The 230,686-nt window shown below is 65.4% G+C and carries 193 protein-coding genes, 2 tRNA genes and 3 pseudogenes (1 of these 198 only partly in view); 97 read left to right on the forward strand and 101 right to left on the reverse strand.

The annotated features are described in order from the left end of the window. Positions 1-683: 683 nt before the first annotated feature. On the forward strand, positions 684-3,215 hold the full coding sequence (locus C1922_RS17900) for a sulfite reductase flavoprotein subunit alpha (RefSeq protein ID WP_108751649.1): 2,532 nt from the start codon (positions 684-686) through the stop codon (positions 3,213-3,215). Positions 3,216-3,302: 87 nt separating this feature from the next. Further along, on the forward strand, positions 3,303-4,139 hold the full coding sequence (locus C1922_RS17905) for an arylamine N-acetyltransferase (protein ID WP_108751005.1): 837 nt from the start codon (positions 3,303-3,305) through the stop codon (positions 4,137-4,139). Positions 4,140-4,146: 7 nt separating this feature from the next. On the opposite strand, the gene C1922_RS17910 is transcribed toward C1922_RS17905, so the two are convergent. Further along, positions 4,147-4,515 (reverse strand): VOC family protein, encoded by a 369-nt coding sequence (locus C1922_RS17910; RefSeq protein ID WP_108751006.1) that lies wholly within the window; start codon positions 4,513-4,515, stop codon positions 4,147-4,149. Positions 4,516-4,676: 161 nt separating this feature from the next. Here C1922_RS17910 and C1922_RS17915 point away from each other — a divergent pair, with 161 nt between their 5' ends. Further along, on the forward strand, positions 4,677-5,393 hold the full coding sequence (locus tag C1922_RS17915) for a transporter substrate-binding domain-containing protein (RefSeq protein ID WP_108751007.1): 717 nt from the start codon (positions 4,677-4,679) through the stop codon (positions 5,391-5,393). 208 nt (positions 5,394-5,601) lie between these two features. Here C1922_RS17915 and C1922_RS17920 read toward each other — a convergent pair whose 3' ends face one another. Continuing rightward, complete coding sequence (locus tag C1922_RS17920; RefSeq protein WP_108751008.1) at positions 5,602-7,149, reverse strand: alkaline phosphatase; 1,548 nt, start codon at positions 7,147-7,149, stop codon at positions 5,602-5,604. Between the two features lie 194 nt (positions 7,150-7,343). Then, positions 7,344-7,661, reverse strand: a pseudogene (locus C1922_RS17925) (helix-turn-helix domain-containing protein); the annotation flags it as partial. Positions 7,662-7,780: 119 nt separating this feature from the next. On the opposite strand from C1922_RS17925, the gene C1922_RS17930 reads away from it, so the two are divergent. The 3 genes from C1922_RS17930 (at position 7,781) to C1922_RS17940 (ending at position 11,781) form a co-directional block, all read left to right on the forward strand. Beyond that, positions 7,781-8,767 carry an MDR family oxidoreductase gene (locus C1922_RS17930; RefSeq protein ID WP_108751010.1) on the forward strand — a complete coding sequence of 329 codons (987 nt, stop codon included), beginning with the start codon at positions 7,781-7,783 and terminating at the stop codon, positions 8,765-8,767. A gap of 23 nt (positions 8,768-8,790) precedes the next feature. Continuing rightward, complete coding sequence (locus C1922_RS17935; RefSeq protein WP_108751011.1) at positions 8,791-9,576, forward strand: SDR family oxidoreductase; 786 nt, start codon at positions 8,791-8,793, stop codon at positions 9,574-9,576. 153 nt (positions 9,577-9,729) lie between these two features. Continuing rightward, entirely contained in the window at positions 9,730-11,781 is a 2,052-nt protein-coding gene (locus tag C1922_RS17940) for a TonB-dependent receptor (protein ID WP_108751012.1), read from the forward strand. An 83-nt stretch (positions 11,782-11,864) separates the two neighbouring features. Here C1922_RS17940 and C1922_RS17945 read toward each other — a convergent pair whose 3' ends face one another. Continuing rightward, on the reverse strand, positions 11,865-12,692 hold the full coding sequence (locus tag C1922_RS17945) for an isocitrate lyase/phosphoenolpyruvate mutase family protein (protein WP_108751013.1): 828 nt from the start codon (positions 12,690-12,692) through the stop codon (positions 11,865-11,867). A 209-nt stretch (positions 12,693-12,901) separates the two neighbouring features. Between C1922_RS17945 and C1922_RS17950 the strand changes: the two genes are divergently transcribed. Beyond that, positions 12,902-13,345 (forward strand): Rid family hydrolase, encoded by a 444-nt coding sequence (locus C1922_RS17950; RefSeq protein WP_108751014.1) that lies wholly within the window; start codon positions 12,902-12,904, stop codon positions 13,343-13,345. A gap of 94 nt (positions 13,346-13,439) precedes the next feature. Here C1922_RS17950 and C1922_RS17955 read toward each other — a convergent pair whose 3' ends face one another. Next, positions 13,440-13,916 (reverse strand): nuclear transport factor 2 family protein, encoded by a 477-nt coding sequence (locus C1922_RS17955; protein ID WP_108751015.1) that lies wholly within the window; start codon positions 13,914-13,916, stop codon positions 13,440-13,442. A 62-nt stretch (positions 13,917-13,978) separates the two neighbouring features. Continuing rightward, complete coding sequence (locus tag C1922_RS17960) at positions 13,979-14,548, reverse strand: TetR family transcriptional regulator (protein ID WP_108751016.1); 570 nt, start codon at positions 14,546-14,548, stop codon at positions 13,979-13,981. Between the two features lie 124 nt (positions 14,549-14,672). Here C1922_RS17960 and C1922_RS17965 point away from each other — a divergent pair, with 124 nt between their 5' ends. Continuing rightward, complete coding sequence (locus C1922_RS17965; RefSeq protein ID WP_108751017.1) at positions 14,673-15,305, forward strand: DOPA 4,5-dioxygenase family protein; 633 nt, start codon at positions 14,673-14,675, stop codon at positions 15,303-15,305. 19 nt (positions 15,306-15,324) lie between these two features. Here the strand turns inward: C1922_RS17965 and C1922_RS17970 are convergent, their stop codons facing one another. Beyond that, on the reverse strand, positions 15,325-16,095 hold the full coding sequence (locus C1922_RS17970; RefSeq protein ID WP_108751018.1) for an SDR family oxidoreductase: 771 nt from the start codon (positions 16,093-16,095) through the stop codon (positions 15,325-15,327). Positions 16,096-16,214: 119 nt separating this feature from the next. On the opposite strand from C1922_RS17970, the gene C1922_RS17975 reads away from it, so the two are divergent. Next, entirely contained in the window at positions 16,215-17,099 is an 885-nt protein-coding gene (locus C1922_RS17975; protein ID WP_159092022.1) for an AraC family transcriptional regulator, read from the forward strand. Between the two features lie 3 nt (positions 17,100-17,102). Here the strand turns inward: C1922_RS17975 and C1922_RS17980 are convergent, their stop codons facing one another. The 3 genes from C1922_RS17980 to C1922_RS17990 form a co-directional block, all read right to left on the reverse strand. After that, a complete protein-coding gene (locus tag C1922_RS17980; RefSeq protein WP_108751020.1) occupies positions 17,103-18,089 on the reverse strand; it encodes an NAD-dependent epimerase/dehydratase family protein in 987 nt (328 codons plus the stop codon). A gap of 28 nt (positions 18,090-18,117) precedes the next feature. Beyond that, positions 18,118-18,666, reverse strand: a complete 549-nt coding sequence (locus tag C1922_RS17985; protein WP_108751021.1) for a TetR/AcrR family transcriptional regulator — start codon at positions 18,664-18,666, stop codon at positions 18,118-18,120. Positions 18,667-18,737: 71 nt separating this feature from the next. Beyond that, the gene (locus tag C1922_RS17990) at positions 18,738-19,193 is read right to left on the reverse strand and encodes a MarR family transcriptional regulator (RefSeq protein ID WP_108751022.1); all 456 of its coding nucleotides are present in this window, start codon (positions 19,191-19,193) and stop codon (positions 18,738-18,740) included. A 104-nt stretch (positions 19,194-19,297) separates the two neighbouring features. Here C1922_RS17990 and C1922_RS17995 point away from each other — a divergent pair, with 104 nt between their 5' ends. The 4 genes from C1922_RS17995 to accC all read left to right on the forward strand — a co-directional run bounded on the left by C1922_RS17995 (position 19,298) and on the right by accC (position 23,169). Further along, a complete protein-coding gene (locus C1922_RS17995) occupies positions 19,298-20,557 on the forward strand; it encodes an alpha/beta hydrolase (protein WP_108751023.1) in 1,260 nt (419 codons plus the stop codon). Between the two features lie 251 nt (positions 20,558-20,808). Beyond that, on the forward strand, positions 20,809-21,252 hold the full coding sequence (aroQ, locus tag C1922_RS18000) for a type II 3-dehydroquinate dehydratase (protein ID WP_108751024.1): 444 nt from the start codon (positions 20,809-20,811) through the stop codon (positions 21,250-21,252). 59 nt (positions 21,253-21,311) lie between these two features. Beyond that, entirely contained in the window at positions 21,312-21,791 is a 480-nt protein-coding gene (gene accB, locus C1922_RS18005; protein ID WP_108751025.1) for an acetyl-CoA carboxylase biotin carboxyl carrier protein, read from the forward strand. A 10-nt stretch (positions 21,792-21,801) separates the two neighbouring features. Beyond that, a complete protein-coding gene (accC, locus tag C1922_RS18010; RefSeq protein ID WP_010481079.1) occupies positions 21,802-23,169 on the forward strand; it encodes an acetyl-CoA carboxylase biotin carboxylase subunit in 1,368 nt (455 codons plus the stop codon). A gap of 113 nt (positions 23,170-23,282) precedes the next feature. Here accC and C1922_RS18015 read toward each other — a convergent pair whose 3' ends face one another. Both C1922_RS18015 and C1922_RS18020 read right to left on the reverse strand, forming a co-directional pair. Continuing rightward, positions 23,283-23,657: a hypothetical protein gene (locus C1922_RS18015; protein ID WP_108751026.1), complete on the reverse strand. Its 375-nt coding sequence runs from the start codon at positions 23,655-23,657 to the stop codon at positions 23,283-23,285. Continuing rightward, a complete protein-coding gene (locus tag C1922_RS18020) occupies positions 23,654-24,619 on the reverse strand; it encodes a hypothetical protein (protein WP_108751027.1) in 966 nt (321 codons plus the stop codon). The genes C1922_RS18015 and C1922_RS18020 overlap by 4 nt, the downstream gene beginning before the upstream one ends. A gap of 150 nt (positions 24,620-24,769) precedes the next feature. On the opposite strand from C1922_RS18020, the gene prmA reads away from it, so the two are divergent. From prmA to fis, 3 genes are all read left to right on the forward strand, one after another. Then, positions 24,770-25,690, forward strand: coding sequence for a 50S ribosomal protein L11 methyltransferase (gene prmA, locus C1922_RS18025; protein WP_108751028.1), 921 nt, complete (start codon positions 24,770-24,772; stop codon positions 25,688-25,690). A gap of 42 nt (positions 25,691-25,732) precedes the next feature. Beyond that, complete coding sequence (locus C1922_RS18030) at positions 25,733-26,476, forward strand: DUF3426 domain-containing protein (RefSeq protein WP_108751029.1); 744 nt, start codon at positions 25,733-25,735, stop codon at positions 26,474-26,476. A gap of 114 nt (positions 26,477-26,590) precedes the next feature. Continuing rightward, entirely contained in the window at positions 26,591-26,866 is a 276-nt protein-coding gene (gene fis / locus C1922_RS18035) for a DNA-binding transcriptional regulator Fis (protein ID WP_108751030.1), read from the forward strand. A gap of 156 nt (positions 26,867-27,022) precedes the next feature. Here the strand turns inward: fis and C1922_RS18040 are convergent, their stop codons facing one another. From C1922_RS18040 to C1922_RS18065, 6 genes are read right to left on the reverse strand one after another with little or no spacing between them, the layout of a single operon-like run. Then, positions 27,023-28,018 carry a phosphatidate cytidylyltransferase gene (locus C1922_RS18040; protein ID WP_108751031.1) on the reverse strand — a complete coding sequence of 332 codons (996 nt, stop codon included), beginning with the start codon at positions 28,016-28,018 and terminating at the stop codon, positions 27,023-27,025. Continuing rightward, a complete protein-coding gene (locus C1922_RS18045; RefSeq protein WP_108751032.1) occupies positions 28,015-28,644 on the reverse strand; it encodes a lysophospholipid acyltransferase family protein in 630 nt (209 codons plus the stop codon). The genes C1922_RS18040 and C1922_RS18045 overlap by 4 nt, the downstream gene beginning before the upstream one ends. A 10-nt stretch (positions 28,645-28,654) precedes the next feature. After that, the gene (locus tag C1922_RS18050; RefSeq protein WP_108751033.1) at positions 28,655-29,092 is read right to left on the reverse strand and encodes a hypothetical protein; all 438 of its coding nucleotides are present in this window, start codon (positions 29,090-29,092) and stop codon (positions 28,655-28,657) included. Next, on the reverse strand, positions 29,089-30,399 hold the full coding sequence (locus tag C1922_RS18055) for a phosphatase PAP2/dual specificity phosphatase family protein (protein WP_199912265.1): 1,311 nt from the start codon (positions 30,397-30,399) through the stop codon (positions 29,089-29,091). Before C1922_RS18055 ends, C1922_RS18050 begins: the two co-directional genes overlap by 4 nt. Before the next feature lie 23 nt (positions 30,400-30,422). Beyond that, a complete protein-coding gene (locus tag C1922_RS18060; protein ID WP_108751035.1) occupies positions 30,423-32,174 on the reverse strand; it encodes a bifunctional alpha/beta hydrolase/class I SAM-dependent methyltransferase in 1,752 nt (583 codons plus the stop codon). Between the two features lie 34 nt (positions 32,175-32,208). Then, on the reverse strand, positions 32,209-32,826 hold the full coding sequence (locus tag C1922_RS18065; protein WP_108751036.1) for a CDP-alcohol phosphatidyltransferase family protein: 618 nt from the start codon (positions 32,824-32,826) through the stop codon (positions 32,209-32,211). Positions 32,827-33,007: 181 nt separating this feature from the next. On the opposite strand from C1922_RS18065, the gene purH reads away from it, so the two are divergent. From purH to purD, 4 genes are read left to right on the forward strand one after another with little or no spacing between them, the layout of a single operon-like run. Continuing rightward, positions 33,008-34,591 (forward strand): bifunctional phosphoribosylaminoimidazolecarboxamide formyltransferase/IMP cyclohydrolase, encoded by a 1,584-nt coding sequence (purH, locus tag C1922_RS18070; protein WP_108751037.1) that lies wholly within the window; start codon positions 33,008-33,010, stop codon positions 34,589-34,591. A 17-nt stretch (positions 34,592-34,608) separates the two neighbouring features. Then, positions 34,609-35,475: a hypothetical protein gene (locus C1922_RS18075; RefSeq protein ID WP_108751038.1), complete on the forward strand. Its 867-nt coding sequence runs from the start codon at positions 34,609-34,611 to the stop codon at positions 35,473-35,475. A gap of 16 nt (positions 35,476-35,491) precedes the next feature. Further along, positions 35,492-36,529, forward strand: coding sequence for a virulence RhuM family protein (locus C1922_RS18080; RefSeq protein WP_108751039.1), 1,038 nt, complete (start codon positions 35,492-35,494; stop codon positions 36,527-36,529). Between the two features lie 43 nt (positions 36,530-36,572). Continuing rightward, positions 36,573-37,856 (forward strand): phosphoribosylamine--glycine ligase, encoded by a 1,284-nt coding sequence (gene purD / locus C1922_RS18085; RefSeq protein ID WP_108751040.1) that lies wholly within the window; start codon positions 36,573-36,575, stop codon positions 37,854-37,856. A 91-nt stretch (positions 37,857-37,947) separates the two neighbouring features. Here purD and rpoH read toward each other — a convergent pair whose 3' ends face one another. The 4 genes from rpoH to C1922_RS18105 all read right to left on the reverse strand — a co-directional run bounded on the left by rpoH (position 37,948) and on the right by C1922_RS18105 (position 55,945). Beyond that, positions 37,948-38,823, reverse strand: coding sequence for an RNA polymerase sigma factor RpoH (gene rpoH, locus C1922_RS18090; protein WP_108751041.1), 876 nt, complete (start codon positions 38,821-38,823; stop codon positions 37,948-37,950). A 319-nt stretch (positions 38,824-39,142) separates the two neighbouring features. After that, entirely contained in the window at positions 39,143-42,757 is a 3,615-nt protein-coding gene (locus tag C1922_RS18095) for a hypothetical protein (protein WP_108751042.1), read from the reverse strand. Between the two features lie 10 nt (positions 42,758-42,767). Continuing rightward, a complete protein-coding gene (locus C1922_RS18100; RefSeq protein ID WP_108751043.1) occupies positions 42,768-53,750 on the reverse strand; it encodes an Ig-like domain-containing protein in 10,983 nt (3,660 codons plus the stop codon). Positions 53,751-53,860: 110 nt separating this feature from the next. Beyond that, positions 53,861-55,945 carry a DUF11 domain-containing protein gene (locus C1922_RS18105; RefSeq protein ID WP_199912197.1) on the reverse strand — a complete coding sequence of 695 codons (2,085 nt, stop codon included), beginning with the start codon at positions 55,943-55,945 and terminating at the stop codon, positions 53,861-53,863. 433 nt (positions 55,946-56,378) lie between these two features. Here C1922_RS18105 and C1922_RS18110 point away from each other — a divergent pair, with 433 nt between their 5' ends. After that, positions 56,379-56,729 (forward strand): helix-turn-helix transcriptional regulator, encoded by a 351-nt coding sequence (locus C1922_RS18110; RefSeq protein WP_234413372.1) that lies wholly within the window; start codon positions 56,379-56,381, stop codon positions 56,727-56,729. 21 nt (positions 56,730-56,750) lie between these two features. On the opposite strand, the gene ung is transcribed toward C1922_RS18110, so the two are convergent. The 5 genes from ung to rhlB form a co-directional block, all read right to left on the reverse strand. Then, positions 56,751-57,461 (reverse strand): uracil-DNA glycosylase, encoded by a 711-nt coding sequence (ung, locus tag C1922_RS18115; RefSeq protein ID WP_108751046.1) that lies wholly within the window; start codon positions 57,459-57,461, stop codon positions 56,751-56,753. Further along, a complete protein-coding gene (locus C1922_RS18120; RefSeq protein ID WP_108751047.1) occupies positions 57,458-58,300 on the reverse strand; it encodes a response regulator in 843 nt (280 codons plus the stop codon). Before C1922_RS18120 ends, ung begins: the two co-directional genes overlap by 4 nt. Positions 58,301-58,307: 7 nt before the next feature. After that, positions 58,308-59,255, reverse strand: coding sequence for a permease-like cell division protein FtsX (gene ftsX, locus C1922_RS18125; protein WP_108751048.1), 948 nt, complete (start codon positions 59,253-59,255; stop codon positions 58,308-58,310). A gap of 3 nt (positions 59,256-59,258) precedes the next feature. After that, the gene (gene ftsE, locus C1922_RS18130; RefSeq protein ID WP_108751049.1) at positions 59,259-59,945 is read right to left on the reverse strand and encodes a cell division ATP-binding protein FtsE; all 687 of its coding nucleotides are present in this window, start codon (positions 59,943-59,945) and stop codon (positions 59,259-59,261) included. Between the two features lie 156 nt (positions 59,946-60,101). Continuing rightward, positions 60,102-61,823: an ATP-dependent RNA helicase RhlB gene (gene rhlB, locus C1922_RS18135; protein ID WP_108751050.1), complete on the reverse strand. Its 1,722-nt coding sequence runs from the start codon at positions 61,821-61,823 to the stop codon at positions 60,102-60,104. Positions 61,824-62,346: 523 nt separating this feature from the next. On the opposite strand from rhlB, the gene trxA reads away from it, so the two are divergent. Continuing rightward, the gene (trxA, locus tag C1922_RS18140; RefSeq protein ID WP_025878607.1) at positions 62,347-62,676 is read left to right on the forward strand and encodes a thioredoxin; all 330 of its coding nucleotides are present in this window, start codon (positions 62,347-62,349) and stop codon (positions 62,674-62,676) included. 227 nt (positions 62,677-62,903) lie between these two features. Beyond that, entirely contained in the window at positions 62,904-64,655 is a 1,752-nt protein-coding gene (rho, locus tag C1922_RS18145; protein WP_108751051.1) for a transcription termination factor Rho, read from the forward strand. Positions 64,656-64,801: 146 nt separating this feature from the next. Here the strand turns inward: rho and C1922_RS18150 are convergent, their stop codons facing one another. Both C1922_RS18150 and C1922_RS18155 read right to left on the reverse strand, forming a co-directional pair. After that, positions 64,802-65,875, reverse strand: coding sequence for a hypothetical protein (locus C1922_RS18150; RefSeq protein WP_108751052.1), 1,074 nt, complete (start codon positions 65,873-65,875; stop codon positions 64,802-64,804). Positions 65,876-65,992: 117 nt separating this feature from the next. Next, positions 65,993-68,524, reverse strand: coding sequence for a glycoside hydrolase family 3 protein (locus C1922_RS18155; protein WP_108751053.1), 2,532 nt, complete (start codon positions 68,522-68,524; stop codon positions 65,993-65,995). Positions 68,525-68,865: 341 nt separating this feature from the next. Between C1922_RS18155 and C1922_RS18160 the strand changes: the two genes are divergently transcribed. After that, complete coding sequence (locus C1922_RS18160; protein ID WP_108751054.1) at positions 68,866-69,873, forward strand: LacI family DNA-binding transcriptional regulator; 1,008 nt, start codon at positions 68,866-68,868, stop codon at positions 69,871-69,873. A gap of 176 nt (positions 69,874-70,049) precedes the next feature. Here the strand turns inward: C1922_RS18160 and C1922_RS20430 are convergent, their stop codons facing one another. Then, on the reverse strand, positions 70,050-70,439 hold the full coding sequence (locus C1922_RS20430) for a hypothetical protein (protein WP_159092024.1): 390 nt from the start codon (positions 70,437-70,439) through the stop codon (positions 70,050-70,052). Here C1922_RS20430 and C1922_RS18165 point away from each other — a divergent pair. From C1922_RS18165 to C1922_RS18175, 3 genes are all read left to right on the forward strand, one after another. After that, the gene (locus C1922_RS18165; protein ID WP_108751055.1) at positions 70,438-73,425 is read left to right on the forward strand and encodes a TonB-dependent receptor; all 2,988 of its coding nucleotides are present in this window, start codon (positions 70,438-70,440) and stop codon (positions 73,423-73,425) included. The genes C1922_RS20430 and C1922_RS18165 overlap by 2 nt on opposite strands. 86 nt (positions 73,426-73,511) lie before the next feature. Next, positions 73,512-74,528 carry a cupin-like domain-containing protein gene (locus tag C1922_RS18170; protein WP_108751056.1) on the forward strand — a complete coding sequence of 339 codons (1,017 nt, stop codon included), beginning with the start codon at positions 73,512-73,514 and terminating at the stop codon, positions 74,526-74,528. A 108-nt stretch (positions 74,529-74,636) separates the two neighbouring features. Continuing rightward, positions 74,637-76,211 carry a sensor domain-containing diguanylate cyclase gene (locus C1922_RS18175; protein ID WP_108751057.1) on the forward strand — a complete coding sequence of 525 codons (1,575 nt, stop codon included), beginning with the start codon at positions 74,637-74,639 and terminating at the stop codon, positions 76,209-76,211. A gap of 24 nt (positions 76,212-76,235) precedes the next feature. Here the strand turns inward: C1922_RS18175 and C1922_RS18180 are convergent, their stop codons facing one another. The 11 genes from C1922_RS18180 to C1922_RS18230 form a co-directional block, all read right to left on the reverse strand. Next, positions 76,236-77,108: an energy transducer TonB gene (locus tag C1922_RS18180; RefSeq protein ID WP_234413374.1), complete on the reverse strand. Its 873-nt coding sequence runs from the start codon at positions 77,106-77,108 to the stop codon at positions 76,236-76,238. A 62-nt stretch (positions 77,109-77,170) separates the two neighbouring features. Beyond that, positions 77,171-78,901, reverse strand: coding sequence for a bifunctional isocitrate dehydrogenase kinase/phosphatase (aceK, locus tag C1922_RS18185; protein WP_108751059.1), 1,731 nt, complete (start codon positions 78,899-78,901; stop codon positions 77,171-77,173). A gap of 104 nt (positions 78,902-79,005) precedes the next feature. After that, entirely contained in the window at positions 79,006-79,365 is a 360-nt protein-coding gene (locus C1922_RS18190; RefSeq protein WP_108751060.1) for a hypothetical protein, read from the reverse strand. A gap of 54 nt (positions 79,366-79,419) precedes the next feature. Next, positions 79,420-79,836 carry a roadblock/LC7 domain-containing protein gene (locus C1922_RS18195; RefSeq protein ID WP_108751061.1) on the reverse strand — a complete coding sequence of 139 codons (417 nt, stop codon included), beginning with the start codon at positions 79,834-79,836 and terminating at the stop codon, positions 79,420-79,422. Next, positions 79,829-80,377, reverse strand: coding sequence for an ATP/GTP-binding protein (locus tag C1922_RS18200; RefSeq protein ID WP_108751062.1), 549 nt, complete (start codon positions 80,375-80,377; stop codon positions 79,829-79,831). The genes C1922_RS18195 and C1922_RS18200 overlap by 8 nt, the downstream gene beginning before the upstream one ends. Beyond that, a complete protein-coding gene (locus tag C1922_RS18205) occupies positions 80,370-81,317 on the reverse strand; it encodes a hypothetical protein (RefSeq protein ID WP_108751063.1) in 948 nt (315 codons plus the stop codon). The genes C1922_RS18200 and C1922_RS18205 overlap by 8 nt, the downstream gene beginning before the upstream one ends. Positions 81,318-81,601: 284 nt before the next feature. Continuing rightward, positions 81,602-83,824 carry an NADP-dependent isocitrate dehydrogenase gene (locus C1922_RS18210; protein WP_108751064.1) on the reverse strand — a complete coding sequence of 741 codons (2,223 nt, stop codon included), beginning with the start codon at positions 83,822-83,824 and terminating at the stop codon, positions 81,602-81,604. Positions 83,825-84,209: 385 nt separating this feature from the next. Beyond that, on the reverse strand, positions 84,210-84,719 hold the full coding sequence (locus C1922_RS18215) for a hypothetical protein (RefSeq protein WP_108751065.1): 510 nt from the start codon (positions 84,717-84,719) through the stop codon (positions 84,210-84,212). 57 nt (positions 84,720-84,776) lie between these two features. Beyond that, positions 84,777-85,070, reverse strand: coding sequence for a LysM peptidoglycan-binding domain-containing protein (locus C1922_RS18220; protein ID WP_108751066.1), 294 nt, complete (start codon positions 85,068-85,070; stop codon positions 84,777-84,779). 153 nt (positions 85,071-85,223) lie between these two features. Then, positions 85,224-86,042 carry an NADPH-dependent 7-cyano-7-deazaguanine reductase QueF gene (gene queF / locus C1922_RS18225; RefSeq protein ID WP_108751067.1) on the reverse strand — a complete coding sequence of 273 codons (819 nt, stop codon included), beginning with the start codon at positions 86,040-86,042 and terminating at the stop codon, positions 85,224-85,226. A 424-nt stretch (positions 86,043-86,466) separates the two neighbouring features. Continuing rightward, positions 86,467-87,774: a M20 family metallopeptidase gene (locus tag C1922_RS18230; RefSeq protein ID WP_108751068.1), complete on the reverse strand. Its 1,308-nt coding sequence runs from the start codon at positions 87,772-87,774 to the stop codon at positions 86,467-86,469. A gap of 186 nt (positions 87,775-87,960) precedes the next feature. Here C1922_RS18230 and C1922_RS18235 point away from each other — a divergent pair, with 186 nt between their 5' ends. From C1922_RS18235 to C1922_RS18275, 9 genes are all read left to right on the forward strand, one after another. Then, entirely contained in the window at positions 87,961-89,202 is a 1,242-nt protein-coding gene (locus C1922_RS18235) for an efflux RND transporter periplasmic adaptor subunit (RefSeq protein WP_108751069.1), read from the forward strand. Between the two features lie 74 nt (positions 89,203-89,276). Further along, complete coding sequence (locus tag C1922_RS18240) at positions 89,277-92,510, forward strand: efflux RND transporter permease subunit (protein WP_108751070.1); 3,234 nt, start codon at positions 89,277-89,279, stop codon at positions 92,508-92,510. Between the two features lie 31 nt (positions 92,511-92,541). Then, on the forward strand, positions 92,542-95,664 hold the full coding sequence (locus tag C1922_RS18245; RefSeq protein WP_108751071.1) for an efflux RND transporter permease subunit: 3,123 nt from the start codon (positions 92,542-92,544) through the stop codon (positions 95,662-95,664). A gap of 221 nt (positions 95,665-95,885) precedes the next feature. After that, positions 95,886-97,943 (forward strand): TonB-dependent receptor, encoded by a 2,058-nt coding sequence (locus C1922_RS18250; RefSeq protein WP_108751072.1) that lies wholly within the window; start codon positions 95,886-95,888, stop codon positions 97,941-97,943. Positions 97,944-98,039: 96 nt separating this feature from the next. Then, complete coding sequence (yccS, locus tag C1922_RS18255; RefSeq protein WP_108751073.1) at positions 98,040-100,220, forward strand: YccS family putative transporter; 2,181 nt, start codon at positions 98,040-98,042, stop codon at positions 100,218-100,220. Between the two features lie 163 nt (positions 100,221-100,383). Next, entirely contained in the window at positions 100,384-102,273 is a 1,890-nt protein-coding gene (locus C1922_RS18260; RefSeq protein WP_108751074.1) for an MFS transporter, read from the forward strand. Between the two features lie 175 nt (positions 102,274-102,448). Further along, positions 102,449-102,736, forward strand: coding sequence for a CD225/dispanin family protein (locus C1922_RS18265; RefSeq protein WP_108751075.1), 288 nt, complete (start codon positions 102,449-102,451; stop codon positions 102,734-102,736). Between the two features lie 32 nt (positions 102,737-102,768). Next, entirely contained in the window at positions 102,769-103,041 is a 273-nt protein-coding gene (locus C1922_RS18270; protein WP_108751076.1) for a CD225/dispanin family protein, read from the forward strand. A 41-nt stretch (positions 103,042-103,082) separates the two neighbouring features. Next, positions 103,083-103,508, forward strand: a complete 426-nt coding sequence (locus C1922_RS18275) for a DUF2752 domain-containing protein (protein WP_108751077.1) — start codon at positions 103,083-103,085, stop codon at positions 103,506-103,508. Positions 103,509-104,071: 563 nt separating this feature from the next. Here the strand turns inward: C1922_RS18275 and ampE are convergent. From ampE to C1922_RS18300, 5 genes are all read right to left on the reverse strand, one after another. Continuing rightward, on the reverse strand, positions 104,072-104,959 hold the full coding sequence (gene ampE / locus C1922_RS18280) for a regulatory signaling modulator protein AmpE (RefSeq protein WP_108751078.1): 888 nt from the start codon (positions 104,957-104,959) through the stop codon (positions 104,072-104,074). Positions 104,960-105,069: 110 nt separating this feature from the next. Continuing rightward, positions 105,070-105,975, reverse strand: coding sequence for an NAD(+) diphosphatase (gene nudC, locus C1922_RS18285; protein WP_108751079.1), 906 nt, complete (start codon positions 105,973-105,975; stop codon positions 105,070-105,072). Between the two features lie 66 nt (positions 105,976-106,041). After that, positions 106,042-106,434 carry an iron-sulfur cluster insertion protein ErpA gene (gene erpA, locus C1922_RS18290; protein ID WP_108747525.1) on the reverse strand — a complete coding sequence of 131 codons (393 nt, stop codon included), beginning with the start codon at positions 106,432-106,434 and terminating at the stop codon, positions 106,042-106,044. A gap of 31 nt (positions 106,435-106,465) precedes the next feature. Next, entirely contained in the window at positions 106,466-106,933 is a 468-nt protein-coding gene (locus C1922_RS18295) for a polymer-forming cytoskeletal protein (RefSeq protein ID WP_108751080.1), read from the reverse strand. Between the two features lie 4 nt (positions 106,934-106,937). Beyond that, a complete protein-coding gene (locus tag C1922_RS18300; RefSeq protein WP_108751081.1) occupies positions 106,938-107,681 on the reverse strand; it encodes a DUF6776 family protein in 744 nt (247 codons plus the stop codon). A gap of 178 nt (positions 107,682-107,859) precedes the next feature. On the opposite strand from C1922_RS18300, the gene C1922_RS18305 reads away from it, so the two are divergent. Genes C1922_RS18305 through C1922_RS18315 form a run of 3 tightly spaced genes read left to right on the forward strand, consistent with a single transcriptional unit; the run spans position 107,860 to position 112,613 of the window. After that, on the forward strand, positions 107,860-108,477 hold the full coding sequence (locus C1922_RS18305; protein ID WP_108751082.1) for a DUF4126 domain-containing protein: 618 nt from the start codon (positions 107,860-107,862) through the stop codon (positions 108,475-108,477). A gap of 44 nt (positions 108,478-108,521) precedes the next feature. Then, positions 108,522-110,420 (forward strand): EAL domain-containing protein, encoded by a 1,899-nt coding sequence (locus C1922_RS18310; protein WP_108751083.1) that lies wholly within the window; start codon positions 108,522-108,524, stop codon positions 110,418-110,420. Continuing rightward, positions 110,421-112,613: a hybrid sensor histidine kinase/response regulator gene (locus tag C1922_RS18315; RefSeq protein ID WP_108751084.1), complete on the forward strand. Its 2,193-nt coding sequence runs from the start codon at positions 110,421-110,423 to the stop codon at positions 112,611-112,613. It begins immediately after the preceding gene. A 76-nt stretch (positions 112,614-112,689) separates the two neighbouring features. On the opposite strand, the gene bfr is transcribed toward C1922_RS18315, so the two are convergent. The 3 genes from bfr to C1922_RS18330 all read right to left on the reverse strand — a co-directional run bounded on the left by bfr (position 112,690) and on the right by C1922_RS18330 (position 114,237). Next, on the reverse strand, positions 112,690-113,160 hold the full coding sequence (gene bfr / locus C1922_RS18320; RefSeq protein ID WP_108751085.1) for a bacterioferritin: 471 nt from the start codon (positions 113,158-113,160) through the stop codon (positions 112,690-112,692). Positions 113,161-113,301: 141 nt separating this feature from the next. Next, positions 113,302-113,508: a (2Fe-2S)-binding protein gene (locus C1922_RS18325; protein ID WP_057497541.1), complete on the reverse strand. Its 207-nt coding sequence runs from the start codon at positions 113,506-113,508 to the stop codon at positions 113,302-113,304. A gap of 108 nt (positions 113,509-113,616) precedes the next feature. Beyond that, positions 113,617-114,237: an RNA pyrophosphohydrolase gene (locus C1922_RS18330; protein ID WP_108751086.1), complete on the reverse strand. Its 621-nt coding sequence runs from the start codon at positions 114,235-114,237 to the stop codon at positions 113,617-113,619. A gap of 121 nt (positions 114,238-114,358) precedes the next feature. On the opposite strand from C1922_RS18330, the gene C1922_RS18335 reads away from it, so the two are divergent. After that, positions 114,359-114,435 (forward strand) — tRNA-Met (locus C1922_RS18335). A 52-nt stretch (positions 114,436-114,487) separates the two neighbouring features. Beyond that, positions 114,488-114,562: transfer RNA gene (locus C1922_RS18340), tRNA-Gln, on the forward strand. A gap of 191 nt (positions 114,563-114,753) precedes the next feature. On the opposite strand, the gene rpsI is transcribed toward C1922_RS18340, so the two are convergent. Both rpsI and rplM read right to left on the reverse strand, forming a co-directional pair. Continuing rightward, positions 114,754-115,146, reverse strand: coding sequence for a 30S ribosomal protein S9 (gene rpsI, locus C1922_RS18345; RefSeq protein ID WP_005411311.1), 393 nt, complete (start codon positions 115,144-115,146; stop codon positions 114,754-114,756). 2 nt (positions 115,147-115,148) lie between these two features. Continuing rightward, positions 115,149-115,577: a 50S ribosomal protein L13 gene (gene rplM, locus C1922_RS18350; protein ID WP_005414692.1), complete on the reverse strand. Its 429-nt coding sequence runs from the start codon at positions 115,575-115,577 to the stop codon at positions 115,149-115,151. A 196-nt stretch (positions 115,578-115,773) separates the two neighbouring features. On the opposite strand from rplM, the gene coq7 reads away from it, so the two are divergent. Continuing rightward, positions 115,774-116,418, forward strand: a complete 645-nt coding sequence (coq7, locus tag C1922_RS18355) for a 2-polyprenyl-3-methyl-6-methoxy-1,4-benzoquinone monooxygenase (protein WP_108751087.1) — start codon at positions 115,774-115,776, stop codon at positions 116,416-116,418. A 9-nt stretch (positions 116,419-116,427) separates the two neighbouring features. Here coq7 and sugE read toward each other — a convergent pair whose 3' ends face one another. Both sugE and speD read right to left on the reverse strand, forming a co-directional pair. Then, entirely contained in the window at positions 116,428-116,748 is a 321-nt protein-coding gene (sugE, locus tag C1922_RS18360; RefSeq protein ID WP_108751088.1) for a quaternary ammonium compound efflux SMR transporter SugE, read from the reverse strand. Positions 116,749-116,914: 166 nt separating this feature from the next. Beyond that, positions 116,915-117,709: an adenosylmethionine decarboxylase gene (gene speD / locus C1922_RS18365; RefSeq protein WP_006473908.1), complete on the reverse strand. Its 795-nt coding sequence runs from the start codon at positions 117,707-117,709 to the stop codon at positions 116,915-116,917. A 149-nt stretch (positions 117,710-117,858) separates the two neighbouring features. Between speD and crp the strand changes: the two genes are divergently transcribed. Next, complete coding sequence (gene crp / locus C1922_RS18370; protein WP_010482649.1) at positions 117,859-118,548, forward strand: cAMP-activated global transcriptional regulator CRP; 690 nt, start codon at positions 117,859-117,861, stop codon at positions 118,546-118,548. A gap of 76 nt (positions 118,549-118,624) precedes the next feature. After that, the gene (locus C1922_RS18375; RefSeq protein WP_108751089.1) at positions 118,625-119,386 is read left to right on the forward strand and encodes a sulfite exporter TauE/SafE family protein; all 762 of its coding nucleotides are present in this window, start codon (positions 118,625-118,627) and stop codon (positions 119,384-119,386) included. Positions 119,387-119,483: 97 nt separating this feature from the next. Here the strand turns inward: C1922_RS18375 and C1922_RS18380 are convergent, their stop codons facing one another. The 7 genes from C1922_RS18380 to C1922_RS18410 form a co-directional block, all read right to left on the reverse strand. Beyond that, positions 119,484-120,200, reverse strand: coding sequence for a haloacid dehalogenase-like hydrolase (locus C1922_RS18380; protein WP_108751090.1), 717 nt, complete (start codon positions 120,198-120,200; stop codon positions 119,484-119,486). After that, positions 120,197-120,991: an indole-3-glycerol phosphate synthase TrpC gene (gene trpC / locus C1922_RS18385; RefSeq protein ID WP_019336605.1), complete on the reverse strand. Its 795-nt coding sequence runs from the start codon at positions 120,989-120,991 to the stop codon at positions 120,197-120,199. The genes C1922_RS18380 and trpC overlap by 4 nt, the downstream gene beginning before the upstream one ends. A gap of 74 nt (positions 120,992-121,065) precedes the next feature. Continuing rightward, entirely contained in the window at positions 121,066-122,097 is a 1,032-nt protein-coding gene (gene trpD / locus C1922_RS18390) for an anthranilate phosphoribosyltransferase (RefSeq protein ID WP_108751091.1), read from the reverse strand. Positions 122,098-122,113: 16 nt separating this feature from the next. After that, the gene (locus C1922_RS18395; RefSeq protein ID WP_108751092.1) at positions 122,114-122,701 is read right to left on the reverse strand and encodes an aminodeoxychorismate/anthranilate synthase component II; all 588 of its coding nucleotides are present in this window, start codon (positions 122,699-122,701) and stop codon (positions 122,114-122,116) included. A gap of 2 nt (positions 122,702-122,703) precedes the next feature. Next, a complete protein-coding gene (locus C1922_RS18400; RefSeq protein ID WP_108751093.1) occupies positions 122,704-123,483 on the reverse strand; it encodes an SIMPL domain-containing protein in 780 nt (259 codons plus the stop codon). Between the two features lie 67 nt (positions 123,484-123,550). Then, positions 123,551-125,026: an anthranilate synthase component I gene (gene trpE / locus C1922_RS18405; RefSeq protein WP_108751094.1), complete on the reverse strand. Its 1,476-nt coding sequence runs from the start codon at positions 125,024-125,026 to the stop codon at positions 123,551-123,553. Positions 125,027-125,183: 157 nt separating this feature from the next. Then, positions 125,184-127,553 carry an XVIPCD domain-containing protein gene (locus tag C1922_RS18410; protein WP_234413376.1) on the reverse strand — a complete coding sequence of 790 codons (2,370 nt, stop codon included), beginning with the start codon at positions 127,551-127,553 and terminating at the stop codon, positions 125,184-125,186. Positions 127,554-127,663: 110 nt separating this feature from the next. Between C1922_RS18410 and C1922_RS18415 the strand changes: the two genes are divergently transcribed. Together C1922_RS18415 and C1922_RS18420 are read left to right on the forward strand one after the other, a co-directional pair. Further along, a complete protein-coding gene (locus tag C1922_RS18415; protein WP_234413377.1) occupies positions 127,664-128,530 on the forward strand; it encodes an ankyrin repeat domain-containing protein in 867 nt (288 codons plus the stop codon). An 11-nt stretch (positions 128,531-128,541) separates the two neighbouring features. Further along, on the forward strand, positions 128,542-129,408 hold the full coding sequence (locus tag C1922_RS18420; protein ID WP_159092026.1) for an ankyrin repeat domain-containing protein: 867 nt from the start codon (positions 128,542-128,544) through the stop codon (positions 129,406-129,408). 8 nt (positions 129,409-129,416) lie between these two features. Here C1922_RS18420 and yegS read toward each other — a convergent pair whose 3' ends face one another. The 4 genes from yegS to C1922_RS18440 form a co-directional block, all read right to left on the reverse strand. Next, complete coding sequence (gene yegS, locus C1922_RS18425; RefSeq protein ID WP_108751096.1) at positions 129,417-130,349, reverse strand: lipid kinase YegS; 933 nt, start codon at positions 130,347-130,349, stop codon at positions 129,417-129,419. Positions 130,350-130,634: 285 nt separating this feature from the next. Next, on the reverse strand, positions 130,635-131,117 hold the full coding sequence (locus C1922_RS18430) for a GNAT family N-acetyltransferase (RefSeq protein WP_108751652.1): 483 nt from the start codon (positions 131,115-131,117) through the stop codon (positions 130,635-130,637). A gap of 12 nt (positions 131,118-131,129) precedes the next feature. After that, complete coding sequence (gene rpe, locus C1922_RS18435) at positions 131,130-131,807, reverse strand: ribulose-phosphate 3-epimerase (RefSeq protein ID WP_108751097.1); 678 nt, start codon at positions 131,805-131,807, stop codon at positions 131,130-131,132. Between the two features lie 32 nt (positions 131,808-131,839). Next, entirely contained in the window at positions 131,840-132,169 is a 330-nt protein-coding gene (locus tag C1922_RS18440) for a DnaJ domain-containing protein (protein WP_107232903.1), read from the reverse strand. Between the two features lie 141 nt (positions 132,170-132,310). On the opposite strand from C1922_RS18440, the gene C1922_RS18445 reads away from it, so the two are divergent. From C1922_RS18445 to C1922_RS18480, 8 genes are all read left to right on the forward strand, one after another. Further along, positions 132,311-133,237 (forward strand): phosphoribosylaminoimidazolesuccinocarboxamide synthase, encoded by a 927-nt coding sequence (locus C1922_RS18445; protein ID WP_199912198.1) that lies wholly within the window; start codon positions 132,311-132,313, stop codon positions 133,235-133,237. A 163-nt stretch (positions 133,238-133,400) separates the two neighbouring features. Continuing rightward, positions 133,401-133,886, forward strand: coding sequence for an Mpo1-like protein (locus C1922_RS18450; RefSeq protein WP_108751099.1), 486 nt, complete (start codon positions 133,401-133,403; stop codon positions 133,884-133,886). A 339-nt stretch (positions 133,887-134,225) separates the two neighbouring features. Next, positions 134,226-137,054 carry a monovalent cation/H+ antiporter subunit A gene (locus C1922_RS18455; protein ID WP_108751100.1) on the forward strand — a complete coding sequence of 943 codons (2,829 nt, stop codon included), beginning with the start codon at positions 134,226-134,228 and terminating at the stop codon, positions 137,052-137,054. After that, positions 137,054-137,431 (forward strand): Na+/H+ antiporter subunit C, encoded by a 378-nt coding sequence (locus C1922_RS18460; protein ID WP_108751101.1) that lies wholly within the window; start codon positions 137,054-137,056, stop codon positions 137,429-137,431. The genes C1922_RS18455 and C1922_RS18460 overlap by 1 nt, the downstream gene beginning before the upstream one ends. Beyond that, a complete protein-coding gene (locus tag C1922_RS18465) occupies positions 137,428-138,963 on the forward strand; it encodes a monovalent cation/H+ antiporter subunit D (RefSeq protein WP_108751102.1) in 1,536 nt (511 codons plus the stop codon). Before C1922_RS18460 ends, C1922_RS18465 begins: the two co-directional genes overlap by 4 nt. Continuing rightward, the gene (locus C1922_RS18470; RefSeq protein WP_108751103.1) at positions 138,960-139,466 is read left to right on the forward strand and encodes a Na+/H+ antiporter subunit E; all 507 of its coding nucleotides are present in this window, start codon (positions 138,960-138,962) and stop codon (positions 139,464-139,466) included. Before C1922_RS18465 ends, C1922_RS18470 begins: the two co-directional genes overlap by 4 nt. Further along, positions 139,463-139,747, forward strand: coding sequence for a K+/H+ antiporter subunit F (locus tag C1922_RS18475; RefSeq protein ID WP_006399171.1), 285 nt, complete (start codon positions 139,463-139,465; stop codon positions 139,745-139,747). The genes C1922_RS18470 and C1922_RS18475 overlap by 4 nt, the downstream gene beginning before the upstream one ends. Then, positions 139,744-140,130, forward strand: coding sequence for a Na+/H+ antiporter subunit G (locus C1922_RS18480; RefSeq protein WP_108751104.1), 387 nt, complete (start codon positions 139,744-139,746; stop codon positions 140,128-140,130). The genes C1922_RS18475 and C1922_RS18480 overlap by 4 nt, the downstream gene beginning before the upstream one ends. A 49-nt stretch (positions 140,131-140,179) precedes the next feature. Here C1922_RS18480 and C1922_RS18485 read toward each other — a convergent pair whose 3' ends face one another. Together C1922_RS18485 and C1922_RS18490 are read right to left on the reverse strand one after the other, a co-directional pair. Beyond that, positions 140,180-141,136: a sodium:calcium antiporter gene (locus C1922_RS18485; RefSeq protein ID WP_108751105.1), complete on the reverse strand. Its 957-nt coding sequence runs from the start codon at positions 141,134-141,136 to the stop codon at positions 140,180-140,182. A gap of 72 nt (positions 141,137-141,208) precedes the next feature. Continuing rightward, a complete protein-coding gene (locus tag C1922_RS18490) occupies positions 141,209-141,850 on the reverse strand; it encodes a hypothetical protein (protein ID WP_108751106.1) in 642 nt (213 codons plus the stop codon). A gap of 122 nt (positions 141,851-141,972) precedes the next feature. Here C1922_RS18490 and C1922_RS18495 point away from each other — a divergent pair, with 122 nt between their 5' ends. After that, entirely contained in the window at positions 141,973-142,491 is a 519-nt protein-coding gene (locus C1922_RS18495) for a hypothetical protein (protein ID WP_108751107.1), read from the forward strand. Between the two features lie 63 nt (positions 142,492-142,554). On the opposite strand, the gene hmgA is transcribed toward C1922_RS18495, so the two are convergent. Together hmgA and hppD are read right to left on the reverse strand one after the other, a co-directional pair. Then, entirely contained in the window at positions 142,555-143,853 is a 1,299-nt protein-coding gene (gene hmgA, locus C1922_RS18500) for a homogentisate 1,2-dioxygenase (protein WP_108751108.1), read from the reverse strand. A gap of 104 nt (positions 143,854-143,957) precedes the next feature. Further along, positions 143,958-145,070, reverse strand: a complete 1,113-nt coding sequence (gene hppD / locus C1922_RS18505) for a 4-hydroxyphenylpyruvate dioxygenase (RefSeq protein WP_199911980.1) — start codon at positions 145,068-145,070, stop codon at positions 143,958-143,960. 129 nt (positions 145,071-145,199) lie between these two features. Here hppD and C1922_RS18510 point away from each other — a divergent pair, with 129 nt between their 5' ends. Then, a complete protein-coding gene (locus tag C1922_RS18510) occupies positions 145,200-145,694 on the forward strand; it encodes a MarR family winged helix-turn-helix transcriptional regulator (protein WP_108751109.1) in 495 nt (164 codons plus the stop codon). Between the two features lie 118 nt (positions 145,695-145,812). Here the strand turns inward: C1922_RS18510 and C1922_RS18515 are convergent, their stop codons facing one another. The 4 genes from C1922_RS18515 to C1922_RS18530 all read right to left on the reverse strand — a co-directional run bounded on the left by C1922_RS18515 (position 145,813) and on the right by C1922_RS18530 (position 150,285). After that, positions 145,813-146,952 (reverse strand): hypothetical protein, encoded by a 1,140-nt coding sequence (locus C1922_RS18515; protein ID WP_108751110.1) that lies wholly within the window; start codon positions 146,950-146,952, stop codon positions 145,813-145,815. Positions 146,953-147,100: 148 nt separating this feature from the next. Next, positions 147,101-147,712 (reverse strand): thioredoxin family protein, encoded by a 612-nt coding sequence (locus C1922_RS18520; protein ID WP_108751111.1) that lies wholly within the window; start codon positions 147,710-147,712, stop codon positions 147,101-147,103. Positions 147,713-147,729: 17 nt separating this feature from the next. After that, a complete protein-coding gene (locus C1922_RS18525) occupies positions 147,730-149,229 on the reverse strand; it encodes an oligopeptide:H+ symporter (RefSeq protein ID WP_108751112.1) in 1,500 nt (499 codons plus the stop codon). 180 nt (positions 149,230-149,409) lie between these two features. Next, positions 149,410-150,285, reverse strand: coding sequence for a tryptophan 2,3-dioxygenase family protein (locus C1922_RS18530; protein WP_108751113.1), 876 nt, complete (start codon positions 150,283-150,285; stop codon positions 149,410-149,412). Positions 150,286-150,620: 335 nt separating this feature from the next. Between C1922_RS18530 and pdhA the strand changes: the two genes are divergently transcribed. From pdhA to C1922_RS18555, 5 genes are read left to right on the forward strand one after another with little or no spacing between them, the layout of a single operon-like run. Continuing rightward, complete coding sequence (gene pdhA / locus C1922_RS18535; RefSeq protein WP_108751114.1) at positions 150,621-151,703, forward strand: pyruvate dehydrogenase (acetyl-transferring) E1 component subunit alpha; 1,083 nt, start codon at positions 150,621-150,623, stop codon at positions 151,701-151,703. After that, complete coding sequence (locus C1922_RS18540) at positions 151,696-152,763, forward strand: alpha-ketoacid dehydrogenase subunit beta (protein ID WP_108751115.1); 1,068 nt, start codon at positions 151,696-151,698, stop codon at positions 152,761-152,763. Before pdhA ends, C1922_RS18540 begins: the two co-directional genes overlap by 8 nt. A 1-nt stretch (position 152,764) precedes the next feature. Beyond that, a complete protein-coding gene (locus C1922_RS18545) occupies positions 152,765-153,118 on the forward strand; it encodes an SH3 domain-containing protein (protein ID WP_108751116.1) in 354 nt (117 codons plus the stop codon). After that, entirely contained in the window at positions 153,115-154,509 is a 1,395-nt protein-coding gene (locus C1922_RS18550) for a dihydrolipoamide acetyltransferase family protein (protein ID WP_108751117.1), read from the forward strand. Before C1922_RS18545 ends, C1922_RS18550 begins: the two co-directional genes overlap by 4 nt. A 56-nt stretch (positions 154,510-154,565) precedes the next feature. Further along, on the forward strand, positions 154,566-154,880 hold the full coding sequence (locus tag C1922_RS18555; protein WP_199912199.1) for a hypothetical protein: 315 nt from the start codon (positions 154,566-154,568) through the stop codon (positions 154,878-154,880). A 36-nt stretch (positions 154,881-154,916) separates the two neighbouring features. Here the strand turns inward: C1922_RS18555 and C1922_RS18560 are convergent, their stop codons facing one another. Next, the gene (locus C1922_RS18560) at positions 154,917-155,552 is read right to left on the reverse strand and encodes an NAD(P)H-binding protein (RefSeq protein ID WP_108751119.1); all 636 of its coding nucleotides are present in this window, start codon (positions 155,550-155,552) and stop codon (positions 154,917-154,919) included. Positions 155,553-155,658: 106 nt separating this feature from the next. Between C1922_RS18560 and C1922_RS18565 the strand changes: the two genes are divergently transcribed. Next, the gene (locus C1922_RS18565) at positions 155,659-157,197 is read left to right on the forward strand and encodes a GGDEF domain-containing protein (RefSeq protein ID WP_108751120.1); all 1,539 of its coding nucleotides are present in this window, start codon (positions 155,659-155,661) and stop codon (positions 157,195-157,197) included. A 170-nt stretch (positions 157,198-157,367) separates the two neighbouring features. On the opposite strand, the gene C1922_RS18570 is transcribed toward C1922_RS18565, so the two are convergent. After that, positions 157,368-158,294 (reverse strand): DUF808 domain-containing protein, encoded by a 927-nt coding sequence (locus C1922_RS18570; RefSeq protein ID WP_108751121.1) that lies wholly within the window; start codon positions 158,292-158,294, stop codon positions 157,368-157,370. Positions 158,295-158,506: 212 nt separating this feature from the next. Between C1922_RS18570 and C1922_RS18575 the strand changes: the two genes are divergently transcribed. Together C1922_RS18575 and C1922_RS18580 are read left to right on the forward strand one after the other, a co-directional pair. After that, a complete protein-coding gene (locus C1922_RS18575; RefSeq protein ID WP_234413526.1) occupies positions 158,507-160,150 on the forward strand; it encodes an AarF/UbiB family protein in 1,644 nt (547 codons plus the stop codon). A gap of 231 nt (positions 160,151-160,381) precedes the next feature. After that, positions 160,382-162,487, forward strand: coding sequence for a phosphoglycerol transferase I (locus tag C1922_RS18580; RefSeq protein ID WP_108751123.1), 2,106 nt, complete (start codon positions 160,382-160,384; stop codon positions 162,485-162,487). 425 nt (positions 162,488-162,912) lie between these two features. Here the strand turns inward: C1922_RS18580 and C1922_RS18585 are convergent, their stop codons facing one another. Further along, on the reverse strand, positions 162,913-165,345 hold the full coding sequence (locus tag C1922_RS18585; protein WP_199912200.1) for a DUF3772 domain-containing protein: 2,433 nt from the start codon (positions 165,343-165,345) through the stop codon (positions 162,913-162,915). A 131-nt stretch (positions 165,346-165,476) separates the two neighbouring features. Next, positions 165,477-165,725, reverse strand: a complete 249-nt coding sequence (locus C1922_RS18590) for a hypothetical protein (RefSeq protein WP_108751125.1) — start codon at positions 165,723-165,725, stop codon at positions 165,477-165,479. A 183-nt stretch (positions 165,726-165,908) separates the two neighbouring features. On the opposite strand from C1922_RS18590, the gene C1922_RS18595 reads away from it, so the two are divergent. The 3 genes from C1922_RS18595 to C1922_RS18605 all read left to right on the forward strand — a co-directional run bounded on the left by C1922_RS18595 (position 165,909) and on the right by C1922_RS18605 (position 168,302). After that, a complete protein-coding gene (locus C1922_RS18595) occupies positions 165,909-166,403 on the forward strand; it encodes a lipocalin family protein (protein ID WP_108751126.1) in 495 nt (164 codons plus the stop codon). Positions 166,404-166,414: 11 nt separating this feature from the next. Next, positions 166,415-167,626: an FAD-dependent oxidoreductase gene (locus tag C1922_RS18600; RefSeq protein WP_108751127.1), complete on the forward strand. Its 1,212-nt coding sequence runs from the start codon at positions 166,415-166,417 to the stop codon at positions 167,624-167,626. Between the two features lie 187 nt (positions 167,627-167,813). After that, positions 167,814-168,302 (forward strand): hypothetical protein, encoded by a 489-nt coding sequence (locus C1922_RS18605; RefSeq protein ID WP_108751128.1) that lies wholly within the window; start codon positions 167,814-167,816, stop codon positions 168,300-168,302. 743 nt (positions 168,303-169,045) lie between these two features. Here C1922_RS18605 and C1922_RS18610 read toward each other — a convergent pair. Continuing rightward, positions 169,046-169,480, reverse strand: a complete 435-nt coding sequence (locus tag C1922_RS18610) for a PepSY domain-containing protein (protein ID WP_108751129.1) — start codon at positions 169,478-169,480, stop codon at positions 169,046-169,048. 148 nt (positions 169,481-169,628) lie between these two features. Between C1922_RS18610 and C1922_RS18615 the strand changes: the two genes are divergently transcribed. The 3 genes from C1922_RS18615 to C1922_RS18625 are packed head-to-tail and all read left to right on the forward strand — an operon-like array spanning position 169,629 to position 171,900. Next, positions 169,629-169,925, forward strand: a complete 297-nt coding sequence (locus C1922_RS18615; RefSeq protein ID WP_234413379.1) for a PepSY domain-containing protein — start codon at positions 169,629-169,631, stop codon at positions 169,923-169,925. After that, positions 169,925-170,584, forward strand: coding sequence for a response regulator transcription factor (locus C1922_RS18620; protein WP_108751131.1), 660 nt, complete (start codon positions 169,925-169,927; stop codon positions 170,582-170,584). The genes C1922_RS18615 and C1922_RS18620 overlap by 1 nt, the downstream gene beginning before the upstream one ends. Further along, complete coding sequence (locus C1922_RS18625) at positions 170,581-171,900, forward strand: sensor histidine kinase (protein WP_108751132.1); 1,320 nt, start codon at positions 170,581-170,583, stop codon at positions 171,898-171,900. The genes C1922_RS18620 and C1922_RS18625 overlap by 4 nt, the downstream gene beginning before the upstream one ends. 181 nt (positions 171,901-172,081) lie before the next feature. Here the strand turns inward: C1922_RS18625 and C1922_RS18630 are convergent, their stop codons facing one another. Then, complete coding sequence (locus tag C1922_RS18630; protein WP_108751133.1) at positions 172,082-172,402, reverse strand: DUF6122 family protein; 321 nt, start codon at positions 172,400-172,402, stop codon at positions 172,082-172,084. A 57-nt stretch (positions 172,403-172,459) separates the two neighbouring features. Further along, positions 172,460-174,349, reverse strand: a complete 1,890-nt coding sequence (speA, locus tag C1922_RS18635) for an arginine decarboxylase (protein WP_108751134.1) — start codon at positions 174,347-174,349, stop codon at positions 172,460-172,462. 179 nt (positions 174,350-174,528) lie between these two features. Here speA and speE point away from each other — a divergent pair, with 179 nt between their 5' ends. Beyond that, positions 174,529-175,383, forward strand: a complete 855-nt coding sequence (gene speE / locus C1922_RS18640) for a polyamine aminopropyltransferase (RefSeq protein WP_108751135.1) — start codon at positions 174,529-174,531, stop codon at positions 175,381-175,383. Between the two features lie 128 nt (positions 175,384-175,511). Here speE and C1922_RS18645 read toward each other — a convergent pair whose 3' ends face one another. Then, positions 175,512-176,417 (reverse strand): aspartyl/asparaginyl beta-hydroxylase domain-containing protein, encoded by a 906-nt coding sequence (locus tag C1922_RS18645; RefSeq protein ID WP_199911456.1) that lies wholly within the window; start codon positions 176,415-176,417, stop codon positions 175,512-175,514. 483 nt (positions 176,418-176,900) lie between these two features. Here C1922_RS18645 and C1922_RS18650 point away from each other — a divergent pair, with 483 nt between their 5' ends. The 3 genes from C1922_RS18650 to C1922_RS18660 all read left to right on the forward strand — a co-directional run bounded on the left by C1922_RS18650 (position 176,901) and on the right by C1922_RS18660 (position 179,341). Further along, positions 176,901-177,560, forward strand: a complete 660-nt coding sequence (locus C1922_RS18650) for an RIO1 family regulatory kinase/ATPase (protein ID WP_108751137.1) — start codon at positions 176,901-176,903, stop codon at positions 177,558-177,560. Positions 177,561-177,789: 229 nt separating this feature from the next. Beyond that, entirely contained in the window at positions 177,790-178,437 is a 648-nt protein-coding gene (locus C1922_RS18655) for a hypothetical protein (RefSeq protein WP_234413381.1), read from the forward strand. Between the two features lie 94 nt (positions 178,438-178,531). Then, complete coding sequence (locus C1922_RS18660; RefSeq protein WP_108751138.1) at positions 178,532-179,341, forward strand: trypsin-like serine protease; 810 nt, start codon at positions 178,532-178,534, stop codon at positions 179,339-179,341. 128 nt (positions 179,342-179,469) lie between these two features. Here the strand turns inward: C1922_RS18660 and C1922_RS18665 are convergent, their stop codons facing one another. Then, positions 179,470-179,808, reverse strand: coding sequence for a P-II family nitrogen regulator (locus C1922_RS18665; protein WP_108751139.1), 339 nt, complete (start codon positions 179,806-179,808; stop codon positions 179,470-179,472). 136 nt (positions 179,809-179,944) lie between these two features. On the opposite strand from C1922_RS18665, the gene C1922_RS18670 reads away from it, so the two are divergent. From C1922_RS18670 to cynS, 6 genes and pseudogenes are all read left to right on the forward strand, one after another. Next, positions 179,945-180,196: an accessory factor UbiK family protein gene (locus tag C1922_RS18670; protein WP_108751140.1), complete on the forward strand. Its 252-nt coding sequence runs from the start codon at positions 179,945-179,947 to the stop codon at positions 180,194-180,196. Between the two features lie 490 nt (positions 180,197-180,686). Next, a complete protein-coding gene (locus tag C1922_RS18675; RefSeq protein WP_108751141.1) occupies positions 180,687-181,043 on the forward strand; it encodes a hypothetical protein in 357 nt (118 codons plus the stop codon). Between the two features lie 4 nt (positions 181,044-181,047). Next, positions 181,048-181,542: a cold-shock protein gene (locus C1922_RS18680; protein WP_108751142.1), complete on the forward strand. Its 495-nt coding sequence runs from the start codon at positions 181,048-181,050 to the stop codon at positions 181,540-181,542. Positions 181,543-182,416: 874 nt separating this feature from the next. Further along, positions 182,417-183,208, forward strand: coding sequence for a DUF3800 domain-containing protein (locus C1922_RS18690; RefSeq protein WP_108751144.1), 792 nt, complete (start codon positions 182,417-182,419; stop codon positions 183,206-183,208). Positions 183,209-183,430: 222 nt separating this feature from the next. Beyond that, positions 183,431-184,273, forward strand: a pseudogene (locus C1922_RS18695) (magnesium chelatase domain-containing protein); the annotation flags it as partial. Positions 184,274-184,631: 358 nt separating this feature from the next. Then, the gene (cynS, locus tag C1922_RS18700) at positions 184,632-184,964 is read left to right on the forward strand and encodes a cyanase (RefSeq protein ID WP_199912201.1); all 333 of its coding nucleotides are present in this window, start codon (positions 184,632-184,634) and stop codon (positions 184,962-184,964) included. Between the two features lie 458 nt (positions 184,965-185,422). On the opposite strand, the gene C1922_RS18705 is transcribed toward cynS, so the two are convergent. Beyond that, positions 185,423-186,616: a hypothetical protein gene (locus C1922_RS18705; RefSeq protein WP_108751147.1), complete on the reverse strand. Its 1,194-nt coding sequence runs from the start codon at positions 186,614-186,616 to the stop codon at positions 185,423-185,425. A 489-nt stretch (positions 186,617-187,105) separates the two neighbouring features. Between C1922_RS18705 and C1922_RS18715 the strand changes: the two genes are divergently transcribed. The 3 genes from C1922_RS18715 to C1922_RS18725 are packed head-to-tail and all read left to right on the forward strand — an operon-like array spanning position 187,106 to position 192,032. After that, positions 187,106-188,380: a DNA methyltransferase gene (locus tag C1922_RS18715; RefSeq protein ID WP_159092031.1), complete on the forward strand. Its 1,275-nt coding sequence runs from the start codon at positions 187,106-187,108 to the stop codon at positions 188,378-188,380. Continuing rightward, complete coding sequence (locus tag C1922_RS18720) at positions 188,377-190,662, forward strand: sensor histidine kinase (protein WP_108751149.1); 2,286 nt, start codon at positions 188,377-188,379, stop codon at positions 190,660-190,662. Before C1922_RS18715 ends, C1922_RS18720 begins: the two co-directional genes overlap by 4 nt. 5 nt (positions 190,663-190,667) lie before the next feature. Further along, on the forward strand, positions 190,668-192,032 hold the full coding sequence (locus C1922_RS18725; RefSeq protein WP_108751150.1) for a hypothetical protein: 1,365 nt from the start codon (positions 190,668-190,670) through the stop codon (positions 192,030-192,032). 317 nt (positions 192,033-192,349) lie between these two features. On the opposite strand, the gene C1922_RS18730 is transcribed toward C1922_RS18725, so the two are convergent. Next, positions 192,350-192,511 (reverse strand): hypothetical protein, encoded by a 162-nt coding sequence (locus tag C1922_RS18730; protein WP_159092032.1) that lies wholly within the window; start codon positions 192,509-192,511, stop codon positions 192,350-192,352. 627 nt (positions 192,512-193,138) lie between these two features. On the opposite strand from C1922_RS18730, the gene C1922_RS18735 reads away from it, so the two are divergent. Next, positions 193,139-194,419 carry an HlyD family efflux transporter periplasmic adaptor subunit gene (locus tag C1922_RS18735; RefSeq protein WP_159092033.1) on the forward strand — a complete coding sequence of 427 codons (1,281 nt, stop codon included), beginning with the start codon at positions 193,139-193,141 and terminating at the stop codon, positions 194,417-194,419. Here C1922_RS18735 and C1922_RS18740 read toward each other — a convergent pair. Continuing rightward, complete coding sequence (locus C1922_RS18740) at positions 194,346-196,043, reverse strand: ABC transporter transmembrane domain-containing protein (RefSeq protein ID WP_234413383.1); 1,698 nt, start codon at positions 196,041-196,043, stop codon at positions 194,346-194,348. The two genes, C1922_RS18735 and C1922_RS18740, sit on opposite strands and share 74 nt — an antisense overlap. Before the next feature lie 765 nt (positions 196,044-196,808). Further along, positions 196,809-197,360 (reverse strand): hypothetical protein, encoded by a 552-nt coding sequence (locus tag C1922_RS20435; RefSeq protein WP_159092034.1) that lies wholly within the window; start codon positions 197,358-197,360, stop codon positions 196,809-196,811. Between the two features lie 90 nt (positions 197,361-197,450). Here C1922_RS20435 and C1922_RS18745 point away from each other — a divergent pair, with 90 nt between their 5' ends. After that, positions 197,451-198,239 carry a Fic family protein gene (locus C1922_RS18745; protein ID WP_108751154.1) on the forward strand — a complete coding sequence of 263 codons (789 nt, stop codon included), beginning with the start codon at positions 197,451-197,453 and terminating at the stop codon, positions 198,237-198,239. A gap of 173 nt (positions 198,240-198,412) precedes the next feature. Here the strand turns inward: C1922_RS18745 and C1922_RS18750 are convergent, their stop codons facing one another. After that, positions 198,413-199,426, reverse strand: a complete 1,014-nt coding sequence (locus C1922_RS18750; protein WP_159092035.1) for a hypothetical protein — start codon at positions 199,424-199,426, stop codon at positions 198,413-198,415. A gap of 183 nt (positions 199,427-199,609) precedes the next feature. After that, on the reverse strand, positions 199,610-199,894 hold the full coding sequence (locus tag C1922_RS20735; protein ID WP_267896403.1) for an SDR family oxidoreductase: 285 nt from the start codon (positions 199,892-199,894) through the stop codon (positions 199,610-199,612). Positions 199,895-200,127: 233 nt separating this feature from the next. On the opposite strand from C1922_RS20735, the gene C1922_RS20440 reads away from it, so the two are divergent. Next, entirely contained in the window at positions 200,128-200,994 is an 867-nt protein-coding gene (locus C1922_RS20440; protein ID WP_159092036.1) for a hypothetical protein, read from the forward strand. Between the two features lie 569 nt (positions 200,995-201,563). On the opposite strand, the gene C1922_RS18765 is transcribed toward C1922_RS20440, so the two are convergent. Continuing rightward, entirely contained in the window at positions 201,564-202,469 is a 906-nt protein-coding gene (locus C1922_RS18765) for a hypothetical protein (RefSeq protein WP_108751158.1), read from the reverse strand. Between the two features lie 860 nt (positions 202,470-203,329). On the opposite strand from C1922_RS18765, the gene C1922_RS18775 reads away from it, so the two are divergent. Continuing rightward, positions 203,330-204,370 carry a hypothetical protein gene (locus tag C1922_RS18775; RefSeq protein ID WP_108751160.1) on the forward strand — a complete coding sequence of 347 codons (1,041 nt, stop codon included), beginning with the start codon at positions 203,330-203,332 and terminating at the stop codon, positions 204,368-204,370. Between the two features lie 909 nt (positions 204,371-205,279). On the opposite strand, the gene C1922_RS18780 is transcribed toward C1922_RS18775, so the two are convergent. After that, entirely contained in the window at positions 205,280-205,756 is a 477-nt protein-coding gene (locus C1922_RS18780) for an NIF family HAD-type phosphatase (protein WP_108751161.1), read from the reverse strand. Positions 205,757-205,965: 209 nt separating this feature from the next. Continuing rightward, positions 205,966-206,760 (reverse strand): hypothetical protein, encoded by a 795-nt coding sequence (locus C1922_RS18785; protein WP_159092038.1) that lies wholly within the window; start codon positions 206,758-206,760, stop codon positions 205,966-205,968. Positions 206,761-206,853: 93 nt separating this feature from the next. Between C1922_RS18785 and C1922_RS18790 the strand changes: the two genes are divergently transcribed. Further along, positions 206,854-207,108, forward strand: a complete 255-nt coding sequence (locus C1922_RS18790; RefSeq protein ID WP_108751163.1) for a helix-turn-helix transcriptional regulator — start codon at positions 206,854-206,856, stop codon at positions 207,106-207,108. 440 nt (positions 207,109-207,548) lie between these two features. Here C1922_RS18790 and C1922_RS18795 read toward each other — a convergent pair whose 3' ends face one another. Further along, on the reverse strand, positions 207,549-208,082 hold the full coding sequence (locus C1922_RS18795; RefSeq protein ID WP_325051576.1) for an antitoxin Xre/MbcA/ParS toxin-binding domain-containing protein: 534 nt from the start codon (positions 208,080-208,082) through the stop codon (positions 207,549-207,551). 93 nt (positions 208,083-208,175) lie between these two features. On the opposite strand from C1922_RS18795, the gene C1922_RS18800 reads away from it, so the two are divergent. From C1922_RS18800 to C1922_RS18820, 5 genes are all read left to right on the forward strand, one after another. Beyond that, the gene (locus C1922_RS18800; RefSeq protein WP_108751165.1) at positions 208,176-210,134 is read left to right on the forward strand and encodes a hypothetical protein; all 1,959 of its coding nucleotides are present in this window, start codon (positions 208,176-208,178) and stop codon (positions 210,132-210,134) included. 527 nt (positions 210,135-210,661) lie between these two features. After that, a complete protein-coding gene (locus tag C1922_RS18805) occupies positions 210,662-211,588 on the forward strand; it encodes a hypothetical protein (protein WP_108751166.1) in 927 nt (308 codons plus the stop codon). Positions 211,589-211,602: 14 nt separating this feature from the next. Then, on the forward strand, positions 211,603-212,454 hold the full coding sequence (locus C1922_RS18810; RefSeq protein WP_108751167.1) for a hypothetical protein: 852 nt from the start codon (positions 211,603-211,605) through the stop codon (positions 212,452-212,454). Positions 212,455-212,511: 57 nt separating this feature from the next. Further along, entirely contained in the window at positions 212,512-212,853 is a 342-nt protein-coding gene (locus C1922_RS18815) for a hypothetical protein (RefSeq protein ID WP_108751168.1), read from the forward strand. A 53-nt stretch (positions 212,854-212,906) separates the two neighbouring features. Beyond that, positions 212,907-213,866: an ATP-binding protein gene (locus tag C1922_RS18820; protein ID WP_108751169.1), complete on the forward strand. Its 960-nt coding sequence runs from the start codon at positions 212,907-212,909 to the stop codon at positions 213,864-213,866. Positions 213,867-214,148: 282 nt separating this feature from the next. Here the strand turns inward: C1922_RS18820 and C1922_RS18825 are convergent, their stop codons facing one another. Next, positions 214,149-214,490, reverse strand: coding sequence for a hypothetical protein (locus tag C1922_RS18825; RefSeq protein ID WP_108751170.1), 342 nt, complete (start codon positions 214,488-214,490; stop codon positions 214,149-214,151). A 246-nt stretch (positions 214,491-214,736) separates the two neighbouring features. Here C1922_RS18825 and C1922_RS18830 point away from each other — a divergent pair, with 246 nt between their 5' ends. Together C1922_RS18830 and C1922_RS20740 are read left to right on the forward strand one after the other, a co-directional pair. Beyond that, positions 214,737-216,005 carry a hypothetical protein gene (locus tag C1922_RS18830; RefSeq protein ID WP_108751171.1) on the forward strand — a complete coding sequence of 423 codons (1,269 nt, stop codon included), beginning with the start codon at positions 214,737-214,739 and terminating at the stop codon, positions 216,003-216,005. A 531-nt stretch (positions 216,006-216,536) separates the two neighbouring features. Continuing rightward, entirely contained in the window at positions 216,537-216,938 is a 402-nt protein-coding gene (locus C1922_RS20740) for a hypothetical protein (protein WP_234413387.1), read from the forward strand. 2,553 nt (positions 216,939-219,491) lie between these two features. Here the strand turns inward: C1922_RS20740 and C1922_RS18850 are convergent. From C1922_RS18850 to C1922_RS18860, 3 genes are read right to left on the reverse strand one after another with little or no spacing between them, the layout of a single operon-like run. Beyond that, positions 219,492-220,373, reverse strand: a complete 882-nt coding sequence (locus tag C1922_RS18850; RefSeq protein ID WP_108751174.1) for a TniB family NTP-binding protein — start codon at positions 220,371-220,373, stop codon at positions 219,492-219,494. Next, positions 220,373-222,271 carry a Mu transposase C-terminal domain-containing protein gene (locus C1922_RS18855; RefSeq protein ID WP_108751175.1) on the reverse strand — a complete coding sequence of 633 codons (1,899 nt, stop codon included), beginning with the start codon at positions 222,269-222,271 and terminating at the stop codon, positions 220,373-220,375. Before C1922_RS18855 ends, C1922_RS18850 begins: the two co-directional genes overlap by 1 nt. 3 nt (positions 222,272-222,274) lie before the next feature. Further along, the gene (locus C1922_RS18860; protein WP_108751176.1) at positions 222,275-222,844 is read right to left on the reverse strand and encodes a TnsA endonuclease N-terminal domain-containing protein; all 570 of its coding nucleotides are present in this window, start codon (positions 222,842-222,844) and stop codon (positions 222,275-222,277) included. 236 nt (positions 222,845-223,080) lie between these two features. Between C1922_RS18860 and C1922_RS18865 the strand changes: the two are divergent. After that, positions 223,081-223,746, forward strand: a pseudogene (locus C1922_RS18865) (ATP-binding protein); the annotation flags it as partial. Positions 223,747-223,788: 42 nt separating this feature from the next. Here the strand turns inward: C1922_RS18865 and C1922_RS18870 are convergent. Together C1922_RS18870 and C1922_RS18875 are read right to left on the reverse strand one after the other, a co-directional pair. Next, a complete protein-coding gene (locus C1922_RS18870; RefSeq protein ID WP_108751177.1) occupies positions 223,789-224,685 on the reverse strand; it encodes a tyrosine-protein phosphatase in 897 nt (298 codons plus the stop codon). A 17-nt stretch (positions 224,686-224,702) separates the two neighbouring features. Beyond that, on the reverse strand, positions 224,703-226,967 hold the full coding sequence (locus C1922_RS18875) for a TonB-dependent receptor (RefSeq protein WP_234413391.1): 2,265 nt from the start codon (positions 226,965-226,967) through the stop codon (positions 224,703-224,705). A gap of 154 nt (positions 226,968-227,121) precedes the next feature. On the opposite strand from C1922_RS18875, the gene C1922_RS18880 reads away from it, so the two are divergent. Then, positions 227,122-227,805: a TetR/AcrR family transcriptional regulator gene (locus C1922_RS18880; RefSeq protein WP_108751179.1), complete on the forward strand. Its 684-nt coding sequence runs from the start codon at positions 227,122-227,124 to the stop codon at positions 227,803-227,805. 42 nt (positions 227,806-227,847) lie between these two features. On the opposite strand, the gene C1922_RS18885 is transcribed toward C1922_RS18880, so the two are convergent. The 4 genes from C1922_RS18885 to C1922_RS18900 all read right to left on the reverse strand — a co-directional run. Continuing rightward, complete coding sequence (locus C1922_RS18885) at positions 227,848-228,273, reverse strand: SMI1/KNR4 family protein (protein ID WP_159092039.1); 426 nt, start codon at positions 228,271-228,273, stop codon at positions 227,848-227,850. Positions 228,274-228,309: 36 nt separating this feature from the next. Then, positions 228,310-228,831 (reverse strand): DUF6622 family protein, encoded by a 522-nt coding sequence (locus tag C1922_RS18890; protein WP_108751181.1) that lies wholly within the window; start codon positions 228,829-228,831, stop codon positions 228,310-228,312. A 102-nt stretch (positions 228,832-228,933) separates the two neighbouring features. Further along, the gene (locus C1922_RS18895) at positions 228,934-229,797 is read right to left on the reverse strand and encodes a methylenetetrahydrofolate reductase (RefSeq protein ID WP_108751182.1); all 864 of its coding nucleotides are present in this window, start codon (positions 229,795-229,797) and stop codon (positions 228,934-228,936) included. Further along, positions 229,797-230,686: the 3' portion of a LysR family transcriptional regulator gene (locus C1922_RS18900; RefSeq protein ID WP_108751183.1), read on the reverse strand. 22 nt of this gene lie beyond the right edge of the window; only the last 890 of its 912 coding nucleotides appear in the window; its start codon lies off the right edge, out of view — the gene reads right to left on this strand; the stop codon is at positions 229,797-229,799. Before C1922_RS18900 ends, C1922_RS18895 begins: the two co-directional genes overlap by 1 nt.

Consider the following 230,686-nt stretch of genomic DNA (forward strand, 5'->3'; position numbering starts at 1 on the left):
GCCCAGTCTTATCGCTTCGAGTGTCCAGCTCCAGCAACTGTTCGGGCGGATCAAGGGAGAATCCGGCGTGGGCGCCAAGCTACACGGCGATCGTCGAGATCCAGGCTCATACGGCGGCCCACGCCGGCTCTCGACACCTACGCTGCCAGATTTCCATCAGATAAGGCTCGTAGGCGCCATCCATGGCGCCTGCGGTCCTGCCCACCCACACCGCCCCGCCTCTGACAGTTCCCTGCGGCTGTGGGTAACGGCGACTGTTCGAACGCTCGGCTGTTGGTAGGTGTCGACCTTGGTCGACACATCTTTCAGATATATAGAACTATCTGGGGTCGGAGCCCGTTGCGCAGCAACGGGATCCGACCCCGTGCCATTCCAACAGCTCGCGGAAAACTGTCGAAGGCGGGGTGGGTCCGGTTGCGGGGGTGTCCGCGGCATGGATGCCGCGGCCAAGCTTACAAGGACGTACTTGCAGCGTCCCCCGCAACTGGACCCACCCCGCCAACCCACGGATAGCCCGCTGTTGCTTCGGCTTTGGCTCTGGCTCTGGCTCGTAGCGGGTGCAGGGCGCAGCCCTGCCGGAACCCCCTCCTTGACCCGGGCCGGTCGTGACCGGGAGAATTCCGAGATTAATTCTCATTTACTGTTGCGCAGGGATGCCGCGGCAGACCCACGGCCCCTTCCCGATGTTCAAGAACGTCCTGTTCCAGCTGCACTGGTTCCTCGGCATCACCGCCGGCACCATCCTGGCCATCATGGGCCTGAGTGGCGCAGCGCTGTCGTTCGAGGACGAGCTGCTGCGCGCCGCCAACCCCGGCCTGGCCGGCATTGCCGAACATCACGCCGACGGCCAGCCGCCGCTGAGCCTGGACGAACTGGTGCCGATGCTGCAGGCCGGCAGCGACCGGCCCCTGCAACGCCTGCGCGTGGATGCCACCGGCCAGCGCCCCTCGGTGGCGCGCTTTGAAGGCGGCAAGGAACACTGGGTCTACTTCGACCCGTACAGCGGTGAGCGCTTCAGCACGCTGCGCGGCCAGGCCTTCTTCGACTTTGTCGAGGACCTGCACCGGCACCTGGCCGCAGGCGAGCGCGGCAAGCTGCTGACCGGCAGCTGCGCGATCATCCTGCTGTTCTTTGTGCTTTCCGGCCTCTACCTGCGCTGGCCACGACAGTGGTGGCGCCCGCGCACCTGGCTGGCCGTGGAATGGAAACGCAGTGGCCGCAGCTTCCTGTGGAGCCTGCATTCGGTGGTCGGCACCTGGGTGCTGCTGGTCTACCTGGTCATCGTGCTGACCGGCCTGTGGTGGTCGTTCGACTGGTACCGCGATGGCGTGACCCGCCTGCTGGGCGATGGCCGCAGTGCCCCCCGTGCCCAGGTGCAGCCCGGCCCACTGGACCTGACGCGGGTACAGGACAGCCTGTACGCCCTGCCCGGCGTGCGCAGCGGCTACATCGACCTGCGCCTTCCCGGCAAACCCGGCCAGCCGATCACCGCACGGGTGATGGCCGGCGATCCGGCCCTGCGCGGTGGCGGCCATGACCGCGCCCAGGACAGCCTGCAGATCGACCCGGGCACTGGCGCCGTGCTGGAACACCGCCCCTATGGCCAGCTGGATGCAGGCGGCAAGGTGATGACCAGCATGTTCGCGCTGCACTCGGGCAGCTTCTTCGGCCTGCCCGGTCGCGTGATCGTCATGCTGTCCAGCCTGTGCATGACCCTGTTCTTCATCACCGGCTGGATGCTGTACCTGGACCGCCGCCGCAGCCAACGCGCCGCGCGCGCGTTGCGCCGGTCGCTGCCGGTCAGCGACACCAGCGACGCCCACGAAGGCACGCCGTGGCGGGTGGTACACGCCAGCCAGAGCGGCCTGGCCGAACAACTGGCCTGGCGCGCAGCGGCCCAACTGCAGGCGGCCGGGCATCCGGTGCAGGTGCTGCCGCTTGCGCGACTCAGCCTGCAACAGCTGCAGGACACGCCGCAGGTGCTGTTCGTGCTCAGCACGTTCGGCGATGGCGAGCCCCCGGACAACGCGCGCCGCGCGGCCCGGCAGCTGCTCGCGCAGTCGGCCGATCTTTCCGCCCTGCGCTACGGGCTGCTGGCACTGGGCGATCGCCAGTACCCGCACTACTGCGCCTTCGGCGTGCAGGTGGACGACTGGCTGGCACGCAACGGCGCGCAGCCGCTGTTCGACCGCATCGACGTGGATGCGGCCGCGGTGGCGTCGCTGCGCCAGTGGCAGCTGCAGCTGGGTGCGTTGACCGGCATCCACACCGACGACAGCGTGCTGCCACCGGCCACCGTGCTGCATGACTGGCAACTGCTGGAACGCACGCTGTTGAATCCCGGCAGCATGGGCGGGCAGATCTGGCGCATCCGCCTGGCCACGCCGGCGAACCAGCACTGGAAGGCCGGCGACATCCTGCACATCGCACCGCGCAACGCCGCCGCGCATGCACGCGCTGTACTACAGGCGCACGGGCTGGACCCGCTGCAGCCGACCCGCGTGGATGCGCAGACCCGCACCCTGCTGCAGCTGGCCAGCGAGCGCGTGCTGCCCGATGGCCTGCCGGCCATGCCGGTGCAGGACGCCTGCCTGTGGTTGTCCGGGCTGCCGCTGCTGCCCGGCCGTGAATACTCCATCGCCTCTTGTGCCGCCGATGGCGTGGTGGAACTGGTGGTGCGCCTGACCCACGACGGCGCCGGCCGTCCCGGCCTGGGCTCCGGCTGGCTGGCCGTGCATGCGGTGCCTGGTGAAAGCATCGCTGCGCGCGTGCACCACAACCCCGGTTTCCAGCGCGTGGCCGGAACCCAGATGGTGCTGATCGGCAACGGTACCGGCATCGCCGGCCTGCGCAGCCTGCTGCGTGAAGCCGCTGCCGACGGCGAGCATGGGCACTGGCTGTTGTTCGGTGAGCGCCAGCGCGCGCATGACCTGCTGTTCGCCGATGAGCTTGCGCACTGGCAGGCCGGCGGCCACCTGGCACGGATGGACCTGGCGTTCTCGCGTGATGCCGACGGTGGCGGCTACGTGCAGCACCGGCTGCAGGCGGCAACCGGTGAACTTCAGGCGTGGCTGGCACGTGGTGCGGTGATCCACGTCTGCGGCTCGCTGCAGGGCATGGCCGAAGGCGTGGACCAGGTGCTGCGCACCGCGCTGGGCGACGATGCCGTGGAAACGCTGCTGGAGAACGGGCGCTACCGCCGCGACGTGTACTGAGTCGACAGGTTGGACACGGCCCGGCCGCTTGACCTCAACCCCGGTTGCGGTTGCACAGTAGGGATCTCCGCTTCGCCGGGTGCCGTGATGACCACGCTCGATGTCCCCCGCTACCTGCAACGCCTGCAGCTGTCGGCCGCGCCGGCGGCCACCCTTGCTGGGCTGGCCGAGCTGCAGCAGCGCCACAACGCCCACGTGCCCTTCGAGACGCTGACCTGCCTGCTGCGCGATGCGGTGCCGATCGATCTGGACAGCGTGCAGCGCAAGCTGCTGCACGCCCAGCGCGGCGGCTACTGCTTCGAGCTCAACGGTGCCTTCCTGGCGTTGCTGCAGGCGTTGGGTTTCGACGCCCATCCGCTGAGCGCGCGCGTGCTGCTGTCGGCCAGCGAAGGCGCACTGACCCCGCGTACCCATTTGTTGATCCGGGTACGCCTGGACGGTGAGGACTGGCTGGTGGACACCGGCTTCGGCAGCCTGACCCCGACCGTACCGCTGCGCCTGCGCGAGGCCGCTGCACAGGACACGCCGCACGAGCGCTATCGCCTGCAGCGGTTGGACGATGGCGATTTCCTGCTGGCCGCCAGCAGTGGCGATGGCTGGCGTTCGCTGTATCGCTTCGACCTGGCCTCACCAGCGCCGGCCGACAACGACGTGGGCAACTGGTATGTGTGCACGCACCCGCACTCCAGTTTCCCGGGCGAGCTGCGTGCTTCGCTGACCGGTCCGGACTGGCGCCGCACCATCGGCAGCGGCAACTACACCGAGTACCGCCACGGCCACACGCCGCAGAAGCGGGCGCTGCGCGATGTGGCCGATGTGCGGCAGGTGCTGCAGGATCGCTTCGGCGTGCGGCTTCCCGACGATGCGCGGCTGGACCCTGCCATTGCAGGGTGGTTGCAGCGATGGCAGCCCGCTGCCTCTTGACCGGACGTCAGGCTGCCCGGGCCTGCACGGCAATGCGGTTGCCTTCGCTGTCGGCGATCTCCGCCACGTGCCACTCACCGGCCTGGGCGGGGCCGAACCGCAGCGCGGCGCCGGCCTGCAGCGCACGGGCCAGGCTGGTGTCCAGGTCATCGACACCGATGTAGATGCGCGCACCCTGCTCAGAGGGCCGATAGTCCGCTCCCTGTACCAGGGCCAGGCTGGCGCCGCCGGCGTCATCGTCGAACGGCAGGTAGGCCATCATGCAGTCATGCACCGGCACCGGGGCATCGATCACCACCCGCAGCCATCGCTGGTAGAACGCGATGGCACGGGCCAGGTCGGCCACCGGAATCTCGACATGCATGACAGGGTTCATCGCTGCGCCAGTTCGCTTCAGATGATGCGCAGGGTAATCGCCTTCGGCATCGCGCGGGAGCCATCGCCGGCAGCGAACCTGTCGCGGAAACTGAAGGGCGCACGCCACCGGCACGCTGTGGCTGGCATGCTTGGGTTCCCCCGTGCTTGCCGGAGTACCCCATGACGCTGTCCGACTTCCGTACCGCGCTCGCGCCGCTCGGCTACCTTCGGGTCGCCATCAACCTGGGCAATCCGGTGCTGGCGCGGGGCGACGCATCGGCGCCGCATGGCCCTTCGGTGGAGCTGGCCACGGCGCTGGCGCAACGGCTGGGGGTCGCGCCGGGTTTCACCTGCCACGATGCCGCCGCATCTGTCGTGGCGGCCGCTGCTGCTGATGACTGGGACCTGGCCTTCCTGGCCATCGACCCAGCGCGCGCCGATCGCATCGCCTTCAGCGTGCCGTATGTGGAAATTGAAGGCACCTATCTGGTGCGTGAGGACAGCCCGGTGCAATACGTGGCCGATCTTGATCGCCACGGCATGCGCATCGCGGTGGGCCGCGGCGCCGCCTACGATCTGTATCTCAGCCGTGCATTGCAGCACGCGCGCATCGAGCGTGCCGATACATCTGCCGCCGCCATCGCCCTGTTCGCCCAGCAGCGTCTGGACGCGGCCGCAGGCGTGCGCCAACCGTTGCTGGCGTGGGCAGCGCAGCATCCCGGCCACCGCGTGCTGGCTGACCGGTTCACTGCGATAGCCCAAGCCGTGGCGGCACCGGCCGCGCGCCCGGTGGCAGCACTGCAGGCGTTGTTTGCCGAAGTGGATGCCATACGGCAGACATCGCTGCTGGCTGAAGCGTTCGAACGTGCCGGGCAGCAGGTCACCCTGCTGCGGTAGGGACCGGTAGAGTCGAGATTGCTCGACTGCAGCGTTTCGTAGAGTCGAGATTGCTCGACTGCAGCGTTTCGTAGAGTCGAGATTGCTCGACTGCAGCGTTTCGTAGAGCCGGGCTTGCTCGACTGCTTTTGGCAGTCCAGTCGAGCGAGCTCGACTCTGCAAAGAACGAAGAGCAGTCGAGCATGGCTCGACTCTACAAAGAGCGGGGTCAGCGGCTCAGGGCTTCCTGCACGGCCAACGCTACGTCGGTGTTGTCGATGTAGCTGCCGTCATTCCAGCCCACGTGCTGGCGATAGCCGGCATCGACGCCGCGCACGCGCCGGGCCAGGCCTTCGGCACCGTTGCCCTTGGCCCACAGCGGCACCAGCCCATTGGAATGGTTGCCGGTGGGGCGGAAGCTCATGCCCGGCAGCTGCCCGCGGCCGTTGTTGCGCACCGGCTGGAACGCCACCTGCTGCGCATCCGGCCCCATCGGCATGCTGTTGTCGTGGTCGGTGGTGACGATCAGCAGGTTGCGTTCCCAGCCGCCATTGCGTTCGATCCATTCAACCACCGCGGCGACCGCATCGTTGAACTCCACCGTTTCCTCGATCAGGCGGCCGAACTGCGGCTGGTCGTTGCAGGCGCCGTAGTGCCATTCGGTGCCGCAGGCGCTGGTGTGCGCAGCCCAATCCGTCGCCCCACCTTCCACCATCAGGAACAGGCCCTTCGGTGAGCGCTGCTGCAGGAACTGCAGCGCACCCCGGGTCATGGTGGCCAGGTCGGGCACGCTGTCGATCTTCTTCACCCCGGAAGGCGTGGCCGCATCGTGCCCGACCACGGCCAGCTGCCGCGCCTGCTGCAGCGTGTTGGCGACCTGCGGCACGCCGATCAGCGGGCGATCGCTGGGCAGGCGGCCTGCGGCCAGCGCGGTGAATTCATCCTTGCTGCGGATCAATCGCCAGGCACCCGACGGATTGCCAGCAATCGGCATGCCCGCTTCCAGCTGCTGCCAATCCTGCTGCGACACCCATTCCCACGGGTTCTGGCAGCCTTCGGCGGCGACCGCGTCCAGGCCGTCCACGCAGGGCCTGCCGTCCACGCTGTAGCCAGGGCCGCCGGTGCCCATCACCAGATCCATGTGGCCCTGCGCCAGCATCTGGTGGGCAATGGCGTGGTAGCTGTTGCGCGATTCGTTCTGCGCCGCGAACGCCGCGGGCGTTGCGTGTGCGAACGGTACGGAGGTGACCACGCCGGTGGCCATGCCCAGGCGCTTGGCGCGCAGCGTGTTGAAGTCCACCGGCATGCCGTCGTTGCTGAAGTTGATAGCGTTGTTGTACGTCTTCACCCCGGAAGACAACGCGGTGCCAGCCGCTGCACTGTCGGTGGCCACGGCAGCCAAGTATTGGTATCCCTCGAACGGCAGGTCGGCGGCAGGTACGGCGGTGGCACTCCACGCTCGCGATGCGTCGTAGCCGATGGTCTGCGCGGCATCGCGGGTGGGCTGGCTGCTGGCGTTCAACGGGAACGTGGTCACGCCCAGGCGCTGCGGGAACTGCGCGTAGGGCGCGCCCTCGCGACTGCCGTACTGCCAGTACGCGGCGGCATCCCAGGTGCCCCAGCCGGCGCCGTCGTTGATCATCACGATCACGTTGTGCGGCCGGGTGGCTTCGGCCAGCGGCGCGTCGCCGCGCGCGACGGGCTGGCATGCGGCCAGAGCGGCCACCATGGCCAGCAGCGACGGGCACAGCCAGCGCCGCGAAAGAACTCGGGTCATGCGTTTCCTGCACTTCAAGGCGGACACCGCCGCCGACGGCGCAACGTTATAGCAGTGCAATGTTGCAGTTACTGCGGCGACGTTGCCTGCGTGCTCGCTGCCTTGCGCGATCGCGCGGGCGATGCTGCCTTTGCGGGAATCGCTGCGTCTGCGTCGCACTGTGCCGGCAGTGGCGGCAGGCTCTGCTGCTGTTCGCGATAGCGCTCGCCCCACTCACGCAGGCTCAGCATGACCGGCGCCAGCGTGCGGGCCAGCGGCGTAGCTTCGTATTCCACGCGTGGCGGCACTTCGGCGTAGACATGGCGCAGCACCATGCCGTCGGCTTCCAGCTCCCGCAGCTGCAGGGTCAGCATGCGCTGGGTGGCGTTGGGAATCAGCCGGGTCAGTTCCATGAAGCGCTTCTTGCCGGTCAGGATGTGGAACAGCAACAGCGGTTTCCACACTCCGCCGATCACCGAGAGTGTCAGCTCCACGGCGCAGCCGCTCTTGGGGTCCAGGCGCTTGGTACGCATGTCGCTTCTCCTGCCTGCCATAGGCACACGAATGATAGTAACGGCGGTAATTGTGCGTTCTTACGCACACGGCGGTGCCTGCCTATAGTCGCACCACATCCATCCCCCAAGGAAATCCCATGTCCTTCCGAGCCCTTGTTGCCGAGCGCGCCGCCGATGGCGCCGTCACCACCACCTTGCAGGATCTGCAGGACGACATCCTCCACGACGGCAATGTGTCCGTGCGCGTGGAATGGTCGAATGTGAACTACAAGGATGCGATCGCGCTGGCCGGCATGCAGATCATCCAGACCTTCCCGCTGATTCCCGGAATCGACTTTGCGGGCACGGTGGAAGCGTCGTCGGATCCGCGGTTCCAGCCGGGCGATGCAGTGGTGGCCACCGGCTGGGACCTGAGCCAGGCCCACCATGGCGGCTATGCACAGCGTGCGCGCGTGCCGGGCGACTGGTTGGTGAAGCTGCCTGCCGCACTTGACGCGCGCGCCGCCATGGCCATCGGCACCGCCGGCCTGACCGCCATGCTCAGCCTGCTGGAAGTGGAGCGCCATGGGGTCGCACCGGGCGACGGCGATGTGCTGGTCACCGGTGCATCCGGTGGCGTGGGCTCGGTGGCTGTCGCCCTGCTGTCGGGCCGAGGCTACCGGGTGGTGGCCTCCACCGGCAAGCCCGCCGAAGCCGAGTACCTGCGCGCCTTGGGCGCGGCAGAGATCATCGACCGCGCCACCCTGTCCGCACAGGGCGCGCCCGTGCAGGCCGAGCGGTGGGCCGCCACCCTGGATGCGGTGGGCGGACAGACGCTGGTGAACGCACTGGCGCAGACACGCTATCGCGGCATTGCCACCACCTGTGGCTTCGTCGGCGGGCGCGAACTGCCGGGCACGGTGCTGCCATTCATCCTGCGTGGCGTCACCCTGGCCGGCATCGATTCGGTACGTGCGTCGGCGGCGCTGCGCGAACAGGCATGGCAGCGACTGGCAACCGATCTGGACCTGGCCAAGCTGGCGGCCACCACCCATGAGATCGGCCTGGGCGAGGTACCGGCCTTCACCGCACGCATGCTGCAGGGCCAAGCCAAGGGCCGCACCCTGGTTGATGTGAGCCGCTGATCCCTTCCCTGCCTGGAATACCCATGAAAACCTCCCCCATCGCGCTGGTGACCGGCGCTTCCACCGGCATTGGTGCCGTGTACGCCGATCGCTTCGCCCGCCGTGGCCATGAGCTGGTGCTGGTAGCGCGCGATGCCCAGCGCCTTGCCGCGCTGGCCGAGCGCCTGCGCACCGAGCATGGTTGTGCCGTGGAAGTGCTTACCGCCGACCTGACCGCCGCTGATGATCTGGCGCGCGTGGAAGCGCGCCTACAGCGTGGCGATATCGACGTACTGGTGAACAACGCCGGCATGTCGCTGAAAGGCGGATTGCTCGACAACACGCCGCAGGCGCTGGACCAGATCATCGCCCTGAACGTCACCGCGCCCACCCGCCTGTGTGCCGCCGCCGGCCGCGCCTTCCTGGCACAGGGCCGCGGCACGATCATCAATCTGTCGTCGGTGCTGGCCTTGGCGCCGGAGATGTTCGAAGGCGTGTACAGCGGTACCAAGGCCTACCTGCTGAACCTGAGCCAGGCGCTGGCAGCACAGTGGGAACCGCAAGGGCTGCGGGTGCAAGCGGTGCTGCCGGGCGCCACCCGCACCGAGCTCTGGGAAAAGGCCGGGCGCGATGTCGACAGCTTCCCGCCGGGCTTCCTGATGGAAACCGGCGACATGGTGGATGCCGCGCTAGTGGGCCTGGATCTGGGGGAGACCGTCACCCTGCCCCCGCTGCCGGATGACGCGCAGTTCGCCGCCCTGCAGGCGGCACGGTTGGCCATGGCCCCCAACCTGTCACGCAGCGAAGTACCCGCCCGCTACCGCCGCTAGCGGCCACGATCACACAGGGCCCACCATGGCCCTGTGTATCGCCCTGCATCAAATGCGAATGATTCGTGATACGATTGTTAAGGAATACTGAAACCCCCACACACGGACGTCCCAGCCATCGCCAGTGGACCCCCTCACAGGAGTACCTGCGCGATGTCGCACGCCTCACCGAACCGCCGCCGTTCCGTTGCCACCCTGACCGCCGCGATCGGTCTGGCGCTGGCCGCCCACGCCCACGCTGATGCCAGCGCCGATGCCTCCTCGGCGCGCCAGTTGGACACCGTGGTGGTCACCGCCACCGGTGCCCAGCAGTGGATCAAGGATGCCCCGGCCAGCATCAGCGTGATCACCCGCGAGGAGATCGAGCGCAAGCCGGTCAGCAGCATCGGCCAGCTGCTGAGCACCGTGCCCGGCGTCACCGGCGGCTACGCGCTGTCCGGTGCGCAGTCGAAGATCCGCCTGCGCGGCCTGCCCGAGCAGTACACGCTGATCCTGATCGACGGCCGCCGCCAGGGCAGCTCGGCCGGCGTGAACTACCGCGATGACCTGGGCCCGCAGGATCTGAACTGGCTGTCGCCGGACATGATCGAACGCATTGAAGTAGTGCGCGGCCCGATGTCCTCGCTGTACGGTTCGGACGCGATGGGCGGTGTGATCAACATCATCACCCGCAAGATCGCCGACCACTGGGGCGGCTCGGCCACCTTCAACTACAGCAAGCCCGATTCGGATACGCGCGGCAACACCACGCAGATGGGCGCGCTGTTCAGTGGCCCGCTCACCCAGAACCTGGGCGTGCGCGTGGGTGCCAACGTGACCGACCGCGAATCGGACCGCGGCGCGCGGCAGACGCCCGGCAACAAGGCGGAAAATGCCAACGTGCAGTTCCATTGGCGGGTGAACGACAACCACAGCGTGGGCGTGGAAGCCTCGCGCGGCACCCAGCGCAACAGCGGCGCCGGCGCGGTCAGCAGCTGGGGCCTGTCCAAGCTGGTGCAGACCGGCTACGTGCTCAGCCATGACGGCAAGTACGGCGATGCCAGCACGTCCAAGACCACGCTGGTGCAGAACGATTACGAAGACAAGGGCAGCACGGTGGGCAACCACTCGAAGGAAACCGTCTTCGATACCGCCCTTACCACCGGCTTCCACTGGGGCTTCGAGCACAGCTTGAACGTGGGCGGGCAATGGAAGCGCGAGGAGCTGGAAAACAGCGACACGATCGGCACCGTACCGGTGACCTGGACCGGCAGCGGCCGCATCAGCCCCACCAGCGAGGCCGATTCGTGGGCGCTGTTCGCCGAAGATCACATCACCCTGCACGAGCGCTTCGTGCTGACCCTGGGCCTGCGCTGGGACAACACTGAAAACTACGACGACAACCTGAGCCCGCGCATCTACGGCGTGTGGCACCCGGCCGAGGCGTGGACCGTGCGGGGTGGCATTTCCAAGGGCTTCCGCGCCCCCAACCTGAAGCAGGGCACCGCCGGCGCGGCCACCCAGTCCGGTGGCAACGGCTGCCGCGCGTTGACCGTGGAAGGCTGGAGCAGCACCTCGGTGAATGCCGATGGCACGCGCGGCTGCTACATGGCCGGCAACCCGAACCTGGAACCGGAAACCAGCACCAACTACGAGCTGGGCCTGGGCTATGACCAGGGCGGCTGGTCGGCGTCGGCCACCTACTTCCTGACCAACTTCGACGACAAGATCGAGCAGGTACCGCTGAGCCAGATTCCGGGCCAGACCACCAGCTTCGTCAACGGCTACTGGTGGACGGTGGCGCAGAACATCCAGAAGGCACGCACGCGCGGCGTGGAAGCCAGCGTGACCGTGCCGCTGCATGAGCGGCTGAGCTGGACCACCAATGCCACGCGCATGCTGGAATCGAAGAACCGCACCACCGGCGCCACCCTGCTGGTGGTACCGGAACTGACTGCCAACACCTCGCTGGAATGGCAGGTGACCGATGCCTGGTCGCTCAATGCCAGTGCGCAGCACATCGGCAAGCAGCTGGTGTCGGCCACCAGCGCGACCTTCGCCAAGGCCTACACCACGTGGGATCTGGTCACCGGCTTCGACGTGAACGAGAACCTGACCCTGCGTGCCGGCGTGCTGAACGTCGGTGATGTGTCCACCATCGACGAAGGCAACAACTACGACGGCGGCGCACGCACCTTCTTCGTCGGCGCTACCGCGCGGTTCTGATCAGGCCCCGGGGTCGGACCCCTTCGCGCAGCGAAGGGCTCTGACCCCGCGCCTCCGCATGGGCCGCTGCGCTGTCCACGGCGTCACCGGAACAGGTCGTTCAGCGCGGCGCCGGCAGCGGCCTGCTGCAGCCCGTCGAAGCGGCCGTCGCGCACGAGCGGGTCGGTGGCCTGCATCAACCCGCCCCACGCCGCGCGGGCCAACGCACCGCCCAGGCTGACCCGGCGCACGCCCAGCGCTGCGATGTCGCGCAGCGTCAGTGGCGTCGGCCCACCGACCAGCAGATTCACCGGCGTGCCGGCGGCGGCGGCCACCACGGCCCGGATCTGCTCGACCGTGGTGATGCCCGGGGCATACAGCACATCGGCACCGGCCGCCGCGTAGGCACGCAGGCGCTGCAGTGCGTCGTCCAGATCCGGTACGCCCACGAAGAAGTTCTCTGCGCGCCCCACCAGCAGCACATCGGCGGCGGCACGATCAATGGCCACACGCGCGGCGCGCAGGCGTTGCACGGCCTCATCCAGCGGACGCAGCGGCGCATCGGCCAGACCGCTGGCATCTTCGATCGAGAGCGCTGCAATGCCGGTGTCCAGCGCCGCGGTCACCGCATGACCCACGTCATCGGGAGTTGCGCCGAAACCATCGCCAAAATCGGCGTTGAGCGGCAGATCGGTGGCTACGGCCATCAGGCGCAGATGGTCCAGCGTGGCCTGCAGCGAAACCGCGCCGTCGGGCCGGCCTTCGCTCCACGCACAGCCAGCGCTGGTGGTGGCCAGCGCCTGAAACCCCTGCCGCTGCAGATAGCGCGCACTGCCCACGTCCCAGGGGTTGGGCAGCACGAAGCAGCCCTCGGCATGTAGTAGGCGGAACGCTGCGCGCTTGCGCTGGGTCTCGGCGTTGGTGGTGGTCATGGCAGACGGGCGTGGTGGCAACGGGGCCACCCTAGCCCGCGCGCCGAGGCAACTCAACGCCGCGCTGCCTTAGGCCAAGCATCCGCCAGGCCCAGCCTGGGCGGGGAACGTGGAACGGGTGTTGTCGCAGTTCGAGTCACTCCTTCGGGGTAGGCGGCGCACCGCAGCGGCCGCCAGACTGGTGCTTTCACCCTGGGAGAAACAACGCAGTGAGCAGCCTCAACCGCAGGACGGCCAGCTTTGGTGTGCCGTGGGAATCGGCTTATGGCTACGTGCAGGCCGTGCGCGTGAACAACTCGATCTTCGTCTCTGGCCAGCTCGCGCATACGCCGGAAGGACAACTGGTCGCGCCGGCCGCGCTGGGTGCTGACGGAAAGCCTGCCAGCTTCGACACCATGGAAGCGCAGATGAAGCGCACCTACGAGAACGCGCAGGTATTGCTGGCCGAACTGGGCGGCTCGCTGGCCGACGTGGTGGAAGAAACCCTGTTCGTCATCGATGTTCCGGCTGCGTTCGCCGCCAGCGGCAAGGTTCGACCCGCCGTGTACGGCCAAGCGGTCCCGCAGGTCGCGAGCAACCTCATCGGTGTTTCTGCGCTGGCCTTCCCGGAGCAGCTGATCGAGATCGCATTCCGCGCTGAAGTGCAGTCCTAGACCCAGCACTGCCGCGATACAGCACTGGCGAAGGTATCGAAAACCCGCGTGCGCCATCTCGGCCACCGGCTTTCGTACCCTTCGCCAGTCGTGCTCACAACCCCAGGTCGGACAGCCCCGGGTGATCATCCGGACGGCGCCCCAGCGGCCAGTGGAACCTGCGCTCGCCTTCCTTGATCGGCATGTCGTTGATGCACGAGAACCTGCGCTCCATCAGTCCGTCCGCGGCAAATTCCCAGTTCTCATTTCCGTAGGAACGGAACCAGTTGCCCGAATCATCATGCCATTCATAGGCATAGCGCACGGCAATACGGTTGCCGGTGAACGCCCACAGCTCCTTGATCAGGCGGTACTCAAGCTCCTTCTTCCACTTGCGGGCAAGGAACTGCCTGGCCTGCTCGCGCCCCTGAGTGAATTCGGCGCGGTTGCGCCAGCGGGTATCCAGCGAATAGGCAAGCGACACTTTGTCGGCGTCGCGGGAATTCCAGCCGTCCTCGGCCAGGCGGACTTTCTGGATTGCCGATTCAAGCGTGAACGGGGGAAGCGGCGGACGGGTTTCTTCAGCAGACACGGTGGGGCCTCCAGTCAATATGGATGAACGGGGTGCTTCAACGGGATTACAGGGCGCAGGCGTTAACGCTGGGCCTGTTTCAACAACAACTGCGCAACATCCTTTGCATCATCTGCGGCGCTGTAGTCACCCATCACGCGCGATACGGTGATTGCACCTTCCATGAGAACCAGCAGCTGCCGTGCCAGCGCGGCCGGCTGCGCGACGTCCAGCTGCCCGGTGAGTTCCAGCGTGTAATCAAGCAGCTTCTGCTTGTGGCGTCTGGCGATGGCACGGATCGGGTCGTCAGGATCGCCGACCTCGCCCGCCGTGTTGATGAAGGCACAGCCGCGATACCCCTCGGATTCGAACCATCCCTTGAGAGCCGCGAACATGGCGAGGATGCGCGCTTCCGGACTGTCGGCTTTGTCGCACTCCTGCCGGAACCAGGCGAGCCAACGCACGTCGCGCGCGTTCAACGCGGCCGCAGCGACGTCGTCCTTGTTGTCAAAGTGGCGGTAGATGCTTTTCCGCGCAACGCCAGAGGTTTTCACCAGCAGATCCATGCCCGTGGCATGTATCCCGTTCTGGTAGATCAGGGCTTCGGCGGTGGTCAGGATCTTCTGCCGGGTGTCGGGGGGCGGCGTGTGCATGGGGCAAAGGTAGAACGATCATTCTACCCTGTCAACAGGGGCCGCCATGTAGTGATGCGATCTGCTTACTGGACCTGCAGCGAAGACTGCGAAACCGTGGAAGCCCGCGAACAGGAATCCGAGTATGTCCACTGACCCCGGCGCAGCACGTCCTGTGGGTGATGGCCAGGATGCGCAACACGCCCGGCTCTCCAGCAACACCACCGAACCGGGCCGGCCCGGCTTCCGCCCGATCGTGCCGCCGTCGGCACAGGGCAGCAGTCCGTGGGGCCAGCACACCGTGGGCGAGCCCACACCGCGCCCGCCCAGCGTGCGCCTGGGGCAGTCGCTGCTGCCGGATCGGCCGCGCCCCTATACCAACGTCAAGAGCTACCACGCGCATATCTACTTCGACGAAGACAGCTACCAGAAGGCCGCACTGCTGCGGCGCTGGGTGGCCGAGCGCTTTCCGGTGGAACTGGGCAACTGGAACCTGCAGCCGCGCGGCCCGCACGTCACGCCCTCGTTCTACTTCGGCTTCCGCAACGACCTGCTGCCGGTGCTGGTGCCATGGCTGCAGCTGAACAGCCTGGGCCTGACCATCCTCATCCACCCCAACACCGGCGATGGCCGTGCCGACCATCTGCACTACGCGCTGTGGGTGAACCGGGCGCAGCCGGTGAACGCCTACAACTGGCCTGCGCCGGCACCGGGTGAAGCCGAAGCGCTGGAAGAAGTCTTCCCCAACGTGGTGCCTACGGTGCCGCTGGAAGTGTGAACGCCCGCGCCTGCGTGGCTTACAGCAGCATGCCGCCCGCCACTTCGATCCGCTGCCCGGTGATCCAGTGGCTGCCCGGTGCCAGCAGGTTGGCCACGGCGGCACCGATGTCATCGGCGCGGCCGCTGCGGCCCATCGCCGTGTGCTGCGCCACGTACTGGTTCACGCCTGCGTCGTCGCGTACCGCGCCACCGAAGAAGTCGGTTTCGGTGGCACCGGGTGCCACCGCGTTCACCGCGATGCCGCGCGCGCCCAGTTCCAGCGCCAGATAGCGCGTGGCGCTTTCCAGCGCACGCTTCATTGCCGCATAGGCCAGGCTGCCAGCCGCCACGTGGCGTGTCAGGCTGGTGGAGATGTTGACGATCGCGCCGCCGTCGGCCAACTGCGGTGACAACGCCTGCGTCAGCAGCAGCGGGCCTTTGAAGTGCACACGGTACAGCAGGTCCATGTCTTCGGCCCGGATCTCGCCGAAGGCTGACGGTGCGTGCAGGCCGGCATTGTTCACCAGGTGCTGGAACTGCGATGCGCCCCAGCGCTGCAGTTGCGCCTGCATGGCCGGCACGAAGGTTTCCAGCGTGCCGGTTGCCGCCAGGTCCAGCGGCAGCATGGCTGCGCGCACGCCACAGGCTTCGAGCTGGCGCACGGTGTCCGCTGCTTGCACCTGCTGGTGCTGGTAAGTGATCACTACATCACTGCCCTGCCGGGCCAGATGCAGGGCGATGCTGCGGCCAATACCACGACTGCCACCGGTGACCAGGGCAATCGTGCGCGGGGTGTGTTCGCTGTGCATGCTGGGTTTTGTCTCGTGAACCGGAGCGTGACATGCTGCGCCCACGGCGCCGCCCACACTTGCCCGATTGCACACGACCCTTGCCCGATTCCCTTGCCACTGACGGACGTCCTGCCACGTTGCATGCATTGACCCTGCAGGCGCAATCGGTGCTGCGCGCGCGTGGCGCCGCCGCAGAATCGCTGCTGCAACTGCTGCCCGGCGCCTGGCTGGCACAGTCGGGCGCACCGCGCGTACCCGCCCCCGCGCTGTATCGTCCTGCGCTGGGCACGGTCCTGCAGGGCGCCAAGCAGGTGCTGGTGGGCGATGCGGTGCTCGACTATCGCGCAGGCGATGCGCTGCTGACCCGGCTGCCCGTCCCCGCCCGCGGTGTAGTGACCCGAGGCAATCCCCAGACCCCCTTCGTGGGCCTGGTGATCGAACTGGACACCGCTGCGCTGAGACAGTTGCTGGCCGAACTGCGCGACCAGCCGAGAGGTGACGCTGCAGCGCCCGCACCTTTCAGCGTGGTGGCACTGCAGGCACCGATACTTGGGTGCCTGCAGCGGCTGCTGGAACTGGCCGTGGATACATCCCAGGCCCAGCAGTTGCTATGGCCAGCCTTGCAGCGCGAACTGCTGTTCCGTCTGCTGCAGGGTGCGGCCGCACCGGCGTTGTTGGCCATGGCCCAGCCATCGCCCGTGGCCCGGCGCATGGCCAGTGCAATCCGCAGCGTGCAGCGCGGCTTCCGCCAGCCGCTGGATACCGCGGCGCTGGCCAGCCGCGCGGGCATGGGCAGCACACTGTTCTACCGCCATTTCCGCGCGGCCACCGGCCTGTCGCCGCTGCAATACCAGAAGCAGCTGCGGCTGTTGGAAGCGCGCCGCCTGCTGCAGCGGGGCGGCACCGGCATTGCGGCTGCCGCCTTCGCCGTGGGCTATGAAAGTCCGTCCCAGTTCAGCCGCGAGTTCAGCCGCCTGTTTGGCCATGCGCCGCGCGACAGCCTGCCACCCACCGCCCGCTGAACCTCACTCCTGCGCCGCCACCTGGGTCTTCAGCAGTGCAATGCCGGCCTCCAGCGTGAGCACCGGCCGGTAGCCCAGTTCGCTGCGCGCACGGCTGTCGTCCAGGGTCACTTCCACCGCAGAGGATGCGAATTCCTGGCGGGTCATCGGCGCGCGCAGCGGCAGCCGCAGCGCGCGGAACAGATCGTCCAGCCCGACAAATACCCGCAGCAGCGCGCGTGGAACTTGTTTGTCAGGCGGTTGCACGCCATGGGCCAGCAGCTGGGCGCCAATCAAGCGCCGGAACGGCACCGGCGCGCCGTCGCAGACGTGGTAGATGCGTGCACCTGCGCCGCGGTTCAGCGCGCAGCACACCGCTTCGGCCAGGTTGTCCACGTGGGTGGCCGAGGTCAGGTAGTGGCCGCCATCGATCCACGCGAAGCGGCCGCTGCGCACGGCCTGCAGCAGGTACGGCATGGCCGTGGTGTTGTCGCGGCCCCACACGAAGCGCGGGCGCAGCACCTTCACCGCGAACTGTGGCGTGGACAGCGCCAACGCCACGCGTTCTGCCTCGGCCTTGCTGGCGCCGTAAGTGCCAGCCGCCCGCGCGGGATACGGGTGGTCTTCGCGGGCCTGCTGCAGCGGCGCGCCGCTGGTCAGCGCCGACTCACTGCTGAGCACGATGGCAACGGGCACGCCCGCGCTGCGCGCCGCCGTCAACGCGTTGCGGGTGCCTTCCACGTTGGTCTGCCACTGGTTGGGCGAAGCATTGCGGTGGTCGGTGTCGGCGGCCGCGTGGATCAGCGCCGCGCAGCCTGACATCGCTGCGGCCATGCCCGGGTCCAGCAGATCACCGTGCACGGCCTGGGCGCCCAGCGCCTGTACCGTCGCGGCGGCCTGGTCGCTGCGCACCAGCGCGCGCACGTGGTGGCCATCGGCACACAGGCGGCGAATCAGATTGCGGCCCACATAGCCGCTTCCTCCGGTCAGGAAGAGGGTGGAAGAACTCATCGGGGTACCTCGGGGGGAGAGAGCGGGGTCAGCGCGGCGCGGTGTCGATCAGTGCGCCGATGTCGTGCAGCAGCTGCTGCCGTTGCGCGGGTGGCCACTGCACGTAGTCCAGCGACTCCAGCAGCTTCATGCCTTCCAGCGCCAGGTAGGCCAGCATCGCGCTACGCGGATGGCGCGCCTGCTGCTGGATCTCGGCCAGGATCTGCGCCTGGTTGTGCTGGATGGGGGCGCGCAACTGCGGGTCCTGCGCCATGGCAGCGCACAGTGCAAGCGCCACGGGTTGGAATGCTTCGGGAAAGGGTTGGGCCGCAGCGGCAAGCCGCCCGCGCAGCACCGCATCCTGGTCGAACCCGGCGGCTGCCTCGCGGTTGAAGGCGTTGTCGCGGGCGACCGCACGTTCCACCACCGCGTGGATGAGGCCGGCCTTGGACTGGAAGTCGTAGACCACCGACGCCTTGCTGACCCCGGCCTCGGCGGCCACGGCATCCAGGGTCAGGCGCGCGGCGCCCACCTGGGCCACCACGCGCTCGGCAGCATCCAGCACCTGCTGCGGATCAATACTTTTGCGGCGACCCATGGGCGCACTCCATTTTTAACCATCCGGTCGATTATAAATGGAGCCGTGATCATGTAAAGCCTGCGTGCGGTTTACAGCGCGTCGTACAGGGCCCCCAGCTGCCCGAGGATCTGCGTGGCCGCTGCCAGTTCGGCATCGGAATGCTGTGCCAGGGCCTGCTGCATCCACTGTTGGATGCGTGCTTCGCGCTGCCGGTGGCGGGCGCGCCCGGTGGCCGTCAGCTTCACCCGTACCTTGCGGCGGTCGTCGGCCGATTCCTGCTTGTCCACATAGCCGGCCGCGACCAACCCCTTCAGCAGCTGGGTCACCGCTGCCGTCGAGGTCTCGGTGCCCTCGGCCAGCGCAGTGACCGACAGCGGCCCGCGCTCGTCCAGCAGCTTCAGTACCCGCGCGTGGGTCATCGACAGTGCCCCGGCTTCACGGGTGGCGCGGCCGCGCAGCCGCGCGTCGGCCGCGCTTAGCTGGTACGCCGCACGGGCCAAAGCGTCGAACGCCGCGCGTTCGGCAGTCGGGACAGCATGAACCATGGCAGACCACGGGCTGGGAAGGGTTTGACAGGATAGCGCACGGAATTTAGTTTAGTACTTAGCAAATGGCCATCGCGCTTCCGTCCTTTTCTGGAGACACCGCAATGAGTTCACGTTCCGCAGCACAAAGCTGGGTGCTGGATATCGCCCTGGCCCAGGGCGGCTTCGACGCCCTGCACCCCGAGGCCAAGGCCACCCTGGTCCAGTTGGGGCACGACCCGGCCGATTTCGACCGGGTGTTTTCCCTGGTGAAGAGTGGCGCCATGCTACCCAAGGCCTGGGCCACGGTAGCCGGTGAGATCGAGCGCAAAGCGGCGCATTACGACCGCGATGGCCACGCACAGACCGCGGCCGACCTGTATGTACGCGCCGCCGTCATGTGGGGCCGCGCGCAGTACTCCATCTTCGATGCGGCCGATCCGCGCAAGCACGCGTTCCGCACGCACGCCAACCACGCGGTTGCCCGCATCGGTGCGCTGCGCCAGGGCCGTGTGCGACGTGTGGAGATTCCGTTCGAGGGCAAGACGCTGTATGCCCTGCTGCACCTGCCGGCAGGCCCGGTACAGGGGGCGGCCGCGGTCATCCTGGGCCCGGGCATGGACATGATCAAGGAGGACTACATCCATGCCGCCGACCGCTACTACACCTCCCGCGGGGTGGTGGCGCTGTCCATTGAAGGCCCGGGCCAGGGCGAATCCCGCGCCAACGGCCTGGTGGTGACCCTGGACAACTACGAGCGCGCCATCAGCGCCTACATCGACTATCTGGCTGCGCTGCCGGAAGTGGATGCCGATCGCATCGCCATGTTCGGCATCAGCATGAGCGGCTACTGGGGCCACCGCGCCGCCGCCTGCGAGCCGCGCCTGAAGGCATTGGCCAGTTTCGAAGGGGTGACCGGCGATTTCACCACGATCTTCGAACGGGCCCAGCCCACCTTCAAGGCCAACTACATGTACATGTCCGGCCACACCGATGCGGACACCTTCGACCGCGAACTGGTCGCGCGGATGCCGCTGGGGGCCGGGGTGGCCGACATCCGCTGCCCGGTACTGGTGGGCATCGGCGAATTCGACGAACTGACCCCACTGGCCGATGCCATCGCCAACTTCGAGCGTATCCGCGCGCCCAAGGAACTGCGCGTCTACGAAAACGAGTTCCATCCGCTGGGCGGTGTTGCCGCGGAGATCTTCCGCTACGGTGCGGAGTGGCTGGAACGGGTGCTGGCCGGCGAACTGAGCGACAGCGGCCGCGATGTACGCCACTACGTTCAGCGTGACGGCACGGTCCACGATGGCAGTGCCGACCCGCGCTGGTGGTTGGACCAGGTACCGCCGGCCATCGCCCTGCTGCGCAAGTCCGCCTGACGCAGCACCGGGGCCGGATCACCCAGCGGGTGACCGGCCCCCCATCCACCCCGTTTGCGCGCATCATCGGCGTACATGCCGGCATCCCGCGCGCGCAGGGCGTTCAGCCAGCCTTGATCCGCCCTGCCGCATACGGCCACAAGGGCCTCGGCGAATTTCCAACAAACGATTGAAACGCCGCAAACTTCGCCGAACTGGACACCATCCTCAGGTTCCGCCAGACTGCCGCCCTTTCCCGTTGATCGGATTCCATGGCGAAGCTGCTGGTCCTGCACGGCCCCAACCTCAACCTGCTCGGCACGCGCGAGCCGGAGGTCTACGGGCGCACCACGCTGGCCGACATCGATCAGGCCCTGGCCGCCCAGGCGGGCGCCGCCGGCCACGCCGTGGACAGCCTGCAATCCAACGCCGAGCACGTGCTGGTGGACCGCGTACAGGCCGCACGCGCCGACGGGACCGCTTTCATCCTGATCAACCCCGCCGCCTTCACCCACACCTCGGTCGCCCTGCGCGACGCGCTGGCAGCGGTGGCCGTGCCGTTCATCGAAATCCACCTGTCCAACCCCCATACCCGCGAACCGTTCCGCCAGCACAGCTATTTCAGCGACAAGGCGGTGGGTGTGGTGTGCGGTTTCGGCGCCGACAGCTACCGCTACGCGATGGACGCGGCCCTGCTGCGGCTGTCGGCCACCTGATTGTCGAACCGGGCGCCCACGGCGCCCTCCTCACCTAGATAGAAACCAAAGAGGCCCTCATGGATCTGCGCAAAATCAAGAAGCTGATCGACCTGCTGGAAGAGTCGAACCTGGCTGAAATCGAAATCAAGGAAGGCGAAGAGTCCGTGCGCCTGTCGCGCGCCCCGGTGGCCAGCTACGCCGCGCCGGTCGCTGCCCCGGTGTACGCCGCGCCGGCGGCGCCGGCTGCGCCGGCCATGCCGATGCAGTCGCCCACCGAAGCCTCCACCGGCGGCACCGCCAAGCCGGGCCCGGCCCTGCCGGAAGGCCACGTGCTGCGTTCGCCGATGGTCGGCACCTTCTACGCTTCGGCGGCCCCGGACAAGCCGGCCTTCGTCACCGTTGGCCAGCAGGTCAAGGAAGGCGAAACCCTGGCCATCATCGAAGCGATGAAGATGTTCAACCCGATCGAAGCCGACAAGTCCGGCACCATCGTCGCCATCCTGGGCGAGAACGGGCAGCCGGTGGAATTCGACCAGCCGCTGTTCGTGATCGGCTGAGGGGCACGCCATGCTCGACAAAGTCGTCATTGCCAACCGAGGGGAGATCGCGCTGCGCATCCTGCGCGCGTGCCACACCCTGGGCATCCGCACGGTGGCCGTGCATTCCACGGTCGACCGCAACCTCAAGCACGTGGCCATGGCCGACGAGTCGGTCTGCATCGGCCCGGCGCCGTCGCCGCAGAGCTACCTCAACATTCCGGCGCTGATCGCCGCCGCTGAAGTCACCGACGCCCAGGCCATCCACCCGGGCTACGGCTTCCTGTCGGAAAACGCCGATTTCGCCGAGCGCGTGGAAGAGTCCGGCTTCATCTTCATCGGCCCCAAGGCCGACACCATCCGCATGATGGGTGACAAGGTCGAAGCGATCCGCGCGATGAAGTCCGCTGGCGTGCCGTGCGTGCCCGGCTCGGGCGGCCCGCTGGGCGAAGACATCGTGGCCAACACCAAGATCGCCCGCGAGATCGGCTACCCGGTCATCATCAAGGCGGCCGGTGGCGGCGGTGGCCGCGGCATGCGCGTGGTGCACGCCGAAGCCTCGCTGAAGACCTCGATCGAAACCACCAAGAGCGAGGCCAAGGCCGCGTTCGGCAATGGCGAGGTCTACATGGAGAAGTTCCTGGAGAACCCGCGCCACGTGGAGATCCAGGTGCTGGCCGACGGCCAGGGCAACGCCATCCATCTGGGTGAGCGCGACTGCTCGATGCAGCGCCGCCACCAGAAGGTGGTGGAAGAAGCCCCGGCACCGGGCATCACCGCCGAGCAGCGCGAGCAGATCGGCAAGGTGTGCGTGGAAGCCTGCATCCGCATCGGCTACCGCGGCGCCGGCACGTTCGAGTTCCTGTACGAGGACGGCCGCTTCTACTTCATCGAAATGAACACCCGCATCCAGGTGGAACATCCGGTGACCGAGATGGTGACCGGCATCGACCTGGTGGCCGAGCAGCTGAAGATCGCCGCTGGCCAGAAGCTGTCGATCAAGCAGAGCGACGTGGTGCTGACCGGCCACGCCATCGAATGCCGCATCAACGCCGAAGATGCTGAAACCTTCGTGCCGAGCCCGGGCACCATCACCGGCTTCCATCCGCCGGGCGGCCCCGGCGTGCGCGTGGACACCCACATCTACAGTGGCTACCGCGTGCCGTCGAACTACGACTCGATGATCGGCAAGCTGATCGTGCACGGCCCGGACCGCGAGACCGCCATCGCCCGCATGCGGGTGGCGCTGAGCGAGATGGTGGTGGACGGCATCAAGACCAACGTGGCGCTGCAGCAGCGCATCATGCGTGACAAGGGCTTCCAGGCCGGTGGGCAGAACATCCACTACCTGGAAAAGCGCCTGGCCGAACGCAAGAACAAGCCGATCGCATTGACCTGATTGCGCAGCCAACGCTGGACACGGAAAGGGCGGGGATTTCCCCGCCCTTTTCCGTTGCGCGCGGCGACGATGCGCAACGCCGCCGGGCATGGCCCGGCGCTACCGGGCACGGGTCAGCGCTTGTCGGCCACTTCGGCGGGAATCTGCGAATTGGCCAGCGGGCGCACGCCATTGGGCGAGGTCGGATCGACGATCACCATGGTCTCGGTGGAACCATCGGGCCAGACCACCTGGAAGGTGCTGCCGGCCGGCAACGAAGCGAACGGCACCCCACTCTGCGCGCGGTACACCGCAGCGACCTGGCTGGCACCGGCGCGGCGCACGTCTTCCTGCGCCTTCACCGTGGTCAATTCCACCTTCGACAGGTGCCGGTAGCGATCTTCGTAGGTGTCGATCATCAACAGGCCGACCGCACCGGCCGAGTAGGCCACGAACAACACCACCCAGAACCAGAACTTGGCGCCATGTACCAAACGACGGTAGTTCATCGCCCTGCTCCCGTACCAATCAACCGCTTGATCCACTCTTTCATCTTCCCCGCACCTTGCCGCGAAACCGCGGCGTCATACACGAAATCCCGGAAATCCTGCGTTCCACCCTGCGAACAGATCCCTCCGTTCGCGCAATAACTGTTCACCAGCACACTGTCCGCGCCACACGGCAGCCCCAGTTCGCAGGCGGCAACACGCCAGGCCAGCTCGCTCAGCTGTTCGCCGGCGATCATGCCGGTCATCGCCTTGTCGCCCGCCGCGCGCAGGCCCATGGCCGGCGCCAGCGCCATGTAGGCCTCTGGATCGCGCGATGCCTGCACGCGCTGCACCAGCTCACGGCGATACTGCTCGCTGTCCTGCAGCGGCTCACCTTCGGCCAGCAGCGATGCTTCCGCCGCCAGGTTGCCTTCCTGCGCCGCGCGCCGACGCTCGCCGATCACCAGCGCCGGGCCCAGCTTGTCGCCCGGCACGAAGCCACCGCAGCGCTGGGCCACGCGTTCGCGCGCCTGCACCATGGCCGGCGCCGCACTCAGCCCCAGCCCGGCCAGCACATTGTTGTCCAGGCGGTAACCACCCGGATCCACCGCGTACTGCGCGCAGTAGTCGTAGACCCGGCTCAGCATCCAGCGCGCTTCGTGGTTGCCGTTGTCGGCCTGCACGCGCAGGCGCTGCGCATAGGCGAACAGATCGGTCTCGCCTTCGATGTCCGCGCGGATATCCAACGGCAGACCCGACGGCAGCGCGGTACTGCGCTCGATGCCCGACAGACGCCGGGCCAACGCTTCGGGCATCACCGGCGCCAACGCATCGTCCACCGACGGCGCGGACACGCCCATCGGCACCGCCACGCCATCCTCCATCGCGTGGCCATGGCCGCTGGCCCGGTAACCGGCCACGCCAAGCACCGCCACGGCGGGCAGCACGAGCAACCAGGTTTTCAGGGTGGGAGCGAAGGCCATGGGCGACAGGAGTGGACGCGGGACACAGCAAAGCCGGCAGTTTAGCAAGCCCCCGAAGCGCTGTCTGAACCGCTGCGGTTCATCTCAGGGCATACGGAGACGGCCGGATGGTCTAGCATGGCCCCCTTTCCCGCGATTGCCCCCACCGCCATGCCGTTCCTGGAACTGACCCTGCGCTGCACCGAAGCCACCCAGCCCCGCTATGAAAACGCGCTGGAGGACGTAGGCGCGCTGGCCGTCACCCTGCTTGATGCCGAAGCCGACACCAGCAACGAGCAGGCCATCCTCGAACCGGGCGTGGGCGAAACCCCGCTGTGGGACACCCTGGTATTGAGCGCGCTGTTCCCGGCCGACAGCAATGCGCTGCTGCTGCTGGCAGCGCTGGAAGCCTTCGACCCGGACCTGGACTGGAGCGGCGGCAGCTTCCGCGCCGTGGAAGACGAAGACTGGGAACGTGCCTGGCTGGACCAGTTCCAGCCGATGGATTTCGGCAGCCGCACCTGGATCGTGCCGTGGAACCACGAACTGCCGGAAGCCGCGCAGGCCGCCGATGCTGCCGTCGTGCGCCTGGACCCGGGCCTGGCCTTCGGCTCGGGCACCCACCCGACCACCGCGCTGTGCCTGCGCTGGCTGGACCAGCTGGCCGTGGACGGCCAGTTGCAGGGCCAGCGCGTGCTCGACTTCGGCTGTGGCTCGGGCATCCTGGCCCTGGCGGCACTGAAGCTGGGCGCGGCCGAAGCGATCGGCGTGGACAACGACCCGCAGGCGCTGGTGGCTACCGCCGACAACGCCGAGCGCAATGGCGAGCAGGCGCGCATGCACGTCTATCTGCCGCAGGACGAACCGCTGGCAACCTACCCCATCGTGGTCGCCAACATCCTGGCCTCGGCGCTGGACGCACTGGCCGAACTGCTGGCCGCACGCGTGGCTGCCGGTGGCCGCATCGCCCTGTCGGGCATTCTGCATGGCCAGGAAGGCGAACTGCTGCAGCGCTATGCCGCCTGGTTCGACGAACTGCAGGCCACCCAGGATGGCGATTGGATGCGCATCACCGGCGTACGCCGCGCCTGATCGTGGTTGAATGAGCGCTGGATCCGAGCCGGTGCCCTGACGATGTCCGAGCCGAACCCGCCGCGTCGCCCGCTGGCCACCTTCCTGCGCACTGCGCCGGGAGCCGACGCTGCACCTGCCGACGCCACCGGTCACGCCGCCCCGCAGCTGCTGCAGGAAGGCGAGGCCGCGGAGGACGATCAGGACACCGCGCCCTCGCTCGCGCAGCACGAGGAGCCCGTCGCACGCGCCGATGTCGACGTCGACCGGGCCGAAAGCGACACGATGGATGCGGCCGTTGCCAGCGAGGCGCCCAGCTTCCTGGGCATGCGTCCGCGCGCGCGACCGTCACCGCGCTGGCACTGGGCGCTGGTTGCAGGCCTGGCCCTGTTGCTGGTGCTGCAGAGCGTGCTGGCCGACCGCGCGCGCCTGGCCGCCGATGCCGGCCATCGGCCTTGGATCAGCGCGCTGTGCGGCGTGCTTCGCTGCAGCCTGCCGGCCTGGCGCGAACCCACGGCGTTCACCATGACCAGCCGCGAGATCCGCCCCCTGCCGGGGCAGGCAGGCGTGCTGCAGGTCCAAGCCAGCATCCGCAACGATGCACGCTGGGCACAGGCCTGGCCGGACCTGCGTCTGTCGTTGTCCGATGCCGATGGCCGCCTGATCGGCAGCGGGGTGTTCACCCCGGCGCAGTACCTGGGCGAGGACCCGGCGGCCACGCTGGAGCCCGGGCAGAGCGCGCGGGTCGCGTTCCGCGTGCAGGAGCCGGCGGCCTCCACCGTCGCATTCACCTTCGAGTTCCTCTGACCAAGGTCGAGGCGTCAGGCCGTGGCAGCTCGGGCACGCTCGCGCTAGACTGACGGCCAATCACACGTCCGCCTGCGCGCGCCGCGCGCACCGGCCTTCAGATCGGGAACCCCCTTGAACGCTGTCCTCACTCGTCCTGACACCAGTCGTGGCGCTGCCCGGCCACCGCTGCGCGAACACGTAGCCCAGTCCGTGCGCCGCTACCTGCGCGACCTTGATGGCTGCGATGCGGACGATGTGTACGAGATCGTGCTGCGCGAGATGGAGATTCCGCTGTTCGTGGAAGTGCTCAACCATTGCGAAGGCAACCAGAGCCGTGCCGCGGCCATGCTGGGCATCCACCGCGCCACCCTGCGCAAGAAGCTGAAGGAATACGGCATCAGCGCGTAAGCGCACCGGTGTGTAGAGTCGAGCCATGCTCGACTGCTTCTGTGCGAGGCAATCTGCGAAGAGCAGTCGAGCATGGCTCGACTCTGCAGATGCGGGTCAGTTTCGCTCCAGGGGTCAGAGCCCTTCGCTGTGCGAAGGGATCCGACCCCGGTTTGATCAACCGCCCCCGCCCGCCTTCCAGTAATACCGCACCACATGGAAGAACACCGGTGCGGCGAAGCACACTGAATCCAGCCGATCGAGCATGCCGCCGTGGCCTTCGATCATGTGCCCCCAGTCCTTGATGCCACGGTCGCGCTTGATCGCCGACATCACCAGGCCGCCCCAGAACCCCATCAGGTTGATCAGCAGGGACAGCCCGAACGCCTGCAGCGGCGTGAACGGGGTGATCCACCACAGCGCCGCACCCAGCGCGCTGGCGCTCAGCACCCCGCCCACGAACCCTTCCACCGTCTTCGACGGCGACAGCTTCGGTGCGATCAGACGCCGGCCCAGCAGCTTGCCCCAGATGTACTGCAGCACATCGGACGACTGCACCACGATCACCAGGAAGGCGAACAACAGCACGTTGCGCGCCGGGTCATGGCCCGGCACCTGCAGGTTCAGCAGCAGCGGCACGTGCGAAATGCAGAACACGCAGATCATCAGCCCCCACTGCACCTTGGCCGTGCGCTCGAGGTAGTGGGTGGTATCGCCGCCGATGGTCGACAGGATGGGCAGGAACAGAAACGCGTAGACCGGAATCAGCAGGGTGTACATGCCGTACCAGTCGATCCACACCAGGTAGTACTGCCACGGCAGCACGATGTAGAACGCCGCCAGCAACGCGTAGTAATCGCCCGACCGGGTAGGCGCCAGGGTGATGAACTCGCGCAGCGCGAACAGCGAAATGATGGCGAACAGCACGATCACCCCGGCGCGGCCGAACAACAGCGCGCCGCCCACCACGATCGCCATCACCCACCACGCGCGGATGCGCGAGACCAGGTTGGCGATGACCGCGCTGGGCTGGCCGCGCTGGCGCCAGCGCAGGGTCTCGGCCACCACCGTGGCCAGCACCAGCACCGCGCCGATGCCGCCGAACAGCAGCCCGGTCTGCTGGCCCACGCTCTGCGTGGCCAGATCGCCGGACACATCGATCAGAAAGCTCATGCGCGGCCCCCGTTCGGTGCCAGGTCAAGCAGCGCCTGCCGGCTGCGCGCCAGGAACGCCGCCTTGTCCTCCTCGGCCTGCAGGCGCAGCGGTGCGCCGAAGGTTGCCGTGCACAGCAACGGCAGCGGCAGGAAGCGGCCCTTGGGCATCACCCGCTTCAGGTTGTCGATCCACACCGGTACGAACTCCAGTTCCGGGCGCTGCCGCGCCAGATGGTAAATGCCACTCTTGAACGGCAGCAGCGGCTCCTCGCCGGTGTTGCGCGTGCCTTCCGGAAACAGGATCAGCGAACAGCCTTCATCCACCGCATCGCGCAGCACCTGCAGGGGGTCCTGCTGGCGGCGCGCCGCTTCGCGTTCCACCAGCACGCCGTTGAACACCGCATCGATCAGGTAGCGGCGCAGGCCATCGCGCTGCCAGTACTCGGCTGCAGCCACCGGCCGCACCTGGCGGCGCAACGCGGGCGGCATCGACGACCAGATCAGCACGAAGTCACCGTGGCTGGCATGGTTGCCGTAGTACACGCGGTGGTCGCTGGACGGCGCGCAGCCGATCCACAGCGCGCGCGCACCGGTCAGCACATGGATGGCGCCACTACAGGCGCGGGCAATCACGCTTGCGAACATCAGGTTCCCCTCAGGTCTGCGGCCACAACACGGCCAGCAGCACCGCCACGAACTGCAGCGCGGTGAACAGATACTGGCGCAACAGCAGGCCGCGCATGCCGGCCCAGCGCGCGTCCCAGCCACGCAGCGGCGCATCGGCCGGCAGCCGGCGCAGCCCGGCCAGGTGCAGGGCCTGGTCGACCCGGTGTGCTGCCGCCTCGCCCTGCAGACCTTCCTGCAGCAGCAACCGCAGCAGGCTGGCATCCAACTGCACGCGCACCGCGAAGTACGCCTGCACCACGCCCAGCGCCACGCTCAGCAGCACCAGGCCGGCGGCGATCATCGCCAGCCCCGGCTCGATACCCAGCAGCAACAGCCCCACCAGCAACAGTCCCAGCGACAGCGCGGCAGGCCAGCGGCCCTGGCGCAGCAGCAGGTGCATCATCGGCAGGTCCGGGGCCTGGCTCATAGCGTAGTCTCCTGTGCGGCAGCAGCCGCGATCGCCAACACGTGAACGTCGTGCAGCACGACGGACGGCCGTGCTTGGCGCACCCGCGCCACTGCCTGTGCGGCATCGGCGGCGCGGCCACTGCACAGCAGCCACGTCGCCACGCTGGCGGCACTGCGCGAATAGCCCAGCGCGCAGCACACCAGCAGCGGGCCCTGCGCGTGCAGGCGCTCGATCGACGCGGCGGCGGCGCGCAGCTGCGCAGCGCTGGGCACCACCAGGTCCAGCATCGGCACCCCGGCATAGACCGCGCCCGGGGCGCGGCAGGACAGCTCGGCACAGGTATCGACCACGCCCTGCAGCGGCGCCGGCAAGCGGCCGCTGGGCAGGCGCCCCAGCCACACACCGTCGGCCACCTGCACCGGCTGCGGCGCACGCCGTGTCCATAGCCGCGAATTGATCCATGCCGCGGCCAGGTACGGCGCCAGCAGCCAGCGTGCGGCCATGCTCAGCCGGCCATCGGCGCGCTTCTGGAACACCGCCATGCCCAGCCCGGCATAGGCCAGCGCCACCAGCAGCAGCGACAGCACCGGCCACAGCAGCCACAGCGCCGCGCCGCGCCACTGCAGCACCGGCAGCAGCAGCACTGCCGCCCCCAGCAGGTACAGCAGCGCAAGGCGCCAGCGCTTCGGGTCGCGCGCGGTGCGCCATGCGCGCAGCGGTGGCACGCCCTGGTCGGGCCACAGCCACACGCACAGCCAGCCCACCAGCAGCCCGGTGGGCACGTCGATGAAGTGGTGCTGGAAGGTGGTCAGCACCGAAATGCCGATCAGCAGCGCCCACCCGTGCAGCACCCAGCGCCACGCGCCGTGCAGGTACTGGGCGAACTTCACCCACAGCACGATCAGCAGCACGATGTGCAGCGACGGTGCCTGGTTGAACGGCTTGTCGAAGCCCAGCAGCACATCGAACAACCAGCCGAATACGCCGTCGATCTCCGGCCGCTGGAAACTGAAGCGCAACGGCCACAGCAGGAAACAGCTCACCGCGATCAGCTGCGCACTGAACAAGCGCAGCGCGTGGCGGTCCAGTTCCAGCCGCTGCCGGCACAGGAACAGCGAGATGGCATAGAACAGATCGATGGACCAGTACGGCACGATGGTCCAGGCCACGAACGGAACGTGGGTTTCCCAGGCAAAGGCCAGCACCGGCACGTCGGTCTGACGACCGGCCATCCAGTTGGCAAAGCCGTAACTGGTGAAGAAGAACGGCCCCAGCAGCACCAGCCACAACAGGGCACGCCGCCAGGGGCGCGCCGTGGGGGCCACCGGGGTGGCGGCGACGGCGGACATCAGCCGACCCGGCGCGCCAGCGACACGGTGAAGATGCCGAACTCGTCGATGCGCTGGGCCACCTTCTGGAAGCCGGCCAGGCGCACCAGCTCATCCATTTCCTGCTGGGTACGACGGCGCATCACCCACGCCGCACCACCGCGATGGCTGGTGAGCGCCCGGGCGATGAACTCCAGCTGCGGGTGCCAGGGCTGGCCGGTATAGGCCAGGTAGCCGCCCACCGGTACGGTCGCGGCAATGCCTTGCAGCGAGCGCAGCACCGCGTCGTTGTCGGGGAACAGTTCGTACAGGCCGGACACCACCGCCAGCGTCGGCGCCGGGTCCACCTTCGCCAGCTGCGCCGGGTCGAATGCATCGCCCTGTTCGAAGCGGGCGATGTCGGCCGCCCCCAGGCGTTCGATCAAGGCCTGGCCCTGGGTCACGTTCAGTTCGCTGAAATCGCGCAGCACGATGCGCTCGGCGCGCTGCTCGCCCTGCCCCAGCGCTTCCAGCACGTAGCGCCCATGGCCTGCGGCCACGTCCAGCACGCGTACCGGCGTGCCCTGCCCGCGCAGGCGCTGGGCGGCGTCGCGCAGCAGTTCCTGCAGGTGCTGGCCGCGCACGCGGATGCCGCGCCAGCCGATCGCATCGAGATAGTTGCGGTCGACCATGCGCCCGAGCGGGCCCTTGCCGCGTGCTTCGTCGCGGTAGATGTAGTCCAGCGTGCTGCCCGAATCGAAACCGGTCTGCAGGCCCAGGGCAATGCCCTCGGACAGCGTGCCACCGAAGCGCAGGCCGCCGCGCACGACGCGCCAGCGGACGTCGGCCAAGCTGTTGCGCTCGGGCGGCCACGACAGAATCTCCGATTCTTCGAACGTCGGGCCGTGGCGGTGTGCATCGCGCCGCGACAGTTCGCGCAGCGGCTCGGCGAAGCGTGCCTGGATGAAGCTGCGGATGCGCGCCAGCGCCGGTGCGCGGTCACGCTCGCCGAGGGTGTCGTGGAAGAAGCCCGGCAGGTGCACGCGCTCCTTGATCGGGCTGGACAGGCGCTCGTAGAAGCGGTCCTGCGGGCCACGGTGCACCACGAAATCCGAACCGGACACCAGCAGCTGCACCGGCACGCTGATCGCCTGCGCGTCGGCAACGATGCGGTCGGCCGCTTCGTACAGGCCCAGCAGCACGCGCACCGAGATCGGCCGGGTGATCAGCGGATCGGTGCGGTAGCTTTCCACCCGCGCCGGGTCGTGGGTCAGCCACTGCGGTTTCACATAGCTGTTGACGAAGAAGTTGCCGCGCAGCTTCTGCATCAGGGTCAGGCCAGCGCGCGCGAATGGTACGTACAGCTTCACCTTGAACGCCGGCGAGGCCATCACCAATGCGCGCAGGCGCGGTGCGTAATCGTGCACCCAGGTGGCGGCCACCACGGCGCCCACACTCTGCGCGATCACCACGATGTCCTCTACCGCGATGCCGTGCTCGGCACCGATGTGGGCGATGAAGCTGTCCAGGTCACGCACCAGCGCCGGGAAGCCCGGTGCATCGCCGCGCGCGCCGGGCGAACGGCCGTTGCCGCGCGCATCCCAGGCGAAGAACGCGGTATCGGGCAGGTCCAGCTCATCGACCAGGTGGGTGACCCGGCCGGAATGTTCGTGGCCGCGATGCAGCAGCACGATGGCCTTTGCCGGCGTGGTGGTCGTAGTGCTCGCCCAGTACCGGTAGAACAGCGGTACCTGGTCGAAGCTGTGGAATTCCCGTTCCTGCGCCTGACGCATGCAATCTCCAGATTGTCTTGTTGTTTGTCGTTGATTACTGCGGCGGAAGCGCCGCTTCCTGCAGCCCGCGGCGGACGCGGTTGATCATCGTCAGCACGCACAGTGCGGCCATGGCCGCCGCCACGCCAGTGACCGTCATCGCGCCAACCCACCCGAACGCCAGCAGCAGGCCCAGCGCACCGATCACGAAGGCGCGGTCGCTCTTGCCCATCGGGCCGTCGTAGCGGCGGCTGGCGCCGACCATCAGCCCCAGTACGCCGGCGTATTCGCTCAGCGCCGCGGTCCAGGCCAGCAGCCACAGTGCCTCCAGCCGTACGCCCGGCACGCTGAGCAGGGCCAGGTACAGCGCGGCGTCGGCAATCACATCGCACAACTCGTTCAGGTAGGCACCCAGCTTCGATTGCTGGCCGAACTCGCGGGCCAGCATGCCGTCCACGGCGTTGAGCGCCATGCGCAGCAGCATCCACAGCGGCAGCAGCAGGTACAACAGCGGCTGCGCAGGCGCGCAGCACCACACGGCGGCGGCCACCAGCAGCGAGACCACGGCGGCAGCCACGGTCACCGTATTGGCGGTGATGCCGAGGCGGTAGAGCCCGCGCACGGCCGGACGCAAGAGGTCCTGGAAACGTCCTTTCAATGCATAGATCGACACGATCTGAACCCGCTGATCCTTGGCAGTTCCGGCATAGCCTACCCCATGGCGTGCCCGGCCCAGCATGCCGATACGGGCGTTTGTACGCACCGGGGGCAGGAAACCGCCCCGCGCAGCGCCCGCCACCGGCCCCCACGAACTACAATATCGGCCCCGCTCCGCTGCCGATTGCCCTGTCCCCATGACTGCTGATCTGTTGCCCGTCCGCCGGGCCCTCCTTTCCGTTTCCGACAAGACCGGCCTGGTCGAGCTGGCCACCGCGCTGGCTGCACGCGGCGTGGAGCTGCTGTCCACCGGCGGCACCGCCAAGGCCATTCGCGACATGGGCCTGGCCGTGAAGGACGTCGCGGACGTCACCGGCTTCCCGGAAATGATGGATGGCCGGGTCAAGACCCTGCATCCGATGGTGCACGGCGGCCTGCTGGGCCGTTCGGGCCTGGACGATGCGGTGATGGCCGAGCATGGCATTGGCGCCATCGACCTGCTGGTGCTGAACCTGTACCCGTTCGAAGCGGTCACCGCCAAGGCCGACTGCACCTTGGCCGACGCAGTGGAAAACATCGATATCGGCGGCCCGGCCATGCTGCGCTCGGCGGCCAAGAACTTCGCCCGCGTGGCGGTGGCCACCGACCCGTCGCAGTACGCCGAACTGCTGGCCTCGCTTGAAACCAACGACGGCCAGCTGAGCGCCGCCACCCGCTTCGCGTTCTCGGTGGCCGCGTTCAACCGCGTGGCCCAGTACGACGCGGCCATCAGCAACTACCTGTCGGCGGTCACCGCCACCGACGCCGCCGTGCCGGTGCGTGCCGAATACCCGGCGCAGATGAATTCCACCTTCGTGAAGGTGATGGACCTGCGCTACGGCGAGAACCCGCACCAGAGCGGCGCGTTCTACCGCGACCTGTACCCGGTGCCGGGCACCCTGGCCACCTTCCAGCAGCTGCAGGGCAAGGAACTGAGCTACAACAACCTGGCCGATGCCGATGCGGCGTGGGAATGCGTGCGCCAGTTCGATGCGCCGGCCTGCATCATCGTCAAGCACGCCAACCCGTGCGGCGTGGCCGTGGGTGCCGGCAACGGCGATGCCTACGAGCTGGCCTACGCCACCGACCCGACCAGCGCCTTCGGCGGTATCATCGCCTTCAACAAGCCGCTCGATGCGGCCACTGCGAAGGTCATCCTCGACCGCCAGTTCGTCGAAGTGCTGATCGCCCCGGACTACGAGCCGGCCGCGCTGGAGTACGCGCAGAAGAAGGCCAACGTGCGCGTCCTGCGCATTCCGCACGGTGATGGCCTGAACAACTTCGACAGCAAGCGCGTGGGCTCGGGCCTGCTGCTGCAGTCCTCGGACAACCGCGGCATGACCCGCGACGAACTGAAGGTGGTCAGCAAGCTGGCGCCGACCGAAAAGCAGTTCACCGACCTGCTGTTTGCCTGGAAGGTGGCCAAGTTCGTGAAGTCCAACGCGATCGTGTACGCCAAGGACAACCGCACCATTGGCGTCGGCGCCGGGCAGATGAGCCGCGTCTATTCCGCGCGCATCGCCGGCATCAAGGCGGCCGACGCGAACCTGGTGGTGGAAGGTTCGGTGATGGCCTCCGATGCGTTCTTCCCGTTCCGCGACGGTATCGATGCCGCGGCCGCTGCCGGCATCAAGGCGGTGATCCAGCCGGGCGGTTCGATGCGCGATGCGGAAGTGATCGCCGCCGCCGACGAACATGGCCTGGCCATGGTGTTCACCGGCGTTCGCCACTTCCGCCACTGATACAGGGAGCGACACGGATGTCTGCAGTCTCTTTGAAACCGCTCACCGTGCTCGCCTTGGCCGGCACGGCCCTGCTGGCCGGCTGCACGCCGGCCGCCGATCCTGCGCCGGCCGCTGCCCCTGCAGCGCCGGCCGCCACGACGGCGGCCGCCGAACCGGCGACCCCGCTCAGCCGCACTGCCCGGCTGCAGGCCTTCCTGGCCCAGCGTTACGGCCAGGGTGCCGCGCTGTCGGGTGACTGGCGCGGCAGCTGGACCCAGGACGGCGAAACGCGCCCGGTCAGCTGGCAGGTCTGCGCCGAGCAGCCGGTGGTGAGCGGCGACAGCTGGCAGCAGCTGCTGGCCGTCTGCGGCGCACTGGTCGACGCCGGCCACCCGGAACCGGGCACCATCGACTTCTACGTGCTGCGGCCCACCGCCGGTGGCTTCGACGTCGCCGCCGAACTGACCGGTGGCACCTACGGCAGCAGCGGCCAGCCCGGCACGGTGCAGATCGTGCGCGCCGGCAGCGATTTCTACGGCTTCCGCGTGGAAGACGGCTGGTTCGGCCAGGGCTATTCGCTGATCTCGCAATCGCTGGTGCTGCCTGGCCCGAAGGGCCTGGTCGACACCGGCAGCATGCGCAGCCATATCGACAATGGCGCCGCCTACGATTGCGACGACGCCGACGCGGCCGAAGACTGCCGCAGCAAGGTGTTCAATATCGACTTCAGCCAGCGCTTCGACGACAGCGACCGCAGCGCGCGCGTCTGGCCGCTGCTGGTGGAGGAATCCGGCAGCACCTGCGGTGGCACCGCCGTGCGCCAGCAGCACCGCTTCACCCTGGACCCGAAGACGTGGACCTATTCCTTCCCCGCCGCGCTGCTGCGCGAGGGCTGCGAGTGAGGCACAGCGACCGGCCATGACCAGCCCCCTCGGCGAACTGATCCTCTACCGTACCGACGATGGCCGGACGGAGGTGCATCTGCGCGCTGCGGAAGGGACGGTGTGGATGACCCAGGGCGAGATGGCCGAGCTGTTCGACACGACCAAGCAGAACATCAGCCTTCACATCCGCAACATCCTGCAGGACAACGAGCTGAGGGCCGAGGGAACGGTCAAGGATTACTTGACAGTTCAAACCGAGGGCACGCGCACGGTCAATCGTTCGGTTCAGCGCTATCGATTGGACATGATTCTGGCGGTTGGCTTCCGTGTCCGCTCCCCCCGGGGGAGCCAGTTCCGTCGATGGGCCAGCGATGCCCTGTCAGAGTATCTGGTCAAGGGTTTCCTTCTGGACGACGAGCGGCTCAAGGATGCCGAGCGCGCGGATTACTTCAAGGAGCTGCTGAGTCGCATCCGCGATATCCGCAGTTCGGAAAAGCGCTTCTACCAGACCCTGCGCGATCTGTTCAAAGCCAGCAGCAGCGACTACGACGGTAGCGCAGCCACCGCCAAAACGTTCTATGCCACCATCCAGAACAAGCTGGTCTACGCTGTCACCGGCCGCACTGCCGCCCAATTGATCGTCGAACGTGCCGACGCCAACGCCCCTCACATGGGCCTGACCAACTGGACAGGCGACAAGCCTCGCAAGTCGGATGTCGTCGTTTCCAAGAACTACCTGCATCGACAAGAGCTGGAACAGCTCAATCGTCTGGTTTCCATGTTCCTGGATTTCGCTGAAGATCGCGCCGAACGACGGGTTGAAACCCGCATGCTGGACTGGCTCAAGCAGACCGATCGCTTCCTTGACTTCAACGAGCGCGCCATTCTCGATGGCCCCGGCCGCGTGTCCAACCAACAGATGGAAACCATCATCTCGGGGCGCTACGCCGAATTTGACGCTGCACGACGCGCTTCCGCAATGATCGCGTCCGAGCGCGAAGCCGAGCTTGATCTTGCGGACCTAACGGCTGAGGCAAGACGCCTGGCTTCCACGAAAAAACCAGCTGATTGATTCCCCCGTTCCCTTTCACTTCTGCCCCCAGGATCTCCCCTCAATGAAAATCCTCGTCATCGGCTCTGGCGGCCGCGAACACGCCCTGGCATGGAAGCTGGCCCAATCCCCCCAGGTCAGTGAAGTGCTCGTGGCACCCGGCAATGCCGGCACCGCCACCGAGGACAAGTGCCGCAACGTGGCGGTGAAGGTGACCGACATCGACGGCCTGCTGGCGCTGGCCCAGAGCGAAGGCGTGGCGCTGACCGTGGTGGGCCCGGAAGTGCCGCTGGTGGCCGGCGTGGTCGACCGCTTCCGCGCCGCCGGCCTGCGCATCTTCGGGCCGACCGCCGCCGCTGCGCAGCTGGAAGGCAGCAAGGCCTACGCCAAGGATTTCCTGGCCCGCCACAACATTCCCACCGCGTTCTACGCCGTGCACACCGAAGTTGACGCGGCGCTGGCCTACATCCGCGCCAAGGGCGCCCCGATCGTGGTCAAGGCCGACGGCCTGGCCGCCGGCAAGGGCGTGATCGTGGCAATGACCCTGGCCGAGGCCGAGGACGCGGTGCGCGACATGCTGTCGGGCAATGCGTTCGGCGACGCCGGTGCGCGCGTGGTCATCGAAGAATTCCTCGATGGCGAGGAAGCCAGCTTCATTTCCATGGTCGATGGCGTACACGCCCTGCCGATGGCCACGTCGCAGGACCACAAGCGCGTGGGCGACGGCGATACCGGCCCGAACACCGGCGGCATGGGCGCCTATTCGCCGGCCCCGGTGGTTACCGCCGAGGTGCATGCGCGGGTGATGCGCGAGGTGGTGAACCCGACCGTGCAGGGCATGATTGCCGACGGCATTCCGTTCACCGGCTTCCTGTATGCCGGGCTGATGATCGATGCCAGCGGCGCGCCGAAGGTGATCGAGTTCAACGTGCGCTTCGGCGATCCGGAAACCCAGCCGGTGATGCTGCGCCTGCAGTCGGACCTGGTGGACCTGGTGGAAGCGGCCATCGACGGTCGCCTGGACCAGGTGGAGGCACAATGGGACCCGCGCCCGTCGCTGGGCGTGGTGCTGGCCGCCAAGCCGTACCCGGAATCGCCGATCACCGGTGATGTGATTTCCGGCCTGGCCGATGTGCCGGCCAGCGCCAAGGTGTTCCATGCCGGCACCGCGCTGGACGCGCAGGGCCAGGTGCTGAGCGCCGGTGGCCGTGTGCTGTGCGTGGCCGCGCTGGGCGACAGCGTGCGCGACGCGCAGGCCAATGCCTATGCCGGCGTGGCCAAGGTGAGCTGGGCCAACGAGTTCCACCGCACCGACATCGGCTGGCGCGCGATCGCACGCGAGGGGTGATGTGTGGGCGCACGCATGCGTGCATGAGCCCCTCCAGACAAAAAAAGGCCCGGCATTGCCGGGCCTTTCATCTTTCCAACGCTGCACCGCGTTACGCGTTGAACAGCGCCTTCATCTTCTTCAGCGCGTTCGCTTCGACCTGGCGGATGCGCTCGGCGGAAACGCCGTACTCATCGGCCAGTTCCTGCAGCGTCACCTTGCTGTCGGCGTCCAGCCAGCGGCGGCGGATGATGTCGCGCGAGCGGGCATCCAGCTCGGCCAGGCCTTCGCGCAGCAGCTGCAGCTGGTTGTCTTCGCTGTCGGCACGTTCGTAGGCCATCGACGGGTCTTCGTCGTTGGCGACCAGGAACGCGGCCGGCGACGGCGGGGCGTGTTCGTTGTCCTCATCGCTGGGCGCATCGAAACCGATATCGCGACCGGACAGGCGCGATTCCATTTCCATCACTTCGCGCTCGGACACGTTCAGGTCCTTGGCCACCGCGCTCACTTCGGCCGCGTTCATCCAGCCCAGGCGCGTCTTCGACTTGCGCAGGTTGAAGAACAACTTGCGCTGCGCCTTGGTGGTGGCGACCTTCACGATGCGCCAGTTCTTCAGGATGAACTCGTGCATTTCGGCACGAATCCAATGCACGGCGAAGGACACCAGGCGCACGCCCATATCCGGGTCGAAGCGCTTGACCGCCTTCATCAGGCCGATGTTGCCTTCCTGGATCAGGTCGCCCAGCGCAAGGCCGTAGCCGTTGTAACCGCGGGCCACGTGCACCACGAAGCGCAGGTGCGAATGCACCAGCTCGCGCGCAGCGTCCAGATCGTCACCGTCGCGGAAACGACGGGCCAGGTCCTGTTCGTCATCGACCGACAGCACCGGAATCTGGTGCACGGCACCGATGTAGGCGTCCAGCGAACCGAGCGCACTGGGAATCGGGAGATTGTTTGCCACAAGGGCAGTAGAGGTGTTCTGGCTCATAGGGCTCATCTTAGCAGTCCGGGTTTTGGACTGCTAAAGCGGTAGGAAGTTCCAGTGTTCCGCAGGCGAAACAATGGGCCGTTCAACATCCCTACCCTATCGCGAATTGATGACAATGGCGAGCAGACCCCAGAACGCATCAAACCATTCCAAAACAATGACTTACGCACAAACTGGTGGATGAATTGTGCTTTTGGGCCGCAAAATCCCATCACAGCACCCCGTTCAGCCCGGCAGTGTTGCCGGTCATTCAGGCCCAGGCGGCCCCAGGCCGGTGATGCCGGCCCATGTCCGGCAACCCAGGCGGCGGCCAAAGCGCTCAGTAATAGCCGGACAGGTTCAGGAAGAAGCCCTTGCTCTCGTAGCGCAGCTCGGTCAGGTCGTCGCTGAACTCGGTGAAGTTGTAGCCGGCACCGATCTTGAAGTTCTGCCCGATCTGGCGGTCCACGCCCAGCAGCCAACCCTTCTTGTCGCCGCCGTCGCGCACATCCAGCCAGCGGTACTCGGCCAGGCCTTCCCACTGCGACCACAGCCGGTAGCGCAACTGCAGCGCCGAGAAGTTCACCCGGCTGTCCAGCCAGGGGCCTTCGCCGCGGCCGGTGCGGTAGTCGCCCCAGCGCGCGGCCAGCTTGGCCGCCACTTCCCAGCGTTCACCGATCTGCCGCACGCCTTCCAGCGAGATGATCTGCGACTTCTGGTCATACACGTTGCCGCCTTCCTGGCCCAGCGACGCAACGTCATACAGATAGGTGTACTTGCCGAACGCGGCCCAACGCGTGTTGTCGTGCGGGCGCCAGGCGAAGCCGAGGTTGGATTCCACCAGCTTGGCATCGGCCAGTGCGTTGATCCTGTCCTGGGTATCGGCGTAGTTGGCGCGCAGCGCGATGCGCCAGTCCTCGTTGATCTTGTACAGCAGGCGGTTGGTGGTCACCCACTGCTCGCGCTGCTCGGCGCCCTGGTCGCGGCGGTACTCCAGCTTGCTGGTCCACTGCGTGTTGGCGTCGGTACGGCCACCACTGACGCTGTACGCGCGGCGGTCGACGCGGCCGGTGGTGGCGTCCAGCTTGCCGTCCATCACGCTGAAGCCCAGGTTCCAGCCCTGCGCCGGGTAGAAGTCCATGCCGAAGGTGTTGACCAGGCCTGCGGTGTCCTCGCGCCGGTCCTTCAGGTACTGGCTTTCGTTGAACACATTCACCTGGTTGCTCAGGCGCCAGCGCTGGCCCAGCGTCCAGCCCGACTGCAGGCCGGTGTCGTACAGCGGATCGGCGGTGGTGCGGTCGGTGCTGTAGCTGTAGTTGCCGTAGAAGCTGTGTTCGGGGGTCATCCAGTACTCGGCTTCCAGCTTGGCGCCGTCGCCGCGGCTGCCGCTGCTCACTTCGGCGCCCACGCTGGAACGATCACCGAACAGATAGCGCGTGCCCAGGGTCAACAGGTTGTTGTCCTCGTAAGCGCCGCCGTCATCATCCACGGTCAGCTGGCCGGTGCCGTACAGCTCCCATTTGGCGCCGAAGCGCTGCCGGTAGCTCAATGCGGCCAGGGTGCCATCCACGTCCACACCTGCATTCTCTTCGCGCACGCGGCGCAGCTCCGCCCCCAGCTGGCCGTTGTTGCCCAGCCGCCAGTCCAAGGTCAGCTGCGACTGCTCCAGCGCCACGTCGCCCCGTTCGGCGCGGCTCTGGCGGCCATACAGGCTGAGGTTGTCGGTGAAGTAGCCGAGGAATTCGGCGCCGTACTCTTCCAGTGCCACCCCGGTGTCCATGCGCGATACCGAGAAGCCGGCATCCACATCGCGCCACCAGGCGCCGAAGCTCCAGTCCTGCGTGGTCCAGCCCAGCTCGCGCAGGTTGGCGCGTGCTTCCACGGCCCGTGCATCGCCCTTGCGCGCCGCGCTCACCGGGTTGCGCTGGATGAAGCTCAGGCCGCCGTTGTCGGAATAGAAGATTGGCGCGGCGGTGGCTTCGCTGCGGGTCTGTTCCAGCTTCAGGTAGGTACCGCGCCCGGCCTGCAGGGTCAGGTCGGCGCCCATCAGGCTGTAGTCGTCGCCACTGCGGTTTTCGTCCACGTAGGTGCCACCCACGGCCACGTGGTCGCCGAACCATTGCTTGCCACGCAGGCCGGCACTGACATCGTCGGTGCTGAAGCCCACCGGCACGTACTCGTAGTCCACCAGCAGCACCTGGTCGTAGCCGTCCAGCGGCGTGTCACGGGTGAGCGTGCGCACGTTCTCGCGGGTGATCTGCGATAGCGCGCGGGTCAGCAGGATGCGGCCCTGGATCTCGTTCACTTCGTAATCCACGCCGCGCTGCAGGGTGCTGCGCACTTCGGTACGGCCAGTGGTGCGGTCGCGCACTTCCAGCACCACCTGTTCCGAGCCCGGCAGCAGATCGGTGTGCCGCAGGTAGTACAGGCTGCCGCCGGTGCCCAGGAACTCGCTGTGGCCCAGCGCCGACTGTGCCTCCGAGCCGAATGCCTTCAGATAGGAACGCGGATCGCCCAGCGGCGTTGTCGCGCGTGATCGCCAGCTCAGCGCCGCGCCATACAGCGAGCGCACGTACTGGCCGTATTCGGTGCCGGTGAAGCCGGTGGCGAAGTTGCCCCACAACGCCTGGTTCTGGTCCCAGTCCACGCGCACGTACAGCTTGCCCTGGGTATCCACATCGCGGTAAGTGGTCGAATCATCGCCGTACACCGGGTAGTACTGGTCCGGGTCCAGGCGGCGGAACACATCGCGCGCATCGGCATCCAGGAAGCCACTGAACAGGCGCTTCAACTCGCGGTCGTAGGTATCGGCCTGCGCGGTCACCAGGTACTTCCCGCGCAGCTTGCTCTTCAGGTAGAACGCCAGGCGGCCTTCGCTGAGGAAGCTGTCATCACGGTCCTGATCGGCCACCAGCGGGTCCAGGTTGCCACTGGCGGTGTTTTTGGACAGGGTTACATCGGCCAGCGCCACCAGGAAGCGGTAGCTGCCGGTCACCTCCACGTCCAGCGTGCGTTGCAGGGGCGGCGCGTCCTGCGCTTCCACTTCCACCTGGTAGCGGTGCTGGCCGATCGGCTCCAGGAATTCGGCGGCGAACTTCTGCTCCAGATCCACCGGGAAGCTCTGCCCGTTGATCAGCACGCGCGCGTTGGGTGCCAGGCCGCGGCCGTAGATGCGCACGCGCGAGCCGTAGATGGCGATGTTCTGCTGGCGCAGCGCGTTCTGTCCGTAGATGTCATTGGTCAGCTGCTGGTCGCGTGCTTCCTCGCCGTTCAGCACCTTGCCCAGGGTCTTCTGCACATTGTCGCGCACCTGCTGGGTGCCGCGTTCGTAGTCGGTGGGCAGCACCAGCTGGAAGCGCTGCGCGCTGGTTTCGTCGAACGCGCCATCGTGGCCGTAAGCGCGGGCGATGTACTGCAGTTCGTCGCCTTCGCGCAGGTTCAGCCCGGCCGGCAGCTGCCCATCCCATTCGGTGTTGCCCACGTAGTCCACCGGCATGGGAATGCGCGCCAGCGGCGTGACCAGATCGGTATCGGAACCGCGATACAGCGTGATCTCGATGCGTTCGATGAACGAGGCGTAGTTGTTGTAGCCATGGAAGCGCAGCGGCTTGGTCAGGCGCCCGTTCTCGAACGGCGCCATGGAGCCGGTCTGCACGTTCAGCACCGGCGCCGACAGCGACGGATCTTCGGTGGCCCACACCACCGCGCCGTCAGGCAGCTCGGTCACGAACTGCCCGCCCGGTGCGGCCGCATGCGCGTCCGCAGGCGTCGGCACCGTCTGCGGGGTCGGATCGCCATGCACCTGCAGCAGCAGGTCGTTGCCGCGGCGGCAGCCTTCGGCACCGCACAGGGTCTGCGGCACTTCCGGTGCCGGCGCGGGCGCTGCGGTCTGCGCCCAGGCCGAAGGCAGCAGCAGCGCGGTGGCCAGGGTGATGAGTGCGGTCGTCTTGATCATGGCCCTCTCCTCAGCGGTCCGCGCGGTCAACGGTGGCCGGTGCAGGCAGTACCTGCACCTGCACCCGGTCGGCCCACCCGTCTGGCAACCGCGCCAGCACGGCCTGCTGCAGCACGCGGCCGCGGTCTGCCGCCAATGTTTCCTGGCCCGCCTCGGCACGCACCTGCAGCACCCCGCCCTGGCGTGCCTGCAACGCGTTGGCCGCCTGCACCAGTACCGCCTCGTTGCCAGGTGCCAGTTCGGCGCGGCCCGGTACGAACAGTGCGGGGCCGAACTCCAGCCGCAGCGCCGGACGACCGCTGTCGAACCGTGCATCGGGCAGCTGCACGCCGAAGTCGAAGCGCACCGGCAGCCCCGGGGTGATCCGCCGCAGCAGCGGATTTCGCGTGGTGAAGCGCGCGTCGGCCGGCAGCGTGGTCGGGTCCACCTTCAGGATGAAGTTGCGCCCACGTGCCTGGCCACCATTGATGCCGACCAGGTGGTAGCGGCCGAAGGCATCGGTTTCCATCACAAGGCCTTCCACCGAAGCCACGCGCACGCCGGGAATGCCGCGCTCACCGTCATCCTGGATGCCGTTGCCGTTGCGGTCCTCGAACACGCTGCCCAGGATCAGGCTCTCGTCAAGCAAGGGATCGCCCACCACCTCTACATCGGCCGACGCCACGTTGCCGATGCTGGCGTTGACCGCATCCACCGCGGTCACCCGGTTGGTGTGGATGCCCTGGCCCACGCCAGCCCCCACCCGCAAGTAGTACACCAGCGTGGCGCGGCCGCCGGCGGCGATATCCACCCGTTCCACCCGCAGCGGCGAACGCGCGCTCACGAACGCGGCGTTGTCCAGGTCGCGGGCCTCGAAGCCCTCCTGCACGAAGGTGAAGCCGGCCGGCAGCGTATCGACCACGTTCACCCCCAGCGCATCCACCTCGCCCAGGTTTTCCACGGTCACCACGTAGCGCACCAGCTCGCCCACCTTCACCGTGCGCTGCGCTGCCTGCTTGGTCAGGCGCAGCACGGCACCGCTGGCGGTGACGGTGATGTTCACCCGGCCATCGGCGCAGACCGGGGTGGGAATGGAGACGTCGCAGATGTTGTAGGTGAAGGCATCCTGGCCGCTGTAGCCGACGAAGGCGGTGTAGATGCAGACGCCGTCGGTACAGCCCAGGCGGCCGTAGCGCGGCGCGGCCAGCACGCGCAGCGAACGCGGGTTGATCGGCGCGCCGCTGGTGCTGATGTTGTCCAGCAGCGAGATCGTGACCGGCTCGCCATCGGGCGTGGTCACCGTCTCATCCACCACTTCCACGGCATTGGCCTGCACCTGCACCGTCACGCTGGCCGTACCGCACTGCACCGGCGCGGCCTGCGTGCAGACGGTGTAGGCAAAGGTGTCGCTGCCGCTGAACATCGCCGCCGGCGTGTAGCGCACGCTGCCGTCGGCCAGTACCTCGGCCGTGCCCGAGGTGGGCGCGGTGCTGATCGTCACCGCCACCGACGCCGGCACCACCGGGCTGCCAGCAACCAGGTCGTTGGCCAGCACCGCTACCACCACCGGGCTGTCCTGAGGCGTGCTGGCGGTGTCGTCGGCCGGCTGCACGGGGCTGCCAGCCGGCGGGTTGGCCAGGGTCACGGTGACCGTGCCGATGTCGCAGACACTCGGCTGGCTCACCAGGCAGATCTGGTAGGTCGTGGTGTAGGTCGCACCGGCCACGCCGGCGGCCACGTCCACGCTGCCATTGGCCTGGAGGGTGATGGCCGTGGTGTTGGTGGGGGTCAGCAGCACCGTGGTCGGGTCCAGCGCTGCGCCGTTGAACGTGTCGTTCACCAGCACGTTCAACACTGCGGTGGCGCCGGTGGCCGGCACATCGGCAATCGCATCATCGACCGCGACCAGGGTGCCACCCGCGGCGCTGACCGTGATGGTCAGCGTGGCGGTATCGCACACGCCGGCATACGGCGCGGGCAGGCACAGCTGGTAGATGAACGAATCGCTGCCGCTGAAGCCCGTGTTTGGCGTGTAGGTGTAGCTGCCGTTCGCGTTGAGCACCACCGTTCCCTGCGCCGGTGCGGTCACCAGCGAGAACACCGAATCGCCGCCGGCGTTGTCATTGCCAGCCACGCTGCCGCTCAGCGCCTGCCCGGCCGGTGTGGTGGCCACATCGTTCACCGCATCCGGACGCACCACTACCAGCGCCGTGGCCTGCGCGCAGTTGCCCGAGTTGCTGGCCTCGCAGATCTGGTAGGTCAGGTTGAGCGCACCGGCCGCGGCACTGCCGGCGATGGTGATGATGCCGTTGGCATCGATGCTGACGCCTGCCGGCGGTGCGATCAGGGACACGGTGACCTGCGCCGGCTGCACCGGCACGCCGTTGATCAGGTCATTGCCGAGCACCGACGGCGTGGACCCGCCCGCGCCAGGCAGGGTGGGCGTGCCACTGAAGTTGTCGCTCACTGCCTGCAGGGTCGTGGCGCTCACGGTCACGCTGACCGACCCGGTATCGCAGACATTGAGGTTCGGTGCCGGCAGGCAGACCTGGTAGGTGAAGGTATCGGTGCCAGTGAAACCCGGGTTCGGGGTGTAGCTGATCGTGTTGTCCCCGTTCACCACGGCGGTACCGTTCAGCGGCGCGACGATCACCGTGAACACCGGGTTCAACGGCAGCGTGTCGTTGGCAGCAACGTTCAGCACGGTGGTGCCGGTACCGGCTGACAGCGTGTCGTCGACCGCGTTCGGACGCACCGCCACCAGTGCCGTGGCCTGCGCGCAGTTACTCGGCACCGCGTTTTCGCAGACCTGGTAGGTCAGCGTGGTGGCGACCGGGGCCAGGCCCGCCGCCACGGTGATGACGCCGCTCGGGCTCATGCTGTAGCCGGTGGGCGGCGTGATCAGCGTAGCGGTCACCGGCGTGGTGCCCGGCACGATGGGCGCACCGTTGAAGTTGTCATTCAGCAGGACGCTGGTGGTGGTGCCACCAGTGGCCGGCACGATGGGCGTGGCACTGAAGTCATCGTTCAGCGCGCCCACACTGGTCGTACCCACGGCCAGGCTGACTGTAGCGGTGGAGCACACGGCTGGTGCCGGTGCGGGCAGGCAGACCTGGTAGGTGAAGCTGTCAGCGCCGGTGAAGCCCGCCGCAGGGGTGTAGCTGATGGTGTTGTCGGCGTTGACGACTGCGGCACCATTGCCCGGTGCCACCAGCACGGTCAGCGTTGGGTTGGACGGCAGGGTGTCGTTGGCGGTGACATTGAGCACCGTGGTGGTGCCAGCCGTTGCCGTCAGGTTGTCGTTGGCCGCAGCAGGGCTGACCGCAACCACGGCGGTGGCCTGGGCGCAGTTGCTGGGCACGGCGTTCTCGCAGACCTGGTAGATCAAGGTGGTTGCGGCCGGCGGACTTGCCGGTGCCACGGTGATCTGCCCGTTGCCTGCCATGGTGTAGCCCGCAGGCGGGGCAACCAGCGTTGCCGTGACCGGCGTGCTGCCCGGCACGATCGGCGTGCCGTTGAAGGTGTCATTGAGCAGCACGCTGCTGGTGGTACCACCGCTGGCCGGTGAGATTGGCGCTGCGGTGAAGTCATCGGCGCTGGCCACCAGGGTGGTGGCGGCGACGGTGAGGCTGACCGTGGCGGAATCGCAGACGGCGGCGGCCGGTGCAGGCAGGCACAGCTGGTAGGTGAAGCTGTCGGACCCAGTGAAGCCTTCGGTCGGTGAGTAGCGGATCGAGCCGTCGGCCAGCACGGTGGCAAGACCGTTGGCGGGCGTTACCGTCACGGTCACCACCGGATTCAACGGCGCGATGTCGTTGGCCAGCACGTTCAGAACGGTGCTGGTACCGGCGGTGGCCAGCAGGGCGTCGGCCACCGCGTCCGGGCTGACCGCCACCAGCGCCGTTGCCTGCGCGCAGTTGGTGGGCACGGCGGTTTCGCAGACCTGGTAGTTCAGCGTGACCGCCGCGGGCGTAGTGCCCGCCGCAACGGTGATGACCCCCGCAGCGTTCATGCTGTAGCCGGCCACGGGCGCCACCAGCGACGCGGTGACGGGGGTGGTGCCTGGCACGATGGCCGCACCGTTGAACGTGTCGTTCAGCAGCACGCTGGCGGTGCTGCCACCGGCGGCGGGCGCAATCGGGGTGCCACTGAAGTCATCGGCCAGCGCGCTGATGCCATTGGCACCCACGGTCAGGCTGACCGTGGCGCTGTCGCAGACCGCACTGCCCGGCGCCGGCAGGCACAACTGGTAGGTGAAGCTGTCCGCGCCGGTGAAGCCGGGCGTCGGCGTGTAGCTGATGCTGCCATCCCCATTGACGATGGCAGTGCCATTGGCCGGTGCCACCGACACGGTCACCACCGGATTCAGCGGCGCGGTGTCGTTGGCCAGCACGTTGAGCAGAGTGGTGGTCCCCGCCGTCGCGGTCAGGGTGTCCGCCACCGCTTCCGGGCTGACCGCCACGATGGCCGAGGCCACCGCGCAGTTGGTCGGCGCCGCGTTCTCGCAGACCTGGTAGTTCAACGTCACTGCGGCAGGCGTGGTACCCGGCGCCACGGTGACGACGCCGGCCGGGTTCATGCTGTAGCCGGCAACCGGCGTCACCAGCGAGGCACTGACCGGCGTGGTGCCCGGCACGATGGCCGCACCATTGAAAGTGTCGTTCAACAGCACGCTGGCGGTCGAGCCACCGGCCACCGGGGCGATCGGCGTCGCAGTGAAGTCATCGCCCACGGCGGTGAGCGTGGTGTTGCTGACGGTGACCGTCACCGTCGCCGAATCGCAGACGGTGGCGCCGGGGGCCGGCAGGCAGACCTGGTAGGTGAAGCTGTCGGTGCCGGTGAAGCCCACCGTCGGGGTGTAGCCGATGCTGCCGTCCGCATTCACCGTGGTGCTGCCGTTGGTCGGCGCGACCGACACCGTCACCGTCGGGTTGGCCGGTGCGCGGTCGTTGGCCAGCACGTTCAGGACGGTGGTGGCGCCAGCGGCGGCGGGCAGCGCGTCGGCCACCGCCTCCGGGCTGACCGCCACCACGGCGGTGGCAGCCGCACAGTTGGTCGGCGCCGCGTTCTCGCAGACCTGGTAGTTCAGCGTGGTCGCCGCCGGCGTGGTGCCCGCCGCAACACTGATCACCCCGCTGGCCGACATGCTGTAGCCACTGGGCGGCGCCAGCAGCGACGCCGTCACGGCGGTGGTGCCCGGCACGATGGGCACGCCATTGAACGTATCGTTGAGCAGCACGCTGGTCGTGCTGCCGCCGGTGACCGGGGCGATCGGCGCTGCGGTGAAGTCATCGTTGGTCGCCACCAGCGACGTGTTGCTGACCGCAAGCGATACGGTTGCAGTGGCGCAGACCGTTGCCGCCGGCGCGGGCAGGCACAACTGGTAGGTGAAGCTGTCTGCACCGGTGTAGCCAGCCGTCGGCGTGTAGCTGATGCTGCCGTCGGCATTGACCGTGGTGGTGCCGTTGGTCGGCGCCACCGACACGGTCACCACCGGGTTCTGCGGTGCGGTGTCGTTGGCCAGCACGTTCAGCACGGTCGTGGCACCGGCAGTTGCCGGCAGGGTGTCGGCCACCGCCACCGGGCTGACCGCCACCACGGCCGAGGCCGACGCGCAGTTGCCCGGCACCGCGTTTTCGCAGACCTGGTAGTTCAGCGTCGTTGCCGCCGGCGGCGATCCTGCGGCCACGGTGATCACGCCGTCGGCTGCCATGCTGTAGCCCGGCACCGTGGTCAGCAGCGAAGCGGTCACCGCCGTGGTGCCCGGCACGATGGCCACGCCATTGAACGTGTCGTTCAACAACACGCTGGGGGTGCTGCCGCCTGGCGCAGGCGCGATCGCGCTGCTGCTGAAATCATCGTTGGCCGCGGTCAGCGTCGTGGCCGCCACGGTGACGGTTACCGCCGCGGTATCGCAGACCGCCGCCGCTGGCGCCGGCAGGCAGACCTGGTAGCTGAAGGTGTCGGTGCCGGTGAAGCCGGCGCTGGGGGTGTAGCTGATGGTGCCATCGCCATTGACCAGAGTCGTGCCGTTGCCCGCAGCCACCGAGACGGTCACCAGCGGGTTCAACGGCGCGGCATCGTTGGCCAGCACGTTGAGCACGGTGGTGGCGCCGGCGGCTGCCGGCAGTGCATCGGCCACAGCCTCCGGGCGGACCGCCACCAGCGCGGTGGCCGCGGCACAGTTGCCCGGCACCGCGTTTTCGCAGACCTGGTAGTTCAGGGTCGCCGCGGCCGGCGTGGTTCCCGCAGCAACGGTGATCACACCGCTGGCCGACATCGTATAACCGGCCGGCGCGGCAATCAGCGTGGCGGTGACCGGCGTGGTGCCGGGCACGATGGGGGCGCCACTGAAGGTATCGTTCAACAGCACGCTGCTGGTGCTGCCCCCGGTGGCCGGTGCAATCGGGCTGGCGCTGAAATCATCGTTGCTGGCCACCAGCGAGGTGGCACTGACAGTGACCGTCACCGTGGCCGAATCGCAGACCGTGCCGCCCGGCGCGGGCAGGCACAGCTGGTAGGTGAAGGTATCGGTGCCGACGAAGCCGGCGGTCGGCGTGTAGCTGATGGTGCCATCGCCATTGGCCACGGCCGTGCCCTGGCTCGGGCCGGCACTGACGGTAACCACCGGGTTCAGCGGCGCGGCATCGTTGGCCAGCACGTTCAACACCGTGGTGGTGCCGGCGGTGGCCGGCAGGCTGTCGGCGACGGCATCGGGGCTGACAGCCACCAGCGCGGTGGCGGCGGCGCAGTTGGTCGGCACCGCGTTCTCGCACACCTGGTAACTCAGGGTGGTCGCGGCCGGGCGCGTGCCCGCGGCCACGCTCACCACACCGTCGGCCGACAGGCTGTAGCCGGCCACCGGCGTGACCAGCGATGCGGTGACCGGCGTGGTGCCCGGCACGATCGCACTGCCGCTGAAGGTGTCGTTGAGCAGCACGCTGGTGGTGCTGCCGCCAGCAGCCGGATCGATGGGCGTGGCCAGGAAGCTGTCATTCACCGCGACCAGCGAGGTGGTGCTGACCGTCACCGCCACCGTGGCGGTATCACACACGCTGCCATGGGGTGCCGGCAGGCACAGCTGGTAAGTGAACGAATCCGGCCCGCTGAAACCGCCGGTGGGGGTGTAGCTGATGCTGCCGTCGGCGTTGACCACGGCGGTGCCATTCACCGGCGCCACGCTGACGGTCACCACCGGCGTGGCCGGTGACACGTCGTTGGCAAGCACATTCAATACGGTGGTCGCACCGGCCGCGGCCGGCAGTGCATCGTTCACCGCATCCGGGCTCATCACCACCACCGCGGTGGCGGTGGCGCAATTGGTCGGCGCGGCGGTTTCGCAGACCTGGTAACCCAGCGCGACCGAGCCCGGCAAGGTACCGGCCGCGACGCTGATGACGCCATTGGCGGCCATGCTGTAGCCGGACACCAGGGTGGTCAGGCTGGCGGTAACCGGGGTGGTGCCCGGCACGATGGCCGCACCGTTGAAGGTGTCGTTGAGCAGCACGCTGGCGGTACTGCCACCGCTCGGCGGGACCGCGCTGGCGCTGAAATCATCATTCACTGCCACCAGTGCAGCGGCGGCCAGGGTCAGCGCCACCTGGGCGGTATCGCAGACCGCGCCGTCCGGTGCCGGCAGGCACACCTGGTAGGTCAACGTGTCGGCACCGCTGGCGCCGGCGTTGGCGGTGTACTGCAGGCTGCCGCTGGTCGACAGCACCGCGCTGCCCAAGGTAGGCGGGGTAACCACGGTATAGGTGGCACCGGCAGGCACGTTGTCGTTGGCGGCCAGGTCGAAGGTGCCCGGCTGGGTGCCGGTCACGCTGCCGCTGTCATCGACGGCATCGGGCGCAACCAGCACCTGCACGGCGGCGGTATCGCAGGTGCTGCCGCCCTGCTCGCACAGCGAGTAGGTGAGTGTGGTGGCACCGGCCGGCGCGTAGCTGGCCACGGTGATGATGCCGTTGGCATCGATGCTGAAACCGGTGGGCGCGGCCAGCAGATTGGCCGTGACCTGCAGCGGATTCACCGGCGCGCCGTTGAAGCTGTCGTTGGCAAACACCGTGGGCGTGGTGCCGCCGGCACCGGGCGCGAACGCGGGACTGCGGAAGTTGTCGTCCACCGCATCAAGGGTGTTGGCCACCACCGTGATCGTGACCGTACCGATGGCACAGACGGCGGCATCGGGCGCCGGCAGGCAGACCTGGTACTGCGCGGTCTGCGGCCCGGCCGCGGCCGGCGCATAGCTGAAGCTACCGTTGCCCTGCAGGATGAAGGCGCCCGCGGCCGGCGGCGTGACCAAGCTGTAGGTCGCCGCTGCGGGCGCGTTGTCGTTGAGGCTGACATCGCCCACCAGGGGCTGCCCGGCCGAAGTGCTGTAGATGTCGTCGATGGCAGCGGGCGCCACCACCAGCGCGACCTGCGCGGTGGCGCAGTTGGCGGTACCGGCCTCGCACAGTTCATAGGTCAGGGTCTGCGCACCGGCCGCAGCGCCGGCCGGCACGTTGATCACCCCGGCCCTGGTGAAGGTGTAGCCCGGCGGCGGTGCGTCCACCAGGCTCACGCTCACCTGCGTGGCGGTCACCGCAGCGCCGTTGAACAGATCGTTGCCCAGCACGCTGGGCGTGCTGCCGCCGGTCACCGGCGAGATGGCCGGCGTGCCAAAGGCATCGTCCACCGCATTGACCGTGTTGGCGGTGATGACAAAGGTGGCCGTCGCAGTCGAGCACACCGCACTGTTCGGCGCGGGCAGGCAGACCTGGTAGCTGGCGCTGTCAGTGCCACTGCTGCCAGCCGCCGAGGTGTAGGTGAAGCCGCCATCGGTGGCCAGCACCAGCGTGCCCTGGGTGGGGGCGACCAGCACGCTGAACTCCGCACCGGTACCGGTGCTGTCATTGCTGGCCACCGAACCGGTCACGGCCTGGCCCGACTGCACCGGTACGCTGTCGGCCACGGCCGTCGGCGCGACCAGCACCTGCACGCCGGCGATATCGCAGTTGGCCGGGGCTGCCACTTCGCACAGCTGGTAGGCCAGGGTCGCCGCACCCGGCGTGGTGCCTGCGGCCACGGTGATCACGCCGCTGCTGGCATCCAGGCTGAAGCCCGCCACCGGCGCCTGCAGCGTTGCAGTAACCGCCCCGGCGGTGACCACCACGCCATTGAGGGTGTCGTTGCCCAGCACGCTGGGCGTCGTGCCGCCGGCAAGCCCCGGCACCGGGGTGGCGAACAGATCATCGTTGGCCACCAGCGCATTGGCGCCGAGGGTGACGGTGACCGTCGCGGTATCGCACACCGCAGCATTCGGCGCCGGCAGGCACACCTGGTAGCCGAAGGTGTCGCTGCCGGTAACGCCGGCATTGGGCGTGTAGGTGTAACTGCCATCTCCGTTCACCACCGCCACGCCCTTGCTGGCGGCGGTGCCGAGGCTGAAGGTGGAGCCGGCCGGGGTGTTGTCGTTGCTGCCGACGTTGGCGGACACCGGTTGCCCCGCACCTGGTGTCGCGATCGCGTCGTCCACCGCGACGGGAGCGATGACCAGCTGCACGCTGGCCGTATCGCACAGCGTCGGCGCGGCGGTCAGGCAGATGCGGTAGCCCAGGGTGACCGGACCGGCCACGGCGTTGGCCGGCACCGTGACGGCACCCGCGGCGTTGATCAGATACCCCGCCGGTGCGGTGATCAGCGTGGTGGTCAGGTTGGCCGGCACCACTGCGGCGCCATTGAAGGTGTCATTGCCCAGCACGCTGGCCGTGGTGCCGCCGCTGGCCGCGGCGATCGGCGCGGCGCTGAAATCATCGTTCACCGCATCGATGGTGTTGGCGGTCAGGTTCACCGTGACCGTTGCGGTGTCACACACCGCCGCGTTCGGTGCCGGCAGGCACACCTGGTAGCCGAAGGTATCGGTGCCGGTGGCGCCCGCGTTGGCGGTGTAGGTGAACGCGCCGCTGGGCTGCAGCACCACGCTGCCCTGGCTGGGCACCGCGCCGGTCTGCACGAAGGTGGAACCGGTAAAGACATTGTCGTTGCTGGCAACGTTGCCGTTCAGCGCCTGCCCGGCCTGCACGGCCACGCTGTCATCCAGCGCATCAGGGCTGACCAGCAGGCTGACCGTGGCGCTGGCGCAGTTGCTGGGCGATGCCGCTTCGCAGATCTGGTAGGTCAGGCTGACCGGCCCGGCCGCTGCGGTGGCCGGCACGCTGATGGTGCCGTTGGCCGCGATGGCATAGCCGGACGGCGCGTTGGTCAGCGTGGCGACGACGGCGGCGTCGGCAAACGCCGCGCCAGCCAGGGTGTCGTTGCCGAACACGCGCGGCGTGCTGCCACCGCCGCCGGGCGGGAATGGCGCGGCACTGTAGTCGTCGTTGTTGGCGACGATGGCGGCCGCCTGCACGCCGATGGTGGGCGTGGTGGCGGTGTTGTCGCCTGGCGTCGGATCGGTCGTACCCTGCGGCGGGGTGATGGTGGCCGCGTTGGCCGAAATGGTCGCCGGGGTGACGGTGGGCGCGGTGCCATTCACCAGCACCACCAGCACGTCGCCCACGCCCACGTTGACGCCGACGTTCAGGCTGCCGGTGCCCGAGGCCGCCGAGCAGGAGGTGGCCGCCGACACCGTTGCGCAGGTCCAGGTGACCCCGCTCAGCTGCGCGGGCACCGAATCGGTGAGGGTGGCGCCCACCGCCTGCGACGGGCCGGTGTTGCGCACTTCAATGCGGTACTGCACCGCTCCACCGGCCGCGACCGGCACCGGCGTGGTGATGGTCTTGACGATGCTCAACTGCGCGCTGGCGGCCAGTGTGTTGCTGTCGCTGCTGCTGTTGTTGCCCGGGGTGGGATCGGACACGTCGGCCGGCGCGGTCACCGTGGCGGTGTTCACCAGCGGGTTGCGGTACGCCTGTGCCTGCGCACCCGCCATGGCCAGCGTGGCCAGCAGCGCGGTGCCCAGTTGCAGCGCGCGCGCGCGCAGGCAGGCGTGGCCGGGCAGGCAGTTCAAGCGACGGGCGCGGGCGGTGTGCATGCTGTCATCCTCGAAAGCACCGCGCAGGCTCTGGCGTTCCCCGCCTGCGCGTCACAAGAAGCGTCGTTGCTGCCGGGCCGCGCACAGCGCAGCGGCCCGGGTGGATACGGCTAGTACGCGCCCGGATCGGCGCTGAAGCTGACAGGCACGGTGATCGTGGCCTGCCCCCCATTGATCAGGTTCACCCCCAGGCTGACGCTGGTGCCACCGGCCGCACCGCCACTGGCGGCGCTGCACGTGCTGCCGGCCGAGGCGCTGCAGGTCCACGGCGCGCTCAGCGTGGCGCCCGCCGGCAGCGTGTCGCTGACCTGCGCGGCGGTCACCGCATCGGGGCCGGCGTTGCTGACCGTCAGCACATAGCTGGCGCTGCCACCGGGTGTGTAGGTGGCACTGCCATCGCTCTTGCTGATCGACAGATCGGCCTGACGCGTGCGATTGGTGATGCGGCAGACCACGGTGAGCGGCTGCGCCGCCAGCGCCGGTGCGGTGAAGTTGAAGCTCTGGCCGGTGCCGCTGCTGAGCGTGGTACCGCCCTGGTCCTTGCACTCCCAACTGCTGGCGTAGCGCGCCAGGACCGTGGCGGTGCCTGCGGTTTCGGCCAGGGTGTAGACCGTACCGGGTGTGGTGACCACCGCCGTGGTGGCACCGTTGTTACCCACGTTGGCCACGCTGGCCAGCACCGTGGTCCCCTGCGCCACGCTCAGGTTGAACACACCGGTATCGGTGGTCGGCGCCAGCGTCTTCACCAGCTGCACGGTAGCCGCGCAGCTCTGCGAAATGCTTTCCACGGTGAACACGGCCTGGCCGATGCGGATGCCCAGCAGGGCCAGCAGGTTGTCGACCACCCCGCCCAATACGGTGGTCAGCACCGGCCCCACCAGTGTGTTCACCACGGTGCGCAGGGGTGGCAGCAGGGTGGATACCAGTGCGTTGACGATGTTGTTCACCGGCAGCGGCAGCGTGATCAGTGCATTGACCAGACGCACCACCGGCGTTCCACTGGTAATGGTCACATCCAGCGAATTGATCAGCGAGGTGACCATGGTGCTGGCGCTGACCGTGCCTGCGGTGAGCGTGCGTGTCTGTGGAAATGCACCGGGTACCACCACCGACTGCAGGCCGGGGGTGGCGGTGGCGACGGCGCGCACCGACACGGTCAGCGGGACATCCACGTCGGCCACCTTCAGGCCACCGGCCAGCAGGCTGACCGCCACGGTCACGTTCAACGTCGTGGCGTTGATGGGGGTCACGCTGGCCGGGGTGAGCACGGCACTGCGGTTGAAGAACACCGCGTCGCTGATGGTGCCGACATACAGGTTTACCAGGCCCGGCCGTGCCTGCAGGGTGACCGCGTTGCTGGCCAGGCTGACCGCGCTGATGGTGCCTTCGGCGCGCGCCACATCGGCGTAGACCGACAGATGCAGCAGCGAGGCATTGATGCTGGTGCCCGACAGCGAGACCAGCGCGCCAACGTTCAGGCCGTTCACCGCCGAGATCAGCGGCGCCACGTTCAGGCCCTGCACGATGTCGAAATCCAGCTTGAGGCGGATCGCCGCGCTGTGGAAGCTGGTTCCGACCGGGCCGCAGTTGAACACCGGCGGTTCGACCACCTGCGCCCACACGCGCACGTTGGCCAGCCCGCCCAGGCCCAACGGTGCCAGCTGCGCAGTGGTCAGGGTGATCGGCGTGGGCGTGGTGACCACGTTGCGGAAGTTGTACAGCTGCACGCCGCCGGTGATCAGGTCCAGCACGTCCAGGTTCACCGTGGCCAGCGAACCCGGCGGCAGGCTGACCTGCAGCAGATCAGCAAGGCGGATGTTGCCGGTCAGCCCGCCGATGGAGGGAGTGAGCAGACCCAGGGCGCTGGCCGCGGCAGTCTTGCCATCGGCCTGCAGCACCGACACCATCGCCGCCTGCAGCTGGGCCAGGGTGATGTTGGCGTTCAACACTTGACTGGGATCGCTGACCACCACGCCGCCGTTGAGCTGGGTCAGCAGCGCGTTGAGGTTGATGTCGGCGCCGGCCAGATTGTTCCAGTCCAATGCGGTGAGCTGGACGCTGGTGCCGGGCAGCAGCGTGCTGAACAACAGATTCAACACCGGGCTCTGGGTGGAATCGACCGATACCAGGCGCGGCCCGGCCGAAACACAGGCGCCATTGGCGGTACAGGCATCCTGGGCGCGGGCCGTCGGCACGACCATTATTAATGTGCACAGGATCACACTAAATAGCAGGATATTTACTTTGGTGAGTAACACTGACACCCGCTTCACGACTGAAGCCTTATCCATCGCCCATCCCCTGCGCCGCGGCTGCACGCGCCCTGCACCGCCCGGATATTGCCGGTGATGAGGCATGTGACGCACACTGGCTTCGATGTTTCTGATGTTTTCCGGCGCTGCGTGGCCGGTTTGGCGATTAATTACGTTTGCGCGCGCATGGGTCAAACAAGACGGCGTGAAGACCGTAGTAAGCAGCACTGTCGCCAGGGAGGAGACGATGGGAAACCCAGGTGCGGCAAGGGCAGACAGTCATTCTGTACAGGCAGTTAAAAGAATCGCTGCCCGGTAAGTATCGATAACCACCCATCAACTAGGGATAGGGAAAGGGGGAATACCGATGTTGTCGATGGCTGATCGAATCCGCGGTGCACGCACGGCGGCTGGACTTTCACAGACACAGCTGGCGCAGGAAACCGGGGTGAAGCGCAGTGCGGTCGCGCAATGGGAGCGGCGCGGCGGCACCCATCCCAGCGTGTCGCATCTGGCCCGGATCGCGGTGGTGACCCAGGTCCGCTTTGAATGGCTGGCTACCGGCCGTGGCTGCGGCAAGCCGGACGACGAGGAACTGGGGGCGGCGCCGCCCAGCGCCGATTACGCGCGCAACGACCTGGAGGGCAACATCCTGTCGCTGGTACGGCGGCTACCGCCGCGCAAACGCAAGGTGGCGCACGACATCATCGAGATGCTGGGCGTGTGACGCTGCGGCGGGCCCGCCGGGTTACAGGCGGGCGCGCGGCGGCAGCGACCAGTCGATTGGCGCCTGGCCCTGGCGCTGCAGGTAGTCGTTGGCCATCGAGAAATGGCGGCAGCCCAGGAAACCGCGATGTGCCGACAACGGCGAGGGATGCGGCGCCTTCAACACGCGGTGGCGGCCGGTGTCGATCACCTTGCCCTTCTTCTGCGCGTACGCGCCCCAGAGCATGAACACCAGGCCGTCGCGTTCGCGGTTCAGCACGTCCACCACGTGGTCGGTGAAGCCTTCCCAGCCGCGGCCCTGGTGGGCGCCGGCACTGCCCTCTTCCACCGTCAGCACCGCGTTCAACAGCAGCACGCCGCGCTGCGCCCACGGCAGCAGGCAGCCGTGGTCGGGCCGGGCAATGCCCAGGTCGCCTTCGATCTCTTTGTAGATGTTCAGCAGCGAAGGTGGCACCGGCACGCCGGGCTGCACCGAGAAGCTCAGCCCATGGGCCTGGCCCTGGCCGTGGTAAGGGTCCTGGCCCAGCACCACCACCTTCACCTGCTCGAACGGCGTGGCGTCGAACGCGGCGAAGATCTGCGGCCCGGGCGGAAACACCGCCGCGCCGCTGGCCTTGCGCTGGCGCAGGAACGCGGACAGGTCGCGCATCTGCGGCTGCAGCAGGTAATCGCCCACACGCTGTTTCCAGCTCGGCTCCAGCTGGATCGCCGGGGTTCCCACATCGTCGATCATTTCAATACAGGTCCATCGTTCAAGCGGGCCAGACGCAACTGGAACAGCACCTTGGTCACCAGCAGGCGTTCTTCGATCGGCTTGAGCACCAGATCGTTGGCACCGGCCTGCAGCAGGCCAGTCTGGTTGTGCGGATTGCCGTCGCCGGTCATCACCAGCACCGGCAGGCGGCGCTTGCCGTAACCGAAATCCACGCGCACGCGCTGCACCACGTCACGCCCGCTCAGTTCCCCCTTCAGGGTCACGTCGGTCAGCACCAGGTCGATGCGGTGGCGGCTGCGGCCCAGCGATTCGGCGGTGAGCAGGGTGAAGGCTTCTTCGGCACTGACCACGTGCAGCACGTTCAACTGCTGCCGTTCCAGCATGCGCTTGGTGGCCTCGGCCACCACCCGGCTGTCTTCGACGTACAGAATGGTGGCGCCAGGAATGGTCTGCGGCTGCACGTAGCCACGGATGAACGTCGCCAGGGCTTCGTGGCCCAGCGCCTTGTCGAAATAGTCGGTGACGAATTCGGTGAAGCGGCGCTGCTCCAAATGCTGCTGCGCATCGCCAGACACCACGATCACCGGCACGTAGGCCTGGCCGGCGGTCTCGCGCACCTTGCGGGCCAGGTCCAGGCCGTCGCCATCGCGCAGGGTGAGCGAGGTGGTGACCAGATCCACCGGGCCCTGCGCCAGCACCTGCTGCGCCTCTTCAATGCTGTCGCAGCCGATCACCTCCACGCCGGGCAGGTCGCGCTGCAGCACGTCGGCAATCAGCTTGCGTACCAGCTTGGACCCATCGACCACCATCACCCGCGTCGCGGGCCCTTCAATATGCTTCAGCGCTTGCGGTTGCATGCAGGTCTCAGGTGTCAGTGGGGCGGGTCTGGCGCAGGAAGTGGCCGGTGACCAGCCAGGCCCCCAGCCAGCCGAGCAGCAGCGTGCCCAGCAGCACCAGGCTGCCGTGCAACAGGTCCAGCCCGTGCAGCACGAACGGGCTGCCGTAGCTGCGCGAAAGTTCGGCCAGCGGTGCGCGCAATGCGGCACCGGCCACGCCGATCAGCGCGAGCGCCACGGCACCGGCGCCCAAGCCGTACCACGCACCCAGGTACAGGAACGGGCGGCGGATGAAGCCATCGCTGGCGCCCAGCAGCTGCAGCACGCCGATTTCCTCGCGACGGGCCTGGATGTCCAGGCGCACGGTGTTGCCCACCACCAGCGCCGCGCCCACACCCAGCAGCGCCGACAGCACCTGCACCAGCCGTGCGCCGAAGGCCAGCCAGGCATCCAGTCGCTTGCGCCACAACGCATCGTGCTGCACCAGGTCGGCACCGGGCAGGCTTTCCAGCGCGCGCGCCAGACGCGCGTCATCCTGGCCCTGCGCCGGGGTCACCACCAGCAGCGACGGCAGCGGGTTGTCGTTGAGGGCGTCGATCGCCTCGCCCAGGCCGGCCTGGCGCAGTTCCTCCAAGCCCTGTTCGGGCGTGCGCAAGGCCACGTTGGCCACGTCCTGGCGGTCGCGCAGTTCGCCGGCCAGGCGCAGTGCGCCGGGACCGTCCACATCGGCTTTCAGGAACACGTTGATGTCGCGCGACTGCTGCACGCTGCCGGCGAACTGCTTCAGGTTGTCCAGCGCGATGGACAGCCCCAGGGGCAGCGCCAGCGCCAGCGCCATGACCATCACGGTCAGCAGGGTGGCCCACGGCTTGCGGCAGGCGCGGCCCAGGCTGAACACCACGCTGTGCACGTGGTGCTGGATCCATACACCCAGGCGCGAGGGTGCGGCGGCTTCGGCGTTTTCGTTCTTGGCCATCGGTTACTCCGCCAGATCCTGCGGCGAGATGTCATCCACCAGCCGGCCGTGGTCCAGGATCAATACGCGCTTGCGCATGCGGCGCAGCAGCGGCAGGTCGTGGCTGACCACCAGCACGCTGGTGCCGCGCGAAGGCAGTTCGGCGAACAGGGCCATGATCTCGGCGGCCAGGGTCGGGTCTAGGTTGCCGGTGGGCTCGTCGGCCACCAGCAGCTTGGGTTCGCCCACGATGGCGCGGGCAATGCCGACGCGCTGCTGCTCACCGGCCGACAGCTGCGACGGCAGTGCCTTTTCGCGGTGGCCCAGGCCCATGCGTTCCAGCACCGAGCGCACGCGCTTGCCGATATCGGCCCGGCGGGTGCCGCGCAGGATCAGCGGCAGGGCTACGTTCTCGGCGATGGACCGGTCCATCAGCAGGCGATGGTCCTGGTAGACCGCGCCGACCGCGCGACGGTGGCGCGGCACATCGCCGCCGCGCACCTTCAGCAGGTTGCGATCGTCGAACACCACCGCGCCGCGGCTCGGTCGTTCGTCCAGGTGGATAAGCCGCAGCAGGGTGCTCTTGCCCGCCCCGGAATGGCCGGTGACGAACAGCATTTCGCCGGGGGCCACTTCGAAGCTGACATCGATCAGCGCCTCATGGCCACCGGCGTACTGTTTGCTGACATTGTCAAAGCGCAGGACACTCATGCCCCGATTATGCAGGACCGACGCGAAGGATCGGTAGCGCCGGGCCATGCCAGTGGGTGCCGACCGTGGGTGGTGGGTGCCGACCGCTGGTCGGCACGCCGTTAAAGCCATCGGACCAACGGTCGGGTGCTACCGGTCCTGCGGGGTGGGCGCCGATCAGCTGCCCGACAGCATCCGGCGGATCTTGCGACCGATGCGGGTCAGGAACGAATCACCGGTGTCGGCGGCGGTGCGCACCGGCTTGGCCACCACCTGCACCGGGGTGACCGGGTTGGCACCGTTGCCCGACGAGGTCTGCACGCCTTCGGCGCCTTCGACCGGACGGCCGTGGCGACGACGACGGCGCTTGCGCGGCTTGCGCTCGCCCTCGGCGGCGCCTTCCACTGCACCTTCGGCGCGCGGCGGACGCGGCGGACGCGGGGCCTGGGCCACGGCGGCCTCGGCACCCTCGACCGGCGCGGCGGCCGTCTGCTCGCCTTCCACGCGCGGCTTGCGCGGGCCACGCGGGCGACGCTCGCCACTGCGCTCACCCTCACGGCGCTCGCCACGGCCACCGCCGGAGCGGCCACCACTGCGGCCACCGCCACGGCGCTCCTCCTCGGCAGCGCGGGCTTCGCGCGCTTCACGGAAGATCTGGCCGACGCTCTCGTTTTCCTCGCCTTCCTCGCCCGCAGCCGGGGCCGGACGTTCCGGGCGCGGCAGCGGGGTCAGCAGCTCCTTGGTGACCGGCTCGGACGGAATCTTCTGCTCGATGTAGGCCTCGATGTCCGGCAGGCCCATCGCGTAGCGCTCGCAGGCGAAGCTGATGGCATCACCCTCTTCGCCCAGGCGCGCGGTACGGCCGATGCGGTGCACGTAGTCTTCGGCATCGAACGGCAGATCGTAGTTGTAGACGTACTTGATGCCGTCGATGTGCAGGCCGCGGGCGGCCACGTCGGTAGCCACCAGGATTTCCAGCTGGCCCTTCTGGAAGCGGTTGAGCAGGCTCTCACGCTTCTTCTGCGGCACGTCGCCAGACAGCACGCCCACGCGGTAGCCGGCCTTTTCCAGCGAACGCGCCACGCGCTCGACGAACACCTTGGTGTTGACGAAGACCATGGTGCGCGCGCCTTCGCTGCGCGACAGCAGGCCCAGCAGCAGCGGGATCTTCTCGTCGTCGGCCGGGAAGTAGATGCGCTGGCGCACGCGCGCGGCGGTGATGGTCTCGGCTTCGACCACCAGCTTCTGCGGCTCGTTCATGTGTTCGTAGGCCAGCTCCAGCACGCGGTGGCTGAGGGTGGCGCTGAACAGCAGGGTCTGGCGGGTGGTGCGCTCGGGCATGCGGCGCAGCAGGAAGCGGATGTCCTTGATGAAGCCCAGGTCGAACATGCGGTCGGCTTCGTCCAGCACGCAGATCTCGCAGGCGTGCAGCGAGACCACCTTGTGCTGCTTCACGTAGTCGATCAGGCGGCCCGGGGTGGCGATGATCACGTCCACGCCCTGCTGCAACAGCTCGCGCTGCTTGTCGTAATCCACGCCGCCGTAGACCAGGGCGAAACGCAGGCCCAGGTCGGAACCGAACTTCACCGCATCCTTGTGGATCTGGATGGCCAGTTCGCGGGTCGGCGCCAGGATCAGTGCGCGCGGATCTTCCGGCTTGCGGTCGGCCAGTGCCGGACGCGTCAGCAGGCGGTTTACGACAGCGACCAGGAAGGCCAGCGTCTTGCCGGTGCCGGTCTGGGCCTGGCCGGCAACGTCGCCACCGGGCAGCGCGACCGGCAGGGTCAGCGCCTGGATGGGGGTGCAACGGGTGAATCCGGCTCCTTCAAGGCCCGCCTGCAGGGCCGGATGCAGCTCGAAGGAGGAGAAGGTCAAATCGGTCAGCGGTTTGTCGCTCATGAGTCCGTCTTGGTATGGCCGCCGGCCCGTAGGGCGGCTGGCACTTCATCGTCTAGGGGCACCGTCGCAAACTGCGGCCCCTGCGGCGGGTTGGCAGGCTGGGACCACCCGGTCCGCACGCCGCACAATGCCTCAGTTTACCGCAACCGGGCCGGCAATCCCGCGCACCCGTCTCAGCCGACCGGGAGACGCACCCTGCAACCCCCTCTTCACCCAGCCACACCGCACTTGAACGCCCCCGGCCGACAGGGGCTGGGCCGGAGGCCAGGTGCCCCCATATTCTGGGAAGACAGTGAAATCCGACACATACCTTCGTCGGACACGGTCACGATACGCTGGGTTCCAGCCAGCCTCTGTCCCAGCGCTGCGATAGGGGTACACTGCCGGCCGTGAGCGTCCAGGCATCCCGCCGAACGCACCGTGGCACACCGCCGCGAGGCAACGACGAGGGTCGCGCCACCGGGCATGGCCCAGTTCACCCACCTCCGGCCTGGCCGGGTGCAATCCAAGACGAGAAACCAAGATGAGCGACAAGGTTGTACACGTCGGCGATGCCGACTTCGATAGCGCAGTGCTGAATTCCAAGGAACCGGTGCTGGTCGATTTCTGGGCCGAGTGGTGTGGCCCGTGCAAGATGATCGCCCCGGCGCTGGACGAACTGGCCGACGCCTACCAGGGCCGCGCCAAGATCGCCAAGGTCAATGTCGACAACAACCGTGCGCTGGCCGCCAAGTACCACGTGCGTTCCATTCCCTACCTGGTCGTCTTCAAGGACGGCGAAAAGGTGGGCGAGCAGATCGGTGCGGTGGGCAAGGCCCAGCTGGCCGGCCTGCTGGACAAGGCACTGGCCTGATCCTGCTGTTCCACGGCAGCCGCTGACCGCGGCTGCCGCTGGGCGCCCCGCGCCCGCATGAATGCCATTCCCGGTGACCCTTGCAAGGCGCCGCGGGCCGATGATAGTGTCGGCATATCCGGCCGCGTTCGCGTGCCGCACCCTCTGGACGCAGTTTCTTCCAGACCCATTCCCAACGTTCGCCGCCCCAGCCGGGCGCTCGCACCTTCAAGCGAGGAATAACGCTCTTGTCCGATCACACTTCCGAAACCGGCAGCGCCGATGCGCCCGCCGAAAAGCGCGTGCGCAAGCCCCGCGTGAGCAAGGCCGCCGCTCCGGCAGCCGCCGAAACCAGCGCTGTCCCCGCGCAGCCGACCCTGCCGCTGGCAGCCGCGCCCGAAGCGCCGGCACCGGCCGCAGCCGCCCCCGCGCCGAGCGCGCCCGCCGCTGAAGCCCCCGCCTCCGGCGGCGGTGATGCCGGCGAAGGCCGCGAATCCGGCCAGCCGCGCCAGCAGAACCACCAGGGTGGTCAGGGTGGCGGCCAGAACCAGGGCCAGAACAACAACCCGTACAACCAGAACGGCCAGCAGGGCCAGGGCAACCGCCGCGACCGCTTCCGCAACCGTCGCGACCGTGACCGCAACCGGGGTGGCCGCGATGACGGCATGCCGCAGGACGGCGGCGAGCAGCAGCCCTTCGTGCCGCGCCCGCACGCCAACGTGCCGGAAGGCTTCCCGGTCTATTCGCTGAGCGACCTCAAGCGCATGCCGGCGCAGAAGCTGCTGGAAATCGCCGAGCAGCTGCAGATCTCCGAAGGCGTCGCCCGCGCCCGCAAGCAGGACGTGATCTTTGCCCTGCTGAAGGTGCTGACCCGCCACGGTGACGGCGTCGCCGCCGACGGTGTGCTGGAAATCCTGCCGGACGGCTTCGGCTTCCTGCGCGCGGCCGAAGCCAGCTACCTGGCCGGCCCGGACGACACCTACATCTCGCCCAGCCAGATCCGCCGCTTCAACCTGCGCACCGGCGACCATATCTCCGGCCGCATCCGCTTCCCGAAGGACGGCGAGCGCTACTTCGCACTGAACATCGTCGACACCATCAATGGTGAGCCGATCGAAGCGTCGAAGAACAAGGTGCTGTTCGAGAACCTGACCCCGCTGTTCCCGCGTCGCCGCTTCACCCTGGAGCGCGGCAACGGTTCGTCGGAAGACATCACCGGCCGCATCCTCGACCTGATGGCGCCGCAGGGCAAGGGCCAGCGCTCGCTCATCGTTTCCCAGCCGAAGGCCGGTAAGACGATGATGATGCAGCAGGTGGCCACGGCCATCACCACCAACCACCCGGACGTGCACCTGATCGTGCTGCTGATCGACGAGCGCCCGGAAGAAGTGACCGAGATGCAGCGCACCGTGCGCGGCGAGGTCATCAGCTCGACCTTCGACGAGCCGGCCGCGCGCCACGTGCAGGTGGCCGAAATGGTTATCGAGCGCGCCAAGCGCCTGGTCGAGCACAAGAAGGACGTGGTGATCCTGCTGGACTCCATCACCCGCCTGGCACGCGCCTACAACAACGTGGTGCCGAGCTCGGGCAAGGTGCTGACCGGTGGTGTGGACGCCAATGCCCTGCACCGCCCGAAGCGTTTCTTCGGTGCCGCGCGCAACGTGGAAGAAGGCGGCAGCCTGACCATCATCGCCACCGCGCTGGTCGACACCGGCTCGAAGATGGACGAGGTGATCTACGAAGAGTTCAAGGGCACCGGCAACAGCGAAGTGCACCTGAGCCGTCGCATCGCTGAAAAGCGTGTGTTCCCGGCCATCGACATCAACCGTTCGGGCACCCGCCGCGAAGACCTGCTGATCGAACCGGAACTGCTGCAGAAGATCTGGATCCTGCGCAAGCTGCTGCATCCGATGGATGAAATGGCCGCGATGGAATTCCTGCTGGACAAGATGAAGAACACCAAGTCCAACGACGAGTTCTTCGGTTCCATGAAGCGATAAGAAAGAAGCCCCGCAGTGCGGGGCTTTTTTTTTGCCTTGGGAACGCCGCATCCACGCATGGCGTGGATCTACCGGTAGCGCCGGGCCATGCCCGGCGGATGCATCCCCCCGCCCGGTAGCGCCGGGCCAGGCCCGGCGGCATGGGTTTACGCGCAGACCTGCCGCGGGTCCAGTTCCAGGTCACGACAGACGCGATCATGCACCAGGTTCGCCGCCCGATGCCTGAGGCCAACGGCGCCCAGCCAGCCGGGAACAGGGGGCGTCAGCGTCTCCCATACGTCAGCCTGCAATCGCCCCCTCAGCGTGGTCAGCAGCAACCGGGCTTCATCCTTCGCGCCTGCGAAGTACGCTGCAAACGCAAACGTCTCCATGCAGATGCCGTGATAGCTGTCGCCTTGGCAGGAGGCGATTTCCTGCAGACGACGCTGCAGGGTTTCGGGAACCGCATCGGCCCACTTCAATATCGCGCGGCGCAGCCAGGCTGCCGCCTCCCCATCGCCGAGCTGAAGGGAGACCCCCCGCATCGTGTGGTAGGCGTCTTCCCCAGCAACGGTAAGTGCGTCGTCCAGTACCGCCTGTGCAGCGACGATATGCGAGCAGCTGCCAGCAGGCGCACGTTCCACGATCCATTCTGCGAACCGGACATGTTCGTCATGTTCCCCACCCCATCGCGGCAACGTGCCACGCGCGTACTGGTAAATGGTTGGGGTGTGGAATCCGCTGGTCGCCAGCACCTGGTTCAACCACTCGGCCCGCTTTCCCTCATCGGCACCAAGCACAACGTTGCAGTGGATAAGCCCGGCCAGCGCCATCGCATCTGCAGGGTTCCGTTCAACGATGCAGGCGAACTTCTCGTAAGCCTTCGTCATGATCTTCGGATACCGGCGCCGACGCAGGAAAGGAATGTCGTTGGCGTAGGTTTCCCCGCGTACCGCCCAAGCATCGACCACATCACCGTACGCAGCGATCAGCAGCGGATGGGAAGACGTCGGGATGGCGCCCGACCATGCCTGTAGCCTTCGACGCGCATGGCGGTTCGCTGCAAGCCGCCACACGAGGGGTTCGCAGGTTTCGGCCGGCAGCGAATCCATCCAGCCATCAAGCGAGGCGAAGTCGCCCTTCCTCAGCGCACCCAAGGCCCGAGAAACATGCGGCGCGATGAAGTGCGGCCGGTGCATCGCACAGGGAATCACCCGCAGGGTCTGGAGAGCGCGTCGCATGATGGATGACCTTGGCCAAAGTCATCCATCTTCTTCCGCGCCAGCCCCCTTGACCATACGAAAAGTTGTAAATCGTGCTGGGCAAACGCCGGGCATGGCCCGGCGCTACCGTAAGCCTCACGGACAGGCCACCGCGCCCTCGGCGTTGGCCGTGTTGGCGGTCAACTTGACCTGGGTGAATGCCGCCGCAAACGGCTTGTCCGCGCTCACCACGAACGGGGCTTCCACCGCGCCCAATGCCACACCCTGCTTGGCGAAGCACGCCAGCGGCACGGTCACCGTCTGCTTCTGCCCCGGCGAGAGCTTGCCCAGCAGCGGGGCGATATCCACCCCGCCCTCGCAGCCACTGCCGCACTGCATGGTCACCATCACCGGCGAGGCCGGGCGCTTCACCAGCTGCACGTCGAACTGCAGCGCGCCGTTGCTGCGCGCCAGGGCGCCCAGGTTGCGCCGCGAGGTGCTGCGTGCGATCAGCTGCGCGGGGGCCAACCAGATCACTTCCTTGGCATCCTGCTGGGTGTTCACCTGCACGGTGCGCACCTGTACCACCGGCGTGGCGGTCGGCCAGCGCAGGGGGGCATTCAGATCATTGCCCAGCGGCTGGGTCGCGCCCGCGGCCGCCACGTGCAGCGCGAACGGCGGCGTGTCGGCGCGGTTGAAAATCGGAAGCACGGTTACTTCGCCGCAGCTGTCCGGGTCGGCTTCGTCGAGCCGGGCAACCCTGCCGCCCTTGGCGTAGCTGAGGCCATAGCCGAGCGCGAACAGCGACGGCTTCTTCGCATCGGGCTGGTCGATCGGTGCCGGGCAGGGCACGCCCGGCCAGGGGAAGCTGAGGCGGCCGCGGAAGTCGTGCGCGGGCTTGCTGCCCTTGCCGACCACCAGCACGTCGGTCACGCCCTTGCCTTCGGTGCCCGGCAGCCAGGCTGCGACGAAGGCGCTGGAAAGGTTGAGCAGGTCGTTGGTGTACATCGGGCGACCGGACAGGTAGACCGTCACCACCGGCTTGCCGGTCGCAGCTGCCGCCTTCAGTGCGGCCAGGTCCTGCGGGTAGGCACGGCTGTGGCTCACGGTGTCCGAGGCAAGGATGTCACCGTTGGTTTCCGCATACGGCGTCTCGCCGATCACCGCCAGCACCACGTCGAAGGCCTTCGGGTCGACGCCCTGGCCATCGGCACTGAAGCTGACTTTGTCCGCGCCCAGTTCGGCGCGCATCGCGCCCAGCACCGAATCGGCGTTGGGGAAATCGGCGTTCTTGTTCTCGGTGCCCTGCCAGGTCAGCGACCAGCCACCGGACTGGTCACCGATGTTGTCGGCGCCCTTGCCGACCACCAGCACGCGCGCGTCGCGGCGCAGCGGCAGCACCTTGCCTTCGTTCTTCAGCAGCACCAGCGATTCGCGCACCGCGCGGCGCGCCAGCTCGCGGTGCTGCACGGCGGTGGCATCACCGGCATAGCGGCTGTCGGACGGCTTGTGCTCGAACAGGCCGGCACGCAGCTTCACCCGCAGGATGCGCGTCACCGCATCGTCGATGCGCGCCATCGGGATCTCGCCCTTCTGCACCTGCGCGGTGGTGTTGTCGATGAAGGCCTTCCAGTCGTCGGGCACCATCACCATGTCGATGCCGGCGTTGATCGCCTGTGCACAGCTGTCGTTGCGGCAGCCTGGCACCTGGGCGATGCCGTTCCAATCGGAGACGACGAAGCCGTCGAAGCCCATCTTGTCCTTCAGCGCGTCGGTCAGCAGCGCCTTGCTGCCGTGCATCTTGCCGTAGTCGACGCCGGCGGCACGATCATTCCAGCTGTTGAACGAGGCCATCACCGTCTGCGCGCCTTCGGCCAGCGCGCCGTAGTAGCCCTGCGCATGCACGTTGATCATCGTCGCCTTGTCGACCAGCGCCTCGCCCTGGTCGCGGCCGCTGTCGGTGGCGCCATCGCCAAGGTAGTGCTTGGCGGTGGTGATCACGTTGCCGTCATCCTTGAACGCGCCCTGCGCGCCCTTGACGTAGGCATGGGCGAAACTGCGGATCACCGCCGGGTCGGACGAATAGCTTTCGTAGGTGCGGCCCCAGCGCGGGTCGTGGGCCACCGCCAGGGTGGGCGCGAACACCCAGCCGATGCCGGTGGCGCGCACCGAGCGCGCGGTTGCTTCGCCGATGCGCTCGATCAGTTCCGCATCGCCGGCCGCGCCCAGGCCGATGTTGTGCGGGAACAGGGTGGCGCCCAGCACGTTGTTGTGGCCATGCACCGCATCGGTGCCCCAGATCACCGGCACCGGCGTCTGCGCATCGGTGGCCAGCGAAGCAGCGTGGTAGGCATCAGCCAGTTTCAGCCAGTCCTGCACGCTGGCGTGCTTGTCCATGCCCGGCCACGAGCCGCCGCCGTTGAGCACCGAACCGATGTAGTAGCGGCGCACCTGCTCGGGCGTGATCGTCTTGATCTCGGCCTGGGTCATCTGCCCGATCTTCTGCGCCAGCGTCATCTGCGAAAGGATCTGCTGCACCCGGCTTTCGATCGGCGCATCGGTGGCGATCGCGCTGTGCACACGCGGCCAGTCCTGCAGGCGTTCGCCGCTGGCCGGTGCGGCACCGAGGGGCGCGGCAAGGGCAGCCAGCAGGCAGCTGGCAAGAAAGGTCTGGGTGGGGCGATTCACTGGGCTCTACCTCCGTGGATGAAGTTCCTGGCGTGTGCAGCTGCGGCGACACGTCGGCGCCGGCGCCTGCGCACCGCTCCTGACAGCGCTGTCATATAAGGGGTCCCCGCTGCTGTCAATCGTTGTTCGTGTGCAACGGGACGCGCGTGCTGCAACAGCAGGCTCCGGCACAGCCATCGCATGCTGCCGGCCTGCGCGGGTGCTGCAACGCGACACGGAATCGGGAGGTGCCAGCGCCCCTCATGTCGTGGCAACATCCGCCTGCTTCGGCAACATCGACCGGGCCGGCACGCACTACCATCGCCGCGTGCCCGCCGCCTTCCAGGAGGAACCATCGCACCATGCGCAGTCGAATCGAGGATGTCGCCGCTGTTGCCGGAGTGTCGATCAAGACCGTGTCCCGCGTGCTCAACCATGAGCCGAACGTGCGCGAGCAGACCCGTGAACGCGTGCTGGCGGCAGTGGCGCGGCTGGGCTACAAGCCGAACCTGTCGGCGCGCAGCCTGGCCGGCCAGCGCTCGTATGCGCTGGCGCTGGTCTACAACAATCCGTCGCGCAACTACCTGATGGAAATCCAGAGCGGCATGCTGGAAGCGTGTCATGCCCAGCACTACAACCTGATCCTGGGCCCGGTCGGCATCGGCCGCCGCACCCTGCCCGACCTGACCGCGCTGTTCGAGAACTCGCGCCCGGATGGCGTAGTGCTGATCCCGCCACTGACCGACGATGAGGTGGTGCTGTCCTACCTGGAAGAGCAGGACATCCCCTTCGCCTGCATCGCGCCACGCCACCCGGAAGGCCGCATCGGCGTGCGCATGGATGAAACCACCGCCGTGGTCGAACTGATCGGCCACCTGGTCGCGCAGGGCCATCGCCGCATCGGCCACATCAAGGGCCCGCGCGCGCACGGTGCCTGCCAATGGCGCCACGCCGGTTACCGCCAAGCGCTGCGCGACGCAGGCATCGCCTACGACCCGGCCTTGGTGGTCAGCGGCCAGTTCTCTTTCGAGTCCGGCGTGGACGCGGCCAACCTCCTGCTTGACCTGGATGACCCGCCGACGGCGATCTTCGCCGCCAACGACGACATGGCCGCCGCCGTGTACCGTGTGGCGGGCGAGCGTGGCCTGCGCGTACCGCGCGACCTGTCGGTGTGCGGCTTCGACGACACGCCCATCGCGGGCCACATCTACCCGGCGTTGACCACCGTGCGCCAGCCGACCGCGCATATGGGCCGGCTGGCCACCGAGCAGCTGATCGAGCACATCCGCACCGAGACGGCCGGACGCATGATCACGGTCGAGCACGCGGTGCTGGACCGCGAATCGACCGCCGCACCACGCCGGCGCTGACGCTCGCTGCTGCAGCGGACCTGCGCGTCCGTTGCCGGTTTCCACGCATGCGTGTGCACGCGAGCGGCGGCCGCTTCGGCGTGCACGATGACAGGCCTGCACGTGAACACTGAGCTGCATGCGCTGTCCATGCATCGTCGTTGCCATGTCCAGAACCTGTCCTCCCGGTCATCGATTCAAGCCATCCAGAGGACATGCACGACATCCTCCGGGCATTTCACTTGTCCAGCGCTGTCAATCGTGCCAACGCCCTCGGCTACAGCTCGCTGCGCCTGCATCCGCGCAGTTCCGTTCTGCACCGCACAACACGCTTCCACCGATCCATTGGCAGCGCTGTCATGGCTGAAAAACCGCCGTAAATGCTGCAACCAAAGGCAATTCATCCGCGTGAGCACGTTCATGGCAACGGTTACATCGCCACCTGCGCGCACGTTGCCGATGCGCACTTGATGGCAGTTTGTTGACAACGCTGTCAACCGTAGCTCCAATCCGGCCACGTGCAGTAACCCGCCATCGAGAATACGCCGCAACGACACCACCGAATTCCCTGGGGAGGGAGCTTCCATGAAGACGTACAAGGCAGTACCTCGCAAGACGATGCTCACTTCCGCGCTGCTGGCGGCGCTCGCCGCACCGGCCTGGGCGCAGGACGCACCTGCCGGCGAAGCTCCCGACCCGGCCACGCTCGATACGGTGCAGGTCACCGGTATCCGCGGCAGCCTGCAGTCTTCCATGAACCTCAAGCGCGACAGCCAGGGCGTGGTCGATGGCATCGTTGCCGAGGACATCGGCAAGTTCCCCGATACCAACCTGGCCGAATCACTGCAGCGCATCAGCGGTGTATCGATCGACCGCACGTCCAGTGGCGAAGGTTCGAAGGTGACCGTGCGCGGCATTGGCCCCGACTACAACCTGGTGCTGTTGAACGGCCGGCAGATGCCGGCGTCCAATCTCGGCAATGGCGGTGGTGGCCTGAACGGGTCGCGCTCGTTCGACTTCGCCAATCTCGCCTCGGAATCGATTTCGGCAGTGGAGGTCTACAAGACCAGCCGCGCCGACAATCCGGCCGGCGGCATCGGTGCCACCATCAACATCAAGACGCTGCGCCCGCTCGAATCGGAACCGGTGATCAGCCTCGGCCTGAAGGCGGTCAACGATTCGTCCAACGACAACCTGCCGCGCACGCTGCAGGGTTCCAACGTGACCGGCGAACTGTCGGGCATCTTCAGCCAGCGCTATGCCGACGACCGCTTCGGCGTGTCGCTCAGTGCCAGCCACCAGGAGCGTGATTCCGGCTTCAACCAGGCCACTGTGGCCGAGGGTTGGGCCACGTTCTACGGCAACAACACCACTGACGGCCGCGCCCTGCCGCAGCCGGGACAGGGCTACTCGGACCGCATCACCAACCGGCCGGGCCCGAACGATGTGTATGGTCGGCCGCAGAACACCGCGTACAACGTCAACGGCGTGCAGCGCCAGCGCACCAACGCGCAGGCCACCTTCCAGTGGAAGCCAGCCGACAATGTCACTACCACGCTGGACTACACCTATGTCGAGAACAAGGTGCAGCAGCAGCGCAGCGAGCTGTCGGTGTGGTTCAACTACGGCCCGGGCGACAGCACCTGGACCAATGGCCCGGTAGCGGCGCCGATCATCTACAGCGAGGACATGACCAACTCGGACGTGTCGATGGGCGGTGCGCGGCTGGCGACCAAGACCGACATGCACTCGCTCGGCTTCAACGTGGACTGGGAAGTGAACGACGCGCTGGACCTGTCGTTCGATGCACATAACTCCCAGGCCGAGTCGCAGCCGGACAGCCCCTACGGCTCGGCCGGCGTACTCGGCGTGGCCGCCTTCGTGCGCGGCAAGACTACCGTCGACTACAGCGGCGACCTGCCGATCATCAACATCGCCCTGCCGCCGGGTGGCGTGCAGGCGTCCGATGCGCTGGTCACTGGCTCGGTGTTCCAGAACAGCTACAACAAATCCAAGGTGCAGCAGTACCAGGGCCGCGGTACGTTCCGCTTCGCCGACTATTCGGCACTGGACTTCGGCATCGGCCACACCCAGGTGGAGAACCGCTCGGCCTCGGCGATCATGCAGCGCAATACCTGGGGCGGCCTGGGTTCGCCGTCCGACTATGCCGATGACATCTGGTATGCGGACAACATGGCCAGGTACTTCAAGGCCTTCTCCGGGCACAGCGATCCGCGCCTGACCGGCCAGTTCCTGGTGTTCGACTTCGACCGCCTGATCGACCGCGCCGCGCAGGTGGGCACCGACGCCGATCCGGCCTGCCCGACCTGCTACTACGCACCCACCGAGTACTCCGAAGACATCCGCACCACGGAAAAGACGCGCAGCGCCTTCCTGCAGTACCGCACCACCTTCGACTGGTCGATGCCGCTGCACGTGGCGGCCGGCGTGCGCTACGAACAGACCGAGGTGGAATCCAGCGCGATGGTGCGCGTGCCGACCGGCATCAGCTGGGGCTCGGCCAATGAACTGAACATCGTCTACGCACCGGAAAGCAGCTTCGTCGGTGGCCGCGGCAAGTACGACTACGTGCTGCCCAATATCGACCTGAAGCTGGATCTGAGCGAGACGCTGGCACTGCGCGGCAGCTACAGCCGCACGCTGGGCCGGCCCAGCTGGACGCAGATCCAGAGCGGCCAGTCGCTGGCCGACATCGTGCGCACCCAGGGTGGCAGCGGCAGCCGCGGCAACCCGGGGCTGGAGCCGCTGATCTCGGACAACTTCGATCTGTCGCTGGAGTGGTACTACGGCGAAGGCAGCTACGCCTCGGCCGGCTTCTTCCGCAAGAACATCAAGAACTTCATCAGCGACACCGTGGTGCGCGAGAACGCCGGCAACCTGCACACGCCCGTCGGTGGTGCGTACTGGAACGAGGCACTGGCCTCGTGCGGCGGCACCGACATGCCGTGCATCCGCGATTACATCTTCACCAACCACGCCGGCGACCCGGGCGTGAACTTCACCGGGGTCAATTCGGCAGGCCAGCTGACCGGCACCATCGAAGGCCTGCCGACCGACCCGATCGCCGGCTTCGACATCACCGTGCCGGCCAACCAGCATTCGGACCACCTCGATGGCTGGGAAGTGGCGGTGCAGCACCTGTTCGGCCAGTCCGGCTTCGGCGTGGCCGCCAACTACACCAAGGTGAAGTCCGGGCTGACCTTCAACAACCTCAGCCTGGGTGACCAGTACCCGATGATCGGCCTGAGCGACTCGGCCAACCTGGTTGCGTTCTACGACAAGAACGCCTGGCAGGTCCGTGCCGCTTACAACTGGCGCGACAAGTTCCTCAACGGCATCGGTGGCCAAGGCCCGAACCCGAACTACACCGCCGCCTACGGCCAGCTGGATCTGAACATCAGCTACGCGGTGAGCGAGCAGCTGAGCCTGAGCCTGGAAGCGATCAACCTGACCGACGAGACCATGCGCACCTATTCGCGCCACACCAACATGCTGCGCTACGCCACCCAGACCGGCCCGCGCTACATGTTCGGCGTGCGTTACAAGTTCTGACCGGCTGCAGTACCGTGGGGCCGGGCATGGGCTCGGCTCCACGGGGCGGGCTCGGCCTCACACCGCTCCGCTCCGGATGACCGCGCATGCTTTCACCGCCCCGCCCCATCGAAGAGATCCACGGCCTGGACCCGGCACAGCTGCACGTGCAGCTGCCCACCTGGACAACGCCGAAGGTGATCCGTGGGCTGGTGGCGCACTGGCCACTGGTGGCCGCAGCGCGCCGGTCCACGGCCGAAGCGGCGGCCCACCTGGCCCGCTTCGACCATGGGCAGATGCCGGTAACGGCGACCACCGCCGCGCCCGAGGCCCGCGGCCGGTTGTTCTACAACGAAGACATGAGCGGCTTCAATTTCCGCCGCGAGCAGATTCCGCTGAAGGTGGTGCTGGCCACGTTGCTGAAGTACGCCAGCGATCCCGCGCCGCCGTCCATCTATGTAGCGTCGACCACGCTGGACAGCTTCCTGCCCGGTTTCAGCCAAGCCAATCCGCTGCACCTCGGCGTGGCCGACCCGCTGGCCAGCATCTGGATCGGTAACCGCTCGCGCATCGCCGCCCACCAGGACGTGCCGGACAACCTGGCCTGCGTGGCGGCCGGCCGCCGCCGCGTCACCCTGTTCGCACCGGAGCAGATCGACAACCTGTACGTCGGGCCGCTTGATTTCACCCCGGCCGGGCAGGCGATCAGCCTGGTCGATTTCCATGCACCGGACCTGCAGCGCTTCCCGCGCTTCGCGCAGGCGTGGGCGCAGGCCCAGGTGGCCGAGCTGGCGCCCGGCGATGCGGTGTTCATTCCGTCGCTGTGGTGGCACCACATGGAAGGGCTGGAGGCGTTCAACGTGCTGGTCAACAGCTGGTGGCGACCGGTACCGGCGTGGATGGATTCACCGATGAACGCGCTGATGCTGGCCATCCTTGCACTGCGCGACCTGCCGCCGGAACAACGCGCACACTGGCGCACGATGCTCGACCACTATGTGTTCGAGGCGGGCGAACATACGGCCGCGCATGTGCCGCAGGACGCGCGTGGCGTGCTTGCACCGCTGGAGGCGGCCGGTGCCGAACGCGTGCGCGATACGCTTCGTCGCCGCCTGCAACGATGACACCGGGGCACCGTGCTTAACCTCAAGGCATGCGGATGTGCCCATAATGGCGATTCCCCCACCGTTCGAACCCGGCCGTGATTCCGCTGCGCCGGGTGCCGCTGCCCCATGCCACCGATTTCCAACCGCCTGAACCTGGGCAAGCTGATTCTTGCGCTGGCCCTGCTGAGTACGCTCATTGCGTTGGCCAATACCCTGCTGGCCAGCTACCGCGTGCAGCGCGACCAGCTGGTGGGCAACACCCTGGAAGCCAACCGGGTCTACGCCAGCAAACTGGCCGAGACCACGCAGAACTTCCTGTTGTCGGCACAGCAGCAGCTGGCCTACGCCGCCACCCGGCTGGGTGAAACCGGCCTGGAACCGGAGCAGGCGCAGCGCGAGGCCAGCCGCCTGCAGCTGCAGTCCAGCAGCTTCAACTCTTCGCTGGTGGTGAACGTGGATGGCCTGGTCATCGCGACCTCGCCGCAGACCCTGCAGCTGCAGGGTGAAGTGCTGAAGAGCGTGGGCAGCCAGCTGGCCCTGGCACGGCGCCAACCGTTGATCAGCGATCCCTACCAGTCGGCCACCGGCAAGCTGCTGATCTCGCTGTCGCACCCCATCTTCGACCGCCAGGGCCGCTACCTGGGCTACGTCAGCGGCACCCTCTACCTGCGCCAGCGCAGCGCCCTGCACACCCTGCTGGGCAAGCACTACTACCGCGATGGCTCGTACCTGTACGTGGTGGACCACAACGGCCGCATCATCTACCACAACGATGCAAAGGAAGTGGGCACCTACGCACTGGAAAACCCGGCGGTGAAGGCGCTGATGCGCGGTCGTTCCGGCAGCCAGCAGCTGGTCAACAACCATGGCGTGGCCCAGCTCTCCGGCTACGCGCCGGTACCGGCCACCGGCTGGGGCATCATCGCCCAGCGCCCCACCGAAGCGACGCTGCAGCCGCTGTCGCGCCTGATGAGCTCGGTCATCTGGAATGCCATCCCGCTGGGCGTGCTGTCGCTGCTGATCACCTGGTGGTTCGCACGGCGCATCTCGCTGCCGCTGTGGCAGCTGGCGCGCAACGTGCAGGAAGGCGAAGACACCGGCAACGCGATCAACCACGTGACCGGCATCCGCGCCTGGTACTTCGAAGTGGCGCAGTTGAAGCAGGCGGTGCTGTACAGCTTCAACGCCCTGCAGGACCGCATCGGCTCGCTGAACCGGGCCAGTCGCACCGACCCGCTGACCGGTCTGCTGAACCGCCGTGGCCTGCAGCACGCACTGGAGCTGCTGCAGGCGCAAGGCGTACCGTTTGCCATCGTGGCGCTGGATATCGACCGCTTCAAGTCGATCAACGACACCCATGGCCATGACGTGGGCGATGCGGCCATCGTGCATATTGCCGAACAGATGCGCCGGCATTCGCGCGAAACCGACGTGCTGTGCCGCGCCGGCGGCGAGGAGTTCCTGCTGCTGTTGCCGGGCGTCGGCACCGATGCCGCACGCCAGGCCGCCGAACGGCTGCGCCGGCACATCGCCGACGAAGCCTTCGCCCCGGTCGGCACGATCACCGTGTCGCTGGGCGTAGCCCACTTCCCCAGCTTCCATGCCGATGTGGAGCAGGCGCTGCGGCTGGCCGACAAGGCCCTGTACCTGGCCAAGGAACAGGGCCGCAACCAGGTGGTGGTGTACCCGCACGCCGATTGAGCGTGCGGGCATGGCGGCGCCGCCTCAGCCCAGCGGGGTCAACAGGCGCGGGCCGTCCTGCGTACCGACCATGTACACGCCACCTTCGGGCAGCAGATCGGTGCCCGTGGCCTGCGCATCTTCACCGGTACTCCACGGCGCCTTCTGGCGCGGGCCCGGAATATAGGCCGACCAGCGGCCGTAGCGTTCCTCGCGGTTGTCGATGTCGTAATGCACGGGCACGCGCACGGTCCAGAACTCGCTGTCCTTGTACTTGCCGGTGGTGGGCGGGGTGAAGGTCCAGCCCTTGGCGGTCCTGACGCTGGCATCGGCCAGGGTCTTCCGCAGCAGGTCCATGGTGCGCGCCGGGCCCACCGATGTCAGGTTGGTCTGCTCGGCCACGACATCGGCCACGGTACCGTCCCTGGCGACCTTCACCAGCAGCAGCACCATGCCCTGCCCGCGCATGGCCCACGCACGCTGCGGGTATTCCGGTCGCGTCAGGCGCAGGCCCTTCACCTGATCGGTCCTGGCCCCCTTGGCGGCATCGGCTGGGCCGAAGTTCGCGTCGGCCACCCGCACCTGCATGCTCTCCTCGGACATGTTGTCGGCCAGCAGGCGCAGCCGCACCGCCGTGCGCGCCGGCACGGCAGTGCCGTCCACCTGCACGGGTTCGAAACGCCACTGGCGCACGGTGCTTTCCACCAGCGCGGCAACGCCCTCGCCTACCTTGTCGCGCTTGTCCAGACGGAAGCCTTCCACCTGTCCTTCGCGGCCGATATCGATGACGCCCGTGAGGGTCAGGCTGGCCTCGGCCTGCTTGCGCACTTCCCGCGCGGTCTGCGCCTGCGCGCTGTCGAAGGTCACTGCGCCGGCACCCACTGCCAAAGCCACGGCCAGGAAAAGAGATGTACGCATCACAGCCACTCCTTGTGCATGAAGGCCACAGGCTACCCCATCGCGGCCAGGGCATCCAAGGCTCAGGCCAGGCGGTGCGCCGCCGCGTAAGGGGGAGTATCGGGGTAGTCGCCGGCCGCGAAACGGGCCTGCAGCCCTTGCCACCACAACGGATCGAACAGATGGCGATAGTGCTCGCGCACCGCCGCCAGTTCCTGCGCGGGCAGCCCCATGAACGGGCCGAAGCGCTCGGGGAAAACGTCACGCGGGCCGACATGGAACCAGGATTCGTCGGCCATGGCCTCTTCCGGTGAGCGCGGCTGCGGCCAGGTGCGGAACACGCATTCGCTGACCAGGCACAGTTCGTCGTAGTCGTAGAACACCGCGCGCCCATGCCGCGATACACCGAAGTTCTTCGGCAGCATGTCGCCCGGGAAGATGTTGTTGCGCGCCATGTCGGTGATCGCCTGCGCGTAATCCAGCACCGCTGCGCGCACGGCGTCCCCGCTCTGCTCGCGCAGGTACAGATTCAACGGACGGAATCGGCGCTGCACGTAGCACAGCGCAATCTCGATCTCATCGCCATCCACGCGCACGCTCTGCGCGCACTGCTGCAGCAGCTCGTCCAGCAGCGCCGGAGCAAACCGCGCGCGCGGGAAGCGCAGGTGCCGGTACGGTTGCGCGTCCAGCAGGCGCCCCACCCGGTCCAGGTTGAACACCAGCGCGTATTTCTCTTCCACCTGCTGCCGCGACATGGCCTTGGGCCAGGCAAAACGGTCGCGTATCAGCTTGAACACCAGCGGGTAGCTGGGCAGGGTGAACACCGCCATCACCATGCCCGGCGTGCCCTCGGCATGCACCAGCTGCTCGCTGGGGTGGTCGCCGAAATGACGGAAGAACGTGCGGTAACGCTCGGTCTTGCCCTGCTTGGCGCGGCCCAGCACGGTATACAGCTCATCGATGGGCTTGCCCGGCAGCAGGCTGCGCAGGAACACCACCGCATCGCCCACCGTGGCCAGGCCGGCCTGGAAGTAGCTGCGCGATACACCGAACAGGTGGGCGACATCGCGACGGCGGGTCAGCACGGCGTCGGCGCGCAGGCCGCCAGCATCGTTCACCAGGGCAATCACGCAGGGCGAGAAGCGGTGTTCGCCAAATACACGCCCCACCAGGTACGCGCGGCGCTCGCGGTAGAACACCGTATCCAGCAGTTCGATGCTGCGCACCGGCGTATCGCCCCAGTGCGCCAGATCATCCTGCAGGCGCACCGCGATGGCCGCCGCGCAGCGCAACTGGTGGGCATACGGCACGTCGAAACGATAGTCTGCCAGCACCCGCTGCAGGGCCTCCACTGGCCGGGTGGCCGAGACCGAGTAGGTGTGCCGGGCCACCGGGTGGGTGATCGCATCGGAAGGTTCGATGTCGAAGGCGATGAATTCCACCGCCGGATCGACGCCACGGGTGCCGAACAAACGCCGCGACAGCGTGTTGTAGAAGGTCTTGTACAGCTCGGCGTCGATCAGCCCCTGCAGCAGGGTGGTGAAGTGCGCATGCACCTGCAGCCACAGCGCGCGCTCGCCGACGGCCTCGCCGGCCAACCGTCGCAGGGCATCCATGCGTTCGGCGATGCACAGGTCGTACAAAGCAATGCGCTCGACCGCGTCCTGGCGTGCGCCGACCCAATCGCGCTGCTCGAAGCGGCCGCGCGCGCGGGCGGTGATGGCGGCGAAGCGCGCGTGGTAATCCTCGAAACCGGCCGCGATGGCCCGGGCAAGGCGCAGGGGCAGTTCCGGCGGAAAGTCGAGGGCAGCCATGGGTCAACCATACGCCGCCGTGGAGTGGCTTGTGTAGAGTCGAGCCTGCTCGACTGCTTCTGGCCGAGGCAGTCGAGCGAGCTCGACTCTACGAAAGGCAGCGTTCAGATCGCCAGTTCGGCTTCCACGTCCTGCACTTTGCGCCGGGCCAGGGCCAGGTTGCTCTTGGTCCGGTCCAGCACGATGTAGAAGAACAGCCCCTTCTTGCGCGCCACCGGGCGCATGATGTGGTACGCCTTGCCCAGCGAAATCAGGATGTCTTCAATGCTGTCGTTGAGGTTAAGCGATGCAGCGGTCTTCATCTTCGCGCGGATCACTTCGGTGTTGCCGGCGGCCGCCACCTCCATGTCCATGCCGGCGCCGGCCTCGCCCAGCAGCATGCCGCTCTCGTAATCGACCAGGGCGACGGCCTGCGCGCCGTCGATACCCATCAGTGCATTCAGCGATTCAGTCAGTCCAGCCACGTGCGCTCCCCTTCTTCATGTTGGTTCGAGCCCCTCGTTTCCCTGCGGCCGGGCTCACGTTCCGCCGAGTTCGGCCAGGATCTCCCGGCCACATTCCCTGCTCTGCCACAGTACCTGGCCGATCACGCTGCGCTGGTCGCACGCGGCCATCAACAGCAGCGGTGCGCGCCCTTCGGCGGTGATGGCCAGCATCAGCACCTTGCCGCCGGCAGCCTCCAGCATCAGCGTCTGCAGTTCGCCCAGTACCAGTTCGCGCCCCACCGCGCCGGCCAGCGCCAGCATTGCGCTGGTCATCGCCGCCAGCCGTTCACCGCGCCCTTCGGCACCGGCGCTGACCACCGCAAAGCCGTCCACGCTGGCCAGCACCACCGCACGCACGCCCTCCACGCGCTGGCGCAGGTCGTGCAACAGCGGTTGCAGGCGCGCGCGTTGTCGTTCATCCGGCAACAGGGCCGGCTGTCCGTCAGCCATGCGCGGCCACCAGTGCGTGCGCTTCCATCTCGCTCATCAGTACATCCATCAGAAGCAGCCCCTGATCACGGTCGCGGGCATCCAGTGGCAGCAGCGGCAGCGGTTGCCCGTCCAGTACGGCGCGTGCCGCCCAGTCGTCCAGTGCCGCCGCCGGCGCCAGATCCAGATGGGTGACCGCCACCACCAGCGCCAGCGCACCGGCGAAGGGCTGCAGGGCCAGCAGGTAGGTGTCCAGTTCGGTGGCCACGCCGCTGCGGCGCGCGTCCAGCAGCAGCACCGCGCCGCGCGCACCCTGCAGCAGGATCGGCCACAGGAAGTCGAAGCGCTGCTGGCCGGGTGTGCCGTACAGGCGCAGGCGTTCGCCATTGGGAAGGTCGATATCGGCGTAGTCCAGGGCCACGGTGGTCGATGCTTTGTCGGCGCCGCCGCGATCACTGTTGGCCACATCGGTATCGATCACCGCGCCGGCCGCGATGCTGCGCACCAGCGTCGACTTGCCGCTGCCCATGCCGCCCAGCACCACCACCTTGTGTTCACGCATGGCGCTCGTTCCCGCGCAGGCTGCGCCACAGACGGGCCAGCAGGCCAGGGTCGGGACCGCCGTTACGGAGCGGCGTGGCCGTGGATGTGGCCGAACCCTGCAACTGGGCGTAACCGCACAGGTAGGCCGCATGCACGAAGTCACGCACGGCCGCGGCGGGAAGCTCCAGCAGCATCGCGCATTCGTCCACCGTGCTGGCGCGCTTGAGCAGCAGCGAGCACAGACGGAAGGCATCGTGATCGTGGCCCAGCACGCGGAAATCCGGCCAGCGCAGCAGCTTCACCGTGGCAGCACGCAGGCGTTCGTCCAGTGCCTGCCAGTGGCGGCTGCGCTGCGCCCATTGCCACAGCAGCGGGCGCAGCGGCTGGCGCGCCCGGGTACCGGCCAGCGCCTGCAGCTGCGCGGCCGTGAGCGCGTCCAGCTGCAGGTGTTCGAATCCCTCGGCCAGGCGCTCCACCAGCAGCGCGGCCGGCTCCTGCAGCAGCACCGCCTGGTCCTGTTCGATATCCATCAGCAGCAGCGGCTGGCCATCCAGGGCCAGCAGCAACTGGCCCTGGCGCAACGGCAGGCGTTCGCGAAGCAGGCGGGTGATGGCATGGGCGCCGTCGGCCAGGCGTACCGGTGTGGACGGCGGTGCGGCCTGCATGCCGCGCAACGCATGGCCAATGGCGCCGTCGTCCAGCACATCGTGGCCACCATCGCCGCGGCGAAGCTGCCCGCCGATGTCTTCTATCCAGCACTGCAGGCGGGGCCGCTGCTGGCGCATGCGCAGTGCCGCATTGCGCAGGGCCGGCGTATCGCGGATCACCAGCAGATCGCAGTCATCCAGATCCTGGCTGCGGCGGATCTGCCCGTCGGGCAATGCCGAGGCCACACGCAGGCGCTGCAGCAGTGCCTGCTCGCCCTGGATATCGGTTCCCACCACCAGCACGCGTGCCATCCGAGTTCCCCAGGCAACCGCCTCCCCGGCGGTTTCGCAGGCCAAGGCTAGGACAAGTGAGACACGGCGGGCCGTGACCCATTGCTCAGATTGCAGCGGGTGGTGAAAGGGCACACAGCGGTTCTGCGACGGCCATCGGGGGCAAGTTTCATGCCGTTTTGACAGCCTTGGGGCATGGGGTCGGAGCCCTCTGCTTCGCAGCGGATTCCGCCCCCTGGCGCCGCGGCAAAAAGAAACCCGCGCCGAAGCGCGGGTTCCCTTTTTCACGACCAGGCGGCGATGGATCAGCCGCGCAGCTGTTCCAGCGCGGCGTTCAGGGTCGCGCTGGGGCGCATGGCCTGGCTGGCCTTGGCCACGTCCGGGCGGTAGTAGCCGCCGATATCCACGGCCTTGCCCTGTACCGCGATCAGCTCGTCAACGATCTTCTGTTCGTTGTCGCTCAGCGCCTTGGCCAGCGGTGCGAAGCGCGCCTTCAGTGCGGCATCGTCGTCCTGCGCAGCCAGCGCCTGCGCCCAGTACAGGGCAATGTAGAAGTGGCTGCCACGGTTATCGATGCCACCCAGCTTGCGCGACGGCGACTTGTCGTTGTCAAGGAACTGGCCGTTGGCTTCGTCCAGCGCCTTGGCCAGCACACGGGCGGCGGCGTTGTTGTAACGGTTGCCCAGGTGTTCCAGCGACGCGGCCAGGGCCAGGAATTCACCCAGCGAATCCCAGCGCAGGTAGTCCTCTTCCACGAACTGCTGCACGTGCTTGGGGGCCGAGCCACCGGCGCCGGTCTCGAACAGGCCGCCACCGGCCATCAGCGGCACGATCGACAGCATCTTGGCGCTGGTGCCCAGTTCCATGATCGGGAACAGGTCGGTCAGGTAATCGCGCAGCACGTTGCCGGTCACCGAAATGGTGTCCTCGCCCTTGCGGATGCGATCCAGCGAGAAGGCGGTCGCTTCCACCGGCGGCAGAATGCGGATGTCCAGCCCGTTGGTGTCGTGGTCCTTCAGGTACTGCTCGACCTTGGCGATGACCTGCGCGTCGTGGGCGCGGGCGGCATCGAGCCAGAACACGGCCGGGGTGCTGCTCAGGCGGGCGCGTTCGACGGCCAGCTTCACCCAGTCCTGGATCGGCGCGTCCTTGGTCTGGCACATGCGCCAGATGTCGCCGGCTTCCACCGCGTGTTCGAACACCACGTTGCCGGCATCGTCGGTGACCTTGACCACGCCGTCGGCGGCGATCTGGAAGGTCTTGTCATGCGAGCCGTACTCTTCGGCCTTCTGCGCCATCAGGCCGACATTCGGCACCGAACCCATGGTGGCCGGGTTGAACGCACCGTGGGCCTTGCAGTCGTCGATGACGGCCTGGTACACGCCGGCGTAGCAGCGATCGGGGATGATGGCCTTGGTGTCCTGCAGTTTGCCCTCGGCATTCCACATCTTGCCCGAGTCGCGGATCATCGCCGGCATCGAGGCGTCGACGATCACATCGCTCGGCACGTGCAGGTTGGTGATGCCCTTGTCCGAGTTGACCATGGCCACGCCCGGGCGCTGTGCGTACTCGGCAGCCAGATCGGCTTCGATCGCGGCGCGGGTGGCTTCCGGCAGCGACGGCAGGCGCGCAGCCAAGTCGCCAATGCCGTTGTTGGCGTCGAAACCGGCCTGCTTCAGCACGTCGGCGTGCTTGGCCAGCACGTCCTTGTAGAACTCGTTGACCACCACGCCGAACATGATCGGGTCGGAGACCTTCATCATGGTGGCCTTCAGGTGCAGCGAGAACAGCACGCCCTGCGCCGTGGCATCTTCGATCTGCGCGGCGATGAAGCTGGCCAGCGCCTTGCGGCTCATCACTGCGGCATCGACGATCTCGCCGGCTTTGACCGCGGTCTTTTCCTTCAGCACGACGGCGCTGCCGTCGTTGCCGTGGAAGGTGATCTTCAGCGCACCGGCGTTGGCCAGCGTGGCCGACTTTTCGCTGCCGTAGAAATCACCGGCGGCCATATGCGAAACGTGCGACTTCGAATCCGACGCCCAGGCGCCCATGCGGTGCGGGTGCTTGCGGGCGTAGTTCTTCACCGACAGCGGCGCGCGACGGTCGGAATTGCCTTCGCGCAGCACCGGGTTCACCGCGCTGCCCTTGACCTTGTCGTAGCGCGCCTTGTAGTCGCGCTGCTGGTCGTCGGCCGGGGTTTCCGGGTAATCCGGCAGCGGATAGCCCTGGTCCTGCAGTTCCTTGATGGCCGCCTTCAGCTGCGGCACCGAGGCGGAGATGTTCGGCAGCTTGATGATGTTGGCGTCCGGAGTGGTCGCCAGCTGGCCCAGCTCGGCCAGGTCGTCGCTGACCTTCTGCGCATCGCTCAGCAGTTCGGGGAACTGCGACAGGATGCGGCCGGACAGCGAAATGTCACGGGTTTCCACCACGATGCCAGCGGTGGCGGTATAGGCGTCGATGATCGGCAGCAGCGACTGGGTCGCCAGGAACGGTGCTTCGTCGGTCAGCGTATAGAGGATCTTGGACATGGGGGACTTGGACTCTGTAGCAGTTCTCAGGGGAAGGCCGGCGCCAGCGCCGGGCCACGTGCAACCGTGTCACTTTCCCTCGTCGCCGTCAGGGTGGGCGCGCGGCGGGGAAACCCCTGCATTGTCGCGTTTTCAGCCGCGCGGGGCAAAGCCATGCCATACGCCAAGGTACTGCGCTGCGGCAACGCAGTGATCCATTGCCGTGGTATCGGTTGCAACCATCGCCGCGCAGCCACGCGTGGCGTGGTCTACACCCTGCGCGGCGGCCGTTCGGGTAGATTCACGCCATGCGTGGATGCGGTCCAGCGTGCAACCGCCCAACAAAAAAGACGCAGCCTCGCGGCTGCGTCCATCGTGAGTCCAACCGGGAGAGAGTCGGCGGGACTTACTTGACCTCGAACTCCTGCGGCGTTCCGGCCGCCTTACCATCAACCATGACTTCGGCGCGGTACTTGCCGGCCGGCCAGCCATTGGCATTCTTGAACGTGATGTTGGTGGTCTCGGCGCCGCTGGTGTTCAGCGTGGCGCTCTGTTCACCGGCCACCTGGCCGTCCTGGAAGGTCAGCTTGGCGCCGACGTTGACGTTGCTGGCCGCGCCATCGGTCTTCACCGAAACGACGACATCATCCTTCGGCGCGAACAGGGCCGCCGTGGCAACGGACTTGTCCGCAGCCGCGCTCTTGCCCACGGTGACCGAAGACACGGCCACGGCGCTTGCGGCGGCCATCGGCGGCGGCGCGCCGGTCATCGGCGCCGGTGCGGGCTCGGCCGGGGCAGTGGCCGCCGGGGCGGCATTGGTATCAGTGGATTCTTCCTTCTTCTTGCAGCCCACCAGGGCAACACTGCCCAGCAGGGCGGCCAGCAGGGCGTTCTGAAGCGGCGTGGTCTTGATCATTCGTGGTTTCTCCCAGGCATGTTCGGATAGCGATCGTGGGCCGGTTGCGGGTCCGGCTTACTTCGGCGGCAGCTTCAGGGTCTGGCCCGGGAAGATCTTGTCCGGGTCGTCAAGCACATCGCGGTTGGCCTCGAAGATCTTCTTCCAGGCATTGGCATCGCCCAGGTGCTGCTTGGCGATCTTCGACAGCGAATCTCCCTTCTGCACGGTGTAAGTGCCGCCACTGACGACCTCAGCGGTACTGTCCACCGATGCGCTCACGCCGGAAAAATCCGCCTTGGGGACCTGCTGGGCGGTACTGTCGACGCTGGCGCTTACGCCGGAGAAATCGGCCTTCTTCTCGGTACTCATCCACACACTCCCGTCTGCATGACTACGTGGCATGCACGGTGCCATGGCGGTTGTTAAATGGGGATGGTGCAGATGTGAAGCCGCCCCCCGGGGCGGCTGAACAATCGGTATGGCCGACGGCCGCTGCGCTCGCCGGGCGTTGCCCGGCGGCGCTTATTGGCGCAGTTCGCGGTAGGTCGCAGCGGGAGCTGCGATGCCGGGGCTGGCACGCCACGGGTTGATGTCCAGGCCACCGCGGCGGGTGTAGCGCGCTTCCACTTCCAGCCACTGCGGCTGGCAGCGTGCCGACACCTCGCTGAAGATGCGCTCGACGCACTGCTCGTGGAACTCAGCGTGCTCGCGGTAACTGACCAGATAGCGCAGCAGGCCCGCACGATCGATCTTCGGGCCGCGGTAGCGCAGGCTGACCGTGGCCCAATCCGGCTGGCCGGTCACCGGGCAGTTGGATTTCAGCAAGGCCGACACCAGGGTCTCTTCCACCACGTTGCCCGCGTCGGCAGCCAGATAATCGGCCTGCGGCGGGCCATAGCAGTCGATCTCCACCTCCAGCCCGTCGATGGACTCACCCAGCGGCGCTTCGCGCAGTTCCGGCAGGCCGAACGCCACCTGCACCGGCGCACCGGCGCAGGCCGACAGATCGGCAACCAGGCGCTCGCGCAGGGCTTCGGCACTGTCGATACGGGTGCTGTTGAGGGAGTTCAAGTACAGCTTGAACGACTTCGATTCGATCAGCCGCGGCGAGGTGCACGGCACCTGCACGGTGGCCACGGCCACCTGCGGCTTGCCACGCGGGTCGAGCCAGCTCAGTTCGAAGGCATGCCAGCGGTCATGGCCGACGAACGGCAGCGCGGCATCATCCAGGCCGATTTCCGAACGGGCGCCGATGCGCGGGATGGGAAACAGCAGGCCGGGATCGTACTGCGACGGGTAACTGACCTCGCGACCGAGGCTGGAGTCCTGGGGGGTGTTCATGGGCGTCATTGTATCGCGCACAGGGCGGGCCTTCGGCCGGGTCTGCCAACGGCGGAGCTCCGCCGTGGTGGTCAAGAGCAGGATCTCGGGGTTGGCCGGGAGGGTGGGTTGGCTGGGGGACGCTGCAAGTACGTCCATGTAAGCTCGGTCGCCGCATCCATGCGGCTCACGCCCCCAGCCAACCCACCCTCCCGGCCACGGACAGTTCCCCGCGCCACCGCGGGAAAGATCCGGAAAATCAAAATCAAAGGCCGATCCTTCAGACATTCTCGATGTCTGCCCGTGTCGACCAAGGTCGACACCTACCAAAGCAGAGCGCCGTTCCGAACGGACCCACCCCGCCATCCCACGGATAGCCCGCTTTTGACGTTGTCGTTGACGTCGACGTTAGCGGGTGCAGGGCTGCAAGCCCTGCCGCTACCCCTCAGCCGGCGCCGTGCAGGTAATCCAGGCTGACCTGCAGCAGCGCGCGCAGCCCCACATCCAGCGCCTTCTCATCCAGCAGGAACTTCGGCGAATGGTTCGCCGGCGCCGTCGCCGGGTCGATGCCCACGCTGGTGGAACCGACGAAGAAGAACATGCCAGGCACTTCCTTGGCGTACAGCGAGAAATCCTCCGCGCCCATCTGCAGCGGCGGCTCGTAGACATTGTCCTTGCCCACCACCGCCTGCAGGCTCGGCAGCATCTTCGCGGTCAGCGCCGGGTCGTTCACCGTGGCCGGGTTGCCCTCGGCCTCGTAGATCTCGGTCACGGCCTTGGCCCCGTGCGCCGCGGCCGTGTGCTCGGCCACGTTGCGCAGATCGGCGAAGATCTGCTGGCGCATGCCCTCATCGAAGGTGCGGATCGTGCCGACCATCTCCACTTCGTCGGGAATGATGTTGTAGCGGATGCCCCCGTTGATCGCACCGAAGGTCAGCACCGCCGGCTGCTTGGACAGATTGGTGCGGCGGCTGACGATGGTCTGCGCGGTGCCGACCAGATCGGCGGTGGCCACGATCGGGTCCACGCCGTTCCACGGCGCCGAACCATGCGTCTGGCGGCCAATCACCCTGATCCCGAAGCGATCGGACGCCGCCATCAGCGGGCCGCCGCGCACCGCGATCTGCCCCGCCTGCACGCTGGAAAACACATGCAGGCCGAACACGGCCTCAGGCTTGAAGTCGGCGAACAGGCCTTCCTTCAGCATCAGCGCGGCACCGCCCTCTTCCGGCGGCGGCGCGCCTTCTTCGGATGGCTGGAAGATCAGCATCACCTGGCCCGGCAGGTCCTTCTTCATCGCCACCAATGCCTCGGCCACGCCCAGCAGGGTGGCGGTGTGCGCATCATGGCCACAGGCGTGCATTACCCCCACCGTCTGCCCGCGGTACTGCGCCGTGGCCTTGGAGGCAAACGGCAGGCCGGTCTGTTCGGTCACCGGCAACGCATCCATGTCCGCGCGCAGGGCGATCTTCGGGCCCGGCTTGCCGCCTTCGATGATGGCCACCACGCCGTGGTGGGCAATGCCGGTCTTCGGCTTCAGGCCCATCGCGCGCAGGCGCTTGGCCACCTCGGCCGAGGTGCGTGCTTCGCGGTTGGACAGCTCCGGGTGCTGGTGGAAGTCGCGGCGCCATTCCACCACCTGCGCCTGCAGGCGCTGCGCGGCAGCGGTCACCTCCGGGCGCTCGGCCACGTCGGCATGGGCAAGGGCCGGCACAGCCAGCAGCAGGGCGGACAGCAGCAGGGAACGGCGCATCACGGGCTCCACGGAAGGGGTCTGCACCTGAATGTAGGGCAAGGCTGCCGCTACGGGAACCTCTTTCGCCGCGCCGGGTCTGAGCGCCCGTCCCATCCGTCATGCAGGAAATGGCATGGGTCACAGGTATGCTTTGCGCATTGCCAACCGGGGCGCCGCCCCGTCCAGCCTTCTTGGAGTCCTTGAATGTCACGTGTTTGGAAGATCGTGCTGCTGGTCGTGGCAGTGCTGGTGCTGGCAGTCGTCGGCGTGCGGGTGCTGGGCGGCGGCAAGGACAAGGCGGCAGGCCCGGGCGCCGCGGCGCGCCAGGGCGGCGAAGACCCCGATGCCGGCCCGGTGCCGGTCACCGTGGTCGATGCCACCCGTCAGGACGTGCCGGTGTATGCCAGCGCCCTGGGTACGGTCACGGCCATGAACACCGTCACGGTCAGCCCGCAGGTGGGCGGCCAGCTGATGAGCATCAATTTCCGCGAGGGCCAGGAAGTGAAGCAGGGTGACCTGCTGGCACAGATCGACCCGCGCAGCGCCCAGGCCAGCTACGACCAGGCCGTGGCCGCCAAGCGCCAGAACGAGGCGCTGCTGGCCACCGCCCGTTCCAACTACCAGCGCTCCAACGCGCCGGAGTATCGCCAGTTCGTCGCCAAGACCGATCTGGATACACAACGAAACCAGGTGTCACAGTACGAAAGCGCGGTGGCCGCCAACGAGGCCAGCGCGCGCGCCGCGCAGGTGCAGCTGCAGTACACCCGCATCACCGCGCCGATTTCCGGCATTGCCGGTATCCGTGCAGTGGACGCTGGCAACGTGGTCAATGCCGGTACCGCGCTGGTCACCCTTACCCAGATCCACCCGATCCACGTGCTGTTCAACCTGCCCGAGCGCCAGCTGGGCGACGTGCGCCAGGCGCAGGCGGCCGGCAAGGTGCCGGTGGCCGCGCTGGACCGCGCCGATTCGCACGTGCTGTCCGGTGACGGTTCGCTGGACGTGGTGGACAACCTGATCAGCGCCGACAGCGGCACCTTCAAGGCCCGCGCGATCTTCGAAAACACCGACAACGGCCTGTGGCCGGGCCAGTTCGTCAACGTGCGCATGCAGCTGCGCACCATTGCCGGGGGCGTGGTCATTCCCACCCAGGCCGTGCTGCGCGGGCCCGATGGCGAGTACGTCTATCTGGTGCAGGGCGACAACACGGTCAAGATGCAGACCGTGCGCAGTGGCGTGGAAGTGGGCGACAGCCACGTGCAGATCACCGAAGGCCTGAAGGGTGGCGAGCGGGTGGTCAGCGAAGGCCAGTTCCGCCTGAAGCCGGGCAGCAAGGTGACCGCGCTGAAGCCGGGCGAAACCCCCGCGGCGCCCACCGAAGCCGAACTGAAGGCCGCCGAACAGAAGAGTGGCGGCCGCGGCCGTCCCGGTGGTGGCCCGCGCTGAGCGCAGGCCACCCTCTCCTTCCGCGCCGGCCTCGATGCCGGCGCAGCCATTGAAGCACCAGCAAGGATCCGTCCGTGGGCTTTTCGACGATCTTCATCCGCCGTCCCATTGCTACCTCGCTGTTGATGGCGGGTCTGTTGCTGCTGGGCATCCTGGGTTACCGCAAGCTGCCGGTGTCGGCGCTGCCGGAAATCGATGCCCCCAGCCTGGTGGTCACCACCCAGTACCCCGGTGCCAACGCCACCACCATGGCGTCGCTGGTCACCACCCCGCTGGAACGCCAGTTTGGGCAGATTTCCGGGCTGGAACTGATGACCTCCGATTCGTCGGCGGGGTTGTCCACGATCATCCTGCAGTTCTCGATGGACCGCGACATCGATATCGCCGCGCAGGACGTGCAGGCAGCGATCCGCCAGGCCACCCTGCCCTCGTCGCTGCCCTACCAGCCGGTCTACAACCGGGTGAACCCGGCCGACGCGGCCATCGTCACCCTGAAGCTGACCTCTGACACGCGACCGCTGCGCGAGGTCAACAACTACGCCGATTCGATCCTGGCCCAGCGCCTGTCGCAGGTGCAGGGCGTGGGCCTGGTGTCAATTGCCGGCAACGTGCGCCCGGCCGTGCGCATCCAGGTCAATCCGGCGCAGCTGTCGAACATGGGCCTGACCATGGAAGAGCTGCGCAGCGCGCTCACCCAGGCCAACGTCAATGCGCCCAAGGGCTCGTTGAACGGCAAGACCCAGTCCTACAGCATCGGTACCAACGACCAGCTGGCCAGTGCCGCCGAGTACCGCGACACCATCATCAGCTACAAGAACGGCCGCCCGGTGCGGCTGTCCGACGTGGCCCAGGTGGTGGATGGCGTAGAGAACGACCAGCTGGCCGCCTGGGCCGATGGCAAGCCGGCGGTGCTGCTGGAAGTGCGCCGCCAGCCCGGCGCCAACATCGTGCAGACCGTCGAACGCATCCGCGCCATCCTGCCGCAGCTGCAGGGCGTGCTGCCGGCCGACGTGCACCTGGAAGTCTTCAACGACCGCACCGAAACCATCCGTGCGTCGGTGCATGAAGTGCAGTTCACCCTGATCCTCACCATCGGCCTGGTGGTGGCGGTCATCTTCGTGTTCCTGCGCCGGCTGTGGGCCACCCTCATTCCCTCGGTGGCGGTACCGCTGTCGCTGGCCGGCACATTCGCAGTGATGGCCTTCACCGGCATGTCGCTGGACAACCTTTCGCTGATGGCGCTGGTGGTGGCCACCGGCTTCGTGGTGGACGATGCGATCGTGATGATCGAGAACATCGTGCGCTACATCGAACAGGGCAAGAGTGGCCGCGAAGCGGCCGAGATCGGCGCACGCCAGATCGGCTTCACCGTGCTGTCGCTGACCGTCTCGCTGGTGGCCGTGTTCCTGCCGCTGCTGCTGATGCCCGGCGTCACCGGTCGTCTGTTCCACGAATTCGCCTGGGTGCTCAGCATCGCCGTGGTGCTGTCGATGCTGATTTCGCTGACGCTCACCCCGATGATGTGCGCCTACCTGCTCAAGCCCGACGCCCTGCCCGAGGGCGAAGACGCGCATGAGCGTGCGGCGGCGGCCGGCATGCAGAACCTGTGGACGCGCACCGTGGGCCTGTACGAGCGCAGCCTGGACTGGGTGCTGGACCATCAGCGCGCCACCCTGGTCGTGGCCGCCGCCGCGCTGGTGCTGACCGTGCTGCTGTACGTGCTGATTCCCAAGGGCCTGCTGCCCGAACAGGACACCGGCCTGATCACCGGCGTGGTGCAGGCCGACCAGAACATCGCCTTCCCGCAGATGGAGCAGCGCACCAAGCAGGTGGCCGAGGCCCTGCGCCAGGACCCGGACGTGACCGGCGTGTCGGCATTCATCGGTGCCGGCAGCATGAACCCCACGCTCAACCAGGGCCAGCTGTCGATCGTGCTGAAGGAACGCGGCCAGCGCGATGGCCTGGATGAGATCCTGCCGCGCCTGCAGAAAGCCGTGGCCGGCATCCCCGGCGTGGCGCTGTACCTGAAGCCGGTGCAGGACGTGACCCTGGATACCCGCGTGGCCGCCACCGAGTACCAGTACTCGCTGTCGGACGTGGATTCGGCCACCGTGGCCACCCAGGCCACGCGCCTGACCGAGGCGCTGCGCCAGCGCCCGGAACTGGCCGACGTGGACAACAACCTGTCCAACCAGGGCCGTGCGCTGGAGCTGAACATCGACCGCGACAAGGCCAGCGTGCTGGGCGTGCCGATGCAGACCATCGATGACACGCTCTACGATGCGTTCGGCCAGCGCCAGATCTCCACCATCTTCACCGAGCTCAACCAGTACCGCGTCGTGCTGGAAGTGGCACCGGAGTTCCGCACCAGCACTGCGCTGATGGAACAGCTGGCGGTGGCATCCAACGGCGCCGGCGCGCTGACCGGCACGAACGCCACCAGTTTCGGCCAGGTCACCTCGTCCAACTCGTCCACCGCCACCGGCATCGGTGCGCAGAACACCGGCATCACTGTCGGCGCGGGCAACATCATTCCGTTGTCGGCGCTGGCCGAAGGCAAGGTGACCAGCGCGCCGCTGGTGGTCAGCCACCAGCAGCAGCTGCCGGCGGTGACCGTCTCGTTCAACGTGGCGCCGGGCTATTCGCTGTCCGATGCGGTCAAGGCCATCGAAGAGACCAAGGCCAGCCTGGACATGCCGGCCCACCTGCATGCCGAGTTCATCGGCAAGGCCGCCGAGTTCACCGGCAGCCAGACCGACGTGGTGTGGCTGCTGCTGGCCTCTCTGGTGGTGATCTACATCGTGCTGGGCGTGCTGTACGAAAGTTACATCCACCCCATCACCATCATTTCCACCCTGCCGCCGGCCGGCGTGGGCGCGCTGCTGGCGCTGATGGTGTGCGGTCTGAGCCTGTCGGTGGACGGCATCGTCGGCATCGTGCTGCTCATCGGCATCGTCAAGAAGAACGGCATCATGATGGTGGACTTCGCGATCGAAGCGCGCCGTGCCGGTGCCAACGCGCATGAAGCAATCCGTCGCGCCTGCCTGCTGCGCTTCCGCCCGATCATGATGACCACCGCCGCGGCCATGCTGGGCGCGCTGCCGCTGGCGCTGGGCACCGGCATCGGTTCGGAGCTGCGCCGTCCGCTGGGCATCGCCATCGTCGGCGGCCTGCTGCTGTCGCAGCTGGTCACGCTGTACACCACGCCGGTGATCTACCTGTACATGGAGCGGTTCTCGGAATGGCTGGCGCGCCGCCGCGAGCAGCGCGCGTTGCGCGACGGTTCGCTTCAGGAGCCGCAGGCATGATCCAGGCCGCGTACCCTCGGGGGGCGGCACGATGAACCTGTCCGGCCCCTTCATCCGCCGCCCCATCGGCACCGCGCTGCTGGCCATCGGCCTGTTCATCGTTGGCCTGATCTGCTACCTGAAGCTGGGCGTGTCGGCCCTGCCGAACATCCAGATTCCGGTCATCTTCGTACACGCCAGCCAGTCCGGCGCCGATGCGGCCACCATGGCCTCCACGGTCACCGCGCCGCTGGAACGCCACCTGGGCCAGCTGCCCGGCATCGACCGCATGCGCTCTTCCAGCTCGGAAGGCAGCTCGCTGGTATTCATGATTTTCCAGACCGACCGCGATATCGATTCGGCGGCGCTGGACGTGCAGACCGCGATCAACTCGGCGCAGGCCGACCTGCCTTCGGGCATGGGCTCGCCGATGTACCAGAAGGCGAACCCGAACGACGATCCCGTGATCGCCATCGCGCTGACCTCGCAGACGCAGTCGGCCGACGAGCTGTACAACGTGGCCGATTCGCTGCTGGCCCAGCGCATCCGCCAGATCGGCGGCGTGGCCTCGGTGGATATCGCCGGTGCCTCCACGCCGGCCGTGCGCGTGGACGTGAACCTGCGCCTGATGAACGCGCTGGGCCTGACCGCCGACGACCTGCGCAACGCGGTGCGCGCGGCCAACGTCACCTCGCCTACCGGCTTCCTCAGCGACGGCAACACCACCACCGCGATCATCGCCAACGATTCGGTCGCGCGCGCGGCCGACTTCGCCAATCTGGTGGTGAAGACCCAGGGCGATGGCCGGGTGATCCGCCTGAAGGACATCGCCAACGTCTACGACGGCCAGCAGGATGCCTACCAGGCCGCGTGGTTCGACCACAAACCGGCCGTGGTGATGTACGTGTTCACCCGTGCCGGCGCCAACATCGTGGAAACCGTGGACCGGGTGAAGGCGCAGATTCCGGCGCTTCGCGATTACCTGCAGCCCGGCACCACCATGACCCCGTACTTCGACCGCACGCCGACCATCCGCTCGTCGCTGCATGAAGTGCAGATCACCCTGCTGATCAGCCTGGCCATGGTGGTGCTGACCATGGCGCTGTTCCTGCGCCGCCTGGCCCCCACCCTGATCGCCGCGGTCACCGTGCCGCTGTCGCTGGCCGGCGCCGCGCTGGTGATGTACGCGCTCGGCTTCACCCTGAACAACCTGAGCCTGCTGGCGCTGGTGATCGCGATCGGCTTCGTGGTGGACGATGCGATCGTGGTGATCGAGAACATCATGCGGCACCTGGACGAAGGCATGCCGCGCCTGCAGGCGGCCTTCACCGGTGCGCGCGAGATCGGCTTCACCATCGTCTCGATCACCGCCTCGCTGGTGGCGGTGTTCATTCCGCTGCTGTTCGCCAGCGGCATGATGGGCGCCTTCTTCCGCGAATTCACCGTCACCCTGGTGGCGGCCATCGTGGTGTCGATGATCGTCTCGCTGACGCTCACCCCGGCACTGTGCAGCCGCTTCCTGAGCGCGCACGACCACAACGCCGCGCCATCGCGCTTCGGCCGTTGGCTCGATGCCGGGCACGAGCGCATGCTGCGCATGTACACCGTGTTCCTGGACTTTTCGCTGCGCCATGCGCTGCTGCTCTCGCTCACCCCGCTCATCCTGATCGGCGTCACCATCTTCCTGTTCGGTGCGGTGAAGAAGGGCGCGTTCCCGCCACAGGACACCGGCCTGATCTGGGGCCGCGCCAATTCCAGCGCCACCGTCTCGTTCGAAGACATGGTCAGCCGCCAGCGCCGCATCACCGACATGCTGATGGCCGACCCGGCGGTGAAGACCGTGGGCGTGCGCCTGGGCAGTGGCCGCCAGGGCTCCAGCGCGCAGTTCAACGTGGAACTGAAGTCGCGCAAGGAAGGTCGTCGCGAGACCACCGCCCATGCGCTGGCCCGCCTGAGCGCCAAGGCCGACCGCTACCCCGACCTGCAGCTGCGCCTGCGCGCGATCCAGGACCTGCCCAGCAACGATGGCGGCGGCAACAGCCAGGGCGCGCAGTACCGTATTTCCCTGCAGGGCAACGACCTGGCTGCACTGCAGGAATGGCTGCCCAAGCTGCAGGCCGAGCTGAAGAAGAACCCCAAGCTGCGTGACGTAGGCACCGACGTGGACAACGCCGGCCTGCGCCAGAACATCGAGATCGACCGTGCCAAGGCGGCGCGGCTGGGCGTCTCGGTCGGTGCCATCGACGGTGCACTGTACGGTGCGTTTGGCCAGCGGCAGATTTCCACCATTTATTCGGACATCAACCAGTACAGCGTGGTGGTGAACGCCCTGCCCTCGCAGACCGCCACCCCGGCGGCGCTGGACGAGGTGTATGTGAAGGCCAGCAATGGGCAGATGGTGCCGATCACCGCGGTGGCCAGCCAGGTGCCCGGCCTGGCGCCTTCGCAGATCACCCATGAAAACCAGTACACCACGATGGACCTGAGCTACAACCTGGCCCCGGGCGTGAGCATGGGCGAGGCGAAGGCGATCATCGATGCCACCGTGGCTGGCATGCGCATGCCCGGCGACATTCGCCTGGCCGACGACGCGGGCTTCGGCTTCAACTCCGATCCCAGCGACATGCTGATCCTGGTGTTCGCGGCCATCCTGACCGTATACCTGGTGCTGGGCATGCTGTACGAGAGCCTGATCCACCCGGTCACGATCCTGTCCACCCTGCCGGCGGCGGGCGTGGGCGCGCTGCTGGCGCTGTTCGGCACCAACACCGAACTGTCGGTGATCTCGATGATCGCGTTGGTACTGCTGATCGGCATCGTGAAGAAGAACGCGATCATGATGATCGACTTCGCCCTGGTGGCGCAGCGCGAGCACGGCCTGGCCCCGCGCGAGGCGGCACGCGAGGCCAGCATCGTGCGCTTCCGTCCGATCATGATGACCACGATGGTGGCGATCCTGGCGGCGGTACCGCTGGCGATCGGCCTGGGCGAAGGCTCCGAACTGCGTCGCCCGCTGGGCATCGCGATGATCGGCGGCCTGCTGTTCTCGCAGAGCCTGACCCTGCTGAGCACGCCGGCGCTGTACGTGATCTTCTCGTGCCTGGCCGATCGCTGGCGGGCGCGCCGCGCGCGCAAGCGCGAAGCGAAGCTGCTCAAGCGCGCGGCCCGCGCGTAGCCCAGGGGTCAGATCCCTCGCTCTGCGAGGGCTCTGACCCCGTGCGACGGTCACGGTTTGACGCGCTGTAACGAAAAGAGAACAATTCGCAACCAGCCATGGTCCTGCGCCCCTGCGGCGCCCCGCTCCCGGTTCCCGGTCAGCCTGCGTGATCCCAGCCACTGCCCCTTCCCCCAACCATGGGTGGATGGCCCGTGGCCGTCCGCCGAGGAACCTGATCGATGCCTTCGTTCCGCACCCCGCGCGTGGCCCTGCTGGCCGCCGCCCTGTCCGCCGCCTGCGTGGCCCACGCTGAAGCCCCGGCCGACACCCGCAGCGCCACCGACCTCGACGCCATCAAGGTGGTCGGCGAACGCACCCACACCGAAGCCGGTGCGCTGGGCGACCGCGCCCTGCGCGATACTCCATTCGCCATCACCGCCGTCGGCCGCGAACAGCTGGAGCAGCGCCAGGTGGTTTCGCTGGGCGAAGCCTTCCTGTTCGATCCGTCGGTCACCACCCAGGTCAGCGCCTACGCCAGTGGCTGGAGCTCGCCCATCCGCAACCGCGGCATCGACCTGAACTACGACAGCTACCGCGTGAACGGCCTGCAGGTGTCCTCGTGGGGCACCGAATGGCCGCTGGAAGTGATGGAACAGGTGGACCTGCTGAAGGGCCCCGGTGGCTTCCTGTATGGCTTCGGCGCACCCGGCGGCATCGTCAACTACATCACCAAGAAGCCGACTGACACCGCGACGTTCTCCGCGCAGCTGGGCTGGCGCGAACAGGGCATCGTCAGCGGCGGCGTCGATGCCGGCGGGCGCTTCGGCAACGAAGAGATGTTCGGCTACCGCTTCAACGCCTACCAGGAGAAGGGCGAAACCTTCAACGGTGGCCATGTCGACCGCAAGGTCGGCGCACTGTCGCTGGATGCGCGCCTGAGCGATGCGCTCACCTGGACCTTCGACGGCGTGTTCCAGTCGCGCGACCTGAGCGAAGAGTCGCCGCAGTACTACTTCATCGGCCTGACCTCGCTGCCGCGGCCGATTGCCGGCGACGTCGACAACAGCGTGCCGGGCACCTACTACGACACCCGTTCCAGCCTGCTGTCCACGGCGTTGAACTGGCAGATCAACAGCGACTGGAAGGCCAGCCTGAGCTACGGTGTCACCACCTCGTGGAACGACGTCAACAAGATCTTCGCCTACATCGACGATCCGAACGGCGACTACAACGTGAACGTGTACGAGCTGGGCGGCAAGAGCGAATGGAAGCTCGCGCAGGCGCTGGTGCAGGGCAGCTTCCGCACCGGCCCGCTGCAGCACCAGCTGGTTGCCGGCATCAGCCACCAGACCGGTCTGGGCTGGGACCGCCCCTACGAGTGGAACACCATCGGTCGCGCCAACCTGTACCAGCGTTCGGCCATCCGCCACGACGCCGTGGGTTCGCGGGTGATGACCCGCGGCGATGAAACCGTGCAGCAGGCGGTGTTCGCCAGCGATACCGTCGACTTCGGCGGCGGCTGGTCGGTGCTGGCCGGCTGGCGCTACAACGACTTCGAGACCAAGGGCCGTTACCACACCTACCCGGTCACCCCGACCTATGCGGTCATGTTCAAGCCCAGCGAAGCGGTGACCCTGTACGCCAGCTACATCGAATCGCTGGAAGCCGGCAGCCGCGTGGGCAACACCTATATCAACGCCGGCGATGTGCTGGACCCGACCATCAGCAAGCAGTACGAGGTCGGCGCCAAGGTGGAAGCCTCGCGCTGGAATGCGAACGTGGCCGCGTTCCGCCTGGAACGTGGCGCCAACATCGACCAGCAGACCGACACCGGCCTGCGCCTGGTGCAGGATGGCATCACCCTGTACGAAGGCGTGGAAGCCAGCGCCGACCTGCACCTGACCGATGCGCTGACCGTGGGCGGCGGCGTGACCTGGCTGGACCCGACCTACGACAAGCTGTCGCCGGACAGTGCCGCGCAGGAAGGCAACCGCACCGTCGGTGCCGCCCGCTGGAGCGGCGTGCTGCATGCCAGCTACCAGCTGCCGTGGGTGGATGGCCTGGAAACCTACGCCGCCGTGCGCTACTACGGCGATGTCTGGTACGACGCCGACAACACCCTGAAGCTGCCCGACTACACCCTGGTCAATGCCGGCGTGGGTTACCGCCTGATGGCCAGCGGGCACCCGGTTACCCTGCGCGCCAGCGTGGAAAACCTGGGCAACCGCAAGTACTGGTCCAACGCCGGCATCGGCCTGCCGCGCACCTTCGCCGTGAGCGTGCGCTGGGAGATGTAATGCGGTTTCGGTAGGTGCGGACCGTTGGTCCGCACCTCGAACACCCTGCACACGCGCGCACCGCCATAATGGGGGCACTCCGCCCCCCGAGCCTGCATGTCTGCGCCCCATTCCCGCCTCAGCCGCCTGTGGGCCCATGAAAAGGCCAGCTACGGCCTGCGCGTTTTCATCGCCCTGACCACCGCGCTGGGCGTGTGCTGGCACATGGACGCACTGCCGGCCCTGCCAGGCGTGTTCCTGGGCATCATTGCCAGCGCCATCGCCGAAACCGATGACAACTGGTGGGGCCGTACCAAGGCGGTGCTGCTGTCGCTGCTGTGTTTCTGCATTGCCGCCGCGTCGGTCATCTGGCTGTTCCCGTGGCCGTGGCTGTTCATCGCCGCGCTGGCGCTGTCCACCTTCGGCCTGACCCTGCTGGGCGCGCTGGGCGAACGCTACGCCTCCATCGCCCAGGCCACGGTCACCCTGGCCATCTACACCATGATCGGGCTGGAGCAGCATGGCGGCGCCGGCGATCTGCCACGCGCGCTGCATGCGGTCAGCCACCTGCTGGCTGGTGCGGTCTGGTATGGCCTGCTGTCCATCGTCTGGACCGCGCTGTTCGCCAACCGGCCGGTGCGCGAACGCGTGGCCCGCCTGTACCAGGAACTGGGCCGCTACCTGCAGCTGAAGGCCGCATTGTTCGAACCGGTGCGCGAAGCGGACCTGCACCGTCGCCAGCTGGACCTGGCCGAGCAGAACCGCAGGGTGGTGGGCGCACTCAACGAAGCCAAGGCCGCGATCATGGCGCGCTTCGGTCGCTCCGGCCGCCCCGGGGTGAATTCCGGCCTGTACCTGCGCCTGTACTACATGGCGCAGGATTTCCATGAGCGTGCCAGCTCCTCGCACTACCCCTACGGCGCCCTGGTGGATGCGTTCTTCCACAGCGACGTGCTGTACCGCTGCCAGCGCCTGCTCGACCTGCAGGGCCAGGCATGCGCACGACTGGGCGAAGCGATCCGCCTGCGCAGGCCGTTCGTGTACGGGGAAAGCAACCAGCAGGCCGGGCGCGACCTGGCCGATGCACTGGCCTACCTGCGCGACCAGCAGCGCCCGCAGTGGCAGCGCCTGCTGGGTTCGCTGGACCTGCTGGTGCACAACCTGCGCAGCATCGAACGCCGCCTGCTGGACGCCGAACGCTCGGAAGCCAGCCTGGACAATGTCGATACCCGCCTGCGCGACAGCAACCCACACACCCTGCGCGAAATGGGCGTGCGCATCCGCCAGCAGCTCACCCCCGGCTCAGTGCTGTTCCGCCACGGCCTGCGCATGGCCCTGGCACTGATCGCCGGCTTCCTGGCCATCCGTCTGTTCAACGCGCAGAACGGCTCGTGGGTGCTGCTGACCATTGTCTTCGTCTGCCGACCCAACTTCGGCGCCACCCGCCAGCGCCTGGCCCAGCGCATCGTCGGCACCCTGGCTGGCCTGGTGCTGACCTGGGCGCTGCTGCAGCTGTTCCCGCAGCTGCACGTGCAGCTGCTGATCGCGCTGCTGTCGGCCCTGCTGTTCTTCTTCACCCGCACTGACCGCTACCTGGTCGCCTCGGCGGCGATCACGGTGATGGCACTGACCTGCTTCAACCTGATCGGCGATGGCTTCGTGCTGATCGTTCCGCGCATGGTCGATACCCTGCTGGGCTGCGCCATCGCCGCCGCAGCAGCCTTCCTGATCCTGCCCGACTGGCAGGGCCGGCAGCTGCACAAGGTACTGGCGCGGGTGCTGGACACCGCCGCGCGCTATCTGGAATCGGTGCTGGGCCAGTACCGCAGCGGCATGCGCGATGACCTGGCCTACCGCATTGCCCGCCGCGACATGCACAACGCCGATGCGGCGCTGTCCACGGCCTTGTCTAACATGCTGCGCGAACCCGGCCACGTGCGCCGCAACCTGGATGCCGGCTTCCGCTTCCTGGCACTGTCCAACACCCTGCTGGGCCACCTTTCCGCACTGGGCGCGCACCGCGACCAGGTGGACAGCTTCGCCGCCGACCCGCTGGCCCTGGCCGCCGGCGAACGCGTGCGCAAGGCACTGGAGCAGCTGGGCAGCGCGCTGGGCGCACGGCAGCCGGTCAGCGAAGACGACAACGACGCCGACCGTGCCGTGGCCGCCGAGCTGGAACAGACCGACGACAGCATGGCGCCGAAGCTGCAGCTGATCCGCACCCAGATGGCACTGGTGCTGCGCATGCTGCCGAAGATGCGCGCGGCAGCCAACGAAGCGGTGCGTGGCCTGACCTGATTGCGCCTGCAGGGGCGGAGGTGGTGACGGTGGCGGTAGACGCGCAGCATCGCGGCATCATTTGATCCGGCATCGCAGCGCCACCAAGGCATCGTCCGGTCCGGCCGCCCCGCACCCGCCGTGCAGGCAGGAATGCTAGGCTGCGGCGGTCCAAGGAGGTCCCATGTCCGGCCACAACCAGTTCGCCCTGCTGCGCCAGCGCCGCTTCCTGCCGTTCTTCATCGTGCAGGCGCTCGGTGCCTTCAACGACAACGTGTACCGGCAAGCGATCATCGGCCTGCTGTTCTACCTGGGCGTATCGGAAGAGCAGCGTTCGCTCTACACCACGCTGGCGCCGGCCATCTTCATCCTGCCCTACTTCCTGTTCTCAGCCCTTGCCGGCCAGATCGCCGACAAACTGGAAAAATCGCGCCTGATCGTGATCACCACCACCATGGAGATCGTGATCATGTCGATGGCGGCGGTCGGCTTCCTGACCGAAAGCCTGCCATTCCTGCTGGTGGCGCTGTTCTGCACCGGCATGCAGTCCACCCTGTTCGGCCCGGTGAAATACTCGGTGCTGCCGGCCGTGCTGAAGCCCGAAGAGCTGACCGGCGGCAACGGCCTGGTCGAGATGGGCACCTCCATCTCGATCCTGTCGGGCATGATCCTGGGCGGCGCGGTGTTCCTGCTGGCCGGCAGCCATGGTCCGATCGTGGCGGCAACGGCGGTCATCGCGCTGGCGGTGTGCGGCAACATCGCCGCGCGCATGATCCCCAAGGTCGATGCCGGCGACCCGGACCTGAAGATCAACTGGAACCCGTTGCCGGAATCGCTGGTGGTGCTGCGCATGGCGCGGCAGCAGAAGGCGGTGCGCAACGCCATCCTGGGCGTGTCCTGGTTCTGGTTCGTCGGCACCGTGCTGACCTCGCAGCTGCCCAACTACGCACTGGCCAACCTGGGCGGCGAACCGAAGCTGTACCTGTTCGCGCTGGCCCTGTTCTCGGTCGGCACCGGCGTCGGCTCGCTGCTGTGCGAAAAGCTGTCCGCGCGCACCGTTGAAATCGGCCTGGTGCCGCTGGGCGCCTTCGGCATGACCGCCTTCCTGCTCGATCTGTACTTCGCCCGCCCGGGCGAGGCCTCGGTGCACGGCATGGGCATCCTCGCCTTCCTGCAGCAGGCGGGCAGCGTGCGAATCGTCGTCGATCTTGTCGGCATCGGCCTGTTCACCGGCGTGTTCGTGGTGCCGCTGTTCGCGCTCATCCAGAGCCGCACGCCGAAGGCGCAGATGTCGCGCGTGTTCGCCGCGCTGAACATCCAGAATTCCGGCTTCATCGTCGGCGCCGCCCTGATTTCACTGGCCGCGCGCGAATGGCTGCACTGGACCATCCCGCAGCTGTTCCTGGCACTGGCCATCGCCAATGCCGTGGTGGCGATCTACATCTTCACCATCGTCCCCGAATTCCTGATGCGCTTCCTGAGCTGGGTGATGGTGCGCACGCTGTACCGGCTGCGCCCGCACGGCATTGAAGCCAACGTACCCGACGAAGGCGCCGCGCTGCTGGTCTGCAACCATGTCAGCTACATGGATGCGCTGATCCTGTCGGCGACGATCCCGCGCCCGGTGCGCTTCGTCATGTACTACCGCATCTTCAACATTCCGGTGATGCGGTGGATCTTCCGCACCGCCAAGGCGATTCCGATTGCCGGCGCACGCGAAGACCCGGCCCTGATGCAGCGCGCGTTCGACGAAGTGGATGCGGCGTTGGCCGAGGGCGAACTGGTCTGCATCTTCCCCGAAGGCGCCCTGACCCGCGATGGCGAGATGGCGCCGTTCAAATCGGGCGTGGAAAAGATCCTGGAGCGCCGGCCGGTGCCGGTGGTGCCCATGGCCCTGCGCGGCATGTGGTCGAGCATGTGGAGCCGGCGCGATACCCGCCTGGGCCGCATGCGCGTTCCGCGCCGCTTCCGCGCGACCGTGGAAGTGGTCGCCGCACCCGCCGTGGATGGCCAGCGTACCGATGCGGCCGCGCTGGAAACGCAGGTGCGAAGCCTGCGCGGCGACAACGCCTGACGCATCTGAAGCGGGGTGCAGCGCGCCCCGCTATCCCGCCTGGACACCCGCCGAGCCCCCCTTGGCGGGCATGTAAACGCATACATGAGGCGCGCGTTGCGGTAGATTACGCACCCACAGGGGGGAGGTTCGGCCTGTCCGCGACAGACCGACCGCCAAGGAATGGAGTCTTGCTTTGAATCAACCGCCACCTATCGAGCGCCCGGTGTACATCCCCAACCATCTGGTCTGGGCGATCGTGACCACGCTGTTCTGCTGCCTGCCGCTGGGGGTGGTGTCGATTGTCTATGCGTCCCAGGTGGACGGCCGCCGCGCGGCCGGTGATCTGCCGGGGGCCTTCAGTGCGTCGCGCAAGGCGGGCTGGTGGGCGGTGGCTTCGGCCGTCGCCCTGCCGGTCCTGTTGCTGTTGTGGTTCGGGCTGTTCGGCGGCTTGGCCGCGCTGGGCGCTCTTTCCGACCTTTGATTCACACCACCACCCATCGAGGAGCTTGAACCATGAACACCACCACCCCGCAGGTCCCCAACAATCTGGTCTGGGCCATCCTGTCGACCCTGTTCTGCTGCCTGCCGGCCGGCATCGTGTCGATCGTCTACGCCGCCCAGGTCAACGGCAAGCTGGCCGCTGGCGACATCGCCGGTGCCCGTGAGTCGTCGGAAAAAGCCAAGAAGTGGGCCATCTGGTCGGCCATCGCCGCTGTCGTGGTCGGCATCCTGTATGGCATCCTGATCGCCGTGGTCGGCGTGATGGGCGGCGGCAGCAGCTACTGATGCACCCTGCGGGATCCGGCACTGCCGGATCCCGTTGTCGCATGTCCGTCCTTCCCGCACGCTCGCGATTGGCCCGCTGGGCCCCACTGCTGGCCGCTTCGGGCCTGGCCGCGGGTGCCGCCGTGGTGCTGCGCCACGTCAACCCCTACGTCTCGGGCAATCCGCTGCCCGGCTGCCCGCTGTACGCAGTGACCGGGCTGTACTGCCCCGGCTGCGGCAGCACGCGCTGCCTGTACTCGCTGGTCCACTTCGACCTGCCCGGCGCGATGGCGATGAATCCCCTGCTGGTCATCAGCCTGCCGTTCCTGTTCCTGATGCTGCTCAACAGCGCCGGCATCCGTCCGCGCGTGCTGGACCCGTTGATGCGGGTGCTGGCCAACCCGATGTTCTGGCTGTGGCTGCTGCCCGGCTACGCGCTGCTGCGCAACCTGCCGTGGGCTCCCTTCACCGCGCTGGCCCCGGTCTAGCGTTCCAGCCAACGGCGCAGCCCCTCGTGGTGGGGCGTTGCTTCTCGATCAGGGCGTTGGCCGGTCGCGATGGGTTTGCGGGGGACGCCGTGAATCCGTCCTTGGAGGCTTAGCCGCGCCATCCATGGCGCGGATACCCCGCAAACCCACCGCGACCGGCCACGCACAGTTTCCGTGCGCGTCCACCACGGAAAAGAAGAGAAGATCAAAAGCCACCGCGGGTCGCTGCGCTCGGTATCCACGCACGGCATGGATCTACTGTGTCGACCAAGGTCGACACCTACCGACAGCCGGGCATTCGAACAATCGCAGTTCCCCACAGCTGCGGGGAACTGTCGGAGGCGGGGTGGTGCGGGTGGGCAGGACCGCAGGCGCCATGGGTGAGGGCGCTTTGCTTGCGAAGCCCTGCTTCGCAAGCGCCCGAACGCACAGCCGCCAGCGGCTGGGCCGGACTGGGGGTTTACGGCGTGTCCTGCCCATCCACACCGCCCCGCCATCCCTCAGAAATCCCGCTCTTGACGTTGCCGTTAGCGGGTGCAGGGCTGCAAGCCCTGTCCGAACACCTACGTTACCCAGCCAGCAATCACCAGCAGGGCCAGCACCGCCAGCCACAGCAGCAGCATTCGCCACACCAGGCTCATCGCATCGCGCAGGTCCGGCAGCCGCTGCCACACCGGCAACAGCCCCGCTTCGGTGTAATCGTGCGCGTCTTCGCGCAGCTCCGCGTTCACGCTGGCCCGCGCCACCGCGCCCAGGAAACCGATGCCGCCGGCCAGCCGTTCGCCATGCGCCTGCCGCCAGGCCTTCCAAGCGGTATCGAAGTTGCCCACCAGCGCCATCGAAAACGCCATCAGCTGGGCCACCGGCCATTCAATCCACGACAGCACGCGCTGCGCCAAGGCCAGCGGTTCCACCGGCACCCGCGCCCGCATCGGGCTCTCGGCCATCAGCGCCAACAGGCGGTAGGCCAGCGCCCCGACCGGGCCCAGCAACAGGAACCAGAACAGCACCGCGAACCAGCGCCGCAGCGCATTCAACACGGTCGCTTCCACCAGCGACGGAACATCCTCGCGAAGGCTGCCACCGGCGGCCTGCAGGTGCCGCACCGCCGCCTGGCGGGCACTGGCCTCGTCGGCATCGATCACCGCTTCAACATCGCGGTCCAGATCGCGCGGGCCCCAGCACCACGCCAGCACCACCACGCCCAGCAACAGCGCGGGCAGCCCGAACAGCGCCCCGCTCAGCAGCCACACCAGCAGCCCCATCAGCAGCAGCGGCGGAAGCAGTGCCACCAGCACCCCGGCCGGCCCCTGCCAGGCCCGCCCGCCATGCGCGTCCAACCAGCCCAGCCAGCGCCGGAAACCCTCGAAACGGCGCAGTGAAGCGGCAGCGGCCGGGGCAACATGGCCCAGGGCCAGCGCCACCAGCACGGCAACCAGGGTGGTGAACATGGCGGTCTCCCGATGAACAAGCGTTCGGCGCCGCTACCTTACCTGCCGCAGCCGCGCCTTCAGCGACGGATTCCACTGTAACCCGCCGCGTGTTCAGGTGGCGGCAATGCTCAGCCGCGCTGCTGCCGGTACCAGTGTTCGATCAGGCCGCGCGAGATCGAGATCGGCGGCGAAAGACGGATGCCCTGGCCGTCGTCTTCGACATCGCGCGCCAGTGCCGCGCCCACTTCATCGACCGTGAACCAGCGCGCATCTTCCAGCTCGCCATCCACGGTGGGCACATCGTCGTGCGCCTGCGCGCGGAAGCCAACCATCAGCGCGCCGGGGAACGGCCACGGCTGCGAGCCCAGGTACTGCGTGGCGATCACCCTTACCTTGCTCTCCTCGTGTACTTCACGGGCCACGGTCTGTTCGAACGTTTCGCCCGGCTCCACGAACCCGGCCAGCACCGAATAGCGGCGCGGCGCCCAGTTGGCCTGCCGCCCCAGCAGCAGCCGCCCCTGGTTTTCCACGGCCACGATCACCGCCGGGTCCACCCGCGGGTAGTGTTCGGTAGCACACTGCGGGCAACGGCCGACGAAGCCACCGCGGGCGAAGGCCACCGCACTGCCGCACACACCGCAGAAGCGCGTGCGTGACTGCCAGTACGACATGCCGCGCGCGTAGCTGAAGGCCGTGGCATCGGCCACCGTCCACAACAACGCCGCCTGCCGCAGGTCCAGCCGCCGCGGCGCGGTCACGCTGACCTGCGCGGCATCCACGCCGAACCACGCCTGGCCATCGCGCAGCCCAAGGAAGATCGCAGTGCCCGGCCCACCGCCCAGTGCGGCACCGGTCAGCGCCAGCGGCTGGTCATCCTCATCGGTGAAAGCCGTGCCGTCCTGGTCCAGCACAAGAATGCGCGCATCCGGCCACAGGCGCGCCAGTGCATCGGCATCGGCGCGCAGGGCATCGGCGCGCTCCAGCGGTTCGTCCACGAAGGCGAAACCGGAAAGCGGCGAAGGAGTCGTAAGCATTCCACAAGCCTGCCGCCATTCGCCGCAGGTGGCAAGGTCGGCGTTGCCCGCCGCGCGTGCCGGTGGTTACATGCTGAAGCTGCTGCCGCAGCCGCAGGTGGTCTTCGCGTTCGGGTTGCGGATCACGAACTGCGCACCGGTCAGGCTCTCGGTGTAATCCACCTCGGCGCCCATCAGGTACTGCAGGCTGAGCGGATCGACCAGCAGGGTCACCCCGCTGGTCTGTACCGCCAGATCATCCTCGGCGCGGTTCTCGTCGAACTCGAAGCCGTACTGGAAGCCGGAACAGCCACCGCCTTCGATGTACACGCGCAGGGCCAGGTCGGGGTTCCCCTCGTCCTGGATCAGTTCCTTCACCTTGGCCGCAGCGGATTCGGTGAAGTTCAGCGGCCGCTCCAGCGACTGGTAGTCGGGAGCGGCGGCCGGCGTGGCGCCGGGCAGGGAAACTAGCGTGCTCATGGCCCCAGCATGGGGGCGCCAACGGCGGCTTTCAAGCCATGGCCTCGGCCAGCTTGCGACGCGCGGCATCGCCGCCCTTGCCCTTGCCAGCGGCCTCCTCGCTTTCCGGGGCGGGCAGCGCGGCAACCGGGCTGCTGGCGTGGATCAGGCGGCCGTTCAGCTGCGCGCCGGCGTTCATTTCCACCACCTGGTAATGCACGTTGCCGTTCACCCGGGCGCTGGGGGTCAGTTCCACCTTCTCGGTGGCATGCACGTCGCCATCCATGCGGCCGCTGATGACCACCACCTGGGCGCGGATCTCCCCTTCGATCACGCCATGCTCGGCCACCGTCAGGGTGGCACCGCTGGCGCCTTCCTGGGCGATCACCTTGCCGTGGATGCGGCCTTCCACATACAGGCCCCCACTGAATTCCACATCGCCACGAATCACCACCTGGTTGCCGATCAGGGCATCCACCACCAGCTGGCCATCACGGCTCGACTTGCTGTTTCCGAACATCTGCCTACTCCCCATTGCTGGCCGGTGCACCGGCCTGTTTCCAGTCAAATACCTGGGTCGTGCCCCCCGCACCCCCACCCAATGTCACCCGCACGCGTTGCGGGGTGAAGTCTGTCGGCAGCATGACGCTGCCGCTGAGCTGCTGGAAGTACCGGAACGAGTAGTCCTGCCCCGGTACCTTGTTGCGCTGGTGCAGCTCGTCCCAGCTGATCGTGGCCAACTTGCCGTTCTTCACACCTTCCACCGTGAAGCGCATCTGCCCTTGGCTGATCGCGCCCCGGTTGAGGTTCTGGGTCAGCACGGCGGTGTACTGCCAGGTACCGGCCGATTCCGGGCTGAACTCGATGGAATGGGTGTTCAGGCCCTTGCGCTGGCTGGTGGAACCCACCAGGCGCTCGTAGAACGCCACATCGGCGCGCAGCCCGGCGATCTCTTCATCGCGCTCGGCCAGCGACGACTGCACCTCGGTGTTGGCCGCGCGGCTGATGCGGTCCGACGCTTCCAGAGTGGCCTGCTTCTGGCGTACCTCGGTCAACTGGGTCTGCAGGGTCTCGGCGCGCTTTTCGGCGGCCTGCAGGCGCTGGCCCTGGGCATCGCGCGGCGCGCCCAGCCAGCAGCCACCCAGCACGGCCAGCACCAGGCTCAGCAGCCAGATACCGGCCAGTATCAGCAGGCGACGGCGATCGAACGGCGGTTGTGGTGCGCCCGGCAGGCGAACCTGCACACGCATGGGAGGGCGGTTGTTCATGGGTAGTCTCCGGGGCATCGCATTGGCAACACCGTCACGGCCCCTGTGGCAAACGACGGGCTAGTGTAAGTCAGGAACGACGGGATTCCCCGGGGACGGCCGCCAGCGGCCAGTGGTGTTCAGGCACGCCATCGCCGATAGTGTGGCACCCCGCACAGTTCCGACGCCGGAGTCCGCCATGACCGAAGCCCACCTGTTCGTGATCGGGATCCTGCTGGCCTGGCTGGCCGGCATCCGCGTGTACCTCACCGTGTTTGGCGTTGGCCTGGCCGGCCTGCTGGGCTGGGTGGACCTGCCCCCGGCCTTGCAGGCCACCGAATCGTGGTGGGTGCTGGGCACCTCGGCGGCGCTGGCCGCGGCCGAATTCGTCGCCGACAAGATCCCTGGCGTCGATTCGATCTGGGACCTGCTGCAGACCCTGGCCCGTGTGCCCGCAGGCGCCTTCCTGGCCGCCGCCACGCTGTCGCCCGACGGTGATCTGGGCACCGGTGCGCTGGTGGCCGGCGCCGGCGTGGCCCTGGCCAGCCATGGTCTGAAGGCCGGCACCCGCGCCCTGTTGAACACCTCGCCGGAACCGGCCAGCAACTGGATCGCCTCGGCCGCCGAAGACACCGTGGTGATCGGCGGCCTCGCACTTGCCCTGGCCCACCCGTGGATCGCGTTGATCGTGGTGCTGGCCTGCAGCCTGGCCGGTGCCCTGCTGGTGTGGCTGGTCTGGCGCACGCTGTGGAAGGGCGTGCGCTGGCTTGCCCGTGCTGGCGGCAGTGCCGGCAGCGGGCCCGCCCGCGCAGGATGACGGCTGGCCTTGCCGCATAATGGCCGTGAACATCAGGAGCCCCCATGGCCGCAAATGAATTTCCCGCGGGCGCCCGCCAAGGACGCGCTGAAACCCCACCTGCCGACCACTGGCAGCGCTGGGCCGCGCCCGACGCCGCGCCTGCCGTGGCGGTGGCCGCCCCGGCGCCCCTGAGCCTGGTACAGGCCGCTACCGAACACACCGCAGGCGGCGAGCTGCCGGCTCCGCCGCCGCTGCCGTTCCCGCCGCCGCAGGGCGAAGCCGGCAACAGCGATGCCGCACCGCCCCCGGCCGATTCGCCGTACCGCGTGCTTATCGTCGAAGACGACCGCGCGCAGGCCCTGTTCGCGCAGAGCGTGCTGCACGGCGCGGGCATGCAGGCGGTGGTGCTGGGCGACCCGGATGCCGTGCCGCAGGCAATCCGCGAACAGCGCCCCGACCTGATCCTGATGGACCTGCACCTGCCGGGCGTGGATGGCATGCGGCTGACCGCGATGATCCGACAGCAGCCGGGCATGCAGCTGCTGCCGATCGTGTTCCTCAGCGGCGATCCGGACCCGGAGCGCCAGTTCGAAGTACTGGACTGCGGCGCCGACGATTACCTGAGCAAGCCGATCCGGCCGCGCCACCTGATTGCCGCCGTGGCCAACCGCATCCGCCGCGCCCGTGCGCAGGCCGCCACCCTGCCCGGCGCCAACGGTGCACCGGCCACCAGCAACCCGGAAACCGGCCTGCCCACCCGCCACCACGTGCTGCAGCAGCTGAGCGCCAGCCTGGCCCACCACGGCCATGGCGGCGTGTTCTTCATCGAGATTTCCAGCGCGCTGGGCCTGCGCGAACGCTACGGCTACGCCGCATTCGAACGGCTGATGGTGCAGGCCGGCCAGCGCCTGGCCGAAGCGGGCCATCCGCACCTGCTGGCGCGCCTGAACGACAACAGCTTCCTGCTGCTGGCCCGCGATGCCCACGAAGACCATCTGGAAACCCTGGCCGCCAACCTGCGCGAACAGCTGTCCGCCCGCGCCTTCGTGATCCGCGACGACGAATCGGTACACCTGCGCGGCGTGGTCGGCTATGCACCGCTGTCGCCCGGCTTCGACGATGCCACCAGCGCGCTGGAGGCGGTCGAACGCACCACCCTGCAGGCGCGACTGCTCAGCTCCGGCGTGGCCGGCCACGTGCACCGCCCCACGGTGAACGAGGAAGAGCACCTGGCCCTGCTGGAAGGCCAGCTGGAACTGGCCTACCAGCCAATCGTGGCAGTGGCCGGTGGCGGCAGCGCGCAGTACCAGCTGCTGCTGCGCCTGCGCCAGGAAGACGGCACCGTGCTGACCGCCGGCCAGGTGATTCCCGCCGCCGAAGCGGCCGGACGCATTGCCGACCTGGACCAGCAGGTGCTGGAACATGCCATGGGCCTGCTGGATCTGTACCGCCACGCCACCCATCCGTTGAACCTGTTCGTCTCGCAGTCGCTGCGCACCCTGCAGCGCGATGCTTTCGCCGATTGGCTGCTGGAATCGCTGCAGCAGCGCGACCTGCCGGGCAGTGCGCTGGTGATCGACGTGCGCCTGCCCGACGCGCTCATCCACACCGTGCCGCTGCAGCAGTTCTGCCAGCGCATGGCCGGTGCCGGCGTGCGCTTCTGCCTGAGCCAGTTCGAACCCGGCAGCGAAGCCGATGCCCTGCTGACCCAGCTGCCGCTGGCCTTCGTGCGCATGGCCGCGCGTTTTTCCAGCAGCCATTCCAACCCGGGCACGCGCGAGGAACTGCGCCGTGCGATCGAACAGGCGCATGCCGCTGGCCTGCAGATCATCGGCCAGCAGATCGAAGACCCGCAGGCCGCGGCAGCCATGTGGGTGGGCGGTGTCGATTACATCCAGGGCAACATGGTGCAGTCGGCCGGCAGCGACCTGAACTTCGACTTCCAGAACGCGGTGCTCTGAGTGCCGCTGACGGTCGCGCTGCTGGCGGCGCTGTGCCTGGCTGCCGTGGCTCTGGCAGTGCTGGGCCTGCGCCTGCGGGCGCGCGGCCACCAACTGGCCGCCAGCCAGCGCGAACGCACCGTGCTGGCCAGCGAACGCGACCAGCTGCGGCGCACCACCGAACGCCAGGGGCAGCTGGAACACCAGCTGCTGCAGGCCAAGCAGGCCGCCGAAGCCGCCGTGCTGGCCAAGGGTGAATTCCTGGCCACCATGAGCCACGAAATCCGCACCCCGCTCAACGGCATCCTGCCGATGCTGGAACTGATCGCGCGTGGGCCGCTGGGCGACGACCAGCGGCAGATGCTGGCCACCGCATCGGCCAGTTCGCAGCAGCTGCTGCGCATCGTCGATGACATCCTCGACTACTCGCGGCTGGAAGCGCAGGCGCTGGAACTGGAAATCACCACGTTCAACCTGCGCGAACTGCTGGATGGTGTGGTGCAGCTGATGCAGCGCGCCGCCGAATCGAAGGGACTTTCCGTAAGCCTGCAGCTGGACCCGGCGGTGCGCCTGTCGGTGCGTGGCGATCCGGTGCGGCTGCGCCAGGTGCTCAGCAACCTGCTGGCCAATGCCATCAAGTTCACCGCGCGCGGCCACGTGCAGCTGCACGTGCAGCGGTTGGGCGAAGGCCCGGCCCAGCACCAGCTGCGGTTTGAAGTGATCGATACCGGCATCGGCATCGACCAGGCGCTGCAGGCGCGTCTGTTCCAGTCCTTCAGCCAGGCCGATGCATCGACCACCCGCCTGTATGGCGGTACCGGCCTGGGCCTGGCCATCTGCAAGCGCATCATCGACCTGATGCACGGCCAGATCGGCGTGCAGTCCACGCCCGGCCACGGCGCCACGTTCTGGTTCGAGATTCCGCTGTTGAAGGTGCCCGGCGACCTGCCGGCATCGGCCCGCGGCCCAGCCGCGCTGCTGCTGTACAGCGCCGACCCGGTGCTGCAGGCCCGGGTGGAACGCATTGCCGTGCACCACGGCCTGCAGGCGCAGGCGCTGTCCGACCTGGAGGCGCTGGTGCAGCGCCTGCGCAGTGCGCCACGGCCCGGCCAGCCGGCGCCGGCATGGCTGCTGGTGGATGCACGCCAGCGCCGCCAGGGCGAGGCCACGCTGCAACGCGCCCTGGCCGAGCGCGGCGATGACGACGCGCTGCAGGTCGTGTGGCTGCAGGATGACGCCGCACCTGCGCGGCCGCGCCAGCAACAGTTGCCCGCCGCCTTCACCGACGCCGCACTGCACACCCTGCTGGGCGCGCCCATGGCCAGTGCGCGACCCGCCCCGCTGCTGGCGACCGACACCGGCGTGCCGCAGCTCACGCTGCCTGCGCTGGGGCTGCAGGTGCTGCTGGTGGAAGACAACGCGGTGAACCGCATGGTGGCCGAGCAGCTGCTGAAGGTCTTCCAGTGCCAGGTACGCAATGCGGCCGACGGCGAACAGGCGCTGGCGGCCATGCGCGCCGGTGGCATCGACGTGGTGCTGATGGATTGCCAGATGCCGGTGCTGGACGGCTACAGCGCCACCCGCCACTGGCGGCACGAAGAAGCGCAGACCGGCCAGGCCCGCCTGCCGATCATCGCCATGACCGCCAACGCCATGGCCGGCGATCGCGAGCGCTGCCTGCAGGCCGGCATGGATGATTACCTGTCCAAGCCGATCGACCGCGAAGCCCTGCACGCGCTGCTGCAGCGCTGGGGCGGCGCACCCGCCCCGGTAGCGTCGAGCTTGCTCGACTGCGATCAACATGACGATCAACATGGCGATAGTCGAGCAAGCTCGACGCTACCGATCGAGGCGCCAAGCGCATCGCCGCAGCCGGTGCTCGACCGCAGCGTGCTGGAGGAACTGCAGAGCGTGATCGGTCCGGCCGCGCTGCAGATCGTGGCCGTATTCCTGGAAGATGCACCGCTGCTGGTGCAGCAGTTGCAGCAGGCCGCACAGGGCGAAGACATCGAGCGCCTGCAGGCGCTGTCGCACAGCCTCAAATCATCCAGCGCGAATGTGGGTGCGCTGTCACTGTCGGCCGTGGCCACGCGCATCGAGCGCGAAGCCCGCGGCGGCACGCTGCAGCGCCCCGCCGTGGCGGTGGCGCTGCTGGTGGCCGAATTCGCCCGCGCGCGCGTGGCGCTGACCGGCTACCTGGGGCAGCACCGTTAATCCGTAGAGTCGAGCCATGCTCGACTGCTGCGGGAGAGGCAGTCGAGCATGGCTCGACTCTACGCGCCGGTGGCAATCACTCTTCCAGCTTGCTCAGCAGGTACTTCGGCTCGCCGATGCGCTCGATCAGGTCCAGCTGGGTTTCCAGCCAGTCGATGTGCTCTTCTTCCGAATCCAGGATCTTCACGAACAGCTGGCGGCTGACGTAGTCACCGACCGAATCGGCATGGGCCACGGCGTCGCGCAGGGTCACCACGCCGTCGCGTTCCAGCGACAGGTCGCACTGCAGGATCTCGGTCGGGTTCTCGCCGATGCGCAGCTTGCCCAGCGCCTGGAAGTTCGGCAGACCTTCCAGGAACAGGATGCGGTCGGCCAGCATGTCGGCATGCTTCATCTCGTCGATCGATTCCTTGTACTCGTGCTCGGCCAGTTCCTTGATGCCCCAGTTCTTGAGCATCTTGGCATGCAGGAAGTACTGGTTGATCGCGGTCAGCTCGTTGTAGAGGACCTTGTTGAGGAATTCGATGACCTTGGTGTCGCCCTTCATGGGGATGCTCCTGCACGCTGAAAACGCGGGCACTGTAACCCCTTGCGCGCGAGCGTGAAGGAACGCGAATCGTGCGCATTGGCCAATGCAGCCAGCAGCGGTGCAGGAGGGCGCGCGGCGTCAACGCCGCGCGAAGGCGGATCAGGCCGCCTGCAGGCCCAGCACGGGCAGCGGCAGGTCGTGCGTGGCGAGCGCCTTGGCCAGCAGGTCGCCGGCCATGTCCAGGCAGGAACCGCAGGTGGCGCCGCAACCGGTACGCATGGTCAGCTCGCCCACCGACGTGACGCCCTGCGAGGCGGCTTCACGAATCTGGTGGTCGGTAACACCATTGCAGATGCAGACGTACACGGGCAGGAACCAGGCTGACAGGCCGGAAGCGGCCTGGTGGCTATTCCAATGCAAACGAGAATGGTTGTCAATCAATGACCTGAACCATTCTCGCTACCGTTCAGGCCACTAGGTGGCCGGACCGTCGCCTTGGGCCTTTTTCGGCCAATACCCGCGGCTGCGCGGGCGCTTGCGTGGGCGGTCATGGCCGGCAGCCTGGCCGGGCATCCAGGCCTCGGCCGCGCTCTTGGGCATGGAGGTGACCCCCTGCCCCGCCACCCCGCGTGCCAGTGGCGCCAGATGGCGCAGGGCACGGGCGTAGACGCCACGCTTGAACATGACCACGTGTTCCACTGGGTACCAGAAATCAACCCAGCGCCAGTGGTCGAACTCGGGCGAGTCGGTGTGGTCCAGCCGCACGTGCGATTCATCGCCGGTCAGGCGCAGCAGGAACCAGACCTGCTTCTGGCCGATGCAGACCTGCCGTTCATTGCGGCGGATGGCCCGCGCCGGCAGTTTGTAGCGCAGCCAGCCCGGTGTCGCGCCCAGCACTTCCACGTGCTCGGGCAGCAGTCCGGTTTCTTCCTGCAGTTCACGATACATGGCTTCGACGGGGGTCTCGTCGGTGTTCATTCCGCCCTGCGGGAACTGCCAGCCATCCCGGCGCACACGTCGTGCCCAGAATACCTGCCCGTCCTGCCGCATCAGCACAATGCCGACGTTCGGTCGATAGCCGTCCGGATCGATCACGATGCGGACTCCTAAGAAAATCTACTGGCTGGGACTATCCCATGACGCCTGTCAGGCCACAAGCACGTTACAAAGGTGTTGACAGGCCCCGTACACATGCGCAGAATAGCGGGCTCACCAAGGCTATGTAGCTCAGCCGGTTAGAGCACAGCACTCATAATGCTGGGGTCGGTGGTTCGAGTCCACCCATAGCCACCACATTGAAGTTGTTTTTCAATGTGAAAAATGTGAGAATAGTTGTTCGCGACATTGCCCCGTCGCCAAGCGGTAAGGCACCTGACTCTGACTCAGGCATTCGGTGGTTCGAATCCATCCGGGGCAGCCAAATTAGAAAACAAAAGGCCTGATCGAAAGATCAGGCCTTTTGTTTTGCGCGCGCATCACTTGGAGTCAGAGTCCTTTCCTGCGGAAAGGATCCGACCCCCCAATCCCCGGAACAACAAAAGCCCGGCCGAAGCCGGGCTTTTGCATTTCCAACCAGCGGGCTCCCGAAGGAGCCCAACCAGGCGCAATGGATCAGCGCTTGGAGAACTGGGTGGCGCGACGGGCCTTGTGCAGACCGACCTTCTTACGCTCGACTTCACGGGCGTCACGGGTCATGAAGCCAGCCTTGCGCAGCTCGGACTTCAGGGTTTCGTCGTACTCGACCAGTGCACGGGCGATGCCCAGACGGATCGCACCGGCCTGGCCGGTGGTGCCGCCGCCAGCGGCGGTGACCAGGATGTCGAAGCTTTCGGTGTTCTTGGTCAGCTCGAGCGGCTGGCGCACGATCATGCGCGCGGTCTCACGACCGAAGAACTCGTCCAGCGGACGGCCATTGACGGTGATGTTGCCCGAACCCTTGCGCAGGAACACGCGAGCGGTGGAGGACTTGCGGCGGCCAGTGCCGTAGTTTTGAGTGATAGCCATGATTAGATATCCAGAACCTGCGGCTGCTGTGCGGCGTGCGGATGCTCAGTGCCGGCGTAGACCTTGAGCTTGCGGTACATCTGGCGACCCAGCGGGCCCTTCGGCAGCATGCCCTTCACGGCGATCTCGATCACGCGCTCCGGGTGGCGCTCCAGCGCCTGTGCCAGGGATTCGGTCTTCAGGTTGCCGATGTAGCCGGTGAAACGGTGATACATCTTGTCCTGCAGCTTCTTGCCGGTGACGGCAATCTTTTCTGCATTGATGACGACCAGGTAGTCGCCGGTATCAACGTGGGGGGTGTAGACCGGCTTGTGCTTGCCGCGCAGACGGCGGGCCAGCTCGGTGGCGAGACGGCCCAGGGTCTTGCCCTCGGCGTCGACGAGGTACCAGTCGCGCTGGACGGTCTCGTTCTTGGCAGTGAAAGTGCTCATGAAGAACTCTAGGTTAGGTCGGGCTCATTGCGGCGAAAGGCTCGCCGGAACTCTGCCACGCGTTGTGAAAAGGTGAAGCGTAAGAGGCGGGATTGTACGCACCCGGCCTGCCCGGTGCAAGCGTCGCCTGCCCTGGGTTGGCAGGGCCCGGGCGCCGGGCGAGAATCGCAGGTCTCCCCGCCCCACCCGTGCTGCCATGACCGCGCTCCGCCAGACCACCCCGCTGGACCACCTGCTGACCGAGGCGCAGCGCGCCCTGGACACGGTATTCGGCAACCCGCCGGCCGCCCGCCCCTACCCGGCCGCGGATACCGGCGAACCGGGCATGGACCGCGCGCAGCGGCGCCACGCCGCCGGCCTGATGCGCATCAACCACGTGGGCGAGGTCTGCGCGCAGGGCCTGTACTTCGGCCAGGCCGCCGTGGCCCGTGACCCGGCCACCCGCGAACACCTGCTGGAAGCGGCGCAGGAAGAGACCGACCACCTGGCCTGGTGCGCCATCCGCCTGGGCGAGCTGGACAGCCGGCCCAGCCTGTTCAACCCGCTGTGGTACGCCGGCAGCTACACCATCGGCACCCTGGCCGGGCTGCGCGGTGATGGCTGGAACCTGGGCTTCGTGGTGGAAACCGAGCGCCAGGTGGAAGCCCACCTGGATGAGCACCTGGTGGACCTGCCGCCGGGCGACCTGCGCAGCCGCGCGGTCATCCAGGTGATGAAGGAAGACGAAGCCCGGCACGCCGAGCACGCCGAACAGGCCGGCGCCCGCCGCCTGCCGTTCCCGATTCCAGGCGCGATGGCGCTGGCATCGAAGGTGATGAAGACCATCGCCTACCGGCTGTAACCCCGTCAATCAATTGGGCGACACCAGCTTCAGGCCGATCACGCCTGCCACGATCAGGGCCACGCAGCCCAGCCGCGCTGGCGAGGCGCTGTCGTTGAACAGGAAGATACCCAGCACCGCCACGCCCAGCGCGCCGATACCGGTCCAGATGGCGTAGGCCGTACCGACCGGGATGCTCTTCATCGCCTGGCTCATCAGATACAGGCTGATCAGCGCCGAGACGACGGTGGCAGCGGTGGGCAGGGGCTTGCTGAAGCCTTCGGAGTACTTCATTCCAATGGCGAAGCCGATTTCGAACAGGCCGGCCAGCAGCAGATAGATCCAGGGCATGGGTGGGGTCCTTACCTTGTTGAACAAAAACGAAACGGCCCGGTGTTTTCACACCGGGCCGTAGGTCGGTACATCGCCGTGGAACCACTGATTGCGCAGCGTTCGGTTCCACGGGGCGGGTCGTCCCGCCTGGGTGGGCGATGCCATGGGGCACCGCGCACGGGTGTTACTCGGACAGATTGCGCCCGTGGAACAGCTCTTCGATCTCGCGCTTGAGCAGCGCTTCGATCTTCATGCGTTCCTTGAACGACAGGTTCTTGGCCTTTTCCTCGAACAGGTACTGGTCCAGGTCGAAGTCCTTCAGGTGCATCTTCGTGTGGAAGATGTTTTCCTGGTAGACGTTGACGTCGAACATCTCGTAACGCGACTTGATGTTCTTGGCCAGGAAGTTCTGGATCGAGTTGATCTTGTGATCGATGTAGTGCTTCTTGCCCTTCACATCGCGGGTAAAGCCACGGACGCGGTAGTCCATGATCACGATGTCCGATTCCAGGCTCTCGATCAGGTAGTTCAACGCCTTCAGCGGCGAAATGACGCCACAGGTAGCCACGTCGATGTCGGCGCGGAAGGTGGCGATGCCTTCCTGCGGGTGCGTTTCCGGATAGGTGTGCACGGTGATGTGCGACTTGTCCATGTGCGCGACCACGGCATCGGAGATCAGCTCCTTGCCGGCCTGCTTCTTGTCGATCACCGGTTCTTCGGAGATCAGGATGGTCACCGAGGCACCCTGCGGATCGTAGTCCTGGCGGGCCACGTTCAGGATGTTCGCGCCGATGATCTCGGCGACATCGGTCAAGATTTGAGTCAGCCTGTCGGCGTTGTACTCTTCATCGATGTATTCAATGTAACGCTGACGCTCCTCTTCGGTGCGCGCGTAACACACGTCATAGATGTTGAAGCTCAGCGCCTTGGTGAGGTTGTTGAAACCCTGCAACCTCAGGCGAGGCAACGGCTTGACCACGGCGGTCGATTCCTGTGTGAGATGGGAAAGGGGGAATTATGGGGCAAACTGCCCGCTGGGGGAACGTGAAGGGCTCACGCATCTGGCACACTATTTGCCCTTAACAGGTGCGCTGGTTAAGCTCCGCCATCGAACCCGTGAATCCGTTCATGCGCAGAGGGAGCGCCCCTATCGTGTCAACCGTGCGCCTAGCTAGCAGCCCATTGGCCTTGGATATCGCCACCATCGATCGCTTCTTGGCGCACAGCCATCGGCGGCGTTACCCCACCCGTACCGACGTTTTCCGCCCCGGGGACCCGGCGGGAACGCTGTATTACGTCATCAGCGGCTCTGTCTCGATCATGGCCGAGGAGGACGACGACCGCGAACTGGTGCTGGGCTACTTCGGTGCCGGCGAGTTCGTGGGCGAAATGGGCCTGTTCGTGGAATCGGACCGCCGCGAGGTCATCCTGCGCACCCGCACGGCCTGTGAACTGGCCGAGATCAGCTACGAGCGCCTGCACCAGCTGTTCCTGGGCCCGCTGTCGGCCGACGCCCCGCGCCTGCTGTACGCGCTGGGCCAGCAGATCTCCAAGCGCCTGCTCGATACCAGCCGCAAGGCCAGCCGCCTGGCCTTCCTGGACGTGACCGACCGCATCGTGCGCACCCTGCACGATCTGGCCCAGGAGCCGGAAGCAATGAGCCACCCGCAGGGCAGCCAGCTGCGCGTTTCGCGCCAGGAACTGGCCCGCCTGGTCGGCTGCTCGCGCGAAATGGCCGGCCGCGTATTGAAGAAGCTGCAGACCGACGGCCTGCTGCATGCCCGCGGCAAGACCGTGGTGCTGTACGGCACCCGTTGAGCACGCCCGGTGGGTGCGGACCTTGGTCCGCACGCCATCGCACGCCCCGCACATGTGCATCCGCTAGGCTCGGTCCATGGAACTGAGCAGCGAATTCTGGTGGTTCATCCTCATCGGCCTGGGCGCACAGCTGGTCGATGGCGCGTTGGGCATGGCGTTTGGCCTGGTGTCATCGTCGGTGCTGCTGGCCATGGGCATCCCGCCGGCGCAGGCCAGCGCGGCCATCCACACCGCCGAAGTGTTCACTACCGGCGCGTCCGGTGTGTCGCATCTGGTCGCCGGCAATGTCGATAAACGCCTGTTCTTCCGCCTGGCCCTGCCCGGTGCCCTGGGTGGCGCGGTGGGCGCCTATCTCCTGACCCAGCTGCCGGGCGACATCATCCGCCCGCTCATCTACCTGTACCTGCTGGTGCTGGCCATCCTCATCCTGGCACGTGCGGCCGGGCGCTGGATGCCCAAGGGCGAGATCCGCCGGGTTCCGGTACTGGGCTTCTTCGCCGGCCTGCTGGACGCCAGCGGCGGCGGTGGCTGGGGCCCGGTGGCCACGTCCACCCTGCTGGCCCGCGGCGGCCAGGCGCGTACCACCATCGGCACGGTCAACGCCGCCGAATTCGTGGTGACGGTAACCATTTCGGCCACCTTCCTGCTGTCGATGGGCCTGCAGCACCTGCAGATCGTCGCCGGCCTGTTGATCGGCGGCATGATGGCCGCGCCGGTGGCGGCGATCCTGGTCAAGCGGGTGCAGGAGCGCTGGGTGCTGGTGGCAGTGGGCGTGCTGGTGCTGGGCATCAGCCTGTTCCAGATCGGCCATGCGCTGGGCGGTTATCTGGGGCGCTGAAGCATCCCCTGTAGAGCCGACCCATGCTCGGCTGATGGCGCACGGATACCGCAACGAAAAGCAGCCGAGCATGGCTCGGCTCTACAACAGGCTCGGGTCAGGCCTTGTCGCCGCCGCGGTCGACGCAACCCCAGTTGAGGATGCGGGTACCGGCCGGCAGCACGCTGCGGAAGAAGTCGACCTTGGAGCGCTTCGGGTTCACCACCACCGGCGCCTTGGCGGCCAGCAGCAGCGGCAGGTCGGCGGTGCTGTCCGAATAAGCGATGTCGATGTCGCCATAGCCGCGCTCGCGCAGCATGCGCATCTTTTCTTCGTTGTGGCAGTGACGGGTCGGGCCGACCCCGCCCAGGCGCGGGCCCACTTCGGTGCCGATCACCGGCACGTCCTGGTGGGCCACGAAGGCCAGGATGGCGCGAGCCAGCTCCGGCGGCGCGCCGGTGGCCACCACCACCCGGTCGCCCTTGGCGCGGTGTGCGGCAAACACGTCCAGCGCCTGCGGCAGCAGCTTGGCGCGCATCTGCTGCTCGTTGCGGATCACGTAGGCGTCGATCACCCGGTTGAACTCGCGCGCCCGGTGCAGGCCGAAACTGCCGATCCACACGTAGACCGAAATGCCGGTACGGCGTGTCGGCAGCATCGCCACCAGCGGCCCGGCGATCGGCGTGACCAGCAGCGCGGCCAGCATGCGCAGCGGATTGCGCTTGATCAGCGAGGCGAACAGGTGGGTGCCCGAATCACCGTCGTAGAGAGTGTGGTCGAAGTCGAAAACGACCAGCGGCGCATCCTCGCGCGGCGTTGGATAGTGCGTTGTCATGCCGCGAAGAATAGCTGACGCAGGCCCTCCCCCGGCTCTTCCACGCGCATGAAGGCCTCGCCCACCAGGAACGCATGGATACCGGCGTCGCGCATCAGGGCCACGTCCTGCGGGCCCAGGATGCCGCTTTCGGTCACCAGCAGGCGGTCGCGCGGCACCGCCTTCTGCATGTCCAGGGTGGTCTGCAGCGAGACCTCGAAGGTGCGCAGGTTGCGGTTGTTGATGCCGATCATCGGCGCCGGCACCTGCAGCGCACGCTCCAGTTCGTCGATGTCATGCACTTCCACCAGCACGTCCATGCCCAGCGACAGCGCCAGTTCGGACAGGGTGGCCAGCTGGGTGTCGTCCAGCGCGGCCACGATCAGCAGGATGCAGTCGGCGCCCAGCACGCGGGCCTCGTACACCTGGTAGGCGTCGATCACGAAGTCCTTGCGCAGCACCGGCAGCGTGCAGGCCTCGCGGGCCTGCTGCAGGTAGGCATCGGCGCCCTGGAAAAAGTCCACGTCGGTCAGCACCGACAGGCAGCTGGCGCCGCCGAACTCGTAGCTGACGGCGATGTCGGCCGGGCGGAAGTCGGGGCGGATCACGCCCTTGGACGGGCTGGCCTTCTTCACCTCGGCAATCACGGCCGGGTCGCCGTTGGCCACCGCCGCCTGCAGCGCGCGCACGAAGCCGCGCACCGGGGGGGCACTGGCAACGGCCGCCTGCAGCGCCTCCAGCGGGCGCTGGGCGCGGCGCTGGGCCACTTCTTCGGCCTTGCGGGCCAGGATCGTCTGCAGGATGTCGCTCATCGTCGTCGCTTCGGTACTGGGGCGGTGAGGACGGCCATTATCGGCCATCGGGTGGGTCAGGCTGAACCGCGCGCTCAGGCAACCAGCGCGCGGGTGGTGTCAACGTACTGCTGCAGGCGCTGGCGGGCACTGCCATCGGCAATCGCGGCACGGGCGCGGGCCAGGCCGTCGCCGATGTCGCTGGCCACGCCGGCCACGTACAGGGCCGCACCGGCGTTCAGGGCGACGATATCCAGCGCCGCGCCCGGCGTGTTGTCCAGCACCGCGCGCAGCATCTGGATGGACTGCTCGGGGCTGTCCACGCGCAGGTTGCGGCTGGCCGACATGGCGATGCCGAAGTCTTCGGGGTGGATCTCGTACTCGCGCACCTTGCCGTCGCGCAGCTCGCCCACCAGGGTGCCGGCGCCCAGCGATATCTCATCCATGTTGTCGCGGCCCCAGACCACCATCGCGCGCTCGGTGCCCAGTTCGCGCAGCACGCGCGCCTGGATGCCCACCAGATCGGGATGGAACACGCCCATCAGCACCGACGGTGCGCTGGCCGGGTTGGTCAGCGGGCCGAGGATGTTGAAGATGGTGCGCACGCCCATCTCGCGGCGGACCGGCGCGACGACCTTCATCGACGGGTGATGGATCGGCGCGAACATGAAGCCGATGCCGGTCTGCTCGATGGCCGCGGCCACCTGTGCCGGCTGCAGTTCGATGGCCGCGCCCAGCGCTTCCACCGCATCGGCGCTGCCGGACTTGGACGACACGCTGCGGTTGCCGTGCTTGGCCACGCGCGCACCGGCAGCGGCGGCGACGAACATCGCGCAGGTGGAAATGTTGAAGGTGTGCGAGCCATCGCCACCGGTGCCGACGATGTCGACCAGGTGGGTGGTATCGGCCACCGGCACCGCCAGCGCGAATTCGCGCATGACCGTGGCGGCCGCAGCGATCTCGTCGATGGTTTCCTTCTTCACCCGCAGGCCGGTGAGGATGGCGGCGGTCATCATCGGCGAGACATCACCGCGCATGATCTGCCGCATCAGGTCGACCATTTCGTCGAAGAAGATTTCGCGGTGTTCGATGGTGCGTTGCAGGGCTTCCTGGGGGGAGAAGCTCATCGGAATGCTCCTTGGATCAGGCCGCCGGGCGCTGCAGGAAGTTGCGCAGCAGGGCGTGGCCGTGTTCGGTGAGAATGGATTCGGGGTGGAACTGCACGCCTTCCACCGGGAACTGGCGATGGCGCAGGCCCATGATCTCTTCGATCGAGCCGTCCTCGTTCTCGGTCCAGGCGGTCACTTCCAGCGCGTCGGGCAGACTGTGCTTGTCCACCACCAGCGAGTGGTAGCGGGTGGCCTGGTAACGGTCCGGCAGGCCGGCGAACACGCCCTTGCCTTCGTGGCGGATGGGCGAGGTCTTGCCGTGCATGATGGTGCCGGCGCGGATGACCGTGCCGCCGTAGACCTGGCCGATGCTCTGGTGGCCCAGGCACACGCCGAGGATCGGCGTGGTCGGGCCCAGCCGCTGGATCAGCTCCAGCGACACGCCCGCTTCGTTGGGCGTGCACGGGCCGGGCGAAATGACGATGCGCTCGGGTTTCTGCGCGGCGATCTCGTCCACGCTCATCGCATCGTTGCGCACCACCTTCACTTCGGCGCCCAGCGTCTGCAGGTACTGCACGAGGTTGTAGGTGAAGCTGTCGTAGTTGTCGATCATCCACAACATGGTCAGGTTCCGTCGCTTATCAGGAAAATGGCGTACACGTTTTCGGTGTAGGTGATGGGGCCGGCTTCGATGGATTCGCGCAGGCGTGAGCCGGTGGTCTCGATCACGTCCGTCTGCGCCCCAGGTGACGGTGGCGAAGGCGGCGTCACCAAATCGCCGCTGCTGGGCCAGCTGCCTGCCTGGATGCCGTAGGCGAAGTTCGGTGCCACATCGGAGATGCTGTACAGCCCGCGCAGCTGGGTGCCATAGGCCTTGGCCAGGCCCTGCGCGGAGTCGCGGGTCTGGGCTGCGGCCTCGCTCTTGAGTTCGCGGCGCAGCGCCACTTCGCCCGAATAGGTCGGGGCCATGCTGCTGACCTGCACATGCTCATTGGCCTTCAGCGCGGCCAGCACGTCCTGCATCTGCTTCACGCTGGCGAAGCTTGCGCGCAGCTGGCGCGATACGCGGGTCCCGATGAACACCTGTCGGCTGTCCTCATAGCGCGTGGCGGGGCCGATGCGCAGGTTGTCCGCGCGCACGCTGCCGTCCACCGCCTTGTGCTGCCTGAACAGCGCCAGCGCGCGCGCCACGTTGTCCTGCACGCGGCGGCGCGCCGCATCGGCGTCCATGTCGGTCTCTTCGATGTTCAACTGCAGGCCGAAGCGGTCCGGCATCACCGTGCGGGTGCCCTGCCCCTTCACCAGCAGGTGCGGCTGCGAGGGAATGGTATTGGCCTGCGCCCACGCGGACGGGGCCATCGTGGCCAGCAGCGACGACCACAGCAATGCGCTCAGCAGCTTCATGCGGTACTCCTTGTCTTGGGTGGGAACAGCGGAAGGTGCCGCGGCGCAGGCCACGGCACGGGGAAACTCACAGGCCCTTGGCGGCCTGGGCGACGGCGCGGAACAGCGCGCGACCCTTGTTCATCGTCTCGTCCCATTCCTTGTCCGGGTCCGAGTCGTAGACGATGCCGGCGCCGGCCTGCACGTACAGGCGGCCATCCTTGATGACCGCGGTGCGGATGGCGATGGCGGTATCGGCATCGCCGTGCCAGCCGATGTAGCCGATGCTGCCGGCGTACACATTGCGCTTGATCGGTTCCAGCTCGCGGATCACTTCCAGCGCGCGGATCTTCGGCGCGCCGCTGACCGTACCGGCCGGGAACGTGGCGCGCAGCACGTCGGCATAGCTCAGGCCCGGCTGCAGCTGCCCGGTCACTTCGCTGACGATGTGCATGACGTGGCTGTAGCGTTCGATCACGAACTGCTCGCCCACTTCCACGGTGCCGGCCTTCGACACGCGGCCGGCATCGTTGCGGCCGAGGTCGATCAGCATCAGGTGCTCGGCGCGCTCCTTCGGATCGGCCAGCAGCTCGGCTTCCAGCGCCTGGTCCAGTTCCGGCGTGGCGCCACGCGGGCGGGTGCCGGCGATCGGGCGCACGGTCACTTCGCCATCCTGGAGGCGCACCAGGATTTCCGGCGACGAGCCAACCACCTGCAGGTCGCCGACATCGAGGAAATACATGTACGGCGACGGGTTCAATGCACGCAGCGCGCGATACACATCCACCGGGCGCGCCTTGAACGGCACGCTCAGGCGCTGGCTCAGCACCACCTGGAAGATGTCGCCGGCGCGGATGTATTCCTTGCTGCGCTGGACCGCATCGACGAAGCCTTCGCGGGTGAAGCCGGAGATGAAATCGGATTCGTCCAGCACGTCGCTGGTCAGCGGCGCGGGATAGCCCGCACCCGGCGCCCGCAGCTTGGCGGTCAGGGCATCCAGGCGGGCCTGCGCCTGGTCGAACGCACCCTCGACACGCGGGTCCGCATGCACGATCAGGTACAGCCGGCCCTTGAGGTTGTCGAACACCGCCAGTTCGTTGGAATCCAGCAGCAGGATGTCCGGCGTGCCCAGCTCGTCGCGGCCGGCCGGCGGAGCCAGGCGCGGTTCGATGTAGCCGATGCACTCGAAGCCGAACCAGCCGACCAGGCCACCGGTGAAGCCCGGCAGGCCGTCCAGCTTCGGCACCGAGTGGGCGCTGCGCAGCGCCTCGACCTCGGCGAAGGGATCGGCCACTTCGCGGGTGTCCACTACCTGGCCGTCTTCACGCACGGTCAGGGTGTGGCCGTGGAAGGCATACACGCGGCGTGCCGGCAGGCCGATGATCGAGTAACGACCAAAGCGCTCGCCGCCTTCGACGGATTCAAACAGATAGGTATTGGGGCCGTCGGCGAGCTTCAGATAGACCGAAAGCGGCGTGTCCAGGTCGGACAGCACTTCGCGGACGACGGGGATATGGGTGTGGCCTTCAGCGGCCTGCTGCTGAAACTGAGCGTGCGAGTTCAAGACGACTTTCCTTCCGGGACACAGCGTTATGGGGGCGGACGACGGCAACGGGCCACCATCGCCACCAACGGCGTGCGGAAGAAAGGGTATGCGGGGTCGTCAGGCTGGACACCCAATGACTGTAACGCAGGTTCGGCGGCAGGGAAACCCTGCGGCCCTAGCCCATGCGTCGCGCATGCTCCTGCGACTCCTGCACCTGCTGCTGGGCCAGACCGGCGTCCAGGGCGGCGGCGCGGCCGGCGTTGAGGGCGTCGACCTGGGCGGTGCTCACGGCCAGCGGCTGGGCCATCCCCTGGGCCACCTCGACGTGGGCATGGCGGCGCTGCGGGGCGTTGAGGTCCGCGGTGTCGACGGCAAACGCGCGTGCGCGGTCGTCGCTGAGGACCACGTGGGAGATGGTCTCCAGCCCTTCGCGCTTGGCCTGGGCGGCCAGCGCGCCGGCCAGCTGGTCGCTCTGCAGGTCGGGCACCCGGTTGTGGGCACGGTCCAGGGCGTGGACGCCGGACTGGGCGCCGAGGAACAGCGGATTGGCCACATGGGAGGGATGATCGATGCCGATCGCCTGCGTGCTGGGTCCCGTGGCCCGGCCACCTGCGGCAGGCACGATGCCGGGCTGCTGCTCGATGAGCTTGCGCGCGGCGGCCTCCTGCGTGCTCAGCGCGGAATCCAGGCTGGGGATTACTGTCGGGTCCATGCCGTGGCGGGCGGTCGCCTCGCCGAAGGCTGCCCCGATGCCACGAATCACGCGGGCGGACTGGTCCAGGTTGTGCAGCTTCACCGCGACCATTGGCAGGTTTCCGCTGGGCAGATGCGTGGCGGCGGCCGCCTCAAGGCCAGCTTTTGCCCCGCCAACGGTGGCCAGGGCAACCGGTGCGGTCGCGGTAATGCCCTTCACGTGGGATGCCACAAGATCGTAGCCACGTTCGACATGGGCACCGGCCGTGGCAAAGCCGTTCTGCAGCTTGCCCGCCACCCATTGCCCATCGTGGTTGATGGCGGTGGCCACGCGCTCGCCCGTCGCGCGAGCGCCCGCAGCGTCGGCATGGGCCTGCGTGGTCGCGTGCTGCGCACGTTGCTCGCCGAGATCACGAACGGCGTCGCCCTGCCGGGCCAGTTTGTCGGCCACGTTGTCCATGCCCACGCTGCCCGCTACCCACGACAACGCGGACAGCCCACGGGCGCCGGCCTGCGACTGCACGCGATGCACCGTGGCTTCGATGCTTCCGGTCAGTTCACGCCCGGAAGCAATCACCGTGCTTGCCGCGCGCGTCCCCACCTGCAGGCTGGCCGAGCCCATGTTCACCACCTGGCCGATGGCCATGCCCTCGGTCTTCAGCACGCGCTCGACGCCATCGCCGGTTCTGTCCAGCACATGGGCAGTGGCAGCGCCGGCCTTTTCCACCTGCTCGCCGATCAAGCGACCGTTGCGCATACCATGTGCCGTGGCGTGCAGCACGGTGGACAGCGGACCCGCCAGTGCGGCCACCTGGCTGGGCGCGGCCACCTGCGGTCGATCAATCAGCGCGCCCTGTGCATCGCGCGTCTTTGGCTCCAGCAGCAGTTCAAGACGCCCCGCCGCAATCGGGATATCACGCAGCGCCTGCTGACCGGGCTGGGTCGCCAGCTGTTCGATGAACTGTGCAGCGGCGGTCTGCGCGCCCGGCGGCAGACTCTCGCGCAGCTGCTCACCGACAATCTTCTGCATGACCGGGTCCTTCAGCACCATGCCCAGCTCGTTGGCGAGCACACCATAGCCGCGGCGCTGATGCTCGCTCAGGCGGTGCATGCCGTTCTGCACATCGTTCAGCACCTCACCCGTGGTCTGGTAGGTGTGCACGGTCTGCCCGGTGTCGAACGTCGGCAGGCCGTTGTCCTTGGCGTAACGCGATGCAGTTGCCGGATGCAGGCCAGCGGCGTTGAAGGTGGTGGCGCGCGCGCCGGTGACGGCGGAAGCGGCGGAGGCCATGCCGCCGCCGAGAGAGTGGCCGGCTATTTCGAAGCCGCCGGAGCTTCGACTATTGACCAACGATGCAAGCGTCATCGCGCGATCGTAGTAATCGCTGCGCATTCCGATGCCCTGCATTCCATTGTTCAGGAAGTCCTCGCCTAGAGACTCCCTGTGACCCGCTGGCACCGAGGGATCGATGATCTCGCCGGTTGATCCCTTGTAGACAAGTACAGGCTTTGCATCGTGCCCCAGCACCCTCTTGTCTGGCAGATAGATCTCTGCGCGAAAGCCTGACTGTGTGGGTTGGAGATGACGCTGCAACTCGTCGTCCGTCATGTTGATTCCCGCAGCCCGAAGTGCAGCAGGGTCTGTGCTCGCGCGCGTCCACCCTGCCGGCGGCTCACCGTCGTGCTTGGCTGCCCGATAGACATCGGCTGCCAAGCCGGCCATTTCTCGGGAGTGGTAAGTCTCCTCGAGGCGATCTGCCTCTTCTTCGTGACCACTGTCGCGCAACTGCTTGACCAGCATATTCTGCTGTTGAACTTGGCGAGCACGCGACTCGATGTCGGAATCACTCATGGCAAACTCCATTGCGCTATCGGGGGCTCAACGCAGAGCCAACGTTGCTTATCCAGCATGGGCGCATCTGATAGTGTCATGCCATCACGGCCAAATATTTCAGAGCGACGATGCGCGTCCGACTTCACAATATGATGGCTAAAGCGCTAACAAGCGCGACTCTTGTCACACTTTTACTCATCACCGGATGCGCCGTTTCATCCACACACGGTGCCGATGAGTTCTTTGAAGGACAGCCACTGCAGTTGGCGATCGCGTCCGAGCAGGGCGATGCAGAGACGATACGGCGCCTCATCAAGGACGAAGGGGTCGATCCGGACCACACGTTTTCGTCACGCGACGGAATTCCCCTGATTGCATGGCCGCTCCGCGCAAAGAATCTGCAGGGTCTTCAGCTGCTCCTGGAGAATGGTGCAGATCCAAACGCACGCGCCGTCATAAAAATGAATGGGCAAGAGATCCATTTCAACAACGCTCTGGTGTATGCGGCAAAGATGGACGACCCCCGCTTCCTCGAGGCTTTGCTCAAGCACGGAGGAGATCCGAATACGCGCAATTCCAACCATGAAACGCTGATGTATCAAGCATTCATCAGCGGCAATCAATGGAAGAATATCCAGCTTCTGGTTGAAAACGGGGCTCGCGTCAACGAACCAAACCTAGGCAAGAACGACACCGTTCTTAGCCTCTACACAGGCAGAGGCGGGTTTGATTACGCCTACTGGTTGCTGGAACATGGGGCGGACCCGACAATTTCCCTGCCCCCCATCGAAGGAACCACCCAATCGCCCCGACAGGTGATGGTCGAGGACATCTACTGGGAAATCACCACGCCCGACAACCTGCCTTGGCAGAAGAAGTGCCAACAGTGGTTGGCTGACCTCAACATCCCGCGCCCTCCGATGCCAGAGCACATCCGCAGGAAGCGCGAGGCCTTCAAGTTCCCGAGCAGGGAAGAAGATATTCCGCTCCTGTAGGGAGATCGGACATGGACTGTCACCCGCTCCGCCTCACCGTTTCACTCCTGATCTTGGCCGCAGCACTCGCGATGCTCCCGGGGTGCTCGCCCCAGTCGATGCATGGCGCTGAGGGCTACTTTGATGGCAAGGCTTTACAGCTGGCGATTGCCGCCGAAGGCGGCGACTCCGATGCCATACGTCACCTTGTCAAAGACGAGGGCGTCGACCCGGACAAGACGTTTTCATCGCGCGACGGAATTCCCCTGATCGCATGGCCGCTGCGAGCTCGCAGCATCGAGGGACTGAAAGCCCTGCTCGATGCCGGTGCAAACCCCAACACCCGCGAGTCCAAGCAGATGAACGGGCAGTTGATCAACTTTGACAACGCGATGGTCTACGCGGCGAAGATGGACGACGCGCGCTATCTGGATCTTCTGCTTAAGCACGGCGGAAATCCCGATACGCGCAACATCAACAATGAGACGCTTCTCTACCAAGCGTTCATCAGCGGAAATCAATGGAAGAATGTCCAGACGCTGGTGGAGAACGGCGCAGATGTAAATGAATCCAATCGCCGCAGCTTGGGCGATGACACCGTCCTGAGCTGGTACACAGGAAGAGGTGGGTTCGACTATGCCTACTGGCTGCTGGAGCACGGTGCAGATCCCACCATCTCCCAACCTGTCCAGGAAGGATCGGGCAGGACTGCCCGTCAGCTGATGGTCGAAGACATCTACTGGGAAATCACCACGCCCGACAACCTGCCGTGGCAGAAGAAGTGCCAGCAATGGTTGGCTGACCGCAACATCCCACGCCCGCCGATGCCCGAGCACATCCGCAGAAAGCGGGAGGCCTTCAAGTTCCCCAGCCGGGAAGAAGACATCCCGCTGCTGTAGCCCGTAGCTCAAGCCCCGGAAAGCAGCTCGCAGCCAGCCGGCAGGTGCATGCGCACCCGGCCCGGCACGCAGTCGATTCGGAATCGGCGGGCCTGCACCGGCTCGCCGTCCAGGTTCAAGGTCAGCGCCTGCGGGGCCTCGATCTGCAGCCACGGCAACTGTGCGCGCGTTGCCACGCGCTCCAGCGCGGCTTCCTTGCCACCGGTCAGCATCTGGCCAATCGTGGCGGCCACCTCGCCTTCCAGTTCGGGCACCACGGTCACGTCCAGCAGGCCGTCATCGATCAGTGCCTGCGGGCACAGCTGCTGGCCGCCACCGGCTTGGCGGCCGTTGCCGATGCCCAGGGCGATGAAGCCGCCTTCCCATGCGAAATCCGGGCCGGACAGGCGCGCGGTGATCGGCTCGATGCGGCCCAGTTTGGCGATGCCGGTGATGACGTAGGCCAGCCCACCCAGCATCTTTTTCAGACCCGCATCGGTTTCCACGGTCACCTGGGTGCCGAATCCGCCACTGGCCAGGTTGGCGCACCACCAGGCCCGCCCGTCGGCGTCCACGCGCAGCAGGTCCACGGCGCGCGCGGCGGCCTGCCCGATCAATGCAAAGGCCTGCTGGGGTTCGGTGGGAATGCCGGCGGAAGTGGCGAAATCATTGGCCGTGCCCATCGGCACCAGCGCCAGCGAGGGCAGCGCCTCGGCCGGTTCATCGCGATGGGCCAGGGTTTCGGCCACGGCGCTGAGCGTGCCATCGCCGCCGGCGGCCACGATCACGTCCACGCCATGGTCGATGGCCTCGGCCACGTAGCGCTCGGCGTCGCCCTCTTCCCAGGTCACCCGCACTTCCAGCTGTACGCCCTGCTGCCGCCAATGGCCGACGGCACTGCGCAGGTCGTCGTCGCCTGCGGATTTACCGTTGAGGATCAGGCGCCAGCGCGGGATGGTCATGCAGTGCTTCCGGGAGGGGGGTGGCACAGGCTAGCAACGCCGCGTTTGCCGGCGGTGAATGTCATTCAGGTGTCATGGATGGCCCGGAGAATGGAAGGCCATAGCAGGGATGACGGATGGAGGCAGGATCAGCCTCCCACGCATGCAGCGAAGCCGCGCCGGGGATTGGCGCGGCTTTTTTTTCGCGCGCGGGCAGTGCGAACCAAGGTTCGCACCTACCGGGTTGCGGTTCGCACCCACCGGGTTGGATTTCGTGCGAACCAAGGTTCGCACCTACCAGAGGCCTCAACCGTTGGCGAAATCGTGCAGGGCCTGGCCCTGCAGCCGGTACACGGTCCACTCGTCCTGCGGCCTGGCGCCGGCGGCGGTATAGAACTCGATGGCCGGAGTATTCCAGTCCAGCACCGACCATTCGAAACGACCGCAGCCTTCGGCCACGGCCTGGCGCGCGATGTACTTCAGCAGTGCCTTGCCGGCACCGCCGCCGCGCTTTTCCGGGCTGATGTACAGGTCTTCCAGGTAGATGCCCTTGCGGCCCAGCCAGGTGGAGTAGTTGTAGAAATACACCGCATAGCCGATGGCCTCGCCGTCGGCTTCGCAGATCAGCGCGCGGGCGGTCGCATCGGCGCCAAACAGGCTCTCGGCGATGCCGATCTCATCGGTCTGCACCGAATGCTCGGCCTTCTCGTAGATGGCCAGCTCGCGGATGAAGTGCAGGATCAGGCCAGCATCGGCCACGGTGGCCGGACGGATGTTCAACACAGCCACCGTCGCCATGGCTCAGCCCCTCGCTGCAGCGACATTCGCGCGCATCTGCGCGATCACGTCCTGGTAGCTGGTCTTGGCATTGAAGATGGCCGAGCCGGCCACGAAGGTGTCGGCGCCGGCGGCGGCGATCGCACCGATGTTGTCGGCCTTCACGCCACCGTCGATCTCCAGGCGGATGTCCTTGCCGCTGGCATCGATCTTCTGGCGCACCACGCGCAGCTTGTCCAGCGCCGAGGGAATGAAGGCCTGGCCGCCGAAGCCCGGGTTGACCGACATCAGCAGCACCAGGTCCAGGTCGTCCAGCACCCAGTCCAGGATGTCCACCGGGGTGGCCGGGTTCAGCACGATGCCCGGCTTGCAGCCCAGCGAGCGGATCAGCTGGATGGTGCGGTGCACGTGGCGGCTCGCTTCCGGGTGGAAGCTGATGTAGGTGGCACCGGCCTCGGCGAAATCGGGAATGATGCGGTCCACCGGCTCGACCATCAGGTGCACGTCGATCGGCGCGGTGACGCCGTGCTTGCGCAGCGCCTGGCAGACCATCGGGCCGATGGTCAGGTTCGGCACGTAGTGGTTGTCCATCACATCGAAATGGACCCAGTCCGCACCGGCGGCCAGGACGTTGTCCACTTCCTCGCCCAGGCGGGCGAAATCGGCGGACAGGATGGACGGGGCGATGAGGCAGTTGGACATGGCCGGGGCCTTGGGCACGAGGGGAAAGGGGTTCAGCGCTTGCGCAGGGTCTTGATGCGGTCGTAGGCGGCATTGATGCGCCGCGACTTCTGTTCGGCCTGCTGCTGCAGCTCGGGGGCGGCGCCACCCAGCTTGTCAGGGTGGTACTGGGAAATCAGCTTGCGGTAGGCGCGCTCGATCTCGGCATCGGTGGCCTCGGAGGTCAGCCCCAGCTCCCGGTACGGGTTTTCCTTGTTCAGGCGGAACCAGTCGCTGTCGAAGGCGTGGCCCAGCAGCAGGCCCACCACTGCCCCGAACAGCGGATTGGGCCGGAACAGCAGGGCCCCGGCGATGAATCCGAGCAGTTTTCCGTACCAGCGCATGGCGTTCCGGGGGTGACCGACGAAATGGACCATCATTTTACGTCACAGCGGGCCCGGACCGCTTTACACTAGGCCGCCCGCTGGTCAGCGGGCCCGCCGGGTCCGCTGGGCAGCCGTATCGACGAAGCCCCAGGAGTGCCCGTGCCGACCACGCTGTTGCAATCCGATCTCCCCGGCCTGCCCTTGCGCCATCGCGGCAAGGTGCGTGATGTGTTCGATATCCCGCGCGAGCGGCTGCCGGCAGGCACCCCGCCGGGCGATTACCTGCTGATGGTGGCCACCGATCGCCTGTCGGCGTTCGACGTGGTGCTGCCCGACCCGATTCCGGGCAAGGGCGAGATGCTCTGCCAGGTGTCCAATTTCTGGTTCGCCAAGACTGCGCACCTGATGCCCAACCACCTGACCGGCATCGACGTGGCCAGCGTTCTGCCCGAGGGTGTGGACCCGGCCCTGTATGCCAAGCGCGCGGTGGTCACCCGCAAGCTGAAGCCGGTGCCGGTGGAAGCGATCGCCCGCGGCTACCTGATCGGCAGCGGCTGGAAGGACTACCAGCGCACCGGCAAGGTGAGCGGCATCGATCTGCCCGACGGCCTGCGCCAGGCCGAGCAGCTGCCCGAGCCGATCTTCACCCCTTCGACCAAGGCCGCCGTGGGCGACCATGACGAGAACATCGATTTCGATGCGATGGTCAAGCAGGTGGGTGCGGAGCTGGCCGAGCGCGTGCGCGATGCCACCCTGCGCATCTACAAGTTCGCGGCGGACTACGCCCGCGAGCGCGGCATCATCCTGGCCGATACCAAGTTCGAGTTCGGTACCGATGCCGATGGCCGCCTGTACATCATGGACGAGATGCTGACGCCGGATTCCTCGCGCTACTGGCCGGCCGACGAGTACGAAGTGGGCACCAGCCCGCCGAGCTACGACAAGCAGTTCGTGCGTGATTACCTGGAGACGCTGGACTGGGGCAAGACCGCCCCGGGCCCGAACATCCCGGCGGAAATCATCGAGCGCACCCGCGCCAAGTACGCCGAGGCGCTGCAGCGCCTGGCCGGGATCAGCATCGACTGATGCCCCTGCGCCCCCGGCCGGAAGGTCGGGGGCGTTCTGCTCGGGGCGACCAATTCGCCCGGATCCGCTGAACCCCGCGCTGCGCGCGATGGTCGACCAACGGTCGACCCTACCCTGCGGATGTCCCCCGCACCGTGCGGCCCGGCCGGAGTATGCTGGCGGCATGCAGACCACCACCCAGCTTGCGCGGCCGATCGACCGCTACTTCGCCAGCTATTCCGACGACCACCAGAACCCGATCAACCAGGCCATCCATGTGGTGGCGGTGCCGGCCATCCTGTGGTCGGTGGTGGCCCTGCTGTGGTGCGTGCCGCCGCTGATCACCTGGTTCCAGTACGGCATCTGGTCGGCCTTCGCGATGTTCAGCGCCTGGTGCTTCTACAACAAGCTGTCGCGCCCGCTGGGCATCGGCATGCTCATCCAGTTCTTCGTGTTCGGCAGCCTGTGCCGCCTGCTGGAAGCCGAAATCGGCCTGCATGCGCTGCGCTGGCTGGCGCTGGGCGTGTTCGTGGTGGCTTGGATCGCCCAGTTCATCGGCCACAAGTTCGAAGGCCGCAAGCCCAGCTTCCTGACCGATCTGACCTACCTGCTGATCGGCCCGGCCTGGGTGATGGCCAAGCTGTACCGCAAGCTGGACTGGCGCTACTGAGCGCCGCGCGGCTTTCCTGAACGGGGCCGCGCGCTCACTGTGGCTGTACGCCCTGCCTGCCACGCTGCCGGGCAGGCCGTGGCTGAACCCATCCGTTGCCGACCCATGTGAACCCGCAGCCCCTGCGGTACAGGGCCTGCGCCCTTCCGTGCGCGGGCGTAGGGGCCGATTCGGCAAAGCCGCCACACGTACCCGGCAAGGCCGCAAACGCCCCCTATTGCACCGCAAAAAACATGAATACCGCACGTTACATGCTGTTTGTCGCCGTTACATGGGTTTCGGCGACATTTGACTGACTGTTAGACTCACTGACCTGCTCGTGAATCATGGATTCCCTGCATGCTCCCCAGCCTGCCCCTGCTGCTGGCCCTGCCGTTCCTGATGGCAGCGGCCGTTGCCGCCTTCCCCCGTAGTTCGCGCACCACTGCTGCCTGGCTGGCGGCGCTGGCGCCGTTGGGCGGGCTGGCCATTCTTGGCTGGCTGACCCCAGCGGTGATGGATGGCCAGGTGGTGCGCAGCGTGGTGCCCTGGCTGCCGCAGATCGGGCTGGATTTCGCCCTGCGCCTGGATGGCCTGGCCTGGATGTTCGCCGGCATGGTGCTGGGCATCGGCGCGCTGGTGGTGCTGTATGCGCGCTACTACCTGAGCAGCCAGGACAACGCCCACCGCTTCTACTGCTACCTGCTGCTGTTCATGGGCGCCATGCTGGGCATGGTGATCTCCGGCAACCTGCTGTTGCTGATGATCTTCTGGGAAATGACCAGCATCAGCTCGTTCCTGCTGATCGGCTTCTGGTCACACCGGCAGGACGCCCGCGAGGGCGCGCGCATGGCGCTGGTGATCACCGGTGGCGGTGGCCTGGCCCTGCTCGGTGGCGTGCTGCTGATCGGCCGCATCGTCGGCAGCTTCGACCTGGACGTGGTGCTGGCCGCCGGCGAGCAGATCCGCGCCAGTGCGCTGTACCCGTATGCGCTGTTCCTGGTGCTGGCCGGCATCTTCACCAAGAGCGCGCAGTTCCCGTTCCATTTCTGGCTGCCGCACGCGATGGCCGCCCCCACCCCGGTGTCGGCCTACCTGCATTCGGCCACCATGGTAAAGGCCGGCGTGTTCCTTCTGGCCCGCCTGCACCCGGCGCTGGCCGGCAGCGATCTGTTCTTCTACACGGTCAGTGGCATTGGTGCGCTCACCCTGCTGATCGGTGCCTGGAACGCGATCTTCCAGCACGACCTGAAGGGCCTGCTGGCCTATTCGACCATTTCCCACCTGGGCCTGATCACCCTGCTGTTCGGCCTGTCCACGCCGATGGCGGTGGTGGCCGGTGTGTTCCATATCCTCAACCACGCCACGTTCAAGGCGTCGTTGTTCATGGCCGCCGGCATCATCGACCACGAGACCGGCACCCGCGACATGCGCCGCCTGGGTGGCCTGCGCAGGTTGATGCCGTTCACCAGTGCGCTGGCCATCATTGCCTCGCTGGCGATGGCCGGCATTCCGCTGCTCAATGGCTTCCTGTCCAAGGAAATGCTGTTTGCCGAGGCGCTCACCGCCGGTGGCCCGGGCACCATGCGCACGGCGGTATCGATCGCTGCGCTGCTGGCAGGCGTGTTCGGCGTGGCCTACAGCCTGCGCTTCGTGCACGACACCTTCTTCGGCGATGGCCCGCACGACCTGGACCACGTGCCGCATGAGCCGCCGCGCTGGATGAAGGTGCCGGTGGAGATCCTGGTGGTGATCTGCGTGGCGGTGGGCGTTGCCCCGGCGCTGACCATCGCCCCGGTGCTGCACGCCGGTGCGGCGGCCATCCTGGGCAATGCCATGCCCGAGTACAGTCTGTCGGTCTGGCATGGGTTCAACCTGCCGCTGGCAATGAGCGCGGTGGGCGTGGTGGGCGGCGTGGCGCTGTATTTCGGGCTGCGCAGGCTGATCAACCTGCACGGGGTGCAGAACACCGCCACCGGCCGCAACGTCTTCCATGCGCAGCTGGACGCGCTTTCCGCGCTGGCCATGCGCCTGACCAACGGCATTGCCAACGGCAGCCTGCAGCGCATGCTGCTGGGCCTGGTGCTGGTGGCGGTGGTGGTGGGCGCGGCGCCGTTCGTGGCCAACCCGGGCTCGCCCAACTGGACCAGGCCGCAGCCCATTCCGCTGCTGGGCTGGGCACTGTGGCTGGTGATGATGGGCTGCGCGGTGGCCACCCTGCGCATCTACAAGCAGCGCCTGCTGGCGGTGCTGCTGGTGGGCGGCGTGGGCCTGATGGTCGCCCTGACCTTCGTGTTCCTGTCCGCACCGGACCTGGCCCTGACCCAGCTGCTGGTGGAGATGGTGACCCTGGTGCTGATGCTGCTGGGCATGAACTACCTGCCTGCACAGTCCGGCCCCGAGCGGCCGCGCTGGCGCAAGCGCCGCGATGCGGTGATCGCCATCATCGCCGGTGCCGGCCTGGGTGCGCTGGCCTACACCGCCATGACCCTGCCGCCGAACACCATGGCCGGCGAAATGCTGGCGCGCTCGCTGCCCGAGGCCTACGGCCAGAATGTGGTGAACGTGATCCTGGTGGACTTCCGCGGCTTCGATACCTTCGGCGAGATCACCGTGTTCGGCATCGCCGCGCTGGTGGTGCACGCCCTGCTGCGGCGTACCCGCATGGCGCCGGAGCAGATCATGCCGGGCCCGCCGATCAAGCTGCCGGTGCCGGCCGATCTGGCCCAGATCATGTTCCCGCTCACCCTGACGGTGTCGATCTTCCTGTTCCTGCGCGGCCACAACGCGCCCGGCGGCGGCTTCATTGCCGGCCTGGTGCTGGCGGTGCCGCTGCTGATCCAGTACGTGATCCAGGGCTCGGCGTCGGTGGAATCGCGCTTCGGCTTCGACTACATCCGCTGCATCGGCGCCGGCCTGCTGATCGCCCTGCTCAGCGGCTGCGCCTCCATGTTGTTCGGCGTGCCGTTCCTGACCAGCGGGCATATCGACCTGCACCTGCCGCTGATCGGCGAGGTGCCGCTGGCCAGCGCGATTGGTTTCGATATCGGCGTGTACCTGGTGGTGTTCGGCGGCGCCATGCTGATGCTGTCGATGATGGGCACGATCAAGCCGTCGCGCACCCGCATTGCGCGGAAGGGCGAGATCGATCTGCAACGCCGTTCGGCCCTGACCGGGGAGATGCATTGATGGAACTGGCCCTGGCCACCGCGATCGGCGTACTGACCGCCATCGGTATCTACCTGCTGCTGCGCGCGCGCAGCTTCGATGTGATCCTGGGCATGACCTTCCTGTCCTACGCCACCAACCTGCTGATCTTCGCTGGTGGCCGCGTGGTGCAGGGCAAGGCGCCGGTGCTGCAGGAAGGCATGGACAGCCACCTGGGCAACTACACCGACCCGCTGCCGCAGGCGCTGGTGCTGACCGCGATCGTGATCGCCTTTGCGATGACCGCGGTCAGCATCGTGCTGGCCATGCGCAGCCGCAGCGACAACCACAGTGACCACGTGGACGCCCACGAACCGGATGACGACGCACCGACGCGCCGGGGCGAGGACCAGGCATGAACCATGTGGTGATCCTGCCGATCCTGGTTCCGCTGCTGGGCGCTGCGCTTTCGCTGTTCGTCGAACACCGCCGCTATGGCCCGAAGGTGCAGCGCGCGGTCGCGTGGACCGCACTGGGCGCGCTGGCGCTGGTGGTGGGCCTGCTGTTTGCCGCCACCGCCGGCGGTGATATCCAGGTCTATCTGCTGGGCGACTGGCCGGCGCGGCTGGGCATCGCGCTGGTGGGCGACCGCCTGTCGGCGTGGATGCTGCTGACCACCCTGCTGCTGGCCATTCCCTGCCTGCTGCATGCGTGTTCGGGCTGGGACCGGCGCGCACCGCACTTCCATGCGCTGTTCCAGTTCCAGCTGGTGGGCCTGAACGGTGCGTTCCTGACCGGCGACATCTTCAATCTGTTCGTGTTCTTCGAGGTGATGCTGATCGCCTCCTACGGTCTGCTGCTGAGCGGCGGCCGCGGCCTGCGCATGCGCATCGGCCTGCATTACGTGGTGTTCAACGTCACTGCCTCCACCCTGTTCCTGATCGCGCTGGGCCTGCTGTACGCCTCGCTGGGCTCGCTGAACATGGCCGAGCTGTCGCAGCGCATCGCGCAGGTGCCGCCGGCGCAGCTGACCCTGGTGAAGGCCACCATGGGCCTGTTGCTGCTGGTGTTCTGCGCCAAGGCCGCACTGATGCCGCTGTACCTGTGGCTGCCCGAGGCCTATTCGCGCGCGCCGGCCGCGGTGGCCGCACTGTTTGCGATCATGACCAAGGTGGGCCTGTATGCGGTGCTGCGCATCCAGATGCTGTGGTTCGGCGAGGATGCCGGGGCGATGGCCGGCTACGGCCGCGACTGGCTGCTGTGGGCCGGCGTGGCCACCCTGGTGCTGGGTGGTCTGGGCGCCCTGGCCGCCACCCGCCTGCGCGTGCTGATCTCCTACCTGGTGATCGTCTCGGCGGCCACGCTGTTCATTGCCTTCGCGGTGGGCACGCCGCGGGTGCTGTCCGCCGGCCTGTACTACCTGCCGCACAGCAGCTTCGTGGCCGCAGCACTGTTCCTGGTGGCCGACCTGATCCGGCGCCGCCGCGGCGGTGCCAGCGACCGCAAGGAAGTGGTGGCGCCGATGCCGGGCAAGGAAACGCCAGCGGTGCTGTTCCTGATCGGCGCGGTATCGGTGGCCGGCCTGCCGCCGCTGTCCGGTTTCCTGGCCAAGGCCGCACTGCTGGCCGGCATGCCGGCGCAGTACACCGGCGTGGTGTGGACGGCGGTGCTGGTCAGCAGCCTGCTGGTCATCATGGGCCTGACCCGCGGTGGCATCCGCCTGTTCTGGCGCGTGCCGGCACCAGACCCGGCGCTGCCGCCGCCGCGCAAGGCGCCGCTGCGCCGCGTCGAGCTGTATGCCGCCTGCCTGCTGCTGGCCTATGGCATCGGCATGACCCTGGGCGCTGCCCCGCTGATGCGCCACACCGATGCCATCGCTGCGCAGCTGCTGCAGCCGGGCGAGTACGTGCAGCAACTGCGTGCGACCACGCCGGAGATCCGCCAGCCATGAACGCACAGCGCTCGTTGTTCCGCCGCATCATCCCCTCGCCCGCCCTGAGCATCATGGTGGTGGCGTTCTGGGTGCTGATGTCCGACAGCTTCACCCTGGGCCAGATCGTGCTGGGCCTGGTGCTGGGCGTGGTGGTGCCGCTGTTCGCCGCGCGCCTGGACCGCGAATTCGCCCGCATCGGCACGCTGCGGCCGGTGCCCAAGCTGCTGTTCGTCACCCTGTGGGACATCCTGGTGTCCAACATCCGGGTGGCGATCCAGGTGCTGGGGCCGGAGAAGAACATCCACCCCGGTTTCATCTGGTTGCCGCTGGACATCGCCAACATCCACGGCATCGCCGCGCTGACCAGCATGATCACCCTGACCCCCGGCACGGTATCGGCCGCGTTGAGCGACGACCGCCGCTTCCTGCTGGTGCACGTGCTGCACCTGGACGACCCGCAGGAGCTGATCGACACGATCAAGCGCCGTTACGAAGCCCCGTTGATGGAGATCTTCCCATGACTGGATTCCAGATCATCCAGACCACCCTGGTGGTGTGCATGCACGTGGTCGGCCTGGCCATGCTGCTGGCCACCTGGCGCCTGCTGCGCGGGCCCACCGTGCCCGACCGCATCCTGGCGCTGGACACCCTGTCGGTGACTGCCATCGCCGAGCTGATGCTGTTCGGCATGTACCTCAATTCGGCCATCTATTTCGAAGCGGCGCTGGTGATCGCCATGCTGGGCTTCGGCAGCACGGTGGTGCTGAGCAAGTTCGTGCTGCGGCGGGACATCGTCGAATGATCACCTTCATCCAGATCGCGCTGTCGGTGCTGCTGCTGTTCGGCTGCTTCTTCATCCTGGTGGGCGCGCTGGGGCTGGTGAAGCTGTCCACCTTCTTCAAGCGCCTGCATGCGCCGACCAAGGCCAGCACGCTGGGCGTGGGCTGCGTGCTGGTGTGTTCGGTGTGCTACCACATCTTCCTGGGCCAGGACCCGCAGCCGCGCGAGCTGCTGATCACCGTGTTCCTGTTCATCACCGCGCCGATCAGCGCACATCTGATGGCCAAGGCCGCGCTGTCGCTGCTGATGGAAACCCGGCCCAGCCTGCCAGGCAACGAGCGCGCCGCCGAAGAGCAGTTGCCGCCGCCGGAACCGGAGCGGGAAGAGGAAACCACCGCGCGCTGAGGGTGGGTGCCCATGGTGGGTGCCGACCGTTGGTCGGCACGGTCCTGGATCACGCGCTGGTCAAGGCGATTTCCAACCCGACCCACGCTACGAACGCGCCCAGCAGGATGGCGCCTTCCACGCGGCTGATCTTCAGGTCGCCGCGCAGCATCGGGTACAGCACCAGGGCGAAGGCCAGCAGCGCCGGCAGTTCCAGGCGCACGAACGAGGCCGGCAGTGCCAGCGGCTGCAGCAACCCCATCGCGCCGATCACCAGCAGCAGGTTTACCACGCTGGAACCCAGCACATGGCCCAGCACCATGTCGCCATGACCACGACGCGCGGCGGCGATGGCTGCGGCCACCTCCGGCAGAGCGGTGCCGATCGCCACCGGAAGCAGGCCCACCAGCAGCGGCGACCAGCCCAGGGCGCTGCCGAAGTCCGCCGCCGCACCGACCACCAGCCGCGCGCCCCAGTACAGCGTCAGCGCGGCGATCAGCACCCGCAGCACGTTCAACGGCAGGCTGGTGCGGCTGAGTGCGGATTCGGCGATGACCACCTGCACCTCAGGGCCTTCCAGGCGCCCACGGCGCAGCAGCACGGCCTGCACGACCACGAAGCCGGCCACCAGAACACCGGCCTCCCAGCGCTGCAGGCGACCATCCAGGCCGAACACCATCAGCAGCAGCGCCGCCGCCAGCAATGACCACCACAGCACGGTCTGCAGGCGCGCGCGCAGCAACAAGGGCGCGGCAATGGCGGCCACGGCCAGGGTCAGGCCCAGGTTGGCAATGCTGCTGCCCACCGCGTTGCCCAGCGCCAGCTCAGGCTGGCCAACCAGCAGCGCGCGCGCATTGACCGCCAGTTCCGGCAGAGAGGTGGCAACGCCCAGCAACAACAGGCCGGCGGTGAAGGCACTGGCGCCGAAACGCTGGGCCAGGCCAGATACGGCCTTGACGATGGAGTCCCCGCCCAGGGCCAGCAACAGCAGGCCGAGCAGGAACCAGGCAATGGCTATGACGATCATCGAGCACTCCCCAGCGGTCGTGGCGCGATTCTACGCGCGGCGCCCCGCGACCGGGGCGCCGCGGATCAAGGTTCAGCCGCAGCCTTCGGCGTAATCCACCTGCGGGGTCTTGCCTACCCGCCAGCCGCCCACCTTGCCGTCGGCGCCCAGCGCGAAGTCGACCACCGCCCCGCCCTCCTGCGCCGGGCGCACCCGCAGGTGCTGGGCCTTGTCGTCATACTTGTCCGGCACCACGTCGCCGCGATCCGGGTACAGGGTCTGCAGCTCGCCCAAGGTCATGCCCACCCGGCCACCGCCGGGAGCCACGATGGCGCTGCTGCGCACGTCGTAGCGCACCAGCTTGCGGCCTTCGATCATCAGGCGCGGGTCTTCGGCATCCTGCGGGCGCAGGAAATAGCAGCCGTCATTGCTGTCATCGGCCGGCAGCGGCTTGCCGGCGGCATCGGTGCCCAGCCCCTGCAGGGGGCTGCCATAGCCGCTGCGCACCTCGGCAATGCCGGCGCCCAGCATCACGCCGCCAAAGCCGTCCAGCCGCGCCGGGCTGTCACTGCGCGGGTCCACCGGCGAGGCCGTGGCCAGGTCGGCATCGGCGGGCACCGAGGCATCCTTGGCTGGAGCAGTGGCGGCAGGTTCGGCCGCTGCGGTCGGTTCCGGGGAGCGGTTGCAGGCGGCCAGCGACAACAGCAGCAGGCCAGCCAGGGGCAGGTGTTTCATGGGTGGTTTCCTGGGCGCGGTGTGCAGGCACGCTAGCGCAGCGCGCGTGCAGGCGCTGCATTGTCATCGCCGTTTCATGCCGCCCGTTCAGGCTCGGCGTGCACCGACTTGGCTGTCCTTCCATGCAACCGCGCAAGACCGACCTCGCCCGAACCGCGCTGCAGGCCCACCGCGCACCGCTGGACATGCGCCAGCGCCGGCTGCTGATCCTGTGCGACGGCCAGCGCAGCATTGCCGATCTGACCGGCCTGATCGGCCAGGAGGCACCCGCCATGGTGATCCAGCTGATCCAGGGCGGCTATCTGCAGACCGGGCCGGAAGCGGCGGTTGCTATGGCACCGCCGGTAGCGCCTGCACGCAACCCTGCGCCGCCCCCGACCGGGGTCGAGCGCCGCCGCTCGTTGGCGGCCGCGCGCATCTATCTGCTGGGCATCCTGGAGATGCAGCGGCACCCGCAGGCTGCAGCGCTGTTCCGCGACCTGCAGCAGGCGCGCGCGGAAGACCAAGTGCTGGCCGTGCTGCGCGCCGCGCTGGGCGTGCTGCCTGGCATGACCTCGGAGCGCTACTGCGAGCGCGTGCGGCAGCGCCTGTTGGAGGCTCTGCCGTTGGAGCATTGCGAGGGGTTTGCGGTCAGCGCCTGATACGGCAAACGATATCCACGCATCATCGACCGGCAAATCCACGCCCTGCGTGGATCGGCTCACTCACCGGAAATTGTTGCGCAACCCGTTCCAGCACTGCTGGTAATCGCCCTGGCGATGCGATGCGGCCAGCGCCTGCGCGCTGGGGCGGATCACCGCGCGGGTCTCGAACATGAAGGCCATGGTGTCCTTGATGACATCGGCCTTGGACAGGTCGGCATTGGACGCTTTGTCAAAGGTCGGCGCATCGGGGCCATGCCCGCTCATGCAGTTGTGCAGCGATGCACCGCCGGGCACGAAACCTTCGGCCTTGGCGTCGTAGGCGCCGTGCACCAGGCCCATGAACTCGCTGGCGATGTTGCGGTGGAACCACGGCGGGCGGAACGTGTTCTGCGCCACCAGCCAGCGCGGCGGGAAGATGGCGAAATCCATGTTGCTGGTGCCGGGCGTGTCGCTGGGCGAATGCAGCACCAGGAAGATCGACGGGTCCGGATGGTCGTAGCTGATCGAGCCGATGGTGTTGAAGCGGCGCAGATCGTAGCGGTACGGCGCGTAATTGCCGTGCCAGGCCACCACGTCCAGCGGCGAATGGTCGATCGGCGCGCGCCACAGGCGGCCGTCGAACTTGGCGATCAGCTCGAAGTCGCCGTCGATGTCTTCGAAGGCGGCATGCGGGGTTTCGAAGTCGCGCGGGTTGGCCAGGCCGTTGGCACCGATCGGGCCCAGGTCGGGCAGCTTCAGCAGGGCGCCATGGTTTTCGCAGACATAGCCGCGGCTCGGGCCGTCGGGCAGTTCCACGCGGAACCGCACGCCGCGCGGGATCACCGCGATCTGCTGCGGCTCGATCTCGATCACGCCAAGCTCGGTCAACAGGCGCAGTGCGCCCAGCTGCGGCACGATCAGAAGTTCGCCATCGGCGCTGTAGAAATAGCGGCCCACCATGTCACGGTTGGCGGCATACAGGTGGATGCCGACGCCGGCGTGCGCATCGGGCGAACCGTTGCCGCCCATCGTGTACAGGCCTTCGACGAAATCGGTCGGCAGTTCCGGCAGCGGCAGCGGGCTCCAGCGCAGCTGATTCGGCGATGCCGGCTGCGCGTTGTAATCGCATTGCAGCCGCGATTGCGCGAACGGGGTGAACTCGCCGTGGGTCACCGCCGGGCGGATGCGGTACAGCCAGCTGCGGCGGTTGCTGCCGCGCGGCGCGGTGAACGCAGTACCCGACAACTGTTCGGCGTAGAGGCCATGGGCCACCTTCTGCGGCGAGTTCTGCCCGACCGGCAGTGCGCCGGGCACGGCCTCGGTGGCGAATTCGTTGCCGAAGCCGGACTGATAGCCGCGGGCGGTAAGGGCGGTGGACATGGGGAGCTCCTGGTAGCTGCGGCGCCGGAACGGAAAACAGCCGAGCATGGCCCGGCTCTACAGGTGAGCAGACGCCGGGCATGGCCCGGCGCTACCGTCGAACGTTACAGCACGCCGCGGCGGATCTGGTCGCGCTCGATGCTTTCGAACAGCGCGGTGAAGTTGCCTTCGCCGAAGCCTTCGTTGCCCTTGCGCTGGATGATCTCGAAGAAGATCGGGCCGATGCAGTTCTGGGTGAAGATCTGCAGCAGCTTGCGCTGGTGGGTTTCCGGGTCGGCGTCGATCAGGATCTTGTTCCTGGCCAAGCGTGCCACGTCTTCACCGTGGTTGGGCACGCGCTGGTCGATCACGTCGAAATAGGTTTCCGGCGTATCCAGGAAATCCACGCCCTGCGCGCGCATGGCTTCGACGGTTTCGTAGATGTTGTCGGTGAAGCAGGCGATGTGCTGGATGCCCTCGCCCTTGTACGCGTCCAGGTATTCGTTGATCTGGCTCTTCGGGTCGGACGATTCGTTCAGCGGAATGCGCACGATGCCGTCCGGTGCGGTCATCGCCTTGGACACCAGGCCGGTCTTCAGTCCCTTGATGTCGAAGTAGCGGATCTCGCGGAAGTTGAACAGGCGCTCGTAGTAATCCGACCACTGCTGCATGTTGCCGAAGTACAGGTTGTGGGTCAGGTGGTCGATGAAGGTCAGGCCGAAGCCGAACGGGTGCAGATCGGCACCGGGTACGGCTTCGTAGTCGCCATCGAAGATGCTGCCGGCGGCGCCGTAGCGGTCCACCAGGTACAACATGCAATCGCCGATGCCCTTGATGACCGGTGCGTTGACCGCCTTGCTGTCCGGCTTGAAGGCCACCGCTTCGGCGCCGTTGCCCAGCGCGGTCTGGTAGACCTCGGCGCCCGGCTTCTGGAAGCGGATGGCGAAGCCGCAGGCGCAGGGGCCGTGCTTTTCGGCGAAGTCGGCGGCGAACGAGTCGGGGTCTTCGTTGACCAGGAAGTTGACGTCGCCCTGGCGATAGACGGTAATCGGGCGCTGCTTGTGCTTGAGCACCGCGCTGAAGCCCATCCTGCGGAAGTAGTCATGCAGTTCCTGGCCACGGCCGGCCGGGGCGGCGAATTCGACGAACTCGAAACCATCGATGCCCATCGGGTTTTCGAAGGTGGTGACCTGCATGCCGGGGTTCGGGTGCGAGGCGGTCGGGACGGCGGTATTCATGGCGTGGCTCCGAATCGGTGCCGCATCGGCACAAACCAGGTGCGGGCGGGGTTGGACCCGGCGAGAATGCAGGGTACGGACCCAACCTTTATAGTTACAACTGAAACCACCAGCAAGGTGCACCGCAGCATGAACCCAGCCGATCCCGCCTCCACCCGCGTGCGCGCCTCGCACGTCCTGCTCGACCTGGAACAGTTCCTGCCTTACCGGCTGAGCGTGCTGTCCAACCGGGTCAGCGGCAACATCGCCAAGCTGTACGGCGACCGCTATGGCCTGGCCATTCCCGAGTGGCGGGTGATCACCATCCTGGCGCTGTACCCGGGCTCGTCGGCCAGCGAGGTGTCCGACCGCACCGCCATGGACAAGGTGGCCGTCAGCCGGGCCGTGGCGCGGCTGCTGGAGCGCGGCTTCATCAAGCGCGAAACCCATGGCGACGACCGCCGCCGCTCGGTGCTGGCGCTGTCGGCGGCCGGCTTCGAGGTGTACGAAACCATTGCGCCGCTGGTGATCGAGATCACCCGCAAGCTGATGTCCGTGCTGAGCGAGGAAGAAGAGCAGGTGCTGGAAAAGCTGATCCTGCGGCTGGCCGGCGACGGCCTGGAGCGGATGGGCGAAGGGGTGTAACCGCGCCGATCCTGGCGTTGTTCCGGGGTCAGAGCCCTTTCCTGCGGAAAGGGATCGGACCCCATGGCTTCGGTGGGTAGGTGTCGACCTTGGTCGACACGCCAGTGCGGTTTCGGGGTCAGCTCAGGTGCTTGCGCCGGGCATGGATCCACGGCACGGCCAAGGCGGCGATGGCGCCGCCGGCAAACCCCAGCGAGGCGGCGACGGTGGCTGCTTCCACCGCGCCCGGCAGGGCCAGCGCGGCGGTCACCAGCAACAGCGAAGGCAGGCCGACGAAGGTGCCCAGGAAGAAGGTCCAGCGCGGCGACCAGGTGTTGAGCTGCAACAGGCTGACCGGCTGCCAGGCGTCCCCCGCCGTGTCTTCGGCAATCTTCGCCACCACCTTGGCCAGGTCCACTTCCGGCACCAGCTTGCCCGGGCGGGCTGCGGCAATAGCGTCGGCCACTGCGTCCACCGGCGGGAAGCTGGCCGGCCACGCCGCCGGCGCCGTCACGCCATAGGCGGTCAACAGCGGCACGCTCAGCCACGGCGCCAGCAACGGCCGCAGCTTGCGCCGGCCGTACACGCACCAGATCTGCGGCTGGCCGTGGGCGGTCACGCTGTACAGCGCCAGTTCGCCCGGCGGCGGATAGCCCAGCATGGTCACCCGTGCGGCCAGGCTGTCCTGGTCCATGGCACGCAGGAAGCCGGGGCGGCTGCGCCCTTCCTGCATCCAGGCCAGTCCCAGCGCGCCGACCAGCCAGGCTTCGGCCACATCCTTGCTGCCGGCGCTGGCGCGCTCATCGCTGGCCAGGTACCACGCCAGCGATTTCGGTTCGGCCACGTCCTGCACGCCCCAACGGCTGTCATCGCCCAGCACGTGGCGCACCGGCAGGCGGGCGGGCGCGGTCTCGCCGCGTTCGCCGGTCTGCAGGAACGGCAACACGCCCTGGATGAAGCTGGACAGATCGATCGCACGCAGGCCGCTGCCCTGCCATTCGGCGGGCAGCAGGCCGCTCAACTGGCCTTCGGCGGCCAGCCGGTCCAGGCGGGCCTTCTGCTCGACCAGTTTCTGCACGGCGCCCTTCAGCACCACGTTGTCCGGCAGCGCGATCTGCGGCAGGCGGTAGCGCGGCGGCGCCAGCTCCAGCGTGTCTTCGCCGGTACCGGCATCGTCCAGCAGGGTTTCCTGCGCGGGCAGGCCTACGCCTTCGGGGGCCGCGCCGTCGGCCGGTGTGCTGGCGGGGTCGGGCGATCGGTCGGCGTGGTCGCTGTGCATGGGCGCTCCTGCGGGTGGGGGCCGCAGTCGATTCGACTGAGGTCCTTGCCGTTAGCGGCCATGGAGGGGATTTCTGTAACCGTCGTGCACGGCAGTCGAGCAAGCAGAGCAGTCGAGCATGGCTCGACTCTACAGGGGAGCTGCGGTGTCAGCGCGGGGGCGCCCACTTTTCCAGGAAGGCGATGAAGCGGGCGCGCTGGTAGCCCTTGCCTTCGCCCTTGGGCTTTTCCAGTTCGCCGGTGAACTGCGACTGCAGCAGGGTGCCGTCGGCGTCCAGCACGAACAGGTGCGGGTAGCCCTTCACCTGCGGGTACTGCGACAGGAACGCGGTGTTCTCGTTGTCTTCGCTGTAGTTCACCTTCATCCAGACGAAGTTCGCATCGCGCAGGCGGCGCACTTCGGCATCGCCTTCGATGAACGTGTCCATCAGGTGGCACCACGAACACCACTCGCCGCCCACGTCCAGGATGATGCGCTTGTTGCCGCGCTGCGCTTCCACCTTGGCCGTTTCCAGATCGGCCTGCGGGTCGCGGGCCGGGTCGAAGCTGGCGTTGAGGCCGGCAATGGCGGCGATATCGGCCGCCGCCGGGGTGTTGCCCGAGGCCACCGGCACGCTGGGGTCAGCGGCCGGTGGCTCGGTGGGGCGGGTATCCAGGGGCTGGGTGGGTTCGGCCGGTGCCGGCGGCGGTTGCTGGGAACAGGCGCTGATCAGCGCTGCACACATCACGGCCACCACGGCCCTGCCGAACGTTGTACGCATGCCCACTGCCCTCGCGATTACTTGACGCCGTGCATCAGCTTGTTGATCAGCGGCGCGATCAGGAACAGGACCACGCCCGAACCGATCAACGCCCAGAACCCGAAGGTATACCCCTTCAGTGCCGATTCGATCGTCATGCCACCTTCACCGCTGACGGCACCGGCGAAGATGCCCGACAGGTTGTTGCCGATGCCGGTGGACAGGAACCAGCCGCCCATGCCGAAGCCGACCAGGCGCACCGGGGCCAGCTTGGTCACCATCGACAGGCCGATCGGCGACAGGCACAGCTCGCCCACCGACTGGATGACGTAGACCATGAACAGGGTCCAGAACGGGATCTTGCCGTCCACGACCATCTGCGACAGGGCGAACATCAGCAGGGCGAAGGCGGCGCCGTTGAACAGCAGGCCCAGGCCGAACTTGCGCGGGATGGACGGATTGGCGCGGCCCATGGCCACCCAGATCCAGGCAATGATCGGGGCCAGGGTGATGATGGCCACAGAGTTCACCGACTGGAACCACGCGGTCGGGAAGGTCCAGTCACCGAACTGGCGGTTGACGATGTTTTCGGCCAGGAAGGTGAACGAGCTGCCGGCCTGTTCGAAGAACATCCAGAACATCACGTTGAAGGCGAAGATGATCAGCATGGCGATCACGCGGTCGCGCTGCACCTTGCCCTCGCGGATGCCTTCCACCAGCAGCAGGATGGCCAGGGCGGTGAACATGGCGCCCAGGATCCAGGCCAGCGCGGTAGCGCCGGTGGCCAGCAGGAAGTAGGCCACCGGAATGGCGACCACGGCACCGGCCAGCACCATCACAATGCGACCGAAGCCTTCGGCACCGGCCGGCGGTGCACCAATGCCCTTCAGGCCGGCACGACCTACGTAGAACCACACCAGCGAGATCAGCATGCCCACGCCCGAGGCGATGAACACGACCTTGTAGGACGGCATTTCCGAAGTGCCGAACACCTTGCGCGCCAGCCATTCGGTCAGCACCGGGGCGATCATCGCGCCGATGTTGATGCCCATGTAGAAGATGGTGAAGCCGGAATCGCGGCGTTCGTCCTTCAGGCCGTACAGCTTGCCCACCATGGTGGAGATGTTTGGCTTGAACAGCCCGTTGCCGACGATGATCGTGGCCAGGCCGAGCTTGAAGATGTGCTCCTGCGGCAGCGAGATCATGAACAGGCCGGCGGCCATGATGACCGCGCCGGTCAGGATCGAGCGCTGGTAACCCAGCACCCGGTCGGCCACGTAGCCACCGAAGATGGCCGCGGCGTAGACCAGCGCCAGATAGGCGCCGTAGATGCGGCTGGCATCGCCTTCACCGGCGGCATTGCCGCTGTAGAACTGCGAGACGATGTACAGCACCAAGGCCCAGCGGATGCCGTAGAACGCAAAGCGTTCCCAGAATTCGGTCATGAACAGCATCCACAGCGGGCGCGGGTGGCCCAGCGTGGTCTTGAAGCCCGGCAGCGCCGGTTCTGGGGTGTTCGCAGTGGCGTCTAGGCTCATGCGGGTTTCCTGGTTCGGTGGATGGACGGCACATCCGCTGTGCGCTGGAGCAACGCGCGAGGATCACCGACTTGTGGCGTTCACGTCAAATACACGCCGTTTGAGGCAGGTCACGACCTGCTCGCTGAACTTGCATCTGAAACGATCCAGTCGGTCGCGGCAGGCCAAGCTGAATGGGGATCAGGCCTGATCTGCCGGGGGCCCGGCCTGCAGGGTGCTGCGCACCTGGAACAGTTCGGGGAAGAAGGTCAGCTCCAGCGCCTGTCGCAGGAAGCCCACGCCGGACGAGCCACCGGTGCCGCGCTTGAAGCCGATCACCCGCATCACCGTGCGCATGTGGCGGAAGCGCCAGAGCTGGAACGCGGTTTCCAGGTCCACCAGGTCCTCGCACAGCGAATATTCGCGCCAGTAGCGGTCGGTGTCCTGGTAGATGCGTTCGAACACCGGCTGCAGGGCATCGTCGGCCACGTGCGGCTGGGTCCAGTCGTGGCTGTCGTACAGCGCGGGCACGGCGTGTCCGAAGCGGGCCAGGTACTTCAGGAATTCCTCGTACAGGCTGGGTGCTTCCAGCACGGTGCGCAGCTGCGCCTGGCCGGTCGGGTCGTGCTCGAACACCTGCAGCATCTGCGCGTTCTTGTTGCCCAGCAGGAACTCGATGTAGCGGTACTGCAGCGACTGGAAGCCCGAGGACGGGCCCAGCACGTCGCGGAAGCCCATGTACTCGGACGGGGTCAGGGTTTCCAGCACCGACCACTGCTCGGTCAGTTGGCGCAGCACCTGCTTGCTGCGGGCCAGCACCTTGCGGCACTGCCAGACCTCGTCGCGCTGCAGGAAGCCGATCGCCGCACGCAGCTCGTGGCCCAGCAGCTTCAGCCACAGCTCCGAGGTCTGGTGCTGGATGATGAACAGCATCTCGTCGTGGTGCGGCGGGTTGGACAGCGGCTGCTGCGCGCTCAGCAGCTGGTCCAGCCGCAGGTAGCCGCCGTAGGTCAGGCGCCCCTGCAGATCGGTGTGGATGCCAGCTTCGAGATCGCGTTGGTTGTTGTCGACGGACATGGGCGGGACCAGATCAGGGCCGGCAAGGGTAGCGCGTTGCCGCCGCGCTGGCAGCGGCGCCCACCGTACCGGGGCGTGCGGTGGCCCGTGGAGCCAGCCGCGAGCCCCCGGCTGCGCGTGGAACCGTTTGCGCCGTTGCGCCAGCAGTCAGCCAAAGGCGTATTCTGATGCTTTGCAGCAACGACTGAATACGTTGTTGTTATTGGCCCCCCACCCGTCGGCAGGGGTACAACGGGGAATTGCCGTGTTGCGCCGCAGGAAGGCTATTTCGTACGCCTTCCTTAACATGGCGATTCATATCATTTGTAACTTCTCTGTCGAAGGTGCAGCACGCAATGACGGTAGCCGCCGAGTTCAAGATCGAATACCTGCAGTACCTGGACGCGGACGGCACGCTCGTCCGCAACGACCTGCCCGAATCCCTCAAGGATCCGGCTGTCCTGGTGCCGCTGTTCAAGCAGATGCTGTACGTGCGCACGTTCGACAGCAAATCCATCGCGCTGCAGCGCACCGGCAAGCTGGGCACCTACGCCGCCTGCCTGGGCCACGAGGCCGCGCACGTGGGCATCGGCGCCGCGATGAAGCAGGGTGACGTGTTCGCCCCCAGCTACCGCGAGTACGGCGCCATGTTCATGCGTGGCGTGCGCCCGTACGACGTGCTGATGTACTGGGGCGGCGACGAGCGCGGCAACGACTACACCGGCAACGCGGTGAAGGACTTCCCGTTCTGCGTGCCGATTTCCACCCAGTGCCTGCACGCTGCCGGCGCTGCGCTGAAGTTCAAGTTGAACAACGAAGCGCAGATCGCGGTGGCGGTGTGCGGCGATGGCGGCAGCTCCAAGACCGACTTCTATGCCGCCCTCAACTCGGCCGGTGCCTACAAGCTCCCGCTGATCCTGTGCATCGTCAACAACGGCTGGGCGATCTCGGTGCCGCGTTCGGCCCAGACCGGTGCCGAAACCCTGGCCCAGAAGGGCCTGGCCGGCGGCCTGCACTGCCTGCAGGTGGACGGCAACGACCTGATCGCCGTGCTGGCCGCAATGGAACAGGCGCGCGAACGCGGCCTGGCCGGCGAAGGCGGCACCGTGCTGGAACTGCTGACCTACCGCCTGTCCGACCACACCACCGCCGACGACGCCCGCCGCTACCGCGACGACGCCGAAGTGAAGGAGGCCTGGACCCGCGAGCCGATGCTGCGCCTGCGCAAGTACCTAGTCGCCCAGGGCGTGTGGAGCGAAGAAGAAGAAAAGGCCTGGGTCGAGCAGTGCGCGGCCAAGGTGGACGAGGAAGTGAACCAGTACCTCAACACCCCGGTGCAGCCGGTCGAGGCCATGTTCGACTACCTGTATGCCGACCCGCCGGCGGACCTGCTGGCCCAGCGCGCGGCTGCCATTGCCCTGGAGCAGCGCCATGGATGAGATCAAGCACGGCGCTTCCGCTTCCCAGGCCAATGCCGCCGACAGCGCCGCTGTCGCCGGTGGAGACATCGCAATGACCGCTACCCCCATCACCCTGATCGAAGCCATCACCCAGGCGCTGGCCTGGGAGCTGGAACACGACCCGTCGGTGCTGGTGCTGGGCGAGGACGTGGGCGTGAACGGCGGTGTGTTCCGCGCCACCGCAGGCCTGCAGCAGCGCTTCGGTTCGCAGCGCATCCTCGACACCCCGCTGGATGAAACCACTATCGCCGGCCTCACCGTCGGCTTGGCCGCACAAGGCATGAAGCCGGTGGCCGAAGCCCAGTTCGACGGCTTCGTCTACCCGATGGTGGACCACATCATCTGCCACGCCGCGCGCCTGCGTACCCGTACCCGTGGCCGCCTGCACTGCCCGATGGTGCTGCGCGTGCCGTGGGGCGGTGGCATCCGCGCGCCGGAACACCACAGCGAAGCCAACGAATCGATCTTCACCAACGTGCCGGGCCTGCGCGTGGTGCTGCCGTCCAGCCCGCAGCGTGCCTACGGCCTGCTGCTGGCCGCCATGCGCGATCCCGATCCGGTGATCTACATGGAACCCAAGCGCATCTACCGCCAGTACAAGGAAGTGGTCGTCAACGACGGCGAAGCGCTGCCGCTGGATGTCTGCTTCGTGCTGCGCGACGGCACCGACGTGACCCTGGTTGCCTGGGGCGCACAGGTGAAGGAAGCACTGGAAGCAGCCGACAAGCTGGCTGGCGAAGGCATCAGCGCCGAAGTGATCGACGTGGCCACGCTGCGCCCGCTGGACTTTGCCACCATCGCCGAATCGGTGGCCAAGACCGGCCGCTGCGTGGTCGTGCAGGAAGCGCCGAAGACCGCAGGTTTCGGTGCCGAGATTGCCGCCCGCCTGGCCGAAGAATCGCTGTATGACCTGCTGGCCCCGGTCGAGCGCGTTACCGGCTACGACACCCACATTCCGCTGTTCCGCCTGGAAATGAAGTACCTGCCCAGCGTGGACCGGATCGTGACCGCGGCCAAGCGCGCGGTGGCGGCGGGCTGACATGCGGGCCCGCCTGCTGGGGGCTTACCGCAGCCAATATTCCAATCCGCTCCGGTTCCGCACCGGCCAGATCGTCGAAGTGGGTGTGCGTGACGAGGAATGGCCGGCGTTTGCCTGGGTACGCAGCAACGATGGGCGCGCCGGTTGGGCGCCCGTCGCCTGGCTGCAGCCGCTGGACGAAGGTCGCGCCGAAGCCCTGCGCGACTACGACGCCCGCGAGCTGGATGTGGAAAGCGGCGAGATGGTGAAGCTGCATCACGAACATGGTGGGTGGTGGTGGTCCGAGCGCGCCAACGGCGCGACGGGCTGGCTGCCGGCCCGCGAACTGGAACTGCTGGAAGAGAACTGCACATGAGCCAGACCAAGAACTTCAACCTGCCCGACCTGGGCGAAGGCCTGCCGGACGCAACCATCGTGGAATGGTTCGTGAAGGAAGGCGATGTGATCAAGCTGGACGAGCCGCTGGTGTCGATGGAAACGGCCAAGGCCGTGGTGGAAGTGCCTTCGCCGGTGTCCGGCAAGGTGCTGAAGCTGTCCGGCGCGGCCGGCGACATCATTCCCACCGGCTCGGTGCTGGCCAGCTTCGAGATCGATCCGAACCTGCCGCAGCGCGCCGATGGCCAGGACACCGGCCACAGCCACGGCCATGCCCCGGCACCGGCTGCTGCCGCACCGACCCCGCCGCCCATTCCGACTGCAGCCCAGACTGCAGCCCCGGCCGTGGCCGAAGAAGCCAAGGCCGAGCGCGATGACGCCGGCACCGTGGTCGGCGCCATGCAGAGCTCCAACGCCGTGCATACCGAACAGGCGCTGGCTGTCGGTGGCGTCAAGGCGGTGCCGGCCGTGCGTGCCACCGCGCGCAAGCTGGGCGTGGATCTGTCGCGCGTACGGGCCACCGGCGCCGATGGCGCGGTGACCATGGCCGACGTGAAGCAGGCCGCTGCCAACGGCACCGCCAAGCTGGGCGCCGCCCCGGCACCGGTGGCTGCCGCTGCGTACGCTGCGCCGGCCCCGGCGCAGGTGTCGGCCCCGGTGCAGAGCGAAGCCCGCACCCCGCTGTCGGCTGCCGGCAAGCCCATGCGTACCCAGCCGCCGGGCGTGGTCGCCAAGGGCCAGCCGGAACCGCTGAAGGGCGTGCGCCGCAACATGGCGCGGGTGATGGCCGACGCACACAGCAAGGTCGTGCCGACCACGCTGAACGACGACGCCGACATCCACGCCTGGCTGCCGGGCAACGACGTGACCGCGCGCCTGGTGCGTTCGATCGTGGTGGCCGCGCAGAAGGTGCCGGCCATGAACGCCTGGTTCGACGGTGAGGCACTGACCCGCACCCTGCACGCGCAGGTGGACATCGGCATTGCCGTGGACACTGACGACGGCCTGTTCGTGCCGGCCCTGCGCAATGCCGACATGCTCGACGCCCGCGGCATCCGCGAAGGCGTGAACCGTCTGCGCGAGCAGGTGGAATCGCGTTCGATCGCCGCCTCGGAACTGAGTGGTTACACCATCTCACTGTCCAACTTCGGCATGTTCGCCGGCCGCTACGCCACCCCGGTGGTCGTACCGCCGTGCGTGGCCATCGTCGGTGCCGGCCGTGCACGCCATCAGATGACCCCAGTGATGGGCGGCGTGGAAGCGCACAAGGTCATCCCGCTGTCGGTCACCTTCGACCACCGCGCGGCGACCGGCGGCGAAGCGGCCCGCTTCCTGCGCGCGATGATGGACGACCTGGCGCTGGCCAGCTGATCAACCCATTGATGGGTGGGTGCCAATCGTTGGTTGGCATATGAACTGAATGGTAGGTGCCAACCTTGGTTGGCACATGGGTTGGAGAAACGCCGGGCACTGCCCGGCGTTTTTTTGCGGGCGCAATGCGGCGATCCACTGCCTTGGCATTTGCCTTGGCGTTTGCCTTGGCGTTTGCCTTGGCGTTTGCCTTGGCGTTTGCCTTGGCGTTTGCCTTGGCGTTTGCCTTGGCGTTTGCCTTGGCGTTTGCCTTGGCGTTTGCCTTGGCGTTTGCCTTGGCATTTGCCTTGGCGTTTGCCTTGGCGTTTGCCTTGGCGTTTGCCTTGGCGTTTGCCTTGGTAGAGTCGAGCTTGCTCGACTGCTCTTCGTGAAGAGCAAAGGCCGTCGAGCAAGCTCGACACTACCGCTCAGCCCACCAGATCCCGCGATGGCACGACGTGCTCGCCCGGTGCCGGGGCCAGTGCGGCATCCACCAGCGCCTTGGCAATACACTCGGCCGGGTTGATCCGCCAGGCCCGTGGCAGCACCGGATCCAGCGCGCCCAGCACCTTCAGCGCGAACGCTTCGCCACGGCGCACCTGCTGGCGATGGCCGTCAATCAAGCCGGGCCGCACCAGGGTGAGCGAGGCGAACTCCAGCGCCCGCAGGTCGCGCTCCAGCTCGCCTTTCACCCGGCTGTAGAACACCGCCGAACGCGGGTTGGCCCCGGCCGCGGAATTCAGCACGAAGGCGCGGGCGCCCTGGGTGCGGGCCGCATGGGCGAAGGCCAGCGGGTAGTCGTGGTCGATCCGGTAGAAGGCCTCGCGGCTGCCGGCCTGGGCCATGGTGCTGCCCAGGGCGCAGATCACCGCGTCCACCTGCGCCCAGTCCGGCGCCTCGGGCACTGCGTCGAAGGACAGCACGGGTGCGTGCAGCTTGGCATCACGCAGCTCCAGCGGCCGTCGCGTGGGTGCCACCACGGCGCGGCAGCGCGGGTCGTCCAGCAGCATCGGCAGCGCCAGACCACCGACCAGCCCGGTCGCCCCCAGCAACATCACACGCATACCCACCCCCACTGCTGCATTCTGTGGCCCCATGCTATCCGTTCAAGCCGTGCGCGGCCGCGCCGATATGCTGGAACCAGCCCCTGCCACCCCCGGGATTCGCTCCATGACGGACCAGCCAGACCACCGCCCTGCCCCCGGCACCGCCCTTGGGCCGCCGGCGCGCGTCCGCGCGGTGGTGGACGATGGTCGGGCGGACCGGGTGGTACTGCAGGGCGGCGGCGGCGTGGCCCTGCAGCAGCTGTTCGCCGGCGCCGATGCGCCCGAGCCGCTGCTGGCCGCCTTCGCCAACGGCATGGCCACCCTGCCCGGCGAGCTGGGCGACATGGGCGACCGCCTGCAGTCGGCCCAAGCCAGCGCCGATTGGCCGCGCTATGGCCGGGCCATGCGCCAGCTGATCGACAAGTACATCCGCACCATCGAACAGCACTCCCCCGACGGCCAGCCCGAAAGCCTGCGCCTGTCCGAACAGCTGCGGCTGCTGCTGGGTGGTGCGGTGGTGGCCCTGCTGCAGCACGACCCCGACCTGCGCGAGCAGGCCCAGGCCCTGGCAACGCGCCTGCGCCAGTGGCAGCCCGGCGTGGCGCTGGAACCCATTGAACAGGGCGTGCGCGAACTCGGCCACCAGGTGGGCGTGCGCGCGGAAAGCTGGCAGGAACAGCAGGCCCTGCTGCTGGAGCTGTTCGCGCTGCTGCTGGAAAACGTGAGCGAGCTGCTGGACGACCGCAGCTGGCTGCAGGGCCAGATCACCGCCGTGCAGCAACTGCTGACTGGCCCGCTGGACACCGAAGCGGTGGAACGCACCCGCGCCGAACTGCGTGAAGTGATCTACAAGCAGGGGCTGCTGCGCCAGGGCATCGATGAATCCAAGGCCGCCATGCGCGGGCTGATGGGCGAGTTCATCGAACGCATGGATGGCATGGCCACCAGCACCGGCGAATACCATGACCGCATCGGCAGCTATGCCCTGCAGCTGCGCGAAGCACGCAGCATCGCCGATCTGAACCAGCTGCTGCAGGAAGTGATGCATGACACCGGCAAGGTGCAGCAGCAGGCGGCGCAGGCGCGCGACCATCTGGCCAGCGCGCGCGCCGAAGTGGAACGCGCCGAACAGCGCATCACCGAACTGGAACAGGAACTGCGCGAGGCCGGTGACCTGGCCCGCATCGATCCGCTGACCCAGGCCCTGAACCGCCGCGGCCTGGATGAACTGCTGCAGCGCGAACTGGCCCGTGCCGCGCGCAACAACACGCCGCTGGGGCTGGCGGTGATCGATCTGGACGATTTCCACCAGACCAACGAGGCCCACGGGCACGCCGGTGGCGATGCGCTGCTGCAGCACCTGGTGTCGGTGTGCCGGCTGCTGCTGCGGGCCACCGACGGCGTGGCACGCCTGGGTGGCGATGAATTCGTGCTGGTGCTGCCCGATGCACAGGGCGCCGACAGCATGGCCACGGTCCAGCGTCTGCAGCGTTCACTGGCGCACCGTGTGTTGACCGTGCGCGACCAGCGCGTGCCGGTGCATTTCAGCGCTGGCTTGGCGCAGTGGCAACCCGGCGACGATGCGCAGAGCCTGCTGCGGCGTGCCGATGATGCGCTGTACGAGGCCAAGCGCCACGGCAAGAACCGCGTACAGGCGGGATGATGCGATCCGCCCAACCGATTCACGCGGAAAACCCGCTTTGGTAGATGCCAACCTTGGTTGGCATGCATGGATCACGGGGCCGACCAGAGGCGGCCACTACCAGAGCCGCACCGTCGGGCGTAAAGCCCGCTCTGGCAGGTGCCAACCTTGGTTGGCATGAGCAGCAGCTGCTACCGCCCGCGCAGCTTCTGGAAACCGGTCACCGCGGCCAGCACGATGGCGCCGGCCACGATACCCACCACCATGTTCGCCGCCGCGCTGATCAGCCAGCCCCACTGCCCTTCCCCGCCCATCGCCTGCACCGCGTGGTGCAGTGCGGGGATGTTGTGCACCAGGATGCCGCCGCCCACCAGGAACATGGCGATGGTGCCGGCCACCGACAGGAACTTCATCAGCCACGGCGCCGAGCGCACCAGGCCCCGCCCGAACGCGGCCACCGCCCCGCCCTTGCGCGACAGGTACAGGCCCACGTCGTCGAGCTTCACGATGCCGGCCACCAGGCCGTAGACGAACACCGTCATCGCCAGCGCCACCACGGTCAGGGTCAGCACCTGCTGGGTGAACGAGGCCACGGCCACCACGCCCAGGGTCAGCACGATGATCTCGGCCGACAGGATGAAGTCGGTGCGGATCGCGCCCTTCACCTTGTCCTTTTCCCACGCCACCATGTCCACCTGTTCATCGGCCAGCGCCTTGCGACGTTCGGCCTGGTGCTCGGCGTCCTCGTCGGAGGAATGCAGGAAGCGGTGCGCCAGCTTTTCCACGCCTTCGAAGCACAGGAACGCACCGCCGATCATCATCAGCGGCACGATCAGCGGCACGTTCCAGCCACGGCTGTGCAGCCACGCTTCCAGCGCGCTGATCGCCAGCGCGGCCGGCACCAGGATCACCTTGTTCACCAGCGAGCCCTTGGCCACGGCCCACACCACCGGTAGTTCACGGTTGGCGTTCACGCCGGTCACCTGCTGCGCGTTCAGGGCCAGATCGTCGCCCAGTACTCCGGCGGTCTTCTTCGCGGCAACCTTGGTGAGGATCGAGACGTCGTCCAGCAGGGTGGCGATATCGTCGAGCAGGGCAAACAGACTGGCACCGGCCATGGCACTTCCAGAGAGGGAATGGACGGATTCTGACCGATCAGGCGCACCGGCGGTAGCGGGTTCACCGCGCGCCTACCGCACTGCGGGGACACTGGGGGTATTGCCCCTTCCGCCGGGCGTGGCCCGGCGCTGCCGGGCATGCCGTCGTCTTCGAGGAGTGTCGTTTGAGCAATCCGTCCACCGCCCCGGGCAATCCCCCGCTGGTCAAGGGCATGAACCGGCGCAGCCAGATCCTGCGCCTGCTGATGCGCTATCGTCATTCCGGCGTGTTTTCCGGCATGAACCTGGATGCGGCGGGCAGCCATACCGACGTGCCGCCCGACGGCAACCCCGAACAGTTCGTCAGCGACCTGGAAGCGCTGGGGCCCACCTTCGTGAAGCTGGGGCAGATGCTGTCCACCCGCCCGGACATGGTGCCGGTGGAATTCGCCACCGCGCTGGAGCGCATGCAGGAAAAGGTCGCCGCCATTCCGGTGCAGCGCATCCATGCCATCGTGGAACAGGAACTGGGCGCGCCGGTGAACAAGCTGTTCGCCTCGTTCGATCCGGAGCCGCTGGGCTGCGCCTCGATCGCGCAGGTGCACCGCGCCGTGCTGCACGATGGCCGCCAGGTGGCGGTGAAGGTGCAGAAGCCGGAAGTGGCCGCACAGCTGCGCTCGGACCTGGAAGCGCTGCGCAGCTTCGCTCTGGCCGCCGATCACCTGACCCAGGTGGGCCGCCGCGTGCGACTGCGCGACTGGCTGAACGAGTTCGCCAAGACCCTGATGCAGGAACTGGATTACCACGCCGAGGCCGAGAACCTGGCGCGATTCGGTCGTCACCTGAAGCCGTTCCGGCGCCTGTGGGTGCCGCAGCCGCTGTGGGATTTCAGCAGCCAGCGCGTGCTGACCATGGAACTTGCGGCCGGCGTGCGGGTCGACGCCATTCCCGATGTGCGCCGCACCGAACAGGCGATGGACCCGCTGGCCGCCGCGCTGATCCGTGGCTACCTGGACCAGATCTTCGTGCATGGGGAGATCCATGCCGATCCGCACCCGGGCAACCTGCGCGTCACCCCCGACGGCCGCCTGGCCATCTTCGACCTGGGCATGGTGGCGCACATGCCACCGCGACTGCGCGAGCGCCTGCTGAAGATCCTGTTCGCGGCCGTCGACGGCCGTGGCGAAGAAGTGGCTGACGATCTGATCAGCATCAGCACGCGGCTGGAAGCGTTCGACGAGGAGCGCTACCTGCGCGAGACCGGCCAGTTGATCGCGCGCTACGCGGCCAACGGCAATTTCTCCGAAGGGCGCGTGGTGCTGGACATGGTGCGCATCGCCACGTCCTGCGGCCTGCGCACGCCGCCGGAGCTGAGCCTGCTGGGCAAGGCGCTGCTGAACCTGGAAACGGTGTGCCGCCTGCTGGCACCGGACCTGGATACGCGGCGCATCGTCGAACGCCAGCTTCAGCACGTGATGCGTGCGCGCCTGAAAAAATCGTTGTCGGCGGCCAACCTGGCCAGCGAAGCAATGGAGCTGCAGCAACTGCTGCGCGACGGGCCGCGCAAGTTGTCGGACATCATGGCGCTTTTGGCCGAGAACCGCCTGCAGATGAAGGTGACCGGACTGGAAGAATCGCGCCTGATGGAAAACCTGCAGAAGATCGCCAACCGGGTGGCGGCCGGCATCATCAGTGCGGCACTGATCATGGCCGCGTCGCTGATGATGAAGCTGGAGACCGGCTGGCACGTGTTCGGCTACCCCGCCATCGCCCTGCTGTTGATGCTGATCGGCGTGGTGCTTGGCCTGGGAATCGTCATCAGCGCACTGCTGTTTGATCGCCGCGCACGCGCACGCGAAGAACGCGGGCATCGCTGAAGCGGGCAGTGCGTGCGCCGTCTTAATGAAATCGCGTAGCTGTTTTCACGCTGGTTTTACCAATGCGGCGCGATTTCACATCATGTAACGAACAAACATTTCAGTCAGGTTCGCGCAGGCATGATCGGGTCATCGACCTGTCATGTGTGTGTGCTTGCGGCAGCGTCGGTCGAATGGACACGCGTCGGTACGACGTCCATCACCACCACCCCGTCACTGCCGAAGCTGCCTATGCTCTGGATTCTGCTGCTGTCGCTGTTGCTGCTGGCCTGGTTGTTCCTCGCGTCCGACAAGTGGGTGTGGTGGAAGGCTGCCTTGTTCTCGCTGCTGCTGCTGTCGCTCAGTGCCTGGTGGCTGATCGACAAGCTCTCCGGCGATGGCCTCAATGCGGCCACCCTGTATCACCTGGGTGCCGACATGGAAGGCGCCGGCGTAGCGGACTTCAAGGGCTATATAGCCGGCTTCGTGGTGCTGGCGCTGTTGTCGCTGCTGCCGCTGTTCGCCACCCGGGTGAAGCGCTGGCGCCGGCCCGGCCGTGGCGCAGCCTGGTTCGCAGGCTTTGCCGTGGTGTGGATGGCAACGATCTTCATCAGCCCGCTGGCGCGCGATGGCCAGCGTCTGTACCAGCAGTTGCGCCCGGTCGACTTCGCGCGCATCGCCCCCGAATACCAGGTGCCCACGCAGCCGCTGCAGCGCCCGCGCAACGTGGTTTGGATCTACGGCGAGAGCCTGGAACGCACCTACCTGGACGAGGACGTGTTCCCGGGCCTGATGCCCAACATCAACCGCCTGGCCAGCCAGGCGCTGGATGTGCGCGGCCTGGCCTCGGCCGAAGGCAGCGGCTGGACCATTGCCGGTCTGGTGTCGTCGATGTGCGGCGTGCCGCTGACCACCTCGCCCGGCGATGAGAACAGCATGGACCGCATGGGCAGCTTCCTGCCCAAGGCCGTGTGCCTGGGCGATTACCTGAAGCAGCAGGGTTACACCAACCACTACCTGGGCGGCGCCAACGGCCGCTTCGCCGGCAAGGGCCAGTTCCTGGCCAGCCACGGCTTCGACGAAGTGCACGATCTGGACTGGTTCAAGCAGCAGAAGAAGATCGGCCGCGTGCATTACTCGCCGTGGGGCGTGCATGACGACGTTCTGCTGGATACCGCCTACCAGCGCTTCGAACAGCTCTCGCGCAAGGGCGAGCCGTTCATGCTGACCACGCTGACCATGGATACCCATCACCCGGCAGGGCACCTGCCGGTGGCGTGCAAGGGCCAGCGTTACCAGAGCCAGTACGGCAACATCAACATGCTCAATGCGCTCAAGTGCAGCGACCGTTTGATCTCGCAGCTGGTGCAGCGCATCCAGGCCAGCCCCTACGGCAAGGACACGCTGATCGTGATCGCCTCCGATCACCTGGCCATGCCCAACGACCTGAGCCACATCCTGACCCGGCAGAAGCGCGAGAACCTGCTGCTGTTCCTGGGCGATGGCATTGCCCCGCGCCAGCTGGCCACCGATGCCGGTACCACGCTTGATTCGGGCGCCACCCTGCTCAGCCTGCTGGACCCGAACCTGAAGACCATGGGCTTTGGCCGTTCGCTGATCGACACCGAGCGCGCGCCGAGCGCCAGCGTGGCCACCCGCCGCGATGGCGGCCGCGACTACCCGCAGTACCTGGCCTTCGCCCGTTCGCTGTGGCTGGGCGAGCCGACCCGTGAGCTGAAGATCGATGGCGATGACCAGGTGGTGGTGGGCCTGCAGCAGGTGCAGCCGCCGGTGCTGCTGGAGTACGACAAGGATTGGGCGCTGAAATCGGTGTATCTGGAAAACACCTCGCGCCAGTTCGACGATGCCGACCCGGACAACACCCTGGCCTACGTGGACCGCTGCACGGCGTTCGAGGACGGTTCGGCCGACGGCGACTGGTGCGCGCTGCTGGTGAACCGCGACAACGGCATCAAGCTGTACCGCGACGACGATCTGCGCAGTGGTATTGCCGTGGATGCGCCGCTGGAAGCCTTCCAGGGCCCGCGCCCCAGCGTGCGCCAGGCGCACATGATCACCCAGAAGGGCCGCCGCACCCGCGCCGGCCAGTACATGCTGCAGCTGGTGGCGAGCACGCGCCCGGACCGCGGTTTCTGGATCGAGGCGGTGTCGTCGCAGCGCAAGGTGGTGCTGGCCCAGCAGTGGGTGCAGCCCGATGCCGACGGCAAGATCAACGTCTCGTTCGGTCTGGACCACGAAGTGGACGATCTGGAAATCCGCGCGTGGTTGAACCATGCCGAGAAGCTGGCCGTGGATACCTTCGCCCTGGTCCCCTCGCGCGCACGACCGCGGGGGTAAGGGATATTCGGCAGGGCTGCGCCCTGCACCCCGTAGAGTCGAGCCATGCTCGACTGAAGCGACTGCAACGTCAAAAGCGTGCATTACGTGGGATGGTGGGGCGGTGTGGGCTTGCAGGACACGCCGCCCCACCGCTGACAGTTCCCCGCGGCTGTGGGTAGGTGTCGACCTTGGTCGACACATCTGTCAGATATCGAATTGTTTCTGGGGTCAGATCCGTTTTCCTACGGAAAACGGATCTGACCCCAAGCGCATTCCCCACAGATCACGGCCAACTGTCGGCGACCGAGCTTACATGGACGTACTTGCAGCGTCCCCCGCAACCGGACCCACCCCGCCAACCTACGGAATGCGGGCTTTTGACATTGACGTTGCTCTGGCTTGCAGCAGGTGCAGGGCTGCAAGCCCTGCAAACAACAACTCCCCTACTCCGCCGGGGTGTCGCGTACCAGGTGGATGTCGGTCGGGGTGGACAGCGGAATATCCCGTTCGGCGAGGATCTGCAGCAGGCTGAAATACAGATCGCTGCGCGTGCCATACACCTGCCGCGGGCTGGCCACGTAAGCGAAGCTGTTGAACGTGATCTGGCCACCAGCAATGCTGTCGATGAACACCGACGGCGCCGGCTGCTGCAGCACCGACTGGTGCGCACCATAGGCATCCAGCAACGCCTGCCGCAGGCCCGCCACATCGGTACTGGTGGGCACCGCGAACTGGATCTGGATCCGGCCCTGGTTGTTGCCCATCGTCATGTTGCGGATCGTCTTGGTGATCAGCTCCGAATTCGGCACGATCAACGTGGACTTGTCACCCACCTGGATCTCGGTCGAACGCACGTTGATGCGGCGGATGTCGCCTTCCTGGTCCCCCAGCTTCACCCAGTCGCCAATCTTCACAGGCCGCTCGGCCAGCAGGATCAGACCGGAAACGAAGTTCTGGATGATCGCCTGCAGGCCGAAACCAATACCCACCGACAGCGCGCTGACCAGCAGCGCCAGGTTCTTCAGGTTCAGGCCCATCGCGGTCAGCGCCCACAGGCCCACCAAAATGATGCCCACGTAGCCGGCAATCGTGCTGATCGAATTGCGCGCGCCCAGGTCAAGCTCGGTCTTGGGCAGGTAGGTGTCGGTCAGCCAGCGCTGCATCAGCTGGGTCAGGCCGATGCCCACCAGCAGCACCAACACACCGGTGACGATGCGGCCGGGCTGCAGCGTCAGGTCCTTGTTGATCACGATGCCGTTGGCCAGCGAGCCGATGCGCTCGACGATGGTGCCGATGTTGCCGAACGGCGCCGCCAGCGCCAGCAGCGCGATCAGCACCACCAGGGTGCGCAGCATCGCCGACAGCAGCACACCGGCCTGCTCCAGCCGCGACACGCTCAGGCCGGTGCTGAGCAGGATGGTCTGGCCCACCTTGCTGTCGGCGTTCAGCAGCCACGTGCAGAAGTCATCGACGAACTTGAACAGCAGCATGGCGGCCATCACCACGATGGTGCCGCCGATCAGTTGCTGGTTCACGAACTTGGCGAAGTTCACATAGCCCAGCAGGGTGGCGATGATCGCCGCCACCACCGCTGCGTTGCCGGCCACGCGGGCCAGCACCAGCCAGCTGCCACGCCGAACCGGGGTCGCTACGGTCTGCCCGTCGGCCTGCGCTTCCAGCTTGGCTTCGGCTTCGGCGGTCTGCCGGCGGTGCAGGCGCGCCAGGGTCACCAGCATGGCCATGATCAGGCCCAGGTAGGTCAGCGCGATCACACCGTCCAGCGCCACCGTGGTGACATCGCTGGTGCGCGTGGCACGGTCGATGGCCACCAGCACCGTGCTCAGCCAGGCCAGCGCTGCAGCGCCCCAGGCGTACTTGCGCAGCTTCAGTGCCGCGGTGTCATCCAGGTTCAACAAGCGCCAGGAGGGGCGCGTAGGCACCAGCAGGCAGGCGCTGAGCGCGGCAATGAAAGCGGCGGCGAAGGTGGCCTGCTGCACGCCTTCGGCCACGGTCTGCAGGCGCGGGGCGATGGCGCCGATGGCATTCAACGAAGCGATGAACGCCACCACCGCGTAGCCCGGCAGCAGGGTGCCCACCAGCAGCAACCACATGGCCAGGCCGGAACGGCGCAGGCGCCCATCCGGGGCGCGTTCGGAAGCGGCGAAACGCCGGCCCAGCGAGCGCAGCCACAGGCGCAGCGGGAACATCATCACCAGCGCGGCCAGCAGGCCCAGCAACGGGGTACTCCAGCCTTCCTTGCGCAGGGCAGCGGCCAGGGCATCGCGGCCCTGCTCGGCCAACGGGGTCACTCGGGCAACGTCGATCGGTAGCTGCTTGGCGACCTTGCGCCACAGCGAGGGGGACAACGGCGAATCCACCTTCTGGCCCAGCTCTTCGGTGCGCTGGGCGGTGCGCTGCTTGTCGATATCGGTGGCCAACTGGCCGGCGCGCACGGCACTGGCCTTGGCCTGGGCGATGGACGCAGCAAGCGCATCGCGCTGGCGGGTCAGGTTACGGCGCTGGGCCGCCAGTTCTGGCAGCTCGGTGCCGCCGTCGGGCGCCGGGCCAAGCTGGCTCAGCTGCTCGTTCAACTGGTCCAATTGCGGCTGCAGGCTCTTGTCCAGCGCCTCGGCATCGCGGCGCGCCTGCGAAGCGGTTTCGGACAGCATTGCCAGCGTTTCGATGGCGTCGGCGGCATCGCGCTTGCGCTCCACATCCTTCAGGCTGGCCTCGATGCTGGCCAGCTGCTGCTTCGGCGTGGGATCGTCATCCTGGGCCAGCACCGGCGCGGCCAGCAGCAGCGCACCACACAACAGCAGCGCCAGCAACGGGCCACGTTTCAGGATCGTTCGGAAGAAGGAAAGCAAGCCAGCCACACCGGTTCGCGCGGACCACCGCGCCTGCGCGCGACTATACGGCACGAGCGGTCACGCCCGCGTAGAGTCAAGCTTGCTCGACTGGCGCAATCATCGCCCCGCGTCGGCCGCCCGCGCGACGGACCGCGCGTTCAATACTTCAACCGCAGTTCTTCCACCTGCGGCTGCTGCGCGGCATACCAGTCCTGGAATTCTTCCTCGGTAATCTCATCAGGCGCATACACCGCGATCGGGTGCCAGGGGTGGTCGGTGGGCAGCGGCTGTCGTGGGCCCGCGCGCAGGCTGTAGCTCACGCCCTGGTAGTCCACCAGATCATCGACCTGCGGCCATTGCTCGCGCGCGAACGCGGTTTCACTCTTCAACAGAATCACCTGGTACATCGGCACCTCCACTGCCTTGGAATCGGAAAAACCCGGCGCTGGTCGCAGCATACCGCCGCGACCGGCACCGCACCTGCACCGCCACGGCGACGCAATGTTCTGGACACCACCCTCGCCCAGGCTTCACCCGGCCGTGGCAGCCGCGTCGGCATGGTGGGGAACCGCCCGCAACCCCGCACGACCATGACCGACCTGCCGCCGTTGAAGACCGTCACCGATCTCAAGCTGCCCCGCTACCTGGGCACCTGGTACGAGATCGCCCGCCTGCCCATGCGTCACGAACCAGACGGCTGCACCGATGTTTCGGCGCACTACCGCCTGCTGGACAACGGCAACGTGGGGGTGACCAACCGCTGCCGCATGGACGGCGAGGTGGAGGAAGCCACCGGTGAAGCCTGCGCAGTGGACAATGACAGCGCGCGCCTGGAAGTCAGTTTCCTGCCCAAGGGCTTGCGCTGGCTGCCGTTCGCCAAGGGCGACTACTGGGTCATCCAGGTCGCACCGGACTACAGCGTCGCCCTGGTCGGCAGCCCCGACCGCAGCTACCTGTGGCTGCTGTCCCGCCAGCCGCAGCTCGATGCCACCGTGCGCGACCATTATCTGGCCACCGCCCAGCAGCAGGGCTTCGATCTGTCCGAACTGATCCACACCCCGCACACCGGCCACCCCACTGCCTGAGCCCGGGCCCCATGGACCTGAAAAGTGGCTACCCGTGGTGGGCGGTGCGCAACGGGCTGCTGCATGCGTTCCCGTCGCTGCAGCAGGACCTGCAATGCGACGTGCTGGTGGTGGGCGGCGGCGTGACCGGTGCACTGATGGCCGATGAACTGTGCGGCCACGGCCACGATGTAGCGCTCATCGAGCAGCGCGACATCGGTTGGGGCAGCACCTCGGCCAGCACCGCGCTGTTGCAGTACGAGATCGATACCCATCTGCTGGAACTGGCCGACCAGTACGGCCAGGACGCCGCCACCCTGGCCTACCGGGCGTGTGCCGATGCGCTGCCGGCGCTGCGCGACGCCGCCCGGGGCCTGCGGGGGGTGGATTTCCAGCGCATGGACAGCCTGTACCTGGCCAGCCGCCGCCGAGACGTGCCGCGCCTGATGGCCGAGGGCGCTGCGCGCCGCCGCGCTGGTCTGGATGCGCGCTGGCAGACGCCGCAACGCCTGCGCGAACACTTCGGGGTGGACGCCGGCGGCGCCCTGCTGACCCGACAGGCGGCGCGGGTCGACCCGTATGCACTGACCTATGGGCTACTGCAGCGCCTGCAGCGGCGCGGCTGCGGTGTGTATGACCGCACCGTGCTGGAGGCCCTGCAGCCCAGCCCACGCGGCGTGACCGCACGCACCGCCGCCGGCGCGGTCATCAAGGCGCGCCACGTCGTGCTGGCCATGGGCTACGCCACCCAGCACTGGCTGAAACCACGGGTGGCGCGCAACCGCAGCAGCTACGCCTTCATTACCGACCCGATCGATGCGCAGCTGCTGGGCCCCCTGCAGCAGACGATGGTGTGGGAGAGCGCGCGGCCCTATCTGTACCTGCGCGCGACCGGCGAAGGGCGCCTGCTGGTGGGTGGGCTGGACGATGCCATCGACGTGCCTGCGCGCCGCGACCGCCGCGTGCAGGGCAAGGCCAGGCAGCTGATGAAGCAGCTGCTGCACTGGTTCCCGCAGTTGCAGCCGACCCCGGCGTTCTCGTGGGCGGGCACGTTCGCCGAAACCGCCGACGGCCTGCCGTTCTTCGGCCCGCACGCGCAGTGGGGGCCACGGGTGCATTTCGCCATGGCCTACGGCGGCAATGGCATTACCTACTCGATGATCGGGGCGGGATTGCTGCGCGCCGGGCTGGAGCGGCGGCCGCACCCGCTGCAGGGCCTGTTCGGGTTTGAACGGCGGGCGTGACGCCCGCCTTTCGCGGAGTCGAGCTTGCTCGACTGCTTCTGCCAACGGCAGTCGAGCATGGCTCGACTCTACAAGAGCGGCAGTCGCTCGACTCTACGGGCCGGCTACAGGCATCATTCAAGCAACGCCTGCTAGCGTCGGCCTGTACCGCCGCGTGTTGCGCGGCCCCTTGCGTTGGAGCGTCGTGATGATCCGCCCCCTGTTCCTGCTGCTGTGCCTGGCCGCCCTACCGGGCGCCGCGCTTGCCCAGTCCGCCGCCGGTGCCACCGCGCCGCAGGCCTCGGGCCTGGACCTGTCGGTGCCGCAGGCGCCAATGCGCTACCTGAACGACCCCTCTCTGCCGCAGGACCCGCCCGGCACCTACTACGGCGACAAGAGCGGCCCGCGCGTGCATGACGATGCGAAGATCGCCGACGTGCAGGACGACAAGCTGAAGGTGTCCGGCAGCTTCACCACCGGCATCGGCTATTCGAAGAACACCGGCAACAGCCACTACAACGCCGCCACCCTGAACCTGAGCAAGAACTACACCACCGATGAGGGCAAGACCCGCGGGGTCAACGTCAACATCCACGTGAGCGAAGGCAAGGGCCCGGGCTACTTCGGGCCCTATGGCGGCGGTTATTACGGTGGTGGCCCGGGCTATTGGGATTACCCGCCGCCGTACGGCTGGTAAGCCGAAGCCCCGGTAGGTGTCGACCTTGGTCGACACGCTCTGCCGACCAAGGTCGGCAGCTACCAACGCCGATTGCCCGGTAGGTGTCGACCTTGGTCGACACGCTCTGCCGACCAAGGCCGGCAGCTACCAAAGCCGATTGCCCGGTAGGTGTTGACCCTGGTCGACACGCTCTACCGACCAAGGTCGGCAGCTACCAAAGCCGATTGCCCGGTAGGTGTCGACCCTGGTCGACACGCTCTGCCGACCAAGGTCTGCAGCTACCAACGCCGATTGCCCGGTAGGTGTCGACCTTGGTCGACACGCTCTGCCGACCAAGGTCGGCAGCTACCAAAGCCGATTGCCCGGTAGGTGTCGACCTTGGTCGACACGCTCTGCCGACCACGGTCGGCAGCTACCAAAGCCGATTGCCCGGTAGGTGTCGACCTTGGTCGACACGCTCTGCCGACCAAGGTCGGCAGCTACCAACGCCGATTGCCCGGTAGGTGTCGACCCTGGTCGACACGCTCTGCCGACCAAGGTCTGCAGCTACCAAAGCCGATTGCCCGGTAGGTGTCGACCTTGGTCGACACGCTCTACCGACCAAGGTCGGCAGCTACCAAAGCCGATTGCCCGGTAGGTGTCGACCTTGGTCGACACGCTCTGCCGACCAAGGTCGGCAGCTACCAAAGCCGATTGCCCGGTAGGTGTCGACCTTGGTCGACACGCTCTGCCGACCAAGGTCGGCAGCTACCAACGCTCGGTCAATCCAGCCAGCCGTCGCGCTCGCTGTGCAGGATGCGGCCGTCGTAACCGCTCAGGCGCACTTCCACCTTCTGGTTGCGGGCATTGCGCGCTTCCAGCGACCAGGTCGCGCCATCACGTTCCAGCGAATGGATCTCGCGCAGGCCCTGCGCCTGCGCCTTGGCCAGCACCTGTTCGGTGCCCAGCAGCGCGCGGCCGTTATGCTCATCGAAGATTTCACCGGTCCTGGGGTCCACGTAGACCTCGCTGAAACGGCCATCGGCGCGGCTTACGTCGGCCTCCCACAGGCCGTCATCGCGCTCGATCTCGTGAATCTGGGTGTAGCCGGCCTTGCGCAGGGTCTGTTCCACCTGGGCGATGCCCAGCGGGGCGGCCTGTGCGGCCGGGGCCAGGGCGAGTGCGGCCACGGTGGCCAGGGCGAGGGACTTCAGCATGGGGGTTCTCCTGTTGGGGCCGGACCAGCCCGGCAACACCAGCTTGCCCACGCTGCCTAACAGGCCCTTAGCCGCGCCTGTTAGTCGATGGTTAGGCAGCGCTGGCACACTCGCGCCATCTCCCGCTCTGCATCCATCGCATCACGCCGTGAACGTCTTCCCTGCCCTGTCTCTGCTGCTGGCCCTGGCCAGCGCCCCCGTGACCGCCGGGCCCAGCCAGGACCCGGAACAGCAGGTGGCGCGCCGCGCGGTGCAGCAGGGCCGCTATGTGCCGCTGGAAAGCGTGGTGCGCGACGCATTGAAGCGCCATGCCGGGCAGCTGCTGGAAGTGGAGCTGGACGAGGGCGTGTACGAGGTCGAGATCCTGCGCGCCGACGGCGTGGTGGTGGAGCTGGACTATGATGCGCGCACCGGCAAGCTGCTGAAGACGGAGCTGGACGACTGATGCGCATCCTGCTGGCCGAGGACGATGAGGCCCTGGCACACCGCCTGCAGCCGCTGCTGGAACAGGCCGGCTACGTGGTGCAGGTGGTGGCCGATGGCCGCCAGGCCGAAGAAATCGGGCAGATCGAGGATCTGCAGGCCGCCATCGTCGATCTGGGTCTGCCCGGCCTGGACGGTCTGAGCGTGATCGAACGCTGGCGCAGCAACGGCCGCACGTTCCCGGTGCTGGTGCTGACGGCGCGCGGGCGCTGGCACGACAAGCTGGCCGGGTTCGACGCCGGTGCCGACGACTACCTGACCAAACCCTTCCAGGCCGACGAACTGGTCCTGCGCCTGCGGGCGCTGATCCGCCGCAGTCACGGCCACGCCAGCCCGCGCCTGCAATGCGGCCCGCTGCAGCTGGACGTGAATGCCGGGCGCTTCGAGCTGGACGGTGAGGCGCTGGCGCTGAGCCCGCAGGAATTCCGCCTGCTGAGCTGCTTCATCCACCACAGCGGCCAGGTGATCGGCCGCGACCGCCTGGGCGAACACGTGTTCGACGGCGGGCTGGACCCCGATTCCAACGCGCTGGATGTGCTGCTGGGCCGGGTGCGACGCAAGCTGGGGGTGGACCTGATCCAGACCGTGCGCGGCCAGGGTTGGCGGCTGGCCCCGCCATGAGCGGGCAGCCCTCGCTGCGCCGCCGCCTGCTGCTGGCCGGCGGCGTGGGCCTGCTGCTGGTATCAGTGCTGGCCAGCGCGCTGCTGGGCGAGCTGTACCAGCGCAGCGCGCGCGATCGGCTGGACCAGGAACTGCAGCAGGACATGCTGACTCTGCTGGCGCAGGCAGAAATCGGCGCCGAAGGCCAACTGCACCTGCGCCAGGAACCCAACGATGCGCGCTTCCAGCGGGTGTTTTCCGGTGCCTACTGGCAGGTGGCCGATGACGCCGGCACGGTGCTGCTGCAGTCGCGCTCGCTGTGGGACGAAACGCTGCCGGTCGCCGCCACAGGCCCGGCAACACGCGACCTGCCCGGGCCGTTGCAGCAGTCGCTGCGCGCACGCGTGCAGCAGGTGCGCCTGCCGCGCGCCAGCGGCCCCTACCTGGCCGTGGTGGCCGCCGATCGCAGTGCGCTGGACGCCGACGTAGCGACCTTCCGCCAGCGCACGGCCATCGCACTGGCCATCCTGGTGGCGGCGTGGCTGGCCGTGCTGGCCAGCCAGGTGCACTTCGGCCTGCGCCCGCTGCAGCGGCTGGGCGCGCAGCTGGAACGCGTGCGCCGCGGCGAGGCGCAGCAGATCGACAGCACCGGCCTGGGTGCGGAGATCGCACCGCTGGGCGAAGAACTGAACACCCTGCTGGATCACCAGCAGCGCATGGTGGCGCGTGCACGTACCAGCGCGCAGGATCTGGCGCACGCACTGAAGACGCCGCTGAGCGTGCTGGCGGCCGAAGCGGACGGCGACGGGCACGACTGGCGCCGCACCCTGCGCGAACAGGGCGCACGCATGCAGGCCAGCGTGGACCGCTATCTGGCCGCGGGCATCAGTGCCGACCACCGCCAACGCACCGAGCTGGAGCCGGTGGCGCAGGCGCTGTGCGGCCTGATGGCGCGCGTACACAGCGAACGCGGCGTGACCTTCGTTGCCGAGGTGATGGCACCGGCACTGCGCTTCGCAGGGGCAGCTGAAGACCTGGAAGAGATGCTGGGCAACCTGCTGGACAACGCCGGCAAGTGGGCCACGCAGCAGGTGCGCGTTACCGCGATGGCCGAAGACGGGCAGCTGCGCATCGACGTACGCGACGACGGCCCCGGCTTGGCCGCCGGGGCGCTGGCGCGGGTGACCGAGCGCGGCGTGCGCCTGGATGAGCGCGCCGGCAGCAGCGGCCTGGGGCTGGCGATCGTGGGCGATATTGCCGCCAGTTATGGCGGGCGTTTGGCGTTGCAGAACGCAGAGCCGGGGTTGCGGGCCACGTTGTGGTTGCCGGTGGGATAACAGCCCGCTGCGCTCGCCCCGCCCACGATCGGTAGGTGTCGACCTTGGTCGACACGCCATGCCGACCAAGGTCGGCATCTACCAAAGCAATGCAACGGCCCGGCCCACACCATGCCGACCAAGGTCGGCATCGACCAAAGCAATGCGCCGGCCCCACCAACGCATGGAACCGCATTGGCCGTCAGCGGTGGTGCATCCACCAGCAATCAACGGCGTCCAGCACGATGTGGATCACCAGCCCGATACCCACCAGCCGGGTTTTCTTCGGTACGCACAGGCCGGCATACACCGCAATCGCCGGTGCAGTGTGCAGCGGGTGGAAACCGATGCTGCAGCGGTTCGGCGCGTAGATCGGATCGGCCAGCAGATGGTCCAGATCGATGATCCAGCCCAGCAGCAACAGCAGCCAGGCCGAAGCAAACCGCTTGCGCCAGAACAGCCATGCCAGCAGGGCTGGCACGGCGGCATGCAGGAACAGATGGAAGATCGCGCGCGCGCTCATCGGGCGAGGCTCATCAGGGCAGGTAGCGCCGGGCCAGGCCCGGCGTTCCCATGAACATCACACCAGCGGTTCGTCGGACAGGTAGGTGTAGCCGGTCAGGCCCGCTTCCAGCGCCTGCGACAGTTCCTGCGCACGCTCCGGCGACAGATCGGCCGCCGCCACGCGCTGGGCGTAGGCCGCACGCAGGTCGTCCAGCTTGTAGCCCACGTAGTCCAGCATCACGTCGGTGGTATCACCACGGCGCTGCTGGGTGATCGCGTAGCCATCGGCATCGGCCACCACTTCCACGGCATCGGTATCGCCGAACAGGTTGTGGATGTCGCCCAGGATTTCCTGGTAGGCACCGACCATGAAGAAACCGATGCGGTAGCTTTCGCCGTGCTTGATCGCGTGCAGCGGCAGCGAGGTGTCCAGGCTTTCGTTCTCGACATAGGTTTTCACCATGCCATCCGAATCGCAGGTCATGTCGGCGATGATGCCGCGACGGTCCGGGGTCTCGTTCAGGCGCTCGATCGGCACGATCGGGAACACCTGGTCGATCGCCCACGCATCGGGAATCGATTCGAACACGCTGAAGTTGACGAAGTACTTGTCCACCAGGCGCTCGTTCAGTTCATCCAGCGCCGGGCGATGGCTCTTTTCGTCGTAGCTCAGGCGCGCACGCACGCCGTGGGCGATGGCGTAGAACAGATCGTCGATGCGCGCACGCTGCGGCAGGTCGATCTGGCCCAGCGCGTAGCTGGCCAGGCCTTCGGCATGGAAATGCTGTGCTTCCTGGAACAGTTCCACCGCCGGGCGCACGTCCAGTTCCTCGTGGATCTCGCGCAGGTGGCGGATCGAGGCCGGCTCGTCATCGTGTGCGTCGGGCACGCGGCCTTCCTGCGCCTGCTCCACTTCAGACACGTTGGCGATCAGCACCGCGTGGTGCGCGGTCATCGCGCGGCCGCACTCGGTCACGATGCGCGGCGGGGTCAGGCCGTGTTCTTCGCAGGCATTGGCCAGTGGCTGCACGATGTTGCTGGCGTAGGAATGCAGGCCGTAGTTGATCGAGCAGAAGCTGCGCGAACGGGTGCCTTCGTAATCCACGCCCAGGCCGCCGCCCACGTCCACGTGGGTGATCTTCGCGCCCAGCTGTGACAGCTCGACGAAATACCGGGTGGCTTCGCGCATGCCGTTGGCGATGTCGCGCACGTTGGAAATCTGCGAGCCCATGTGGAAATGCAGCAGGCTCAGGCAATCGGCGTATTCGGTATCGCGCAGCGACTTCCACAGGTCCAGCAGCTGGCGCGGGGACAGGCCGAACTTGGCCTTGTCGCCACCGCTGTTCTGCCACTTGCCGGCGCCAAGCGAGGCCAGGCGCATGCGCACGCCCAGGCCCGGCTTCACGTCCAGTGCCTTGGATTCCTCCAGCACCAGCTTCAGCTCGGACGGCTTCTCGATGACGATGAAGGTCTGCAGGCCCAGCTTGCGGCCGATCAGGGCCAGGCGGATGTACTCGCGGTCCTTGTAGCCGTTGCAGACGATCAGGCCACCCGGGCGCGACAGCGCCAGCACGGCCATCAGTTCGGGTTTGCTGCCCGCTTCCAGGCCGAAGCCTTCACCGTGGTGGCTGGCCAGGGTGCCGGCCACGCCGCGGTGCTGGTTCACCTTGATCGGGTACACGGCGGTGTAGCCGCCGGTGTAGTCCCAGTCCTGCTGGGCCTGGGCGAAGGCCGCCTGCAGCTTGCCCAGGCGCTGGCCCAGGATGTCCGGGAAGCGCACCAGCAGCGGCAGCTTGGCGCCGCCTTCACGCGCGGCGTCCACCACCTTGGGCAGCGATACCACCGGGCCGTCCGCCCCGGTCGGTCTCACCACCATGTGCCCGGCCTGATCCACATCGAAGTAACCATCCGCCCAATGCGGGATCGAGTAGGTCTTGCGGGCTTGGTCGAGGGACCAATCGGTCATTGCAGTCGGCCTTGTTGGCAATAAAAGGGGGGGCATGATAACGCCTATATGCCCACAGGTTCGTTATCATGCGCGCCCGCGCCCGTGGCAGGTCTGAACCTGAACGGGCCGATCCGTCCGGAAGCGAGGCACCCCGCCGTCAGCCCGGCTCCATCCCCTCCGAACAGGACCGTATCTCCATGACTGACAGCAGCAACTGGTACATCGAACACTTCGAACGCACTGGCTCGGCCATCGGCTACCGCATCACCGGCAAGCTGGACGAAGTGCAGTCGCCGTTCCAGAAGATCGAAATCTTCCAGACCACCGACTGGGGCAACCTGATGACCATCGACGGGGCCATCATGCTGACCAGCAAGGACAACTTCTTCTACCACGAGATGATCAGCCACCCGGTGCTGTTCACCCACGCCGCGCCCAAGCGCGTGGTCATCATCGGTGGCGGCGACTGCGGCACCCTGCGCGAAGTGCTCAAGCACAGCGGCGTGGAGAGCGTGACCCAGTGCGATATCGACGAGCAGGTCACCGTGATGGCGCGCAAGCACTTCCCGGAACTGTGCGATTCCAACGATGACGCCCGTGCCGAGCTGCTGTTCGACGACGGCGTGGCCTACATGGCCAACTGCCCGGCTGGCAGCGTGGACGTGGTGATCGTCGATTCCACCGACCCGGTGGGCCCGGGCGAAGGTCTGTTCAACAAGGCCTTCTACGAAAGCTGCTTCAAGGCCCTGAAGGACGACGGCATCCTGGTGCAGCAGTCCGAATCGCCGCTGATGCAGCTGGAGCTGATCAACGAAATGCGCACGGAAATGGGCAAGGCCGGCTTCGGCTCATTCAAGACCCTGCCGTTCCCGCAGCCGTGCTACCCCACCGGCTGGTGGAGCGTGACCATGGCCCGCAAGGGCGAGAGCGGTTTCGACTTCCGCCAGGCCGATTCGGCCGCCAAGACCTTCAACACCCTGTACTACACCGCCGCGCTGCACACCGGCGTGCTGGTGACCCCGCCGTTCGTGCAGGCGGCACTGAAGGGCTGATCGGAAAGCGTGCCAACCAAGGTTGGCACCTACCGGGTTTGAGGTGTGCCGACCAACGGTCGGCACCCACCCAACAAAAAACCCGCGCTGGCGACAGCGCGGGTTTTTTGTTTCCGTGAAACCGGCGGTCAGATCGCCCAGATACCGGCAATCACCGCCACCACCAGGCCCCACTTGATCACCTGGTAGGCCACCACGCTGCGTTCGCGCAGCGCCTTGGCCTTCAGCCGCACCTTGTACAGGCCACCGAAGGCCTTGTTCACGCCACCGGTCGGGTCACCGGGCAGGTTCGGCGATGCGCCGCCGGCCAGCAGGGTGGCCGCCACTGCGCGGTTGAACAGGCCCGGCAGGCCAAACCGCAGCGGGCGGGCGATATCGCAGAACAGAATCACGCGGTCCTGGTCGGTCTCGTTGTGCGCATGGTGGATGTAGGTCTCGTCGAACATCATCCACTCGCCATCGCGCCAGCTCTTCTTCACCCCGTCCACCACGATGTAGCAGCCATCGTCGTTGGGCGTGCTCAGGCCCAGGTGCAGGCGCAGCGAACCGGCGAACGGGTCGCGGTGCGGGCGCAGTTCGCTGCCCGGCGGCAGCTGCGCGAACATCGCCGCACGCACATCGGGAATCGATTCGATCAGCGCCACGGTCTTCGGGCACATGGCCTTGGCCGACGGGTGCGACGGGCCGTACCACTTCAGGTAGAAGCGCTTCCAGCCACGGCGGAAGAACGAATTGAAGCCGGCATCGTTGTAGCTGCTGGAGGCGGCGATCTTCTGCGCATCGCGCAGCGCCAGTGCCTCATCGCGGATCACCTGCCAGTTCTGGCGCAGCGGTTCCAGCTGCGGCAGCTCCTTGCCCGGGTCCAGGAACGGGGTGGTCGGCACCTTCGAGAACAGGTACATGATCACGTTGATCGGGGCCATGAAGCTGGAATGGTCCAGCAACTGGCGCGACCAGCGCGCGCGGACCTTGCCGCGGAAATGGATGTACAGCACGCAGGCCACGAACAGCGCTGCCAGGACAATCTTGATGATCAAAACACTTTCCTCCAGCGGGTGCCGGACAGGGAAACGAACGATGCGGCCGCGCGGCCAGCACCAGGTTGGGGACGCGGCAGGGGACGGTGACGTGCCGGGTGGGAGCGGCCGCCGATGTCGCGGGTTAACAGCTTATGGTCGGCAGCCGGTGGGCCGTGGTCAAGACGGACGTGACTCCGGTTCAGCGGCGATGGTGAGCGCTGCCCAAGGTCCACGGCCTCTCGCCTGCGACCGGACGGGCCACATCGAGGAACTCCAAAATATTGATATATATAGAAATGCCAGATAACTGAGACAGAATTGTCCGAGCCTGCGCGACGAACTGTTCCAGGAACGACCCCGACATTTCTACGACAAACCGTGGAATAGCGAACTCGGCGGTACTAAAATTGCACTTAACGAAAGTTTAGCTAATCCCCCCAGTCGTACCGGTTCGCTTGACGCTCAGCGCCGCCCACCGGGTCGTCCGAGACCCCGCACATGAATCTCTCTGCCTCCCCCTCCCCGTCCTGCGCCGATGACGCCGTGGCCCCGCTGCTGCTCAAGCGCGGCGATCGTTTCCTGGCCCCGGACGTCTACCGCACCTGCATGGACGGCCGCCCGGCCGTGGTGAAGGACTATTCCCGCTACCGTGGCACGCCGGTTTCGCTGATCGCGCGCCTGATGGTTCGCCGCGAAGCGCGCATGCTGCAGCGCCTGGGTGGCTGGAAGCACGCGCCGGCCCTGCTGGGCACGTTGGGCGGCCTGGCGCTGGGCATGGAATTCATTCCGGGCCAGACCCTGAGCACCGCCCAGGCCGTGGGCAACGATGTGTTCGAACAGCTGCAGCACGCCCTCAGCCGCCTGCACGCCGCTGGCATCACCCACAACGACCTGCACGGCACCAATGTGGTGGTGAGCGCCGGCGTACCGGTGCTGCTGGACTTCACCTCGGCCTGGCGCGTACCGCGCTGGCTGCGCCGCAACCCGCTCAGCCGCCAGCTGAGCCGCAGCGACATGAAGAACCTGCTGAAGATGCGCCAGCGCGTGACCGGCCAGGCCCCGAGCGCCGCCCAGGCCGCGCTGGTGGCCGACCCGGGCTGGGTGTCCGCCGTGCGCCAGAGCTGGAAGCGGTTCTATAAGTGGGCGAAGCAGCGTTAAGCGCTGTTTGGCCGCAGGGTGGGTGCATGGCCTGACGGCAATGAATGCTTGGCGGGATGGAATGCGTGGCGGGGGTAGAGTCGACTGACAGTCGACTCTACCCCGTCGCGTACCAACATCCCGTCGCATTCCGACACCCCGCCGCGTTCCGGCATCCCGTCGAATTCCGGCATCCCGTCGCGTCGCGTCTGCGATACTCCTCGCCACGCCACTCGCAAGGACGCTGGGGATGCCGACACCGGAACACACCCGCCTGCTGACTGCAGCCGCCCGATCCATTCTGCGGCCGCTGGGCTGCGTGCAGAAGGGCCGTTCGCGCACCTGGCTTGACGACCACGGCTGGTGGGTCGGGGTGATCGAGTTCCAGCCCTCAGCCTGGAGCAGGGGCAGCTATCTCAATGTCGGCGCGTCATGGCTCTGGGAGGAGAAGGATTTCCTGTCCTTCGATGCGGGCTACCGCGTCGCCCCGTTTCAGCCCTTCACCGATACCGCCGAATTTACCGCGGTCGCGCAGGCACTGGCCGAGCAGGCTGCCACCGAGGTACTGGCCCTGCGTGACCGCTTCCCCGCCCCGGGGCATGTGCGTGAACTAATGCGCCGTCACCCCACTCCCCGCATCCGCGAACACATGCATGCCGGAATCACCGCCGGGCTGGCGGGCGCTTACGAGGAGGGTCGCAGGCACTTCGCACTGGCCGCCACGGAAACCGATCCAGAGCCCTGGGTCGATGTGCTGAAGCAACGCTGCGCCAAACTCGTGCCGCTGCTGCAACCTGGTGGCGGCTTCGAGGCAGAGATCGCCGCCATCGTAACGCGCACCCGCCGCGCGCTCCGTCTGCCGGAATGGCAGTCGTCACCCCTCATTCCGCCGGGTTGATCGCACCGGGAGGGCACTTCGTCGCACACGGGTGTTCGCGCCAGCCAATCCCGGCTAGGGTCATCGCCTTCCACGCACAGGACTGCACCGAACCATGCGCCGCTGGCTCCTACTCGCCCTGGCTACCCTGCCCTTCACCGCCGGCGCCATCGTCATCCGCAGCGATGTGGATGACAGCGCCTACCGCGTACCGGCCTCCGAATTTCCGGCCCTGGCCGACCTGCCCGGCGAGGGCCACGGCGTCCTGATCGCGCCGCGCTGGGTAGTGACCGCCGCACACGCCGCGCCCATGGAGGGCATGGACGCCGAAGTGCAGATCAACGGTCACCCGTACCGTGTCGAGCGCGTGTTCGTGCATCCCGGTTACCGGCGCATGCCCGATGCGCTTGGCCAGGCGGCGCTGGCGTCAGGCAACCCAGGCCCCATCCATGCCTTCCTCGCCGCCTCCGATGACATCGCCGTGATCCAGCTGGCCGCACCGGTCAGCGACGTTGCGCCGGTTCGCCTCTATCGCGGCCAGGACGAAGCGGGAAAGATCGCTACCTTGGTCGGCAAGGGGGCCACGGGCACTGGCATGACCGGGCTGGCGCCGGGTGGATCGCACCGCGGGGTATTGCGCCGCGCGGAAAACGCGGTGACCGGCGGCAATGATCGTTATCTCTGGTATCGATTCGACGGCCCCGGAGGCGGCCTCCCGCTGGAAGGCGTGCTCGGCAGCGGTGACAGCGGCGGGCCATTGCTGATCCGCGACGCTCAGGACTGGCAGCTGATCGGCTTGGGTTCGTGGATCACCGCAGTGCCCGAGCATGCGCTTGAAGCCGGCTACTACGGGCAGGTGGTGCACAACGTGCGCATTTCGCGCTATGCCGACTGGATCGACCGCGTGATGCGCACCGCCCCGTAGAGTCGACTATTAGTCGACTATCGCGCGCAGCGCGGGCATTTCGGTCACGGACGGGAAGAGCAGTCGACTGACAGTCGACTCTACCCCGTCGCGTTCCGGCTTCCTGCAGCCCACAGGCCACAGCCCACTTACAGCGCGTCAGCGTCCAGTTCACCCGTACGAATACGCACCACGCTGCCCAGGTCGTACACAAACACCTTGCCGTCGCCGATCTTGCCGGTGCCTGCCGCCTTCACGATCGATTCCACCACGGCCTCCACCTGGTCGTCGGTCACGGCCACTTCCAGCTTCACCTTCGGCAGGAAATCGACCACGTACTCGGCGCCGCGGTACAGCTCGGTATGGCCCTTCTGCCGACCAAAGCCCTTCACCTCGGTTACCGTAATGCCGGTCACCCCGCGCTCGGCCAGCGCTTCGCGCACGTCGTCGAGCTTGAACGGCTTGATTACCGCCATGACCATCTTCATCGCCAATCTCCTGTATTCCGGCGTGGAGGATAGCGCCTGAACGCCCCCGGTGCGAAACCGCCCACGCCTGTGCGGGCGACCGGCCCGGCAGTATCCTTGTGGCCTGCACGGCCCGACCGCACCCCGGAGTACCCCCATGATCGACCTGAACCAACTGGATGACCTTGCCCGCCGCCTGAGCGACCTGGTGCCGCCGGGCCTGCGCGAATCGCGCGAGGAACTGCAGGCCACCTTCAAGAGCGCGCTGCAGGCCGGCCTGGCCAAGCTGGACCTGGTCACCCGCGAAGAGTTTGAAGTGCAGCGTGCGGTGCTGCTGAAGACCCGCCAGAAGCTGGATGCGCTGGAAGCCACGGTGCGCGAACTGGAAGGGCGCGGCAGCGCGGAGTGAATGAGGCGGCGGTGCAATGCCGCCGTTACTTTGGGCCATGGCTACCGCCGGTAGCAGCGCGGTCGATGTCGCATTTGCCACAGCCAGCGACCCCATAGTGGAAAACCCGGCACATAACGTCCAATCCTTGCAGAAGCGCTGCCCTGCAAGGCTCTCGACGCCGTTACACGCTGTGCCACAATGCCGAAAGCGACCAGGGCTTTGGCGTCTTTGACCCCATCCCCTTGGCATCTCCAACAACATCTGGCAACTCTGGTAGGGCCACCGAAAACGGGTGGTCGGGCGTCGAAAACCCGGTTTGCTGTTGTTGTTTACGCTTGTCAGTCGGCACCACCGCGTGTGGTGCCGGCTGGCAATCCGTCTGCCGGCTATGGCGGGCGGTGCGTGGGGGTCTTGTACCCGCCGGCCTCAACAGCAACCGGTTTTCGAGCCACGCATCGTCCGCCACCTTTATCGGTGGCGGCTTCTGCCTGCATGCACGGAGCCAGCCATGACCACGCCACATTCCCCGCCACCGCGCCCCATCCAGGAAGCGCCCTCGCCCACCCCGGCGCGTGACCCCAACAGCCTGATTGCCGTGCTGCACAGCATCGGCGCCGGTGCTGCCGCCGACGGCCAGCCCTGGCCCGAACGCCACCCGCTGCGCAGCCGGCAGATCGCCCTGGCCGACGCCGACTGCGCCCTGACCGGCCAGCGCATCGTGCAGGAACTGCTGCTGGCCGCCGAGCGCACACGGCAGAACGGCGAGCCCGATCAGTACGTGGGCGACCGCGTGATGGAGGGCCTGGTAATGGCCGATGTCGCGCTGACAGTATTCATCCACGAACGCCTGCGGCCACGGGAGTAAGCGCATGAAGAGGAACGTGTTTACCGCTGTTGCCGCCTGCATCGCGCTGTTCGGCACCGTGTGGGCTGCCTGGCCCGCGCCAGCAAGCGAACAGGTGTGGTCGTACCAGAAGCTGCAGCCGGTGGACTACCGGCAACTGCACAGCAATGCGCTCGCCTTCGTTACGGTGAAGGCGCGACAGGGGTTTGAGTTGCGTGCGCGCGATGGCGGCGCCCGCCTGGTGTCATTCGAGATTCTGTGCAGAGGCGTGCAGGTTCTGGACGTGGAGAACACGACCGCGCGCGTGGTGATTCGTATGCCGGGTGATGCGCAGATGCGCGCGCCGGATATCGAGGACCTGCGCGCCAGTTTCGAGCGTTGGATGACCATCTATCAGAACGACAGCTGGTTGTTGATGGAGCGCGCGGGGCGGTCATGGATCGAGAAGCGGATGGAGCCGGGTGGGTCGGTGGCTGAGAATGAGCGTTGTCTGGTTGGGAGGCATCTGGAGGCTGGTTAGGCGTGTGCCCGTTAATGCCAGTGACCAATCGCATCATGCCGGCCAGCCATCTCGGCGAACAGAAAGCGCGCTAGTTTGAGCATCTTGCGAACCAGCGGGTCAGAGGCTCGGCGGGAGTGATGGGAACGATGCAGTGAAGCGATCACGTGCCTAGAAGTTCCACATGGAAAGTTTCATGGCCTTGGCGCCCTGTGCTCCTTCCGGAGCTCGTCCAGATCACCGGTGGCCTGCACGCCCACGAACTCCAGCTCCATACCCAACACGGACAGAACTGAAAGCAGCTTTCGGGACCCGAACTCTGCCACCCTTCCAAGTTCGAACCGAGACAGCGTGTCAGACGATACTCCGGCTTGCGCGGCCACCTCGGCCTGCGTCATGCGCAGGGCGCGCCGACGACTGGCGACGGCAATCCCGAGCTCTGCGATTGTCTGCATTAGATGTATACACCTAAGAAATGGGCGGCCGGGCTGCAGATTAGAGATATACATCTAATCTGCAGCCAGACAATGCGAAGGGTTGAACAGGGTCAAGCATGCACCCGGAGATGTCGGCAACGTTAGTCCGTGTGCGTCATACATCACTTCGGCGGGGCGAAGATGCCAGTGTCACGGATCGAGACATCTGAAGCGTCGAGCGCGTTGCACGACCACAGGACAGGTCGAATGAAATGGAAATCTCTGGGGAGCTTCGGAGTAGGCCTCGATCGATTTTCAACGGCGCTACGCGCAAAGCGCCTCATAAGTGTCTACGGAAGTCTGGCCGGTCTACGTTCTAGGATCAAATCGTTCAACAGCAGACTGTTGAACGAAAGCGCGAACTTATCTGGCTAGGAGCCTGATGTGGCTTCTAGTGGCCGTGGCTCAAGGAGGGCATCATGTACATTGCGATTGACGACACCTACTCATCCAACGTCACGATCGATTCGAACTATGTAACTTCGAATCGGAGGACAAACGTGGCGGTTTGCTTCGCAGACGATGAGGTTGAGCATGTTCGCGAACAGCTGAATAGCTGTCTTGATGAGCTCACAGAACTGCTTGGAAAGCGACCGAGCGAATTTCATTTCGTAGAGATCGTCAACAAGAAACGCGACTGGATCTCGCTAAGTGAAGATCACGTCCTGAGATTGCTTTCGTTTTTTGTGAAGATCTACAACCATTACCGGTGGCCAGTTCTGATTCAGACGGTCGATGACCGTACCCTCGCTGATCACGGAGTTGCGATCGCGACCAATGTGCACGGATTAGATCCTCAGAAGAAGGAGGATCAATCACTGTTCCTCTTGATCCTAAAGTTGCGTCAGTTCTTGAAGGGTCAGAAGGTTGTGCTCATCATGGACGAAGGGCGCGGGGATCCCGGCGACGAGTTCGGAAAGGGCTTCTTTCCTGATTGGTCTGGGAGTTTTGAGGGTTACTACGAAAGCTCAAAGCAAGAGCCCTTGTTACAGATTGCAGACTTCATTGCCTATGCGATCAACAGGCTTACCAACTTGTCGACGAAGAGCAATCGGAGCTCGCACGAGCAAGAGCAGATCAGAATTTTGGGTCAGCTCGATCTCAATAGCGATGACGTGAGGATCGCCAAGGTGCGACCAGAATTCGGTCGTGCAGAATTCGACGCCATTCACCTTGAGGACCGAAAAGCAAAGGGTCTCGAGCCAAGATGACGGGGCGGACTCGACCGGCCAGCCTTTCGTAGGCGCTATTGGCGATTCCCTTCCATCGCTCTGGGTGTCTTACGAGAGTCTATCTTCCAACGCACCTAGGCTAGCCGGTCCGCCCCCCCCACCAACCTCCCAGAATCCCCTAGCCCCTCCACCCGCAATCCCCGATGGTTTCTCACCCAGCGCTTCCCCCACCATCAAGCGCTCCCCCGCAGGAAACCACACATGAGCCTGGCACTGGTCCACAGCCGCGCCCGCGCCGGGGTCGATGCGCCGCTGGTGCGGGTGGAAGTGCATCTGTCCGGCGGCCTGCCGGTCACCCAGATTGTCGGCCTGGCCGAAGCCAGCGTGCGCGAATCGCGCGAACGCGTGCGTGCGGCCCTGCTCTGCGCGCGGTTCGATTTTCCTCAGCGGCGCATCACATTGAACCTGGCCCCAGCCGATCTGCCCAAGGAAGGCGGCCGCTACGATCTGGCCATCGCGCTTGGCATCCTGGCTGCCAGCGGTCAGGTCGATCCGCAAGCGCTGCTGCAGTACGAATTCCTTGGCGAGCTCGGCCTGACCGGTGAGCTGCGGGCGGTCAGCGGCGCGCTGCCTGCCGCAATTGCCGCCGCCGACGCGGGGCGCATCCTGGTGGTGCCGCCCGGCAACGCCGCCGAGGCGGCGCTGGCCGAGCACGCCGATGTGCGCGTGGCCCGCACCCTGCTGGAATGCTGTGCGGGCCTGAGCAACCCGCGCCTGCTGCCACCGGTGCAGCGCGTGGACACCACGCCGCTGCCGCTGCCCGATCTGGCCGATGTGCGTGGACAGGCGCATGCGCGGCGCGCGTTGGAAGTGGCGGCGGCGGGCGGCCATCATCTGCTGCTGATCGGCAGCCCCGGCTGCGGCAAGACCCTGCTGGCCTCGCGCCTGCCCAGCCTGCTGCCCGATACCGACGAGGCCGAGGCGCTGCAGTTGGCTGCCATTGCATCGGTCAGTGGCGAAGGCTTGGACCCACGGCGTTGGCGGCAGCGCCCCTTTCGATCCCCGCACCACAGCGCCAGCGCCGCCGCGCTGGTGGGTGGCGGCTGTCATTTCCACGTAAAAGAGAGACTCAACATTTAGAAACGAGACACCCGAGATCGAAGCCCTCGCACTTGGCGAACCGCATCTCTTTGATATTTAAAGTGAATAACCTGAGGTGCATGCACGGAGGCAAGTGAGATCTACTCAACGCCCTCTGCGACATGAGCAAATGGTTACGGAACGGATGCGGCCGCGTGGCCAGGAAAGCTAGTGCCGCGAGCCATTCACCGAGGAGGCCAACGGGCGCGCCGGGAGCCACTCCCCCGCCTCCAAGCTTGGCAGCTAGATGGATGCAGCCCAGGCCAGACCAGTGAACTCTTCGAGTCCGAGTCTTCGATCCGGCTGCTTTTTCTACCTAGCCATGTCGCAACTGCGCGGAGTTGTGCGCAATATGCCGAAAAACCGAGGCGCTAAGCTCGATCTGGACGCCGAAGGGGTTGCGCTCCTGCAGTCCATCCCGATGCGCGGCAGCATTGGGGCCGGCGTGCCGATCGATCCCACCATCTACCGCTTCTACGAGATGCTGCAGGTGTACGGCACTACGCTCAAGGCAATGGTGCACGAGAAGTTTGGCGACGGCATCATCAGCGCCATCAACTTCAAGCTGGACGTCCAGAAGGTCGATGATCCGGAGGGCGGCTCGCGTGCCGTGATCACCCTGGATGGCAAGTATCTGCCGACCAAGCCGTTCTGATTGGTAGTTTACGGCCCGGCCGTTCTAGGCCGGGCCGTTGCGCCAGTGGGCGTCTCTAACTTGAGGCTCGGACCTCGTTGGCACCGTACACACCCCCCGGCCGCCATTGTCTTTGCCTGCGTGATCCAAGCCCCAACCGCGCACCTGCTGGGCCGTATGGGTGCCGCCCCCTCCCCACTCGTCGCCGCGGCGCGGCTGCTCCAGCATTTTAGCGGCGCGGGGTCTGCGAGCAGCTAGCGTTCAATGCGCGATAGCCTTACCCGATCAACTGCTGCATGCGTGCCCACGCGCATCTGATCGCCGAGATGATTCGGGCGGGGACTCTACCTCAAGTTGACTGACACCTCATTGCCGCGTGGACCGATGCGTCCATGCGGCTGCTGTTTCATCGAAGACCTCCTCAGCCTCCAGGCTCTCCTGGGAGACAGAGCCGAGTCCAGCCACAGGGATACCGGCAATCAAGCCCTAACGAAGGTCAGGATGGTCTCAGTGCGCATCCGCTTGGACAGGTTGCCGCTCTGAGTAACCGGCAGGTATCGACTTGCTGCTGGCAGATCACGCTCAGCCAAGCTGGCCAGGGTCAAGCCGGCCTGGATTCCTGCCTTGGCTACGCCCTCTGAATTGCTGATGAAAACATCCTTGAGGCAGGAGTTGCCCAGTACATAAGTCGCCGAGCCCCCCTTTCGCAGTACTCGGGCAGCCTGGTGCATCATGCGCTCCAAGTCGCCTGCGTACCGGATGATCATGCGCTGCTGCTTCGGTTCCAGGCGCTCCAAGTCACACATGGCATTTGCGATAGTCTCAGCGATGGAGCACTGAGCGTCGAAGCTTCTTTCGGCACCGATCGTGCTGGAGCGAATCTTGCGCAACTCCCCTACGCTGTGCCCGAGCCATACCAATGAAAGCCGGTGGCCTCGCATATAGTCGATGGCATTGAGGTACGGCGGTGACGTCATAATCGCGTCGACACTGCTATCGAGCAGCTTGATCGCGCGCGCGTCGCCCAGGCACACCTTCACCTGACCGTGCTCGTGATTGGCCGCCTGATTGGATGACAGACGCGTCATCAGCTGCGTCGCAGATCGCTTGAAACCTTCCAAGACATCATAGGAGGACTCAAGGGTCACACGGTGCGGACGGCTATGCGACGTATCGCGAGCAAGCGAGGCACACTGCTCCTTGGTCACAATGATTCGACTGAGAGCGACCTGGAGCATATCCAGCGCTGCGCGGCGCGCGCCTGAGCGAGCTGACTTGCGCCTGCGATCAAAGACAGAAGCAATGCGAGTCAGATCGCGCCGCTGCTGATCTCCGAACCAATAGCGAATGAACTGAATAGTTTCCTCATCCTGCCATGTCAGGCGCACACGCCTGAGATCCACTGCAGCGACCTCTTCCAGGACAGATGCCAACTCCGCCCGCCCCGCCTCAACGTCGAAATGAGAAGTCCATACGCGGCTCATCAATACAGCGAGCGGGTCCATGTCGAAACCGATAGCGCTATGGCCCAGCGACAAGGCTTGGCGAAGCACCGTACCGGAGCCGGCCATGGGATCCAGGACGATGCTCTTGGCAGGCAGCGAAACCAAAGAGTTGAGAGCCAACTCAGGCGCCATTCGGGCCGGGAAGGGATGGACAGTGCGGGTTTGCATCTAGATGAGGTCCTCAAGCCTGCCTTGGCTGATGGCGATTGTCGTCATTTTTCGTCGCCCTGGATGAGACCAGCTGACTTGTCCCGCATGGATCGGGCCAAAGACAGCGCACCCTCCAGGGTCTGGACCAGCTGATCCAAGGCCTGAGGGCTGGGAGGCACCTCGGTGGCCTGAGAACCGGTAGCCGTTGAGGCCGCAGACTCACTCACGGAAGCCAGTATATGCATGCAATGCATCATTACTTCGCCAGGAGGTTCTACCTCTCCCGTCTCGTAACGAGACACAACACCCTGAGACTTCCCCAGCCTAATGGCGAACTGGCCTTGTTTCAGGCCTAGCTTGCGTCTCGCCCGACCCACGAGATCCGCAGTTACTGGATGTTTGACCGCTTGCATAATTTGCATGGTATGCATATCCCATCTAGTATGCAAGGGAGGCAAATTCACCTACGATCAACAGACAGGGGAAATCGCTATGGATAGGCAGTTCGTGGACATCACGGATGTAGGGCAGCTGTGGGATATGCCCCTACTCAACGCTCCGGCTGATCCGGAGTGGGATACGCATGCCTCCAAAGAGCCGCGCATCCATCGAATTCATCCTTATCCCGCAAAATTTCCTGCCTTTCTAGCCGAACGCGGGATCAGCTATGCAAGAAGCATTGGCGTGCGGGTGAAGACGGTTGGCGACATCTTTTGCGGCTGCGGCACTGTGGCCCACGAGGCGCGCCGTCTAGGTTTAGGGTTCTGGGGCTGTGATATCAACCCGGTGGCCACCCTGATCGCCCGCACGAAGAGCGCGGACCTCTGCCCACTGGAGTTTCGTAGCACCCTTGATCTAGTCATGCGGCGTGCGCGACGAGCCAAGGGCGACATCCAGCTGGCCCCCTCTGCCCGAGAGCGCCTCAATCGCTGGTTCCGGCCAGAGCAGTTTGCCGATCTCGCCAGGATCTTGAATGCCATCAGGCACGTTCTTCCGGACCCATCGCCTCTACAGGATGCTTACCTGTGCACGTTCTCGGCAGTCCTCAAGCCATGCTCTCAGTGGCAGCAGAGAGCCATCAAGCCCACACTGGATGGCGACAAGCTTCCTCCGGACGTCTTCGCCACCTTTCTGAAGCACGCTCTTACTGTCGCTCAAGCCATTGAGGAAGCGGGCGACCTATCCCACAGCCCCGCTGCTGTCGTTGAGCTTGGAAACGCACTGAACGTAGCGCTCCCAAAGCGTCGAGTCGACCTGCTCGTATCAAGTCCACCATATGTCACATCATACGAATATGCGGACTTGCACCAGTTGTCGTCCTTGTTCCTGGGTTACGCAGATGACCACCGGCAGCTACGCGATGGATCCATCGGAAGCACGCAACACGACTTCCGCTTGGCCAAGGGCATCCGGGATCTGAACCGGACTGCGACACGCACGGTGTTCTCTCTCTACGAGCAGGACAAGCGCGCGGCGCAATCTGTCGCCAACTACTTCACTGATATGCAGGCAATTGCGGGCCGTGCGATGCGTATCGTCCGGCCTGGTGGAATCGCCATGTTCGTAATCGGCAATACCCAGTACCGCGGGGTAGACGTGGACAACGCCAGCCACCTTACAGAATCGCTCCTCTGCGCTGGGTTCAGGACCGTCCGAGCAACAAAGCGAACCATCTCCAATAAGGCGGCCACCCCGTACAGGACACCCACGGGCAAGTTCAGCCGTACGAAGACCTCAAACCATATCTACTCGCACGAGTACGTACTCATGGCACACCGATGAAGCGAACCAAGCCCAAGCCTCTGAAGTTCAGACCCTATGCCCGCCTTCTTACGATGCTGGGTGATCAGCTCATCAAGAATGAGCGCGTAGCGCTGGTAGAACTCATCAAGAACGCCTACGACGCCGATGCCAGCTGGGTGAAGCTCACCTTCAAGAGCTTCAACAAAGACTTTCAGGCAGTCGGCTCCAATGCAAAGATCATCATCGAAGATGACGGCATTGGCATGGACCGAGATATCATCGAGAACCATTGGGTCAACCCTGCGACGCCGGGCAAGTTGATCAATAAGCAATTGAAGCGTCAGAAGACAGCCAAGGGACGAATCGTCCAAGGTGAGAAAGGCATTGGTCGCTTTGCCCTTCTGAAGCTCGGTAGACGCGTCGAGATGACCACCCGCGCCAAGGGAGCCGCCTCTGAACTGACGCTAAACCTAGACGTCTCCGGCTACGACGAGGACTTCCTTCAGAACCAGCAAGGATTGTTCCTTGATGAGCTGAGCATGACGCTAAGCGAGACCGACCCGGCTCAAGAGATTGACCGGGTCAAGGTCCAGCTCGGCGACACTCAGGTTACCCGCAAGCCACATGGGACTCGACTTGAGATCTCCCACCTTCAAGGTACCTGGACTCGCCACCGTGTCAGCAATGTTCATCGTGATCTAGGAAGACTGCAGTCGGTCTTCGACCGAATCATCCGCGACGAAGCTTCGGCCCAGGATGGCATGCCCGCAAAGAGCGGCAAGGGTAAGCCTGACGATTTCAGGATCTACATCTATCGCGACGAAGACCTTGAGTCCTTCGATAGCGACAGCGAAGAAATCCTGCAAAAGTTGCTGACTGAGAAGACCGTCTTCCGGATTGAGGGCGCCTACGATGAGGCCGGGAAAAAGTTCGATTTCACCATCAATGACAAGCACCAGACACTGGGCCTGCTCGATCCAACCCTTACAGGAATGAAGATCTATCGGGACATCTATGCGCCCGAGAGGAACTCAAAGAATGAGCTGGAGAGCCGCTTTACGGCGTGTGGGCCATTCAAGTTCAAATTCTATGTCTTCAACTTTGCCAGGGATGCCGCTGAGCACCACCTGCTGACCAAAGAAGACAAGGATCTGATTCGCGAACATCGAATCTATCTCTATCGCGATGGCATTCGCGTCTACCCGTACGGCGACCCAAGCGACGACTGGTTGTTGATCGACGTTCGCCGAGGTACTGTTAAAGCCAGCGAATTCTTCAGCAACGACCAGACCGTTGGCGTTGTAGAGATCAGCCAGGAGAGAAACCGAGATCTGCGCGATAAGACCAGCCGCGAAGGGCTGGTCGAAGTCGGTGAGGCGACCGACGATTTTAGGGCCATGATCCAGATCTTCCTGGCGTGGGTGCGTAAAGACCCTTACGACAAGCTCGTACGGATCAAGAAGAACACCCTGGATATCGCCATCCACACAGAGAATGCGGTCGAAAAGAGCCTCAATGAAGTTTCCGAGGCACTGGACGACGACCTACCGGATGAGGCGAAATCACGCCTCAGTGACGCAAAGCGCAACTACCTCTCCGAGAGAAGGTATCTGGTCAAGCGCGCAGAGGACACTGAGCACCTGGCGGGCGTCGGGCTGTCAGTGGAAGCTGCGTCCCACGATCTGATGCTGAGCATCGGTTCGATGTACCGGATCATCAATGATCTGATGGATAAAACTCGTAGCGGAAAGCCCGTCTCAGCCCAGCACTTGGCCCAGGAATTGACCTCCCTGCGTGGCATGGTCTCCTTCCTCGAAGGCTCGATGACGGAGATGCAGAGGCTGTTCAGATCCACCAAGCAGAAGCGCAAGCAGGTGCGCGTCTCTGAGATTCTGGTGAAGGTACAAAGGCTCTACGCCAGCATGATGGAAAAGCGCGGCATCGACTATCAGGTTCAAACCTTGGGTTCGCCGCTAGTAGCCAATACCACCGATGCGGTTCTTCTGCAGGTGTTCCTGAACCTGTTCGACAACGCCTGCTATTGGCTAGAAGGCCGGAATCCGCCCAAGAACATCCTCGTAGTGCTTGACGGTGACAACGGCACCTTGACCTTCGCCGACAGCGGCCCTGGGCTCAATGCCGAGGATCTGCCCTTCATCTTTGAGCCGTTCTTCTCAGGCAAGGGTGAGGAAGGGCGGGGACTGGGCCTCTACATTGCTCGCCAGCTGCTGGCGAGGCATGAGTACACCATCGATGTCACCCCGACGAAGGAGAAGATCCTGCCGGGCGCCAACTTAACCATTTCGTTTGTAAAGGAATAGGAACGATGAACGCTGTTCGACAGGACCGGGCGCAGGCCGAGTCACAGGGGCTGTTCAAGGGCATTGCAGTAGTCATTGATGATGGGCTGAAGAGGAAGCCGCGCAATGGGCCCGATGGCATTGAGGCCATCCTCGAGGCCATTCACGATGCAGGTGGGCACGCACTTCTGCTGGATGCCTTGCCTCAGCGTGATGAGGAGCTGGAAAATTTTGCCAACGCCGCCTTCTTCGTGATGGACTGGAACCTCCACGGATCCAAGTTGGATGAAGTTGGGGAAGGACAAGATGAAGGCGGTGCCCGCCCTGATTTCAATCTAAGCGGCGTGCACTTGGGTGGCTTGGAAAGTGCGTTTGAGCAGGAGAACGTTGACTTCCTGACCAAGCTGCGTGATCGCCGTCATGCCCCCGTCTTCATCTTCACCAACGAGGACGTCGGTCACGTTACCCAGGTTCTCACGGAAGGGGGACTGATTGGCGATAACCTCGGATCTCACATCCTTATCAAGAGTAAGCGGGAGGTGGGCGCCAATCTTTTCGATGTCCTGGAGGAGTGGATCAAGCAAACTCCATCTGCCCTTGTGCTGAAGCAATGGGAGCGTCATCAGACGCTGGCTGTCAATCAACTCTTCAAAGAATTCCACGACCAGCACAAGTACTGGCCGGTCATCTTCTGGAACTCGTTCAAGAAAGACGGTGTCTCCCCTGCGCCCGAACTCGGTGAGCTGATTACGAGGTTGGTCGAGGCGCGGATGAAGCCGTTGACCGCAGATCTCGACGAGTTTTCAGAAGTGGCGATGGAACATTTCGGCGCCAATGATGCGAGGTACCGTCAGGCGCTACATGCAGTTCTGCAGGCTGAGCGCCTCCTGCCTAATGAGCTTCTCGTGCAAGGGGAATACTCAACTGGCGACCTGTTCTTTGATGAGAACGGCGGAGCCCCTCGTTATTTCCTGAACATCAGAGCGGCATGCGACTGCATCAGGCGCGAAGGCTTTGGCCAGCCCGAGCTCTACTTGATCAAGGGCACAATTGTCACGGATGAAGAGCTCGCCAAGCTCGCCCGCCCAGACTTTGGAAACTTCCATGAGTCCGATGTGGAGACCATCGTCTTTGCACTGCACATGGGCAGGACGGTCGTGTTCAAGTATCGAACACTCGCTGTCAAAGCGGCCAATAAGCTTCCCGGGGAACGCGTTGGACGGATGCTGGCCCCCTTCTTGACCAGAGTCGCCCAGCGATTCGGCGCCTATAGTCACCGTTCGGGGCTTCCGCGTATCCCTGCAGCATTGATGCCACCAGAGCCTCCTGTCGCGGCCGGGACGGGCCCAGCTGCAAATGAGGGCGATCCAAACACCTGCGATTGCGGCTGACCCGACATCGGCCCCGAAAGGGGCCGATGCACTGTAGGTCGAACTAATGATGTCCTTGCTTCCTAATAGCGTGGCGGCACAGGCAGGCCTCGATCAGGCCTTATCGCCGGCGGCGCGAACTGGACCTTGTCGCCGCTCTTCAGGCCGTCCGGAGGGCTGCTGATCACGGTGTCCTTCTCAGACAGCGGTGCGGACTAACTATCTTGCCCATGTCCTTGGCTACCGCCACATCAACCAGGCGCACGGTGGAGTCAGGGCAAACCACGGCCACACGCACGCCGTCCCTGCCAAACATCAGCGTGTAACGATACTCCACGTCAGAAAGGACAGCGCATCCTGACGACCTCAGGGAAGGCCATGTCCTGGCGTGCTACTTCTCGCCCGGTACCCAGCGGCCCGTGCCCATGGTCTTCGAACAGAGCGGACAGCGCGTCGAGATCGAAGCTGCGAAGTTCGCCACCAATGACGGAGAAGCGCATGTAGCGCTTCTGCAGGCGGGGCTGGGGATGAGGCAGCATTCTTCGATGTGCGTCAGACCGCTGCTGGAGCGTGATGAACTGCTATAGGTCCATCCAGGCTGGAGCCGGCCGTCCTTCCCGCTACACATCACCTATCCGCAGGGCGTATTTCGAAGTGCGCTCCTATCGGCGCTAATCGACTGGATGCTTCATCACTGGAGAGATTTGAAGCGGCAAGGGTAAGTGGTGCTTCGCCGATGTCCGCTTCCGGCCAGAAGCGGGCATTGGTAGTGCAGGCATTCCGGAAATTCTTCCGCCGACTCTACAGCTGAACCCTTGGCAGGAGCCATGGTCATTCCTCCTGTGGTGCGGGAGCTGATTCGGCCACCTCGTTGAACCAACTGTAGATTACTGTCAATGAGATGTAGGAGAGCTCCAAGGTGTATAACAGCGGGCGCGTTGTGGGATCGGGACAACACACATAGAACAGGTTGCGGCTTCTTTCGAACCTTTGCAGTTCAATCGTCTCTACATCGACGTTGATCAGATGTGCGCACGGGGCTATCAGAGGCTGTTCGGGGCAGACGCCTGATGACTGAGGGCGCCGCCAGGTGCCATAATTTTCAGCTTCCGAACGAAAATTCCCACATGGACGTTGGCCGCTCCGCAAAGCAATCATCCGCGCTCTTTCGCGAGGCTGTCCGGCTGGATGATCTGCGCCGCCAGAACGCTCCGCTCGACCGCCTAGGCTTTGGCTGGCGCTCTACCGCCTTGTTCTTTCTCCTGCTGGCCGGGGCACTCGTAGCTGTCGCAGCTACAGCACGCTTTCCTAGGAAAGAACGCGCCCAGGGGGAGATATCTACCGAGATGGGAACAAAGCGCGTAACGGCGACCCGACAGGGCGTGGTTTCGGCAATACACGTCAAGCCGAATGAGGCAGTTCGGAAGGGGCAGAGCCTGCTGAGCCTGTCCTATGACCGGACAGTTGACGGCATAAGTATCGGAAATCGTAGCCTCGAAGCAGCTCGTAGGCAGATGCTATCGCGCGTGGACTCACTGGGAGACACGGTAGAAGTCATTAGGCAGAAGATCTTTGAGGTTGAGCTTGAGTCGGCAGAGAACCGCGAGCAAGTTGAATTCCTCAATGAGCTTGTCGCTCTGAAAGAGATGCAGATCGCGGATAAGCAGCGGACGGTTAAGGCTATGGAGCAGCTCACCAAGGAGAAGATCGTCTCGGAACTACAGTTCCGCGCCGCTCGTGGTGAGCTTTTGGATCAGCAGCAGCAACTGGTAGGTCTCAAACGAGAGCGGGGCCAGCTGCTATCCAAGATAGGAACGTCGGAAAGCTCGAGGCGCCAATTGGAGCACCAAGTCTCTTCATCCGAGTCGATGATTACGGCTGAGACGGCCGCGTTCGATGAGAAGGAGATCTCGTTGCGAGCCAGTAGCGCTGAGACACTGACGGCTCCAATGGATGGGCGAGTATCAAGTCGGATTGCATCTTTGGGCGAGTCAGTCCAACCCGGTGCATCACTCATGATCATCGCTGCGACGAACGAGCCTGCGATTGGGCGTGCATGGGTGAAATCATCAGCCATTGGATTTCTGAAGCTTGGAGGTGAAGCGCGTTTGAAGGTCTCGGCGTTTCCGTATCGCAAGTTTGGCACGATCTCGGGGACAGTACGGGAGGTCGCAAAGGCGCCCACGCCCGTTGCAGACTTGCCCAGAGATCTGAATGCATCCGAGGCGATGTATGCAATCACCATCTCCCTGTCATCCACCAATCACGAGACGTCCCGCAATCAAAAGATTGATCCATCCATGCTCGAAGACGGAATGAAGTTTGATGTGGATCTTATGATGGAGCGGAGAACACTTCTCGAGATGCTATTTGATCCTGCAAGGACGGCACTTTCCGGCCTGGAATGATCTGCTCAGGCGTCACACGCTTCACGCTTGTTATCGAGCCGGCGGCACATGTGGCAAGCAGCGTCGCCAGGCTCGCGATCTGTGGCCGATGAGTAACGGCAATGATCGTGATGCCGATCGATCGCAGCGAGAGGAAAATTTCCCTTTCCTTATCTAGATCAACGTTTGCTGTCGCCTCATCAAGAAGGAGAACACGGGGGCGGCGGTACAGGGCGCGAGCAATCAGGAGCCGCTGACGCTGGCCTGCGGACAATGAGCTTCCAATCTCACCAATGCGCGTCTGCAACTGGAGTGGCATAGCTCTGACCTCTGTCGCGAGCCCAGCCAGTGCCAGGCAACGCCAGATACTCTCTGGCTCAGCATCCTCAGAAAAGAACGCTACGTTCTCGCCAATGCTCCCTCCAAGCAGCTCGTCCCCTTGCATTACCACGCCAATCTGCGACCTTATGGAGCGCGAGAATGGCGTAGACAATGCCGTGCCGTCATACCGGATCTCACCTTGCTGCGGGGTATACAAACCAGCGAGCAGCTTCATGATGGTGCTCTTGCCACAACCGGACGGACCATTGAGGAGTACGAAATCTCCCGCATGAACGGCGATATTGAGTGCTTTTACCGAAAATTCGTCCGATTGACCGTAGCGATAGTACACATTCTGGGCGTATATGCGCCCCTCAAGCGGAGGGTGATCCATTGCCTCAGGCCCCATCAACTCGCTCTCACTTAGAACAATATCGGCCAATCGATCTGAGTGAAGGACAGTCTGGCGGAAGGCGGTGATCTGCTGGACGAACGTATGGATTCTTGCGGACAGTTGGCGCTTGAGTGCAAAGAAGGCAAATAGGGCGCCAACCGTCAGTGCTTGATCCAGCAGTAAATGAACGCCCAGGTAGACGGCGCCGGCCGTCGCGAGATTGTCCAGCAAGGTGCGGCTAGCAGACAAGGATGCTAGCAATAAATTTAGTCGATTCCCTGCGTTGGTTGCGTCTGCAAGTCGGGCCGACCATTCCGCCTCACGATTCAGCTCGGCGCCGGCGGATTTGATGGATGCGATTGAACGGATCGTCTCAATCCTGGCAGTCTTCTCACGCAGTGATGCCTGGAAGGCCTCCCCGCCCAGCTTGTTTCGCACCGGCGATGAAGCCCAAGAAAGGCCCAAGTAGAGTGCGGCGGCCGAACTGCCAACAAGCGCAAGTGCCGGTGAGACGAAGAACATTGTCGCCACAAGTAGAAGCGACAGAATCCCGTCCATAACAGCGGACACAAGGCCGCCCGTTAACGCCTGCTTGAGAGAATCCATGGTGTCGAATCGCGACGACACGTCGGCAAGGCGTCTCCGTTCGAACCATGCCAGTGGAAGGAGGATCATGTGTCGGAACAGTCGGCGCGTTGCATTCCACGACAAAGCGCTTGCAGCCCTCGACATTGCTCGTGAACGAAGTACCTCAGCTATGAAGTTGAAGATCGCAAGTAGTGCAAAGCCAAGCCCTAGGAGAACCAGTAGGTCTGTGTCTGCATGGGTTGCTGCCTCGTCTACCGATATCTGGATGAAGAACGGCGAGCTGACCAGGAAGAGCTGAAGGAACACAGAGTAGACGGCCCCAAGCCCCAGCGACTGCTTCACTTCGGCCGTGATCGTTGCAAACCGCCGAATGCTAAACTGAAGATCACTTCTGCTAGCGACCAAGCCTGGAAGCCGAGTCAGCTCGAATGCAACTCCGGTAAATGATTCCGAAATCTGCGTTCCACTTAGTCTCATGTGGCCAGACGCGGGATCAAAGATGTGGAGTCGCCCGCGTGAGCGCTTAACGAGCACAACAAAGTGCGAAAGCTTCCAATGCAGTACCGCGGGCAACGGAATGTGCTGGAGGTCTTCCACTTCGCAACGGATCGCGCGAGCATGGATGCCGAGGCTGGTGAACGCTGAGATCAGCGCCGCCGCATTCGTTCCTTGAGAGGACGAAGGATGCCTGATTCGAAGAGAGGATAGAGTTGTCTCTCTGCCCATCAGAGAGGCGGATGTGGCCACACAAGCCAATCCGCACTCGGAATGCTCACTTTGATACTGGAAGTGTTGCCGTGACATTACTGCTTGCTCGTTCCATCTTCTGGGCGCGCCATACGAAGTGCGTCGGCGGAGCTCATCGCGACGCGCCTGTTATCGGGTCGCTGAGGGAAAGCGATCCGTACTGTTAGACGTAGAGGTTCCGTACTGACGCTTGATTAGGTCTTTGGCGCATGCACTGCACGTTCCCATGCGCACGCTGATCAAGAGCAGGCTTCTCTGGGAGAAGTCCACCTGGTCAGGTGCGATGACTAGAAGTCGTCAAGAGGAACTCATCATGCGCGGTGATGGGCGTGCGCCTCGACTCGCCTCAACGGCTGTCGGCTAGTTCTTGTACTTGAAGACAACGCTTCCCAGACAATCGCTTCCAGGAGATCTGCCGATAGCATCGATGCTCACTTGAGAGTTCTCATGAAAAGCGTGCTTCCGCTGCCCTTCTGTCTTCCATACCGGAGTCGGTTCTGGCGGTTGCACAAACAGACCGAGTGCATGACTGACCTCAGCCAGCTTCAAGCAGTGTGCATCATCTATGGTCGCCTTCTGCGTCACTGTCAACTGTCTTACGCTTCCTGAGAATCGATCGCGGATAAGTACAGCAGGACCCATGGCGGAGTCGGACCGCGGTTCAAGTTCAGAGAACCGCACGTTACCGGTGGTGCCGATCCTGTTCGCGGTCACCTTGAACGTGCGCAAGATGCTGGCGTCATCAGGTCGTTGCTGGAACTGAATCAGATCCCCGACAGCGAACGTAGAGTGCTCAGGTTGAGCGGATTGATGCGCCTGCGCAGTCAGCACGATGCCCAGCGAGCATGCGAGAGCGCACGCGGCGGCAAAGGTATCCCCTCCAAAGCTGGGCACGCGAGTTCCATTCGACATCCGATCTCCTTCGCTTGATCTAGAGCTGAGCCGGCCTGTAAGGTCGGGCAGGAATGTTCGTCATGTGCCGAATGAAAGTCAAGGAAATCTATGGCGATCCATCTGGTCTCACCAGTGTCGTATGCCGCGTTCGTTGCGGGGGTCGCTGGCCATGCTCGACAGATTGTCGAGATTGAGATGAAGCGAACGGCACTTCTGCAACAGAGGTCAGTCGACAGCACGGATGATCTCTGCCACGGGATTCTGCACTTCTGGGCTGCACACCAATCTAAGCTCGTTCATCCACTCTCAGAACATGTGACGCACCGAAAAGGTTTCAAGCGCTGTCACACTTCGCGTGTCGAGCATGAAGTGCTCTGCGAGGTGGCTGATCAGTGCAGGGGACTTTTGGATACTTCGGCTCCAGCTGCTCTGCAGTCGGCTATCAAGCTCATCGCGGGCCGCCTTGGCGTGGATGGCGAGCTGCGCTGTGGCCCCAACGTTACGTCGGCCGATGAGGCGGGGAATCGCTGGGGCTACATGCCGCACCCACTACTTGCCAGGAGGCTTGACTGGCTGGCTGAAGGTGCCCGTGACAGAGGCTGGTCGCCCTTCGTACGCGCGACTTGGTTCTATGTCGGCCTGCTTAACTGCCACCCACTTCAGGATGGGAATGGTCGAACCGCTAGAGTGCTTTTCAACGCGCTGCTTTGGCAGGGCAAAGATTTCTATCTTCCAATCTATGAAGCCAGCGGCTCTCTCGGTTCGAGCTTGGAGATCTGTCTGCGTCGAGCTGCCAACTCGGATGATTGGTCAGACATCATCAGTTTCCTACATGACCTTCTAAGCGCACACTTGAGTGCATTGGAACTGCGGATTCGGTCCGCCCGGACGCTGTAGAAGATTGGAAGCCAGAAAGCCTGAGCTGCTTCGGTTCGAGAGTCGATAGGAAGGTCAGGCGGAGTCCTCCCCCCGACCTTCTGGCTGGCTTTCAGGGAGAGCGGTGTTGCCTCTACTCTGATCGTCAGCCTTTCCTAAGCTTGGCAGTCCCGTGTGTCAATGCGTTGTTGAGATCACTCCTCTTCCCATGATTCGCGACCACCGTTACTGCCGCCGCTGCCGTTGCCGCCTATGCCAATTGTCCAGCCACCGCTACCCCAGGTCCAACTGCCACCTGTCCAGGGAACGCCCCCAGTTCCGCCAGCGCTTCCCGAACCTCCGGTTCCTGAACCACCCTTTGCCCCGAATGTTTCATCCCAGGGTTCGGCCAAGTAGTCAGCTTGGGTCTTATTTGGATCGGTGGGATGCTTCATGCTGCCGTAAATGTCGCCCATAGCCTTGATTGCTTGGTCGACGGTGTACTCAGATCCAATCTTGTTCTTGATCTCAATGAATCGAGAGTCCCAAGTGTAGGCGGCCGCTTCCGGGTACTTTGCTGCCAGGACGTCGTTGGCTTTCATAGCGGCCAGAACTCCGCGTCCCTCTTCCTTGAGGTAGGTGGCGACGTATTCCTCTCTAGTTGGCTTGTGGTCCCAAGTTACCCGATTCTCCACGTGGGCCAACTCATGGGCGATAGTCCTCGCCATCTGCAGGGCATCACCCTTGATGTTCGGATTCAAATAGATGCTGCCCAGTTCAACATATCCGTTGGCCGCGCCCATCTCGCGGAACTGGATGGACAGTCCGCTGTCCAGGTAGTTCTTGAGCGACTGCTGCACATCGGGGATGTTGCTAAGAACTTCATCCAGCTCACTTGTTACGCCGGAACTGAAGCTGCTTTTTGCAGCGAGTGCGAACATTCCCGCGGCGCTGATGTCGAACTGGACGTTCTCCACACCATCCCAGCGAGTCTCGTCAAAGTAGTGTTCGACCATTCCTTGATCGATCTCCCCGTCCCAAACGCCGCTGGAGGCCGCCTGGAAGTCCGTCTGACTGCCACCCGAAACCAGCAGTAGTTCTTCGGCGGTGAGTTCGCGTGCGACACGCATTCCTGTTGCCATGTTTCTTCCTTTCAAGTCGTTCGTTTTTCCCGCGCGATGCGAAGCGCGGCGGACGATGTTGAAAGCAGCTTTAATGGAAGTCAACAAGATCGCTTGCTGGACGCAACAACTTGACACTACTTCCAATGATCTGAGTTCCGAGAGACACCGTCGTTGCTGGAAGCACCAGTTAGGCTGTGGCTGGCCGAGGTCCCGCCAGACATCCCGCAACGTCGCACGTCAAAAGGATGGCTGATACCAAGGGCCGGACAACCACTGAGCGGCTTTCCGCTATACCGTTTTGGTCAGCGTCCGCCTCCGGCCAGAAGCGGGCATCGCCGGGCCACCTCGCTTACTGGAGCATCCCTCCGAGGCCTGAATGCGCTGGCCGGTGATCGAGCGCCCACTTGCCGCCAGGAGGATTGCCACGGCCTTGCCGACGCCATCGGGACGACCCGCGCGCACCATTGCTGTGTGCTGTGCCCCGTAATGGTTCACAGCGGCATCGTCGCGCACAGCCCCGCCAAAGAAGTCGGTCTCGATGGCGCCAGGGGCGACGGACCTTACCCGTCTCAATCGGAGAATACTTCGGTTGCAAGCGGCAAGAACTGCCTTTAGATATCCTGCGCTGCTAAGCCGACCAGCGAGACAGTCATAAATAGCAAAGGCGAGACCGGTGACTCAGCGGCAGCTGGCAGCGAAACTTTAGCTTCACTGGTGCAACTAACTGAGCCAGCATCACTGGTCGCGAGCAGATTCTTCGGTCATAGACTGTGGGTAATCCTCAGCAGCCTCACCGGCGATAGTGCATGTCCGACCCAACTGATCGCAATGAACATACACGCACTTCGATCTCGGATAGCTCCGAGCATACTGACCGCCATCAACCATCAAATGGACGCCTCCAAAAGACCATTGATTGGTTGACACAAAAGAAGCGACGACTCGGAGAGTGGCTGGAAGTCAATCCAATTGCGGTGCTACTGCTTTTTCCGCTGATAGCCACACCCGCTCGGTTCGCCATTTCACAGCGTAAAGGTGTAGGTTCCTCTCTGATCGCCACTACTGCTTTCCTGTGGGCGGCTGGGGGCTTTTGGGCATCGGCAATGCAAGAGCTCGCCGCGATGTCTGTAAGAATGCTAGAAGCGAGTCACCCTTCTCAGATGAGCGAAGGCGTGAAGCAGCAGTTCGAGTTGGCGCTGGACACCATTTTGGGCGCGCCAATGATCTTTGTTGTCGCAGCATTTATATTCCTGGCAGGCTGTCTCCGTGCGACCTGGTACAAGTGCTTCATTGCGCTCTACTACCGATCTCGTGGCAACGAACCCTTAGTTGGTGTCCACTTCTTCTTGGTGCAGTCCGCGTCTCGCGGGCTCTATGCGGGCATATTGGCTTATGCCCTTAGCTTCACGATTAACAATTGGGCATGGCTTGAAGCCCCAGTCAACTGGATAGCCAATTCGATCTATTTGTTGATTCCTGTGATCGCCATCGGACTGCTTCAAAAGAGGTACTTCCTGCAAAAGGAAAAGGTCGATAAAGAACTGTACGGATCTTGGGTTGCCGAGCTGCTTTCGACCACCATGTCATTAGTTGCTACGGTTCTCCTTGGCTGCGGAACAATGTGGGCACTTGGCCTCGTCCTTGGCTACTTTGGCAAAAGTGCCGCCAGCTAGCGTGATCGAAGAGCATTGGCGCACCAAAGACATTGCCCAGAACCAGCTTGCCGCAACGTTCGACACACTCCTGAGCTCCCTTCTCACAAGTTGATTCCTAAGCATTGCTGACGTTCGACCCTGCTGTTCAAGATGCTCTCTGCAAGCAGAACCAAGTTCATGAATTCGACTTAGCCGCAAGGAGGTCGCATACGCGACGCTTCCAAACAGCGACCCAAAAAGTGCCACGCCTCACCTGGGGCGTGGTGCGGGGCCACATTAGCAGCGCGCAGGCCCCTTGGGCCCGCCCATCACCAACAACGAGGCAGATTTGTGCGCCAAAGCACTGCGGCCGCCAGCAGTAGTGTAGAAGCCAAGTTTGGGACTGAGTTCAAGGCCAGAGGCATCATTCCGCAATGCATATCCGCTGCACCAGTCTCTAGCGAACACACGCCTACTCAACCGCGCCGCTCCCGGACGCGCCGCTCGTCACCGTCGATCACGTCAATTAGTGGGCGCGAAGTGGAGGTAGCCTCAGGCTGTCACAGGAGTAGCGCTCAGGACCGACCAGCACCCAAGCGACAGAACCTTTAATCGATTGACGACGCCCCATGTTCGACTCTGTACTTTACTTGCGACAACCAAGAGCCGAACTGCTTTGGCGTGAGATGATAGCCCTTCAGCACGATGTCGTTCTTTTGAACAAACGCTTCAGAATTCTCACTCAATTCCTTCGTACTCGGCGCACCTTCGAAGGTGATCCCGACGAAAGCAAACGTGTCATCGGTGGCGTGCGCAACCAAAACCGGGCCACCACTCATTCCACTGAATCCCCACCCGTGATCGGATTCCAACGTCGAGCAAAGGATGTAGGTGGGCTTCTCCGGCGTGGGAAAACTAGTAGCTAAGCTCACCGACACCCTTGGCATCGGCGCCACTACCTTGTCGCCGGCCTGATACTTGTGTGCATCGGGAAAGCCGAATGCAATCCACGTCGTTTGAACCGTCGTCCAGTCCGGTTCGACCCAAGCGTCCAGATCGATCGCCTCAGCATCGCGCAGATTGCGGAGCATTGGCCAGAGCTCTGTTATATCAGCGATCGCGATGTCCGGCCGGTCTGCGTTAGCTCTATCAAGTGCGTCGAGTGCGTCATCGCTATCGACATCTCCCGCGCCAGGAAACTCCCGACAACTCTTGAAGAGCGAAGTGTAAGTGCCGTCCGACGCGTATGTAGCCAGCGGATAGATTGTGTTGCCACAATGAAGTGTCGGCACGATTACTCGCTTACCCCTGACAGTAGCGCTGAAGAAGGCCGATAGGACATGGTGGCAGGTTACGACGTAGATGCGCGACTCGAACTTCACGAAGGTCGCCGTGGCACTCGTAACCGAAGGGTCGTGCCCACCTGATAGGAGTATTCCGGTGCCGAACAACGGTGCGCAACACCGATGGACGCGTCGGTCGATCTCTTCGTTGGTGGCGGCGATTGTGATCATCGATGTTTGCGCTCTATCGTGCTCAGTATTCGGTGATTCTAACTCCTGAGCGAAGCCGGAAACCGCTCGATGTCGCCATACGGACCTGCAATCGGCGAGAGGTGGGAAGCGGCCCCAGGTTTGGGTCACTTCCGGCATTCGCCCTGGCTAATCCAATCATTCGTCTTAGAAGCTCGATCGAGGTCGGGTGGGCGGCCCATGTCTCTCACTACGCTGTACTCGGTGCTGCTTCTCGTCTCACTCATGATTCCAACGCACCTGTGCCCCGGACCTTCGACCGCGAGGATGCCCCTCACCAGCCCTACGCGGTTCACAGTGCGATACGGTAGATGCCGGCCAGCCCCGGGCGCGAGCCCTGCCGGATCTGGGCGCGCTCATATGCTCAGACTTGACAGTTGCGGATGAACATCAAGGTGATGCCCCAACAGCCAATCGAACTCGCGAGCGCGCTCCTTGATCGGCACCTCGTTGATGCGAAAGATGCGCCGTTCCACTACCCAATTGGTAGCGAACTCCCAGTTCTCATTTCCATGTGAGCGGTGCCCACTGCCCGACTCGTCAAGTCGTCCATAGCCGTGACGCACCGCGGTACCGCTTTCGGTAAGCGCCCACCGCAACTTGATCAGGCGATGCTCGCGCTTTCTCTTTCATTTGCCAGGCGGTGAAGAAGTACTCCATCGCGAGCGCTTGACTTTTCCGAAACGCTGACGTACGGTTCTGCCCGGGCAATAGCCCAAGTCGGAAAAACCGACTGAGCTGCTTTGGACTCAAACACTTCTACGTCCTCCAGTTGCAAGCGGAGTGTCCAAGAAGAAACCAAAGCCGGGACATAAATCCGCTTGCGAATTGTGAGAACCTACATGCTAAATTTTGATAGCGCGGCCCCCTATGACTTGGCGGACCAACTGCGCAACCTCGCGTCCCCTTACTTTAAGGTCAACCTGCTTCAACTACGGCAGGCCGTTGTCCGCGGGATGGGCCTAGGCACCATAGCCGGCTGGGAATTGCTGGCACGTCAAGAACCGCAGTGGCGCGCGCAGTCCTTTGACTACGTCGCCTTCGCCGAGCGCTTGGCCGATCTGACCGGCTCTTGGGACACAGCGCAGGCGCTGTGGTCGTTGGCCATTGGCGTGCGGCTGGACCTAGCAATTACCAAGTACCCCTTGTCAAGACAACGGATCGAAAAATTCACCGACGTTCCGTACGAGATTGAGGCGAAACTGGTGGATGTCGATCCGCAGATTGTCGGTTCCGACGCTTTCATTCTGCTCCCCGAGTTCTACTCTGGCAAAGGCTGGGAAAAATTCCGCGTCGACTCGGCACACTGGCACCGCGCTCCCTTGGAGAAGGCCAATATGCGCCCGGCAGATCGGGCATCGGGGCGCAATACGCGAGTTGCCAAACTGAAAGATGCCACCTGGACCGGCGGACTGTTCGTCTACTCGCACGATGACCAGCAAGATGACACCGACTGTCGTCGCAATGTCACTGCGGCACTGTCGCGCAGTTTGCTCTCCTCAGTGGCGCCTGGCCTGCAGTGCACGATCTACCACCCGGAACACTATGACGAGGGCGCGTACCGAATCGTGGTTCGGCTGAGTCCGCCGATCATCAAGGCAATTGCTTCGTCGACTTTCGCCTTCCAGCTGCCGCGACCGCAAGGCTGGAGTCTCATGATGGAGCACGCCAACATTGATCACAGGGTAGGTCGCCCAACTGGAAGTGTGGGTGGCAAGTTTGTCGACGGGCTCTGGCTCTGTGACCTTTACCCTCATGGCGATCCGACCAATCCCCGTGCGGAGCTCAACAAGGTCAAGTCAGGGCTGCTGGGGACCATCTATAAGCAACTTGAACGCCACGGAGTTCGCTTCGTTGAGCACATAGCTCAAGCTCAAACCTAAAGCGGAACCCTCCGAAAAGCGTACGCCACTGACCTTCAAGAAGATGGCGCATGGCGCCAAGCGGTGAGTCCAGTCGTTGGTCGCAGGACGTGATGTAGGGCGCAAAGAAGGCCCCATTGCTACTGCTTGGCGCGGTTTGGACGTGGGCCAGGGAGACGGGAGCAACGTGGCTCCCGTCTCTGAGCGACAGTCATCCGAGTATAGAAGATACGACTATGGGCCTGCAGACCGGTTCAGCGCCTCGTTGAACCTTCTGTTCGCCACGATCGCTCGGTTGAGCGAGCGACCGGGGAGAGCAAGGCTCTGGATGGCTACGGGCATCAGCTTGTGAACTGATGACTTGCAATGCCTGAGCAGTGTGCTGAGGAAAATTGCGGATGAGGCGACTTCGGGCCTCAACGGCGAGGTTCGGACCGAAGCTCGGTTTCTCCCAGCGTCATTTGCGTTCCAAGTCCTGCATCGAAGACCCCAATGGGTAGCGGACCTCTCTTGTGCCACCGACGACTGGGTAATCCAAAGAGTCGTGAATGTGGCCATGGATTCAAGGATCAGACTCGCCGATCATCGATCCCAGGTCTGAGGCGAAGTCAGCCGAGAGCGGATGATCACTGTAGCGATCCAGTGTGGAATGTCACATGGCTCGTTTCTAGCCTGATCGATCTCTTCCTTTGGCGTATCAAGGCTCTTTCGTGGACGTGTGGCTGTTGAGGACATAGATCACCGACAAGTTCTCAATGACGCGCTAAGGCCCAGCCAGTGATCGCTTGCCAACTTCGAGATCACCGGCAAGTGCAATAGCGTCAGGTTGCCTTCGCTCCAAAATGGGCGGAACTGCGTATAACCCATCGCGGGCCACCGCGGGCGCGTCCCGCCACACTTCGCGATGCAGATCGTCGACGCAGAGTGACCTCACGACTTCATACCCTCCCGCCGGCAGGGCGGTAGAGAGCCAGATGCCAAGGCCTCTATCCGCTCCTCTAAGCATCGCTTCGCAATCAGGAGCCCCTCATCCTCAGCGAGGTAGGGCGAGCCGAACAATGGTACTTCGACCCACAGTACCTCCTGACCTGGATGGACATAGGCCGCGTGGTCATCAACCAGAAGGGCTTCTCCCAGAGTTGGCGATACGAACGACAGATCCTTGGTGCGACCACTCCAAGTCGTGTAAGCGAGCTGGACGAACCAATCCGGCGCCTTGCCCTCCGAGACTAGTAATGCGGCGATCCGACGAAAACGCATCTCGTCCACCGTCGTGAACATTACAAGCTGATCGAACTGTCCCTGCGCGTACTGTAAGAACTCGTACAGTCCCGGCCGCGGGATCTGACTGACAGCATTGGAGATCAGGGTGCCCTCTAGGTCGAGGGCCAGAATAGATGGACGCATGTGCTAGTCCTCGGAATTAGGCATATCCACCCTATCTGTGGCCTGTCGCCCCGGCTGAGACTGACCGTCGTCATAGGTCCTGCGAATGGTGCGCCAGCCAGCGCCACCTGTCCACGGCGTGAGCCTACTGGTACGCCCCCTCCCAAGGGTTCAGATGCGCTCATTGAGTGCATCACCAGCCAAGCGGCTCCACCCAGGGAGCCGCATGGTCAAATGTCCGAGTAGCTTTCGGCCTCCTTGAGGCTCTTCTCGTACGCAGCGATCTGCTTGCCATAATCGCCGGACAGATAGGGCTTATCACTGTAGTCCAAGGCTGTGGCGGGAAGGGCTTGGAGCACCACGCGACGCTGGGGAGCATTGCGGATCTCCAAGGTCGTCCACGACTCATCGCCTCTCACAAATCCGACGTTGAATGTGGCGTCACGCTGCCGATCTGCCGCTAGTCCCCCGACCGAACGAAAGTCGCTAGTCAAAGTCGACACAGCCACCGGCGTATCCGAGCCATTCAGGTAAAGACTGGCGCGCCAGTTGATCTGACTCAGCGGCAGCTTTGAAGCATTGATCAAGGTAGCTCTGATCGTCGGCTTGATACCAAAGAACCCGCTGCTGAGGGTTAGCTCGGTGTCCCTGGCGATGACCTTGGCTAGTTCGTCCATCGTGGCAGCCTCAGTGGCGGCCTTGGCCTTCAAAGCTTCGATCTTTGATGGGTAGGATTGCTTGACCTGCTTGACCTCACCCCGAATCACCTGACGAACTGATGCATTGGGATAGGCCTGATGGAGCTTGGGCAAATTCATGTCCGACACGGCCCAATTGAACGCAGCCCGCTCGTGCTCACTCAGCCCCTTGCTGATCTGTTCAAGTCCGGAGTTGTATTCCTGCTTGGACCCACCAGTGACCAATGCCTTATCCGCTGCGCCACCGCAACCACAAAGCGCAAGCACCATGGTTAGCGACAGCCCCACCAGCGCCGCCGCTCTCGATCTAGAACTCATCTGACTCATATCCGCCCCTGTTTGAGAGGCCTAAAGATATCTGGTTTTTAGATATCTGAGAACTAGATATAGCTTCAGAGGCCGCTCAAGCAAGGCGCGCCTGTGGCCAAGTCGATCCATCGCAAGGAGTACATCGCTCTGATCGAGGCTGTGCGCAGCGCCAGGATCTCGGCTGGCCTGACGCAGGCCCAAGTGTCTGAGCAGCTTGGCAGAAGCCAGTCCTTCATTAGTGATGTCGAACGCGGCAAACGTCGTTTGGATATTGTGGAACTGCGTGACATCGCCCAACTGTCTGGCCTGACACTGGCAAGCCTGGTCGCTGACTTTGAGAGCCGCCTCAAGGCTTTTCACGGCTAGCCGCGTTCCCGCCACCCGCTCGTCTTGGGACTATCCAAGCCCTCAGCTACTACCGCAACCTCAAGTGCAGCGCTCAGAATGTGCTCAGCCGAGGCATACCGTCGCGCTGGTAGTGCAAGGATTCAAGGAAAGGCCTTAGGTACATTCTATCGGTCCAATTCTTCAATTGGCAGAGAGATCACGGGGTGCTGTGACCTTGCTAGATTGCCGCGAGTGGTGTCCGACTGATCAGCGATCGGGCAGTCGCTTGGACGTTCACTGGCAGGGAACCTGCAGATGCCAGTAGCGAGATGGCGTCCATCGCCGGCAACGACAACTTCACCCGCAAGTTGGCCAATGCAAAGCGAGGGCGCATTGATTTCAATGTCTAGCAGCAGGGAACTATCGTTGGTGACCTCGATGTTAGCGGCTTTGATCGTAAGCGCCTTGCCTCATAGCACTCAGTGCATTTCAGTCTGATCTGGCCCATCGATAGCTGGTGATTGGGCATCTAGCCGTCCTCCAGCCTCCAAGTACTCTCGGATCGCGGCCAGATCATCGACACTTCCACTGCACATGAGCGCTAGAGCTGGGGCACCGTTGAACAATCTTGCGTTGTTGGGCCGACGGATCCAGCCATCAGCCTGTGTCCGGTTGGGAAATATTGTGTGTAGCGCTCGATAGATGCCCAGAACGTAGCTAATCCTTTCGAGAGTCTCCTGCTGGAGTCCCTCGACAACCCCTGTCTGTGCCAATGCGAGAACAACATCTTCGGGCTGGCCAAGAACTGCACCCTGCTCAACTATGCTCAGGGACCATGCGTTGGCGATCTGGCTGAATGATCGCAGGGCCGGCCCAGCAAGGGCAGGGTCGATGCCGACAATACGCATGCTCATTCGCTCAGCCTGTGAAGTCACTGCGCACATGCTACCGCCAATTGGTTCGATCGATTGTCCACATTGAAAGGACAATGGGCCCCGATCGCTGGCTCTCATGAACGAACGGCCGTCCTGGCCGTGAAGAATGAAAACTCAATTAACGAGACTGCGTGCCGCTAATGATGGAGAGGCACCCCGTGTACTGGCCGCATGACTGATCTAACCGACTTCCCCGACGACACCCGCGTGTACTTCATCCGTTACATCGACGGTTACACCCAGCCACACAAGGGAACGGAGTCCACGTCTGTCAGGTGCTACTTGGCGCCCATTCCACATGGGTGGGGGTCAGATCCATCTAAACTTGATGATCGTCAGATCGCGCGTCTGTTCTCCGACAAGAATCCTGAGGGTTTCATCTGCACCATCTTCGCGGGGTCACTAGCAACCTACGTTGCAGGGCAATGCTTCATCCGCGGAGAGGATGGCAGGGGTGTCTATGCCGGAATGCTGACTCCGAAGCAGCGAAAGCTGGGCAATGCCTTGGCCTTCGGCGAGGAGTCCAGGCTGTACAAGGAGTACGAGGAAGACCACGAGAGCGGGCTATTCCCGTCCACCAAAGTTGGGGAGCGCTCCACGGGCGAGGCCGTTGTCGCACTTCCCCAATCCCAGTTGCACCTTCAGGAAGCACTGAATTTCGATTCCAGAATCCTGGTGGCCAGAGACACGAGGAGCCGTGACGAGCAACATCAGATTGAGTACATCATCCCCAGGACCGTGATCTTCCGGGCGTTCTACGCGTTCAATTCCACCATTGCAGACATCTTCACCGCCGGGCCGTGGAGTACCGTCAGGTCCAAGGCCATTTCCGAGCAGGAGTTCGCCGGACACGTTACCGGCATCGATGAGCAAGGCGGCTACTGGAAGATCGTACTTGCGTTGGGCATGACGCTGGATGATGGTCCAATGATGGCCCTCTTCCGGTTTGATCACTATGCAGAGACCCGGGCCAAGCGCATTCACGAGCCCATTCTGAGAGCCCAACTGGACGCTGCCACCTGGGGCGCCGAGGAGTCGCGTTGGTGCTCCAATGCCGAGATCCCATTGAACCCGTTCTTGGGACCATACCAAGGCACCGTATCTGGCTACTTCTTGAACCGCCGCAAGGACGGCGGGTTCGCCGGCAGGACTTTCCTGGTGACAGCGATTCACCAGATGTCCTTCTCAAAGCGACTCCCGGCAATCGCTACGATCCTGGTCAATGATGCCACCGAGGGTGAGAAGGTCATTCATATGGGAGGACCTAGGCCACACAACCATGGTAATAGGCCTCGATCGCCTCGTCCTAATGGCAAACCGACGGTAGACACGCATGAGGCTACCGAGCGGAAGCCAGGGTTTGATATGCCCTCCATCTCCTTCGCTTTTCATCCGAAGCCAAAGATCATCCGGCTCAAAAAGGATCAGAGTTTCAAATACAGTTCCAAGCGAAAGAAGGACAGTGAGGAGCCCACCACAGAGATTTCTGGCGGCCGAAAAGCCGGCAAGCAAGAGGATCTCAGCCACGCCCACAGTGCCCATGAGAAACGCGAGGCATCGGAGTTGCTGACTGAACTGATGGCGATTCTGAAAGTACTCAAGACGAAGGGGACCATTGCAGATTACAGGGTCGTCGCCCCCGTTGACTCCGAGCAGCGCGTCCAAGTTGGCGCCTACCCTTGTTGGAACTTCCTGGGCGAGGACGAACGCAAGGAAGTCCGCATTGGAAAAGCTGGTTGGGGAACGCGATCTTGGATGTACCTTCAGAAGGCAGATTCACACTACAGAGCCCTCGCTCGCACAGCATTTGTAATCAGACTGTCGCTGCCCAATGGCCTTGCGGGCCTATGGATTGAGGTCGAGAGAAGAAGCAAGAGAGACAAGAGCAATGAGTCCATTGCGTCGGCGTTTGTCGTTTCAGACGATCTCGCTATCCGAGCAGAGACGCAGGCTGCACTCAGCATCATCCGATCGGTTCAGGGCGTCTCGCTAGCCAAGGCATTTGAGAGGAAAGGACGCGTCTGCTACACCCACCCTCACTACATGGAGAAGCCAGGTAGCGACAAGTGGAGCTTGGCGCCATTGGAGGCCTTCCTGAAATCGATAGGCAACGGTCAGGCCCAACCATAGCTTGGTCGCACCATGCACCATAGCCCCCCTTCCGCTACGGCGTCTCCCCATCGATCGCGATCATTGCCACCGAACGCATCAGGTAGAGGAGAGCTTGCGTGACCGATGCGGCCATGGCCCCAATGAACCTGTTAGGCTTGATCGACTCGGAGGTCAGTTCAGGGTCAAATCCGCCCGTCGATTAGCGCTAGGCCGCTCCGGATCAAGCCCCAAGAAGGCGCCCGAAATCATCTCAAATTATTGAATTTTCAATATTTTTCTCAAATCAGCCAAATTTTTTGGGCAGGCAAACGGCTCCTAACTGGGCCTAGGTCACAAATTGACACCCCGTTCCCGATGTCCGATACTACCGGCACTCGGCTCGAGTGATGCATCGCTCGCCGAGACTGACTGTCAGTGCACCGAATCGATCGATGCTGCACTGATGGAACTTTTATGGCGCCCAAGGGCCGGAAGAGTGCTGCTAGGTTCTCTCGTCCGGACGACGTCATCGAAGGTTGGAACTTAGCTTATAAAAATGAACGTTGATGTTGGAAAGGCCGTTACTTACTATGGGTAACGGCCTTTTCGTTTTGGCATCCAACAAGGAATTTGGTGTGGAAAGCGCAGCCATTTGGAAACCCATCCTCCAGCAGATGTTGAGAGGTCAGCCTCCCGAACCTGCAGCTCGGCTCCTTCAGCGGTTGGCCAAGAGCCCCGAGGCCAAAGCACTTGGAGGCTTTGACTACAAGCGGATGGGCTTTCCGCGGTTCAAGAATTTCCTGGATGCCTGCTCCGACGTTCTGGATCAGCACATCAGCGCTCATGGCGACATGCTGGTCTCGCTCCGCGGAGCCACAGTTGATGCCCGCTCGGAGGCAGTGCGTCCGGCTCCTTCTTCAATTCGAAGTGACGTCTGGATAGCATTCTCCAACCCCGATCCCAATCGCATCAGGTTCATCAATCGCACTACCGGCGAGGTCATGCACCACGTCTTGGCTGCCGGCGAAACGGTAGATGGCATCCGCCCGGGCCAGGACTGGGTTCAGATTGAACCGGTGGCTGCAGACGTCCAAGCCTCCTGGATGCGCGAGTTTGCAGCACAGACTGAGGGCGTCAATCCGGAGGACCATGCAGTACTCGGACAGTCGTACAGGACTTACGCCAGCGCCGTCTTCGCAAAGGAACTCGGCCCTCTAGGCAAGCAGTGGACCAAGTTCCGCACTGCAAAGATGGTCGAAGCGATTCAGAAGTGGTCAGCAAGGGTCAACATCGCCCTGGCAACACTCACCCCTGCGGCTACCAATCGTTCAGAGGCAACTGCGGTTGAAGCACCCAAGCAGGAAGCAGTCACCTCTGGCCTGTCTGCCAGAGCGCGGGCGCTCAAGCTCATAGATGCCCTCACCGACGAAGAGATATCCAGCACTCTGGTACCGCTCATGGCTTCGATCATCATGGTGAAGGCACAGCGCTAGCAGGAGATCCAAGGATGGCAATCTTCGTAATCGGACTTCCAAGCAATCTCAGAGCACGCTTCATCGCGGAAGCCGCTCGTCAGGGGCAGAGGCCAGAACTCAGCTTGGTTGTGAAACAGCAGTACCGTTATGAATTCAGTCCTCCCAACGGACAGTGCGTTGCGGACCTGAACAACTTTGCCATGCAGGAAGCCTGGCCTGACCTTACGGTCGTAGTTCTGCCATACGTAGCCCTCCCCCCGGAGATGAAGCCCGAACTTCAGGTGCTGGCCGATGAAGGCGTCAGGATCATTCGACCTGTTCGTGGCGAGAATGGCTGGCCTCTTCGACTTGTGGGCCAGGAGGCGGACGACGATTTCACTGGCGAGGTCTACAAGGCGCTGGTGGAGCAACTCGGCTGGGCGACTACCACAGCATCCCCCGCCGAGAAATTCCGCAGGTCAGCTCAGAAGTATGGCGACTATCAGATCTTGGGGGATGCCCTGGACAAGTGTGATGACATCCACCACACAAGACACCGATTTCTCAAGACCTCGGCGGAACTCTTGGAGAAGTTTTGCAAGAAGCGCGGTGCCGTCCAGATGGGACTGGCCAGTTACTTTGGTGATCGCGGCGTGGACCTTGCGACGACCGGTGGCGTCAAGACAACCATCTACCTCATGAAGTCGGATCGCATCATCGAGAAGAGGTCATCGAACATGCACCTCAAGGAAGGGGATGCGACAGCGCCAATTGCGTGCCCTCGCATCTACTTCCAGCATCTCGACCGCGATCAGCAATTCCGTCTGTTCCTCCTCTACGTCGGGCCTCATCCGCCCAAGGATCTCATCCAGATCACGCGAAACGTCCAATGGGAGCATGGCTAACCTGTGCATTCAGGCTAGCCACCAACAGCCGACCGACCGGCAGCCAGGAGAAGGTACTTGCAAGGGAAGGATTTGAGAGATTTGCTTGAAGCACACCCTAATGCCAAACATCACCTGAGCGACGCAAATGACTACCTAGTCAGCTATCGCTTCGACACGGGAACTGAGGTCGCCTTCGACCCACGCACAGTCAAAATGTGCTCCGTTTTCTTGGCTAAGATGCCGCCTGCTGGGCTCTATCACCCCGATGACCTGGTCATCTACGAGGACGACGATGAGCCATCAAGCGCGCTGCGTCGAGTCTCCACCAAACTTGCATCCACTCGTCCCTTGTATCGTGTCAAATTGAAGGACCCCGACCTGGCCAAGGAACTCTTGGACTGGGCAAGGCTGGCCTAGCGGGCCCGCGATTGGACATAGCGCCACGTACAAGTGATCGGCCAGGAGAGAACATGGAACTGAGCTGGGTACAGTCATTGGTCGACAACCAAGTGCAGGAATCACTGTATCTGGAGCTCAAGAGAGGCGATGCCCTCTCGCCTCAGAACAACAGCAAGACAGAGATGATCAAGGACGTCACTGCGCTCGCGCATGCCAGTGGCGGGCACTTGGTCTACGGGATTGAGGAAGAGCCAGTCAATGACATTCCGGCCGCAGCACGACTCCGGCCGATCACTGATAGGAAGCTCAACAAGGACTGGGTGACCAAGGTCATCACCGACAACACTTCGCCAAGCCTCACCAAGTTTGAGGTCTTCGAGTTCCCAGTGGACGGCGGCAGGGTCCTTGTCATCAAGGTAGAAGAGGCTTCCACCGCTCACCAGAATCTTCTGGACTACCGCTATCATCAACGAGTAAACACGGTGTCCCGGTTCATGGCGGACTTCCAGATCCGCGACCTTATGTCTCGTCGCTCATCACCAAGTTGCGAAGTCCGGGTTCGTCTCGAACGCGTTAGGATCAATCGCGATGACCATGTCTACCGGCTAAGAGTCGAGCTGCTGAACACCGGTATGGTTTCAATGGAGAAGTGGTGGATTTCCATTGATGTTCCTAAGGAATGCCTTGCTGGATTGACGTATCCACAATCGGAACTGCGAACCCACCCACGTTTCGGCAAAGTTGTGCGCGAAGTGGATAAGGGCGGCTTCGACTTCATCAGGTTCTCGTGGGGAGACCCCTTCTTCGATGGCGATCGCTACATTCTCCACCCAGGACAGTCACTGGATTTCGGGCCGAGCAACGACTCGCTCCACACTCAAGCCCCCCTCCCCCCCATAGTTGTCGAGTTCAATGACCGAATCTTCCGCAGCTTGGTACATAGAGCGCCGGAACTGCAGTGGACGCTGTACACCAACCATGGTCAGCCTGTCTCGGGTTCGGTGCCATTCGAGCAGTGGTGCAACTTCTGAGTGAAGGGCCCGGGTTCCTCATGGGTGGCATCCCCCAATACCAGTATGCGCGGCACGCAACAGATAGAGTCGCGTCCAGAGCAAGCGGAGCCAACTGCTCCAGTGTCAGATTTGACTGAGTGAACTACGATGACCACGGCAGAACTGTATGTGCCTGGTCACGTTGTCGCGCAGTCGGCCGTAGAGCAAATCAAGTTGGCCCTCCGCGGCAGACATTTCTGTCGGCGCCAGACTGCGAAGATCGAATAACACGTATGCCTCTCTGGGATTCGGCTGCCGCGATCAAACCGCAATACTGTCGGCCAGAGACTGAGACTGCAGTTGCTGGAGTACGCCATCCCACCAAAGTGCCGTGAATGTGACGGGTACCTCCTGAAGGGCGTTGCTTTGGCGCCCCGCGACTTGGTCCAGGCAGGACATGGCGGCGCATTCCAACCGCGAGCGGATGATCGGAGTCACACCTAGAAGATTACTACCGATCTCCGCATACAAGCGGACGCTACTGACCACCCGGCCTGAGACCGCTTGTTGACACTTTTTCGCGTCAGCGATTGGGATCGAGAGCAACTGCTCCAGTACGTCCCCAGTCGTGGTTTCGGTAAGTTCCAGCAGTGCCAGGGCCATGACGTTTCTCCAGTTACGGTGAGGTAGCGCTTATTGCCACTCGATGTCGGTATCCATAACCGCCTGTGTATCACCGACTCAGTACGTTCCGACATCCCTAATTTGACATAACTACCCCCATTTGGACGCCCGAATCTTCAGAGCCCGACTCTGCAACTCCGCCGTACCGACGATCCACTCGGACTAGATTTTGAGCCGTTCCCATCATAGAGTTCTGCCAATTACAGGGAACGTGGTGAGATAGAGATGTCAGATGGTTCGATATTCGTAGCGAAGCTAGACGACAGAGCAGTCATTGAAGCCTTTCATAAGGTCGTAAGGGAGTTTCCGTCCCAGCTTGAGGTTGAGTTCACCAGCCAGTTTGGCGAGCTAGCTGGTGAGCAACTTGCCATATGCATGGAACCTGGCAGCCTCTTGCTGACCAAGGTTTTCCTTGACTTTGGTGCCTGCTCCTGGACTTGGCATCGACTGGGACCTACAGACTCGAAGCTCTACCCACAGTCTGCCGAATACGACCGCATTGCCTTTTCAGCCAAGCAATACCACGCCGTAGGACCAGATGCTCCTCGTGTTGATCAAAAACTGAAGCTCGCGTTTCAGCAACCATTGACCGAGATCGACCCGTCTTCGCCGCTGAATCTTGCCACTGGTCGCGAGGTACTTCAGGCGCTACAAACGGCATCTCAGAGACTGATCACGGAGACGGCGGAGCATCGGACCAAACTGGAGATCGACTTCGCGGCCAGGGAAGCCGCTCGGGAGGAACGTTTCAGCCAAATTCGTCAGCAGGATGAAGACCGCCTCAGTCAGGAGCGAGAAGCCGCGCAGGTCGCCCATGCAGAGCGAGTAGCTGCCCTAGATCTTCGCGAAGGTGAGCTGGACTCGCTGAAGAAGACTCTGGACGATCGCAACAATACTCACGTTAGACGCGAGATCCGCTCCAGCCTCCTTGATCTTACTAAGGAGCGCCTGCTGAATTTTCGCGTTTCCCCTGAGACCCGAACCCAGTACATTCTGGTACACGCGGTTTGCTCGGCGGGAATCGTGTTCTTGCTTGGACTCGCGGCGGTCACCGCCGTCAAGTTCGACAGTACTCTACCGACAACTGCATTTGCGCTCTCTGCCGCGCGCTCCTTGCTGGCCGGTGCGGCTGCAATCGCCTTGGGTGCGTGGTACTTGAAGTGGTTGAATCGATGGCTTCAGAGGATCGCCGACGCCGAGTTCAAGTTGCAACAGTTCCGCCTGGACATTGAGAGAGCATCCTGGTTGACCGAGACGGTCTTGGAATGGAATCAAAGCTCTAAGGAGCCGTTCCCAGAACTCTTGGCCAGTCGCCTATCTACTGGTCTGTTCCAATCGACGAAGGACGATGTCGAAGACCCGCAGACATCGGCCAGCCAGCTCGCAGAGGCTCTGTTGGGGTCCGCCGCATCGGCTCGGCTGAAGCTTGGTGATCAGGAACTCTCACTGGATCGCAAAGGAATCCGCCAACTCGAGCGCCCGGATGCAAGGTAGCAGCCGGCCCCAACTTTGCGAGCGTGTCTCACTTGGGCTCAGCCCTGAACTGAATCGCTGTTTCGAACGGGATTGATAGACGGGGGCAGGACATCCTCCCCTCTCCGCCGACTACGCAGAGATCAACAGATGGACTCGTATGCCCCGCCGCTCATTGATCGCTGCTGCCTGTGTGGGTCAACAGAGGCACTCTCAGGAGAGCATAAAATCAAGGCATCGGCATTGCGATCGGTGTTTGGCGACCAGAAGGCGGTGATCGTTCGCGACGGAGGAGGGTTCCGGCACGCTCAGAGTTCGAGGTCAAAGGCCTATCACTTTCAAGCGCGAGTCTGCGAGCCATGTAACAGCGCTCGAACGCGGCCGGCAGACCTTGCCTTCGACGAGTTCCATGCCGTGGCATCCCACCTCGCCAGTCGTAGTCATGACCCAGCCGACGTCACGCATGACCCTCGATTCAGGGACGCCTCTGGGGAACTCTACTTAGACGTATTCAGATACTTCGCCAAGTTGATGTGCTGCCATCTCGCGGAGATGGGCGCGCCGTTCCAGGATGAGCTTGCGGACTTCGCAATCGGTCTTAGTGATCGCAATATCGTGGAACTGAGAGTTGACCTGGATGAGGCATACAAACGTCTGCAGAACGAGCTTTCAGCGACACCTTACGCTGCACATGGCGGGCTGATTGTCACTGGAGACAAGGATACCCTAGCCCCTACGTCATTCTATTCGACGCTTACGGTTGGGCCGGTACGCTACTGCTTCCGCGTCAGCTACAGTGAACAAGGTCAGGCGAACCTTATGCATGATCATCCGGAGTTCTATGACTGGTGCACCCGCAAGATCGCTGACCTCATCGCCAATCCATTGAGTGCAGATGCCCGGCAGTTGCTCGGCCTACCTCCCCATCCCGACGACCTGCCTCCAGAAGCATGAGCCGGCCTATCCAGGCTGGCTCTCGTGCCCTTCCAGAAAACAACTCTAGAACGCTCGCCTCGACCACTCGGCAACCACACCCTTCAGCTCCATTTTCACCTCGACGATTCCGTCTCTGGTGATCAAGTCTCCTACATCCGTCACCCCAGTTACCTGGCGACGTAGGGTGCTCAACTCAAACCCGTAAGCGAGGGCGATGATCGCAGCCAGGTCCTCATCCGAGGCAGTGCCTGGAACGCGTACCCGTGGCAGTAGATCCATCAGTGTCTGCGCATCCCGCCTAAGGCTTGCCCTCTTGGCGACCTTTGGGGGCATAGTCACAGCCCATCCGTAACGCGCCCGAACGAATCCGACCCAGACGCTCAGGTTGGCGCGCGAGCCAGGTGCCGAATCCAAGTACCTCACTAGATGCTCTTGCGCAAAGGGGCCTCCGAGATCGGCGGCCTCACAGAACGCCTGTGCCGTCCTCAGATACTGGGCCTGGGTCCGAGTTGGCTTACCTGCCAGCCATGTCCTGTAATCAGTCAGATATCTGGCCCAGGGTTTGGATGCACTCTCCTCCAGACTACGTTCGATCAGCGCGATGTCACGAGCTCGGGCACGAGCATTCTCGTCAATCTGGAGCCCGTAGCGCTCACAGATGAAGCGGGTCACGTTCAGATTGGCCCTCAGTTGCTTGGAGTCGAATAGACGGAGCAGATCGGCCGCCACTATCGGCTGATGGGTGCCAGCATCCAGGTCGATGGCACGAAAGAAAGGTGCAGCTTGGACAGCTTTCTTGGGAAGTCCGCCAGTAGCCACGTTCCTCGCGAGCAGCCATTCGCCAAATGCGGTGTACAGGGAGGCGACCCACTCGCGCTCAATGGTTGCCGCGCTCAGCGCAACCTCTCGCCTGAGGCGTGCCGCGATCGAGCATGAATCACAGCGGGCCGCTCCGGCGCCCTTAACCGTTGAACCACAGTCTGGACACATGTGCTCGGCTGGCTGGTCACCGCCACATCCGATACACAGTGGCCTCCCCTCTTCAGTGACCGAGACCACCTTCCTGTACCTCCGGCATCGCACGCAGGTGGCATGCGTGTGCTTGTTCAAACACGATGGGCAAGCCTTTAGGTTGTCCGGCAGGTGTGCAGCACCTGCCAGACGCTGACTTGACCGCTTGCAGATAGGGCATTCAATCTCGGGCGTGGTGTACGGGAAGCACGATGGGCACACGAAATGCTCATAAGTGATGGGTGATCCACCGTCGGGGCCAGGCGTGGTATCCCGGATGATGCGCGCTTCGGGCGCGGGCCTGTCACACCTGATACAGCGCCTCTGGTTACGAAGACAAGCATCACAGGATGGTGCTTGTGGCTCTGACGCGTGATGCACCACTGTCCCGCTGCATGTTGGGCAACTGCAACTCACGAATTGACTGCTATAGCATGTCCCGCAGTACTCGCTGCCCTTGTACAGCTTATGGGCATTGATCATCGGGGCGTAACAGCCATCGCAGGTTCGGCGCCCCTGTTTATCTGTACTCATTGCTTCTTCCAATCATCTTGAACAACACATCTGCTCTCATCTCGCGCCATCCACTGACGCGCTTTCGCTGAGCCTCACCTGCGGACCTCAACTCGGCCCGATTGGATATCGGCCCGCGATTGACGCGTCCCGCAGGAAGCTGCTCCGCTAACCGCTTTATCCAGGGGGGCATCTGTTGGCGAAAGTACCTCTGGGTGACTCCCATAGACTCACCCATCGCTACCAGGCCAGCGGGTCCAAGACCGAGCAGATGCGAGAGCAAATCCATGTCCGCGTGACGATCCGGCACCCTGCGCAGTTCGATCCTCAGCCCCCGCTCTGGCCCCATCCCCATCGACCTGCAGACCGGCTTGAGTGATTGGAGAAGTACATCGCTCCCCCAAAGCACCTCAGCCCCGGAACAGCAATGACCGTTGAACTCAACTTCGTTGCTGGGATCCATCAGGCATCTGAAGAGGAATGACTGCAGAGGCAAAGCGCGCATTGCTGCCGTGGCGGGAGTAGTTAGGAATCGATTGCAGTACCAACATCTACGAAGATCAAATCCATGTCGATGGGGTTGAACCACCGCCCCGCAATAGGGGCATGCATCCTGCAGAACCCTTTGGTGCAACGGGCAAACCGTCCAGAATGACAGTCGCCACTGGCGAAGATACGCTCCATTTTCCTCCAAGCACTCCGGGCAGAAAGTTAGACCGTGTCTGAGGCGAGTCCGGTGATACACGCCCATGCTGTTGATCCAGTGGTAGACCCCTTGGGGCGGATCGCAGGTGCGCCGTGTCACTGCATTCCATTCGCCAAGGGTGAGTCCATTGAGCATCTGTAGAGATCTTCCTGACGGATACGTCAGCCGCTCCAACAGGGCTTCGGAGGCGCAGACATCAACATCCCTGGTCCAGACCTGAAAACCAGGCGCATGGAGCGCCATGAGCTTGTGAGACGAAATTCCGTAGTCGATTGCGATTCGAGCCAAGTAGCTGGAAAGCAGTTCGTCTGGCACATGCGGTGGCCAGACGATGCGCATGATCAGATCTCGGCTAGAGCGCTAGCATGAGAAGCGCTCTCTTGAGCGGCCCTGACAATCTCGATAGTGATCCTCTCTTCGCCAGACCTGATCGCCATGGCTGCTGCGCTACGAAGTAGAGTCACGGTCCCACCAATGGCCTCCCCGCCCGCGGAATGCAAGACCGGCGCCAGCGTCTCTCCCGCCAGCCCAGAGGGCTTGGCCAGGGGGAGCAGACGCTCATAGGTGTTGAGGAAGTTCAGATACGGCAAGTCCATGGCCCACTTGGGAATGGACAAGGCACTGAATCGTGATCGCATTTGGGCATCGAAGGCCAAAGCATGAACTGCCGCCTCGGTGCCGGCAGCAACAATACTTAGATTCAGCTCATTGCTGAGCTTACGGATGCCTGCCAGAACATCCGACGTTCCCTTCCTGGCAAGAGCGACGTCATTGAACTCATCGATTGCGAGCACTCGAACCTTCAGTACGCGAAGGACGGAGGCCACCATGGTGTACTTGGCGCTGGCCGGGTCGCCTCTACGGTGAGTAGTCGCACAGCGAGTGAGCACCTCTGACCATAGTTGGGATAGGTCCGGCTGCGCAGGCATGTTGATCCGGAGCACCGGAAGGCTAGTACCCCCGTCGCCCAGTTGTACGGCTGGATGGCGCAACTGGAACTGCCGGAGGAGTGCCGTCTTGCCATTGTCGCCTCGAGCCACAATCAGCCTGCACGGCGGCCGCTGTGTGGAGGGGTACACGATGAGTTGATCCAACTCATCCAGCACAGTCATTGCCTTCGGGTAACCAATCCAACGATCTTTACGTGCAACTGCGATGCGTTCCTCGTTGGATGCGCCCATATAAGCAGCGACCTGATCATGCAGATGGGGATAGCTACTCATCAGTTGATCTCTCCAATTTCAAGGACTTCGAGCGGCTGCGAGAAGATGTTGCGGTCAGGGGCCTTCGCTCCTGACTGGTGCGGCGGCGGCGTGGCTTGCGAGCTTTGCGCGGACTGGGATGCAATCGAACTGGGCTTTGCCTTGGGAGCTTTCGCCGCTTGGCGGCGAGCAGCCTTGGATTTGGCTTTGGACTCTTCGACCAACTTTCGATTGCTCTCAATGCTCTGGAAGATGCGTTCCTCGTCTACAGCATCCTTACCTTCAGCCTTGATTCGCTTCTTTGCTTCACGTAGTTCGCCGGCAGAGATCGCCGGATGGGCCATGTTTCGATAGGGAACAGCAATGTATCTTTCGGAATTTGGATCCAAGAAATAGATCTCGCTGATGTTTCGAGGATCTCTTGCGAAGATGAACTTGCGTTTCAGCTTCGGGTTGTCCTCATCCGTCGCCCCAATGTGGCGATCAAGAATCGGGTCATAGTAGAAGACATTCTCAATCCGCACGCCGTACCGCTGCACCGTGACTTGGAAGTAGGGAAGGAAATCCATACGAACCCGGTCTGGATCCGCCGGCAGCATTCGACCCACACCAGGCTTCTCATCGCCCAGGATCGCGTCCTCCCAAACCTTTATGGGGGCTGCGTCGAGCTGACTGTGCACGCATTGGTGATAGTTGTTGACGATAAAGTTCACCAAGTAGTGCTCCACTTCCCTCAGGGTCAAGCTCGCCTCCTTCTCAGAGTCATAGTTGCCCTTCTCCTGGATGTTGGAGAATGTTGCACCCGGCACTTTCTTCATTTCAGTGGCAACTACCCCCATATAGCGCTCAATGTGACCGCCATAGTTTGGCTTCTTGACCGGCCGCCACTGCATGATGATCTCGTTGGCCTCGCAGCCCCTGTTCACCGCCTTACACTTGAACTCCCTAGCGTTGTCAGCATGCAGGGTTCCGATCTGACCCCACACGGGCCAGTCTCCCTCTACACCTAGTTCGCGTAGATACTCGTTCTTCGTGTTCATCGCATGCGATATACACATCGCGACTGACGTTGCAGAGGGTGCGTCCAGGGTGACGTACAGACCAACAACGGCTCGACTGAATACGTCAATGGCCAAAGTGAGGTATGGACGGCCGATGGGTTTGCGGTGCTCCTCGTCGACGACCATCACGTCCAACGGCGTGTGGTCGATCTGGACCACTGCCAGAGGAAAGTCAGCACCAGGGAAGGAACCTCGGATGGGCTCGTACTTGTCACGCGCCTTGTCCTTCTGGCCACGGCGACGGAGTGCTGTAGCTGGCCGGATATCGGCAATGCGATTCCGAACAGTGTTGGGATGCGGCGGATCAATCTTGGCCACGCGGCAGCGGCGCATCACCTCATCCACGACCGACTTCGGGCTCGGCTTCTGCTTCTGGAGGTAGAAGTCCTCGATAACCGAGGCGATCACTAACTCCTGGTCCGCCTGCAGAAAGCGTGTACCCCTATTCCGTCCGCGTCGAGTTGGGACCAAGGCCGCTACGTGCTGATGGTCGTGATAGAGCGCCAGCCACTTGTAAAGCGTGGACGTGTTGACGCCGGCACTCAACGCCGCTGCGGCAACTGATGACCTGCTGCGGCGAGGATTGTCCAGAAGGGGCTTGATTGCTTCAAAACGCCGTTGCGCCACTGCCCATAGATCATCCGAGAAGTGGTGAACGGGGAAGTTGGGTGTCTCATCCCCGTCTTCCACTTCCAGAACTCGGGACATAGTCTCGATTCGAAGCCTGGCAACCTTGTCGTTCTCGACGTCTTCGGCCAAAACACTGTTGATGTCCAGGGACCGGGTGATCCGGTACCGGCGCTGGCCAACCATGACCTCTACGCCAGGTGAGATATTGATGAAGTTTGAGGAGACCATGTCTTACTCCACCAACCGAATCGGCATCCGCATGCTGAGCGGTTCGGTCAAATCGATATCGAACTCGCCCGCGGCTACCATCTGCCAAAGCGCGGGAATCGCTTGCGCTTGCTCTTCCTTCGGCCAATAGGCGGCTGCGAGCAGGCCTTGGGGTGTTGTGGGCCCCACTGCGGTGGCGGTGTACCTCAACTGCGCTTGCCGAAGTAGAAGGGGTGCCAGATCCCGATAGCGCCTCAGGAACTTCACGTTTGCCAGATAGGGCGTGCGGATATGCCGCTCAGTGACGATCTTGAACTGCCAGTCCCGCAGGCGACAGTGGGCCACCGCCGCCTTGAAGCCCGGGCGCAGAGACACCCAATCAGCCCGCAGCTTCTCGATCGGTTTGACCTCAAATACGACCGTTGGGAGGACATCTCGATCGTACTCGGCCATCACGTCGGGGGTGTAGCGACGCACTGAAGCCTCATGAATGTACGAAAGGGAGAAAGGCTGCTCCTTTACGGACATCACTGTCCGATCAAAGTCCAGAATGAGAAGCAGGTCCCGCTCCAGTGAGGACTCGAAGCCTGCCATCCCGCCACCTTCCAAATTGACCTTTCCGGTAAGGGCCCGGTGGCTATTTTTCAATTTTCGAACGGGGGAATGGGTACGCAGTCTGCTCATTTGATGTTCCCTGCAATGCAGTCTCGTTATTTGATGTGTGTAGTCGCGCTCTCTGGTGTTGAGCATAGACTAGGAACGCCTGATTCTAGGGCGCTAACCGGCCCTTTTTCGCGAGACGTGTCTTTGATTTAGCTAGAAGTGACAGCGGCAATCCCCCCTGCCCTGGCGAGATATCCCTGGCCCATCACGGCGTGCTGTTCCTGGACGAACTGCCCGAGTGGAACCGCAGCGCCTTGGAAACCCTGCGCGAGCCGCTGGAATCGGGTCATATCCGCATCGCGCGTGCGGCGCGCAGTGTGCAGTATCCCGCGCGATTCCAGTTGGTAGCCGCGATGAACCCCTGCCCGTGCGGCTGGGCGGGCGACCGCAGCAATCGCTGCCTGTGCACCGATGAGCGCATCACCCGCTACCGCGCGCGTGTGTCGGGCCCGCTGCTGGATCGCATCGACCTGCATATCAGTGTGTCACGACTGGATGCGGTGGAACTGCGCGAGAGCACGCCACTGGGCGAACCCAGCGCCACGGTACGCGCACGGGTTGAAGCAGCACACGCCAAGCAGCGGGAACGCGGCGGGCTGAATGCCCATCTGCCGCCCGCCACGCTGCGCACCTGCACGCGGCTGAGCGAAGCCGACCAGGATCTGCTGGAACAGGCCATCGAACGGCTGCAGCTATCAGCTCGGGCGATGCACCGCATTCTGCGGGTCGCGCGCACCATTGCCGATCTGGCCGGCAGCGAGACCATCCAGACCGCACATCTGGCCGAGGCCATCGGCTACCGGCAACTGGATCGCGGCAAGAACAGCACCTGACAACAAGCAGGCGCCGGCAATACCCGGCGCCTGCCGCAACACTCAGCCCGCCTGGCCCAAGCGCACCTTCAACTGCTGGATTTCCTGCGCGCTCACGCCAATCGACTTCAGGTACCCCTCGGCTCCACCGTACTGGCTGTGCAGTGCTGCCAAGAACTGCTCCATGTTCTGCGGCGCGGTGCCGGACATGCCGGCCATCTTGCGTGCGATCTCCGGGTGCTGCTCCAGCATCGCCTTGATCTGCGCGTTCATCGCGCTGTCCTTCGGCTGCCCTTCCAAGTAGTGCGCGGAAATGGCGTAGTTGTGCACGATCTGCGCCTTCGGCACACCGGCCAGGTCCAGCAGCAGGCCGGCGATGATGCCGGTACGGTCCTTGCCCGCCGTGCAGTGGAACAACACGGTGCCATCCTGCTGGGCGGCAATGCGCTGGAACACCTGCTTGAACTGCGGCTGGCTGTGGCCCAGCCACTGCACATAGGCTTCGCCCAGCGAATCGGGGAAGCTGGTCATCATCTTCTGCAGATCCATCTTCTCGGTGCCCATCAGCGAAATGCGCTGGTAGGCGAAGCGCGCGTCATCGGCCAGCAGGTCCGGCGACTGGCGCTGTTCGTCGGCGGTACGCAGGTCGATATCCAGCGTCACCCCGGCGGCGGCCAGGGCGTCGCGGTCGGCGGCGGTCAGGCGGCCAAGATCGGCGGTGCGTACGAAGGCCGTGGCCGGAATCGGACCGTTGCGGCCCTGCAGGCCGGCAAAGCTGCGCACGTTCCAGGCCCCCTGCAGCGGAATGACGCGCTGCGCGTCATCGGCCGTGGGCGCGACATTGGCGGTGGCGGCCGCGGCGCTGACGGTAGCGGGGCGCGCTGCATCGGCGGCGACGGCGGGCGCCGCCAGCGGCAGGGCCAGCATCAGGGCGAGGGTCAGTTCGGTGCTGCGCTTCATGTCGGTCTCCAGTGATTTCAGAAGTTGACGGCCACGTCCAGGCCGAAGGTGCGCGGATCGTTGAAGATGCCGGTCTGGCCCAGCGCGGGGCTGTTGAGCTTGTAGAACAGGTGCTCTTCATCCAGCAGGTTGCGCGCCCACAGCGAGAACGACATGGTGGTGCCGGTGTCGCTCAGCGGCACATCCACCAATGCCACGCGCGCGTTCACCACGAACGAGCTGTCGGTCAGCATCTGGTCGTATTCGCTGGTGTAGAAACCGTCGGACCAGTTGCCGTCCAGATGGAACTTCAGCGCGGCGAAGTTGGCGAACGGCACCAGATAATCCAGCGACAGGCTGCCGGCATTCTCCGGTGCCAGCAGCGGCTGCACGGTCACTGCCACGCCAGCGCCGAACGGGTCGACCGCCGTCTGCGCGTCGATCTTCGTGTAGGCGTAATTCAAGCCGACCGTCAGGTTCTCGATCGGCATCACGCTGAATTCCAGCTCGGCGCCGCGTGACTTGCCATCGCTCAGCGCGTTGGTGGTCACCATGGTGGTGCGGGTTTCGCCGCTGTTGGGATCGAACGGCAGCGAGAAATCCATCTGCTTGTGCGCGATCTTCGAATCGAACAGCGCCAGGTTCAGGCGTGCGCGGTTATCCCAGAACTGCGATTTGAAACCCAGCTCGTAGGCGGTCACTTCTTCCGGGGCGAAGGCGGTGTACGTGGTGGACCGCGAGTTGGCGCCGCCTGCCTTGAAGCCGGTGCTGTACTTGGCATAGACCATGGCCTGCTCGCCGATGTCATAGGCGATGTTGACCATCGGGTCGAAGCGGCTCCAGGAATCGTCGAATGCCAGCTGGGTGGCGGCGCCATTGACGATGTACAGGCTGCCCTTCTTGTCGTCGCGCGTGTAGCGGCCACCGGCGGTCAGGTGCAGGCGCTCCAGCGCAGCCGGCGTCCAGGTGGCCTGGCCAAACACACCCAGGCTGTCGGTCCATGCCTTGCTGGCGCGGTCGATGCGCACCCTGGAAAGGTCCAGCGGATTGGTGGCAGGGTTCAACGTGTAGCTGTTGCCACCCGGACCCCAGACCAGCATGTTCGGGGTCTGCGCGTTGTCGCCGGCGGTCTCGTGGTAGTAGAACGCGCCGCCCAGGAACTGTACCTGCGAGGTGTTGCCGATCAGCTGGAATTCCTGGCTGTACTGGTGCTGGTAGACCTGGGCCAGGCTGTAGCGACCGAACGCCGTGCCGGCACCGCCGTATGCGGAAATCGCATCGACCAGGCCCATGTCAAACTGGCCCTGGGTCAGTTCGCGGTACGAGCTGATCGATTTCAGTTCCAGCGCATCGCTCAGCGTCCACGACAGGTTGAGGAGGTGGCCACTGGTGCGGCCCACGTTGTCTTCCTGCGGTCCGCCCAGGATCGCGCTGTCACGCCGGTCCTGGCTGGCACCGGCAATCTGCAGCGGGCTGAGGTACGCGCCCGGCACCAGTACCTGGGTGTGGTACGGCGTGGTGGCGTCGTAGGAACGGTCGAAGGCATACAGCGCGGAGAAATCATCGCTGGGCTGCCACAGCGCACTCAGGCGCGCACCACGCTTGTCGTAGCTGTTGAAATCGCGCTCACCGCGCATCGGGTTGTCGGTGGTACCGCCACGGCGGGCCTGCACGGCATCGATCTTGAAGCTGAAGTCGCCTACCTTGGGCAGGTCCAGGTGCAGTGCGCTGTTATAGCCGCTGAAGTTGGACACGCCCGCACTGACGCTGCCGCCGAACTCGCCGGTGGGCGCCTTGGTCACGATACTGACCGCACCGCCTTCGGTATTGCGCCCAAACAGGGTGCCCTGGGGGCCTTTCAGTACTTCGATGCGTTCCACGTCGTAGAGCATGCTGCCCAGGCCCTGCGCGCGGCCCATGAACACGCCATCCACGTAGATGCCCACGCCGGCATCGCGCGCCGGCTGGTTGGCATCACCCGATGCGCCGATGCCACGGATGCCGATGTTCAGCGCCGAACTGCGCGTGGCAAACGGGGTGACCCGCAGCGAGGGAATGGAGCCATCGGACAGGCTGCCCAGCGAGATCGCGCTGCGATCCTTCAGGGCTTCGGCATCGACCACCGAAACGGAGATCGGCGTCTCCTGCAGGTTGGTGGCCCGCTTCTGCGCAGTGACCACAACCTGGTCGAGGGCGACCACATCACGCGCGCCGCCTGCGCTGGCGAACGTGCTGGCATCGGCGGTGGGAACATCTTCGGCGTAGGCCAGGGCCGGCAACGTGGCGGCAATAGCGAGGGTCAACAGCTGACGGGGCAACGTGGGGTAGCGCATCGATGTCGGTCGCGGAAGGGAAGAGGCGGCCGCAGTCTGGGTGCGTGAAATGACAGGTGAATGACCGTTCATTCACACATTCGATAACGTAAGATCGGGCCATTAGACGCTTTCAGATCACGCAATGACGCCGACCGACACCCCGCTTGCCAGCGCCGAAGACACCGCCACCGCCCATGCCGACGCCCAGCGCCGGAGGATCCTGGATGCGGCGCAACGGTGCTTCATCACCCGCGGCTTCCACGCCGGTTCGATCAGCGAAATCGCTGCCGCAGCGGAGATCAGCCAGGGGCTGATGTACCGCTATTTCGACAACAAGCGTGCGCTGATCCTGGCCCTGATCGAGCGGCAGCTGGCCCACGACCAGGTGTCGATCCGGCACATGCCCGCCTCGGCCGACTTGGCCGACGGCCTGCTGGCCTGCTACCAGCACTGGGCACGCGGCGAGGTGCTGGACACCCACGCCAATGCCATCGCCAGCGTTGCGCTGTATGCGGAAATCAACGCCGAAGCGCACCGCGACCCGGTAGTGGCCGAGGTGCTGCGCCGGCACGACAAGCAGACCACCGAAGCCATCCATGCCTGGCTGCGCGAGCATGATCGTGCCCGTGGCGTGGCGGTTGAGGAAGAAGCGATCGAGCAGCGCACACTGCTGCTGCGCCTGCTGGTGGAAGGTCTGGCGATGCGCGCGGTACGTGATCCCGATCTGCAGCCTGACGCCCTGCATGCGCTGTTGAGCCGTGCGATTGCGCGGGTGATGGGGGATGGCCCAGGCGAGCGGAATGACGCTGTTCGTCAGCCGGAATAGGCGCGAGGCCCAAGGGGTTTTCCCGCAAGCGCCCGCAGCCGGCTAGCGCGCTTCCTGCTGCCGCCGCTCGATGCCGTCCATCAGTTCCTCGAAGGAGTCTTCGATCAGCATCAGCTCATCGTCTTCCAGCAGATGCAGATAGATGTACCCGTAGTCCTCATCGCGCAGTGACAGCAGGTAGCAGTTCCCGAAATTGTCTTCGGCGAACGGCACGTATTCGGCCAGATGGGGGAACCCTTGGATGTAATCCCGGCGCAGGCTTTCTATGCAGTTGCAGTCATCGCCCAGCGCAATCAACGAGGCCACGCCGGTGGGATCGGTATCCTCGTCCTCATCCCGCAGATAGCCGCCGTTGGCGCTGCGGTAAAAAGCAAGCATGGCCGGGGGAACCTTGTTGCCGAAGCAGGCGTTGAAACGCGCGAGGGTCGCGTCATCCACCAGCGGCGACGAATCGATGAGTTTCAGCATGCGCATAGAGTGCGCGAAGTCGTGGGAATCGTCGAATCAACCCGCCACACCCAGCGCGCCACCGCCTGCACCGCGGCGCACCGCCGCCACGTACCGGCAGAACTTGCCCAGGAAAATGCCGGCAAACCCACCCGAGGTCAGCAGGTAAGCCGCAGTGAACCCGGCATGGCCTGCCAGCGCGGGGGACACAGCGAATGCCACTTCAAATCCATACTTCACCAGGAAAGTGACCAGCAGCAGCGGCAGCAGGCTGTAGTCCGGGCTGCGGCGCAGCTTGCCGGTGGTCGGGTTCAGCGCCAGCGTCGCACGGCGCAGCAGCAGCCAGCCGATGGCTGCGCCGGCAACGATGCCGACCAGCCATTCACCCCAGGCCTGCAGCGAGCCACCGTAGCGATGGCTGATGGACCACGCGCCCCAGGCGAGGAACAGCGCGGGCACGATCGCCAGCCGGACCAGTGAGCTTTCACCCGGCTTCATGGCGGCGATGCCGCGGTACACCAGGAAGGCCAGCAGCGCCCAGACCCAGAGCGGGGTGTGCGAGAGAATCTGCATGATCATTGCGGGGAATTCCTTGTCGGCAGGTTGAGGGCGTGCTGCGGTTATCTGACGCCTCGATTATGGTCCTGCACGAAACCGCCACAAGTGACAGGTGTCAGCCGCTTACCCTGACCGGGCGTTGCGCCGGTACTGCTGCACCCAGTCCAGCGAAGGCGCGATGCCGCCGAAGGGAAACAAGTGCGGGCTGACCGGGCCAAGGTCGTCGCCCAGTCCGGCCAGCAGCTTGTCCACGAACCGGTCCGGCCCTGCCGACCCCAGCAGGCGGCCCAGGGAAATGCCGTAGCGGGCCAGCATGGTCGTGCTCGCGCCGACCCCGCACATGGCCGCATAGCGCACCAGCCGGGTCACGCTGGCCGGCCCGGGAATGCCCACCAGCACCGGGTGCGCAATGCCGCGTGCACGCAGGGCGTTCAACCAGGCCAGCACTATTTCGGCATCGAAGGCGAACTGGGTGATGATCCACGGTGTCATGCCGCGCGCTTCAATGCGCTGGCACTTGTTTTCCAGCACCTGCCAGCGCTGCGCGGCGGTCATGACCGGGTGGGTTTCCGGGTGCCCGCCTACGGCCACCACCTTGATGCCGGCACGTTCCAGCAGACCGGTTTCGATGATCGCCGTGCTGTCGGCGAACGGCCCGGCCGGCTCCGCCAGATCACCAGCAATCAGCAGGCAGCGCTCCACGCCGGCCCCGCCCACTGCCCGCTGGATGAAACGTTGCAGCGCGGCCTGCGTACTGATGCGGCGTGCCGACAGGTGCGGCATCGGCTGGAAGCCCAGCTCGCGTATGGCCCGTGCCGCCGCCAGCCGCGCCTGGTCGTCTTCGCTGGCCAGGTAGGGAATGGAGATGGTGGTGCCCGGTGCGATGCGCGCGGCCTCGGCGCGCAGGGCCTGCACGGCCTTCGCGCTCACCTCCCACGAACACGCATCCAGGAAGGCCCGCGCCCTGGCTCCGGAATCCATGGACATCAGCTGGCCCCGTGGGCGCGCGCGACCGCCGAACTGCCGCGTGCCAGCTCCACGAAGGCCCGCAGATAATCGATGGCGGTATCCGATTCGCGCGCGCCCAGGTAGATCTGCTTGGGAATGCCTTTTGCCCCCAGGCGCACTGGCACTACGTCCATGCGCGCGGCGTACTCTTCCACCAGCCAGCGCGGCATGGCCGCCACACCGCGGCCGCTGGCCACCATCTGCATCATGATGTCGGTGGTTTCAATCGCCTTGTGGCGGCGCGGGGTCACCCCGGCCGGCAGCAGGAACTGGTTGTAGATATCCAGCCGCTCGAACGGCACCGGGTAGCTGATCAGCACTTCCTGGGTCAGCTGGCGCGGCTTTACATGGTCCACCTTGGCCAGCGGATGGTTGCTGGCCACCACCAGCACCTGTTCGTAATCGAACACCGGCACGAAGGTCAGGCCCGGCTTCAGCAGTGGGTCGGGGGTGACCAGCAGATCGATCTCGTAGCCGAACAGGGCGCCGATGCCGCCGAACTGGAACTTCTGCTTCACGTCCACGTCCACGTCGGGCCAGGCGGCCAGGTAGGGCGACACGATCTTCAGCAGCCACTGGTAGCAGGGGTGGCATTCCATGCCGATGCGCAGCGAGCCGCGCTCGCCCTGGGCGAACTGGCCCAGCCGTTCCTCGGCCAGGTCCAGCTGCGGCAGCACGCGGTTGGCCACGGCCAGCAGGTACTGGCCGGCTTGGGTCAGGCGCAGGTTGCGGCCCTCGCGCAGCCAGACATCGGTGCCCAGCTGCTGTTCCAGCTTCTTCATGCTGTGGCTCAGCGCCGACTGGGTCAGGTTCAGTACGCCGGCGGCGGCGGTGAGCGAGCCCTGCAGTTCAACCTGCTGGACGATGC

The sequence above is a fragment of the Stenotrophomonas sp. ZAC14D2_NAIMI4_7 genome (genome assembly GCF_003086675.1).
In the GTDB taxonomy this organism is placed as follows: Bacteria; Pseudomonadota; Gammaproteobacteria; order Xanthomonadales; family Xanthomonadaceae; genus Stenotrophomonas.

Coding starts and splice junctions, on each gene's coding strand:
- C1922_RS17900 (WP_108751649.1), top strand. CDS start 684: ATGTTCAAGAACGTCCTGTTCCAGCTGCACTGGTTCCTCGGCATCACC.
- C1922_RS17905 (WP_108751005.1), top strand. CDS start 3,303: ATGACCACGCTCGATGTCCCCCGCTACCTGCAACGCCTGCAGCTGTCG.
- C1922_RS17910 (WP_108751006.1), bottom strand. CDS start 4,515: ATGAACCCTGTCATGCATGTCGAGATTCCGGTGGCCGACCTGGCCCGT.
- C1922_RS17915 (WP_108751007.1), top strand. CDS start 4,677: ATGACGCTGTCCGACTTCCGTACCGCGCTCGCGCCGCTCGGCTACCTT.
- C1922_RS17920 (WP_108751008.1), bottom strand. CDS start 7,149: ATGACCCGAGTTCTTTCGCGGCGCTGGCTGTGCCCGTCGCTGCTGGCC.
- C1922_RS17930 (WP_108751010.1), top strand. CDS start 7,781: ATGTCCTTCCGAGCCCTTGTTGCCGAGCGCGCCGCCGATGGCGCCGTC.
- C1922_RS17935 (WP_108751011.1), top strand. CDS start 8,791: ATGAAAACCTCCCCCATCGCGCTGGTGACCGGCGCTTCCACCGGCATT.
- C1922_RS17940 (WP_108751012.1), top strand. CDS start 9,730: ATGTCGCACGCCTCACCGAACCGCCGCCGTTCCGTTGCCACCCTGACC.
- C1922_RS17945 (WP_108751013.1), bottom strand. CDS start 12,692: ATGACCACCACCAACGCCGAGACCCAGCGCAAGCGCGCAGCGTTCCGC.
- C1922_RS17960 (WP_108751016.1), bottom strand. CDS start 14,548: ATGCACACGCCGCCCCCCGACACCCGGCAGAAGATCCTGACCACCGCC.
- C1922_RS17965 (WP_108751017.1), top strand. CDS start 14,673: ATGTCCACTGACCCCGGCGCAGCACGTCCTGTGGGTGATGGCCAGGAT.
- C1922_RS17970 (WP_108751018.1), bottom strand. CDS start 16,095: ATGCACAGCGAACACACCCCGCGCACGATTGCCCTGGTCACCGGTGGC.
- C1922_RS17980 (WP_108751020.1), bottom strand. CDS start 18,089: ATGAGTTCTTCCACCCTCTTCCTGACCGGAGGAAGCGGCTATGTGGGC.
- C1922_RS17985 (WP_108751021.1), bottom strand. CDS start 18,666: ATGGGTCGCCGCAAAAGTATTGATCCGCAGCAGGTGCTGGATGCTGCC.
- C1922_RS17990 (WP_108751022.1), bottom strand. CDS start 19,193: ATGGTTCATGCTGTCCCGACTGCCGAACGCGCGGCGTTCGACGCTTTG.
- C1922_RS17995 (WP_108751023.1), top strand. CDS start 19,298: ATGAGTTCACGTTCCGCAGCACAAAGCTGGGTGCTGGATATCGCCCTG.
- aroQ (WP_108751024.1), top strand. CDS start 20,809: ATGGCGAAGCTGCTGGTCCTGCACGGCCCCAACCTCAACCTGCTCGGC.
- accB (WP_108751025.1), top strand. CDS start 21,312: ATGGATCTGCGCAAAATCAAGAAGCTGATCGACCTGCTGGAAGAGTCG.
- accC (WP_010481079.1), top strand. CDS start 21,802: ATGCTCGACAAAGTCGTCATTGCCAACCGAGGGGAGATCGCGCTGCGC.
- C1922_RS18015 (WP_108751026.1), bottom strand. CDS start 23,657: ATGAACTACCGTCGTTTGGTACATGGCGCCAAGTTCTGGTTCTGGGTG.
- C1922_RS18020 (WP_108751027.1), bottom strand. CDS start 24,619: ATGGCCTTCGCTCCCACCCTGAAAACCTGGTTGCTCGTGCTGCCCGCC.
- prmA (WP_108751028.1), top strand. CDS start 24,770: ATGCCGTTCCTGGAACTGACCCTGCGCTGCACCGAAGCCACCCAGCCC.
- C1922_RS18030 (WP_108751029.1), top strand. CDS start 25,733: ATGTCCGAGCCGAACCCGCCGCGTCGCCCGCTGGCCACCTTCCTGCGC.
- C1922_RS18040 (WP_108751031.1), bottom strand. CDS start 28,018: ATGAGCTTTCTGATCGATGTGTCCGGCGATCTGGCCACGCAGAGCGTG.
- C1922_RS18045 (WP_108751032.1), bottom strand. CDS start 28,644: ATGTTCGCAAGCGTGATTGCCCGCGCCTGTAGTGGCGCCATCCATGTG.
- C1922_RS18050 (WP_108751033.1), bottom strand. CDS start 29,092: ATGAGCCAGGCCCCGGACCTGCCGATGATGCACCTGCTGCTGCGCCAG.
- C1922_RS18060 (WP_108751035.1), bottom strand. CDS start 32,174: ATGCGTCAGGCGCAGGAACGGGAATTCCACAGCTTCGACCAGGTACCG.
- purH (WP_108751037.1), top strand. CDS start 33,008: ATGACTGCTGATCTGTTGCCCGTCCGCCGGGCCCTCCTTTCCGTTTCC.
- C1922_RS18075 (WP_108751038.1), top strand. CDS start 34,609: ATGTCTGCAGTCTCTTTGAAACCGCTCACCGTGCTCGCCTTGGCCGGC.
- C1922_RS18080 (WP_108751039.1), top strand. CDS start 35,492: ATGACCAGCCCCCTCGGCGAACTGATCCTCTACCGTACCGACGATGGC.
- purD (WP_108751040.1), top strand. CDS start 36,573: ATGAAAATCCTCGTCATCGGCTCTGGCGGCCGCGAACACGCCCTGGCA.
- rpoH (WP_108751041.1), bottom strand. CDS start 38,823: ATGAGCCAGAACACCTCTACTGCCCTTGTGGCAAACAATCTCCCGATT.
- C1922_RS18095 (WP_108751042.1), bottom strand. CDS start 42,757: ATGATCAAGACGACCGCACTCATCACCCTGGCCACCGCGCTGCTGCTG.
- C1922_RS18100 (WP_108751043.1), bottom strand. CDS start 53,750: ATGCACACCGCCCGCGCCCGTCGCTTGAACTGCCTGCCCGGCCACGCC.
- C1922_RS18110 (WP_234413372.1), top strand. CDS start 56,379: ATGGCTGATCGAATCCGCGGTGCACGCACGGCGGCTGGACTTTCACAG.
- ung (WP_108751046.1), bottom strand. CDS start 57,461: ATGATCGACGATGTGGGAACCCCGGCGATCCAGCTGGAGCCGAGCTGG.
- C1922_RS18120 (WP_108751047.1), bottom strand. CDS start 58,300: ATGCAACCGCAAGCGCTGAAGCATATTGAAGGGCCCGCGACGCGGGTG.
- ftsX (WP_108751048.1), bottom strand. CDS start 59,255: ATGGCCAAGAACGAAAACGCCGAAGCCGCCGCACCCTCGCGCCTGGGT.
- ftsE (WP_108751049.1), bottom strand. CDS start 59,945: ATGAGTGTCCTGCGCTTTGACAATGTCAGCAAACAGTACGCCGGTGGC.
- rhlB (WP_108751050.1), bottom strand. CDS start 61,823: ATGAGCGACAAACCGCTGACCGATTTGACCTTCTCCTCCTTCGAGCTG.
- trxA (WP_025878607.1), top strand. CDS start 62,347: ATGAGCGACAAGGTTGTACACGTCGGCGATGCCGACTTCGATAGCGCA.
- C1922_RS18150 (WP_108751052.1), bottom strand. CDS start 65,875: ATGCGACGCGCTCTCCAGACCCTGCGGGTGATTCCCTGTGCGATGCAC.
- C1922_RS18160 (WP_108751054.1), top strand. CDS start 68,866: ATGCGCAGTCGAATCGAGGATGTCGCCGCTGTTGCCGGAGTGTCGATC.
- C1922_RS18165 (WP_108751055.1), top strand. CDS start 70,438: ATGAAGACGTACAAGGCAGTACCTCGCAAGACGATGCTCACTTCCGCG.
- C1922_RS20430 (WP_159092024.1), bottom strand. CDS start 70,439: ATGGAAGCTCCCTCCCCAGGGAATTCGGTGGTGTCGTTGCGGCGTATT.
- C1922_RS18170 (WP_108751056.1), top strand. CDS start 73,512: ATGCTTTCACCGCCCCGCCCCATCGAAGAGATCCACGGCCTGGACCCG.
- C1922_RS18175 (WP_108751057.1), top strand. CDS start 74,637: ATGCCACCGATTTCCAACCGCCTGAACCTGGGCAAGCTGATTCTTGCG.
- C1922_RS18180 (WP_234413374.1), bottom strand. CDS start 77,108: ATGCGTACATCTCTTTTCCTGGCCGTGGCTTTGGCAGTGGGTGCCGGC.
- aceK (WP_108751059.1), bottom strand. CDS start 78,901: ATGGCTGCCCTCGACTTTCCGCCGGAACTGCCCCTGCGCCTTGCCCGG.
- C1922_RS18195 (WP_108751061.1), bottom strand. CDS start 79,836: ATGGCTGACGGACAGCCGGCCCTGTTGCCGGATGAACGACAACGCGCG.
- C1922_RS18200 (WP_108751062.1), bottom strand. CDS start 80,377: ATGCGTGAACACAAGGTGGTGGTGCTGGGCGGCATGGGCAGCGGCAAG.
- C1922_RS18205 (WP_108751063.1), bottom strand. CDS start 81,317: ATGGCACGCGTGCTGGTGGTGGGAACCGATATCCAGGGCGAGCAGGCA.
- C1922_RS18210 (WP_108751064.1), bottom strand. CDS start 83,824: ATGTCCAAGATCCTCTATACGCTGACCGACGAAGCACCGTTCCTGGCG.
- C1922_RS18215 (WP_108751065.1), bottom strand. CDS start 84,719: ATGATCAAGACCACGCCGCTTCAGAACGCCCTGCTGGCCGCCCTGCTG.
- C1922_RS18220 (WP_108751066.1), bottom strand. CDS start 85,070: ATGAGTACCGAGAAGAAGGCCGATTTCTCCGGCGTAAGCGCCAGCGTC.
- queF (WP_108751067.1), bottom strand. CDS start 86,042: ATGAACACCCCCCAGGACTCCAGCCTCGGTCGCGAGGTCAGTTACCCG.
- C1922_RS18230 (WP_108751068.1), bottom strand. CDS start 87,774: ATGCGCCGTTCCCTGCTGCTGTCCGCCCTGCTGCTGGCTGTGCCGGCC.
- C1922_RS18235 (WP_108751069.1), top strand. CDS start 87,961: ATGTCACGTGTTTGGAAGATCGTGCTGCTGGTCGTGGCAGTGCTGGTG.
- C1922_RS18245 (WP_108751071.1), top strand. CDS start 92,542: ATGAACCTGTCCGGCCCCTTCATCCGCCGCCCCATCGGCACCGCGCTG.
- C1922_RS18250 (WP_108751072.1), top strand. CDS start 95,886: ATGCCTTCGTTCCGCACCCCGCGCGTGGCCCTGCTGGCCGCCGCCCTG.
- yccS (WP_108751073.1), top strand. CDS start 98,040: ATGTCTGCGCCCCATTCCCGCCTCAGCCGCCTGTGGGCCCATGAAAAG.
- C1922_RS18260 (WP_108751074.1), top strand. CDS start 100,384: ATGTCCGGCCACAACCAGTTCGCCCTGCTGCGCCAGCGCCGCTTCCTG.
- C1922_RS18270 (WP_108751076.1), top strand. CDS start 102,769: ATGAACACCACCACCCCGCAGGTCCCCAACAATCTGGTCTGGGCCATC.
- C1922_RS18275 (WP_108751077.1), top strand. CDS start 103,083: ATGTCCGTCCTTCCCGCACGCTCGCGATTGGCCCGCTGGGCCCCACTG.
- ampE (WP_108751078.1), bottom strand. CDS start 104,959: ATGTTCACCACCCTGGTTGCCGTGCTGGTGGCGCTGGCCCTGGGCCAT.
- nudC (WP_108751079.1), bottom strand. CDS start 105,975: ATGCTTACGACTCCTTCGCCGCTTTCCGGTTTCGCCTTCGTGGACGAA.
- erpA (WP_108747525.1), bottom strand. CDS start 106,434: ATGAGCACGCTAGTTTCCCTGCCCGGCGCCACGCCGGCCGCCGCTCCC.
- C1922_RS18295 (WP_108751080.1), bottom strand. CDS start 106,933: ATGTTCGGAAACAGCAAGTCGAGCCGTGATGGCCAGCTGGTGGTGGAT.
- C1922_RS18300 (WP_108751081.1), bottom strand. CDS start 107,681: ATGAACAACCGCCCTCCCATGCGTGTGCAGGTTCGCCTGCCGGGCGCA.
- C1922_RS18305 (WP_108751082.1), top strand. CDS start 107,860: ATGACCGAAGCCCACCTGTTCGTGATCGGGATCCTGCTGGCCTGGCTG.
- C1922_RS18310 (WP_108751083.1), top strand. CDS start 108,522: ATGGCCGCAAATGAATTTCCCGCGGGCGCCCGCCAAGGACGCGCTGAA.
- bfr (WP_108751085.1), bottom strand. CDS start 113,160: ATGAAGGGCGACACCAAGGTCATCGAATTCCTCAACAAGGTCCTCTAC.
- rpsI (WP_005411311.1), bottom strand. CDS start 115,146: ATGGCTATCACTCAAAACTACGGCACTGGCCGCCGCAAGTCCTCCACC.
- rplM (WP_005414692.1), bottom strand. CDS start 115,577: ATGAGCACTTTCACTGCCAAGAACGAGACCGTCCAGCGCGACTGGTAC.
- coq7 (WP_108751087.1), top strand. CDS start 115,774: ATGACCGCGCTCCGCCAGACCACCCCGCTGGACCACCTGCTGACCGAG.
- sugE (WP_108751088.1), bottom strand. CDS start 116,748: ATGCCCTGGATCTATCTGCTGCTGGCCGGCCTGTTCGAAATCGGCTTC.
- crp (WP_010482649.1), top strand. CDS start 117,859: ATGCGCAGAGGGAGCGCCCCTATCGTGTCAACCGTGCGCCTAGCTAGC.
- C1922_RS18375 (WP_108751089.1), top strand. CDS start 118,625: ATGGAACTGAGCAGCGAATTCTGGTGGTTCATCCTCATCGGCCTGGGC.
- C1922_RS18380 (WP_108751090.1), bottom strand. CDS start 120,200: ATGACAACGCACTATCCAACGCCGCGCGAGGATGCGCCGCTGGTCGTT.
- trpC (WP_019336605.1), bottom strand. CDS start 120,991: ATGAGCGACATCCTGCAGACGATCCTGGCCCGCAAGGCCGAAGAAGTG.
- trpD (WP_108751091.1), bottom strand. CDS start 122,097: ATGAGCTTCTCCCCCCAGGAAGCCCTGCAACGCACCATCGAACACCGC.
- C1922_RS18395 (WP_108751092.1), bottom strand. CDS start 122,701: ATGTTGTGGATGATCGACAACTACGACAGCTTCACCTACAACCTCGTG.
- C1922_RS18400 (WP_108751093.1), bottom strand. CDS start 123,483: ATGAAGCTGCTGAGCGCATTGCTGTGGTCGTCGCTGCTGGCCACGATG.
- C1922_RS18410 (WP_234413376.1), bottom strand. CDS start 127,553: ATGAGTGATTCCGACATCGAGTCGCGTGCTCGCCAAGTTCAACAGCAG.
- C1922_RS18415 (WP_234413377.1), top strand. CDS start 127,664: ATGCGCGTCCGACTTCACAATATGATGGCTAAAGCGCTAACAAGCGCG.
- C1922_RS18420 (WP_159092026.1), top strand. CDS start 128,542: ATGGACTGTCACCCGCTCCGCCTCACCGTTTCACTCCTGATCTTGGCC.
- yegS (WP_108751096.1), bottom strand. CDS start 130,349: ATGACCATCCCGCGCTGGCGCCTGATCCTCAACGGTAAATCCGCAGGC.
- rpe (WP_108751097.1), bottom strand. CDS start 131,807: ATGTCCAACTGCCTCATCGCCCCGTCCATCCTGTCCGCCGATTTCGCC.
- C1922_RS18440 (WP_107232903.1), bottom strand. CDS start 132,169: ATGCGCTGGTACGGAAAACTGCTCGGATTCATCGCCGGGGCCCTGCTG.
- C1922_RS18450 (WP_108751099.1), top strand. CDS start 133,401: ATGCAGACCACCACCCAGCTTGCGCGGCCGATCGACCGCTACTTCGCC.
- C1922_RS18455 (WP_108751100.1), top strand. CDS start 134,226: ATGCTCCCCAGCCTGCCCCTGCTGCTGGCCCTGCCGTTCCTGATGGCA.
- C1922_RS18460 (WP_108751101.1), top strand. CDS start 137,054: ATGGAACTGGCCCTGGCCACCGCGATCGGCGTACTGACCGCCATCGGT.
- C1922_RS18465 (WP_108751102.1), top strand. CDS start 137,428: ATGAACCATGTGGTGATCCTGCCGATCCTGGTTCCGCTGCTGGGCGCT.
- C1922_RS18470 (WP_108751103.1), top strand. CDS start 138,960: ATGAACGCACAGCGCTCGTTGTTCCGCCGCATCATCCCCTCGCCCGCC.
- C1922_RS18475 (WP_006399171.1), top strand. CDS start 139,463: ATGACTGGATTCCAGATCATCCAGACCACCCTGGTGGTGTGCATGCAC.
- C1922_RS18480 (WP_108751104.1), top strand. CDS start 139,744: ATGATCACCTTCATCCAGATCGCGCTGTCGGTGCTGCTGCTGTTCGGC.
- C1922_RS18485 (WP_108751105.1), bottom strand. CDS start 141,136: ATGATCGTCATAGCCATTGCCTGGTTCCTGCTCGGCCTGCTGTTGCTG.
- C1922_RS18490 (WP_108751106.1), bottom strand. CDS start 141,850: ATGAAACACCTGCCCCTGGCTGGCCTGCTGCTGTTGTCGCTGGCCGCC.
- C1922_RS18495 (WP_108751107.1), top strand. CDS start 141,973: ATGCAACCGCGCAAGACCGACCTCGCCCGAACCGCGCTGCAGGCCCAC.
- hmgA (WP_108751108.1), bottom strand. CDS start 143,853: ATGTCCACCGCCCTTACCGCCCGCGGCTATCAGTCCGGCTTCGGCAAC.
- hppD (WP_199911980.1), bottom strand. CDS start 145,070: ATGAATACCGCCGTCCCGACCGCCTCGCACCCGAACCCCGGCATGCAG.
- C1922_RS18510 (WP_108751109.1), top strand. CDS start 145,200: ATGAACCCAGCCGATCCCGCCTCCACCCGCGTGCGCGCCTCGCACGTC.
- C1922_RS18515 (WP_108751110.1), bottom strand. CDS start 146,952: ATGCACAGCGACCACGCCGACCGATCGCCCGACCCCGCCAGCACACCG.
- C1922_RS18520 (WP_108751111.1), bottom strand. CDS start 147,712: ATGCGTACAACGTTCGGCAGGGCCGTGGTGGCCGTGATGTGTGCAGCG.
- C1922_RS18525 (WP_108751112.1), bottom strand. CDS start 149,229: ATGAGCCTAGACGCCACTGCGAACACCCCAGAACCGGCGCTGCCGGGC.
- C1922_RS18530 (WP_108751113.1), bottom strand. CDS start 150,285: ATGTCCGTCGACAACAACCAACGCGATCTCGAAGCTGGCATCCACACC.
- pdhA (WP_108751114.1), top strand. CDS start 150,621: ATGACGGTAGCCGCCGAGTTCAAGATCGAATACCTGCAGTACCTGGAC.
- C1922_RS18540 (WP_108751115.1), top strand. CDS start 151,696: ATGGATGAGATCAAGCACGGCGCTTCCGCTTCCCAGGCCAATGCCGCC.
- C1922_RS18545 (WP_108751116.1), top strand. CDS start 152,765: ATGCGGGCCCGCCTGCTGGGGGCTTACCGCAGCCAATATTCCAATCCG.
- C1922_RS18550 (WP_108751117.1), top strand. CDS start 153,115: ATGAGCCAGACCAAGAACTTCAACCTGCCCGACCTGGGCGAAGGCCTG.
- C1922_RS18560 (WP_108751119.1), bottom strand. CDS start 155,552: ATGCGTGTGATGTTGCTGGGGGCGACCGGGCTGGTCGGTGGTCTGGCG.
- C1922_RS18565 (WP_108751120.1), top strand. CDS start 155,659: ATGACGGACCAGCCAGACCACCGCCCTGCCCCCGGCACCGCCCTTGGG.
- C1922_RS18570 (WP_108751121.1), bottom strand. CDS start 158,294: ATGGCCGGTGCCAGTCTGTTTGCCCTGCTCGACGATATCGCCACCCTG.
- C1922_RS18575 (WP_234413526.1), top strand. CDS start 158,507: ATGAACCGGCGCAGCCAGATCCTGCGCCTGCTGATGCGCTATCGTCAT.
- C1922_RS18580 (WP_108751123.1), top strand. CDS start 160,382: ATGCTCTGGATTCTGCTGCTGTCGCTGTTGCTGCTGGCCTGGTTGTTC.
- C1922_RS18590 (WP_108751125.1), bottom strand. CDS start 165,725: ATGTACCAGGTGATTCTGTTGAAGAGTGAAACCGCGTTCGCGCGCGAG.
- C1922_RS18595 (WP_108751126.1), top strand. CDS start 165,909: ATGACCGACCTGCCGCCGTTGAAGACCGTCACCGATCTCAAGCTGCCC.
- C1922_RS18600 (WP_108751127.1), top strand. CDS start 166,415: ATGGACCTGAAAAGTGGCTACCCGTGGTGGGCGGTGCGCAACGGGCTG.
- C1922_RS18605 (WP_108751128.1), top strand. CDS start 167,814: ATGATCCGCCCCCTGTTCCTGCTGCTGTGCCTGGCCGCCCTACCGGGC.
- C1922_RS18610 (WP_108751129.1), bottom strand. CDS start 169,480: ATGCTGAAGTCCCTCGCCCTGGCCACCGTGGCCGCACTCGCCCTGGCC.
- C1922_RS18620 (WP_108751131.1), top strand. CDS start 169,925: ATGCGCATCCTGCTGGCCGAGGACGATGAGGCCCTGGCACACCGCCTG.
- C1922_RS18625 (WP_108751132.1), top strand. CDS start 170,581: ATGAGCGGGCAGCCCTCGCTGCGCCGCCGCCTGCTGCTGGCCGGCGGC.
- C1922_RS18630 (WP_108751133.1), bottom strand. CDS start 172,402: ATGAGCGCGCGCGCGATCTTCCATCTGTTCCTGCATGCCGCCGTGCCA.
- speA (WP_108751134.1), bottom strand. CDS start 174,349: ATGACCGATTGGTCCCTCGACCAAGCCCGCAAGACCTACTCGATCCCG.
- speE (WP_108751135.1), top strand. CDS start 174,529: ATGACTGACAGCAGCAACTGGTACATCGAACACTTCGAACGCACTGGC.
- C1922_RS18650 (WP_108751137.1), top strand. CDS start 176,901: ATGAATCTCTCTGCCTCCCCCTCCCCGTCCTGCGCCGATGACGCCGTG.
- C1922_RS18655 (WP_234413381.1), top strand. CDS start 177,790: ATGCCGACACCGGAACACACCCGCCTGCTGACTGCAGCCGCCCGATCC.
- C1922_RS18660 (WP_108751138.1), top strand. CDS start 178,532: ATGCGCCGCTGGCTCCTACTCGCCCTGGCTACCCTGCCCTTCACCGCC.
- C1922_RS18665 (WP_108751139.1), bottom strand. CDS start 179,808: ATGAAGATGGTCATGGCGGTAATCAAGCCGTTCAAGCTCGACGACGTG.
- C1922_RS18670 (WP_108751140.1), top strand. CDS start 179,945: ATGATCGACCTGAACCAACTGGATGACCTTGCCCGCCGCCTGAGCGAC.
- C1922_RS18675 (WP_108751141.1), top strand. CDS start 180,687: ATGACCACGCCACATTCCCCGCCACCGCGCCCCATCCAGGAAGCGCCC.
- C1922_RS18680 (WP_108751142.1), top strand. CDS start 181,048: ATGAAGAGGAACGTGTTTACCGCTGTTGCCGCCTGCATCGCGCTGTTC.
- C1922_RS18690 (WP_108751144.1), top strand. CDS start 182,417: ATGTACATTGCGATTGACGACACCTACTCATCCAACGTCACGATCGAT.
- cynS (WP_199912201.1), top strand. CDS start 184,632: ATGTCGCAACTGCGCGGAGTTGTGCGCAATATGCCGAAAAACCGAGGC.
- C1922_RS18705 (WP_108751147.1), bottom strand. CDS start 186,616: ATGCAAACCCGCACTGTCCATCCCTTCCCGGCCCGAATGGCGCCTGAG.
- C1922_RS18720 (WP_108751149.1), top strand. CDS start 188,377: ATGAAGCGAACCAAGCCCAAGCCTCTGAAGTTCAGACCCTATGCCCGC.
- C1922_RS18725 (WP_108751150.1), top strand. CDS start 190,668: ATGAACGCTGTTCGACAGGACCGGGCGCAGGCCGAGTCACAGGGGCTG.
- C1922_RS18730 (WP_159092032.1), bottom strand. CDS start 192,511: ATGCGCTTCTCCGTCATTGGTGGCGAACTTCGCAGCTTCGATCTCGAC.
- C1922_RS18735 (WP_159092033.1), top strand. CDS start 193,139: ATGGACGTTGGCCGCTCCGCAAAGCAATCATCCGCGCTCTTTCGCGAG.
- C1922_RS20435 (WP_159092034.1), bottom strand. CDS start 197,360: ATGTCGAATGGAACTCGCGTGCCCAGCTTTGGAGGGGATACCTTTGCC.
- C1922_RS18745 (WP_108751154.1), top strand. CDS start 197,451: ATGGCGATCCATCTGGTCTCACCAGTGTCGTATGCCGCGTTCGTTGCG.
- C1922_RS20440 (WP_159092036.1), top strand. CDS start 200,128: ATGTCCGACCCAACTGATCGCAATGAACATACACGCACTTCGATCTCG.
- C1922_RS18765 (WP_108751158.1), bottom strand. CDS start 202,469: ATGATCACAATCGCCGCCACCAACGAAGAGATCGACCGACGCGTCCAT.
- C1922_RS18775 (WP_108751160.1), top strand. CDS start 203,330: ATGCTAAATTTTGATAGCGCGGCCCCCTATGACTTGGCGGACCAACTG.
- C1922_RS18780 (WP_108751161.1), bottom strand. CDS start 205,756: ATGCGTCCATCTATTCTGGCCCTCGACCTAGAGGGCACCCTGATCTCC.
- C1922_RS18785 (WP_159092038.1), bottom strand. CDS start 206,760: ATGAGTCAGATGAGTTCTAGATCGAGAGCGGCGGCGCTGGTGGGGCTG.
- C1922_RS18795 (WP_325051576.1), bottom strand. CDS start 208,082: ATGAGAGCCAGCGATCGGGGCCCATTGTCCTTTCAATGTGGACAATCG.
- C1922_RS18800 (WP_108751165.1), top strand. CDS start 208,176: ATGACTGATCTAACCGACTTCCCCGACGACACCCGCGTGTACTTCATC.
- C1922_RS18805 (WP_108751166.1), top strand. CDS start 210,662: ATGTTGGAAAGGCCGTTACTTACTATGGGTAACGGCCTTTTCGTTTTG.
- C1922_RS18810 (WP_108751167.1), top strand. CDS start 211,603: ATGGCAATCTTCGTAATCGGACTTCCAAGCAATCTCAGAGCACGCTTC.
- C1922_RS18820 (WP_108751169.1), top strand. CDS start 212,907: ATGGAACTGAGCTGGGTACAGTCATTGGTCGACAACCAAGTGCAGGAA.
- C1922_RS18825 (WP_108751170.1), bottom strand. CDS start 214,490: ATGGCCCTGGCACTGCTGGAACTTACCGAAACCACGACTGGGGACGTA.
- C1922_RS18830 (WP_108751171.1), top strand. CDS start 214,737: ATGTCAGATGGTTCGATATTCGTAGCGAAGCTAGACGACAGAGCAGTC.
- C1922_RS20740 (WP_234413387.1), top strand. CDS start 216,537: ATGGGCGCGCCGTTCCAGGATGAGCTTGCGGACTTCGCAATCGGTCTT.
- C1922_RS18850 (WP_108751174.1), bottom strand. CDS start 220,373: ATGAGTAGCTATCCCCATCTGCATGATCAGGTCGCTGCTTATATGGGC.
- C1922_RS18855 (WP_108751175.1), bottom strand. CDS start 222,271: ATGGTCTCCTCAAACTTCATCAATATCTCACCTGGCGTAGAGGTCATG.
- C1922_RS18860 (WP_108751176.1), bottom strand. CDS start 222,844: ATGGCAGGCTTCGAGTCCTCACTGGAGCGGGACCTGCTTCTCATTCTG.
- C1922_RS18870 (WP_108751177.1), bottom strand. CDS start 224,685: ATGAAGCGCAGCACCGAACTGACCCTCGCCCTGATGCTGGCCCTGCCG.
- C1922_RS18880 (WP_108751179.1), top strand. CDS start 227,122: ATGACGCCGACCGACACCCCGCTTGCCAGCGCCGAAGACACCGCCACC.
- C1922_RS18885 (WP_159092039.1), bottom strand. CDS start 228,273: ATGCTGAAACTCATCGATTCGTCGCCGCTGGTGGATGACGCGACCCTC.
- C1922_RS18890 (WP_108751181.1), bottom strand. CDS start 228,831: ATGATCATGCAGATTCTCTCGCACACCCCGCTCTGGGTCTGGGCGCTG.
- C1922_RS18895 (WP_108751182.1), bottom strand. CDS start 229,797: ATGTCCATGGATTCCGGAGCCAGGGCGCGGGCCTTCCTGGATGCGTGT.